General features: G+C 65.6%; 170 protein-coding genes, 25 pseudogenes and 1 riboswitch (1 of these 196 cut by a window edge). Of the genes and pseudogenes, 82 read left to right on the plus strand and 113 right to left on the minus strand.

The window, feature by feature from the left end; all coding sequences use genetic code 11:
- The 4 genes from KZO24_RS19700 to map all read left to right on the plus strand — a co-directional run.
- Positions 1–819, plus strand: the 3' portion of a protein-coding gene (locus KZO24_RS19700; protein ID WP_486487579.1) for a TonB-dependent receptor domain-containing protein. The gene continues 54 nt to the left of window position 1, outside the view; the window shows 819 of its 873 coding nt (coding positions 55–873); the start codon falls outside the window, past its left edge; it ends in the stop codon at positions 817–819.
- 1 nt (position 820) lies between these two features.
- Positions 821–1450 (plus strand): TonB-dependent receptor domain-containing protein, encoded by a 630-nt coding sequence (locus tag KZO24_RS19705; protein ID WP_486487580.1) that lies wholly within the window; start codon positions 821–823, stop codon positions 1448–1450.
- 102 nt (positions 1451–1552) lie between these two features.
- Complete coding sequence (locus KZO24_RS19710) at positions 1553–1765, plus strand: ParD-like family protein (protein ID WP_271182886.1); 213 nt, start codon at positions 1553–1555, stop codon at positions 1763–1765.
- Positions 1762–2547 (plus strand): type I methionyl aminopeptidase, encoded by a 786-nt coding sequence (map, locus tag KZO24_RS19715; protein ID WP_271182885.1) that lies wholly within the window; start codon positions 1762–1764, stop codon positions 2545–2547. The genes KZO24_RS19710 and map overlap by 4 nt, the downstream gene beginning before the upstream one ends.
- Positions 2548–2761: 214 nt before the next feature.
- Here the strand turns inward: map and KZO24_RS19720 are convergent, their stop codons facing one another.
- Positions 2762–5026, minus strand: coding sequence for a S9 family peptidase (locus tag KZO24_RS19720; protein WP_486487581.1), 2265 nt, complete (start codon positions 5024–5026; stop codon positions 2762–2764).
- A gap of 108 nt (positions 5027–5134) precedes the next feature.
- Between KZO24_RS19720 and KZO24_RS19725 the strand changes: the two genes are divergently transcribed.
- The 6 genes and pseudogenes from KZO24_RS19725 (at position 5135) to KZO24_RS19750 (ending at position 10847) form a co-directional block, all read left to right on the plus strand.
- Positions 5135–6214 (plus strand): glycoside hydrolase family 76 protein, encoded by a 1080-nt coding sequence (locus KZO24_RS19725; RefSeq protein WP_271182883.1) that lies wholly within the window; start codon positions 5135–5137, stop codon positions 6212–6214.
- Positions 6215–6390: 176 nt separating this feature from the next.
- Positions 6391–6684, plus strand: a complete 294-nt coding sequence (locus tag KZO24_RS19730; protein WP_486487582.1) for a hypothetical protein — start codon at positions 6391–6393, stop codon at positions 6682–6684.
- Positions 6685–6689: 5 nt separating this feature from the next.
- Complete coding sequence (locus KZO24_RS19735; protein WP_486487583.1) at positions 6690–6938, plus strand: hypothetical protein; 249 nt, start codon at positions 6690–6692, stop codon at positions 6936–6938.
- Between the two features lie 123 nt (positions 6939–7061).
- The gene (locus tag KZO24_RS19740; protein WP_486487584.1) at positions 7062–9500 is read left to right on the plus strand and encodes a TonB-dependent receptor; all 2439 of its coding nucleotides are present in this window, start codon (positions 7062–7064) and stop codon (positions 9498–9500) included.
- A 52-nt stretch (positions 9501–9552) separates the two neighbouring features.
- Positions 9553–10077, plus strand: a complete 525-nt coding sequence (locus KZO24_RS19745) for a nuclear transport factor 2 family protein (protein WP_271182880.1) — start codon at positions 9553–9555, stop codon at positions 10075–10077.
- An 18-nt stretch (positions 10078–10095) separates the two neighbouring features.
- Positions 10096–10847 (plus strand): annotated as a pseudogene (locus KZO24_RS19750) (SDR family NAD(P)-dependent oxidoreductase).
- A 41-nt stretch (positions 10848–10888) separates the two neighbouring features.
- Here KZO24_RS19750 and pncB read toward each other — a convergent pair.
- Complete coding sequence (gene pncB / locus KZO24_RS19755) at positions 10889–12193, minus strand: nicotinate phosphoribosyltransferase (RefSeq protein WP_271182878.1); 1305 nt, start codon at positions 12191–12193, stop codon at positions 10889–10891.
- A gap of 11 nt (positions 12194–12204) precedes the next feature.
- Positions 12205–12977, minus strand: a pseudogene (locus KZO24_RS19760) (NUDIX hydrolase).
- A gap of 40 nt (positions 12978–13017) precedes the next feature.
- Here KZO24_RS19760 and KZO24_RS19765 point away from each other — a divergent pair.
- The 4 genes from KZO24_RS19765 to KZO24_RS19780 all read left to right on the plus strand — a co-directional run bounded on the left by KZO24_RS19765 (position 13018) and on the right by KZO24_RS19780 (position 16864).
- Positions 13018–13602 (plus strand): cysteine hydrolase family protein, encoded by a 585-nt coding sequence (locus KZO24_RS19765; RefSeq protein WP_271182876.1) that lies wholly within the window; start codon positions 13018–13020, stop codon positions 13600–13602.
- Positions 13603–13788: 186 nt separating this feature from the next.
- Entirely contained in the window at positions 13789–15066 is a 1278-nt protein-coding gene (locus KZO24_RS19770) for an MFS transporter (protein ID WP_271182875.1), read from the plus strand.
- A gap of 2 nt (positions 15067–15068) precedes the next feature.
- The gene (locus tag KZO24_RS19775) at positions 15069–15887 is read left to right on the plus strand and encodes an alpha/beta fold hydrolase (protein ID WP_486487585.1); all 819 of its coding nucleotides are present in this window, start codon (positions 15069–15071) and stop codon (positions 15885–15887) included.
- Positions 15888–15955: 68 nt separating this feature from the next.
- On the plus strand, positions 15956–16864 hold the full coding sequence (locus KZO24_RS19780; RefSeq protein ID WP_486487586.1) for a LysR family transcriptional regulator: 909 nt from the start codon (positions 15956–15958) through the stop codon (positions 16862–16864).
- 7 nt (positions 16865–16871) lie between these two features.
- Here KZO24_RS19780 and KZO24_RS19785 read toward each other — a convergent pair whose 3' ends face one another.
- From KZO24_RS19785 to KZO24_RS19820, 8 genes and pseudogenes are all read right to left on the minus strand, one after another.
- The gene (locus KZO24_RS19785; protein WP_271182872.1) at positions 16872–17801 is read right to left on the minus strand and encodes an alpha/beta fold hydrolase; all 930 of its coding nucleotides are present in this window, start codon (positions 17799–17801) and stop codon (positions 16872–16874) included.
- A gap of 33 nt (positions 17802–17834) precedes the next feature.
- On the minus strand, positions 17835–19202 hold the full coding sequence (locus tag KZO24_RS19790; RefSeq protein ID WP_271182871.1) for an LLM class flavin-dependent oxidoreductase: 1368 nt from the start codon (positions 19200–19202) through the stop codon (positions 17835–17837).
- A 19-nt stretch (positions 19203–19221) separates the two neighbouring features.
- Positions 19222–20544, minus strand: coding sequence for an MFS transporter (locus KZO24_RS19795; RefSeq protein ID WP_271182870.1), 1323 nt, complete (start codon positions 20542–20544; stop codon positions 19222–19224).
- Positions 20534–21706 (minus strand): M24 family metallopeptidase, encoded by a 1173-nt coding sequence (locus tag KZO24_RS19800; RefSeq protein WP_271182869.1) that lies wholly within the window; start codon positions 21704–21706, stop codon positions 20534–20536. Before KZO24_RS19800 ends, KZO24_RS19795 begins: the two co-directional genes overlap by 11 nt.
- A 23-nt stretch (positions 21707–21729) precedes the next feature.
- Positions 21730–22611 carry an amidohydrolase family protein gene (locus KZO24_RS19805; protein WP_486487733.1) on the minus strand — a complete coding sequence of 294 codons (882 nt, stop codon included), beginning with the start codon at positions 22609–22611 and terminating at the stop codon, positions 21730–21732.
- A gap of 55 nt (positions 22612–22666) precedes the next feature.
- Positions 22667–23476: pseudogene (locus KZO24_RS19810) on the minus strand (amidohydrolase family protein); the annotation flags it as partial.
- Between the two features lie 65 nt (positions 23477–23541).
- On the minus strand, positions 23542–24693 hold the full coding sequence (locus tag KZO24_RS19815; protein WP_486487734.1) for a TonB-dependent receptor: 1152 nt from the start codon (positions 24691–24693) through the stop codon (positions 23542–23544).
- Entirely contained in the window at positions 24690–26021 is a 1332-nt protein-coding gene (locus KZO24_RS19820) for a TonB-dependent receptor plug domain-containing protein (RefSeq protein ID WP_486487587.1), read from the minus strand. The genes KZO24_RS19815 and KZO24_RS19820 overlap by 4 nt, the downstream gene beginning before the upstream one ends.
- Before the next feature lie 342 nt (positions 26022–26363).
- Here KZO24_RS19820 and KZO24_RS19825 point away from each other — a divergent pair, with 342 nt between their 5' ends.
- From KZO24_RS19825 to KZO24_RS19835, 3 genes are all read left to right on the plus strand, one after another.
- On the plus strand, positions 26364–27716 hold the full coding sequence (locus tag KZO24_RS19825; protein ID WP_271182866.1) for an LLM class flavin-dependent oxidoreductase: 1353 nt from the start codon (positions 26364–26366) through the stop codon (positions 27714–27716).
- A gap of 80 nt (positions 27717–27796) precedes the next feature.
- Positions 27797–28162, plus strand: coding sequence for an aminopeptidase P family N-terminal domain-containing protein (locus KZO24_RS19830; protein WP_486487588.1), 366 nt, complete (start codon positions 27797–27799; stop codon positions 28160–28162).
- Positions 28163–28251: 89 nt separating this feature from the next.
- Entirely contained in the window at positions 28252–29028 is a 777-nt protein-coding gene (locus KZO24_RS19835) for a M24 family metallopeptidase (RefSeq protein ID WP_486487589.1), read from the plus strand.
- Positions 29029–29177: 149 nt separating this feature from the next.
- Here KZO24_RS19835 and KZO24_RS19840 read toward each other — a convergent pair whose 3' ends face one another.
- The 16 genes and pseudogenes from KZO24_RS19840 to hutI all read right to left on the minus strand — a co-directional run bounded on the left by KZO24_RS19840 (position 29178) and on the right by hutI (position 48115).
- On the minus strand, positions 29178–30107 hold the full coding sequence (locus KZO24_RS19840) for a diguanylate cyclase (protein ID WP_271182864.1): 930 nt from the start codon (positions 30105–30107) through the stop codon (positions 29178–29180).
- Positions 30104–32908, minus strand: coding sequence for a response regulator (locus tag KZO24_RS19845; RefSeq protein ID WP_271182863.1), 2805 nt, complete (start codon positions 32906–32908; stop codon positions 30104–30106). The genes KZO24_RS19840 and KZO24_RS19845 overlap by 4 nt, the downstream gene beginning before the upstream one ends.
- 121 nt (positions 32909–33029) lie before the next feature.
- Positions 33030–33317: a hypothetical protein gene (locus KZO24_RS19850; protein WP_486487590.1), complete on the minus strand. Its 288-nt coding sequence runs from the start codon at positions 33315–33317 to the stop codon at positions 33030–33032.
- A 76-nt stretch (positions 33318–33393) separates the two neighbouring features.
- A pseudogene (locus KZO24_RS19855) lies at positions 33394–35210 on the minus strand (putative bifunctional diguanylate cyclase/phosphodiesterase).
- Positions 35211–35270: 60 nt separating this feature from the next.
- Positions 35271–36431 (minus strand): pectinesterase family protein, encoded by a 1161-nt coding sequence (locus KZO24_RS19860; RefSeq protein WP_271182860.1) that lies wholly within the window; start codon positions 36429–36431, stop codon positions 35271–35273.
- A 256-nt stretch (positions 36432–36687) separates the two neighbouring features.
- Positions 36688–37356 (minus strand): annotated as a pseudogene (locus KZO24_RS19865) (alpha/beta hydrolase); the annotation flags it as partial.
- 117 nt (positions 37357–37473) lie between these two features.
- Complete coding sequence (locus KZO24_RS19870) at positions 37474–38568, minus strand: TonB-dependent receptor domain-containing protein (RefSeq protein WP_486487591.1); 1095 nt, start codon at positions 38566–38568, stop codon at positions 37474–37476.
- Complete coding sequence (locus KZO24_RS19875; RefSeq protein ID WP_486487592.1) at positions 38568–40457, minus strand: TonB-dependent receptor; 1890 nt, start codon at positions 40455–40457, stop codon at positions 38568–38570. Before KZO24_RS19875 ends, KZO24_RS19870 begins: the two co-directional genes overlap by 1 nt.
- 152 nt (positions 40458–40609) lie before the next feature.
- Positions 40610–41560 carry a FecR family protein gene (locus KZO24_RS19880; protein ID WP_271182857.1) on the minus strand — a complete coding sequence of 317 codons (951 nt, stop codon included), beginning with the start codon at positions 41558–41560 and terminating at the stop codon, positions 40610–40612.
- Entirely contained in the window at positions 41554–41847 is a 294-nt protein-coding gene (locus tag KZO24_RS19885; RefSeq protein ID WP_486487593.1) for an RNA polymerase sigma factor, read from the minus strand. Before KZO24_RS19885 ends, KZO24_RS19880 begins: the two co-directional genes overlap by 7 nt.
- Before the next feature lie 95 nt (positions 41848–41942).
- Positions 41943–42182: pseudogene (locus KZO24_RS19890) on the minus strand (RNA polymerase subunit sigma-24); the annotation flags it as partial.
- A complete protein-coding gene (locus KZO24_RS19895) occupies positions 42155–42760 on the minus strand; it encodes a HutD/Ves family protein (protein ID WP_486487594.1) in 606 nt (201 codons plus the stop codon). The gene KZO24_RS19895 and the pseudogene KZO24_RS19890, both read right to left, overlap by 28 nt.
- A gap of 124 nt (positions 42761–42884) precedes the next feature.
- On the minus strand, positions 42885–44549 hold the full coding sequence (gene hutU, locus KZO24_RS19900; RefSeq protein WP_271183150.1) for a urocanate hydratase: 1665 nt from the start codon (positions 44547–44549) through the stop codon (positions 42885–42887).
- A gap of 63 nt (positions 44550–44612) precedes the next feature.
- Positions 44613–45374 (minus strand): annotated as a pseudogene (gene hutG / locus KZO24_RS19905) (N-formylglutamate deformylase); the annotation flags it as partial.
- Between the two features lie 18 nt (positions 45375–45392).
- A pseudogene (gene hutH, locus KZO24_RS19910) lies at positions 45393–46923 on the minus strand (histidine ammonia-lyase).
- Positions 46920–48115 (minus strand): annotated as a pseudogene (gene hutI / locus KZO24_RS19915) (imidazolonepropionase). The pseudogenes hutH and hutI overlap by 4 nt, the downstream one beginning before the upstream one ends.
- Positions 48116–48204: 89 nt before the next feature.
- Here hutI and KZO24_RS19920 point away from each other — a divergent pair.
- From KZO24_RS19920 to KZO24_RS19930, 3 genes are all read left to right on the plus strand, one after another.
- Positions 48205–49584, plus strand: a complete 1380-nt coding sequence (locus KZO24_RS19920; RefSeq protein WP_486487595.1) for a formimidoylglutamate deiminase — start codon at positions 48205–48207, stop codon at positions 49582–49584.
- A gap of 2 nt (positions 49585–49586) precedes the next feature.
- Complete coding sequence (hutC, locus tag KZO24_RS19925; protein WP_271183149.1) at positions 49587–50294, plus strand: histidine utilization transcriptional repressor HutC; 708 nt, start codon at positions 49587–49589, stop codon at positions 50292–50294.
- Between the two features lie 261 nt (positions 50295–50555).
- On the plus strand, positions 50556–52043 hold the full coding sequence (locus KZO24_RS19930) for a glycosyl hydrolase family 79 N-terminal domain-containing protein (RefSeq protein ID WP_370424487.1): 1488 nt from the start codon (positions 50556–50558) through the stop codon (positions 52041–52043).
- Between the two features lie 273 nt (positions 52044–52316).
- Here the strand turns inward: KZO24_RS19930 and KZO24_RS19935 are convergent, their stop codons facing one another.
- From KZO24_RS19935 to KZO24_RS19945, 3 genes are all read right to left on the minus strand, one after another.
- Positions 52317–54917, minus strand: coding sequence for a M14 family metallopeptidase (locus KZO24_RS19935; protein ID WP_271182850.1), 2601 nt, complete (start codon positions 54915–54917; stop codon positions 52317–52319).
- Positions 54918–55067: 150 nt separating this feature from the next.
- Positions 55068–57347, minus strand: a complete 2280-nt coding sequence (locus KZO24_RS19940) for a TonB-dependent receptor (protein WP_271182849.1) — start codon at positions 57345–57347, stop codon at positions 55068–55070.
- 259 nt (positions 57348–57606) lie between these two features.
- Complete coding sequence (locus KZO24_RS19945) at positions 57607–58074, minus strand: Lrp/AsnC family transcriptional regulator (RefSeq protein WP_271182848.1); 468 nt, start codon at positions 58072–58074, stop codon at positions 57607–57609.
- 96 nt (positions 58075–58170) lie between these two features.
- Between KZO24_RS19945 and alr the strand changes: the two are divergent.
- The 3 genes and pseudogenes from alr to KZO24_RS19960 all read left to right on the plus strand — a co-directional run bounded on the left by alr (position 58171) and on the right by KZO24_RS19960 (position 60945).
- Positions 58171–59318, plus strand: a pseudogene (gene alr / locus KZO24_RS19950) (alanine racemase).
- Positions 59315–60565: a D-amino acid dehydrogenase gene (locus tag KZO24_RS19955; RefSeq protein WP_271182846.1), complete on the plus strand. Its 1251-nt coding sequence runs from the start codon at positions 59315–59317 to the stop codon at positions 60563–60565. Before alr ends, KZO24_RS19955 begins: the two are co-directional and overlap by 4 nt.
- A gap of 32 nt (positions 60566–60597) precedes the next feature.
- Entirely contained in the window at positions 60598–60945 is a 348-nt protein-coding gene (locus tag KZO24_RS19960; protein ID WP_271182845.1) for a RidA family protein, read from the plus strand.
- A gap of 27 nt (positions 60946–60972) precedes the next feature.
- Here KZO24_RS19960 and KZO24_RS19965 read toward each other — a convergent pair whose 3' ends face one another.
- The 3 genes from KZO24_RS19965 to KZO24_RS19975 form a co-directional block, all read right to left on the minus strand.
- Positions 60973–61533 carry a GDSL-type esterase/lipase family protein gene (locus KZO24_RS19965; RefSeq protein WP_486487596.1) on the minus strand — a complete coding sequence of 187 codons (561 nt, stop codon included), beginning with the start codon at positions 61531–61533 and terminating at the stop codon, positions 60973–60975.
- A gap of 33 nt (positions 61534–61566) precedes the next feature.
- Positions 61567–62154 (minus strand): hypothetical protein, encoded by a 588-nt coding sequence (locus KZO24_RS19970; RefSeq protein WP_486487597.1) that lies wholly within the window; start codon positions 62152–62154, stop codon positions 61567–61569.
- A gap of 382 nt (positions 62155–62536) precedes the next feature.
- Positions 62537–63625: a TauD/TfdA family dioxygenase gene (locus tag KZO24_RS19975; protein ID WP_271182842.1), complete on the minus strand. Its 1089-nt coding sequence runs from the start codon at positions 63623–63625 to the stop codon at positions 62537–62539.
- Between the two features lie 245 nt (positions 63626–63870).
- Here KZO24_RS19975 and KZO24_RS19980 point away from each other — a divergent pair, with 245 nt between their 5' ends.
- From KZO24_RS19980 to KZO24_RS19990, 3 genes are read left to right on the plus strand one after another with little or no spacing between them, the layout of a single operon-like run.
- Positions 63871–64512, plus strand: a complete 642-nt coding sequence (locus KZO24_RS19980; RefSeq protein WP_271182841.1) for an isochorismatase family protein — start codon at positions 63871–63873, stop codon at positions 64510–64512.
- Positions 64509–65420, plus strand: coding sequence for a hydroxymethylglutaryl-CoA lyase (locus KZO24_RS19985; RefSeq protein WP_271182840.1), 912 nt, complete (start codon positions 64509–64511; stop codon positions 65418–65420). Before KZO24_RS19980 ends, KZO24_RS19985 begins: the two co-directional genes overlap by 4 nt.
- A 5-nt stretch (positions 65421–65425) precedes the next feature.
- Positions 65426–66637, plus strand: coding sequence for a CaiB/BaiF CoA transferase family protein (locus tag KZO24_RS19990; protein ID WP_271182839.1), 1212 nt, complete (start codon positions 65426–65428; stop codon positions 66635–66637).
- 135 nt (positions 66638–66772) lie between these two features.
- Here the strand turns inward: KZO24_RS19990 and KZO24_RS19995 are convergent, their stop codons facing one another.
- The 8 genes from KZO24_RS19995 to scpC all read right to left on the minus strand — a co-directional run bounded on the left by KZO24_RS19995 (position 66773) and on the right by scpC (position 77944).
- Positions 66773–67414 (minus strand): GntR family transcriptional regulator, encoded by a 642-nt coding sequence (locus tag KZO24_RS19995; protein WP_271182838.1) that lies wholly within the window; start codon positions 67412–67414, stop codon positions 66773–66775.
- Between the two features lie 251 nt (positions 67415–67665).
- Positions 67666–69063 (minus strand): efflux transporter outer membrane subunit, encoded by a 1398-nt coding sequence (locus KZO24_RS20000; protein WP_271182837.1) that lies wholly within the window; start codon positions 69061–69063, stop codon positions 67666–67668.
- Positions 69064–69229: 166 nt separating this feature from the next.
- The gene (locus KZO24_RS20005) at positions 69230–72412 is read right to left on the minus strand and encodes an efflux RND transporter permease subunit (protein ID WP_271182836.1); all 3183 of its coding nucleotides are present in this window, start codon (positions 72410–72412) and stop codon (positions 69230–69232) included.
- 257 nt (positions 72413–72669) lie between these two features.
- Positions 72670–73974 carry an efflux RND transporter periplasmic adaptor subunit gene (locus KZO24_RS20010; RefSeq protein ID WP_486487735.1) on the minus strand — a complete coding sequence of 435 codons (1305 nt, stop codon included), beginning with the start codon at positions 73972–73974 and terminating at the stop codon, positions 72670–72672.
- Between the two features lie 854 nt (positions 73975–74828).
- The gene (locus tag KZO24_RS20015) at positions 74829–75452 is read right to left on the minus strand and encodes a TetR/AcrR family transcriptional regulator (protein WP_271182834.1); all 624 of its coding nucleotides are present in this window, start codon (positions 75450–75452) and stop codon (positions 74829–74831) included.
- Between the two features lie 86 nt (positions 75453–75538).
- Complete coding sequence (locus tag KZO24_RS20020) at positions 75539–75922, minus strand: DUF4198 domain-containing protein (RefSeq protein ID WP_486487598.1); 384 nt, start codon at positions 75920–75922, stop codon at positions 75539–75541.
- Between the two features lie 44 nt (positions 75923–75966).
- Positions 75967–76170, minus strand: a complete 204-nt coding sequence (locus KZO24_RS20025) for a hypothetical protein (RefSeq protein ID WP_486487599.1) — start codon at positions 76168–76170, stop codon at positions 75967–75969.
- Between the two features lie 259 nt (positions 76171–76429).
- Positions 76430–77944: a succinyl-CoA:acetate CoA-transferase ScpC gene (scpC, locus tag KZO24_RS20030; protein ID WP_271182832.1), complete on the minus strand. Its 1515-nt coding sequence runs from the start codon at positions 77942–77944 to the stop codon at positions 76430–76432.
- A 113-nt stretch (positions 77945–78057) separates the two neighbouring features.
- On the opposite strand from scpC, the gene KZO24_RS20035 reads away from it, so the two are divergent.
- From KZO24_RS20035 to KZO24_RS20055, 5 genes and pseudogenes are all read left to right on the plus strand, one after another.
- Positions 78058–78927: a LysR family transcriptional regulator gene (locus KZO24_RS20035; protein ID WP_271182831.1), complete on the plus strand. Its 870-nt coding sequence runs from the start codon at positions 78058–78060 to the stop codon at positions 78925–78927.
- 253 nt (positions 78928–79180) lie between these two features.
- A pseudogene (locus tag KZO24_RS20040) lies at positions 79181–84225 on the plus strand (Ig-like domain-containing protein).
- Between the two features lie 92 nt (positions 84226–84317).
- Positions 84318–85496 (plus strand): TolC family protein, encoded by a 1179-nt coding sequence (locus KZO24_RS20045; protein WP_486487736.1) that lies wholly within the window; start codon positions 84318–84320, stop codon positions 85494–85496.
- Between the two features lie 8 nt (positions 85497–85504).
- A pseudogene (locus tag KZO24_RS20050) lies at positions 85505–87654 on the plus strand (type I secretion system permease/ATPase).
- Positions 87644–88834, plus strand: coding sequence for a beta-barrel domain-containing protein (locus KZO24_RS20055; protein ID WP_271182826.1), 1191 nt, complete (start codon positions 87644–87646; stop codon positions 88832–88834). The pseudogene KZO24_RS20050 and the gene KZO24_RS20055 overlap by 11 nt, the downstream one beginning before the upstream one ends.
- Before the next feature lie 3 nt (positions 88835–88837).
- Here KZO24_RS20055 and KZO24_RS20060 read toward each other — a convergent pair whose 3' ends face one another.
- Both KZO24_RS20060 and KZO24_RS20065 read right to left on the minus strand, forming a co-directional pair.
- Positions 88838–90370, minus strand: coding sequence for an MDR family MFS transporter (locus tag KZO24_RS20060; protein ID WP_271182825.1), 1533 nt, complete (start codon positions 90368–90370; stop codon positions 88838–88840).
- Between the two features lie 207 nt (positions 90371–90577).
- Positions 90578–91456, minus strand: coding sequence for a pirin family protein (locus KZO24_RS20065; RefSeq protein ID WP_271182824.1), 879 nt, complete (start codon positions 91454–91456; stop codon positions 90578–90580).
- Between the two features lie 91 nt (positions 91457–91547).
- Between KZO24_RS20065 and KZO24_RS20070 the strand changes: the two genes are divergently transcribed.
- Together KZO24_RS20070 and KZO24_RS20075 are read left to right on the plus strand one after the other, a co-directional pair.
- Complete coding sequence (locus KZO24_RS20070) at positions 91548–92012, plus strand: NAD(P)-binding domain-containing protein (RefSeq protein WP_486487600.1); 465 nt, start codon at positions 91548–91550, stop codon at positions 92010–92012.
- Between the two features lie 7 nt (positions 92013–92019).
- The gene (locus KZO24_RS20075) at positions 92020–92442 is read left to right on the plus strand and encodes a DUF2520 domain-containing protein (protein ID WP_486487601.1); all 423 of its coding nucleotides are present in this window, start codon (positions 92020–92022) and stop codon (positions 92440–92442) included.
- Here KZO24_RS20075 and KZO24_RS20080 read toward each other — a convergent pair.
- The 3 genes from KZO24_RS20080 to KZO24_RS20090 form a co-directional block, all read right to left on the minus strand.
- Complete coding sequence (locus KZO24_RS20080) at positions 92426–94066, minus strand: Na+/H+ antiporter (RefSeq protein WP_486487602.1); 1641 nt, start codon at positions 94064–94066, stop codon at positions 92426–92428. The two genes, KZO24_RS20075 and KZO24_RS20080, sit on opposite strands and share 17 nt — an antisense overlap.
- Before the next feature lie 163 nt (positions 94067–94229).
- Positions 94230–96524, minus strand: a complete 2295-nt coding sequence (locus KZO24_RS20085; protein WP_271182821.1) for a TonB-dependent receptor — start codon at positions 96522–96524, stop codon at positions 94230–94232.
- Between the two features lie 136 nt (positions 96525–96660).
- A complete protein-coding gene (locus KZO24_RS20090) occupies positions 96661–96933 on the minus strand; it encodes a hypothetical protein (RefSeq protein ID WP_271182820.1) in 273 nt (90 codons plus the stop codon).
- Positions 96934–97012: 79 nt separating this feature from the next.
- Between KZO24_RS20090 and KZO24_RS20095 the strand changes: the two are divergent.
- Together KZO24_RS20095 and KZO24_RS20100 are read left to right on the plus strand one after the other, a co-directional pair.
- Positions 97013–98847 (plus strand): annotated as a pseudogene (locus KZO24_RS20095) (cation:proton antiporter).
- Positions 98844–99455 (plus strand): OmpA family protein, encoded by a 612-nt coding sequence (locus tag KZO24_RS20100; RefSeq protein WP_271182818.1) that lies wholly within the window; start codon positions 98844–98846, stop codon positions 99453–99455. Before KZO24_RS20095 ends, KZO24_RS20100 begins: the two are co-directional and overlap by 4 nt.
- A 6-nt stretch (positions 99456–99461) precedes the next feature.
- On the opposite strand, the gene KZO24_RS20105 is transcribed toward KZO24_RS20100, so the two are convergent.
- The 5 genes and pseudogenes from KZO24_RS20105 to KZO24_RS20125 form a co-directional block, all read right to left on the minus strand.
- The gene (locus KZO24_RS20105; protein ID WP_486487603.1) at positions 99462–99932 is read right to left on the minus strand and encodes a hypothetical protein; all 471 of its coding nucleotides are present in this window, start codon (positions 99930–99932) and stop codon (positions 99462–99464) included.
- Positions 99933–99944: 12 nt separating this feature from the next.
- Positions 99945–100934 (minus strand): sterol desaturase family protein, encoded by a 990-nt coding sequence (locus tag KZO24_RS20110; RefSeq protein WP_486487604.1) that lies wholly within the window; start codon positions 100932–100934, stop codon positions 99945–99947.
- 190 nt (positions 100935–101124) lie between these two features.
- Positions 101125–102471 carry an AtzE family amidohydrolase gene (locus KZO24_RS20115; protein ID WP_271183148.1) on the minus strand — a complete coding sequence of 449 codons (1347 nt, stop codon included), beginning with the start codon at positions 102469–102471 and terminating at the stop codon, positions 101125–101127.
- 2 nt (positions 102472–102473) lie between these two features.
- A complete protein-coding gene (locus KZO24_RS20120) occupies positions 102474–102680 on the minus strand; it encodes a hypothetical protein (RefSeq protein ID WP_271182815.1) in 207 nt (68 codons plus the stop codon).
- 69 nt (positions 102681–102749) lie between these two features.
- Positions 102750–103588: pseudogene (locus KZO24_RS20125) on the minus strand (DODA-type extradiol aromatic ring-opening family dioxygenase).
- A gap of 200 nt (positions 103589–103788) precedes the next feature.
- Here KZO24_RS20125 and KZO24_RS20130 point away from each other — a divergent pair.
- Positions 103789–105048, plus strand: a complete 1260-nt coding sequence (locus tag KZO24_RS20130; protein ID WP_271182813.1) for an MFS transporter — start codon at positions 103789–103791, stop codon at positions 105046–105048.
- A 3-nt stretch (positions 105049–105051) separates the two neighbouring features.
- On the opposite strand, the gene KZO24_RS20135 is transcribed toward KZO24_RS20130, so the two are convergent.
- The 3 genes from KZO24_RS20135 to KZO24_RS20145 form a co-directional block, all read right to left on the minus strand.
- The gene (locus KZO24_RS20135; protein ID WP_486487605.1) at positions 105052–105750 is read right to left on the minus strand and encodes a hypothetical protein; all 699 of its coding nucleotides are present in this window, start codon (positions 105748–105750) and stop codon (positions 105052–105054) included.
- Complete coding sequence (locus KZO24_RS20140) at positions 105744–105926, minus strand: hypothetical protein (RefSeq protein ID WP_486487606.1); 183 nt, start codon at positions 105924–105926, stop codon at positions 105744–105746. Before KZO24_RS20140 ends, KZO24_RS20135 begins: the two co-directional genes overlap by 7 nt.
- Before the next feature lie 254 nt (positions 105927–106180).
- Positions 106181–107272, minus strand: a complete 1092-nt coding sequence (locus KZO24_RS20145; RefSeq protein WP_271182811.1) for an acetamidase/formamidase family protein — start codon at positions 107270–107272, stop codon at positions 106181–106183.
- A 197-nt stretch (positions 107273–107469) separates the two neighbouring features.
- Between KZO24_RS20145 and KZO24_RS20150 the strand changes: the two genes are divergently transcribed.
- The 3 genes and pseudogenes from KZO24_RS20150 (at position 107470) to KZO24_RS20160 (ending at position 111726) form a co-directional block, all read left to right on the plus strand.
- A complete protein-coding gene (locus KZO24_RS20150; protein ID WP_271182810.1) occupies positions 107470–107955 on the plus strand; it encodes a VOC family protein in 486 nt (161 codons plus the stop codon).
- Between the two features lie 108 nt (positions 107956–108063).
- Positions 108064–109255: pseudogene (locus tag KZO24_RS20155) on the plus strand (aromatic ring-hydroxylating oxygenase subunit alpha).
- A 164-nt stretch (positions 109256–109419) separates the two neighbouring features.
- Complete coding sequence (locus tag KZO24_RS20160) at positions 109420–111726, plus strand: acetamidase/formamidase family protein (RefSeq protein WP_486487607.1); 2307 nt, start codon at positions 109420–109422, stop codon at positions 111724–111726.
- A gap of 56 nt (positions 111727–111782) precedes the next feature.
- Here the strand turns inward: KZO24_RS20160 and KZO24_RS20165 are convergent, their stop codons facing one another.
- Positions 111783–112301, minus strand: coding sequence for an energy transducer TonB family protein (locus KZO24_RS20165; protein WP_271182807.1), 519 nt, complete (start codon positions 112299–112301; stop codon positions 111783–111785).
- A 282-nt stretch (positions 112302–112583) separates the two neighbouring features.
- On the minus strand, positions 112584–113408 hold the full coding sequence (locus KZO24_RS20170) for an oxidoreductase (RefSeq protein ID WP_271182806.1): 825 nt from the start codon (positions 113406–113408) through the stop codon (positions 112584–112586).
- 168 nt (positions 113409–113576) lie between these two features.
- Here KZO24_RS20170 and KZO24_RS20175 point away from each other — a divergent pair, with 168 nt between their 5' ends.
- The 4 genes from KZO24_RS20175 to KZO24_RS20190 all read left to right on the plus strand — a co-directional run bounded on the left by KZO24_RS20175 (position 113577) and on the right by KZO24_RS20190 (position 116721).
- Positions 113577–114704: an LLM class flavin-dependent oxidoreductase gene (locus KZO24_RS20175; RefSeq protein ID WP_486487608.1), complete on the plus strand. Its 1128-nt coding sequence runs from the start codon at positions 113577–113579 to the stop codon at positions 114702–114704.
- On the plus strand, positions 114697–115332 hold the full coding sequence (locus tag KZO24_RS20180; RefSeq protein ID WP_486487609.1) for a cysteine hydrolase family protein: 636 nt from the start codon (positions 114697–114699) through the stop codon (positions 115330–115332). The genes KZO24_RS20175 and KZO24_RS20180 overlap by 8 nt, the downstream gene beginning before the upstream one ends.
- Positions 115333–115492: 160 nt before the next feature.
- Positions 115493–116218: an MFS transporter gene (locus tag KZO24_RS20185; protein ID WP_486487610.1), complete on the plus strand. Its 726-nt coding sequence runs from the start codon at positions 115493–115495 to the stop codon at positions 116216–116218.
- A complete protein-coding gene (locus KZO24_RS20190) occupies positions 116113–116721 on the plus strand; it encodes an MFS transporter (RefSeq protein ID WP_486487611.1) in 609 nt (202 codons plus the stop codon). Before KZO24_RS20185 ends, KZO24_RS20190 begins: the two co-directional genes overlap by 106 nt.
- A gap of 115 nt (positions 116722–116836) precedes the next feature.
- Here the strand turns inward: KZO24_RS20190 and KZO24_RS20195 are convergent, their stop codons facing one another.
- Positions 116837–117733, minus strand: coding sequence for a ribokinase (locus KZO24_RS20195; protein WP_271182802.1), 897 nt, complete (start codon positions 117731–117733; stop codon positions 116837–116839).
- A 34-nt stretch (positions 117734–117767) separates the two neighbouring features.
- On the minus strand, positions 117768–120176 hold the full coding sequence (locus KZO24_RS20200) for a TonB-dependent receptor (RefSeq protein ID WP_271182801.1): 2409 nt from the start codon (positions 120174–120176) through the stop codon (positions 117768–117770).
- 533 nt (positions 120177–120709) lie between these two features.
- Between KZO24_RS20200 and KZO24_RS20205 the strand changes: the two genes are divergently transcribed.
- The gene (locus KZO24_RS20205) at positions 120710–120904 is read left to right on the plus strand and encodes a hypothetical protein (RefSeq protein WP_486487612.1); all 195 of its coding nucleotides are present in this window, start codon (positions 120710–120712) and stop codon (positions 120902–120904) included.
- Complete coding sequence (gene treF / locus KZO24_RS20210; RefSeq protein ID WP_486487613.1) at positions 120889–122199, plus strand: alpha,alpha-trehalase TreF; 1311 nt, start codon at positions 120889–120891, stop codon at positions 122197–122199. Before KZO24_RS20205 ends, treF begins: the two co-directional genes overlap by 16 nt.
- A gap of 249 nt (positions 122200–122448) precedes the next feature.
- Here treF and KZO24_RS20215 read toward each other — a convergent pair whose 3' ends face one another.
- Together KZO24_RS20215 and KZO24_RS20220 are read right to left on the minus strand one after the other, a co-directional pair.
- The gene (locus tag KZO24_RS20215; protein WP_271182799.1) at positions 122449–123501 is read right to left on the minus strand and encodes a sugar phosphate isomerase/epimerase family protein; all 1053 of its coding nucleotides are present in this window, start codon (positions 123499–123501) and stop codon (positions 122449–122451) included.
- A gap of 24 nt (positions 123502–123525) precedes the next feature.
- Positions 123526–124627: pseudogene (locus KZO24_RS20220) on the minus strand (Gfo/Idh/MocA family protein).
- A 230-nt stretch (positions 124628–124857) separates the two neighbouring features.
- Here KZO24_RS20220 and KZO24_RS20225 point away from each other — a divergent pair.
- From KZO24_RS20225 to KZO24_RS20245, 5 genes are all read left to right on the plus strand, one after another.
- Complete coding sequence (locus KZO24_RS20225) at positions 124858–125808, plus strand: sugar phosphate isomerase/epimerase family protein (RefSeq protein WP_271182797.1); 951 nt, start codon at positions 124858–124860, stop codon at positions 125806–125808.
- Entirely contained in the window at positions 125805–127106 is a 1302-nt protein-coding gene (locus KZO24_RS20230) for an MFS transporter (protein ID WP_271182796.1), read from the plus strand. The genes KZO24_RS20225 and KZO24_RS20230 overlap by 4 nt, the downstream gene beginning before the upstream one ends.
- Positions 127107–127117: 11 nt before the next feature.
- On the plus strand, positions 127118–128113 hold the full coding sequence (locus KZO24_RS20235) for a GMC family oxidoreductase (protein ID WP_486487614.1): 996 nt from the start codon (positions 127118–127120) through the stop codon (positions 128111–128113).
- A complete protein-coding gene (locus tag KZO24_RS20240; protein ID WP_486487615.1) occupies positions 128113–128730 on the plus strand; it encodes a GMC family oxidoreductase in 618 nt (205 codons plus the stop codon). Before KZO24_RS20235 ends, KZO24_RS20240 begins: the two co-directional genes overlap by 1 nt.
- A gap of 65 nt (positions 128731–128795) precedes the next feature.
- Positions 128796–129887, plus strand: a complete 1092-nt coding sequence (locus KZO24_RS20245) for a LacI family DNA-binding transcriptional regulator (protein ID WP_486487616.1) — start codon at positions 128796–128798, stop codon at positions 129885–129887.
- Between the two features lie 547 nt (positions 129888–130434).
- Here KZO24_RS20245 and KZO24_RS20250 read toward each other — a convergent pair.
- Positions 130435–131622, minus strand: a complete 1188-nt coding sequence (locus KZO24_RS20250) for an amidase (RefSeq protein WP_486487617.1) — start codon at positions 131620–131622, stop codon at positions 130435–130437.
- Positions 131623–131721: 99 nt separating this feature from the next.
- Between KZO24_RS20250 and KZO24_RS20255 the strand changes: the two genes are divergently transcribed.
- Positions 131722–132933 (plus strand): MFS transporter, encoded by a 1212-nt coding sequence (locus KZO24_RS20255; RefSeq protein WP_271182792.1) that lies wholly within the window; start codon positions 131722–131724, stop codon positions 132931–132933.
- A 225-nt stretch (positions 132934–133158) separates the two neighbouring features.
- On the opposite strand, the gene rutA is transcribed toward KZO24_RS20255, so the two are convergent.
- The 3 genes from rutA to KZO24_RS20270 form a co-directional block, all read right to left on the minus strand.
- On the minus strand, positions 133159–134241 hold the full coding sequence (gene rutA / locus KZO24_RS20260; protein WP_271182791.1) for a pyrimidine utilization protein A: 1083 nt from the start codon (positions 134239–134241) through the stop codon (positions 133159–133161).
- Positions 134242–134266: 25 nt separating this feature from the next.
- Complete coding sequence (locus tag KZO24_RS20265; protein WP_271182790.1) at positions 134267–135634, minus strand: amidase; 1368 nt, start codon at positions 135632–135634, stop codon at positions 134267–134269.
- A 137-nt stretch (positions 135635–135771) separates the two neighbouring features.
- Positions 135772–137907, minus strand: a complete 2136-nt coding sequence (locus tag KZO24_RS20270; RefSeq protein ID WP_271182789.1) for a TonB-dependent receptor — start codon at positions 137905–137907, stop codon at positions 135772–135774.
- 547 nt (positions 137908–138454) lie between these two features.
- On the opposite strand from KZO24_RS20270, the gene KZO24_RS20275 reads away from it, so the two are divergent.
- The gene (locus tag KZO24_RS20275) at positions 138455–139522 is read left to right on the plus strand and encodes an oxidoreductase (protein WP_271182788.1); all 1068 of its coding nucleotides are present in this window, start codon (positions 138455–138457) and stop codon (positions 139520–139522) included.
- Between the two features lie 3 nt (positions 139523–139525).
- Here KZO24_RS20275 and KZO24_RS20280 read toward each other — a convergent pair whose 3' ends face one another.
- The 6 genes from KZO24_RS20280 to KZO24_RS20305 all read right to left on the minus strand — a co-directional run bounded on the left by KZO24_RS20280 (position 139526) and on the right by KZO24_RS20305 (position 147389).
- Positions 139526–142834: a trifunctional glycoside hydrolase family 18/polysaccharide deacetylase/glycosyltransferase family 2 protein gene (locus KZO24_RS20280; protein WP_271182787.1), complete on the minus strand. Its 3309-nt coding sequence runs from the start codon at positions 142832–142834 to the stop codon at positions 139526–139528.
- Between the two features lie 135 nt (positions 142835–142969).
- Positions 142970–143134, minus strand: coding sequence for a hypothetical protein (locus tag KZO24_RS20285; protein WP_155986210.1), 165 nt, complete (start codon positions 143132–143134; stop codon positions 142970–142972).
- A complete protein-coding gene (locus KZO24_RS20290) occupies positions 143131–143862 on the minus strand; it encodes an AcvB/VirJ family lysyl-phosphatidylglycerol hydrolase (RefSeq protein WP_486487618.1) in 732 nt (243 codons plus the stop codon). Before KZO24_RS20290 ends, KZO24_RS20285 begins: the two co-directional genes overlap by 4 nt.
- A gap of 134 nt (positions 143863–143996) precedes the next feature.
- Positions 143997–146471, minus strand: coding sequence for a bifunctional lysylphosphatidylglycerol flippase/synthetase MprF (gene mprF, locus KZO24_RS20295; protein ID WP_486487619.1), 2475 nt, complete (start codon positions 146469–146471; stop codon positions 143997–143999).
- On the minus strand, positions 146468–146875 hold the full coding sequence (locus KZO24_RS20300; RefSeq protein ID WP_036525312.1) for a DUF2147 domain-containing protein: 408 nt from the start codon (positions 146873–146875) through the stop codon (positions 146468–146470). Before KZO24_RS20300 ends, mprF begins: the two co-directional genes overlap by 4 nt.
- Positions 146876–147062: 187 nt before the next feature.
- Positions 147063–147389 (minus strand): hypothetical protein, encoded by a 327-nt coding sequence (locus tag KZO24_RS20305; protein ID WP_008833323.1) that lies wholly within the window; start codon positions 147387–147389, stop codon positions 147063–147065.
- Between the two features lie 155 nt (positions 147390–147544).
- Between KZO24_RS20305 and KZO24_RS20310 the strand changes: the two genes are divergently transcribed.
- The 4 genes from KZO24_RS20310 to nhaA all read left to right on the plus strand — a co-directional run bounded on the left by KZO24_RS20310 (position 147545) and on the right by nhaA (position 151040).
- A complete protein-coding gene (locus KZO24_RS20310) occupies positions 147545–148231 on the plus strand; it encodes a winged helix-turn-helix domain-containing protein (protein ID WP_271182784.1) in 687 nt (228 codons plus the stop codon).
- Positions 148228–149055, plus strand: coding sequence for a hypothetical protein (locus KZO24_RS20315; RefSeq protein ID WP_486487620.1), 828 nt, complete (start codon positions 148228–148230; stop codon positions 149053–149055). Before KZO24_RS20310 ends, KZO24_RS20315 begins: the two co-directional genes overlap by 4 nt.
- Before the next feature lie 17 nt (positions 149056–149072).
- Complete coding sequence (locus tag KZO24_RS20320) at positions 149073–149588, plus strand: sensor histidine kinase (RefSeq protein ID WP_486487621.1); 516 nt, start codon at positions 149073–149075, stop codon at positions 149586–149588.
- A 273-nt stretch (positions 149589–149861) separates the two neighbouring features.
- Positions 149862–151040, plus strand: coding sequence for a Na+/H+ antiporter NhaA (nhaA, locus tag KZO24_RS20325; RefSeq protein ID WP_271182782.1), 1179 nt, complete (start codon positions 149862–149864; stop codon positions 151038–151040).
- Between the two features lie 6 nt (positions 151041–151046).
- On the opposite strand, the gene KZO24_RS20330 is transcribed toward nhaA, so the two are convergent.
- Positions 151047–152831, minus strand: coding sequence for a sensor domain-containing diguanylate cyclase (locus KZO24_RS20330; protein WP_486487622.1), 1785 nt, complete (start codon positions 152829–152831; stop codon positions 151047–151049).
- A gap of 202 nt (positions 152832–153033) precedes the next feature.
- Here KZO24_RS20330 and KZO24_RS20335 point away from each other — a divergent pair, with 202 nt between their 5' ends.
- Entirely contained in the window at positions 153034–153975 is a 942-nt protein-coding gene (locus KZO24_RS20335) for an alpha/beta fold hydrolase (RefSeq protein ID WP_271182781.1), read from the plus strand.
- Between the two features lie 4 nt (positions 153976–153979).
- Here KZO24_RS20335 and KZO24_RS20340 read toward each other — a convergent pair whose 3' ends face one another.
- Entirely contained in the window at positions 153980–154279 is a 300-nt protein-coding gene (locus tag KZO24_RS20340) for a hypothetical protein (protein ID WP_285017633.1), read from the minus strand.
- 157 nt (positions 154280–154436) lie between these two features.
- On the opposite strand from KZO24_RS20340, the gene KZO24_RS20345 reads away from it, so the two are divergent.
- The 8 genes and pseudogenes from KZO24_RS20345 (at position 154437) to speD (ending at position 161277) form a co-directional block, all read left to right on the plus strand.
- A complete protein-coding gene (locus KZO24_RS20345) occupies positions 154437–155432 on the plus strand; it encodes an SPFH domain-containing protein (RefSeq protein ID WP_271182779.1) in 996 nt (331 codons plus the stop codon).
- A gap of 18 nt (positions 155433–155450) precedes the next feature.
- Positions 155451–156116: a DUF4178 domain-containing protein gene (locus KZO24_RS20350; RefSeq protein WP_370425025.1), complete on the plus strand. Its 666-nt coding sequence runs from the start codon at positions 155451–155453 to the stop codon at positions 156114–156116.
- Entirely contained in the window at positions 156113–157372 is a 1260-nt protein-coding gene (locus KZO24_RS20355) for a DUF4178 domain-containing protein (protein WP_271182777.1), read from the plus strand. Before KZO24_RS20350 ends, KZO24_RS20355 begins: the two co-directional genes overlap by 4 nt.
- Entirely contained in the window at positions 157369–157515 is a 147-nt protein-coding gene (locus KZO24_RS20360; RefSeq protein WP_271182776.1) for a hypothetical protein, read from the plus strand. The genes KZO24_RS20355 and KZO24_RS20360 overlap by 4 nt, the downstream gene beginning before the upstream one ends.
- Positions 157516–157533: 18 nt before the next feature.
- A complete protein-coding gene (locus KZO24_RS20365; protein WP_271182775.1) occupies positions 157534–157743 on the plus strand; it encodes a DUF350 domain-containing protein in 210 nt (69 codons plus the stop codon).
- Positions 157744–157769: 26 nt separating this feature from the next.
- A pseudogene (locus tag KZO24_RS20370) lies at positions 157770–159295 on the plus strand (polyamine aminopropyltransferase).
- Positions 159285–160901, plus strand: coding sequence for an NAD(P)-binding protein (locus KZO24_RS20375; protein ID WP_271182773.1), 1617 nt, complete (start codon positions 159285–159287; stop codon positions 160899–160901). The pseudogene KZO24_RS20370 and the gene KZO24_RS20375 overlap by 11 nt, the downstream one beginning before the upstream one ends.
- A 1-nt stretch (position 160902) precedes the next feature.
- A complete protein-coding gene (gene speD / locus KZO24_RS20380) occupies positions 160903–161277 on the plus strand; it encodes an adenosylmethionine decarboxylase (RefSeq protein WP_370425029.1) in 375 nt (124 codons plus the stop codon).
- On the opposite strand, the pseudogene KZO24_RS20385 reads toward speD, so the two are convergent.
- Positions 161264–162581, minus strand: a pseudogene (locus tag KZO24_RS20385) (NAD(P)/FAD-dependent oxidoreductase). The gene speD and the pseudogene KZO24_RS20385 sit on opposite strands and share 14 nt — an antisense overlap.
- A 174-nt stretch (positions 162582–162755) precedes the next feature.
- Here KZO24_RS20385 and KZO24_RS20390 point away from each other — a divergent pair.
- From KZO24_RS20390 to KZO24_RS20400, 3 genes and pseudogenes are all read left to right on the plus strand, one after another.
- A pseudogene (locus KZO24_RS20390) lies at positions 162756–165185 on the plus strand (glucose/quinate/shikimate family membrane-bound PQQ-dependent dehydrogenase).
- Between the two features lie 104 nt (positions 165186–165289).
- Entirely contained in the window at positions 165290–166687 is a 1398-nt protein-coding gene (locus KZO24_RS20395; protein ID WP_271182769.1) for a carbohydrate porin, read from the plus strand.
- Positions 166688–166746: 59 nt separating this feature from the next.
- A complete protein-coding gene (locus tag KZO24_RS20400; protein WP_271182768.1) occupies positions 166747–167364 on the plus strand; it encodes a TetR/AcrR family transcriptional regulator in 618 nt (205 codons plus the stop codon).
- A gap of 61 nt (positions 167365–167425) precedes the next feature.
- Here the strand turns inward: KZO24_RS20400 and KZO24_RS20405 are convergent, their stop codons facing one another.
- The 15 genes and pseudogenes from KZO24_RS20405 to KZO24_RS20475 form a co-directional block, all read right to left on the minus strand.
- Positions 167426–168445, minus strand: a complete 1020-nt coding sequence (locus KZO24_RS20405; protein ID WP_271183146.1) for a class 1 fructose-bisphosphatase — start codon at positions 168443–168445, stop codon at positions 167426–167428.
- A 134-nt stretch (positions 168446–168579) separates the two neighbouring features.
- Entirely contained in the window at positions 168580–169116 is a 537-nt protein-coding gene (locus KZO24_RS20410) for a UrcA family protein (protein WP_486487623.1), read from the minus strand.
- 93 nt (positions 169117–169209) lie between these two features.
- The gene (locus KZO24_RS20415; protein WP_271182765.1) at positions 169210–169599 is read right to left on the minus strand and encodes a hypothetical protein; all 390 of its coding nucleotides are present in this window, start codon (positions 169597–169599) and stop codon (positions 169210–169212) included.
- Positions 169600–169610: 11 nt separating this feature from the next.
- Positions 169611–169763, minus strand: a complete 153-nt coding sequence (locus tag KZO24_RS20420; RefSeq protein ID WP_271182764.1) for a hypothetical protein — start codon at positions 169761–169763, stop codon at positions 169611–169613.
- A 94-nt stretch (positions 169764–169857) separates the two neighbouring features.
- Positions 169858–170795 (minus strand): annotated as a pseudogene (locus KZO24_RS20425) (LysR family transcriptional regulator).
- Positions 170796–170904: 109 nt separating this feature from the next.
- On the minus strand, positions 170905–171837 hold the full coding sequence (locus KZO24_RS20430; protein WP_271182762.1) for a Vgb family protein: 933 nt from the start codon (positions 171835–171837) through the stop codon (positions 170905–170907).
- Positions 171838–172034: 197 nt separating this feature from the next.
- A complete protein-coding gene (atzF, locus tag KZO24_RS20435; RefSeq protein WP_271182761.1) occupies positions 172035–173795 on the minus strand; it encodes an allophanate hydrolase in 1761 nt (586 codons plus the stop codon).
- A pseudogene (uca, locus tag KZO24_RS20440) lies at positions 173792–177387 on the minus strand (urea carboxylase). Before uca ends, atzF begins: the two are co-directional and overlap by 4 nt.
- Positions 177384–178019 carry an urea amidolyase associated protein UAAP2 gene (locus KZO24_RS20445; RefSeq protein WP_486487624.1) on the minus strand — a complete coding sequence of 212 codons (636 nt, stop codon included), beginning with the start codon at positions 178017–178019 and terminating at the stop codon, positions 177384–177386. Before KZO24_RS20445 ends, uca begins: the two are co-directional and overlap by 4 nt.
- 17 nt (positions 178020–178036) lie before the next feature.
- Positions 178037–178861 (minus strand): urea amidolyase associated protein UAAP1, encoded by an 825-nt coding sequence (locus tag KZO24_RS20450; RefSeq protein WP_271182759.1) that lies wholly within the window; start codon positions 178859–178861, stop codon positions 178037–178039.
- Positions 178858–179337 carry a CopG family ribbon-helix-helix protein gene (locus tag KZO24_RS20455; protein ID WP_197524482.1) on the minus strand — a complete coding sequence of 160 codons (480 nt, stop codon included), beginning with the start codon at positions 179335–179337 and terminating at the stop codon, positions 178858–178860. The genes KZO24_RS20450 and KZO24_RS20455 overlap by 4 nt, the downstream gene beginning before the upstream one ends.
- 179 nt (positions 179338–179516) lie before the next feature.
- On the minus strand, positions 179517–180263 hold the full coding sequence (locus KZO24_RS20460) for an ATP-binding cassette domain-containing protein (RefSeq protein WP_271182758.1): 747 nt from the start codon (positions 180261–180263) through the stop codon (positions 179517–179519).
- Positions 180260–181074, minus strand: a pseudogene (locus tag KZO24_RS20465) (ABC transporter permease). Before KZO24_RS20465 ends, KZO24_RS20460 begins: the two are co-directional and overlap by 4 nt.
- A 117-nt stretch (positions 181075–181191) precedes the next feature.
- On the minus strand, positions 181192–182280 hold the full coding sequence (locus KZO24_RS20470) for a putative urea ABC transporter substrate-binding protein (RefSeq protein ID WP_008831946.1): 1089 nt from the start codon (positions 182278–182280) through the stop codon (positions 181192–181194).
- 234 nt (positions 182281–182514) lie between these two features.
- The gene (locus KZO24_RS20475; RefSeq protein WP_051211558.1) at positions 182515–182988 is read right to left on the minus strand and encodes a CopG family ribbon-helix-helix protein; all 474 of its coding nucleotides are present in this window, start codon (positions 182986–182988) and stop codon (positions 182515–182517) included.
- 238 nt (positions 182989–183226) lie between these two features.
- On the opposite strand from KZO24_RS20475, the gene KZO24_RS20480 reads away from it, so the two are divergent.
- The 4 genes from KZO24_RS20480 (at position 183227) to KZO24_RS20495 (ending at position 189231) form a co-directional block, all read left to right on the plus strand.
- Positions 183227–184312: an MBL fold metallo-hydrolase gene (locus KZO24_RS20480; protein ID WP_271182756.1), complete on the plus strand. Its 1086-nt coding sequence runs from the start codon at positions 183227–183229 to the stop codon at positions 184310–184312.
- Between the two features lie 29 nt (positions 184313–184341).
- The gene (locus tag KZO24_RS20485) at positions 184342–185352 is read left to right on the plus strand and encodes an MBL fold metallo-hydrolase (RefSeq protein WP_486487625.1); all 1011 of its coding nucleotides are present in this window, start codon (positions 184342–184344) and stop codon (positions 185350–185352) included.
- A 260-nt stretch (positions 185353–185612) separates the two neighbouring features.
- A complete protein-coding gene (locus KZO24_RS20490) occupies positions 185613–186563 on the plus strand; it encodes a sterol desaturase family protein (protein WP_271182754.1) in 951 nt (316 codons plus the stop codon).
- Positions 186564–186819: 256 nt separating this feature from the next.
- The gene (locus tag KZO24_RS20495; protein WP_486487626.1) at positions 186820–189231 is read left to right on the plus strand and encodes a TonB-dependent receptor; all 2412 of its coding nucleotides are present in this window, start codon (positions 186820–186822) and stop codon (positions 189229–189231) included.
- A gap of 87 nt (positions 189232–189318) precedes the next feature.
- On the opposite strand, the pseudogene KZO24_RS20500 reads toward KZO24_RS20495, so the two are convergent.
- The 3 genes and pseudogenes from KZO24_RS20500 to KZO24_RS20510 form a co-directional block, all read right to left on the minus strand.
- Positions 189319–190877: pseudogene (locus tag KZO24_RS20500) on the minus strand (sulfotransferase family protein).
- A gap of 101 nt (positions 190878–190978) precedes the next feature.
- Positions 190979–192370, minus strand: a complete 1392-nt coding sequence (locus tag KZO24_RS20505; protein WP_271182751.1) for an ATP-binding protein — start codon at positions 192368–192370, stop codon at positions 190979–190981.
- Complete coding sequence (locus KZO24_RS20510) at positions 192367–193095, minus strand: response regulator transcription factor (RefSeq protein WP_271182750.1); 729 nt, start codon at positions 193093–193095, stop codon at positions 192367–192369. The genes KZO24_RS20505 and KZO24_RS20510 overlap by 4 nt, the downstream gene beginning before the upstream one ends.
- A 163-nt stretch (positions 193096–193258) precedes the next feature.
- Between KZO24_RS20510 and KZO24_RS20515 the strand changes: the two genes are divergently transcribed.
- The 3 genes from KZO24_RS20515 to KZO24_RS20525 are packed head-to-tail and all read left to right on the plus strand — an operon-like array spanning position 193259 to position 199012.
- Positions 193259–194395: an efflux RND transporter periplasmic adaptor subunit gene (locus KZO24_RS20515; protein ID WP_271182749.1), complete on the plus strand. Its 1137-nt coding sequence runs from the start codon at positions 193259–193261 to the stop codon at positions 194393–194395.
- 4 nt (positions 194396–194399) lie between these two features.
- Entirely contained in the window at positions 194400–197615 is a 3216-nt protein-coding gene (locus KZO24_RS20520; RefSeq protein WP_271182748.1) for an efflux RND transporter permease subunit, read from the plus strand.
- Positions 197615–199012: an efflux transporter outer membrane subunit gene (locus KZO24_RS20525; RefSeq protein ID WP_486487737.1), complete on the plus strand. Its 1398-nt coding sequence runs from the start codon at positions 197615–197617 to the stop codon at positions 199010–199012. Before KZO24_RS20520 ends, KZO24_RS20525 begins: the two co-directional genes overlap by 1 nt.
- Positions 199013–199054: 42 nt before the next feature.
- Here KZO24_RS20525 and KZO24_RS20530 read toward each other — a convergent pair whose 3' ends face one another.
- The 9 genes and pseudogenes from KZO24_RS20530 to KZO24_RS20570 form a co-directional block, all read right to left on the minus strand.
- Positions 199055–200281, minus strand: coding sequence for an NAD(P)/FAD-dependent oxidoreductase (locus KZO24_RS20530; protein ID WP_379525619.1), 1227 nt, complete (start codon positions 200279–200281; stop codon positions 199055–199057).
- Between the two features lie 4 nt (positions 200282–200285).
- On the minus strand, positions 200286–201056 hold the full coding sequence (locus KZO24_RS20535; protein ID WP_271182159.1) for an alpha/beta fold hydrolase: 771 nt from the start codon (positions 201054–201056) through the stop codon (positions 200286–200288).
- Between the two features lie 3 nt (positions 201057–201059).
- A complete protein-coding gene (locus tag KZO24_RS20540) occupies positions 201060–201203 on the minus strand; it encodes a hypothetical protein (RefSeq protein ID WP_271182160.1) in 144 nt (47 codons plus the stop codon).
- Between the two features lie 25 nt (positions 201204–201228).
- Positions 201229–202014, minus strand: coding sequence for a benzoate diol dehydrogenase BenD (gene benD / locus KZO24_RS20545; protein WP_271182161.1), 786 nt, complete (start codon positions 202012–202014; stop codon positions 201229–201231).
- Positions 202015–202024: 10 nt separating this feature from the next.
- A pseudogene (benB, locus tag KZO24_RS20550) lies at positions 202025–202539 on the minus strand (benzoate 1,2-dioxygenase small subunit).
- On the minus strand, positions 202536–203885 hold the full coding sequence (locus KZO24_RS20555) for an SRPBCC family protein (protein ID WP_271182163.1): 1350 nt from the start codon (positions 203883–203885) through the stop codon (positions 202536–202538). The pseudogene benB and the gene KZO24_RS20555 overlap by 4 nt, the downstream one beginning before the upstream one ends.
- Before the next feature lie 25 nt (positions 203886–203910).
- On the minus strand, positions 203911–204831 hold the full coding sequence (locus KZO24_RS20560) for a dioxygenase family protein (RefSeq protein WP_271182164.1): 921 nt from the start codon (positions 204829–204831) through the stop codon (positions 203911–203913).
- Between the two features lie 48 nt (positions 204832–204879).
- Positions 204880–205170: a muconolactone Delta-isomerase gene (gene catC / locus KZO24_RS20565; protein ID WP_271182165.1), complete on the minus strand. Its 291-nt coding sequence runs from the start codon at positions 205168–205170 to the stop codon at positions 204880–204882.
- A gap of 5 nt (positions 205171–205175) precedes the next feature.
- Positions 205176–206333 (minus strand): muconate/chloromuconate family cycloisomerase, encoded by a 1158-nt coding sequence (locus KZO24_RS20570; RefSeq protein WP_271182166.1) that lies wholly within the window; start codon positions 206331–206333, stop codon positions 205176–205178.
- A 145-nt stretch (positions 206334–206478) separates the two neighbouring features.
- On the opposite strand from KZO24_RS20570, the gene KZO24_RS20575 reads away from it, so the two are divergent.
- Entirely contained in the window at positions 206479–207402 is a 924-nt protein-coding gene (locus tag KZO24_RS20575; protein ID WP_271182228.1) for a LysR family transcriptional regulator, read from the plus strand.
- Between the two features lie 110 nt (positions 207403–207512).
- On the plus strand, positions 207513–209759 hold the full coding sequence (locus KZO24_RS20580; RefSeq protein WP_271182167.1) for an FdhF/YdeP family oxidoreductase: 2247 nt from the start codon (positions 207513–207515) through the stop codon (positions 209757–209759).
- A 131-nt stretch (positions 209760–209890) separates the two neighbouring features.
- Here KZO24_RS20580 and KZO24_RS20585 read toward each other — a convergent pair whose 3' ends face one another.
- Positions 209891–210670 (minus strand): hypothetical protein, encoded by a 780-nt coding sequence (locus tag KZO24_RS20585; RefSeq protein WP_271182168.1) that lies wholly within the window; start codon positions 210668–210670, stop codon positions 209891–209893.
- A gap of 111 nt (positions 210671–210781) precedes the next feature.
- Positions 210782–212026: a S8 family serine peptidase gene (locus KZO24_RS20590; RefSeq protein WP_271182169.1), complete on the minus strand. Its 1245-nt coding sequence runs from the start codon at positions 212024–212026 to the stop codon at positions 210782–210784.
- Between the two features lie 86 nt (positions 212027–212112).
- Between KZO24_RS20590 and KZO24_RS20595 the strand changes: the two genes are divergently transcribed.
- Positions 212113–212622, plus strand: a complete 510-nt coding sequence (locus KZO24_RS20595; RefSeq protein WP_271182170.1) for a sigma-70 family RNA polymerase sigma factor — start codon at positions 212113–212115, stop codon at positions 212620–212622.
- A complete protein-coding gene (locus tag KZO24_RS20600; protein WP_486487627.1) occupies positions 212619–213362 on the plus strand; it encodes an anti-sigma factor family protein in 744 nt (247 codons plus the stop codon). The genes KZO24_RS20595 and KZO24_RS20600 overlap by 4 nt, the downstream gene beginning before the upstream one ends.
- Before the next feature lie 123 nt (positions 213363–213485).
- Here KZO24_RS20600 and KZO24_RS20605 read toward each other — a convergent pair whose 3' ends face one another.
- From KZO24_RS20605 to KZO24_RS20615, 3 genes are read right to left on the minus strand one after another with little or no spacing between them, the layout of a single operon-like run.
- Positions 213486–213968, minus strand: coding sequence for a hypothetical protein (locus KZO24_RS20605; RefSeq protein ID WP_486487628.1), 483 nt, complete (start codon positions 213966–213968; stop codon positions 213486–213488).
- Complete coding sequence (locus KZO24_RS20610) at positions 213956–214969, minus strand: PepSY domain-containing protein (RefSeq protein WP_486487629.1); 1014 nt, start codon at positions 214967–214969, stop codon at positions 213956–213958. Before KZO24_RS20610 ends, KZO24_RS20605 begins: the two co-directional genes overlap by 13 nt.
- Before the next feature lie 17 nt (positions 214970–214986).
- Complete coding sequence (locus tag KZO24_RS20615) at positions 214987–217113, minus strand: TonB-dependent receptor (RefSeq protein ID WP_271182173.1); 2127 nt, start codon at positions 217111–217113, stop codon at positions 214987–214989.
- Positions 217114–217291: 178 nt separating this feature from the next.
- Positions 217292–217533, minus strand: a riboswitch (cobalamin riboswitch).
- A gap of 196 nt (positions 217534–217729) precedes the next feature.
- On the opposite strand from KZO24_RS20615, the gene KZO24_RS20620 reads away from it, so the two are divergent.
- On the plus strand, positions 217730–218965 hold the full coding sequence (locus KZO24_RS20620) for an AraC family transcriptional regulator (protein WP_486487630.1): 1236 nt from the start codon (positions 217730–217732) through the stop codon (positions 218963–218965).
- Positions 218966–219030: 65 nt separating this feature from the next.
- Here the strand turns inward: KZO24_RS20620 and KZO24_RS20625 are convergent, their stop codons facing one another.
- From KZO24_RS20625 to KZO24_RS20660, 8 genes are all read right to left on the minus strand, one after another.
- Positions 219031–221109 carry a TonB-dependent receptor domain-containing protein gene (locus tag KZO24_RS20625; RefSeq protein WP_271182175.1) on the minus strand — a complete coding sequence of 693 codons (2079 nt, stop codon included), beginning with the start codon at positions 221107–221109 and terminating at the stop codon, positions 219031–219033.
- Positions 221088–221288 carry a hypothetical protein gene (locus tag KZO24_RS20630; protein WP_486487631.1) on the minus strand — a complete coding sequence of 67 codons (201 nt, stop codon included), beginning with the start codon at positions 221286–221288 and terminating at the stop codon, positions 221088–221090. Before KZO24_RS20630 ends, KZO24_RS20625 begins: the two co-directional genes overlap by 22 nt.
- Before the next feature lie 190 nt (positions 221289–221478).
- Positions 221479–221766, minus strand: a complete 288-nt coding sequence (locus KZO24_RS20635) for a DUF3325 domain-containing protein (protein WP_271182177.1) — start codon at positions 221764–221766, stop codon at positions 221479–221481.
- On the minus strand, positions 221763–223337 hold the full coding sequence (locus KZO24_RS20640; RefSeq protein ID WP_271182178.1) for a PepSY-associated TM helix domain-containing protein: 1575 nt from the start codon (positions 223335–223337) through the stop codon (positions 221763–221765). The genes KZO24_RS20635 and KZO24_RS20640 overlap by 4 nt, the downstream gene beginning before the upstream one ends.
- 24 nt (positions 223338–223361) lie before the next feature.
- On the minus strand, positions 223362–225860 hold the full coding sequence (locus KZO24_RS20645) for a TonB-dependent siderophore receptor (RefSeq protein WP_271182179.1): 2499 nt from the start codon (positions 225858–225860) through the stop codon (positions 223362–223364).
- Between the two features lie 109 nt (positions 225861–225969).
- Positions 225970–226980 carry a FecR family protein gene (locus tag KZO24_RS20650; RefSeq protein ID WP_271182180.1) on the minus strand — a complete coding sequence of 337 codons (1011 nt, stop codon included), beginning with the start codon at positions 226978–226980 and terminating at the stop codon, positions 225970–225972.
- Between the two features lie 133 nt (positions 226981–227113).
- The gene (locus KZO24_RS20655; RefSeq protein ID WP_486487632.1) at positions 227114–227623 is read right to left on the minus strand and encodes an RNA polymerase sigma factor; all 510 of its coding nucleotides are present in this window, start codon (positions 227621–227623) and stop codon (positions 227114–227116) included.
- A complete protein-coding gene (locus KZO24_RS20660) occupies positions 227620–228345 on the minus strand; it encodes an energy transducer TonB family protein (RefSeq protein ID WP_271182182.1) in 726 nt (241 codons plus the stop codon). The genes KZO24_RS20655 and KZO24_RS20660 overlap by 4 nt, the downstream gene beginning before the upstream one ends.
- Positions 228346–228731: 386 nt before the next feature.
- Between KZO24_RS20660 and KZO24_RS20665 the strand changes: the two are divergent.
- Positions 228732–228935: pseudogene (locus tag KZO24_RS20665) on the plus strand (TonB-dependent receptor plug domain-containing protein); the annotation flags it as partial.
- A gap of 362 nt (positions 228936–229297) precedes the next feature.
- Positions 229298–230677: a TonB-dependent siderophore receptor gene (locus tag KZO24_RS20670; protein WP_486487738.1), complete on the plus strand. Its 1380-nt coding sequence runs from the start codon at positions 229298–229300 to the stop codon at positions 230675–230677.
- The last annotated feature ends 9 nt before the right edge of the window (positions 230678–230686 follow it).

The raw sequence follows: 230686 nt of genomic DNA on the forward strand, positions 1-230686 counted from the left end.
TGGGTGGACAACAGCAGCACCGGCGCAACCAACGTCAACGACCAGACTTACGACACCTTCCGTGCGAGGCTGCGCTTCGATCCCGTCGACCGCTTGTCGATCACCGGCAGCTACTGGTGGTCGAAGTCGGACTTCCCGGCGGGCGGATCTAGCGCGCGCGACGACGATCAGCAGACGCGCGGCACGGTGCCCTACAGCAAGAGCCGGATGGAGCTTTACGGCGCCACCGCCCGCTATGATCTCGGCGGGGCGGAGCTGTTCTACAGCTACACCCACAGCGATTTCGGGGTGCCGCAGAGCGGCATGTCCTCGATCGGCAGCATCGAGACGAACATCGACATCGCACTCGACGCTCACGAACTGCGCCTGGCTTCGACCGGCGACGGCCCGCTCAAGTGGACCGTGGGCGCCTATGCGCGCGATTCCCAGCGCAACGATACCGTCAAGTTCCCCGCGCGCGGCATCGACAACGATGCCCAGATCAACTCGCGCGCCCGCGCCCTCTTCGGCGAGGCGACTTATACGCTGCCCGGCATGCCCGTCGACCTGACCGCTGGCCTGCGCTACTTCGAGGACCGACTGCGCGGCTTCGAGGCGAATTCCGGCGTCGTTACCGACCAGCCGGGTGACACCTACAAGTCGTGGAACCCGCGCTTCTCCGTGGCATGGCACCCGGTGGAGAACACCACGATCTATGCCAGCGCCGCCAAGGGCTTCCGCTCGGGCCAGTTGCAGCCGACGGTGCCGCTGATCCTCGGTCCGATCTACGGCGTCGAACTGCCCGCGGCACTGAGCCAGGATCTCGATCTGGACCTATGAAGTGGGCGCAAAGGCCGAGCTGTGGGAGCGCAAGCTCTCGATTGAGGCTGCGGTATTCTACAGCGACTGGAAGGACGTGGCGGTCCGCATCCCGATCCCGGGAACGTCCTTCAACGGACTGGTCAATTCCAACGGCACCCACACCAAGGGTGCCGAACTGAGCCTCGTCGCGCAGCCGGTGCAGGGCCTGACGCTCTCGGCGGGCGGTGCTTACGTCGATGCCGAGTACACCGATGCCGTCTCCGGCACCGCCATCGTCAAGGGCTCGGCCGTGGACGACGTCGCGAAGTTCACCGCCAACGCCTCGATTGACTACGCAGCCGCGATCACCGACACTGTGCAGGCGTTCGGCCGGGTGGGCTGGCAGCACAGCTCGCCGCGCCGCAATTCGTCCTACGCCGCGTTCCTGCCGGGCGACACCATCGACCGCGTGGATGCGCGGATCGGGGTCGAGTTCGCGCAGCTGACCATCGCCCTGTTCGCCGACAACCTCACCGACGAGAACGGCGCTACCAGTTTCCGCCAAGTGCAGCAGATCGGGCCCACGAGCTTCGACATCACCTCCAACCGCCTGCGTCCGCGCACGCTGGGCGTGGAAGCCAGCTTCCGCTTCGGCGGCCCGGCGCGCTGACCCCTACCCGCCCCGCCACGAGTCCATCGCGGCGGGGCACTCTTGCGATGCGCGAAGCCCGCTATATATGGTTCATATACGAATCATATATGGAACTTTCCAATGGGCATCGTGAACATCGATGACGACCTGCACGAACAGGTCCGCCGAGCGAGCAAGGTCTCCTGCCGCTCGATCAACGCGCAGGCCGCGTACTGGATCAAGGTCGGCATGCTGTGCGAGACCAACCCCGGCCTCAGCTTCGCCGAGATCATGGAACGCGAACTTAGTTCGGCCGGGGTGTCGCCGCCAACGCTGGGGGTAAGGGCCGCGTGACCAAGACGCCTGAAGAACTGGCGCTGATGGCGCAGGCCGGGCGTCTGCTGGCCTCGGTGTTCGAGATGCTGGACACCGTATCGCTGATCGGCCGATCGACGCTCGATATCGATACTCTGGTCGAGCGGTTCATCGTCGACGACCTGCAGTCCCGCCCTGCCAGCAAGGGGCAGTACGGTTATGGTTTCGTGCTCAACTCCTCGGTCAACGACGTGGTCTGTCACGGTGTGCCGTCCTCGTCGGACGTGCTGCGAGACGGGGATATCGTCAACTTCGACATCACGCTGGAGAAGGACGGTTTCATCGCCGATTCCAGCAAGACCTACATGGTCGGCAATGTCGATCCTGCGGCGCGGCGGCTTGTGCAGGTCACTTACGAGGCTCTGTGGATGGGCATTCGCACCGTCCGCCCCGGCGCGAGGCTGGGGGACATTGGCGCTGCGATCGAGAAGCACGCCAAGCGCCACGGCTATTCGATCGTGCGCGAATACTGCGGCCACGGCATCGGCCGCGAGATGCACGAAGACCCGCAGATCCTCCACTTCGGCAGGCCGAACACCGGCATGCTGCTGCGCGAGGGCATGGTCTTCACTATCGAGCCGATGCTCAATCGCGGCCGCCGCAGCGTTTGGACCGAAGGCGACGGCTGGACGGTGCGGACGAAGGACGGCTCGCTGTCCGCCCAGTTCGAGCACACCGTCGCCGTCACCGCTACCGGCGTATCGGTGCTGACGCTGCGCTCGGACGAGCGCGAGATGGTGCGGCGCAGGAAGGCCGCCTGAACTTTTCACCAACCTCGTCATTGGCAGCGTAGCGAAGCAATCCAGGGAGGTTTAGGCAGCTCTGGATTGCTTCGCTACGCTCGCAATGGCGGAGAATGGTCATTCCCGCGAAGGCGGGAACCCATCTCCTGACGGTGCCTGTTGAAAGAGCATCAGTTGGGTCCCCGCGTTCGCGAGGATGACGACGATGTGTTGCGAGCAGGCGCCCGACACCTCACTCCTCCGGCTTCACCTCGTGGCGTTCGAGGAAGCCGAAGATGCTGTTCCACAGGTGCACGCTGATGTGCGGGCCGCGCACGGCGTGGGTCTGCCCGGGATAGAGCATCATCTCGAACGGCGTCGCCTCGCCCTGCATCTTGGCGATGAGGGTGGTGCTGTTCTCGAACACCACGTTGTCGTCCGACATGCCGTGGATCAGCAGCAGCGGATCGGCGATCTTGCCTGCATCATCCAGCGTGTCGGCCTTGCGATAGGCATCGGCGACCTTGCGCGGATCGCCCATGTAGCGCTCGGTGTAATGGGTGTCGTAGAGTTCCCACTTCGTCACCGGCGCGCCGGAGATGCCCGCAGCGTAGAGGCCGGGGTCGGCCTCCAGCATCTTGAGCGTCATGTAGCCGCCGTAGGACCAGCCGTAAGTCGCGATCTTGGCCGGGTCCACGAAGTCCAGCGTCTTGAGGTATTCGGCCCCGGCGCGCTGGTCCTGCACCTCGACGGTGCCCATGGCCTGATGGATCTGCGATCCGAAAGCCACGCCGCGATTGGCGCTGCCGCGGTTGTCGATCTCGAAGTAGATGTAGCCCTTGTCGACGATGGCCTGTGCCAGCGCGCCCTTCCATCCGCGCGTCACCGTCTGCACATGCGGGCCGCCGTAGTGCTCGAAGAACACCGGGTAGCGCTTGCCGGGCCTCAGCGGCGGAGTGATCATCATCCAGTGGAGGTCGGAACCATCCGCTGCCTTGATCGTGCCGAACGTGGTTGGGCGGTGACTGGCCAGATAAGGGCCATAGGGATGCGTGGCATCCAGCTTGTTCTCCTCCACCCAGGCGAGCCGTTTGCCGTTCTCGTCCGCGATGTAGGTCTGCGAGGGCTGGGTGGTCGAAGAGCGGGTGACGAGCACCGTCGATCCGTCCCGGCTGCCCGATGCGGCATTGGCCCAGTCTGCCTCGGTCAGCTGCTTCGGCGTACCCGGCTTCGCCAAATCGATGGCGTAAAGCTGCGGCGCCAGCACATCGTCGCGGTTGCCGAGGAACAGCACGCGGCCTTTCGTTTCGTCCACGGAAACCAACTTGGTCACCATCCACTTGCCCGAGGTCAGCTGCTGCCACTTGCCGTTCCGGAAATGGTAGAGGTGCCCGTAGCCGTCGCGCTCGGACCACCAGACGAGGCTGCCGTCCTTCAGGAAGCGGTAGTTGTCGGTGAGGTTGACCCAGCTGCCCTTGGCCGCCTCTTCGGTGAACAGGACGCGGCTCTTGCCGGTCTGCGGATCGACCGCCAGCATATCGAGGCGGGTCTGCTCGCGGTTCTGGCGCTGGACGTAGAGCATGCGCCCGTCCCGCGCCCAGTTGACGCGGGTAAGGTAGATGTCGCGGTCGGGGCCGAGGTCCACCTCGACGCGGCCGCTGCCGTCCGGCTTCATGACATGGAGCGAGACGAGGGCGTTGGGCGTGCCCGCCGCCGGGTAGCGCTGCTGGTAAGTGTGCGTGCCCTCGGCGCCGATCGCGGTGCGGGTGACCACGCCGACCGGCGCCTCGTCATAGCGCTCGACGGCGATGAGCCTGTCGTCGGGCGACCACCAGTAGCCGTCCATGCGCGCCATTTCCTCCTGCGCGACGAACTCGGCCTCGCCCCAGTGGACGGTGCCAGCGTTTTCCTTCGGGGTGATCGGCTTGTGCTCGGTCCCGCCGAGCGGGCCGACGTAGAGCCGCCCGTCGCGCACGAACGAAACGTAGGCGCCCCTCGGACTCAGCGCGGCGTTCAGCTCGTCTTCGGGAGAGTCTGTCAGGCGGCGCACAGACCCGTCGATCCCGGCGAGGTAGAGGTCGCCGTCGAGCGGGACCAGCACGGCATCGCCGCCCTCGGTCCACTCGTAGGAGATGATGCCCTTGAGACTGCCGACGCGCTGGCGTTCGCGCTGCATCTTCTCCGCCTCGCTCAGCGCGCGGCCGGAGCCGAGCTTGAGGGAATCGACCAGCATGCGCCATTCGCCATTACGGCGGTCGTAGGCCCACAGGTCGTAGCGGTCCTTGTCCTCGGCGCGGCCGCGCAGCAGCGTGATGTAGCGTCCGTCCGGAGAGACCTTGACCGCGCGCGGCTGCGGTCCATCCAGCGAGGGGCTGGCGAAGACGCGGTCGAAGGTCAGGTCTTGTACGGTTTCGGGCATGGCGGAAGCGCTCCGTTCGGCGGGGGCGGCAAAGGCGGGAAGGGCGGCAGAAGGCAGCGCGGCGAGGATGCAGGCGCTCAGCAGACGGGCTCTGTTCATGTCCCATGTCCTAATGACAGGTCCGTGCGAGGAAAAGCCATTGGCGCTGCCCCTGGCATTTCTTATGTGGAGCGTCATGCGCTTACGGGTCGGCGGGGAGACCACAGTTTGAAGAAGACGTTGGCGGTGGGCCTGTCGATGGGGCTGCTTGCGCTGGCCTGTGCCGGAAGCGCGCGTGCGCAGGACGGTGCATGGGCACCGCGCGCCCGCGCGGCTGCGTCCTATCTCGACGGGCAGTGGGGCAAGCCGGACGGCTGGGCGCAGAGCGAGGCGTGGCAACGCTTCGTGATCGTCGATGCCCTGCTCGACCATGCGCGCCGCACCGGGGACGATCGCTGGAACGCGCGCGTTTCTGCAGCGGTGCGTAATCGCTCCGGGCTCTATCTCAACGACGACGACTTGTGGGCGGTGATCGCCAACGTTCACGCCTGGCAGGTCGATCGCGATCCCGAATTGCTCGACTATGCCAGCACGACCTATCGGCGCATCGTCACCAGCTATTGGGACGATCGCTGCGGCGGAGGTATCTGGTGGGACCGCAAGCGGACGTACAAGAACGCGATCACCAACGAACTCCTGCTCTACGCCTCGACGCAGCTTTACCTCGCGACCGGCGAGGCGAGCTATCGCGACTGGGCCCTGCGGACATGGGCGTGGTTCGAAGGATCGACGATGATCGACGGCGAAGGGCTGGTGAACGACGGCCTCGATGCCGCCTGCCACAACAATGGCCAGCCGCGCTTCACGTACAATCAGGGCGTGCTACTGGGCGGCCTGAGCGACCTCACCCGCATCACCGGCGATCCACGGTATCGCATGCTTGCGGTCAGGACGGCGCTCGCGGCTACCCGCAAGCTGTCCAACCCCGGGGGCATCCTGCGTGAGCCGGTGCCCTCGATCGGTGCGGACGGGCGCATGTTCAAGGGCGTGTTCGCTTTTCATCTCGGGCACTTGCTGGACGACCTGCTCGACGGGCCGGAGCGCGGAGAACTGGCTGCATGGGCCGGCCGCAATGCAAAGGCGGTCTGGACCCTCAGCGATTCCGGGGCGAAAGCCATCGCCGGTGACTGGTCCGAGGCGGCATCGCAGACGGATGCGGCAGCGCAGACTTCGGGCCTTGCCATGATGCTCGCTGCCGCGGGAGCAGGGCGGGAAAGTGCTTCAGGGCATTCCGGTGCTGATCGCTAGGTTCAGGACCCTGGGATTTGATCCCGAGGGGCGGTTTGTCATAAGACGTCCGCAATGGACGCAAACGATATCGCACAAGGCATCCGCCAGTTGACCCCCGCCAGCGCGAGCGGCGCGAGCGGATACAGGCGGCGACGTTCGCCCTGCTTGCGCTTCACGGCGGTGAAGCGCTGTCGATGCGCATGATCGCGGAAACCGCAGGCGTCGCCGAGCGTACGCTGTTCAACATCTACGGGTCTAAGGATCGCCTCTTCGCCTTCAACGCGCGGGAGCGCAGCGAGGAAACCATCGCCCAAGCCCATGAAGAGGGCGGTGAGGGCTTCGGCTTCTTCGAGGTGCTACCGAGCCGATTGGCCGAAAAGACCTTCGAGGCGCCCGAACTCGCGCGGGCGTTCGGGTCCATCCTCGTCGAGCACGCGGACATGGTCGGCCTGCCGGACGTCTACGAGCGCTTCGCCGGGGAGCGCTGAAAGTCATGCGGGCAGAGGGGCTCGTAGCCATCGACGACATCGCCACCGTGTCGCGCTTCGTGTGCATGAGGATGGTTGGCACCATCGTGCTCTGGGCCAAGCGCGAAATACCGGACGATGCGCTCGAAACGCACTTGCGGCTCGCGATCTGCCAGGTGCTGCTGCCTTACGCGGAAGCTCCACTGGCGGCGCAGTTGAGGGACCGGGCGCGGGCACTGACCCGCGCGCTGACCAGGGTAGTTACACCCGCCTAGCATTTATTGCAGTCCACTGCATTTTTTAATGAGGATACGTTCCGCCTGGTCTCGAATACGAGGCACCCGGGGGCGACCAAGTCAGAACAGGCCCTTTCCGGTTCAAGGGGAAAGGAGCTTTCGATGTCTGGAGAGGCAGCACGAACCGTGCGTACCGCGCTCATGGCGAGCATTGCCATGTCGGCTTTCGCATTCACATCCGCAAATGCTCAGGAAGCGGTCGTAGCGCCGCTGCCAGCATCCGCTGCGCAGGAGCATACCGAAGGCGGTCTCGGCGACATTGTTGTCACCGCGCGCCGCCGGGCGGAGAGCCTGCAGGACGTGCCGGTCGCCGTCACCGCGCTGACCGCCGAAGTGCTTGAACGCTACGACATGACCAGCTTGGAGAAGATCTCCACGCAGACGCCGCAGTTCACGATCGGCCGCGCCTCGAACGGCTCGGGCGCGCAGCTGACCTTGCGCGGCATCGGGTCGTCCTCGACCTCCATCGGTATCGAGCAGTCGGTCGCGGTCGTCGTCGACGGCGTCTACTACGGCCAGGGCCGCGTCATCAATGAGGGCTTCCTCGACCTTGAGGGCGTGGAAGTGCTCAAGGGGCCGCAGTCGCTGTTCTTTGGCAAGAACGCCACCGCCGGCGTGATTTCGCTGCGTACCGCAGACCCCACATCCAGCCCCGAATTCAAGGCCAAGCTGGGCTATGAGTTTCGCGCCAAAGAGCTGGTCGGCGAGTTCGTCGGATCCGGCCCGATCACCGATACGCTGGGCGTGCGCGTCGCCGTGCGGGCATCGAACATGTGGGGCGGCTATTTCAAGAACGGCGGCATCGACAAGACCTACAATACCTTTGACGTCGCCACCGGCGTGACGACGCCGCACTTCGCACCGGCCTATGACGGCGACAACCCCGGCAACAAGGAACTGCTCGGCCGTGTGACGCTGGTATGGGATCCGGGGAACGACTTCAAGTTCACGCTGAAGGCGAACGGCTCGACCTCGAAGAACAACAACAATTCGTGGAATTACGTCCCCTTCGGATGCGCAACGGGGACGTATTCGCTGAACCCGGCGATCAAGTGCGGCAAGTCGTTCACCGTCTACCAGAACTATTTCCCGGAAGACCTTGCCGGTACAAACCCGTGGTCGCGTGACGACGGCGCGCTGTACAACACCTACAAGAGCTGGGCGGTCACCGGCACCGCCGAATACGCGATGGACAACGTTGATCTCACCTGGGTCAACAACTTCAACCGCAACGTCAACCAGTGGGCGTGCGACTGTACCTTCGTATCGAGCGATCTGGCCGCCGCGCCTTCGTCCGAGCGGTCCATCTACCACGCATTCTCGAGCGAGTTGCGCGCCCAGACCAGGTTCGACGGGCCGATCAACCTCCTCGTCGGCGCGTATTACCAGAAGACCCATCGCAACCACCGACAGAGCGGGTCGTTCGGCAACATCGAGGATCTGACCGCCCCGGCCGAATATCGCTACCTCGGCTATTTCAAGCATTCCGAAACCCATGGTGAGACGCTGTCCGCCTATGGGCAGACGACCTGGAAGATCCTGCCGACGCTCGAGGCTGCCGTCGGCGTTCGCTACATTCACGAAACCAAGGACAGCTATCTCATCCAGCCTTACGTGAATGCCGCGTTGCAAGGGATCTTCCTGCAGGATACGCCCATCAACGCGGACCAGACCTTCAACAACTGGTCGCCCGAAGCGACGCTGACGTGGAAGCCGACGGACGACGTCACCGTCTACGGTGCCTCCAAGACCGCGTACAAGTCCGGTGGGTTCTCCAACTCCGGCTTCGTCAGCGCCAGCACGGTTCCCAGCGACGTCGCGTTCGCCCCGGAGAAGGCGCGCGGCTTCGAAGTCGGCATCAAGTCCAAGCTGCTCGACAACCAGTTGCGCCTGAATTTCGACGTCTACAGCTACAAGTACGTCAACCTGCAGGTCGACTTCTTCAACTCGCAGACGTTCGCCTTCATCACCACCAACGCCGGTGCCGCCCGGACCAAGGGTGCGGAACTGGAGTTCGAATTCGCACCCTACGCCGCGCCGGGCCTCAACCTGCACGGATCGATCAACTACAACAAGGCGCGCTACCTCAACTACATCGCACCCTGTTATGGTGGTCAGTCGGTGGCGCAAGGCTGCGACACTACCTTCCAGGGCGCACCGGGTCAGGACCTGAGCGGGGCTCCCACCGCAGTCGCGCCCAAGTGGACGGGGTCGCTGGGCGTCGGCTATGAAACCGATATCGGCGAGGGCACCAAGCTGGGTGCCACGATCGACACGCGCTATTCCAGCACCTACCTTGCCTCCAGCTTCGCGCATCCGTTCTCGCGTCAGGCGAAGTACCTGACCGTGGACGGCACGATCCGCGTGAAGTTCAACGATGAACGCTTCGAACTGGCGCTGATCGGCAAGAACCTCACCAACCAGTTCATCGTCGGCGGTGCGATCGACGCGCCGAACACAGGTACGACCGGCGTTGCCGATCAGATCGGCTTCGTTAACCTGCCCCGCACGGTGCAGTTGCAGGCCAGCGTCAGGTTCTGACCCAGCGGGCCGACGCACGATGCGTCGGCCCTTCCCATCGAAAGGAAAGGTCATGAACGACCTTCAAAGACTTATCGCCAAGGATGCAATCCGCGACCTCGCCATGCGCTATATGCGTGGACAGGACCGCCTCGACCGTGCGCTGCAACTGGATACCTTCTGGCCGGATTCGACGACCGACTACGGCATCTTCAAGGGCTGCGGACCGGACTTCGTGGCCTTCGCGCAGGACCTGCTGACCGAGCATCTCGCCAACCAGCACATCATCGGCCAGCATCTGATCGAGTTCGACGAAACCGATGCCAACCGCGCCTATGGCGAAGTCTACTACTACGCCTTTCATCGCATCCTGGCCGAAGGCATGCCCACCGACATGATTATCAGCGGCCGCTATGTCGATCGCTACGAACGGCGGGGCTCGGAGTGGCGCTTCGCCCACCGCAGCGAATTCGTCGACTGGGCGCGCACGGAGCCTGCCGCAGACGGCATCCTGTCCGGCGACCTCGCCGCCTGCCTGCTTGGCCGCCACGACATGACCGACCGATCCTACGATCGCGAATGGCTCAGCAACGCATGACCGGAAAGAGATAACCCAATGACCCAGAAGAGCATCATCGTCACCGGCGCCGCGTCTGCGGGCGGCCTTGGCTTCGCCACCGCACGTCTGCTGGCCCGGGAGGGCCACGCCGTGACCCTGACCGACCTCGATGGCGATGCCGCCGCGGCCCGTGCCGAGGAATTGCGCGCTGAGGGCCTTGCCGCCACCGGATTTGCGCAGGACGTCACCGACGAGGCGGGCTGGGCCACGCTGATCGATACGGTGAAGGCGCAGACCGGCCGCATCGACGGTCTCGTTAACAACGCAGGGATCGCGGTACTCAAGTGGACCGCCGACCTCGATCCTGCCGCATGGGACCGGCAGATCAACGTCAATCTCAAGAGCGTCTACCTCGGCTGCCGGGCGGTCCTGCCGGTGATGGAGGCGCAAGGCGCAGGTTCCATCGTCAACTTGTCTTCCGTCGCCGGGCTCGTCGGCATTCCCGGGGCTTCGGCCTATGCCGCAAGCAAGGGGGCGTGCGGCTCTACTCCAAGTCGCTGGCGCTGGAAGTCGCCGCCAAGGGCATCCGTGTGAACTCGGTTCACCCCGGCGTGATCTGGACCGACATGCAGAAGGTCGCGATCGAGGACAACCCGGACCAGTACGACGCCATCAACGCCATGATCCCGATGAAGCGCATGGGCGAGCCTGGCGACATCGGTAACATGATCGTCTTCCTCCTGTCCGACCGCGCCAGATACGTGACTGGCGGCGAGTTCGTAGTCGACGGCGGCCTCACCGCGCAGTGATTACATAGTGACTACATAAGGACCATGCCGGGTTCCGGACGTCAGACCAGCACTTCAGCGGTCTGGCGTCCGGCAGCGCCGAAGATGCGCAAGTAGCGCTCGATTTCCGCCGGGGCTCCAGTCGCCTTGGCGGGATTGTCGGAAAGCTTGACGGCCGGCCGGCCGTTCGTCTCCACCACCTTGCAAACGAGCGAAATCGGATCGAGCCCGTTCGTCGCGAAAGGTGCGCAGCCGCGGAAGTCGTTCGTCAGGTTGGTGCCCCAACCGAAGCTCATGCGCACGCGGCCGTGGAAGTGGCGATAGGTCGCCTCGATGCTGTCGATGTCCATGCCGTCGGAAAAGATCAGCAGCTTGGTGCGGGGATCGCGGCCCTTTTCCTCCCACCAGCGGATGATCTGTTCTCCTCCTTCGATCGGCGGGGCGCTGTCCGGGCGAAAGCCGGTCCAGTCGGCCAGCCAATCGGGCGCGTTGCGCAGGAACGAAGCTGTACCAAAGGCGTCGGGCAGCGCGACGAGCAGGTTGCCGCCGTAGTGCGCGCTCCAGTCTTCAAGCACGCGGTAGGGAGCGCTCGCCAGTTCCTCCTCGTCGTTCGCCAAGGCAGCGTAGACCATCGGCAGCTCATGCGCGTTGGTGCCGATCGCCTCAAGGTCCGCGTCCATCGACAGCAGCACGTTGGAGGAGCCGATGAACCGCTCGCCCAGTCCTTCCTTCAGCGCCTCGACGCACCAGCGCTGCCACAGGAAGCCGTGCCGCCGCCGTGTGCCGAAATCCGAGATGACGAGGTCGGGCAGCGCCGAGAGCCGCTCCACCTTCTCCCATAGCTTGGCCTTTGCGCGCGCATAGAGCACATCGAGTTCGAACCGTCCGCGCCCCTTCATCGCCGCGCGCGACCGCAGTTCGTTGATGATCGCGAGCGCCGGAATCTCCCACATCATGGTGTGGGTCCAAGGGCCGTGGAAGCGCAGTTCGTACTGGCCATCGTGCTGGCGCAACTCGTAATCCGGCAGGCGGAAGTCGGCGAGCCACGCGATGAATTCCGGGCTGAACATCTGCCTGCGGCCGTAGAAGCTGTTGCCGGCCAGCCAGATCAGCTCCTTCTTCCCGAACCGCAGCGAGCGGGCATGATCGAGCTGCGCGCGCAATTCCGCCTCGTCGATGACTTTGGCAAGGCGGACGCTGCGGGTACGGTTGATCAGTTCGAAGGTCGCCTGCACCTCGGGGTGAAGCTGCCGGATCATCTGCAGCATCAGCAGCTTGTAGAAGTCGGTGTCGAGGAGGCTGCGCACGATCGGATCGAGCCGCCAGTTATGGTTGTAGGTGCGCGTGGCGATATCGGTGAAGACCATGATGGACCTGCTCAGACTTTGGCGTTGATCGGGCGGAAACGGAAGAGTTCTGCGGGCCGGAACGATGCGCCGGTCTCGCGCTCGCCGGTTGCCTCGAGCCAGCCCCGGTCGAGCATGCGGCGACGGAACGCCGACTTGTTCAGGGATTGGCCGAGGATCGCCTCGTGAACGTCCTGCAGGGCACGCAGCGTGAACCGCTCCGGCAGCAGTGCGAAGGCGAGGGGGAGTAGTCGATCTTGCCGCGCAGCCTCTGCATCGCGACGCCGAGGATGTCCGCGTGGTCGAAAGCCAGCGGCAGGGCGCCTTTCATGCCTGTGACCTCTGCCGGATTGCAGTTCGTTGCCGAGATACGCGCCAGGGTCAGTGCCGGGTCTGCCTCCAGAGCGGCGGAGAAACGATCGGCCGGAAGCAGGGCGAAATAGGCGACGCTGATGACCCGCATGCGCGGATCGCGACCGACACCGCCGAACGTATAGAGTTGCTCCACATAGGCACCGTCCATGTGGGCCTTGTAGGCGAGGATCCTGCGTGCCGCGGCGTCGAGATCCTCATCCACCGCGACGAAGCCGCCGGGAAGCGCCCACTTGCCGGCATGGGGCTGTTCGTCCCTTCGGGTCAGCAAGGCCGCGGGAGCGCCATCGACGACCGACATGAGCACAAGATCCACCGTGACCGAAGGGCCGTCATAGGCCCGGGCATCATAGCCCGCCAGGAATACCGCCTCGTCCTGAAGCACGTCTCTCGGACCCTTATGTGCAAGTCGCACTTTACTTATGTCCGTCATGGATATATGTCAAGCGCATCAGTAACAGCAGGAGGCTTCGGTGGCTGGCTTCGTCATCGTCGTGGATATGCAGCATGACTTCGTGCGAACTTCCGGCGCGCTTCCGGTCCCCGATGCGGAGGCGATCGTGGCGCCGATGCAAAATTGGCTGGAGTCACTCGATCCGCAGGACGTAGCGGGCGTGCTGATGTCCTTCGATACCCACATGTCTGCGGATTACGTCGGATCGCCGGAAGCAGAGCTGTTCCCCCTCCACTGCGAAAAGGGCACGCTGGGCTGGGAAAGCATGCTCGATTCTTCTGCAATAAACCCCGACATCCCACTCTATACACTTGAAAAAGGTGTTTTCGACATGTGGCAGGAGGAGGCCGTCGGCATCCGCTCCACTGACGGTGTGCAGATCGAGCGCGAGGCGTTCTTCCGCGACCTTGCCGCCCGGGGTGTCGATCGTGTGACCGTCGTGGGCGTGGCGGCCGACTACTGCGTGCGCTGGGCTGTCGAAGGGTTGCTCGTCCGTGGTTTCGACGTCGATATTCCGGCTTCGCTGACCCGGGGGATCGCCCGGGATGCTCATGCCGTTGCCCAGGAACTGGGCCGCAAGGACCGCCTGCATCTCGCGGCATAAGGAATTGTTCCACTGATAGATAATCCGGCAAGGTCGCCCGGTTTGTCGTCCAGTGGATAATCACGGTCGCTTTCGTGATCTCGCACTTCGATGGGGTAAGGGTCGTTACGCCCCATCCGAGGAAGGACCATGATGCGACTAGAGGAGCCCGATATGCGTCCCGATACGGGCCGGGCAATCGGACCCATGATAGCGTGGGTCACTGTCGCCACTCTGTTCCTGGCGCAGATCGTGTCCACCATCGATCGCGGGATGCTGGCTCTGGTGATCGATCCGGTTCGCCGCGATCTTTCGATCAGCGAGATGCAGATCGCGCTGCTGCAGGGGTTCGCCTTCTCCATCTTCTACGTAACCGTCGGCCTGCCGCTGGGCGCCGTGGCGGACGTGGTGAACCGGCGCCGCCTGCTTATCGGCGGGATCGTGATATGGAGCGCGGCGACGATCGCGGGCGGTTTTGCGCAGGGGTTCGGGTCGATGTTCGCCTCGCGTCTGTTCATCGGCGTCGGCGAGGCGGTGCTGGGGCCTTGCGCGGTGACGATGATCAGTGACCTGTTTCCGCCTCACCGGCGCGGACGGCCCATGGCGCTCTACGTCTTCGGCAGCATGATCGCCTACGGCCTCGGCTCGCTGGTCAGCGGGGTGATCCTGGACCTGGCGCCCAAGGGCGTATTCGCGGGCCTGCCGATCATCGGTGAACTCGCCCCGTGGCGCATCGCCTTCGCGCTTGTGGGAGCGGCCGGCCTGCTGATCGTGATCCTGCTGTTCCTGCTGCGCGAGCCTGCGCGCCGCAGCGATGCCGTCACCGGGTCGGAGCCGAAGCTCTCCTTCGCCGAGGGGCTCGGCCTGCTGGCGGCGCAGCGCGGGGTGTTCCTGCCGCTTTACGGATCGCTGGCGCTTTATGCGATGGGCGGTTCGGTTGCGACGGGATGGGGCGCCGTGTTCCTCACGCGCGCTTTCGGGTATCACGTCGGCGCGGCCGGAAAGGGCCTCGGCACCAGCCAGATCGCATGGTCGGTCGCCGGAGCGCTCGTCGCCAGCGTCGTCGTCGACCGTGTCGGCGCGCGCTCGGGAGCGCGTGGGCGGACGCGGCTTGCCGGAGCCCTGTCGCTGCTCGGCATTCCTTCGTGCCTGCCGCTGCTGTCCGGCAGCGCTCCGCTGGCCATGGTCATGCTGGGCGAGATCATGCTGGTCAGCGCCATTTACGGAACCACGATGCTGTCGGTGATCTCGGAGATCACGCCCACCAAGGTGCGCGGCTTCGCGGTGGCGCTCTATGCCTTCGTGATGACCATCATAGGTGCCTCGCTCGGCCCGCTGGCCGTGGCGTGGCTGACCGAGGCCGTGTTCGCCTCCCCGGCGGCGGTGGGTCGATCCATGGCGATCGTCGGGCTTTGTGCCTTCATCGCGGCGTCGCTGCTCGCTTTCCGCGCGGCTTCGCGCATCACCTCCGACCAACGGAACTGACCATGTCCAAAATCCTGCGCGGCTATGCGCCGAGCCGCTTCGGCCAACTCCACTATCGCATCGCAAAGTGCGACACCCCTGACGCCCTGCCGCCGCTGCTGTGCCTGCACCAGACGCCTAGCAACAGCGGCGACTGGCTACCGGTGATGGAGCCCCTGTCGGCCAAGCGCACCGTGATCGCCGTCGATACGCCGGGCTACGGCATGAGCGATTCCTCGCCCGAGCCGGTCACCATCGAGGATTTCGCCGAAATCATGGCGCAGTTCATGACCGACCTCGCGGGCGGGGGCGTGATCCCGGCCGGTCAGTTCGACGTCATGGGCTTTCACACCGGCTCGATCATCGCCACGCAGCTTGCCCGCAGTCTGCCGGAGCGGGTTCGCCGCGCGGTGGTCTTCGGCCTTGCCGCCTTTCCGGCCGAGCAGCGCGAAGCCAAGCTCGCCAACCTGCTCACGGCGTTCCCGCCCCCGGGTCCCGACTTGGCGCATGTCGAAAAGCTCTGGGCGATCATCGGCGAGCTGAGCGACCCGCGCATCTCCTACGAAGAGCGTCACATCAGCATGGCCGAGTGCCTGCGCCTCGGCGGGCGGATGCCATGGGGCTATATCTCGGTCTATCGCTTCGACTTCCTCGGCGCGATGGCCGAAGTGGCGCAGCCGGTGCTGGTGATGAACCCCGAGGATGACTTGTGGGAGCCCACGCTTGCCAACTCGCACCACTATCCCAACGCCCGCCGCGTCGATCTCCTCGGGGTGAAGCATGGCGTGCTCAAGCTGGAGAACGCGCGCGTCGTCGGCGAGATCGACGCCCACCTGAGCTGACCACTTGAGCCGGGTGGCGGACATGCCACATTGTCCGCCGATTAGGTCGCCAAGGAAAAGGAAAACCCGTGAACCTCGTGCAGCTCAAGCGAATGATCGCGATCTACGAGAGCGGGAGCCTGCGCAAGGCGTCGAAGATGGTCGGCATCACGCAGCCCGCGCTGACGCTCAGCATCCGCCAGCTGGAGGAGGAGTTCAACACCAGCCTCTTCGAGCGCGGCCCCAACGGCGTGCGCCCGACCGAGATGTGCGAGAAGCTGGTCCAGCGCGCGCGCCTCATGCTGATGGAGGAGCAGCGCATTCTCCACGACCTCGCCACCGCCAACCGCGTGCCCAAGGTGGCGGTGGGGGTGCATCCGATCATCATGAACGATACGATGAGCCGCGCCATGCGCCAGTTCGTCGAGCAGGCGGGCCACGTGGATATGTGGGTGCGCGAAGGCTACACGACGCAGCTGCTGGACCTGCTGTCATCAGGCGACCTCGACTTCGCATTCTGCGGATTGCCCGAGGGCTACGCCGATGATGCGCTGGAATTCGAGCCGCTGTTCAAGCGCGAATATGCCGTCGTCACCGCGCCGGACCACCCGGTTTTCGCTCTGGCGGAGGACGATTTCGCCAGGGGCACCGACTTCGTCTGGGCACACGTCAGCGCCTACGAGACCGCCGATCCCATCGACAACGACGACGTCGTGAACATGCTGCGCCGGTTCGGCTATGGGCGCGAGAGCAAGTCGGTGAAGGCCTCGTCCACGACGTTCGTGAAGGCCATGATCCTGCACTCGGGCATGATCGGCATGGTCGCGTGCGAAGCAGTCGCCGACGAACTGGCGAACGGCTCGTTGAAGCGTCTGGCGGGCTCGGAAATTCCGGCGCCCGCCTTCGGCTTCATTACTCTCAAGGATCGCTACGAGACCCGCACCGTCCGGCTGCTCAAGGCGACCATCCGGCAATGGTGCGCTCGCAAGCCGAACTGAGCGCCGGTCACGCTTCGTCGAGGAAGGCCTTCAGCACGCGGGCCGTAGCAGGCGGATTGTCCTGCATCACGAAGGCGCCCGAGTTCTCGACCACCATGGTCTTGCCTCGCTTCAGTTCGGCCTCGGCGGCGCTGCGGAACTTGAGGTAGGCCTTGTCGAACTGGCCATAGACGAGCAGCGTCGGCGCCTCGATGCGGCTCATGGTTCCGGCGATCTCGGTGATCGCGACACCGCGTTCGGAGGGCTGGATCCACTTGCCTGCAGCCCTGCGGCTGAGGATGCCGTCCGCGTTGATCGGGCCGGTATTGATGATGCCGAAGGTCTTTGACAGCAGTTCCGGCGGCGTCGGGATCGGGTCGCCGTTCTTGTCGAACAGGGTGCCCTGCTTGTCGTCCACCGCAACCTTGATTTCGGCCAGCGAGCGGCGATGGCCGAGCGCGCAGGAAACGAGCGCGAGCTTGCCCACCCGCTCCGGCCAGAACGCGGCGAGCGGCACGGCAAGGCAGCCGCCGAGCGAGGTGCCGATCAGGTCCACCTTGTCGAAGCCGAGTTCGTCGAAAGCACCGACCAGCAGCGCGGCCGTCTCGCCAAGACTCTGGATGTAGGGTGCCGGGCCGTCCCAGCGCGAGCCGCCGTGACCGGGAAGGTCGAAGGCATAGACCTGCCGCCCCTCGGCCAGCATGGGCGCGACATGGCGCCAGTCGGACAGCCAGCCACCCAGCTTGTGCAGCAGCACCACCGGCGGCTTGCCTACAACCGGCTCTCCGATCACGGCATAGTGCAGCACGCCGCCCGCACGGCGCAGTTCGCCGAAGCGGGTCCACTGGCCTTTCGGGGGCGTCGGCAGGCTGGCAGCTTTCTGCGCGGCGAGGGCGGGAAACGCGCTGACTGCTCCGGCCAGACCTATACCCCGGGCAACATCACGACGGCTCAACATGGTCCTATTCCTCTTCGAGAGTGGCTGTATCGGTCAGGCCCACATGCGGGGTTCGCACCCCAGCGCGGGATTGGCGACGAAGGCATTTTCCGGGCGCGGCAGGCCGAGGTTCTCGCGCAGGGTATCGCCTTCGTACTCGTCGCGGAACAGACCGCGCTTCTGAAGGATGGGGATGACCTGGTCGACGAAGTCCTCCAGTACGCCGGGCTGGTAGTTGGGCGAGAGCGAGAAGCCGTCCGCAGCGCCCGCACGGAACCAGTTCTCGCACAAGTCCGCCAGCTGCTCGGGCGTGCCGGTATAGGAGAAGCTGGCGCGCGAGACGACGACGCGCCGGGCGAGCAGCCCGATCGGCAGGTCCTCTTCGCGGGCCATGCGGATGATCGACTGCTGTACCCACTTGCCGCCGTTGGTCTCGGGCAGGTCGGGCAGGCGATCATTGACCGAGAGGTGCGAGAGATTGACGCCGAGTTGCAGGCTGAGGGTGCGAAGGGCCAGAGCCTCGGGCACGAGGTCAAGCAGTTCCTCGTCGGCACGGCGGGCCTCGGCCTCGCTGGCGCGGACCATCAACTGGACCGAGGGGATGATCTTCACGTGATCCGGGTTGCGGCCGAAGGCGGCGGCGCGGGCGCGCATGTCGTCGCGGAATTCCTTCGCCACTTCCAGCGAGTTGGCGGCGGTGAAGATCATGTCCGCCGTGCGCGCGGCCAGCGCGCGGCCGGGGCCGGAGCCGCCCGCCTGCACGATGATCGGATGCCCCTGCGGCGGGCGGGCGACATTGAGCGGACCGGCGACGGTGAAGTGCTCGCCCTTGTGACCCAGTTCGTGGACTTTGGCGGGGTCGAAGTAGCGTGCCGCGTCGCGATCACGTAGGATCGCGCCGTCCTCCCAGCTGTCCCAGAGGTTCCTGGCTACGTCCACGAACTCTTCGGCGCGGGCGTAGCGGGCGTCGTGGTCCATGTTCAGGTCGCGCCCGAAGTTGCGCGCCTCGCCGTCGCTGGCGGAGGTGACGACATTCCAGCCCGCGCGGCCCTTCGAGATATGGTCGAGCGAGGCAAAGCGGCGGGCAATCGCGTAAGGCTCGTTGTACGTGGTCGAGGCCGTGGCGATCAGGCCGATGTGCTTCGTGACGACGGCCAGCGCGGCGAGCAGCGTGGTCGGCTCCAGCTTGCCCGCGTAATCGGTGGCGGCGAAGGCGTCCTTACCGGAAATGCTCGGGAAGCCCTGGGAATCGCCTGAGAAGTAGCAGTGCATCTTCCCGCGCTCGGCCGTCTGGGCGAGGTGGGCGAAGTGGGCGAAGTCGTGCTGGTCCACGGCAGGCGCGCCGGGCCAGCGCCATCCGCCGGGGTGCGCGCCGCTGTTGTGGATGAAGGTGGCCAAAATCATCTGGTTGGGGTCGGGCATGGTACGGGCTCCGGAGAGATCACAAGTGGCTGGCGCCGATGACGCGCGCCAGTTCGCCATCCGCCGGGGCGGAGCGATAGGCGCGCGCGGCGGCCGCGAAACAGGCTGCCGCCAGCACAAGGCAGGGCAGGACGACGAGGACGAACGAGGCGGCGATGCGCGACGGATCGCCGAGCACCTTCTCCGAGACGAAGGCGATGGCGAACGGCCCTCCGGCGCCTGCGGGCAAGGCCGCGACGACGCTGAGGAAGGCGTAGGAGAAGCCGCGCATGTCGTTGGGCACGATCTCCTGCACGGTCGCGTTCATCGCGACGTTGAGCATCGGCGTGGTCAGGCTGATCGTAGCGAGCGCGGCAATGGCAAGGCCAAGGCCCGGCGCATAGCCTGCGAAGGCGGTGGGCAGGGCGACCAGCGGCAGCACCGCCATCAGCCCGATGCGCCCGGCCTTGCGCGTGTCCGCCGCGAAGCCGCCGAGCAGATAACCCGAAACACCAGCGACGAGCATGCCGAGGCCGAGCAGGTTGGCGATCTGCGGCAGGGTCAGCCCATACGTGCGCATCAGCAGCGGCGCGGTCCACGAGGTGACGCCGACAAAGGCGAGGTAATAGAGGCAAAAGCCGGCGAACAGCGGCACGACCAGCTTTCGCTGGCGGCCGAGATAGGCCAGCTTCTCACCCACCCGCGCGGGCGCCTTCGCCTCTGCGGGCAGGCCGCGCCGGGCGGGTTCGCGGATGGTCAGGAAGGCGAGGCCCACGGCCGGGCCGACGATGCCGCAGAGCAGGAACGCGCTGCGCCACGGGACGACGAGGCCATAGCCCGGCAGCGCGATATGCACCTGCGCGGCAAGGATCGCGCCCGGGATCACCGAGGACAGCGCGGTGCCGATCGTCGCGCCGATGAGGTAGGCGCTGAGGGCCCGGCCGCGCCGGTCGGGCGGGAACATGTCGGCGATCAGCGACATGGCGGCAGGCGCGACCGCCGCTTCGCCAAGGCCGACGAGGGCGCGAAACACGAAGAACGTCTCGAAATTCGGCGCGAGGCCGCCGAGCGCTGTGGACAGGCTCCAGACGATGATCGCGCCGCCCAGCACGCGCTTGCGTACATGTCGGTCCACCAGCGAGCCCAGCCACAGCCCGCAGACCCCGCTCAGCAGCGAATAGGCGAGGCCCATGAGCAGGCCCATGCGGATGTCGTCGATGCCGAGGTCGGCCTTGATCGGCTCGGCCAGCACGCCGACGATGGCCTTGTCGATGCTGTAGAAATTGGCCGCGAGGAAGAGCAGCAGCATCGGCCAGAGCGTCTGGCGAACCGGAGGGAAGGGCGCGGCGGCCTCAGTCGACACGAACGGTGCGCCCGTCGATGCAGGCCATCAGGCGGCCGTCGGCGTCGTTCAGGATCTCGACCGTGTCACCGTCGAGGTAGATGATGTCCTCGAAGTGGAACTTGCCGATCTCCGGGCCGATCCAGGGCAGGTCGCAGCTCAGGACCATCTGGTCGACCAACTCGAAGCTGTGCATGCCGCCGCCCGGATGCGGGTGGTCGGTGTGCTCGAGCCCGACCGAGTGCAGGCCGCAGGCGAGGAACTCGGGGTTGCCGTGGGCCTGGATCGAGGCGACGACGGCCTTTTCCACGTCGGTGGAGAGGCGACCGGCGCGGAACTCCGGCAGCGCCGCCTGCCAGCCAAGGCGCGTGGCGTTATAGCGCTTGAGCTGTTCAGGAGAGGGCTCGCCGATCACGGCGGTGCGGCCGATGTCGCTGGTGTAGTGCGAGAATTCGGCGGTGGCGTCGAAAGTCACCATGTCGCCCTGCTGCAACTCCGCGTTCTTGGGCAGGCGCCCGAAGCCGGGGCGGTAGGGGGTGATGAGCAGGAACACCGGGCGCCCGCCCGCCAGCGCGGCGGCGGACCAGAACACGCGCTCGGCCTCGGCGCAGGTGGCTCCGGCGGCAAGCGCCTCGGCCGAGAGCTGGAGCGAGAGTTCAGTCTTGCGGGCGGCGGCGCGCATGTTGGCCATCTCGGCGGGCGTCTTGACCATGCGCATGTCGCGCAGGAGATCGCGCGCCGGGACGACGTCGATGGTGCCGCCGAGCAGTTCGTTGACGTCGAGGCCGAGGCCGCGATCCTCGAACGCCACGCGCGAGCGGTCGAGGCCGAGTTCGCGCAAGTATTGCGCTACCGCTTCCTGATGGTTCTGCGGCAGGCCCTCGGCGGTCAGCGCGGCCTGCACGCCGCCCGCGCCGATGCCGGGCTTGCGGGCGTAGCCGCGCACCGCCATCCACGTGCCCTGGCCCTGCTGGGGCTGGCCCATATCGACCTCGACGGTCAGCACGGCGGCATCGAGCGCATGGTCGCGCGGCAGGATCGCCAGCGCGAGATCACCGAAGCCCCAGCTGGCGTCGGTGGCCCAACTGGAGAGGTAGTAGGTATTGATCGGGGTCGAGGCGACGACGACCGCGATGTCCTCGCGGTCCATCAGGGTGTCGGCGCGGTCTCGATTGATGAGCATCAGGTCAGTTCCGTCTGGAGGTATCAGGCGACAGGCGCGGAGCGGCGGCCACGCACGAGGCGGCCGGGCAGGGCACCCGTGGGGGTATCGTCGCGGGCGGTGACGACGCCGGAGAGGATCGTCGCGGCGTAGCCGCTTGCCGCTTGCGTCAGGCGGCGGCCACCGGCGGGAAGGTCGAAGCTGGCGCGCGGCGGGGCGAGGCGCAGGCGGTCGTAGTCGATGACGTTGAGGTCCGCCTTGTAGCCCGGCGCGATGATCCCGCGATCGCCGAAACCGCCGACATGGGCGGTGTGGCCGGTCATCAGGCGCACCGCTTCGGGGATCGACAAGCGCTCGCCCACGCGGTCGCGGGTCCAGTAGGTGAGGAGGAACGTCTGCATGCTGCCGTCGCAGATCGCACCGACATGCGCACCGCCGTCGCCGAGGCCGAGCACGGTGTCCTCGCGCCGCAGCATGTGGTGGACGACGTCGAGGTTGTAATGCGTGTAGTTGCGCGCCGGGAAGTAGAGGATGGCCTGGCCATCCTCCTCCAGCAGCGCGTCGTAGGCGACTTCGTGGACGCTGCAGCCGCGCTGGGCGGCGATGATGTCGAAGCGGGCGCTTTCGGGCGGGGCATAGTCGGGGTTCTCGCCCATGGCATAACACTGGGCGACTTCGCGCATGAACGCCGGATACGTCTTCGGGTCGAGCGGCAGGCCCATTTCCGAGAGGATCGCGGCCTTCACCTCGGGCTTGCGCATTTCCCGCGCGCGGGCGGCGATGGGCAGGTGCTCGATGGCTTCGTAAGTCGGGCAGCCGCGGAAGGGGCTCAGCGACAACTGGTGGCCGAACAGAACGCCGACCGGGCGGCCGACTACCTGCCCATAGATGTCGATCCCCTGCGCACGACCTCGCGGCGCAGGCATCCGCGATCTCGCGCCAGCGATCGGGCGCTTCGTTGTACTGCAGGAGCGGGAAGGTCACCGTCTGGCCCGAAGCCTCCGCCACGCGCGCGAGCATGCGGAATTCGGACGAGAAGCCGTTGCCGGTGTCGAATTCGGAAGCCGACATGAACAGGTGGCGGCCCAGCGGCTTCATGGCCATGGCGATGGTAAGGAGTTCGTCCTCGCTCGCGGTGGTGACCGGAAGCTGGTCGCCGCTGGCGGTGCGGTGGCCGATGACGCGGGTGGTGGAGAACCCGAAGGCGCCCGCCTCCAGCCCTTCGCGGACGATAGCGGCCATGGCCTGCATGTCGGCGCCGGTGGCGGGTTCACGCTCGATGGCGCGCTGGCCCATGACGTGGACGCGCACCGGAATGTGCGGGACGGCGACGGCGAAGTCGGCATCCATGGGGCGCTGCTCGATGGCGTCCATGTATTCCGGGAAGCTCTCCCAGTTCCACGGCAGGCCCTCGGCCATGACGATGCCGGGAATGTCCTCGACGCCTTCCATGACGTCGATCATCTGCTCGCGCATGTCGGGGCGGCAGGGCGCGAAGCCGACGCCGCAGTTACCCATGAGTACGCTCGTCACGCCGTGATTGGTCGATGGCGAGAACTGCGTGTCCCAGGTGACCTGGGCGTCGTAATGGGTGTGGATGTCGACGAATCCGGGCGTGACCAGCTTGCCGCGCGCGTCGATCTCCTCGCGCCCGGAGCCGGAGACGGCCCCCGTCGCGACGATCTTGCCGCCGCGCACCGCGACGTCGCCTTCGAAAAGATCGGCTCCGGTGCCGTCGGCGACAGTGCCGCCGCGAATGACCAGATCGTATTCGCTCATCGTCGTATCCATCTGCTCGAGTTGAAATACCGTGTGCGGCGGGGTGCAGGCTGCACCCCGCCGCACATCGGTACTCGTCAGAACTTCACGGTTGATCGCACACCGAACGTGCGCAGGTCGCGCAGCGCCACCGCGACGCCCGAGAACGGCGAAAGGTAGGAGTTGGTGCGCTCCAGCAGGGTGAAGTCGATGGCGGCCGGATAAGCCTTGTTGTTGAACAGGTTGGTCACGAAACCTTCGAACGTGAAGCGATCGTTCCCGAAGCCTGCGCGCAAGTTAACTTGCGTCATGTCCGGCGTCTTCGTCAGGTTGGAGGCATTGGTGTAGACCCCCGACTTGTAGGTGAAGTCGGCGCGGGCGAAGGCCTCCACGTCACCGCGCAGCGGCATCGTGTAGTTGGCCGAGACCGAGCCCGACCAGCGCGACGCCAGCGGATTGTGGTTGCCGCTGAAGTCGGTGATGCCGGTAAGGGCGGTCACCGTGGGCGCGCTCAGTTTGCGGATGTCGCTTTCGTTGTACGAACCGTTGGCCGAGAGGGTCAGGCGGTCGGTCGCCGCGAAGGAGAAGTCGCCTTCGAGGCCGTACATCTTGACCTTGCCGGTGTTGAGCTGGGCCTGGATGTTGTAAACCACGCTCGTCGCCGGATCGACCAGGGTGATGACATTGGCGTTCAGCTGGTCCTTCCAGATGCCGTAGTAGGCGGCAACGGCGTAGCGCACGCGGTTGTCGAACGCCTTGCCCTTGGCGCCGATCTCGAAATTGTCGAGCTTTTCCGGTTTCACCGCGATGCGCAGGCCCGCGTCCGCCGCCAGAACCTGGGCCGCCGGGCTCAGGTTGGAGAGGAACACGGTGTTGAATGCCGCCGGGTTCACGCCCTTCGAGTACGATGCATAGACCATCATATCCGGCGTCACGTCGTAGTTGACGATCACGCGCGGGGTGAAATTCTTGTAGGTCTGCTTGGCGAGAACCGAGCCTTCCTCGTAGAAGCCCGGCGTCGCGAAGGCGGCCGAGGCGATGGTCTGGCCGCCCGGGCGGGCATAGGCATACATCGTGTCGATCTGGTAGCGGCCGTCGAAGTTGATGCTCAGTTCCGGCGTGATCTTGTAGCCCAGGCCGAAGAAGCCGCCGAAGGTGCGGTTGCGGGTCTTGCCCGAGACGACGCTGAACTGGCTGGTGCCGAGCGCGCCGTTGTTGCCGCCGCCGCCGCCCTGGAACGTCGCGTTCAGATAGCTGCCGCCGAGCGTCGCGGTGAACGCCCCCCATCATCATAACTTGCACGAAGTTCCTGCGAGAAGTCCTCGGATTTGGCTTCGACGAGGTAGGGATAGTCGAAGTAGCTCGGTGCTCCGGGCGCCGTGCCGACCGCGTTGGTCGAATTCGGCGCAGTGGTGTTGTAATAGAGGTCGAGGTCCGACAACTGGCTGCGGCGCTCGTTGTTGTAGCCGGTGAGCGAGGACAGAGTGATGCCGCTGCCGACCTCCCAGTCGACGTTGAAGTGCAGGTGATAGAAGCGGCTGCGCAGGCCATAGCCCTGCACGCCGTCCTCGGGGTTGATCAGGCGGCCCTTCGGGTTGGCGAGGAAGTCCTTGATGAAGGGCGTGTTCACCGTGTTCATCGAAGGCGCGCCGGTGGGCAGGCCGGGCAGGGTGCCACAGAAGTAGCGGTTGGCGCCAAAGGCGCAGTTCGAGGAATCCGGCACGATCACCGCGCCGTTCGAAGGGTTGGTGACGGCGTGCGCCGCCAGCAGGCCGGTCGCGTTGGGGCCGTCGTTGTTCTTCGAGATCATCGCGAAGGCCTTGGCCTTCAGGTTCGAGGCGGGCGTGAACTCCATCGCCAGCGTCGCGGCGCGGGTGCGCTGGTCGCCGAGCGTCTGGCCGGGCACGCCCTGGTTCTTCCACGAACCGCCCTTGGCCATTTCCTGCACGGTCGCGCGGAAGCCGACGAGGCCCTCGATCAACGGCGCGCCGATGGAGGCCTGGATGTCATGGTTGTCGCGCGTGCCGACCATGCCCGAGAAGCTGCCTTCGAGGCGGTCGGGCGTGGACTTGGTCACGACGTTGACGGCACCGGCGAAGGTCTGGCGGCCGAAGTAGGCGCTCTGGGGGCCTTTCAGTACCTCGATGCGCTGGGGATCGGAGATCGTCTGGATCGCGGTGGCGGTCGAGACCGGCACGCCGTCGATGAACATCGAGGCAGTCTGGACCGACGCGCTGGAGGGCGTGAAGCCGCGAATGATGACCTGCTGGAACGAGCGGTCGTTGCGACCCGACGAACTCGACACGATCTTCATGCTGGGCGTGAAGGAGGCAAGGTCGGTGACCGACTGCACGCCGCGCTTCTGCATGTCCTCGCCCGTCAGGGCGGTGACCGAGATCGGGGTCTTGAGAATGTCCTCGCCGCGCTTGCGGGCAGTCACGACGATGTCGCCGGGCGCACTCGCCGTCGTATCGGCGCCGGATGCCTGTGCATTGGCGTTGGTCGAAAGGCCCAACGCGATGATCATCGACGTGCAGGACAAAAGAACGGCGCGATTCAGCGCCGACGTGCTGGTCATGATTGCTTTCCCCATTTCGATCCCTGACCATTATTGGTCTGAGTTTTGAGATCGTTCTTCCTGCGTGAAACTTTTATCGTGTTTCTTTATTAAGCATTGCATCGAGCACTGGACGGCTTGCTGTCATCAAATCGCCGCTTGATGAGTGCAAGGTAACATCGGTTTTTTCCGCTTCGGAAATCAGAAGCCCTTATCACCTCCAAGGAATCCTGATTGGCGCGGGCGGCCAAGTCGTGCTCGTTATCCGGACATGTCAGGGGGCAAGGCTGGCTTCGGCCGCCGTTCCCGACGAGGGTGATCCTCGACAGGCTCAATTCTTCGACGCGAGGCGCCAAAGACGTCATGAAACTGCTTGCGTTCCTGATGCAGACCGGTGGCCATATCGCCGGTTGGCGCCACTCCCGCGCCGCCGACAATGCCTTGTGCGACGCCGGCTATTTTCGCGCACTTGGCCGCACTGCGGAGAAGGGGCTGTTCGACGGCGTCTTCCTGGCTGACTACCTCGGCTATCATCCGGTCCGGGGCGCCTCGGTCTTCGCCGGGCTGGAGACGCCCAAGCTGGACCCGCTCGTGGTGCTGGCGACGATCGCGGCGGAAACGCAGCACCTTGGCCTGATTGGCACCGCGTCTACCACGTACAATCATCCTTACGATCTGGCGCGCCGGTTCGCCTCGCTGGATCACATGAGCCGTGGCCGCGCGGGCTGGAACATCGTGACCTCCACCATGGAGAACGAGGCGCACAATTACGGTTTCGACAGCCACCTCGCACATGGCGATCGCTACGCCCGGGCAGAGGAGTTCGTGGCCGTTGCGCGCAAATTGTGGGACAGCTGGCAGGAAGGCGCCGTCGTCGCCGACAAGGCAAGCGGGCGCTACACCGACCCTTCGCGTATCAGCGCCGTCGATCACGAGGGCGCGAACTTCAGGGTCGCCGGGCCACTGACCGTACCGCGTCCGCCGCAGGGTCACCCGGTGCTGGTTCAGGCGGGGGCCTCGGCTACCGGGCAGCGCTTCGCCGCGGCGACCGCCGAAGTCATCTTCACGTCGCACCCGACGATCGAGACGGCGAAGGCCTTCCGCTCCGCAATGCACGCGCAACTGGCCGGGTTCGGCCGCACGCCGGACGGTCTCAAGATCATGCCTGCGGTCACCCCGGTCATAGGACGTACCCTTGCCGAAGCCGAAGATCTCAAGCGCGAACTGGACGACCTGATCCCGGCCGAGATCGCCATCTCCAAGCTCGAAGGGCTGCTCGGCAACATCGACCTGTCGCAGGCAGACCCCAACGGTCCGCTGCCGCCGCTGCCGGAAACGGCGCTGGCTGGCCAGAACTCGACACGCGACCGCGTGCTCGAACTGGCGGAGCGAGAGGGCCTGCCGGTGCGCGAACTGGCGCGCCGGGTCGCGGCCGGGCGCACCGGCCACACCATCGTCGGTACGGCCGAGGACGTAGCCGGGACGCTCATTGAATGGGAGACGCAGGGCGCCGCCGACGGCTTCGTCATCTCCGCGCCGTTCCTGCCGGGCGGGCTGGAGGACTTCGTCGAGCACGTCGTCCCGATCCTTCAGGATCGCGGCCATTTCCGCAAGGAATACGAAGGCACGACCCTGCGCGAGAACCTGGGGCTCACCGTTCCCGCCAATGCCTTCGACCTCGATCCCGGTCTGCGGTCCCGCCCCGAGATCTGGTGAGCCTCAAGGCCCCGTCCTTGCGCGGCACGTCAAGCGACGTCGCCGCGCCCTTAATCGCGTCAAAAGGAAACGTTTGCCCAATGCCCGCGCTCGCGCCTTTAATGAACCGTGCCGTCGCCGAAAGCGTGATGAGCGATCAGGGTGTATCGGCGCTGGTCCTCTCCGACCCGACGAACATCTATCACGCCACCGGCTTCTGGCCGCAGATGGTGCTGATGGGCCAGTCGGGTGCAGCTTTCGCCGTCGTGCCGACATCGGCCGATGAACCGGTGATACTGATCACCAGTCAGTTCATCCATTATCTCCACGACGTCGAGGATCCCGCTGAGGGCGGTCCGCTGGACATCTTCCTCTACACCGCGCCCGAAGGGTTGGAGGAGCCGCGGCCGCGCCGGTCTTCCTCGATGAGCCACCGGGAGGACGCCCCGATCCGCTCGACATGTTGAGCCGGACGGCGACATTGCGTGTACTTTCGCGGAGACCGGCATTCCATAACGCTGCCGCTGCCCTACGGGCGGCGATCGCCCCATACAGTATGAACCTTGCCGTCGATACCCTGAACGCCGCTGCCGGAGTCGAACTGACGAGCGCGTATCTTCCGGCCGAGCCGTTGCTGCGCCGCATACGGATGGTCAAGTCACCCGCCGAGATTGCGCTGATGCGCCATGCCGCTGCCAGTAATGCGGAGGCGGCGCGCGCCGCCATCACGTCGATGCAGGCAGGATTTACATACGAGGACTTGCGCCATGCATTCTTTGGGGAAACCGGCAAGCGAGGAGGTGTGCCATTGTTCGTGTCAACCGACAGCATGGCCATGCGTCGCCGCGACGGCGTCATCCGCGACGGGCGCAGCTTCCAGATTGACGCTGTCAGCCACTATGCCGGTTACCACGGGGATTTCGGCCGCACCGTCTTCGTAGGCACACCCGATCCCATCGTCATGCGCATGGTTGAGGCAGCCGTCTGCGCCAACGACGCGATCGCGCGCGAACTGCGTCCGGGGCTGCTCTACTCCGACATCCGCCGTATCGGCCATGGCGCCGTCTCGCGCGCTGGCTACGATCTGTCGGTGGCCTGCGCCACGCATAGCGTTGGCCTGTTCCACACGGATGAGGCATTCAAAGGCGATGCGCTGAATTTCGACAAGGGTGACCATCGTATCGAGGCGGACATGGTGATCAGCGTGGACTGCCCGGTGCTGCACCTGGATGCTTCCGGGAACGTCCATCTCGAAGACCTTTGGTTGATCACCAAAGACGGCTGCGAACCCTTGAACGATCGCAGCCAGCCCTTTCTTCAAATATCGCCATAGGTTTATATTTTTCAGATAGATATAACCGTTACGTCAGCTTGCTTATGACATTTTTTCTAAAATTCAAACCAATCAGATGTTTTTTCAATAACAGCATGTTATAAATAAATATTTTCTGCAAGGCACGATGCGGTGGTCGCAAGGTCTGATTATCCTTGCAGATTGGCCGGAATAGCTCCGAATTCGATGGCGGTCACGCGGTCGCGCCCTTGCTGCTTACTGCGGTACAGTTGCTGGTCGGCTTCCTTGAGCCACATTTCCGGTGTCATGTCCGGCAGGCAGCGGGCGCTGGCCACGCCAATGCTGACGGTGATGAAAGGACTGACCTGCGAACGCTCGTGAGGGATGTTCAGCGACTGCACGTGAAGGCTGATCTCCTGCGCGACCAACGCCGCGCCTTCCGGATCCGCGCCGGGAAGGATGCAGGCGAACTCTTCGCCGCCGTAGCGGGCGGGGAGATCGGAGGCACGCTTGACGGCGCGCGTGAGGGCGGCGCTGACCATGACGATACAGCGGTCTCCTGCCGGATGGCCGTAAGTATCGTTGAACTGCTTGAAGAAATCGATGTCGATCATGATGACGGTCAGCCAGTCGCCGGTCCGCCCGAGACGGCCGACCTCGGCCTGCAACGCCTGCTCCATCTGCCGGCGGTTGCTGAGGCCGGTGAGCGCGTCGGTGACGGCCAGGTTCGCCAGCTGGTCGCGCAGGCGCTTGAGTTCGACATGGTTGCCGACCCGGGCTCGCAGGATCGCAGGCTGGATCGGCTTGGTCACATAGTCGATCGCCCCCAGCGACAAGCCGCGCATCTCGTGGTCGGTATCACCGAGGCCGGTAGTGAAGATCACCGGAATGTCGGCAAGCTCTGGATCGGCCTTGATCTGGCGGCAGACCTCGAAGCCGTCGATGCCGGGCATGAGGACGTCGAGCAGGATCAGGTCTGGCGGGCTCCTCCGTGCCGTATCCAGCGCCTGCTGGCCGGACGTGGAGAACAGGACTTCGTAGTCGTCCTCCAACACCGCGTTCATGATCTCAATGTTGGAAACCTCGTCGTCGACGATGAGGATCGTGCCCCTGCTCATGCCGCTGCTCCTGTCTTGTCGACCGGCTCGACGGCGGCGGCGTCCGCGTCGAGCAATTCGATTGCCGTGTCGTAGTCGAGCTTTTCCAGCGCGCGATAGACCGGATGCATGGTCTGCTCGTCGTCGTTGAGACCGATTGCTGCGGCGTAGCGACCGAAGCTGGCGCGCGCACCAAGGCTGCGACGGCGCAGGAGTGCGCGCAACTCGTCCCGCGCCACCGCTGCCGTGCTCATGTCGCGGTCTGACTCGGCGATCGGGGCCGCAGCCTTGCGGCTCGCGGTAAGGCTGCGGGCGGCCGCGATGGCGGGAGCCAGCAGTAGCTCCAGATCGACGATCGCCGCTTGCGCCTGCAGGGCCTCGCCGTCCGCGAGCAGCCGTTCCATCTCCGCCGCCGAGCGCTGTATTTCCGGCAGTTCGAGCGACCCGGCAACCCCCTTGAGGCTGTGCGCGAGGCGCCTGGCGTCGGCGAGCAGGCCACCGGCGATATGCGTGCGCAAGTCCTGCCCGACATTCGCATAAGTCTCACCGAAAGTGATGATCAGCTTGCGCAGTAGCGAGGCCTTGCCGTTCACGCGCAGCAGCGCTGCACGCAAGTCGAACGGGGGCAGGTGTTCCGGCAGGATCGCATCCTGCACCGGAGCGGCGGCGGCAACCTGAACCGGCGCAGTTACCGGCGCGCGTACCGATGTGCTGGCCGCAGGCACCTTCAGCCAACGTTCGAGCGTGCGCATCAGCGTCGCGGGATCGACCGGCTTGGAGATGTGATCGTTCATCCCTGCATTGAGGCAGCGCTGGCGCTCTTCTTCATGGGCGTGGGCGGTCATGGCGATGATCGGCAGGCGATCGGCCGACCAGGTCTCGCGGATCAGGCGGGTGGCCGCGATGCCGTCCATCTCCGGCATCTGCACATCCATGAGAACGGCCGCGTAGTTGCCGTCGGCTGCCTGCACCCGATCGCAACCGATGCGCCCGTTCTCAGCCTGATCGACGACGAGCCCGGCCTGTGACAGCAACTCGATGGCTATCTCGCGGTTGATCTCGTTGTCCTCGACCAGCAGGACGCGGGCGCCCTGGAACTGGGCAGCGACGGTCGGAGCGGCCGCCGGGGCAGCGTCTCCCGCCGGACCCGAATCTTGCGAGGCGACTTCGATGATCGTTTCCAGCAGAGCGCGGGGCGCGATCGGCTTGGTCAGGACCGCCGCAACGTGGGCAGGGGTGCCGCCGGGCAAGAGGCTGTCGGCGCCATAAGCGGTGACGATCAGGGTGCGCGGCAATGGCGCGGCATGGTCCATAGCCTGCATCGCCTCGACCGTCTGGAGGCCGTTCATGCCGGGCATTTTCCAGTCGAGCAGGACGAGGTCGTAGGCATGGCCCGCTTCGTCCGCGCCGCGAATGGCGCTCAGTGCCTCGTCACCCGAGGCTACGAGATCGAGCGGAATCTCCCAACCCGCGAAGATGTCCTGCAGCACCTGCCGCGAGGCCGCGTTGTCGTCGGCGGCCAACACGCGCAGGGCGCGGATGTGCGCGGGCACGGCCGGTTCGAGCGCTGCCGTCTCGTCCTCGCGCGCCATCTGCATGCGGGCGATGAAAGTGCTGCCGAGGCCGGGCGCGCTCTCGACCCGGATCGAGCCACCCATCTGCTCGACGATCTGGCGACAGATCGCGAGACCAAGACCGGTGCCTCCAAAGCGCCGCGTCGTCGAGCTGTCCGCCTGTGTGAAGGACTGGAACAGCGCTGCCTGCTGCTCGGCAGTCATGCCGATGCCGGTGTCGCGCACCTTCAATTCGATGATGAACTGGTCCCCGGTCTCCTCGATGATGTCGAGGCTGACGGTGACGCTGCCGTTCTCCGAGAACTTGACCGCGTTGCTGACGAGGTTGAGCAGCACTTGGTTGAAGCGCAGTTCGTCACCCATCAGGCGATGGGGCAGGGCGCCGGATACTTCGGAAGTGACGCGAACGCGCTTGGCCTCGGCGTCGCCCGCGACCAACTGCAACTGGTTGGCGATGGCATTGCGCACGTCGAAGGGGTTGGCCTCCAGCGTCAGCTTGCCCGCCTCGTTCTTCGAGAAGTCCAGAATGTCGTTGATCAGGCGCAGCAGCGACATGCCCGCCTGCCCGATCTTGGCAACGTAGTCCTTTTGCTTGGGGTCGAGGTCGGTGCGGCCGATCAGGTGGCAGAAGCCGAGGATGGCATTCATCGGCGTGCGGATTTCGTGGCTCATGTTCGCCAGGAACATGCTCTTCGCCCGGCTCGCTTCCTCGGCTTCGCGGGTACGCTCGCGCAGGGCGAAGGATTCCACGAGCTGGTCGCTCAGCAGTACGAGGACGCTGGCCTGGAAGATGACGATGACGGCGTGGAGCAGCACACGGCCGAGGTTGCCTCCGCCCGCGAACACGACCGAGGGAAGGAGGTAAAGCAGCAGAAGGTGATGCAGCGCCACAGTCGTCGCCGCAACCAGCACGGCACGTCGATCGCACCAGCCGATCGTCAGCGTCAGCATGGCGAAGAAGTACATGTGCATGTCCATCTGCCACGCATGGCCGCGTAGCAGGACCAGCAGGATCGCAGGTTCGGCCATCAGCGCCACGGCGGAGAGATAGCGCGTCGCCGGAGCGATGCCGTGTCGCAGCCACATGAGGTGATAGCTGCCCGCCACCAGAGTACCGGCAAGCGCCGCCGCGACCGGGCTATGTCCGGTAAGCAGCGCGACTACGGCGAAAAGGGGGACATGGGCCCAGAACAATGCCAGGAGCAGGCGGCCGGACTTGCGGCGCAACTGGTCGAGTTCAACGTTCAAGAGGTCTGCTCCTGCGAAGAGAAAGGTCCGCCGCAACCCGCGACGGCCGGAACGGAAACAGCAAGCCACGCGCCTGCCTGGCGCAGCGACGCGGCGAAGTGAGCCTGCGAGGACCCGGCGATCACGACGTTAGGCAGCGAGCTGGTGGCCGCAAGCCGCCCCCGTTGCGCGTGACGAGGTTGACGCTGTCGACCAGCGATGAGGTCGGGGCCATCACTACGAGATACTGGCCCGACTGCGTGCCCGAAAGCAGCCAGCTTGCGGTCAGGCCGACAAGCCCGGCGGCGAGCAGCGCTGCAGCGGGCAGGAAATCTCGAAGGCCGACCTCGGAAGACGTGCTCTGCCTGCCGGTAAAAGCAGGGTGGCCAGCGCGCGACTCAAGACGACGAGATGTTGTCCAATAAAACATTGGCCACCGCTTACGAAACTATGGCTATTTTTTGGTTAAAACCTCGCCGAAATCTCGCCGGATTCCGCATATTTCACTATTGTAACCGTCCAGCCGTCAAGCTGATGTGCTTTTTACCGGACTTGGCGGTCATCAGCACTCCCGCAGCATCGCCCGGCACCGCGCGTGAGTAGAGGAATCCTTGCCCCAGCGTGCAACCAAGCGCCATGAGCTTTCTTGCCTGGCCTGCCGTTTCGATACCTTCGGCCACCACCTGGATGCCCAGCTTGGTAGCGATGTCGATGATGCCTTCGACGATGATCTGGCTGGGTGCATGCGAAACGATACAATCTATGAAGGACTTGTCGATCTTGATGTAGTCCACAGGCACGCTCATCAGGTGCGTGAGCGAGGCATAGCCGGTGCCGAAATCGTCGAGAGCGACCTTGAGCCCCTTGGCGCGCAGAGCCTCGACCGATCGGCGCACGACACCGGCGTCGTCCATGAAAACCGATTCGGTCACCTCCAGGCTGACATGGCCGAGGGGCACCCCTTCGCGCTCGAAGGTCTCGCTCAGCACACCGTAGATCGAAGCGCCGTGGAAGTCGGCGGACGAGACGTTGATGCTCACCTGCGGCACGGCGATGCCGCCGGCAATCCATTCTGCGATGTCGCGCGCTACGGACGCCATCATGCGCTGGGTCAGGGCGCTGGCGATCTGCGAGTCGATCGTGGCTTCGTGGAACGAGGCGGCAGGTACGACGCGATCACCGATCCGCATGCGGCAAAGGGCCTCAAGACCGATTACCTGGCCGCTGTGAATATCGACCACGGGTTGATAATGCGCCTCGATCCGGTTCTCGCGGAGTGCAGCGTTAACGTCGCGTATCGCGGTGAGCCGCTGCGTCATCCGGCTGCCGATACCCGGCCAGTAGCGCACGAATCCCCCCGCGCGGTCTCCTTGGCGTGATAAAGCGCGAAGTCGGCGTTCTGGCGCACCTGTTCGGCCGTGGTGTCGGCAAGCGAGTATTCGGCAAGACCGATGGTGGCACCCGGCGAGACGACGTGACCAGCGCAATTGGCCGTCACGGAGATTTCGTCGATATAGAACTGTGCCGTGCGTTCGAGGTCGCGCAGCGCGGCCTCGCTTTCGATCACTATCGCGAATTCATCACCGCCGATGCGATATGCGCGGTCGGGATAGGCGGCGATGGTCAAGCGATCCGAAATCTGCTGAAGCAGAAGATCGCCCGCACGGTGCCCGAAGGTGTCGTTGACGAACTTTAGGTTGTCCACGTCGAGCAGAAACAGAGCCCAGCTGCCCGGATCGGCCCCGTCGAGCCGGTGCAGCGCGGCGTTGAAGGCGCCCCGGTTGGCAAGCCCGGTAAGGGCATCGGTATTGGCTCGCCGCTCATACTCGATCACCCGCCGCTGACGATCCAGCGCGATCGAGCACAAGTCGACGCACTGCGCGACGATATCGCGTTCAAGCTGCGACGGGCCGCGCATTTCGCGATAGTAGAAGGCGAATGTCGCAATGGCGTGGCGCTGCGCATCAAATATCGGATGGGACCAGCACGCTCTCAGGCCCAGTGGAAGGATGAAGTGTCTGAAGTCCGTCCAGCGCGGATCGTTGGCGATGTCGGCGGTCGTGATCTCCTGCCCATGATAGGCGGCGGTCCCGCATGTGCCGACTTCCGGACCGATGCTGATCCCTTCGATTGCAGCGCAGAAGGCGTGCGGGAGGCCGGGCGCGGCAAGTGTATGGATGCGCCCTAGCGTATCGACCGTCACCACCGAACAGATCACGCCGGGAACGAGGCGCTCGACTTCAAGGCACAGCCGCAAGGCCGTGTCGGCCAGCGTCTCTCCCCTGGCGATCATCTCGAGGATCGTATTCTGTAAAGCGGTCATCGCCTCCCAACCTGGTCAGCCGGGAGGCAGTCTGCTGCACGAAGGTTAATTTTTCATCCTCTACTGAATGACGCGCGGTGGTTTCGCCTTCGCTGCGGCGCTGGTTCGATGCGGTTCGTCCTGTACATCCCATCCTGCAAGGATATCGCGCCGGATCGCGTCGATGCCTGCGGTCTCGCGCCAGGTCATGCCGATATCGCGCGCTTTCGCGCCGGGGCCTTGGGAGCCGGTCTCCCAGAAGCGGGAGTCCTGCGGTCGGAACACCCCGGTCATGGTGCCGTCGCGGGCGGTGCCGTTCATCGTCGTCCAGTGGTCCGGGTGGATATGCCGGTCCATGAAGCAGTCGATGAAGATCGCCTGTCCGACGGCCGCAGGGTCGGCATAGCGTCCGTCGGCGAAGCGCGTCGTCGGATGCCATGGCCGCGCGAGCGCTACGGCGCCGTCGGGCACCCCGGCCTCGCGGGTCAGGCGCGAGCGGTAGATGACGATGCCGTGCGCCTGCGACAACTGGGTCGATGGCGCGGCGATGAAGGACTGGAACTCGCCCGGAACATAAGGCTCACTGCGCGGACGGGAGCGGATCTCGCTGTCCTCGATCAGCAGTTGCCCGTTGCCGAAGATGAAGTCGATGTTGCCCGCCACCAGGCTGCGGCGCACCAGCGCCCGGTCGCCGTTGGTGAACAGCGTATCCTGATAGCCGAGGATTGCCGTGCGATCGACGAGCACGCGGTCGCTGTGCACGTCGAGGAGCAGGGCGACGGCCTGCGGGTTGGCGATCCGCTCCGCGCTGCCTTGCGGGTGGCGGTCATTGGCAAGGTAATCGAAGGTGTTCTCGATGGTCAGGTCGCGGATCACGACGTCCTTTGCGTCCACCATCAGCGTCGCCGAGCCGGGCGTGCCCCAGCCGTCGCGGTGCCAGCCTTTCGCGGTTTGGGCTACGGCGCCGAAGTGAACCCGCGTGCGCTGCGCGCCGCTGCCGATCAGGCGCAGGCGATTGCGGGAGATCACCGGCTTCTCCGCATAGTCGCCCGGTGCCACGCGGATCGTGATCCAGTTTTCGGAACCGTCGCGCGCTGCCGCGTCGAGCGCACGTTGGATCGACGTGTAGCACGGCGCCGCGCCGTCCCCGCACGAGGGCCGCACGACGTACTCGGTCGGCGCCGCCATCGCGGTTCCGGTGGACAGCATCGCTGCCAATGTGAACGCAAGTCTGCGGATCATTCAGGTGCGCTCCCTCGCGTCGGTTGAAGGGTTTTGAGGAAGCCGTCGATCTGCTCCGCGACGCGGGGCAGCCACGGTTCGAACAGCCAGAAATCGTGCGGCGCATTCTCGAAGGCGAAGAAACGATGGGCGATGCCGTGATGTTCGAGGAGGCGAGCACCGTGGCCTTGCCTTCGGTGAAGCGCGGGATGCCGCTGCTGACGATCAGCGTCGGCGGTGACTGTGCGCCGACATGGCTGGCGCCGCTCGCTTCCTTCCAGCGTGCGGCGGCGTGCTCGTAGGAACCGCCGAGCCAGCGCGCGGCGGGCGATGCCTCCCCGGCGGCATTCTCGAACTGCAGCGCCTGCGGGGTGGTGAAGTCCAGCACGCCGTCGAGGTCGATCAGCGCGGCGGCGGTGCGCTCCGTGCCCGAGCCGAACAGGCCCGAAGGTCCGGCATAGGCGAGCAGCGAGGCCATCTGCCCGCCGGACGACGCGCCGCCCACGGCGATGCGGGAGGGATCGACGTCGAATTCGGCTGCATGCGCGCGTGTCCATGCCAGTGCGTCGCCGATGTCGATCATCCCCGCCGGATAGGCCGCCTCGACCGATAGACGGAACTCCGGCAGGAACACGGTGTATCCGCGCTGGGCAAGGAGGTTCGCCAGCGCATAGAAATGCGTCTTCGCCCCCGCGCGCCAGCCTCCGCCGTGGACGAGCAGAATGCCCTGCCGGTTGGCTCCCGCCGAGGGGCGGAACACGTCGATGTGCAGGTCGCGGGTGCCGGTATTCTTGTAGGGCCGGTCGAACAGCACCGACTGGCCCGCTTTCCACGTCACGGCAGGCCATGCAATCCCGGGAAACTTGTCCCGGTACTTTGCGAAGCGCTGGCCGATCGTGTAGCTGTCATCCACCTCGCGTGCCGGGGCATGGCCCGGCAGGAGCATGGCGGCGAGGGCCAGCGCACATGCGAACTTGCTTGAACCCGGCACTCTATATCACTCCCGACAAACGAAAAAGAGGACCGCCACCCGAGGGGTATTGGGCAGCGGTCCTTCAAGGTATCAGAACTGGTAGCGGGCGCCCACGAACCACTGCGCGCCGGTCTTGGAGAATTCGCGCACCAGATACTGAGTTCCGTCGCCGGTGCCGTAGATGCGCTCCCGTTCGTTGGTGATGTTGATCCCCTGCAGGTTGACGCTGATCTGCCTGGTCAGGTTGTAGTAGGCCGAGAAGTCCACTTGCGTCGGCCCGTACTTGCGTTCCTGCACGTGGCCGTTGCCGCCCGGTTGGCTCAACAGATAGTCGTCGCGCTTGTTGATCGAGAGGCGAAGGCCAAGGTCACCGGTGTCATAATAGGCCGTGAAATTGTAGGAGTTGGGCGACAACCCCGTGGAATCGCGCGCCGAGACATGGGTGTAGTTCGATGCGATGCCGAAGTACGAAAGCGCGCCCGGCAGGAACGTGAACGGCACGTTGAGCGTCGCCTCCAGCCCCTTCACGCTGTTGCCGTCCGATGAGTTCACGGTGCTGTAGAAGGTGTACTGTGCGGTCGCCGGGTCCGCCTGGTACGAAGCGTCGTAGCGGGGATCGGCATAGATCGCGGCCCAGTATTCCTGCGGGACCGACTGTTGCACCACCGAGGTGGTCAGCGAGCTGATGATGTTCTTCTTGAACACGCCCACCGAGAACAGGCCGCCCTTGCTGAAGTACCACTCGAAGCCGAGGTCGAAGTCATTCGACAGGTAGGGCTTGAGCGCGGGATTGCCGAGGTTGCTCACCGTGCGCGTGGTGTATTCGAACACGGGCGCGGCGATGTTGAGCGAGGCGAGGCCCGGCCGCGTCATCGAACGGGCATAGGCGAAGCGCGCCACGAGGTCGGGCGTGATGTTCAGCGCCGCGTTGAACGAGGGCAGGAAGTTGTCGTAATGCCGCTTCACGTCGACCGGCGATCCGGAGATCACCGCGCTGGATTCCACGTCCGTACGCACCCAGCGCGCGCCGCCGTCGAGGCGCAGGGTCATCGAACCGATGTCGATCTCACCCGTCACTTCGCCGTAGCCGCCGGTGGTCTTTTCAACCACTTCCCAGCCCGCTGCGACGTTGGTGGTGTAGTTGCCTGAGAAAAGGCCCGACGATCCGATCGCGTCGAAGTCCATCACCGCGAACGTCGGCAGGCCCCGGAAACCACGCCGCTGCCGAAGTGACTGTACGGGAAGGCGGTCATGTAGCTGGACGGATCGAAGGTGGGCAGCTCGCCCTGAGCCTCTGAATAGCGCACGAGGCGGCGGTTGTAGGCGAAGCCCGCCTGCGCGGTGAAGCGGCCCTTGGTGAAGGTGGCGTTGGTCTTGGCCGTGAAGTTGTCCTTCACGACGTTGTTCAGGCGATTGGCGGGCGTCGTCGCGTTGATGAAGTTGGTGGCATCGTTCGGGTCGTAATCACCGTAATCGACTTTGGCGACGTCCTTGCTGTCCGAATAGTCGTAGGCATAGTAGTGCGGCACCGAGCGGGCGTAGAAGCGCAGCTCGGTGCGATCGGCGGTGTCGCGCGCCTTGCCGACCATGGCGTCGATCTTGAGGTTGCTCGTCACCTCGTAGTCGCCCGAGAACACGAACTGGCGGAACTTGGAGGTCGAGGTCTGGTGGCGGCTTTCGTACCACGATGTCACGTCGTCGAAAGCGGCGGCGACCAGCTGCTTGCCGTCAGGCGCGACGGTGAACGACAGCGGGGTCTGGCCGACGAAGTTGCCCGGGGTGCCGTGGGTCAGCAGCCACTCCATCGAGTTGTAGCTGTAGCGGTCGTTGTCGAGCTGCGAATAGAGCGCGTCCAGACTGAGCGTCAGCCCGTCGATAGGCTTGGCCTGGATCGAGCCGGTCAGGCCGAGGCGCTTCTGGTCGTTGCCGAAGAAGTCCGCACGCGGCAGGCGCGGCGCCCACAGGCAGTCGAGGCGGTCGGCGGCGCCGCAATCCTCGGGCGTGCCGGTGACGGTCGGGTTGGTGTCCGCCCAGCTGTCGCCGTTCACGTAAGGCGAAGTCCAGCGCACGCTGGAGAAGCCTTCCTGGTAGACGGTGCGTTTGGAATAGGCAGCGGAAAGCAGGAAGCCGATGCGGTCGTCGGCGAAGGTGTCGGAAATCATCACGGTGGCGCGCGGATCGACCTTGCGCGTCATCGTGTTGTACCCGCCCTGCGCCGATCCGACGACATGGAAGCCCTTGAAGTCGAAGGGCTTGGCCGAATAGAGATCGACGGTGCCGGCGATGCCGCCTTCCTCGATCGAGGCGCGCTGGGTCTTCTGCACGTCGATGCGGTTGAACAGTTCGGACGCGAAGACGTGGAAGTCGAAAGCGCGGCCGGCATTGATGGTGAAGCCGCCGGAATCGAGGCCGTCGCTGCTGGCGGGCACTTCCATGCCATTCAGCGTCGTGCGGGTGAAGTCGGGCGAAAAGCCGCGCAGGGTGATGTTGCGGCCTTCGCCCCCTTCGCGGGAGATCGCGACGCCGGGCAGGCGCTGGATCGATTCCGAGAGGTTGAGGTCGGGCATCTTGGCCATGTCCTCGGCCATGATGCTTTCGGTGAGGTTCACCGCGCGGCGCTTCAGGTCCTGCGCCTTGGCGAGGCTGCCGCGAAAGCCGGTGACGAGGATTTCGGAGTTCGCAGCCGGTTCCTCATCCGCCGCCGCGGCCTCTGCCGCCGGGGACGCGGCCTGTGCGGCGGCGACGGGCGCCTGTACACTCGGGGCCGCGGTCAGGCTGGTCTGCGTCAGAGTGCGCGGCGACATCGGAGGCGTGGCGCGGGCGACGATGGCATAAGAACCCGGCCCGGTGCGGCGGGCGGTGAGACCGGTCCCCGCCAGCAGGCGGTTCAGCGCGTCGTCCACGCTCATCTCGCCGCGCACGGCATTGGTGCGTACGGCATGCGTCAGGCGGCGCGCTGCGATGATCTGGATGTCGCCCTGTCGGCCAAGCTGGCTGATCGCGGTTTCGGCAGGCTGCGCCTCGATCGCGAACTGCCGCGTCTGCGCTGCCGCCTGAACCGGCGAGGCTACCATGCACATGATCGCAGATGATGCGAACAAGGCACTCCGAATGTCCGAAGTATTCATTATCCCTCCCAATGTCCCGATCCGTCAGGTTTCTTTTCACCTGTGCCCTTTAAGAGTCTCCGGAGCGGATATTCCTTCTCGTCATCTCAAAAAATTTATCATTCGATCCGAATGAGGTTCGGATTGCTGGTGTCGAGCGACACTCTGAGGCTGGCCTTCACCGCTTCGGCGAAGCCTTCGGGGTCGTTGACGCGGAACAGGCCGTCGAACTCCTCGCGGGCGACGCGCGGGTCGGCGATGATGATCTGGCGCTGGTTGTAGCGGTTGAACTCGTCCGCCGCGTCGTAGAGCGTGCGCCCGTTGAGGTCGATCATGCCGCCGCGCCATGCCAGCGCCCGGTCGACGGATGACGAGATGCCGGTTTCGTAGTCGATCACCGCATGGGCGCTAAGCATCGCGCGGTCCCCGGCCTCCAGCTTCATGCGCAGGCTCTGGTCGCCGTCCGCCCAGGTTTCCACGATGCCCTCGGTGACGAGGATCTCGACCCCGGTTTCACGCCGCCGCACCGAGAAGGCCGTTCCCACGGCGCGCACGCGGACGTTCCCGGCCGCGACGACGAAGGGGCGCTGCGCATCCTTGGCGACCTCGAACCATGCCTCGCCCTGCGCGAGTTGCACCTCGCGCAGCTTGGTCGCCATGCTGACGGTCAGTTCGCTGCCCGAATTCATCGTCATCACCGAGCCGTCCGGCAGCGGCAGGCGCCGGATTTCGCCGAGCTTCGTCGTATAAGCTGCCGGGCTCTGGCTCCAGCGCAGCCCGACGAAGGCGAGCGCAGCCGATGCCGCCAGCCCCGCCAGCACGCCGCGACGACCCCAGCCGGATTGTGCGGGTTCCTCTTCCTCCTCGACGGGGACAGCCGGTGCCTCGACCTCGGGGGTCAGCGCCAGCCACTGTGCCTGTACCTGCAGCAGCAGGCCCTGACGCAGCGGGTCTTCGGCCAGCCATGCCTGAAGTTCGCTCTCGTCGGCTTCGGTCCAGTCGTCGGCGTCCATGCGCGCCACGAACCGCGCCGCCTCGTCGCGGGCCTGATCGCCTGCGAGCGTCACCATGACCGCGCCTCCCGGCGATCGGCGCCGAGCATGCGGTTCTCGCTCAGTGCCTCGGCCTGCAGCCATGCATCGCGGATGGCGCGCACGCCGGTCCAGACCTGCTTCTCCACTGCCTTCTCGGTCATGCCGAGATGGGCGGCGATTTCCTTCTGGGACCAGCCCTCGATCTTGCGCAGTTCCACCACGCGGCGGCACCGTTCCGGCAGGCGGCCGATGATGGCCAGGACCCGCTCGTAGCTGATGCGGCTCGCGGCCTGTTCCTCGGGCGAGGGGTTTCGTCCTGCCATGTCTCGATCTCGCTCACGGCCTCCAGCACCACGACCTGCTGGCGCTTGAGACGACGCAGCAACAGGTTGCGGGTGATCGAGAACATATAGGCCAGCGGCCGGTCGATGTGGTCGACCGAGGGCAGCATCGCGATCCGGCAGTAGGCTTCCTGCATCACCTCGTCCACGTCCTCCGGCGAGAGGCGCGACCGGGCCAGCCAGCGGCGGACCCGCGCCTCATGGGGCACGATCTCGCGCGCGACCCAGAGGGCCGTCCCGCGTCGCCGCGCAAGTTCCTTGTCTGCCTCCCCTGGCGTGGCACCCTCCCTCAGGCATTCGGATTTCCCGTTTGCCATGAAAGAGACACGGCGCGGAAAATTCCTTCCGTGCTGGCGTAAATTTTTTCAGGAGAGGAAGCGGACCAGCAACACTGGGCCTGCGGTGGTGACCGGAGCGTCGATCCGGGCACAGTCGAGATAGCCGAGATCGGTGTCGTCGAGTGTTTGCGCTTCGAGTGCAAGGAGGAACGTCGTGCCTGCGGGGGTGACCATTGTGCCGGGGGCAGGCGCTGCATCTCGCAATTGTAAGTGCCGCGCCGGACCATGGCGTTGAGGTCGAGAACTGCCCCGCCCAGCGGGACGCCCTCGACGTTCGCCGCGCCGTCGAAAGGGAAGGGCGCGCTGACGGGGTCGAGTACTGCGTCGACGGCTCCGGATAAATGCAGGGTGCCTTCGAGCACTGCCAGCGTTCGGTCGATGCCATCGAATGACGAGAACGGTCCGGCCTGCTCGACGCGCGCCATGCTGAGCCGCCACAGGAAATCGCCCATCCCCGCGCCGGGCGGGCAGACGGCGATCTCGCGCGTGGTGCCGCCGCCGTTCTTCCACGGAACCTCCGGGCAGTCGGCGGCGCGGATGATGCGGGCGATGGTCATGGGCGGATACTCATGAAAATACATTCGTCATTGCGAGGAGGCGAAGCCGACGAAGCAATCCAGGGCGGTTTACGCGGCCCTGGATTGCTTCGCTGCGCTCGCAATGACGAGCATGGGGGAAGGATTACAGGATGCCCGGCAGGTCCAGCCCCTTTTCCACCGCGCAGTCCCGCGCGATCTCGTAGCCCGCGTCGGCATGGCGCATGACGCCGGTGGCCGGGTCGTTCCACAGCACGCGCTCAAGCCGTGCGGCTGCCTCGGGCGTGCCGTCGGCCACGATCACCATGCCCGAATGCTGCGAGAAGCCCATGCCCACGCCGCCGCCGTGGTGCAGCGACACCCATGTCGCGCCGCTGGCGGTGTTGAGCAGGGCGTTGAGCAGCGGCCAGTCCGACACCGCGTCCGACCCGTCCTGCATCGCCTCGGTCTCACGGTTGGGCGAGGCGACCGAGCCGCTGTCGAGGTGGTCGCGGCCGATCACGACCGGGGCCTTGAGTTCGCCCTTCGCGACCATCTCATTGAAGGCGAGGCCGAGGCGGTGGCGGTCGCCCAGACCTACCCAGCAGATGCGCGCTGGAAGGCCCTGGAAGTGGATCTTCTCGCGCGCCATGTCGAGCCAGTTGTGCAGGTGCGCGTTGTCGGGCAGCAGCTCCTTCACTTTGGCGTCGGTCTTGTAGATGTCCTCCGGATCGCCCGAAAGTGCGGCCCAGCGGAACGGTCCGACGCCCCGGCAGAACAGCGGGCGGATATAGGCGGGCACGAAGCCGGGGAAGTCGAAGGCGTTCGCCACGCCCTCGTCCAGCGCGACCTGGCGGATGTTGTTGCCGTAGTCGGTGGTGGGAACCCCGGCCGCCTGAAAGTCCAGCATCGCGCGCACATGCTGTGCCATCGATGCCTTGGCGGCCTTGGCGACTGCCTCGGGTTCGCGCTCGCGCCGTTCGATCCATTCGGCGACGGTCCAGCCTGCGGGGAGGTAGCCGTTGATCGGATCGTGGGCGCTGGTCTGGTCGGTCAGCAGGTCGGGGCGAATGCCGCGCGCGTAGATTTCGGGCAGCAGCTCGGCGGCATTGCCCAGAAGGCCGACCGAGACGGGCTTGCCGTCCGCCTTCGCCTGCTCGATGATGGCCATGGCCTCTTCGATGGTGGCGGCGGACTTGTCGAGATAGCCGGTGCGCAGGCGCATCTCGATCCGGCTGGGCTGGCACTCGATGGCAAGGCACGACGCGCCCGCCATGACCGCCGCCAGCGGCTGCGCGCCGCCCATGCCGCCAAGGCCCGCCGTCAGCAGCCACTTGCCCGAAAGGTCGCCGCCATGGTGCTGGCGGCCCATCTCCACGAACGTCTCGTACGTGCCCTGAACGATGCCCTGCGTGCCGATATAGATCCACGAACCGGCGGTCATCTGCCCGTACATGGCAAGGCCGCACTTATCGAGTTCGTTGAAGTGCTCCCAGTTCGCCCAGTGCGGAACGAGGTTGGAATTGGCGATCAGCACGCGCGGCGCATCGGCATGGGTGCGGAACACGCCGACCGGCTTGCCCGACTGCACCAGCAGCGTCTCGTTGTCTTCCAGCCGCTGGAGGGTCTCGACGATCCGGTCGTAGCTCTCCCAGTCCCGCGCGGCGCGGCCGATGCCGCCGTAGACCACCAGCTCCTCGGGCCGCTCGGCGACGTCGGGGTGGAGGTTGTTCATCAGCATGCGCAAAGGCGCTTCGGTTAGCCAGCTTTTCGCGGAAAGCTGCGTGCCGGTGGCGGGCTTGATGACGCGGGTATTGTCGATACGGGTCATGTCAGGCGTCCTGAGAAGGCGTGGGCTGAAGAGCGAAGGCGTGGGCTGAAGAGCGAAGGCGCGGGCAGCCTTCATGATCTGGGAAAGGGTTTCGGTGAGCGCGGCGGCGCGTGCCGGATCGAAGGCGGGCGGCCAGTTGGCCTCGGTGGGGATGTCGGGTTCATCCATGTAGCCGCGGATGGCGAGTTCCATCTGGATGGCGTGGACGCCGTTGTCGGGCTGACCGTAATGCCGGGTGGTCCAGCCGCCCCGGAAGCGGCCGTCGAGCACATGGCTCTCGCCTGAAGCCGCGCAGATCTGCTCCACGGCGGCGGCAAGGGTGGGATCGCAGGTCTTGCCGCCGTTGGTGCCGATGTTGAACTGCGGCAGTTCGCCGTCGAACAGGCGCGGTACATGGCTGCGGATCGAGTGGGCATCGTAGAGCACCACGCGGCCATGGACGGCGCGCAGTCGGTCGATCTGGGCCTGCAGCGCGGCATGGTATGGATCGAACCAGAGCGCGCGGCGGCGGGCGATCTCGGCCTCGTCCGGCGCTTGGCCTGCGTAGAGCGGCTCGCCGTCGAAGGTCGTGGTCGGGCACAGTTCGGTCGTCGCCTGCCCCGGATAGAGCGAGGCGCCCGAAGGATCGCGGTTGAGGTCGATCACGCTGCGCGAGATGCGCGTGCTGACCAGCGTGGCGCCAAGATCGGCGACGAAGGCGTAGAGGTCATCCACCCACCAGTCGGCATCGCGGCGGGCCAGCCACTCGGACCGGAACTGGTTCCCCACGTCGGCAAGCTGGGTGCCGACGTGGGGAAGGCGACGATGAGGGGGCGTCGCCTTCAGTGATCTTGAGCCAGTCGCTCACGCTACACCGGGGAGGGCGTCGCCCGCCGAGGCAAGCAGCGCGCCCGAGCGGACCAGCAGGTTGGCCGCCTCCATGTCGGGGTGGAAATGGCGGTCGTCCTCCAGCGTCGGCACCTTGTCACGCAGGGTTGCGCGGGCTGCCTCAAGCGCATCGCTGGACGCGAGCGGGGCATGAAAGTCGCACCCCTGCGCGGCGGCGAGCAGTTCGATGCCCAGCACGGCGGTCGCATTTTCCGCCATGTCGAGCAGGCGGCGCGCGCCGTGGGCGGCCATCGAGACGTGGTCTTCCTGATTGGCCGAAGTCGGGATCGAGATCCACGCTGGCCGGATAGGCGCGCTGCTTGTTCTCGCTGACCAGCGCGGCGGCGGTCACCTGCGGGATCATGAACCCCGAATTGAGGCCGGGGCGCGGCGTCAGGAACGCGGGCAGGCCGGACAGCGCCGGGTCCACCAGCATGGCGATGCGGCGCTCGGCGATCGAGCCGATCTCGCAGATGGCCATGGCAATCATGTCGGCCGCGAAGGCGACCGGCTCGGCATGGAAGTTGCCGCCCGACAGCGCCTCGTCGGTCTCCGGGAAGATCAGCGGGTTGTCGGAGACGCCGTTGGCCTCGATCTCCAGCGTGGTCGCGGCCTGGCGCAGAATGTCGAGCGCGGCGCCCATGACCTGCGGCTGACAGCGCAGGCAGTAGGGATCCTGCACGCGCGCGTCGTTCTCCAGATGGCTGGCGCGGATGGCGCTGCCGGTCATCAGGCCGCGCAGGGCATCGGCGACCTCGATTTGACCCCGATGACGCCTTAGCGTGTGAATGCGCGGATCGAACGGCGTGTCGGAACCCTTGGCCGCCTCGGTCGAGAGCGCGCCGGTGACGAGCGCCGAGCGGAACAGCAGTTCGGCCTCGAACAGCCCGGCCAGCGCGTTGGCGGTGGAGAACTGGGTGCCGTTGAGCAGCGCCAGGCCCTCTTTAGGCCCCAGTTGAGTGCTGGTGAGTGCCGCTCTGTGCAGCGCCTCGGCGGCGGGCAGGCGTTCACCCTGATAGAAGATCTCGCCCACGCCGATCATCGTCGCGGCCATGTGGGAGAGCGGGGCAAGGTCGCCGCTCGCGCCGACCGAGCCCTGGCTGGGCACCACCGGGGTCAGCCCCTTGACCAGCATGGCCTCCAGCAGCGCCACCGTCTCGGGCCGCACGCCCGAGGCGCCCTGCGCCAGACTGGCCAGTTTCAGCGCCATCATCAGCCGGATCACCGGCACCGGCGAAGGCGCGCCCGTGCCCGCCGCGTGGCTCAGCACGATGTTGCGCTGGAGCGTCGCGAGGTCTTCGTCGCCGATCCGCACGCTGGCGAGCTTACCGAAACCGGTGTTGATGCCGTAGACCGGCGCGCCCTTCGCCAGAATGCGCGAGACGGCGGCAGCGCTTTCCGCCACGCGCGGCGCGCAGGCAGGGTCGAGCGTGACGGCGGCGCCGCGATAGACCGCGCGCCAGTCCGCCAGCGGGATGTCCCCGGGGGTGAGCAGGACAGGATTCATTGACCACTCCAGATGCGGGCATGGAGCGGATTGAACCCCATGCGATAGACCAGCTGCGCGGGACGCTCGACGTCCCAGATGGCGAGATCGCAGCGCTTGCCCGCCTCCAGCGTGCCGCGATCGGCAAGCCCGAGGGCGCGCGCGGCATTGCGGGTGACGCCGGCAAGGCATTCGGCGACGGTGAGGCGAAACAGCGTCGCGCCCATGTTCATCGTCAGCAGCAGCGAGGTGAGCGGCGACGTGCCGGGATTGCAGTCGGTCGCCAGTGCGATGGGCACCCCGGCCGCGCGCAAGGCTTCGATCGGCGGCAGCTTCGTCTCGCGCACGAAATAGTACGCGCCCGGCAGCAAGGTGGCGACGGTGCCCGATGCGGCCATGGCGGCGATCCCGGCCTCGTCGAGATGTTCGAGGTGATCGGCGGAAAGCGCCCGTGCCGCGCCGCCAAGGCCGCGCCGTGGAGGTTGGAAAGCTGCTCGGCATGAAGCTTCACCGGCAGGCCATGGCGCGCGGCGGCGGCGAACATGCGCTCCGTCTGCGCCGGGGTGAAGCCGATGCCCTCGCAGAAGGCGTCGACCGCATCGGCAAGGCCGAGCGCGGCGACCTCGGGCAGCACTTCGTCGCAGAGCAGGGCGATGTAGACGTCCGCATCGCCCGCGAACTCAGGCGGCAGGGCGTGCGCGCCGAGGAAAGTGGTGGCGATGGACACCGCGCGTTCTTCACCCAGACGGCGGGCGGCGCGCAGCATGCGGATCTCGCTGTCGCGGTCGAGGCCGTAGCCGGACTTGACCTCCACCGTGGTCGCGCCTTCCGCGATCAGCGCATCGAGGCGGGGCAGGGCGGCGGTGACGAGTTCGTCCTCGCTCGCGGCGCGGGTGGAGCGCATGGTGGAGACGATGCCGCCCCCGGTCCGCGCGATCTCCTCGTAGGAGGCGCCGCCCAGGCGCATCTCGAACTCGGCCGCGCGGTCGCCGCCGTGGATCAGGTGGGTGTGGCAGTCGATCAGGCCCGGGGTGATCCAGCGGCCTTCGCAGTCGACGATCCGCTTCGCATTGAGGGTCGGTACATCGGCGGCAGGTCCGGCGTAAGCGATCATGCCGTCCTTTGCCGCGATCACGCCATGGTCCACCGCGCCGATGCCTTCACCACTCATCGTAGCGAGCCGGGCGCCTTTCCAGACGGTGTCGTACAGCATGATTCCGTGGCCCTCGTTTGCCTCGCCCATTGTGATTGCACCGTTCAAATTTAATGTATAGACAAAAAATCGAAGCAAGGAGCAGATTCATGTCGGCAAGGTCGGACGGCTCGCACAGGCCATTGTTTTTCGAGAATTGTCTGCTGCCCGAAGGCTGGGCGCGGAATGTCCGCGTCACGCTGGAGCAGGGGCGGATCGCTGCCCTCGAGGCGGATACGGAACGCTTGCCCGAGGACGAGCGCCACCCTTGCGCGCTGCCCGGAATGCCCAACCTGCACAGCCATGCCTTCCAGCGCGGCATGGCGGGCCTTGCCGAGCAGCGCGGCCCTGCGAACGACAGCTTCTGGACCTGGCGCGAGATCATGTACCGCTTCGTCCAGCGCATGACCCCGGACGACGTGCGCGCCATCGCGGCGATGGCCTATGTCGAGATGCTGGAAGGCGGCTTCACTCGCGTCGGCGAGTTCCATTACCTGCACCACGACCGCGAGGGCCGCGCCTTCGCCGACGTCGCGCAGATGAGCGCGGCGGTGCTGGCGGCGGCCGGGGACACCGGCATCGGCATGACGCTGCTGCCGGTCCTCTACAGCTACGCCGGGTTCGGCGCGCAGCCGCCCAGCGATGCGCAGGCGCGCTTCATCAGCGATCTGGACCAGTACGCGCGGTTGCTCGAAGGCGCCGAGGCCCATGCCCGCGCGCTGCCTGATGCCGTGGTCGGCGTGGCGCCGCATTCCCTGCGCGCCGTTTCGCCCGATCAACTGCGCGATCTCGAACCGCTGGCGAAAGCCCGACCGGTCCACATCCACATCGCCGAGCAGGTGAAGGAAGTGGACGACTGCCTCGCATGGAGCGGCCGGCGTCCGGTCGAATGGCTGCTGGACAACGCCGAAGTGGACGCGCGTTGGTGCCTCGTCCATGCCACGCACATGACGGAAAGCGAAACCGTTGCCGCCGCGCGCAGCGGCGCGGTGGCGGGGCTCTGCCCGATCACCGAAGCAAACCTCGGCGACGGGCTGTTTCCGGTGGAGGGGTTCCTGGAGGCAGACGGTCGCTACGGCATCGGCAGCGATTCCAACGTGCTGATCGACGCGGCCGAGGAACTGCGCCTGCTCGAATACGGCCAGCGCCTGACGCGCCGCGCACGCAACGTCATGGCCCGGGAGAGCGGGCGCTCCACCGGCGCGGACCTTTACGTGGGCGCGCTGACGGGCGGGGCGGCTGCATTGGGCGTCGAAGGCGGGATTGCGGTCGGCCTGCCTGCCGACATCATCAGCCTGAACCTCGACCATCCGGCCATGATGCACAGGGCGGGCGATGCGATAACCGACAGCTTCGTCTTCGCCGCCGGGCGCTCGGCCATTGACTGCGTGTGGCGCCATGGCGACAAGCTGGTGAGCGAAGGGCGTCATCATGCCCGCGACCGGGTGGTCCGCGACTATGCCAAGGTACTGGAGACACTGATCGCGTGAGAATGCCCCTTCACGAACGCATTCGATCGGATTTCGAGGGCCGCATCCTCGGCGGCGAACTGGCTCCCGGAGACCGCCTGCCCATCGAGCAGGAACTGATGCAGGAATACGGCTGCTCGCGCATGACCGTGAACAAGGCGCTCTCGGCGCTCGTCGCGGCGGGGCTGATCGACCGGCGCAAGCGGGCGGGGACGTTCGTGGCGCGGCCGAAGGTCCACTCGATGGTGCTCGACGTGCCCGACATCGCCGCGCAAGTGCGCGAGCGCGGGCAGGATTATGCCTTCCAGCCCATCCGCCGCCGGGTCCGTGCCGCCGGGGAGGACGAGGAGGAAGTGCTGCTGGCAGGCGGCGGGGAACTGGTCCACATTGATGGCTTGCATCTGGTGGACGGCGCGCCGCTGGGCGTGGAGTTCCGCCTGGTGAGCGCTCTGGCCGTACCGGGGATCGTCGGCGCCGACCTCGACGCGGTTCCTCCGGGGACGTGGCTCCTGCAGCACGTGCCCTGGACCGAGGCGGAGACGCGCATCTCGGCCGTCGGCGCGCAGGCCGAGGAAGCGGAATGGCTGGGCGTGGCGGTCGGAACGCCGTGTCTGTGCGTCGAGCGCCGGACGTGGCGCGGCTCGGAGCGGATTACTTACGTGCGCCAGCTGTTCCTCGGCGATGCCTACGACATGGTGGCGCGCTTCGGGCCGGGGGCTTCGGGGCGGTAACACTTCGAAGCTCGCTTACCGCGCCCGTCATTCCAGCGAAGGCTGGGACCGCCCTCGGCACGGCGCGCGCTGTCATGCCCAGCAATGCTTTGAAACAAATACTTTTCCCGACAGGCAATCAAAAGCACATGGCGCCTTCAGTAACTTCCGCGAAAGCCTGATTCTTGCGCACGATCTGATCCAGCGTGCGAGGCGAGATTGATTCGACGTCATCTTATTTTGTTCACCGGCTGCGCAGCATCGGCACTTGCGGGTTGCGTCATGACGCAGGAGCCATTGGGCAATGCCGACAATAGTGCCGTCTCCCATCTTTCGGTCGCGCAATTGCCTGTGGTCGGAACTGTCAGCGAGCGCTTCCTGTCCTACAACGTCGAAATGCTGGAACTGACGGGCGGACGCTTCTGGAAGCCTTACGGCAGCACGAACGGTTCGAAGACGGATCTGTACGAGGATCGTCCGCCGATCGACTTGCAGAATCCCCGGTTGCGCGTTCTCGCGCAAGCGCTCGGACCGGCTTACGTCCGGTATAGCGGGACATGGGCGAACGGAACGTTCTTTTCCGACACCGAGACGCCGCTGTCGGCCGTGCCCAAGGGATACGACGCGGTCCTCACCCGCCGCCAGTGGCGACAGGCCGTGGAGTTCGCGCGCGACAGCGATGCGCAGATCGTCACGTCGATGCCCACCAGTCCGGGATCGCGCGACGCTGACGGAAACTGGACGCACGAGGCTGCCGAACGGCTGTTCGCCTATACGCAGAGCATCGGCGGCAGGATCGCGGCGTCTGAATTCGCGAACGAGCCCAATCTCATCGGCGGCACCAAGCCCCCGGTCAATTACGACGCGACGCGCTATCGCCGGGATTTCGGGCGGTTTCACGACTGGCTGCGCAAGCGCTCGCCCGACACGCTGATCCTCGGGCCGGGAGCCTTCGAACTCGGCAAGGGGAGCGCGTTTCCTTCGTTCATCAAGATGCTGCCGACGGCGGACGTGGCGCCGCTGACAGTTCATCGTCCAGACGCGGTTTCGTTCCATTTCTACGGGGCACTGTCGCAGCGCTGCAACGGCCTGAAGGACATCGACCCGCAGTCGGACGCATGGTTGTCCAAGATCGATACGGCGATTGCGGACACGCGCACGCTGCGCGATCGGGTCAGTCCGGGCGCTCCCATGTGGCTGACCGAGACCGCCGACGCGGCCTGCGGCGGCAATCCGCAGGCGAAGACTTTCGCGGATACCTTTCGGTTCGTGGACCAGCTTGCCCGTTCCGCAAGGCAGGGTGTGCAGGTGGTCATGCACAACACGCTGGCGGCGAGCGACTATGCCCTGCTCGACGAGCACGATTTTGCGCCCCGGCCGAATTATTGGGCGGCCTGGCTCTGGCGCCGGACGATGGGGACGACCGTGCTCGACGGCGGCCGCATGGACGGAGCTGACGGACTGCGGATCTACGCGCATTGCCAGCGTGGACGACCGGGCGGGGTGACAGTACTTGCCATCAATCCGGAACGGACGAATGCACGTTCGCTGCGAGTGGATGGACGTGCGGAGGTCTTCACCCTGACGCAGCCGGATGGCCAGCCGGGCAGCGCGGCGCTGAACGGCGTGGTGCTTGAACTGGGGCCGGGTGATGCATTTCCACGCATGACGGCAAAGCGGCAGCGCGGCGTCGTCACGGCGCCTGCGTCGAGCATCAACTTCATTACGATACCGGATGCGGCCAATCCGGCGTGCACGGCGAAGGGCTGATCCGCGCTTTCCTACAAGGTGCGTGAGCCGGTACGTTGCGCGGCATGAACTCGCCGCTCGCTTCGTCCCGTCACAAGGTTACACATCGGGTCTGCAAGGTGACACTTCGCGCGCGCAAGGTGACACATTTTCCGCCGGATGTGTCACCTTGCGCCCCTAAGGTGACACTTTTCGGCCCAAGGTTACACCTTTCCCCTCTGGACCGTGTAAACCGTGTAAACCTGCGTCACCTTATGAAAGGGGCGCCGCCATCGCGACGCCCCCAAGGGTGGATCATTTGCCCGTGTTGTCGGGGTAGAGCGTGTTGAAGAACGCCTTGTAGGCCCCGTGCGACTGGCCGCGCCACTGCGGGCGGAAGCCGTAGAGGTAGACCTTGCCCTTGCCGTACTCGACCACGACGGCGGCCGCCTTGCCCTGGATCGCCTCGGGGTGGAGCAGGACGCCGCTGCGCAGCGGGTTGCCGGTGGGGGCGTAGGAGGCCAGCACCTTGCCCTTGAAGCCGGGCTTGGGCGCGAAGGCGGGGCCGCGCTCGAACATCACGATGGGGTCGAGCGGCATGCCCGCCGCGATCTTCGTGCCGGGCGCCAGCTGCACCTGCAACAGCGCGCCGGAGCAGAAGAAGAAGTCGGCCTTGGCGTCCTTGAGGATGTTGGTCACCGGCAGGTCGAACAGGTCGATCACCGCATCGGAGGCATTGTTCAGCGCCACCAGCGTACCGCCGTTCTTCACGAAGTCCTTGAGCTTCTTCGCACCGTCCTCGCCGATGCCGCCGGCATAGGGGGCGGGCATCTGGGCGGGGCTGAACCCGTCCATCAGCGAGGCAAGGGGGCCCTTGTACTTGGACTCGAAGTCGGCGGCAGGCGCGGTGTCGCCGGGGCGGGATTTGCCCGGAGCGGACATGTCGGGCAGGACGATGGTGTCGTACTTGCCTGCAAGGCCCGCCTTGACGTCGGCGTTGTAGACGCTCTTGGCGCCGAAGTCGTACTGCTCCAGCAGCCAGCGGGTCCATCCCTCGTCGATGTTGGAGCCCCACGGACGGTAGAGCGCGACGCGGCCCTTGCGCACCGCCTCGCCGGTGGGAGCATCGGTGCTGGCGGTGACGTTGACGCTGTACTGGCCGGCAAGCTTGCCCACGGCGTCGGACGAAAGGCCGGTGAGGGCGATGGTGTCCGCGCTCCAGCTAGCCTTGCCGCCCGCCGCCAGCGCCGCGTTCATCACCCGGTAGCTGTTGTTGACGCGGCGATCGAGCAGGTAGGTCGAACCCGACCCGGTGACCCCGCCTGTGGGCGGCGTCGCGGCCGCGACCTTGGTGAGCGAGGCGCGGGCAGAAGCGTCGAGCGGCTTGGCGATGCGCTCCACCTTGATGCCCATCTGCATAGGCAGGGTCCAGCCGGTGACGTCGTAGGGCAGATCGGCCGGGTTGCCGTCCCCGCCGAGGATGGCGTCGGGGTACTTCTGCGGATCGAACAGCTCGCGCGCCAGGCCCGCGAAGGGCTGGTCCATCGGCACGACCCAGCTGCCCGCCGCATAGGTCTGCCCGCCGATCGCGGTCGGCGCCGAGGTCTGCATCACGTCGAGACCGTGCGAAATCATCAGCTGTGCGAGCGAGGCGGCCTCCGGCACGTCGGTCTGGTCGGCCGGGATGACGTAGGCGCCCGGGCCGTCCTTCGCGGCGGCGGCGATCATGTCGCGGCCCGCCTGATAGCGGTTGAACAGCAGCGTCTCGCGGTATTTCTGCGCCGTCTCCAGCACCGACATCGAGGCGGTCAGCATGTAGTCGACCGAGTTCTTCAGATGCCACTCGCCGCCCTGCCAGGGATGCGGATACATGATCTGGGCCTTCAAGTCCTGCTGCGCCTTGGGGAAGTCGCTGACCTTCCAGGTCTTGGGCGTCGCGCTGTCGTGCGCGGTCTCGGTGAAGAACGAGATCGTGTTGCGGAAGACGTGGATGTAGTCGAGGAACCCGGCGTACCAGTTGTCGAACCGGGCCTGCGCGATGGCGCCGGGCTTGCCCTCGGTTTCCATGCGGGTCATGATGTTGGTGCCGATGGCGTTGGTCCAGATCCGCATGTACGGGCTGATGTTGGACGAGACCGGATCGGCGAAGGGCGGCACCCAGATGCGCGCGGGGAACGGCGCGACCTGATGCTGGCTGTACCAGATCACCGGCGCGTAGTCCTGCTCCGTCGCGTTGACGACCTGGCTCTCCTTCATGTTGAGCATGTAGCCGTCGCGGTTGTTGTCGTGGCCGACGTACTCCTGGTAGAGCCAGGGTGTGCGGCTCGTCTCCCACTTCGTGCCGCGCTGCTTGCGGTACCAGTCGACGACCATGTCCTGCCCGTCCGGGTTCAGCGTGGGCCACAGGACGAGGATGACGTTCTTGAGGATGCCGTCGACTTCGGCGTCGTTCTTCGCCGACAGCAGCTTGTGCGCCAGCGCCAGCGGCAGCTGGTGGTCGGACACTTCGCTGGCGTGCATGCCGCCGTCGATGTGGACGATGATCGGGCTTTCGGCGGCGAGCGTCTTCGCCTCCGCATCGCTCAGGCCGCGTGCGTCGCCGAGGCGCTTGGAGATCGCCTTGTACTTGTCGAAATTGGCGATGTTCTCCGGGCTGGAGATGACGGCGTAAACGAAAGTCTTGCCGTGCGTGGACTTGCCGCTCTGGAACAGCTTGATGCGGTCCGAGGCCTTGGCGAGCGCCTCGAAGTAGCGGACTGCATCCTCGTAGTTGGCGAGGTAGTAGTCCTCGCCGACTTCGTGGCCGAGCACGTCCTTGGTGCTCGGCACGCTCTGGGCAAGTGCCGGAGCACAGAGCCCCAGCGCCGAGGCGGCCATCAGGACGCGCGCGAGGCGCGCCGACTTGTGCGTTTTCATGTGCTGGGACTCCGTGAGCAGATTGGGATCAGAAGGTTTTCCACGCCCCGCTTCGTCATTGCGAGGCCCGCAGGGCCGCGGCAATCCAGAGCGGCGGGCACCGCCCTGGATTGCTTCGCTACGCTCGCAATGACGAAGTCGGGGTGAGCATCAGAAGCTGCGACGCACGTTCACGCCGATGGTGCGCGGCGCGGCCGAGGTGGCAGCGTAGCTGTTGGGCGTGGACGACATCGATGCGCGGTTGATCGCGACCGCGTCGAAGACGTTGTTCACGAACAGGTAGATGCCCGCATCGCTTTCCGGCAGCTCGAAGCCGACGCGCAAGTTGGCGAGGACATAGTCGTCCATCTTCACGCGGTAGACGTTGGTGGGACGGAACTCCGAATAGGACGAGCCGACGTAGTTGAGGTCTCCGCGAGCGAAGAACTCGACCGTATCGCTGACCGGCGTGCGGTATTCGGCACCCACCGATCCGGCGAAGTGCGGGATGTAGGGGATGCGGTCCCCGGCGCGGCCGGCGGCGACGACGGCGTCGTTCACCTGGTCCTCGGTCAGCTTGGCGTCGAGATAGTTGCCCGAGAAGTTCAGCTGCACGCCCTTGACCGGACGCACGAAGGCTTCGGCCTCGAGGCCACGGATGCGCGCGGCGCCGGCGTTGGACAGGAACGAGTAGGCGCCGTTGGTGGTGCGCCCGCTGACCTGCATGTTGTCCCAGTCGATCTGGAACGCGGCAAGGTTCAGGGTCAGCGCGCGGCCCAGCAGGCTGAGCTTGCTGCCGACTTCATAGTTCCACAGCTTGTCGGCCTGGTACGGGGTCAGGTCCGCCGAGAGGCCGATGACCTGGTTGGCGCCGCCCGGACGGTAGCCCTGCGATGCCGTCGCGTAGAACAGCATGTCGGGGTTGGCCTGCCACGAGGCGTTGAACTTGAGCAGCGTGCCGTCGGCCGAGGACTTGACGGTGCTGACCGGGCGTTCGGGCGCTCCGATCAGGGTCCAGGCGATGTCGGTATAGCCGGTGACGGTCTTGTCGTAGTCGTAATAGCGGATGCCGGCGGTGAGGCTCAGCGACGGGGTGACGTGGTACGTACCCTCGCCGAAGACGGCGACCTGCTTGAGCTTGTCGAAGATCTCGCGGCGATAGATCAGCTGGACCGGGAAGATGATCTCGCCGGTGGCGTCGTCGGCCAGGGCGTCTTCGGAGGTGACGTGGTTCTTGCGGTTCTGGAAGAACGCGCCGACGGTCCAGTCGATCGGGCCACCCTCGGTGGAGCTGAGGCGCACTTCCTGCGTGAAGTCCTTGGTCGATCCCGGATAGTAGATCGCCGCCGGGCTGATGCTGTCGAGATAATCGTAGTAGCTGGCCAGCGTGTCGGACGAGCAGGCGCTGCCGGTGTAGGACGCGCACTTGGCCTCGGTCCGGTAAGTGCCGATGTAGTAGCTGTCATCGGCGGCATAAGCCGACTTGCGGTGCTGGTAGCTGGTGATCGAGGTCAGGTTGGCGAAGCCCACGTCCCAGTTCGCGGTCAGGCTGTAGAGCTGCGACTTGTCGGTATAGGGCAGGTTGACCTGCGCCGCCGACTTGTACTTGCCGACCGAGGGGTTCCAGGTGGCGGAGACCGCATCGGTGTTCTCGAACGCGGCGGTGCCGTCGATCGTGAAGTTGGAAGTCGGCGTGAAGCGCAGCATCAGGCGGCCGCCCGTGGCGGTGTAGTCGTTGACGTTCTTGCGGTTCAGGTAGGTATTGTCGATGTAGCCGTCGCTGTCGCGGCGGTAGAGCACCGCGCGCGCGGCCAGCACGTCCTTGACCAGCGGCACGTTGACCATGCCGTTGACGAAGTAGCCGAAGCCGCCGCCCTTGGTGGTCATGGCCTGGCCTTCGACGGTGCCCTCGTATTCCTGCGTGGGCTTGTTGAAGATCACGCGGATCGCGCCGCCCATCGAGCTGGCGCCGTAGAGCGTGCCCTGCGGCCCGCGCAGCACTTCGATGCGGTTGACGTCGAACAGGGTGAAGTCGGCGGTACGGCCCGCCGCGTCGCTCGATACGCCGACCGAACCGGTGACGGGGGTGTCGTCGTAATAGACGCCCACGGTCGCCTCGCCCGATGCCTGCACGCCGCGAAGGCTCACGCGGCGCTGGCCGGGGCCGTTGTCTTGGATGCGCAGCGAGGGGACGAACTTGGCATAGTCGGCGATGTTGGTGACGCCGGCATTGGTCAGCGTCTCGCCGGTGAGGGCGGTGATCGCCATCGGCGTGGTCTGCACCGTGGTGTCGCGGCGCAGTGCGGTCACGACGATGTCGTTGCCATTCTGGGCGGCTTCGTCAGCAGCCTGGGCATGGGCAGCCGCAGGCACGACGTTGGCGAGAGTGAAAACGGCGGAAGCGACCCCGCAATTCAGAAAGGCGCGACGAAACTTGCTGTGAACGGTCATCGACTGTCTTTTCCCTCAATATGGCGAAGGCGGCTTCTGGCGGCCGGTCACCTTCATCCCTGTTGACGACTCGCATAGTGCCGAGTCGATAATGTATATACAAGAAATATTATTGCTCAAAAAATGGACATTTAATGTCGGAGGTTGCCCATTTTTTGCGCACAACCACGTGAATGGTAGCGGCGCCCGGAAAGCCGATGCGATGGGGAAGGTCAAGGCCGCATTGCGGCGAAACCCGAAATCAAGGGGATCTGCAGCGCTATTTTCTCGCGCGGCGCGGGCGCATCGCGTCCCGCATGGCGAAGCTGGAGTTGATGCGGGTGACGCCGGGCAGGCGAGAGAGCACCTCGCCGTGGATCGCCTCGTAGGCCGCGACGCTTTCCGTGCGCAGGCGCAACCAGTAGTCCACGTCACCTGTCATCAGGAAACACTCTCGCACTTCGGGGCATTGCCGCACCGCATGTTCGAAGCGCGACAGGTAGTCGTCGGTCTGACGGTCCAGCGTGACCTGGACGACGACGTCCACCCCGCGTTCGTCATCGTCGTCAGGCCCCGTGAGCACGGTGTAGCCGCGAATCACGCCGCGATCCTCGAGCAAGCGGATGCGACGCAGGCATGCCGATGGCGACAGGCCGACCTCTTCGGCGATCTCGGAATTCGGGCGTCGCCCGTCCAGACGCAGAAGGCGAAGAATCGCGCGATCGACGGCGTCGGCGGCCATAGGCATGATCTTGTGATTTCTCCGCATTATCGTGTGCAACATCGCATAATGTGGCATAATATTAGAGTATTCGGCAGCCCATTTGCGTGGTCATGCGATACGATGCAGGCATTGGATCGCCAAGGGGGCTTCGTGATAACCTCTGCACGCCTTACCATCGACCTGGAGGCTCTCGCAGCCAACTATCGCCTTGTCCGCGACCGGGTGGCGCCTGCGCAGGCCGGCGGAGTCGTCAAAGCGGATGGCTACGGCCTCGGTGCAGTTACGGCAGCGCAAACGCTCATGGCTCAGGGTTGCCGCCATCTTTTCGTGGCCCTCTTCAGCGAGGCGGAAGCCCTGCTGCCGAATCTGACGGGCGAGGCGCAAATCTATGTTCTCAACGGTCTGCTTCCGGGGCTGGATGCGCAGTGCGCCGAACTGGGTGCCATCCCGGTGCTCAATTCTCTGGACCAGATCGAGCGCTGGTCCGCTCAGGCGCTCCTGCGAAGCGAGACGCTGCCTGCAGTCCTTCAGGTCGATACCGGCATGTCGCGCATGGGGCTGCCCCCGATGAGATCGCGCGCCTGGTCGTCACGCCGAGCCTGCTCGATGGGATCGAACTGCGCTTCATCATCAGCCATCTCGCTTGTGCCGATGATCCGAATGACCCGGCAAACGCGGCTCAGCAAGCAAGCTTCGAGGCGGTTGCTGCGCAGTTCCCCGATGTTCCCCGAGCACTCGACAACAGCGGGGGAACGTTCCACGCTCGCGGGCATTTCGACCTCGTGCGCGCAGGTATCGCCCTTTACGGCGGGAACCCCGGGACCGGGCCGAACCCGATGCAACCGGTCGTAGGCCTGGAGGCACCGATTGCGCAGCTGCGCACCATCCAACCGGGTACGGGCGTGGGTTATGGTCTGACATTCCATGCCTCGCGCGAGACGCGCATCGCGACGATACCGGTGGGCTATGCCGATGGCTGGCCACGCTGCCTCGGCAATCGCGGTGCGGCCTATATCGCGGGGGTTAGGGCGCCGATCGTCGGGCGGGTGTCGATGGACAGCATCACGCTCGACGTCACCGACGTTCCGACCGAGCACCTGTATCCCGGCGCCCCCGTCGAACTGATAGGCCCGAACCAGACTGTCGATCAGGTCGCATCCGACGCCGGCACGATCTCCTACGAAATCCTCACCCAGCTCAGCCACCGCTACGATCGGGACTATCGCCCCGTCCGAACGCGCGCGCTCGACCGGAGCAACATCGCATGAAGATCGTCATTCTCGGCAGCGGAGTCATCGGCGTCACTTCGGCATGGTATCTGGCCGAGGCGGGGCATGACGTGGTCGTGATCGACCGGCAGGAGGGGCCTGCGCTGGAAACCAGTTTTGCCAATGCCGGAGAGATCTCACCGGGCTATGCCTCGCCATGGGCCGCGCCCGGGATCCCGATGAAGGCGGTGAAATGGCTGATGATGAAGCACGCGCCGCTAATCCTGCGGCCGCACGCCGACATGGCCATGCTGCGCTGGCTTGTCGCCATGCTCGGCAATTGCAATGCGAGAGATTATGCGATCAACAAAAGCCGCATGGTGCGCCTCGCGGAATTCAGCCGTGATTGCCTGATCGCGCTGCGCCGGGAAACCGGTATCCGCTACGACGAGCGCAGCCAAGGCACCTTGCAATTGTTCCGCGAGCAAAAGCAACTCGACGGCATCGGCAAGGACATCGCCGTTCTGAAAGCGGACGGTGTTCCCTTCGAGGTGCTCGACCGCGCTGGCTGCATCGCTGCCGAGCCGGGACTTGCCGCCAGCACCGCGCCGATCGCGGGAGGGTTGCGGCTGCCTAATGACGAGACGGGTGACTGCTTCAAGTTCACCAATGCTCTGGCGGCAATGGCTGCAGCGAAGGGCGTCGAATTCCGCAATGGAATCAACGTTCAACGGCTGGTCGAAGAGAGTGGCCGGATCGTCCGGGTAGAGACGGACAAAGGCACGGTCTCCGCAGATGCCTTCCTTGTCGCGATGGGTAGTTTCTCACCGCAGTTGGTGGCGCCGCTCGGTGTTCGGCTGCCTGTCTACCCGGTCAAGGGGTACTCGTTGACAGTACCGATCATCGACGAGGCGCGGGCGCCCGTCTCGACTCTGCTGGACGAGAGCTTCAAGGTGGCAATCACTCGTCTGGGGGATCGCATCCGTGTAGGTGGAATGGCAGAAATATCAGGTTTTTCCCGTGACTTGCCACCTGAACGGCGCGCCACGCTGGAACATTCGGCGGGGTCGCTGTTCCCCGGCGGGGGCGATCTGGAAGCCGCAAGCTTCTGGTGCGGGCTGCGGCCGATGACGCCCGACAGTACCCCGGTGATCGGTCCGACGCGCATCCCGAACCTGTTCCTCAATACCGGACACGGCACGCTGGGATGGACCATGGCTTGCGGTTCGGCCCACGTCATCACCGACCTCATCGCTGGTCGCCGCCCTGCGATCGAGGCTTCCGATCTTGCGATCAACCGTTATTGAGCGGCACTCAACGGCACTCAAGAGGACCACACATGACGATAACCCGCATCGATCAGGGCGCGCGCATGAGCGAAGCGGTGATCCATGGTGACACCATCTACCTCGCTGGCCAGATCGGCAATCCGGGCGAGAGCGTCGCCGAGCAGACCCGCGTGGCGCTCGCCGAGATCGACGCGCTGCTGGCGCGCACCGGCAGCGATCGCGACCATTTGCTATCGGCCACGATCTGGCTCGCCGACATGGCGGACTTTGCGGAAATGAACGCGGCCTGGGACGCATGGATCGCCGGCCACCCCGCGCCTGCCCGCGCGACCGGCGAGGCGAAGCTGTTCGAACCCGGCTACAAGGTCGAGATCATCATGATCGCCGCCAAGGCGTAACCCAACCCGGCTGCGTCGGGGCGCCTGTCAGGGCAGGCGCTTCAGCGTGGCCAGATCGACCGCGTCGCCCATCGCCTTCAGCCCCGCGTCGTTGGGGTGGAGGTGATCGCCCGGATCGAATTCGGGCCTCAGGTCGGATGGCGCGGCGGGGTTGCGCACGGCCGCCTCGAAATCCACGATCCCGTCGAAGACCCTGCCGCTGCGGATCGCGGCGTTGACCGACTGGCGCACCCGCTCCTTGACCGGCGACATGTACCCGGCGCGCAGGGCCGGGGTCATGGTCCCGCCGATCACCTTGATCCCGAGAGCATGGGCGCGCTCCACGAACTGACGGTAGCCGTAGAGCAGTTGTTCCGCCGTCACCGCGTCGGGGCCGGTTTCCGTACCTGCGCCGATGTCGTTGATGCCTTCGAGGAAGATCACGTGGGTGACGTTCGGAACGCTGGCCACGTCGCGCCAGAAGCGGTCGAGCGCGGAGTTCGCCCGGCCCGCTTTCAACACCCGATTGCCGCTGATCCCCATGTTGACGACGCCGCAACGCTGGGCGGCGGGAAGGAGGCGAGCCGCTCGGCCAGACGGCCGGGCCAACCGCGCGTCTGGGGCGAAAGGCCGAGGAAGCCGTCAGTGATCGAGATCCCCGAAGGCCACCACGGTGCAAGGTGCCTGCGGCGAACGCACCGACACCAGCGAGAGATAGGGCCTGACCTTGATCGGCGTGAAGCTCGCCCCCGGCGTCGCGGGCGCGAAGGCCATCTCCATGCCGAGGTTGGTGCGACCGGGCCGCGTCGGGGTAGAGAAGGTCACGCTGACGATCACGTCCTGCGCATTGTGGAACGGCGCGAGGATCGGATCGCTGATCACCGTTCCACCCTTGGGCAGCGCCACCGCCTGCAATCCCGAGAAGCGGATCGGATGGACCGGGTTCGCCCCGGTCTCCGTCCCCACCGGCCCCGATGGACTCGCGATCGTCACCGCGCCGATCGCGATTGCCTTGTCTCCTTCCGCGTTACTGAAGGTGAGCTGCATTGCATCGCCTGCCTGCGTCAGCCGCACGCGGTAGCGGTAAGTTCCGGCGGGCTGTTCCGGTTCTCCCGTACCACTGTCGGCCGGGGCATAACCCCATGCGCCAGCCCATTTTACAGCTGCGTGGGCCGGAACGGAGATCAGGGCGGCTCCGCAGAGGGCGGCCAGAAACATCTTGGTCTTCATGCCGCCTCTCTTGTCGGAGCAGCCGGGCCACTGTCCAGCCCCTTTGGAGGGTTGTGATGCGGTGAGGGTAGGTGTGACGCCCTCCGTCTCCGCATCCCCTTGTTCATTGCGAAGCCCTAAGGGCCGAGGCAATCCAGGGCAATTGCCAGCCGGCCGCCGCTTACTTCTTCGCCGCCGGGACCACATCCTTGGGAGCCCTGAACCGTGAGCGGATCAGGTCGACCTCGACCGGAACGGCGGCCAAGGTCGCAATGCCTGCCAGCAGGGCAATTGCGGAAACATGCACCGGTATTCCCATTTCATATGGCGGCAAGCGCGTACAGGTCGCGACGTTTCGCGAAGTCTTCCAGATCGAATCTGACTGCCATGACGAGGAGCCGGATCAGGAGATCAGACGCGGAACGGACATCGTACGGATCGAGAAGCGCGCATCGGGATGCTCCACGCCGTCACGGTGAGCGTCTCGCTGCTGCACGACACCGTTCTTGCCGAAGCCCTCGACCACCGGGCGGTCGGTCTTGCTCGACAGCCAGAGGCGCAGGAGATGGCGCTTGCGCTGGGGTTCGGGCCAGTCGAAGAACTCGGTGCGCGAATGGAGCGCGGCGTAGTTCGACAGCCACTGGATGTCTCCGGGCCGGAAGTCCATGGCGATCGCCATGCCCGGCTCGTACGTGATCTCGTCGAAGAGGCGTAGCACTTCCAGCTGGTCCTCGGTCAGCTTCGGCACGCCGGGGTACTCTTGCGCCGTCACGATGTAGAGCGAGCCTGCGTACATCGAGAACACCCCGTCCTCGACGCTCACCACCGGGGAGGTATAGGTATCGGCCGGAGCCTCCTGGTCCTGTCGCCGCCAGTCCCAGTGGAACGGCTCCAGCAGTAGATGCGCAAGGTCCGGTCGGCGGCGCAGGATTTCGTTGTAGATCTCCGCGCCCGAGACCAGACACGACAGTCCGCCCTCGCGGGCGCCGCGCAGGCACATCAGCGCCACGATGTCCGAACTGTCGGAATGATAGACCAGCTTGTCGCGCACCTTGGAGGACTTCGCAGTGGGATCGTCCATCGTCTTGTCGCTGGTGGCGTAGACGTGGTCGAGCAGGTCGCCCATCTCGTTCTGGCGGATCGGATCGCCCATGTGCAGGCCGAGCACGTAGTAGATCGCGCAGGATAGTGCGTCCGAATAAAGGTCCGAGCGCAGCCCGCGCACCAACACGAAGCCGCGTCCGAAATCCACGTCGTCCCGCCATGCAGCCACCGCTTCTGCACAGGCGAGCAGCGGGTAGTCCTGTGCCTGTACGAAGCGAAGGTCCGGGTCGTCCTCGAGGAAGCGCTTTCCCAGCGTTTCCAGTTCGGCGAGCTGGGCCGCATCGAGTTCGTAGACCCACTCCTGCCCCTCCATGAGACGGTCCCCGCGCCACGCGGCGGCGGTCAGCACGGGGCCAAGAGCGGAAGAACGGACTTCGGCGACGGTCATGCGGCATGTCTCCTGTGACGAGTAGCGGCACTCTAGGCATGACAGCAAAGCGATGTCTTGATGCTGGACGCACGCGAACGTGCGCGAAAACACCCTGAGGACCAACGCCGTAACCCGTTTCTGTGCACTGATTTCGGTTCAAACCCTGCGCATCGGGCTGATTTACGTTGACTAAGTGATTTTTTGTATACTAAAAATGCAAAATGTAGCCGTGTTGATTCGACGGCTCACCGGGAGCTTATGCGATGGCGGCGAATGCTGCGCTGGAAGACAATTACGCCGGAGCATTCGGCGGCAAGGCCGGTTTCGGGCAGCGCCCGGCGTTGATCCTGATCGATTTCGTCGAAGCCTACTTCGCTCCCGACAGCCCCCTCTATGCCGGGGTCGAGACCGCGCTTGCATCGGCGCTGCGGATACGCAAGGCCGCTCGGGTGGCAGGCGTGCCGGTGATCCTGACCAACGTGATTTATCATCCCGGCGGCGTCGACGGCGGCCGCTTCTTCGAGAAAGTGCCCGCGCTCGAGGCTTTCGTAGCAGGCAACCCGATGGGGGCATGGCCCAAGGGGCTGGAGCCGCAGACGGACGAGATCGTGCTGTCCAAGCAGTACCCCAGCGCGTTCTTCGGAACTTCGCTGGCCGCGACGCTGACCGCGCGGGGCATCGACCAGGTGATCCTCGGCGGCCTGTCCACCAGCGGCTGCGTGCGCGCGACTTGCGTGGATGCCATGTCGCACGGCTTCCGCACCGCCGTCGTCGCCGACGCCTGCGGCGATCGCCATCCCGAGCCGCACAAGGCCAACCTCTTCGACATGAACGCGAAATATGCAGACGTCGTCTCGGAAGAGGCGATCATCACCTATCTGTCCGAACTGGAGACCATTCGATGACCGCGATCGAGATCGTCGAAGTTGCCCCGCGCGACGGCTTGCAGAACGAGAAAGTTCTCGTCTCGCTGGAAGACAAGGCCGAACTGATCCGCCGCCTGATCGACTGCGGCGCCCGCCGGATCGAGGTCGGCAGCTTCGTGAACCCCAAGAAGGTGCCGCAGATGGCGGGCACTGACGAACTCCTCGCCATGCTGCCGCGCCGGGGCGACCTGACGTACGTGGGCCTCGTCATGAACATGCGCGGGCTGGAGCGCGGTCTCGCCGCCGGTATCGACGAAGCGGGCGCGGTCTGCGTCTCGACCGACGGTTTCGCGATGCGCAACCAGGGCCAGACCAGCGACGAATCCATCGCCGTCGCCTCCGAAATCGTGCAGGCCGCCAAGGCAGCGGGCAAGAGCGGTCAGGTGACCATCGGCGCCGCGTTCGGCTGCCCGTTCGAAGGCGAAGTGCCCGCCGAACGCGTCGTCGCCATGGCCCGCAAGCTCGCCGAAGTGGCCCCGCGCGAGATCGCGCTAGCCGACACCATCGGCGTCGCCGTGCCCGCCCAGGTATCGCGCCTCGTAACCCAAGTGCGCGAGGCGATCGGCGGCATTCCGGTCCGCGTCCACCTCCACAACACGCGCAACACCGGCATCGCCAATGCCTGGGCCGCGATCGAGGCGGGGGCGACCACGCTCGACGCCGCGCTTGGCGGGATCGGCGGCTGTCCCTTCGCGCCCAACGCCACCGGCAACATCGCCACCGAAGACCTGCTCTACATGCTGGATCGCTCGGATGTCGCGACCGGCTACGACCTTGCTGCCGCGATCGGCCACGCCAAGTGGCTGGAAACGATCATGAACAAGCCCCTTCCCGCAATGGTGAGCCGCGCCGGCTCGTTCCCGCAGACCATCGAACAGAAAGCCTGACCGCCATGGACACCCCTAACACCGGAGCCTTGACCGACATCCGCGTGGTCGAACTCGGCCAGCTCATCGCAGGGCCGTTCTGCGGCCAGTTGCTGGGCGACATGGGCGCCGAAGTCATCAAGGTCGAACCGCCGCAGATCGACGGGAAAGGCGGCGGCGACCCCATGCGCAACTGGGGCCACGGCGACGCCAAGCTGTGGTGGGAAGTGGTCGCCCGCAACAAGAAGTCGGTCAGCGCCAACTTGCGCGTGCCCGAAGGTCAGGAGATCGTGCGCAAGCTCGTCGCCCACGCCGACATCCTGATCGAGAACTTCAAGCCCGGCACCATGGAAAAGTGGGGCCTCGGCCCGGACGTGCTGCATGAGATCAACCCGCGCCTGATCATCGTGCGCGTTTCGGGCTACGGCCAGACCGGGCCGTATTCCTCGCGCGCGGGCTTCGGCGGCATCGGCGAGGCCATGGGCGGATGGCGCTACATCGTCGGCGATCCCGACCGCGCGCCGAGCCGCATGGGCGTCTCCATCGGTGACAGCCTTGCCGCGACTTACGGCTGCATGGGCGCGCTGGCCGCGCTCCACGCCCGCGAGCGCACCGGCAAGGGCCAGGTGGTGGACAGCGCGCTCTACGAGGCGGTGCTGCAGGTCATGGAGAGCCTGGTGCCCGAGTACATGGTTTCCGACCATGTCCGCAAGCGTACCGGCTCGATCCTTGAAGGTATCGCGCCGTCGAACGTCTATCCCACCAGCGACGGCGAGTACCTGATCGGCGCTAATCAGGACGCGATCTTCAAGCGGCTGTGTCAGGCCATGGGCCGCCCCGAACTCGGCACCGACGAGCGCTATGCGACCCACGTGGCACGCGGCGAGCGCCAGACCGAGTTGGACGATCTCATCTCCGATTGGACCCGCACGCTGACGGTGGACGAACTGGAGGAGAAGATGATCGAATTCTCGATCCCCGCCGGCAAGATCTACCGGGCGCCGGAGATGCTGTCCGACCCGCACTTCGCCGCGCGCGAGGCGCTGATCGACGTCGAGCATCCGCAGTGGGGTTCGTTCAAGATGCAAAACGCCTTCCCCAAGCTCTCGGCGACGCCGTCTTCGGTTCGCCGCCGCGCGCCGCTGGAGATCGGGCAGGACAATGCCGAGATCTACGGCGACCTGCTGGGCATGAGCGAGGACGAAATCGCGGCCCTGAAGGCCGGCGCGGCGATCTGATCACTATCCTCCCCGTTCCGCAGGAATGGGGAGGGGGACCGCCCGCGAAGCGGGTAGTGGAGGGGGATAACCCCTCCGGCAGCCCTGCGGGTGCTACCTCCCCATCGCTGCGGGACAGGGAGGATAAGGGGGCAATCACCCCTCCGCAGGCTCCAGCCTGGCGTGAAGCGCGCGGCGAATGTGCGCCGTCATCAGCGCTTCGGCCCAGTCGGGATCGCGCTGGGCCAGGGCGGTCGTGATCTCGACGTGCTCGCGGTAGCTGCGCAGCAGTTGCTCGCGGCTGTAGGCGCGCACCGTCTGCTGTACCACCGGCTGCAACACCAGCTTGCCGAGCAGCGAGGCGAGGCGGTCGGAGGCCGCCGTCTCCAGGATCAGCGCGTGGAAGCGGGCATTGGCGGCAAGGTAGGCGGGCAGGTCGAAGTCTAGCGCCTCGATCACCGTACGCATCGCCTCGTTCGCGGCGTTCAAGCCGGAGATGACGCTCGCGTTGGCGCGGGTGGCGGCGCGGCGGACGGCGTAGGCTTCGAGCATGCCGCGCAGCACGAAGACTTCTTCCAGATCGTCGTTGTTCCACTCGGCGACGAAGGAGCGCTGGCTGTCGGTGCGGCGGACGAAAAGTTCGGCCTCAAGCTGGCGGATCGCGGCGCGAACCGGGGTGCGCGAGACACCGCACAAGGTCGCCAGTTCCTCTTCCTTCAGCTGCGTGCCGGGCGCGAGTTCGCCTGACAGGATGCGGCTGCGCAGCTCTTCGTAGGCCTGATCGCTGGCTTTCGACACTCAAAACCTTCCCGGCACACAACGGCACTCAACGGCACACAAGGGGGCCACAGCGTTACCTTAACCTCCGCGAACGACGGCTTCGATGCGCACGGCAACCCTCACGATGATATGCCAACGGAGGTCTTGGAGAAAGTGCTTTGTATACTAAATAGTCCTCCTCTCGTCATTGCGAGCATAGCGAAGCAATCCAGGCAGTTCTGTGTCGCCCTGGATTGCTTCGCTATGCTCGCAATGATGGAAGTGGGGTTCTACCACCGCCCTCCCAGCGCGCGGAACAGATCGACTTGCGCGAAGGCGACCTCGCGTTTCGCGGCTGCGGAATCCGCTTCGGCGCTCGCCAGCGTGCGCTGGGCGTCGAGGACGTTGAGCGCATCGATCTGGCCCCGGCTCTGGCGGGCGAGGCTGACGTTGGCCGCGCGGTTCGCCGCGTCGCGTGAGGCGGCGAGGCGTTCCTGCCGGAGCAGGGCGTTGCGGTAGGCGGACAGGGCCGTCTCGGTTTCGCCCAGCGCGGTCAGCACGGTGCCGTCGAAGGTGGCGAGGTCGGCCTTGGCGTCGGCCTTGCTTTCGTTGATGCGGGCGCGGATCGCTTCCTGGTTGGGGAAGGCCCACGAGATCAGCGGGCCGAGCAGCCAGCGCAGCGGGCCGCCGCCGAACACGTCGGTCGCGCCGACCGCCGTGGTGCCGATCGAGCCGCCCAGCGTGATGCGCGGGTAGAGGTCCGCCGTCGCCACGCCGATGCGCGCGGTGTCGGCGGCGAGGCGGCGCTCGGCGGCCTTCACGTCGGGGCGGCGGGCGAGCAGCGTGGCGCCGTCGCCGACCGGGATGGGGGTGGCGACGTTGGGGGTGGTGTCGCGGGCGATCACGCTGTCGGGCAAGTCTTGCGGGGTGCGGCCGGTCAGGACGGCGATGCGGAACAGGGCGGCGTCGCGGCGGGCCTGAAGCGTCGGGATGGCGGCAGCCTGCGCCTCGCGCAGTTGGGTGACGCGGATGACGTCCAGCTTCTGGTTGAGGCCGCGTTCGAAGCGGGCATTGGTGATACGCTCCGAGCGGGCGAGCAGGTCGACGGTGCGCTGGGCGACGTCGATCTGTTCGTTGGCGCTGGTGGCGTCGACATAGGCGCGCACGGTGTCGGCGACCACCGTGACACGCACCGCGTCGGCGTCCTCCTGCGCGGCGGCGAGGTCCGCGCGCGAGGCTTCGATACCGCGCTTGACGCGGCCGAACAGGTCCACCTCGTAGTTCACCGAGAGCCCGCCATCGACCCGGCGGCCCTCGCGGTCGAAGCCGGGCAGCACCTGGCTTTCCGACACGCGGCCGTACGTGCCGGTGGCGCTGAGGTCGGTGGAGGGCAGGCGGTCGGCGCGCGATCCGCGCAAGGTGGCGCGGGCCTTCTCGATGCGCGCCACGGCGACACGGATGTCGGTGTTGGCGGCCAGCGCGTCGGTGACGAGGGCGTTCAGCGCCGGGTCGTTGTAGAGCTTCCACCAGGTGTCGTCGGGGGCCGCCGTGGTGACGTCCGCGCTTTGCACGCCGACGAACGGGGCCTCGGCCGAAGCGGGCGGGGTCGGGGCCACATGGTCCGGCCCGACGGCGCAGGCGGAAAGGGCGGTGGCGGCGAGGAGGGCCGCTAAAGTCTGCTTCATCATCGGATATGTCCTGTGTCGATGAAATCGTGAGGTGGGCGGCCGTGCTTCGACAAGCTCAGCATGAGCGGAGGTTGGGGGATTTCGCGAAGCCTTGGGCGAGGGGGCGGGATAAATCCCAACCCCGCTCGCCCTGAGCTTGTCGAAGGGCCTCGGCGCCGCCCTTGCGTTACTCAGCCGGAACCGCGTGGAGGTCCGCGTGAGCCCCGCGCGGACGGCGGCGCAGCTTTTCCGCCAGACCCCGGCATACCACGTAGAACGTGGGCGTGAACAGCAGCCCGAAGCCGGTGACGCCGGTCATGCCGAAGAACACCGCCGTGCCCAGCGCCTGCCGCAGTTCCGCGCCGGCGCCTTGCGCGATCACCAGCGGGACTGCGCCCAGGATGAACGCGAAGCTGGTCATCAGGATCGGACGCAGGCGGGTCTGCGCGGCGTAGACGGCCGCCTCGACGATGCCCATGCCCTGTTCCTCCTCGGCCTGCTTGGCGAATTCGACCACGAGGATCGCGTTCTTGGCCGCCAGCGCGATCAGCACGACGAGGCCGATCTGGGTGAGGATGTTGTTGTCCATGCCCCGCAGGTTCACGCCCGCCATGGCCGCGAAGAGGCACATCGGCACGATCAGCACGATCGCCAGCGGCAAGGTCAGGCTTTCATACTGCGCGGCCAGCACGAGGAAGACGAAGACCACGGCCATGCCGAAGACGATCGCCGCCGTGTTGCCCGCCGTCACCTGCTGGTAGGCGATGCCGGTCCATTCGAAGCTGTAGCCCGAGGGGAGCGTCTCGTTCGCGACCTTCTCCATGGTGGAGAGGGCCTGTCCGGTCGAGAAGCCAGGCGCCACGCTGCCGTCGACTTCCACGGCGGGGTGCAGGTTGTAGCGCACCACGCGGTAGGGGCCGGTCTTGTCCTGGAAGGTGGCGACCGAACCGATCGGCACCATCGCGCCGGAGTTCGAGCGGGTCTTCAGGTTGGCAAGGTCGGCGATCGAGCCGCGGCTGCCCTGATCCGCCTGCGCGGTGACGCGGAAGGTGCGGCCGAGCAGGTTGAAGTCGTTCACGTAAGCCGAGCCGAGGTAGACCTGCAGCGTCTCGAACACGCGCTCGGGCGGGATGCCGAGCATGTCGGCCTTGCGGCGGTCGATGTCGGTGAACACGCGCGGGGTGTCCTGGTTGAACAGGGTGTAGACCTGCGCCAGATCCTTCTGCTGGTTGGCCTTGCCGATCACGCCGCCCGCCGCCTTGGCGAGTTCGGTGTAGCCGCGACCTTCGTTGTCCTCCACGATCATGCGGTAGCCGCCCGGGGGGACGATGCCGTTGATGGTCGGCGGCGGAATGACGAGGACCATGGCCTTGTCGTAGCCCTTCAGGGCCTCCTGTGCCTGCGCCATGATCTCTGCGCCGGTCACGCCCAGTTCCTTGCGCTCCTCGAAGCTCTTGAACGGGAAGTAGATCGCGGCCGAATCCGGCGATGCGGTGCGCGAGGGGCCGTGGAAGCCGGCGAACATCACCGCGCCGCGAATGCCCTTGATTGGCAGGAGACGCTTGGCGATGTCCTTGGTCACTTCATCCGTGCGCTCCAGCGAGGAGCCCGAGGGCAGGAACGCGGCGGCAAGGAAGTAGCCCTGGTCCTGCTGCGGGATGAAGCCGGTCGGCGTCGCCCAGAACAGGCCCACGGTTCCGGCGATGAGGGCGGCATAGGTCGCCATCATGCGCGTGGGGGCCTTGACCAGACGCAGGGTGAGGCGCGCGTAGCTGGCGCTCATGCGGTCGAAGCCGTGGTTGAACTTGTCCGCGCCCGACTGGAGCACGCGGCGCCAGCGGGGAGCTTCGGGTCCGACCCGCTCCTTGTGCTTGAGCAGCAGCGCGGCCATCGCGGGCGAGAGCGTCAGCGACAGCACCAGCGAGATCACCGTGGCGGTCGAGATCGTCACTGCGAACTGCTTGTAGAACTGGCCCGAGATGCCGGTGATGAACAGCGTCGGCACGAACACCGCGCAGAGGACCAGCACGATCGCCACCAGCGCGCCGGACACTTCGTCCATCGAGCGGCGGGCGGCTTCGAGCGGGGTCAGGCCCTCCTCGATGTAGCGCTCCACGTTCTCGACCACGACGATCGCGTCGTCGACGACGATGCCGATGGCGAGCACGAGGCCGAACAGCGAGAGGTTGTTGAGCGAATAGCCCACCGCCATCAGCATGATCGCGGTGCCGACCAGCGAGACCGGGATCGCGAGGATCGGGATGATCGCCGCGCGCCAGTTCTGCAGGAACACCAGGATCACGAGGACGACGAGGATCACCGCCTCGAACAGCGTGTGGTACACCGCGTCGATCGACTGGCCGATGAACTCGGTGGGGTTGTAGATGACCGAGTATTCAAGCCCCTTGGGGAACTTGGCCTGCATGGCGTCCATCTCGGAACGCACCAGCTTGGCGGTTTCGAGCGCGTTGGAGCCGGGGCGCTGCATCACCGCCATGACGACGGTAGGGTTGCCCGAAAGGTAGGTGTTGGTGGTGTAGTCCTGCGCGCCCAGTTCCACGCGGGCGACATCGCGCACGCGGACCTGATGGCCGTCCGCATCGGTGCGCACGATGATGTCGGCGAACTGCTGCGGCTCGGTCAGGCGGCCCTGCGCCTCGACGCCGATCTGGTAGGCGTTGCCCTTGTCGAACGGGGGCGCACCGATGGCACCCGCCGAAATCTGCACGTTCTGCGCGCGCAGGGCGGCGACGATCTCGCCGGCGGTCAGGTTGAGCTGCGCGGCGCGGCCCGGATCGATCCAGATGCGCATGCCGTAGTCGCGCGCGCCGAAAGTCTGGACGTCGCCCACGCCGTCGAGACGGGCGAGGCGGTCCTTCACTTGGGTCAGCGCATAATTGGAGATGTAGTCGCGGTCGTACGTGCCGTCGGGCGACTGCAGGTTGACCACCATCAGGAAGTCCGGGCTGGCCTTCTTGGTGACCACGCCCATCGAGCGCACTGCGTCGGGAAGGCGCGGTTCGGCGATGGCGACGCGGTTCTGCACCAGCACCTGCGCGGCGTCGAGGTCGGTGCCGATCTTGAAGGTGACGGTGATCGTCACCTTGCCGTCGCCGGTCGACTGCGAGTCCATGTAGAGCATGTTGTCGACGCCGTTGATCTCCTGCTCGATCGGAGCGGCGACGGTGTCGGCGACGGTCTCGGCCGAGGCGCCGGGATACTGCGCGTTGACCGTGACGGTGGGCGGAACGATGTCCGGGTACTGGCTCACCGGCAGGCCGATGAACGCGATGGCGCCGACGATGGTGATGATCACCGCGACGACGCCCGCGAAGATCGGACGGTCGATGAAGAAGCGGGAAAGTCGCATTGGGAGTGCCCCTGATGGGCGCGCGTCAGTCCGGGCTGCGGGCGGTGTGCCTGCAACTTGGGAAGCCGGGCGCGCCGGTTGGCGCGAAAGTCGGGTAAGCGGAGCCCCGGCGCCCTTTGCTGGGGACGCATGGGTTCCGCGCAAAACTCCCGTCATCCCCGCGAAGGCGGGGACCCATCTGATGCCCGTTCGACAGGCACCGGCAGGAGATGGGTTCCCGCCTTCGCGGGAATGACGGGTCTGTTACTGTGCAGTCATCAGTTGAACGTCGCCTGCGCCGCCGCCGGCTCGGCCGGCGCCGGAGCGCTTTCGACCTTGCCGCGCTCGATCCGGCCCACCTTGGTAGTCACCTTGGTGCCCGGGATCGCCGCTTGGTAGTTCGAGACGATCACCGAATCGCCCGCATCCAGCCCGGAACGGATCACGCGCAGGTCGTCCACCAGCGGCCCGACCTCGACCGGCTTGGCGGCGACGGTGCCGTCCTTGCCGACGACCATCACCACCTTGCGGGTCTGGTCCGAACGCACGGCGGCGTCGGGAACCAGCGTCGCCTTGACGGTTCCGCCATTGGCGAGGCGCATGTTGCCGAACATGCCAGGCGTCAGGAAACCGTCCTTGTTGTCGAGGCTGGCGCGGATGCGGATGGTGCCGGAGCTGGGGTTCAACCCGTTGTCGGTGAAGTCCAGCTTGCCCTTCCAGCGATAGGCGGCTTCGTCCTGAAGACGCACCTCCACGTCGGAAGTGGCGCCCTTGGCCTTGTCGCGCTGCGCCTTGAGGAACAGCGATTCAGAGGCGTCGAAGGTGAAGTAGATCGGGCTGACGGCGTTGATCGTGGTCAGCAGCGTGGCGTTCGCCCCGGCATCGCCCGAGACGAGGTTGCCCGCGTCCACCCGGCGATCCGACACGCGGCCCGAGATCGGCGCGCGCACGGTGGCGAATTCCACATCGAGGCTGCGCGAACGCACCCGCGCCTGAGCCGCCGCAAGAGCAGCCTCGGCGGCACGGACGCGCGAGCGCAGGTTGTCGACTTCGCTGGCGGCCATCGCCTCGTCCCCGGTCAGACCGGCGACGCGAGCATAGTCCGAACGGGCGAGCGCGAGGGTGGCGCTGGCCGAAGCCGCATCCGCCCGCGCTTCGGCGAGCGAGGCGGCGTAAGGGCGCGGATCGACCACGAACAGCGCCTGTCCGGCCTGCACGTAGTCACCGTCCCTGAACAGCACCTGGGTAATGGCGCCCGAGACGCGCGGACGCACTTCGACCGTCTTGCTGGGGGCGAAGCGGCCGACATAGTCGTCCCACTCGGTGACGTCCTTCACCAGCGGATGGGCCACCTGCACCAGTGCGGGCGGGGGTAGGGCAGCGGCGGGTTCGGTGCCGCCGATGAACTTCCAGCCAAGCCCGGCGACCGCGACGAGCGCCAGCGCGCCGATGGCGATCTGGGCACGTCGTGATCCGGTGCGCTGCTCGGTGGTCTGTTCGCCGGAAGCGTATTCGGAGGGATTTCGAGTTTGGTCGCGACTGTCACGCGGCGATGCTCCGGAAGGGGCGCGGGTGCGCCCGATGGTGTCGATGACGGCGCCGATCTTGGCCTCGGACCAGCCTGCTGCGCGGGCTTCCTTCAGCGCCGAGACCGGCAGGGTGTAACCATGGTGCCAGGCGCGCACGGCCAGACGGCGCAGCGCTTCGAGGCGTTCGTTCGCCAGCGTGGGCGAGGGCGGCGTAGGGCCGAGGACGAACCGCAGGAACCAGCCGCGCTTGCGCGCCGGTTTCAGCGACTGCATCCCGTCGGTCCGCGCAAGAGCGAGGATGCGCCGCTCGGTAAGGGTCAGCGGCTCGCTGGCGGTGTTGGCCGATGGGGCCAGCGAAATGGGCAGCGCCTGCAGCGCTGCATCGGAAAAGTCGATGAAGGCCATATCCGTGCTCCTGCGTAAGTAGGGCGAGTTCGGGTGTGCCCCGGCGCGCACCCCGGGACAGGGGGAAGGGTGCGCGCCGGGGCGGCTTCCGGCTTGGGGCAGCCGGAAGGATGCGGGTAAGGCTCTCCCGAGGCCGGACACGCGAATGTCCAGTCGTCGGCATGAGCCGGATGTGTGTCATCGAGCCGCTTCCCGGGTGGGAGTGCAACTGTCAGGCGGCCGGTCAGGACCGGTCGGTGATGGGAATACCCGAGGCCGGGGGAGGCGATTCGGGCGGTTCGTTTCTATACCAAGCGGTATATATTCAGGTCCGGGTCACGTCAAGCGGCTTTCTGTACCGCCCGGTAGATTAGGACTCTGGAGAGCGTTTCAAGAGGCTGAACCCGCGTTGAACGAAATTTTTTCCGCAAGTGCGAAATAATGGACGATCTGCCCATTGGACAAATCGCCCAAGCTGTCGAACACGGATTTCCAGCGGAAAACCGGAGTGACGGAGATCGCCGTTAGCGCCCCGGCCACATCGCCAGGAACGTATCCGCAGTACCCTGCAGTTCTTCCGATCCCGCGCCGCCTTGTGCCTTGACCGAAAGGCCCTGCAGCACGGTGGTGAGGCAACCCGCGAGCTTGGTAGGGCAGACGCTGTCAGGCAGGTCGCCTTCGTCGCGCGCTTGCTCGAAGCGCTTGATGACGGCGGCTTCCGAAGAGGCGCGGCGCTTGATGACGTCGGCGCGGATCGAGTCCGCCTCGGGCGTGCAGGCCACGGTGCTGATCACGCCGAGGCAGCCGTGCGGATCTTTCTCGCCGCAGTGAGTCGCCAGCGCGCCGGTCAGCAGCCGTTCGGCCACGCCGCGCGCGGTGGGCGCTTCCAGCGCCTTGCCCATGTAGGCCAGCTTGTCGCGCTCGTAGAGGTCAAGCGTCTTCTTGAAGAGCGCTTCCTTGTTGCCGAAACAGGCATAAAGGCTGGGCTTGGTGATGCCCATCGCCTCGGTCAGTTCCGCCATCGACGCACCCTCGTAACCGCGAGTCCAGAACACCCGGAGCGCGGCCGCAAGGGCCTCGTCAGGGTCGAATTCGCGAGGGCGGCCCCGCGTTGTCACGGAGCCCGCAGAGGGAGCGGAACATTTCATACCGGGCGGTATATAGGTGCGGCCGCAAGCAGAGTCCAGTGTGACAAGTGTGTCATTGAGTTGCCTGCGGCCCCACGCCGTCCGGTTCAGTCGATGGTAAAGCTGGTGGTAGCGATACGGTGCAGCACGGCGACCTTGCCGAGCGTGGTATCCCCGCCGGCTTCGTCCTTCTGCGAGGCCGTCAGCAGGTAGCGGCCCTTGTCGCGGGTGGGCAGGGCGAAGCTACCCTGCGCATCGGTCTTGACCGACTTCGTCCACTTATCCGGCGAGATCACGGTGACTTCTGCATCGGCCACCGGCTTGCCGTCGCGGACGAGATGGAAGCGGTCGCCGCCCGCCGAGACCGGGGCGATTTCCAGCGGCATCACCGCGCGTGCCTCTGAGCGGCCGGCGCGGGCGTAATAGGCGACGCCTTCCTTCTTGCCCTCATCGCCCCAAGGCTCGAACACGGTGTCGTCGTGAGCGCGCACGTCGCCTGCGGGGACGGCGACTTCAAGGTAGCCCGCCTTGCGGGTCAGGGCGGCAGTGCTCGTCGGCAGCAGCTTGGGCGCCTTGAGGTGATGGAATTCGGGATCCCCTTCTCGGGCAGTACTTCGGCTGGTTCGCCGAGGTAAATGCGGGCCGGGCCGGTGCCGTCGCGCTCGATCCACACTTCGTGCGCCTGAACGGCCGGGGCAGCGAAGGCCAACAGCAGCGGGGCAAGTTTCGTGATGGTCATTTCGATCTCCGTTACGTGCCGCCATGCGGCCCTGTTGCAAAGGCGGTGTCGGTGATCGCGCATCTGTACGCAGCAAGCTCGGAATTCCAGCCTTCCGCGTGCCGCTGCGAGTGGCACGGCATCCTCCCTCTCGCTTGCCGTGATAACGATAATGAGAATTATACGCAATACATGGCGCATGCCGGGCTCGGCTGCGACATGCATGGAAAGGGGCCACCGTCACTGACGATGGCTCCTTCCGATCGTGATGCCTGCGCGATCAGCCTGGCAGCATCGTCCCGGTATCGATGTAGCGCTGGTGCCACGACAGTGCTTCGTTCGGCAATGAAGGCGCGTGGCGGCCGTAGCTGCCGTGGTATGCGCGGTCGTAGTAGTCGCGCAGCGCGTCGCGGTACATCGGGTGCGCGCAGTTCTCGATCACCAGCGCGGCGCGCTTGCGCGGGGTCAGGCCGCGCATGTCGGCAAGGCCCTGCTCGGTCACCAGCACCGCCACGTCCTGCATGATGTGATCGACATGCGCCGCCTGCGGCACGATGGCGGAGATCGCGCCGCCCTTTGCGGTCGAGGGTGTCATAAAGATCGAGACATAGGCATTGCGCGCGAAGTCGCCCGAGCCGCCGATGCCGTTCTGGATGCGGCTGCCCATCACGCAGGTCGAGTTGACGTTGCCGTAAATGTCCGCCTCGATCAGCCCGTTCATGGCGATGCAGCCGAGGCGCCGGATCAGTTCGGGGTGGTTGGAGATTTCCTGCGGGCGCAGGATCATCCGGCTGGCATAGCGCGCCATCTCGGCATTGATCCGCTCCGCCGCCTCCGGGGAGAGCGAGAACGCGGTGGCCGAGGCCATGCGCAGTTTCCCTGCATCGATCAGGTCGAGCATGCCGTCCTGGATCACCTCGGTATAGGCGGTCAGGTCGTCGAACGGGCCATTGACGAGGCCGGTCAGCACGGCGTTGGCGATGTTGCCGACACCCGACTGCAGCGGCAGCAGCGATGCGGGCAGGCGGCCCTTCGCCACCTCATGGCTGAGGAACTCGATGATGTGGTCGGCGATCTTCAGGGCGCTGGCATCGGGCGCGGTGAACGGCAGGTTGCGGTCGGGCGCGTCGGTCTCGACGATGGCGACGATCTTGGCCGGATCGCACTGCAGCGTCGCTTGGCCGATCCGGTCGTCCGGACGCACCAGAGGGATCGGCACGCGGGCAGGGGGCAGCGCGGTGCCGTAATAGATGTCGTGCATCCCCTCCAGCGCAGGGTTCTGCCACGCATTGACCTCGAGGATCACCTTGTCGGCACGGTCGAGCCAGGTCTTGTTGTTGCCCACCGAGGACGAGGGAACCAGCGAGCCGTCGGACCGGATCGCGGTCACTTCCACCACCGCGACGTCGAGGGGGCCAAGGAACCCCTGCCACGCCATCGGCGCCACTTGCGACAGGTGCATGTCGAGGTAGTCCATCTCGCCCTTGTTGATCCGTTCGCGCGCGATCGGGTCGGAGTTGTAGGGCAGGCGCAGTTCGATGCCATCGGCCTTGGCCAGCGCGCCGTCGAGTTCCGGGCCGGTCGAGGCGCCGGTCCAGACCTTCACCCGCATCGGGCGACCGGCGGCGTGCTCGCCCTCGATCCGCGCGGCCAGCGCCATCGGCACCGCCTTGGGATAGCCGGAGCCGGTGAAGCCGCTCATGCCCACGGTCTGGCCGTGATGGATAAGCGCGGCGGCGTCGGCTGCGGACATGACCTTGGAACGCAGGTCGGCGCGGGCGATACGATCTGTCATGGAATGCCTCTCAATCTCGGTGACCTTCTGGGGGCCGCCGCTCCCCATTCAATCCGTGCGTGTGCGAAGACAATATATCAAATATGCACACCACTTGTGCTATATACGTTCAGATGAGTGACCTGATCCGATCCTTGCGGCTATTCGTGCGCCTGAACGAAGAGGGCAGTTTCTCGGCGCTGGGTCGCCGCCAGAACCTCAGCCATACCACGATTGCGCGAGCGATCGGCGATCTGGAACAACACTTTGGTGTGCGCCTGTTTCAGCGCACCACGCGCAGCCAGGCCCTGACGGCGGATGGGGAGCGGCTGCTGGAGCATGCAGGGGCGATTCTCGACCAGATGGGGCTGGCCGAAGCGGACCTCGCAGGCGCCGTAGCAGCGCGCGGACTGGTCCGCGTCGGCGTGACCACGGCGCTCGGCTTCCATTACGCGCAACGGCTCGGAAGCGTTGCGGCGCAGCATCCTGACCTGATGATCGAACTGCTCATCGCCGACTGGCGCGATGCGGCGGATCATGGCGGGCTGGACCTGTGGCTATGGGTAGGGGATGGCAGAAGCGCCGCCGGAAGCACGCTGCTTGGCCAGTTGCCGCGCGTGCTGGTTGCCGCGCCCGAATACCTTGCGCATCACGGCATGCCGGCATCGGGCGATGACCTGATACAACATCAGTGCCTGACTTACGGCTATGCCGCAAGGGCGGCGCCATGGCCGATCGACGGGCGCGAGCTTGAAGTCTCGGGTTTCCTGCGCGCCAATTCCAGCGAGGCCGTGCTGCGCGCGATGAAGGGAGGCCTCGGCATCGGACTGTTGCCACGCATCCAGGTCGAGGAAGACCTCGCACGTGGTCTGGTCATGCAGGTCATGCCGGATGCGGAAATTCCCCCGATCCCGGTCATGCTCGCCACCGGTTTTCGCGGCATGCGCATGCCGATGCGCGCGCGCGTGGTCATGGACTTCCTGGAGGCGGGGTTCCCGGTGTGATATGCGCTTTAAGCAGATAATGTATCTTATGTAAAATAGAATACTTCAGGTAAGAGGGGGAATTAGCCGTCTTACATAAACTGCATCCGTTATCGACTACAGGATGCCCCGCAACTTTTCCCTAAGTCTCAAAGGCATTCGGTTCCCAGCCAATTCCGTCGGAATCGGAGGGAAACGCAATTGGCGAATCTCGGCGCATCTATATTCGATGCGATGTACGGAGAGCCGATCCGCTCTTCGCGGGAGGTGCACAATGCCCATAGAGGTCAAGATTGCGTCGGACCTGTCCGGCATTCACTCCGCCCCCATCGAAACCATTCACGGTTCGGTTCCCGTTGCCCCAGGTAGCAACGTAGCGCTGAACATCGGGCCGGAGGCCGTTGCCGGCTATACGCGGGAAGGTGCGGACCTGCTCGTTCACCTGCGTACGGGCGAAATCGTGAGGATCACGAATTTCTACGTCGATCCTTCCAAGCTCTCGCAACTCATGCTGGTCCAAGATGACCATCTGGTGGTTGCCGACTTGGCGCAAGGGTCTACCGCTGCCCTCGCCTCACCGGCCTATGTACCGATGGATGCCATGGCCGGGTTTCCTGCTCCGGCTTCGGCCGGAACTGCGGAAGCGGCTGCTGCAGCCGGAGCAGCATCCGGAAGCGGTCTGGGCGCAGGCGTGATCATTCCCCTCGCGGCTATTGGCGTGGGCGGGCTCGTAGCAGCTACAGTCAGTGGAGGCGGCAATGGCAGCGGTGCCGGAAATCCGCAAACGCCTCCCGATACGACTGCACCGGGCGCTCCCACAGATCTGGTAGTTTCCCCCGCTGGGAACAGTCTCAGCGGCCGCGCAGAGGCTGGCGCGACGGTCTTGGTCGATACCGATGGCAACGGCACGGCCAACTATACGACGACGGTAGGTGCTGACGGCACGTTTACCGTTGTCCTGTCGCCAGCACTCGTAAACGCTGAAGCCATCACGGTCACCGTCCGCGACGCCGCTGGAAACCTCAGTCCGACCGCCAGCACGCTTGCTCCCGACCTTACGCCGCCAGACGCCGCCACCGAACTGAGTGTCGCTGCGGACGGCACCGGCATCACCGGCACCGGCGAACCCGGAGCGACCGTCTCCATTGACGTCGATGGTGACGGCAATACGGATTACACGGCAGTCATTGCGGCTGATGGTACATTCTCGATCCTTTTTGCCGGTCCTTTGGATGATGGCCAATCTATAACAGTCACTGTTACTGATGCGGCAGGCAACCAAAGCGCGGTGGCGATCACGCAGGCACCCGATCTGATCCCGCCGCCGGCCACTGCCCCTACTATTGCCCCCACGAATGGCAGCTTTCTGACCGGCGCAGCCCAAAGTGGCATCGCCGTTGCTTTGACGGACGGTGCCGGGAATGCCATCGGCCAGGCAGCGATAGGGGCGGATGGAACCTGGCTTTTCACCCTTCAAACCGCTTTGCCGGACGGCACTGTGGTCAACGCCGCAGCGGTCAACTCGCAAGGACAGGCCGGCCCGGCGGCGAGTATCACCGTCGATGCCGTCTCTCCCGACGCGCCGATCATAGCGCCGAGCAACGGCATGGAGATCAACGGTACGGCCGAGCCCGGAGCCATGATCCTAGTCACTTCCGACGATGGTATCGCAATCGGCCAAGCGTTGACGGATGCCAGCGGAGCTTGGTCGATCACCCCCGCCAGCCCGATTGCCGATGGCACGACACTCACCGCCATTGCAAGCGATGCCGCAGGCAACGCCAGCCTTCCGTCCGACATCACAATAGATGCAGCGCCACCTGCCGCCCCGAATTTTGCGGCGCCCAACGCGACAACCGTATCCGGCACGGCGGAACCCTATTCGACCGTGACCCTTTCCGATGGTGACGGCAATCCGATCGGTCAGGCCCTCGTCGATGCGGACGGCACCTGGACCTTCGCGGCATCGCCTCCACTAGTGGACGGAAGCATCGTCATCGCGGTTGCCAGTGATGCGGCGGGCAACATCGGTCCGTCTGCCAGCGCATCCGTCGATGCGGTCGCACCTGAGGCTCCCGACATGTCACCGTCCAGGGGCAACGTGCTCTCCGGCACGGGCGAGCCGCGCGCCACGGTGATCCTCACCGATGGTGACGGCAATGCGATCGGGCAGGTGGTCGTGGCCGGCAACGGTACATGGGTTTTCACGCCGACGTCTCCGTTGCCTGACGGAACTACCGTCTATGCCGTGGCGCGCGATGGGGCGGGAAACGTCAGCGCGCCCTATTCCATCGTCGTCGATGCCGAGCCCCCTGCACCACCTGAAATCGCACAGACCAACGGCTGGGTGATAACTGGAACCTCGGAACCGGAAAGTATTATTTCCCTTGTCGATGATAACGGCAATCCGATCGGGCTGGCCACCGCCGACACTGATGGCGCCTGGAGCTTCACGCCTACCACTACCCTTCCCGACGGTACGATTGTCAAAGCCACGGCGCAGGATGTTGCCGGTAATACGAGTGCACCTTCCACCACGACCGTCGATGGCGTGGCCCCCGCCGCGCCCAGCATCGACGCTACGAACGGGAGTGAACTCACTGGCTCTGCAGAGGCTGATTCTCTTCTTGTTCTGACCGATGGTGACGGTAATGCCGTCGGTGAAACCACGGCGGACGGCGACGGAAACTGGAGCTACACACCCCGCACTCCCTGCCGGACGGCACCATTGTCATCGCGACGGCCCAGGATGCAGCGGGCAATGTCAGTCCACAGACGAGCACGACGGTAGACTCCTCACCGCCAGTTGACCCTACGATCGACCCCACCAACGGCTCGATCGTCACCGGCACGGCAGAGCCGAATTCGACGGTGGTGTTGATGGACGGGACCGGCAACACATTTGCCGCCTTCTCGCCACAAGCAAGCGCGCGGGGGCTGGTCACGGTCGCATCGACCGTTCCGGATTTCGGCTTGCCGCTTGGAGAGGTCACTACGGATCCGCAGGGCAACTGGGCCTTTACACCGCTGCTCCCCTTGCCAGACGGCACTGTAGTGATTGCTGTGTCCGTCGATGCCTCAGGCAACGTGAGTGGGCCTATCAGCACGACCGTGGATGGCATAGCTCCGGCTCCCCCCACCATCGACCCCACGACGGGTTTGTTACTGGAAGGCACAGCCGAGCCGGGGGTGACGCTTTTCCTGCGCGACCCGCTAGGCAACCCGATCGGGGAGACTACGGCAGACAACGAGGGCAACTGGGTTTTCATACCCGACCTCGCCCTGCCGAACGATGCCCTTGTCGACGTCGTCGCAGTCGATGCCGCAGGCAACGTCAGCCTTCCCGCCAGCATCACGGTCGATGCCATCTCGCCGAGCGCACCGACAATCGATCCGAGCAGCGGCGGCACCATAACAGGCACGGCAGAGGCTGGCGCAACGATCATCCTCACCGATGGCCTCGGCGTCCCTCTTGGCGAAGCCATCGTCGATGAAAACGGGCTGTGGATACTCACCCCGGCAGGTTCTCTACCCGATGCCACCGTGGTGGAAGCCATGGCGATCGATGCGGCCGGCAACTCAAGCCCGAGCACCAGCATCACGGTCGATGCCATTCCTCCGGCGGCTCCTATTCTTACGCTGGTTTCGGGCGGCGAGTTGCTGCTCATATCGGCGGAACCGAACAGTACGGTGCGGATCGTGATCGATGGCGACACCGCCAATCCGGTCGTGATCGCCATCGATGGCAATGGCGAGTTCAGCCTGCCCTTGTTCGCGCCCTTGATCGCCAACGAGACGGTGAGCGCGATCGCTATCGACGCTGCAGGCAATGAGAGCGGCCCGGCCGTCCTGATTGCACCGGACATAGCACCGTTGACGATAGCAGTGATTGAAGCGGACGACGGTTACATCAACGCCAATGAGGCTGCTGACGGAGTTCAGGTCGACGTCGCACTCAGGCCGACGATGCAGGCGGGGCAACAAGTCACGGCAACGCTGAACGGTCAGGGCGGATATCAGGCACAGACAACTCACGTTCTGTCGGTTGGCGACATATTGGCCGGCGTTGTCGTTCTCACCATTGCGCCCGGAGGCGGGTTGCCCGACGGTGCGTCAAGCGTGTCGGCCAATATCGGCGGAGGAGAAGAATCTTCACCCGTCGATTTTGTGATCGATACCTCTCCTCCTGCGACCCCGCTGCTGTCCCTGCTAGCCAGCGCGCTCACCATATCCGCCGAGCCCAACACACAATTGACGGTCTCAGCGAACGTGGGCGGCGTCACGACTGAAACCGTGGTTGCAGCGGACAATAGCGGTCTGACCTCGCTCAACCTGCTGACTGACCTTGGCGTTCGACTCGACTGGGCGCAATTGCTGGACGCTCAGGTCTCGGTTTCCAGCGAAGACACTGCCGGCAACGCCAGCAACGTTGCAACGATAGACGTCGCGACGAACATCGACGCGCCTCCGACGATTGGAGGGTTCGGCCTTGCGGTGAGCCTCAACCCGCTCAACCCGCAATTCGGTGTCAGTGGAACAACGGAACCGAATTCGACGGTTGTGATCCGGGTCGTAACACCTGCATTGAACGTCGAATTGCTGCCTCTTACTGCTGATAACAGCGGTCACTTCACACTCAATCTGCTCAGCCCGACCGTGCTGACGCAGTTGGGCCTGAACATTACCGACATCCTCAATCTCGGCTCCCAGATATCGCTTGGGATGGTTGCAACCGATCCTCAGGGCCATGAGAGCGCGATATACGGCCTCTCGCTAAGCCCCAATGGCCTGTCGCTCAACCTGGGGCAGATCGATGTGAACGGCTCGCTGGCCGATGACGTCATGTCAGGCACTACCGGAGCGGAGCACATCAACGGTAATGGTGGCAATGATCTGATCTTCGAGGTGGGCACGGGCGACCACGTGCTGGCCGGGCCGGGCAATGACACCGTCGAGGTTCTGGCCGCGAACTTCTCGACCATCAACGGTGGTGCAGGATTCGATACGGTGCTGCTCGGCAACGGCATCGATCTCGACTATGGCGCGCCCGGCGTGGGCACCCTAGCCAGTATCGAACGCATCGATCTCGGTTCAGGCGACAGCGGCAGCGTGCTGACGCTCACAGCGTCGGAAGTCAGCGCGATTACCGATGCAACGCATGTCCTGCAAATCACCGGTGAATCCAATGATGTGTTGAATATCACGGGCGCGGTCGGCACCGGATCGACGCAGACGCTCGATGGACTCGTATACGACGTCTACGCTTTCGGGACGAATACCATTCTGGTCGAGGACAATACCGTCCAGGTCGTCGTGTGAGGGCAGCGAGGGAAAGTCGCGCAGATGCTCTGTTCATTCTCGGCATGATCGCTTTCTCGGTCTTTGGCCCGAGCACGCAACACGCAAAGGCTATGACGGTGGAGGACGCTGTAGCCGCAGCGATCGCAAGGGATCCGACGCTGTCCGCCGCACGGTCGGAGGTCAAGGCCGCCCATACCGATGTCGACGTCGCGCGATCTGGGTACCTGCCTTCGATTTCTGCATCAGGCGGCCCGCAAGAGGTCTCGCCAGACCAATGGGCTTATGAGGTGACGGCCGCGCAGATGGTTCATGACTGGGGCCAGACCCGAAGCAAAGTCGGCAGCGCACGGGCGACCGAACGACAGCGCCGTGCTGATTGGTCGATCGCCCGCGACGAAGCTGCGCGCGACGTGATCGAAATCTACCTCGACGTTGTATTGGCGCGGCTCCAGCGTGAGGTCGATCTCGACCAGATCTCGGCGCTGACCGGCCTCTCGCACATGACGGAGATGCGGGCAGACAGCGGATACGCCGATCGCAGCGAGCCTGATCGCACGCAGCTCGAACTGGCGCGTGCGCGTCAAAAGCTCGCCAGCGATGATGGTCAGGCTGCCGCCGCGGCCGCACAATTCGAAACGCTTGTCGGCGCATTGCCTGAACATCTGGAACAGCCCACGCCGATCTCGATGATCCGATATCTGGAAACTCAGGACATCGATGCGTTGATCGACGAGGCACCGAGATATCTCAAGGCTCTGGAGGAAACGCATTATACCCGTGCACAGTTCGACGATACTCGCTCGGCGATGTTGCCCCGTATAAATCTCGAGGCAACCGCCCTCAATCGTGAAATCGGCGGAAGAATGGCCAGCGACGCAGTGGTCGCCCTGCGCCTGCGCATGACGCCGATGCAGGGGTTTTCGTCATTTGATCGCGCGAACGCGGCAAGGGAGCGAGTGAATGCTGCGCAGTTGAAGGAGACCGCCGTCCGGCGTGATATTTCACGCGAGCTCCGAAATCTCACGACGAGCGCGACCGCACTGGAACAGCAGGCACAGGCACTGCATGCGCAAGTGGCCGGCGCTGGCAGCTTGATCGGCCTTTACAGGGAGCAATTCCAGGTTGGGCGGCGGGATATCGTCGATCTGGTGACAATACAGCGCGAACATTTCGATGCGCTGCGGTCGCTTAATGAAGTGAAGCTGCAGACGATCAGAATTCAATATCGGATAGCCGCGCAGCTAGGGAAACTTTCCGACCTCGTCGCATTGCCGAGGGACCTCCCGTGATGAAAGCAATGTCGGACGACTTTGGGCCATCGGTGCGCAAGCGCGATCCCTTGCGTGAAGGCCTCGTGCTGCTCGCCGCGATGCTAGGGCGGCACACTAGCGCGAGCGAACTGGGCGACGGGATGCCTCTGGCCGATGGCGGACTGCCTCTGGACATGGTACCACGCGCCATGCGTCGGCTCGACATGTCCGCACAAGTACGGCGATGCGATCTTGACCTGCCGGATTATCTGCTACCGGCCCTGCTGCTTCTCGATGATGGCAACAGCGTAGTCTTGACTGCACTGGAGGGGGACCTGGCTGTACTGCGGCTGCCCGATGCCGATGGCGGCATCCAGCAAATGCCGGTCGCCAAGCTGGCGGATGTGTACGCTGGCGTTGCGGTTTTCGCCAAGCTCCGCTTCAAGTCCGAGGCTAGACCAGGCGCTTTCGCGACGACCGATGGCCGGCACTGGTTTTTCGACGCCTTGAGGAAATATCGCCGCGCCTACCTTGAGGTGGCGCTCGGAGCGATGATGGCCAACCTCCTTGCCATCGCAACGGCCCTTTTTGCCATGCAGGTCTATGACCGGGTCGTACCCAATTCGGCTTTTGACACCTTGTGGATACTGGCTAGCGGCGTCGTGATGGCCATCGTGTTCGAGGCTGTGCTGCGCTACATGCGCGGGCACCTTCTCGACGCGATGGGCAAGAACCTCGACCTCCGCCTATCGACACAGTTGTTTGCAAGAGTATTGCAGACACGGCTTTCGGCACGTCCTGCCTCGCTTGGTGCTTTCACCAGTCAAATCCGTGAGTTCGAGAGCGTTCGCGAGTTCTTCACCTCGTCAAGTGCCGCAATCGCAAGCGATCTTCCTTTCACGCTTATATTCTTGGCTATCATCGCGCTGATCGGCGGGCCGGTCGTGCTGGTGCCGATCGCTGCCATCATGCTGATGGTCTTTCCCAGTCTGATGATGCAGCGTCGCCTGGCCGACCTTTCTCGCCGGAACCTGCGCGAAGGCGCGATAAAGAACAGCCTCCTGATCGAAGCGGTGGAAAATCTGGAAGCTATCAAGGCGGGGCGCGGCGAAGGACGGGCCATGCAGCTTTGGGAAACGCTGACCGCAAAACTGGCAGAAACCGCCCGGCACAGCCATTCCCTGTCGAGTGCGCTCACTTACGGCGCAGGGATGGTGCAGCAGTTCTGTTACGTCGGCATCGTCGCCTTTGGCGTGTACCGCATTGGTGAAGGCGCGATGACCGTCGGCGCGCTGGTCGCATGTTCGCTCCTTGGGGCCAGAGCCGTTGCGCCGATGTCGCAGGCGGCGGGCATACTGGCACGGTGGCAGCATACTCGCGTCGCCCTCGAGGGGCTTGATCAGCTCATGGCCGCGCCGGTCGAGCGGCCGGAGCATCGCGCGTTCGTCCGCGTGGAACGATTACGCGGACAGTTCATGCTCGCTGATGCCGCGGTTAGGTACGACGACGGACCGCCGGTCGTCGACGTAAGCGCGCTCACGATCGCCGCCGGAGAGAAAGTCGCGATACTGGGAGGGAACGGCGCGGGGAAATCCACATTGCTGCGCCTGTTGTCCGGCCTCGGCGACCTCACCTCGGGCAATGTCATGCTGGACGGGATGAACCTCATGCAAATCGACCCGTCCGACCGACGGGCGGCCATCGGCTTCCTGCCGCAGGATGTCGCCCTCATGCAGGGAACCTTGCGAGAAAACCTCAATCTCGAAGGGGGGCCATATCGGACGCCGAGATGTTCGCGGCGCTGGATGACGTAGGGCTCGGCCGTTTCGTGCGAGCCAATGCCATGGGGTTGGACATGCCCCTCCTAGGCAGTCGCAGCCTTTCGGGCGGCCAACGGCAAGCGGTGGGACTGGCCCGGGTGATCCTGCAGGACCCGCAAATCGTGCTGCTCGATGAGGCAACCGCATTTTTCGACCAGGCGGCGGAGGACCACGTTGTCGCTCGGCTGCAGACCTGGCTGGGCGATCGCACGCTGGTCCTGACGACGCACAAGCGCTCAATGCTGGCGCTGGTTGAACGCGTCATCGTTATGCGCGATGGCAGCGTGGTGATGGACGGGCCGGTTGGCAACGTCGTCTCCGGCAATCAGGTAAAGGCGCCCGAGCGCATGGCGGCGGGAGCGACACATGGCGGTTGAAGGCTTCTCGGCGTACGGATTGCATCGTGAACTCGGCGACCCCTTCCGAGCCGGCACGCATCCCCTATTTCGCCCACTGTTGTGGACGATGATCGCAAGCATCGTCATAGCCATCCTGTGGGCGGCCTTCGCGCGCATCGACGAAGTCACGCGCGGCGAAGGGCGAGTGGTTCCAGTCAGCCGCATGCAGAAGATCCAGAGCCTCGAGGGTGGCATCCTGGCGGATCTTCTGGTCAGCGAGGGCGACATCGTCGTGCACGGACAGCCTCTTGTCCGCCTCGACCCCACGCATTTCCGGACTTCCTACGAGGAATCCGCCAATCAGGCAGCCGTTCTGCAGGCCGCCATAGCCCGACTGCAGGCAGAGGTCCTGAACAGGAGTTCGATCAACTTTCCGCGCGAGATCGCCCCCGATAGCGCTCTGGCACGGTCAGAGCGCGAATTGTTCGTTTCCCGACGCGGCAAGCTGGAGGAAGGACGCCGAACCTTGCAACAGCAGATCGGCATAGCAAGAGGACAACTGGCCATCGTACAACCGCTGACCGCGCGAAAGGTCGTCAGCGAGATGGAAGCGCTCAAGCTGCGGCAGGACATTGCAACTTATACGGGCAAGCTGGTCGAACTTGAAAATACCTATGCCCAGGAGGCTTATACCGAACTGGCGAACAAGCAGGCCGAGCTGAGCGCCGTCACGCCCATCGTCCAGCAGCGTGACGACCAGTTACGACGCACCGAAATCCGCTCACCCGTGCGGGGCCGGATCAATACGGTGCTCGTCAATACGCGCGGAGGTGTCGTTCAGCCCGGAGAACCGATCATGGAGGTTACACCCATCGAAGATAGGCTGCTCATCGAAGCCCGTGTGCGTCCGCGCGATGTGGCGTTTCTCATCCCCGGCATGTCGGCAAAGGTCAAGATCACCGCTTATGACTATACCGTCTATGGCGACCTTAACGGGCGGGTCGAGCGGATCAGTGCCGATACGATCGAGGAGGAAACCGTACGTGGAAAGGAGGCCTATTATCAAGTGTTCGTCCGCACCGATGGCGCCCATCTCATGCGGGATGGCAAGGCCTTGCCCATCATCCCGGGGATGGTGGCCGAAGTCGATATCCTCAATGGAAAACGCAGTGTTCTCAATTATCTGCTGCGCCCTCTTCTGAAAGCGCGTTTGCATTGACCGTCAGGCGGCCGAACGCTGTTCCGGCGATGCCTCGGTCTCCTCGGCGTGGCCGCTGATCTCTGCGCCCGCGTCGCTGGCGAAACGCAGGTTCCAGAACGTAGCAGTAAGCGAGATCGCGGTAACAACCCAGAAAGCCACCGAAAAATCCCGCGAGGTCGGTGCCGAATTGCCATTGGCGAGCATGGCGAGGTGCAGCGCCATTGCCGCCACGCAGATACCCAAAGACAACATCAGTTGCTGGAACGTGGAATAGAACGCGGTGGCCCGGCTCATGTGCTGCTTGTCGACGCCATCATATGCAATCGTGTTGTATGCCGTGAACTGGAAGGACATGAAGAAGCCGCACAGGACCAGCACGGCGAACATCGCCCAGGTCGGCCAGGCAGGGCCGAACAGCCCGCAGACGGCATAGCCTCCAGTGGCGATGATGCCATTCCAGATCAGCGCGCGACGAAAGCCGAAACGGCGCAGAACCCGCTGCGCGAAGCTCTTCATGGCCAGCGAGCCGATCGCCGTCGCGACTGTGATCGTCCCGCTCTTGGCCGCCGTGAAGCCGAGCCCCACCTGCATCATCAGCGGCAGCAGGAAGGGCTGGGCGCCTTGCGTGATACGCGTGATCGACCCCGCGATAACGGACAGTCGAAACGTCGGATCCCGCAGCAGGCCGAGGTCGAGGATGGCGCCTTCACGGTTACGGGCGTGACGGACATAGAGGATGCCTGCGGTCAGCCCTATGCCGACGAGGATTGCCGCCATCGCGCCCTCGCCCGGACGGCTTACCATCTCGAAGCCGAACAACAGGCAGCCCAGAGACAGGCCGCTCAGAATGAAGCCGGGCGTATCGAAACGGCCGGGATCATCCTCACGGATGTTGGCGATGTAGCGGCCGACGAGCCAGAAGCCCAGGATGCCCATCGGCAGATTGATGTAGAATATCCAGCGCCAGTCCAGATAGGTCACGATGAAACCGCCCAATGGCGGCCCGAGTATCGGACCGATCAGGGCAGGCACCAGCAGCCAGGACATGGCATTGACCATATCACGCTTGGCGACCGACCGCAGGAGCACCAATCGCCCGACCGGAATCATCATTGCCCCGCCCATGCCCTGAACGAAACGCGACACGACGATCATCTCGAGCGAGCGCGATTGTCCGCAAGCGAGGCTCCCCAGGACGAACAGCAGGATGGCACTGCGAAAGATCGTCCGAGAGCCGAACCGGTCGGCCAGCGATCCCGATGCAGGAATGAAAATCGCGAGCGCGAGCAGATAGGACGTCAATGCGACGCTCATCTCCTGCGGACGCACGGAGAAGTCTTTCGCCATCGTCGGCAACGCCGTGGCGAGCACGGTCGCATCGACGAATTCCATGAACAATGCCGAAGCGATGATAAGCGCTATGAAACGGTAGTTTGCGCCCGATTCCGCAGGTCCTTCATCACGTGTCTTCGCGAGCGCGCCCGCGGCGGGAACGATCCCGTCGCGCACTTCGGCATTGACCGAGGCGATACCGCGCCGCCGCGGCCTCAGCATGGGACCAGGGGGCAGCGGGCGAGAAAATACATGTTCAGCTTTCCGGGTTACGGACGAATGGGGCTCTCCCGTCCAAGGGCCGTCCATCGTAACGCGGGCGTACCGGAACGCCCTATATAGGTGCGGTGCGGCATATTGGAACCCCCGGTGTTCCGGAATGAGCCGCAGGCACCCGGATCAGGCCATCGTCTGCGGTTTCAGGGCCAACTACTTCAGGAACGGGTCATCCGGCAGCGGAATGAACTCCTGATCGTCCGCGTCCGGAAGCTTCATGCGACCTGCCTTCCAGTCCTCCGCCGCTTGCCGGAGGCGGTCTTTGGAAGATGAAACGAAGTTCCAGTACAGGAAACGTTCGCCGACCGGTTCGCCGCCCAGCACCATTACCGTCGATCCGGTCACGGCGACGATGCTGGATACGTCGGCGCCCAGGATCAGCATCTGACCCGCCTCGTACCGCGTGCCGTCGACTTCGACGGCTCCGGTGGCGACATAGACCGCCCGCTCGGCATGATCCGAAGGCACTTCCGCCCTAGCACCCGCATCGAGGTCGAGATGCGCATAGAACAGCGGCGAATGCGTTCGAGCCCCTGCGGTCAGGCCATAGGCGCTGCCGGCAATGAGTTGGCCGCGAACTCCGGCTTCGCTCCATTGCGGAAGGTCGGCACCGGCGTGATGGGAGAACGAGGGCGCGACCTCCTCGTCGCCTTCCGGCAAGGCCACCCAGGCCTGGATGCCGTGGAGATGGTCACCGACAGCGCGCGCCTTTTCGAAGCGTTCGCTATGCGTGATCCCGCTGCCTGCGGTCATCCAGTTCACTTCCTGCGGGCGGATCGCCTGATGCGAACCGACGCTGTCGCGGTGAACGATCTCTCCGGAAAACAGGTACGTCACCGTCGACAGCCCAATGTGCGGGTGCGGTCGCACATCAAGGCTGCGGTCCGCGCCGGCCGCCACGTCAAGCGGCCCCATATGATCGAAGAACACGAACGGCCCGACCATGCGACGCTTGGCGAAAGGCAGCACCCGTCCTACGTCCAGACCGCCGCCAAGGCTACGCCGCCGTTGCTCGATCACCATCTCGATCATGTCGTCTCGCCCGTTTGTTTCCTTGCCCGGCCAGCTATGCGGGATTGCCCAAGGTCGTGCAACTTGCGAAGCGACGCGCTAGGCAGCCGTCATGACTGTCACGTCCATCGCCGAACGCATCGGCATCATCGGAACCGGGCGCGTCGCGCGCGCCTTTGCGCTGGGGCTGCGCGATCGTTCGCATCAGCCCTTGCTGATATGGGGGCGCACCCCTGCCCGCACCATCGATATGATGCGGGAAGTTGGGCCATGCGAGGCCGCCGAAGACCTGCAGGCTCTGGCCACGAGCTGCGATGCCATCGTCATCGCCGTTGCCGACGACGCGATCGCGCCGCTGGCCGCCGACCTGGCGCAATTGCCCCTGCCCGCAGTCCCTTTCGTCTGCCATCTCAGCGGCGGCAGCGGGACGGCTCCCCTGTCCTGCCTGGAGGCCATCGGCGCCCGGACCGCGGCGGTCCACCCGGCAATGACATTTACCGGCGACCCGCATACCGAGGTCGCGCGCATGGCACAGGCTCACTTCGCAGTGACGGGACTCAAGTGCGGCCGCCACTGATGCAGGGATGGCGCTCGTCCGCGCGCTTGGCGGAACCGGCGTCGAGGTCGCCGAAGAGCACCGGCCGCTATACCATGCTGCCTTGTGCCATGCGGCCAATCATCTGGTCACCCTCATTGCCGGCTCAAGCGATGCCTTGCGGCGGGCGGGCATCGACCGGCCGGGTCACTTTCTTGCCCCGCTCGCCCGTGCCGCACTCGAGAACAGTCTGAGCAAGGGCATGGCAGCACTCTCCGGCCCGGTCCTGCGGGGCGACGCAGGAACCGTGGCCCGCCACTTTCGCGCCATCGCCACCGACGACCCCGCGTTGATGGCGCCCTACCGAGCCATGGCGCTTGCCACACTTGATGCCTTGGGCGAGCGACGCCAGCCAGCGGGCAAGGAACTGGAGAAGCTGCTCGCCCCCGACAGGCTTACGCCGCCCCGCTAGAAAAGCGGGCTTCGGACAAGTCGAGTTCGCGCGTGAGCTTGCGAGCCGTCTCGCTGCTGATGCTACGCCCACGCAGCATCTGCGACAGCGCCGCCCTTTCCGCGCGGACGCCGACGAGGCGGAAATCGCGCAGCAGCCTGTCGCCGGTCCGGGCCTCGGCCGACTGGCGCTCGCTCAGGCCCTCGATACGCTCGCGGTAGAGGGTCATCACCTGGCCGCCGGCATCGGCGAAGATGTCGGCCTCGCCATGAGTTTCGGCAAGGGCATGCTGATGCCGCTCTATGGCCTGGATCGCGGCTTCCGCAACGGCAATCCTGGTAGAATCCTCCTCCGCCTGACGGGCCGGTTCGGGTGGCATGGCAAGCCCCTTCAGCAGAAACGGCAAAGCGATACTTGCCAGGACCAGCGAAACCACGATCACACCGGCCGCCAGGAAGATCGCCAGATCGCGGGTCGGGAACGGCGTTCCATCGTTCAGCGTCAGCGGCAGGGTCAATACACCGGCGAGCGTAATGGCGCCGCGTACGCCCGCCACCGAGGTCGCGGCGATCAGGCGCCAGTCGGGCGTCTGCACGCCCACGGCCCGCTTGGCCTTGCGCAGGATCGTCAGCTTGAGCGATGCCCACACCCATACGAAGCGCAAGGTCGCAAGGCCTGCGACGATCGCAAGGGTATAGATCGCAAGCCACCACGCCTCGCTATGCCCGGTCACTGCAACGGTCTGGCGCGCACCGGCAAGGATGCCCGGCATCTGCTCGCCAAGCAGCACGAAGATGATGCCGTTCAGGGTGAACTGGATCATATCCCAAACCGAATTGCGACGCATGCGGGTGACCGCGAGCGCCTGCCGCGAAATCTCCGCATACGTCATCGTCACGCCCGCACTGACTGCCGCGAGAATGCCGGAAGCGTGGAAATGCTCAGCCAGCAGGTAGGAGCCGAAGGGGATCAGCAGGCTGACGAGAATCTGGGAGCCGGTGTCCTCACCCCAGCGCTTCGTCACCCAGGCCTTCACGCGGGTCACCGCCAGCGTCACCACGACGCCGATGGCAAGGCCGCCGCCCGCCACCCACAGAAAGTTGAGCGTCGCGCTGCCGGCCGAGAAGGTGCCGGTCAAAGCCGCGGCAACCGCGAAGCGCAGACAGACGAGGCCGGAGGCATCGTTGAGCAGCGATTCACCCTCGAGGATGTGCATCATGCGCTTCGGAATCGGCACGCGGGCGGCGATGGCCGAAACTGCGATCGGATCGGTCGGCGAGACGACTGCGGCGAGCGCAAAGGCCACCGCGAGCGGCATCGCCGGGATCATCCAGTGGATCAGGAAACCCATTCCGATCACGGTCATGAGCACGAGCCCAAGGGCAAGCTCCACCACGGTGGACGCATCCTTGAACAGTTCGTCCTTGGGGATGCGCCACCCGTCAAGGAACAACAGCGGTGGCAGGAACAGGAAAAGGAACAGTTCCGGATCGAGTTCGACCCGATGCGAAGTGGACATTCCGATCACGCCGCCCAGCACGATCTGGACCAGCGGCGTAGGTATCGAGAACGGCATCATCCTCGCAACGGCGCCACTGACGACGACCGCCAGCAGCAGAAAAAGTACGATCGAAACTGTCTCCAAAACCTCACTCCATATGACTACCCGTGCAGTCTAGGAGGCAGGTCGCCCGAGGGGCAACCCACTAATTGCAAAAAAGCAATTAAATTCGGTTCTGCATGTATCGTCCGGACGCAGCAGCGCCCGCCCCTGAAGGGAGCGGGCGCCTGCGACTTCACCGGATCGATCAGTACTTCAGCGACAGCGTCGCGAAGGCCGAACGGCCTGGTGCGATAGTCGCGAAGTGGGTCGAGTAGGTCTTGTCGTAATACTTCTTGTTGGTGAGGTTCTGGACGTTGGCCCGCAGCGAGATGTTGTCGGTGATGCGAGCCGACGCCATTGCGTCGAAGCGCCAGTAGCTGGGAATCGAGCGGGTAACGTCATAGGTCACGCTGTTGAGAATAACCGTGCCGTAGCCGCCGTACTGCTTCGAGTTGTAGATCGCGCCGCCGCCGATCTGATAGCCGCCGGGAATCTCGAAGGTATTCCATGCGGTGAAGCTGTGCTTAGGCGTATTCGGGAACGCCTTGCCGTTGTTGACATTGCCGGTGCCGGCAAAGCCGATCTCCGAGTCCATGTAGGTATAGCCGCCGAAGACGCTCCAGAATGACAGCGGCTTGCCGTTGAAGCCCACTTCGACGCCCTTGATGTTGCGCTTGCCCTGGAACACCACCACGCTGTTGTCGGTGATGCGGGCATTGTCCGTATCGGTCTTGAACAGCGCGAGGTTAAGGCCGAATGCGTCATCGAAGAACGACCACTTCGTGCCGATCTCATAGGACTTGGTCACTTCGGCCTTCAGATCGAGCCCCGCAGCGAGGGCGTTACCTTCCGACCCTTCGCCCAGCATGCTGCCGGCAGGCGTGGAGGACTTGGCGATCGAAACGTAGACGCTGCCATTCTCCTTGGGCTTGAGCACGAGGCCGGCCTGGTAGTTGAAGAAGTGCTCCTTGTTGCTCAGGGCAACGCCAGTGGTCAGCGTTGTCGCGGTCGTGTCGTACCAGTCGTAGCGCGCGCCCAGGTTGAGCAGCAGGAAGTCGGTGATGGTCACCGTATCGGCTGCGTAAAGCGCGTAAGTCGTCGCTTCCGTCTTGGCGCTGGCAGCGCTCTTCGCGATGGGCACGATCGTGGTCCCGTCGGAAGATATGTTCTGCCACGGATCGTAGGGGTTGGGGTTGGTCAGGCTGGTGCAGTTGTAAGCCGCCTGCTGTGCAGCGCTGCAGCGTCCGGTTCCCGTGTTGACCGCAGTGACGTTGGTGCTGACGTTGTAAGTGCCGCGCTTGGACTGCTCCCAGCTGCTCTCGAAGCCGGTCGAGAACGAGTGCTCGATGCCGCCGGTCGTGAACTTGCCCGACAGATCGAGCTGGCCGACCATCGAGTCCACGTCGCTCCAGCGCGTGTTGGCGCGGCGCCAGACGAGGCCGTTCTGGACGTTGCCCTGGCTGTCGTCGGGCTGGGTGATGATGTAGGACTGCTTGACGTTGGCATATTTGCCGGTCGCGCGCAGGCGGATCGTATCGGACAGATCGTGCTCGGCGCGCATCAGCAGTTCATCGGTGTTGGTCTTGCGGAAGTCGCGGTTGGCCAACCCGTAGAAGGTGCTGCGCTTGACGTCGGCAGGCTGGATATTCAACTGGCTGGTGGAGGTCACCTGCGCGGCAGTACGCTCGAACGGGATGCCCGGATCGGGGATGTCGTCGCTCTGCATGTGATAGTAGTTGATGAAGGCGCGGGTCGAGGTGCCCAGCCCGAGAGCTGCCGAAGGGGAGATGCCCCAGCGGTTGTAGGTCACCACGTCGCGCTTGGCGACGTCGGCATCGTGCCACATGCCGTTGATCCGCACCGCCGCCATGTCGCCGAGTTGGTAGTTCGCATCGATGGTTGCACGCTTGTAGTCGTCAGTGCCGTAGCTGAGATCGGCCTGTGCGGTGGTGCCGAGATGAGGCATCTTGCTGACGAGGTTCAGGCTGCCTCCGGCGCTGCCACGACCGCCCATGGTGGAATCGCTGCCCTTGACGACCTCGATCTGCTCGATGGCGAAGATTTCGCGCGACTGCCCGCCGACGCTGCGTACTCCATCGATATACGTGCTGCCCTGAGCATCGAAACCGCGGATCAGTGGACGATCGCCCTGTGGGTTGCCACCTTCGCCTGCACCGAAGGTGATACCCGGCACAGTGCGCAGCGCTTCCACGAACGTCGTCGAGCCGGTGTCCTGGATCACTTGCGACGGCACGACGATGACCGTTTTGGGCGTATCGAGCAGCGGCGCGGTGTACTTGGGCGAGTCTGCCTTGGGCGTGCGGTACGGAGTTTCTTCGATCGCGGTGTCGGAAACAGTCACGCCGCCAAGACTCCGCGCAGCGGGGTCGCCTTCGGCATCCTGTGCGAACGCCGGAGCGGCAGCGAACCCGACGCACGAAAGCGCAAGATAGGCAGGCGCAACTCGCGCCGATGATAGGCGAAGGCGAGACTTTGACACGTGAGAATCCCTCATGTTTTGTGCGCGCTGCTAATGCTAATGACTTGCGAGAAAAACAAGGGACAAAATTCAGCAACGTGGCAATTTATCGCAATCTTACAGCAAGATTTTGATTGAGGAGAATATCGCGGCAGCTTCAGTCCCTCTCATGCCTTATTATCTCCGCGAGATCGGTAAGGCGGCCGTCCGGATCAACATCGCAGGCGAGCGCCAAGCCCCGCAACACCTCGCCATGATCGGTCGCAATGCTCAGCGTCGCCGCGAGAGCCGGTATCCCGATGTCATGCGGAAATTCATGCGTTTCATAGGCCTGTCCCGTAAGACCAAGACCGGACAGCCAGCGATCCGCGTTATGGCGATGACAATCTGGCGACACAGCCGTCGCGGCCGGTCGATCTGCCTCCGCCATGCTGGCAAGTCGCGCCTCCGCCGGGTAAAAACTGCCTCCGTCGGTTACTTTTGCGGTCTTCAGCGGTTACCTCCTGTCTATGGAGCAACAAGCCCTCGTCTTCGCGCTGATCGGTATTCTCGGGATCGGCGCGCAGTGGATCGCCTGGCGTACTGGTTGGCCTGCCATCGCCCTCATGCTCGCCGCCGGTGTCCTTGCCGGGCCGGTGACCGGGCTGATCGTGCCGGAACGGACTTTCGGCGAACTTCTCGAACCCATGGTTTCGGTGGCGGTGGCGCTCATCCTGTTCGAAGGCGGCCTCAGCCTGAACTTCCGCGAACTGCGCAAGACCGAGGGCGCAGTCACCCGGCTCATGCTGATCGGCATCCCGCTGGGCTGGGTGCTCGGCACCCTCGCCTGCTACTACGTGGCCGGCCTTGTCTGGCCGGTCGCGATCCTATTCGCGGGGATTCTCGTGGTGACCGGGCCGACGGTGGTGATCCCGCTGCTGCGCCAGAGCAACGTCGCCCCGCGCCCGCGCGCGATCCTCAAGTGGGAAGCGATCGTCAACGATCCCTTCGGCGCGCTCTGCGCCGTCATCACTTACGAGTACCTGCGCCGCGTCGATGAAGGCGGCACCCTGCTCTCGGTCGTCGCCGCGCTGCTGGGCGCGGCGGTGGTCGCCGGGCTCATCGGCTATGCCACGGCGCGCGCGATCGCCTGGGCCTTCCCGCGCGGCCACGTGCCCGAATATCTCAAGGCCCCGGTCCTGCTGGTGGCGGTGATCGGGACATTCGTGCTTTCCAACCTGATCCAGCAGGAGACCGGCCTGCTCGCCGTGACGGTGATGGGCGTCGCGGTGGCCAACATGCGCCTCGATCCCTGCGCGACATTCACCCGTTCAAGGAGAACGTCACCGTCCTCCTCATTTCGGGCGTCTTCGTGCTCCTGTCGGCGTCGCTCAACTTCGAGGTGCTGCGCCTGTTTGAGTGGCGCTTCATCGCCTTCCTCCTCGCGCTGCTGTTCCTCGTCCGCCCGGCAACGGTGCTGGTCGCGCTGGCCTTCAGCAAGATTCCGTGGAATGAGCGGTTGCTGGTCGCGTGGATCGCGCCGCGCGGTGTCGTTGCGGTCGCAGTCTCCGGCCTGTTCGCGTTGCGCCTCGATCAACTGGGATATGGCGATGGCAGCATCCTCGTCACGCTGTCGTTCTCCGTGGTGGTGGCGACGATCGTGGCGCACGGGTTCAGCATCCGGTACGTCGCGCGCTGGCTCGGCGTCATGGGCGCGCCGCAGAAGGGGCTGCTGATCGTCGGCAGCACGCCGTGGAGCCTGTCGCTTGCCCGCCAGCTCAAGTCGCTCGACCTGCCGGTGATGATTTCCGACGCCAGCTGGCAGCGCCTCGCCGCACCGCGACAGGCGGGCATTGCCACCTATCACGGCGAGATCCTGGCCGAGACGACCGAGGAACGGCTGGACCTCACGCAGTTCCAGGTGCTCGTCGCGACGACGGAGAACGAGGCCTACAATGCCCTCGTCTGTAACGAATTCGCGCCAGAGATTGGCCGCGATGCGGTGTACCAGCTCGGCGGCAGCGGCGATGACGAGGACCACCGCAGCCTCCCCGAAGCCCTGCGCGGACGCGCGATGTTCGCCGCCGGGCACGGCGTCGAGGAGATCATGGAGCGCGAGACGGCGGGCTGGACCTTCCGCAAGACGCGGATCAGCGAGCAGTTCGACTTCACCGATGCCCGCTCCTCGCTGCCGGACGAGGCGGATATGTTGTTCGTGCTCCGCAAGGACGGCCGTATCCGCTTCTTCACCCATGCGTCGAGGCCGACGCCGCAGGCGGGGGACATCGTGGTGTCCTACGGCCCCTCGCGCCATTCCGATCCCGACAACCCGGCCCAACCCCACAAAAAGGAGGCGACCGCATGAGAGGACTGAAACTTCCGGAAGGCGCAGCGCACTGGCTGTCCGCCGCCGCGATCGGGCTTGCTGTCAGCGCCTGCCAGCCCGGCAAGGCCCCGCAGGACGACCAGAGCGAAGCGGCGGCCGATGCCTCCGACGCGGTCGAGCCGGAGTTGGTAAAGAAGTCGATCATCCGCGCGGAGATTGATCCCGAACCTAGCGAAACACCGGTGCTGCAGCCGGAAACGATCGTCGTCCCCTTCCCCGCCACGGGTTCCGAGCCTGACGCGGCGGGCCTCGCGATGATCGACGATCTGATGACGCACCCTTCGTTCCGGGCTGGCGGCCCGATCACCATCTGGGGTCACAGCGATTCCAAGGGGTCCGATGAGCAGAACCTCGCCGCCTCGCGCCGCCGGGCCGAGGCCGTGCGCGGCTATCTGGTGAAGAACAACGTGCCGCGCGACCGCATCACCGTGATCGCCCTCGGCGAAGCGCGGCCGATCACGCCGAACCGGAACCTCGACGGCACCGACGATATGGAGGGCCGGGCGAAAAACCGGCGGGTGGAGATCAAGGTCGATCTTCCCGCACCGCCGCAGGTCGAGGAAACTCCGGCCGCGAAGAGGGAGTAAAGCGGGTCAGACCGGCGCGGTTTCGGCAACGGACTCCGCGTCGGCAAGGCTCTTGCGGAAGGCCGATCGGATCAGCCACGGCTCCAGAATCCGACCAACGACGTAGAGCACCGTGAAGATACCAGCGAAGACGAAGGCCGGATTGCGCGACTCCTTAAGCAGCCAGGCGATGCCTAGGAACAGGAACGGCAGGAAGAAGCAGAGCCGCAAGGTCGGGCTGTTCAGGTCGTAGCGCAGTTCGGCGCTTTGCCCGTCATCCTCCACCCACAACGCGCCGTGGTTGAAGATGGCCATCCGGTCCTGTGCGATCGGATCCTTCTTGCTGAAGGCCAGTGTATCGCCATCGATGCGGAAGGTCGTGCCGACCGCGCGAAACAAGTGGTCGAGGCGCGCGAAGGCGTCCCGAGGCGTGCGCCGCACTTCGAGCGCCAGCGATCCCCGAACGCGCCAGATCCGGTCTACTAAGGGAAGGTCCACGCGAAAGTCTCCCTATTCGGCCGGGACGGCGGTGGGCTGGAAGCGTACCTGGACGGCGGATTTCGTGGTCCTCCAGGCTTCGGTGAAGGGGTAGGTCATCTGCTCGCGGATCGACATGCGGCGGCCGCCTTCCATGCCGAGAAGTTCCGCCTCGCCATCGACACAAGTGCCGAACATGCGGTCGATGAAGATATAGGTGCCCGCGTAATTGCTGCGGCTCGCCTCGAAATCCTGCGAGTGGTGAACGCTGTGGTGCTCGGTGGTGTTGAACAGGAAGCGCCACAGGCGGGGCGTGTTGAAGCGCACGTTGATGTGCTGGTACGTGCCGACCGCCATGCCGATCGCTCCGGCCAGCAGCGCCGCGCGCGGCAGGAAATCGAAGAACCCGCCGATGCCCAGCCCGATCAGGAACAATTCGACCGGATTCTCGACCGCACCCTTGTTGATGTTGAGCTGCGTGATGTAGTGATGGACCGAATGGGTGAGCCATAGCGGATACCAGTTGTGCATCCCGCGATGCATCCAATACTGCCCGAAATCAAAGATGAAGGAGATCAGGAACGCCTGAACAAGCAGCGGCATCTCCTTGAACCATGAGAATTTCTCCCAGTCGAAGGCATGCTGGATGGCCCCGACCATGGCGTCGCTGCCGATGTGCTTGCCGGCATACTTGACCAGCGTATAGCTTATGCCGACGTAGAACAGGTCGGTGACCAGTTCCTTCCAGGTAAGCCGCCAGCTGTCGTGGCGCGGGTTCACCCATTCGAGGCAATAAAGCAGCGCCTTAAAACCGATCCCGATACCGATCGCGGTCGAGGCCTTGGCGATGGAATCGGGTGCGCAGAGCCAGAAGGTCACCAACGCGATCAGCACTGCAGGCTGAAACCAGGTGAAGACGAACTGTTTCACCGGGCCGCCCTCTACGCGCGGGATGTTTTCCCAGCCCACCGTGACCGGCGACTGCGTACCGATCAGCCTCTTGCCTACGCGAACTCCGTCCATATCACCCGCCCTCGTAATACCCGACCACCCACGCCGGTAATACTAAATTTTGATATGGTAATACCAAACCTTTGCGGCTGTCCATTCCCTCTTTGTGCACTGCAAAAATAATGTCACGAAATCCGGATTTCTGCCGTCTTCCGCTATACAAGTGGGCTCCGGCCCCGCGCATCGCCCATTGCGCTGGCCATCACTCGGGCGGGAGCGGCACCGCGCAAAGGCCCTTGTCGATCAGTTGCCGCGCCGCGCGGAAGAGCAATGGCTCATGTCCGGCCGCGCTGATCAACTGGATGCCCAGCGGCATCGCGAAGTCGCCCGCCAGCGGCAGCACCAGTGCGGGCAGCCCCATCAGGCTGATCGGCTGCGTGTAGATGCCGAGGTGGCTGCGAGCCGGGATCGTCTTGCCCTCGAACGTCATCACCGGATCGGCAATGGTCGGCGCGAAGCCCGGCGCGGCGGGGGTGAAGAGGACGTCGGCCAGCTCGAACTGGCGGCGCAGGCGCGCCTGAATCCAGCTCCGGAAACGCTGCGCGGCAAGGTAATCGTCGCTCGGCAATAGCAGACCTGCCAGCATGCGATCGCGCACCGGGGGCTCGAATTGCATCGGGTCGGCCTCCAGCGCGGGGCGGTGCAGGCTGGCACCCTCGGCCGCGATAATGACCGAGGCGGCGGCGCGGGCAATCTCGGAATGGGGCAGTTCGAAGCTGATGCGGCCGAGGCGGCTCCAGAACGCATCGAGCGGTCCGCGCATCTCTTCGGAAATGTTGTCGTCGAACCAACTCATCAAGCGGCCGAAGGAAATCTCGCCGCGCAGGGGCTCCTGCCGCTCGGGTGCGCCTTCGCGCAGGATCGTGCGGACCAGCGCCACGTCATCGAGATCGCGGCCGAGCACGCCCACGACATCGAGGCTCTCCACGAAAGGATACATGCCTTCGCGCGGTAGGTCGCCGTAAGTGGGCTTGAGGCCGATTACCCCGGTCAGCCCCGCAGGCACGCGCAGCGATCCATTGGTGTCGAAAGCAAGGCTGAGCGGGACCACGCCAGTAGCCACCGCCACTGCCGAACCGCCCGCCGCGCCGCCCGCGACGCGCGAAGGATCGTGGGGGTTGCGCGTCGTGCCGTACTCGGCATTCATGGTGACGAAGCCGTAGCCGAATTCGTCCATGTTCTGCGTGCCGACAAGCACTGCGCCCGCTGCTTCGAGCAGCGCGATCGCCTTGGAGTCACGGCTGGCGAACGCCGCATTGCGCCGTGTGCGCGACCCTGCGGTGGTGATCTCTCCGGCCACGTCGAACAGGTCCGCCACGCCGAAGGGCACGCCTGCCAGTGGGCCGGGATCGAGCCCAGCCTCGACCAGCTTGTCGACCGCCGCCGCCCGCGCCAGCGCACGCCGTCGCAGCAGCCGCGTAAAGCCGCTACACTCCCCGCCGAGTTGCTCGGCTTTTTCGAAGGCCAGCGTCGCCAATTGGACGGCGGAGATGTCGCCGCCGCGCACCTTGGCGGCCATGACGATAGCGGATAACGGCGCGAGGGACATGCTCAAGCCTCGAACCGCATGGCGCTGGCACTGCGTGGATCGAGCGCAAAGGCGCGCAAGGTGGCGACGTGGTCCTGCAGGACGATCAGGTTGGACAGGACGCCCGGCAAGCACTCCTCAGGAGCGGAAACGCCCGCCTCGGCCATGCGCGTGCGCAGGCTGCCCTCGCTCGGAGGTGCCGCTTTTCCGCTCGTTTCGGCCACCAGCATGATCTCCCTCGCTCGCCATCGATCGAAGGGCCACCCTTACAGTCTTGCGATCTAGCGGCAAGGGGGCCTTTACCCGAACCGATAGGCCGAGATGTCCGCCATCATGACGTTGTCACCGAACACCTTGCGTCCGGCCGAGACCCCACCCGCCCCGGCCGCTACCATCAGCGGCAGCAGATGCTCCTCGCGCGGGTGCGACTGGCGGCCCGCAGGCGCCTCGGCCCAATGCGAAAGCAACGTTTCACGCTCTTTGGGCGTGGCTTCGACCGCTCCCGTCAGCCATTGGTCGAACACCGCCGAGGGCCGGGTCGCAGCCGGCGTGCGGAAACCGCGCATGTTGTGGTAGCTCATGCCCGAGCCGACGATCAGCACGCCCTCCTCGCGCAGCGGCTCCAACGCCTTGCCTGCGGCGATATGCTCGGCGGGATCGAGGTCCGCCTTGAGCGAAAGCGGCACGACCGGGATCGTAGCGTCCGGATCGACCAGCAGGAAGGGTACGAATACACCGTGATCGAAGCCGCGGGCGGGATCGGTGCGGGCGGGCAGGCCCGCACCCTTCAGCAGTTCCACGACGCGCTCCGCCAGCGCGGGGAGCCCGGCGCCGGGTATTTCAGCTCGTAAGTATGCGGCGGGAATCCGTAGTAATCGTAGATCATCCCCGGCTCTACCGCGGTAGATGCGGTGAATGCCGACTCCTCCCAATGCCCCGAGATCACGACGATACCCTTCGGCTTTTCCGGGAGTGTCGAGACGAGCGCGCGCAACCACGCCTCGGTCTTGTCCCACGTGTCGGCGGGGCCGCCCATCACCGACCAGTCGATGAAGAAGCACGGACCGCCTCCATGCGGAATGAAAAAGGTGGGCATCTGCGTCGAGGAAACCGTCATGTCGGCCGTCTGAGCATTCATCTTGGCGAATCGTCCCTGGTTGATCTCGCGGGCAATTTTCGACCCCACGGGTCGCTGGGTGCAAAGTCGGGTCGAGCGCGCTCTCGTGCAAGGACCCATAGTTGACGGCGCGCGAAGGAATTGTTGCGGCGCACCTATAAACACTTGGGATCGGCACGCGGCGCGCCTTTACTCCGGCAATCGGAACCGGAGACCTGCCCATGCCGAGCGCTTCTACCCGCCTTGCGATCGCTGCCACTACCGGCAACCTCGTCTGCCTCACTGCCGCGATCAGCGCGACCTTCGGGACGTTCCTGGTGCCGATCTCGCAGGACCTGGGCTGGTCGCGCGCGGCGGTGTCGGGCGTGCTGGGCCTAATCGCGATCATCGCGGCGGCAAGCTATCCGTTGATCGGGCGCACCATGGACCGTGTCGGAGCACGACCCATGATCATGGGAGGCAACGTGGCCCTCGCGCTGCTGGTGGCCAGCCTGTCGCAGACGAGCGGCAGCCTCTGGCTGTTCTACCTCCAGTACGGTCTCATCGGGCTGGCGGGCGCGACATGCGCCTCGCCGATGATCGCCAAGATCGTGTCGAACTGGTTCGACGCCCGGCGCGGGCTGATGCTGGGGGTGACTGCCGGGATCGGCAACGGCGTCGGCGCGACCTTGATGCCGGTAGTGGCAGGCATCCTGCTGCCGCTGATCGGGTGGCGCGCGACGTACGGCGCGATCGGCGCGATCGTTCTGCTGCTGGGCTTTCCGATCATGTGGTTCTGGCTGCACGACACGCCCGGCCACGTCTCCCGCAAGGACGATCAACCCGAGCGCGTGTTCGAGGGCATGACGTTGCGCGAGGCGGCATCGACCCGCCGCTTCTGGCTGCTGTTGCTCGCCGTTGCGAGCGGCGCGGGCGGCATGACGGCGGTGTTCACCCATGTTGTGCCGATGATGACCGATCGCGGCTTCGGCCTTGGCCAGGCGACCGGTGTTGTCGCGACTTTCGCGCTTGTCACGGCGGCGTGGCAGGTGGTGACCGGCGGAATGCTGGACAAGCTGCGTACGCCGCTGCTGATCGTGCCGATGTATGCCGCCGCCATGGCGGGACTTGGGCTTCTGCAGTTCGGACAGGGCGGTCTTGCCGCCACCGCCGCAGGCGTCCTGCTCGGTATCGGTATGGGCGCAGAATATGCGGCGTTACCCTACTTCTGCTCGCGCTACTTCGGCCTCAGGCATTTCGGATCGATCAACGCGGTGCTCTACGCCGCCGTCATCCTGGCACAGGGACTGACCCCGGCGGCGATGGATCTCAGTTACGGCGCCACCGGCTCCTATAACGAGGCTGCACTGGTGATCATCGTGGTGCTGGGAGCGGGAATGGCCCTGCTGTTCTTCCTCCCTGGCATCGGTGCCGACGGGCGCACCCGCGTACGTCCGGTCAAGCCCGTTGCCTCCGGAGATCTCGCAATGGCGACAGGTTGATGCTCAGGGGTGTCCGCTGAGCGTACGGACCCGATCGATCGACGATAGACTCTCCCCCACCCATCGGTCGAAAGCGTCGATGAGGGTCTGGGACAGTTCCACATAGTCCCCCGGCCGCTCGGACAGCGTGACGAAACCACGCTCCGCCGCACCCTTGAGCACGTTGCGGACATGGGTGCGGGAGACACCGCCCTGCCCGCCGGCCCGTGAATAGAAGCCCGGTGCCGTGCGATTGTCCGGATTGCCGCGTACGGACTGCATCAGGATCATCAGCACCCGAAAGCCCACCGCCTCCTGCACGAAATAGTCCATCGGCGGATTGGCGCTCATGATCTCATTGGCGATGTCGAGCGTACTGAGGCCGGCGATGCGAAAGGCTTTCTGGAAACTCGTCTGCCGCTCCAGCGCCGGCCGGTAATCGACGTCCGGGCGCAATAGCGCGAGCGGCGCATGGAAAACCGCCAGCCATTCGCAATCGGCCGCGACCCCGCGCTCGGTGGCGCGCAGCAGCCGGGCTCGGCGATCCCTGGGGTCAGGCACGACATCCAGCAGCAGGTCCCGGCGCAAGTTGGCAACGAGATCGGCGATCCGCCTGCCGGGTGCTATACCCATGTTGGGCAGCACTTCGTTCAGCACTTGCATCGATACACCGCCCGCCGGATCGTCGGGATCGCGCAGCGCGTCGAGCGAGGCGATCAGCATGAACGTAACCCCTTCTCGTATTCGATAAGCGTGCGCAGCCGAGCGTCGTCAATGTAAAGGCCTGCCAGCCCGTCGATGAGCAGCGCCTTGGCATCCTCGAAGCGCGGATGCGCGCGTACTTGCGCGATCGAGATATGCGTATCGCCGGCACTACCGGCCCTCCAGTTCGTGTCCATCAGCCCCTCGTCGCCGCAACAGCCCCCGACGAAGCCGCGGCGAGGCTTCGTTAACGATAAGCTAGTGGATTTTACGGATTTTCGTAGCCGTTCAAGCAGCGATGGCAAAAATGACCCGGTGGCCGATAAGGCCCCGGGTCAGGCTGAAAGGCGGATAAGTTCCGTCCTTCGGGTCGCCTCGGTCGGATACCCCGATGGAGCCGAAAGGCAACGGAACAATTTCGTAGTATTTCAGAGTTCTTGGCCGCGCATCTTCAAGTCGGGTCGATCACCGTGCCCTTGCCCGGGAAGATGCGCCGCTCGATCCGCGCGTGGACGCCCAGCGTGCCGTCCACCACCTGCGTCACGCCGAAATCGGTCGCCACGCTCATCAGCGAATAGGCGTCCTCCTTGCTCAGCCCCTGCTGCTCGTGGAGCAGGTGCAGCATGTCCATCGAGCAGTTCTTCATCGCCTGATCGAGATCCTCGCCGAAGCCGTGGACGATCCAGTTCTCGGGCGTCTCCAGCAGCGGCGAGGGGAAGGAAAAGTCCTTGCGCAGGATGATCTGGAACAGGCAGTCGAGCGACGCCTCGATCGCGGTGCCGCTGATCTCGCCGTCGCCCTGGCTGACATGGGGGTCGCCGATCGAGAACAGCCCGCCCTTGACCTGGCACTTGTAGAACATCGTCGAGCCCGCGCCGATGCGCCAGTTGTCGATGTTGCCGCCGTGCCGCCCCGGCGGGATGGTCGAGACCGGCGCGTCCACCGCCGGCGCCACGCCCGCCGTGCCCAGATGCGGACGGGCGGGGATGGTGATGCCGGGCAGCGCCGGGTGCCGGTCGCACACCGGGCAGTTGGTGATGGTGCCGGGGACGAGGTACTCGCCCGGGAAATCGTAGGCATAAAGGGCGTGGGCGGTGTTGGCGCTGGGGTCCAGCTCGTAGATCGTCACCCGCTCCTTCCTGCCGAACTCCTCATACAGATGCCCCCAGTTCGCCGCGAGGTTGGAGCCGTAGTTGTTGCGCGGCGTCATCTGCAGATAGCGCACCTCGATCATGTCGCCCGGCTCGGCGTCCTCGATGTAGATCGGGCCTGTCATGATGTGGACGCCGGGCGCGCGGCTGGCGGGATCGACCTCGCGGAAGATGCGCTCCACGCCTTCGTCGAACATCAGTTCAGGCGCGTCGCCTGCGTGGTGGGTAATTGCTTCGGCCTGCACCAGATCGCCACTTTTGATCCTGAGCGCCGGCTTGATCTCGGGCGAGAAGTAGCCCCAGTGGATCGTCTCCGGCGTGGCCTTGAGATGCCAGATCGCCGAGGGCCGCGTGTCCGCCTTCGCCGATGTCAGAGTGGTGACCGAAGCCATGCAGTGTCCTTTGTAGAGTGGAGGATCGACCGCTTCACTCTCTCCCGAGGGACGAAAAGGGTCTTGGCCGTCAGCGCACTGGTAGTTGGCTCGAGGCGCGGCTCGTCGCCCTCGTCAACAAACCGGACGCCTGCCGCCAAGAGCCGCGCGCGCATCTGGCGCAGACCGTGAGGCACACGAGAAGGAAGCCAAGACCCATGCCCAACACGCTCATCTTCGTCGATCTGCCCGCCGACGATCCGGCCGCCGCGGCACGCTTCTACGCCGAAGTCTTCGGCTGGCGCGACGATCACAAGCCCGAGGGCGTCTATCACCGCATGGTGCCGGGCGGCATGGTCCCCAATCCCGACGGCACCGACAGTCAGATCGGCAACCTGCATGTCGGCATCTTCGACCCCGCCAACGCCCGCCCGCACCCCGACGCCGAAGGCATCGCTCCGCGCGAAATCGCCGCAGAGGGCCGGAAACCGCGCATCTGGGTGCTCATCAGCGACGACGACACCCCCGAACGCATCCTTTCCGCCGCCGAGGAGCGCGGCGCCACGGTGCTGTGGCGCAATCACTTCTGGAGCACCTTCAACGGCCTCAACCACTGTTTCCGCGACCCGTGGGGCAACGAGATCCTGCTCTGGGGCAAGGCCGGAGATCCTCCCAGGATTCCAGACAATTACACCCGCGAGTAAGCCTTTCTCGCAAATGCAATATTGCCTTCGCAGGTGCCGCATGCACAAATGCACCTGACGGCACTCAACGGCACCTAGCCTACCCATAACAGCACTCAGGATGGTCACATGCCCGCGCCAACCATGACGGACGACTTCATCGAATCCCTCTCCGCCTCGGCCGTGAACCTCGAGGACGCGGTGACGCTGCCGCCCGCGTGCTACACCTCTCAAGACTTCTACGAGTTCGAGAAGGACGCGCTCTATTACGCCGAGTGGCAGTGCGTCGGGCGCGAGGACTGGATTCCAAGCCGGGCGATTACTTCACCACCCGCACCATCAACGAGCCGATCATCGTCTCGCGCACCCTCGAAGGGCAGGTGCGGGCGATGTCGGCGGTGTGCCAGCACCGCGCGATGCTGGTGGCCGAACGCAGCGGCAACGCACGCGGGTTCCTGTGCCCCTACCACCACTGGAGCTATTCGCTCGACGGCACGCTGGTCGCCGCACCGGCGATGAACAAGACCTGCAACTTCGACCGCAAGGCGAACAGCCTGCCGCGCTTCGCGGTCGAGATCTGGAACGGCTTCGTCTTCATCAACTTCGACGAGAACGCCGCACCGCTCGCCCCCGCCTGACCGGCGTGGCCGAGGCGATCGCGGGCTACGACCTCGCCTCTGCCGAAGGCCCGAAGCCCGAGGAGGGCGCCAGGCTGCCGTGGAACTGGAAGGTGATGTTCGAGAACAACAACGACGGCTACCACGCCAGCCGCCTCCACGCCGGGCCGCTGCATGACTTCGTGCCGTCCGGCAAGGCCGAGTTCCCGCATTCCGAGCCCGAGGACGCCGGGTTCCTGCGCTTCAACGGCACGCTCCACCCCGACGCCAGCTTCAACGCCACCCAGCGCGCGGTGCTGCCGATCTTCCCGGGCCTTTCGGACGAAATGCGAAACCGGATGACCTTCGCCAACGTGCCGCCCTCGCTCAGCCTCATCATGATGAGCGACATGGTGATCTACCTGATCTTGCGGCCCGACGGCCCGGAATCGCTGGAGATGGACACCGGCCTGCTGTTCGCGCCGGGCGCGATGAAGGACCCGACGTTCGACCACAAGCTCGACATGAACATGCGCGCCACCGCACACATCATCGCGCAGGACTTCCACGTCGACGAACTGGTGCAGAAGGGCCTGCGCTCGCGCTTCGCCCCGCGCGGCCGCTATTCGTGGCAGGAAGGCGCGCAAGGCCAGTTCAACAAGTGGCTGGTCCACCGTTACCGCACTGCACACAAGCGTCTGGCGAAGCTCGAAAACGTTGGATAGGCTGCGGTCATGACCTCGCTCGTCATTGCGAGCGGAGCGAAGCAATCCAGGGCAGCGCGGTGCTGCCCTGGATTGCTTCGCTCCGCTCGCAATGACGGGAAATGGGGAAATGCCGACGGCGCGTCGCGTCGAACGGCAGGGACGCGAAGAAGGAATTTCCCGGCATGACCGGCGTGCGCTTGACCACCAATGCCTATCCCCACGACCAGCGATTGCAGGCGTGGCGCTTCGCATTGCAGCGCGTGTCGCTGGAACTCGAATCCGAGAACGAGGACATCTATGGAGACCTCGTCAGCTTCACCAGCGGGCAGAAGATCCAGTTCGTCCGCTGCACCGGCACCGCGCAGGCGATGACCCTCGATTTCCGGCAGGAGGCGCGCTGTTTCTGGCTCGTCCTCCTGCTCGAAGGCCGCATCGCCGCCAGCAGCGGAGACCGCGAGGTCGAGATCGGCGAGGGCGACATGGTCTACGGCGGCGGCGACACCCGCTGCCGCATCGCCATGGAAGGCGATTTCCGCCTGCTCATCGTCAAGGTGCCGCACAGCCTGCCCGCGCTCAAATCCCGCTCGCAGCTGCCGACCGAGATCAGCGACCTCATCGCCGACACCGCCGTCGGCCGCATGATGTCGAGCCTGCTGCGCACCGTCGCCGACACCATCCTCGATATCTCCGACGACCAGATCCGCCCGGTCGAACTGGCCCTGCCCGAGATGATCGCCGCCACCCTGCTCGACCGCGCCCCCGCCAAGCAACTGGGCGGCGCGGCGGGCGGACGCGCGGCGATCCTGGAGCGGGTGTTCCAGTCGATCGAGATGCGGCTCTCCGACCCCAACCTCAACACCCACCAGATCGCCGCCGAGCACAACATCTCGCCGCGCTACCTGCAGAAGCTGTTCGAGAGCCACGGCGAGAGCTTCGGCCATTACGTGAAGCTGCGCAGGCTGGAGCGCTGCCGCCTCGATCTCGGCAGCCCGCTCCATGCGCAGCGTTCGATCTCGGAAATCCTGTTCCAGTGGGGCTTCAACGACAGCGCGTCGTTCTCCCGCGCCTTCCGCGAGCAGTACGGGATGAGCCCGCGCGAGTACCGCAAGTCCCCCGAGATCGCGACGAGCGCGGCCGAAACTCCGCGCCGCGGACGGCCCGAAAAGGCGCGCGACGTGCGCATGGACAACCGCGAGCCGCCCAGCGTCCTCAGCGGCCTGCCCAGCCTCGACGATGCCGCACGATCGCGCCGCCATCACTTCCTGCCCGCACGGCCCGACACGATCCACTGGGGCTATTTCAGCCGTTCGCTGCAACCGGCGCTCGAAGTCCGCTCGGGCGACTACGTGACAATCGAGACGCTCACCCACCACGCCAACGACGATGCCGAACGCATGATCGAGGGCGACGCGGGCGCGGAAGCCGTGTTCCACTGGACCGCCGAGGGCAAGGCGGTGGAACGGCGCGGCGCCGGGCCGTTCGACGCCTCGGCCCTGGGTCGCGGCCCCGGCGAGGGTTTCGGCGTCCACATCTGCACCGGGCCGATCGCGGTCGAGGGCGCCCGCCCCGGCGACGTGATCGAGGTCCGCATCCTCGACATGGAGAACCGCCCCAGCCAGAACCCGCTGTTCGCCGGGCGCGCCTTCGGCTCCAACGTCGCGGCCTACTGGGGCTACCACTACAACGACCTGCTGACCGAGCCCAAGCAGCGCGAGGTCATCACGATCTACGAGATCGACAACGAACCCGGCCGCGCCACCGCGCAGGCGGTCTATTCCTATCGCTGGACCCCGCAGACCGACCCTTCGGGCGTGGTCCACGAGCGCTACGACTATCCCGGCGTGCCGGTCGATCCCGAGACCATCACCCGCAACTTCGACGTGCTGCGCGACGTGACGATCCCGGTGCGCCCGCACTTCGGGGTGATCGCGCTGGCGCCCGCGCATTCGGAACTGATCGATCCGGTGCCGCCCGCCAACTTCGGCGGCAATATCGACAACTGGCGGCTGGGGGCGGGATCAAGCTGCTTCCTGCCGGTGGGGGTGCCGGGCGGGCTGCTGTCGATGGGCGATCCCCATGCCAGCCAGGGCGACAGCGAACTGTGCGGAACGGCCATCGAGTGTTCGATGACAGCGGTGATCCAGGTCATCCTCCACCCCGCCAAGACCAGCCGCAAATACATCCGCGACATCGATTATCCGCTGATCGAAACCAAGGACGAATGGGTGATCCTGGGCTTCTCGCACCCGGAATACCTCAAGGAACTGGGCGCGAACGCACAAAGCGAGGTCTACAAGCAATCGTCGATCGATGCCGCGATGCGCGATGCGTTCCGTAAAGCGCGGCGGTTCCTGATGACCTTGCGCGATCTGACCGAGGACGAGGCGATCTCACTGCTCTCGGTGGGGGTGGATTTCGGGATCAGCCAAGTCGCCAACGGCAACTGGGGCGTGCATGCGGTGATCCGCAAGAGCCTGTTCGCCGCCTGAAGCAGCGACCGTGCGCCCGCATGGGCAGGCGCACGGTCGAGGCGGGGCGCGCGGCGTCAGCCTTTCGGGGGGACGAGTTCGAGCATCGCCGTGGTCGCCCCGCTGCGGCCGACCCATGCATTGCTGCGGGCAGCATCCTCGCGCAGCCGGGTCATGTTCCTTTGCGCATAACCCTCCGAATTGGCGAAGAGAACGCGCACGATATACTGTTGGTCATGCCCCACCCCGCGCGGCAGCGGGTGAAGCGTGGCGATGCGCTCCACCGCGCGCACCGTTGCGCGGTCGAGGTCGCCGTGACCCGAAGTCTTGTAGAGTTGGACTTGTGAAGGCACGCCGTCTTCGCTGCAATTGAACTTGACGGCGACGATGCCTTCGCTGGCCGGCATCGTGCCCATCGGAGCCGGATACCTGACCTTACGCTCGAATTGTCGGAACACGTTCTCCGACCAGTTCTGGACGCTCGGCGGCGCAATGACGGAAAGCGTATCGGTCTCGGTTTCTGCCCGGCCGCCACTCGGCGCTACGCACAAAGCAAGACCCACGACAGCGGCTGCAACAAACTTCTGCCTGTTCATTGGAGTACCCTCCCAATGCGTCTCACATCGACCTCAGACAAGCAATATATGACGCGTAAGACGCAATTTTACATATTTTCAGGGAAAACGACTCGTTTATTGCGCGAACCCTGGGTGAATATTAAATCAAAATACGCACGCTGAGAGTCGACCAGATCACATAACGCGAATTAGTGTAGATTACTTTGCCTCGACATTGCCGCATATGCCGAGCGCCAGCATCAAAATCGTCATGGTTTCATGTGCATGCCAAGGGCTTGTCAGAAACGCCCTCATCCGAGATTATTTTGCAGCCACTGCCGTCGTCAGATGCATCCAGGTGTCGAATTGCCCTTGGAGCATCGCGAACTCCCCTTTGGCGTAGCCCAAGGCATCCTCTCCCAGCAGCAACACCAGCGGCGGCTCCGGCGCGGCGATGGCCGTCACGATCGCTTGCGCAATCATCACCGGATCGCTCGGTTCCTCGCCGTGATGGCCGGTCAGTACCTGCCGCGCGACGTGCGCAGTCCCGGCATAGTCGGCGATCGAGGGCTCGGCCCCCAGCAGCCGCGAGGCGGCGAACTCGGTACGCATGCCCCCTGGAGCCACGTTGGTCACCCTGATGCCGAGCGGCCCCACCTCCTGAGCCAGCGTCCTCCCGATGCAGTCGAGCGCGAACTTGCTGGCGCCGTAGATGCCGGTGCCGTTCCAGCAGGCCATGCCACTGATCGATCCGACATTGACGATGTGACCGGCCCTTCGCGCCCGCAAATGCGGCAGCGCAGCCTGGATCACTGCCAGCGCCCCCCAGACGTTGACGTCGAACAGCGCCTTCGCGTCGTCGATCGGCGTTTCCTCGATGGCCCCGGTATAGCCGAGGCCTGCGTTATTCACGACCACGTCGAGGCCGCCGGTGCGCTCCTCGGCCGCATCGAACACCGCCTTCACCGCGCCGAGGTCCGTCACGTCGAGGACCATGCCGATGGCCCTCTCCCCCATCGCCTCGAAGGCGGCGACGGCATCGGCGTTGCGCACGGTGCCGACGACGGTATGCCCGGCGTCCAGCGCGACTTGCGCGATGGCGCGTCCGAGCCCGGTGCTGACGCCGGTGATGAACCAGTTGCTCATGTCGAACTCCCTCACGAATACCCGGCGCACCTAGCGCGAGCACGCCGACGCATCTATGCCTCTCGCGCCCGATGCCTTGACCGGCGACAACAGCATGGGCGCAGGGTGACAAGAACCCCGCCGCGCCCCATTCTAGCCTTGGCCAAGATTTACGAGCAGGGGAGCCAGATGATCCAGAGCCAACCGCGTCCCGAGAGCTTCGGCCTCCCGTCCGACACCGGAGGGCGCGACCTCGGCATCTTCATGCCGATGGCGAACGGTGGCTGGATCTTGTCGAAGAACGCGCCCACGCTCGACGGGTCCTACGACTATAACCTCAAGGCCGCGCGGCTGGCCGAGGACATCGGCCTCGATTTCATCATGGCGATGGCCAAGTACCGCGGCTACGGCGGCGAGACGCAGCACTGGAACACATCGCTGGACTCGCCGATGCTGATGGCGGGCCTGGCGCAGGCGACGAGCCGGGTGAAAGTTTGGGCGACCGTCCACACGATCCTGCAGAACCCGGCCGTCACGGCCAAGATGATCGCCACGCTCGACCAGATCAGCCATGGCCGCGCCGGGCTGAACGTGGTGACGGGCTCCTACAAGGGCGAATTCTCGCAGATGGGCGCCTGGCCCGAGGGCGTGGACCACGACGAACGCTATGTCCTCGCCACCGAGTGGATCAGGGGCATCAAGGCGCTGTGGACGCAGGATTCAGTGACGATGGAGGGCAAGTACTTCACCCTCGACGACTGCATGTCGAACCCCAAGCCACAGGCCCCGCCGTTCCTCGTCTGTGCGGGAACCTCGAAAGTCGGCATCGAATTCACGGCCAACGAGATGGACGCGCTGTTCCTTTCGGGCGGCAACGTCGAGGAACTGGCGAAAGCCAGCGCCGACGCCAAGGCGGAGGCGGCCGGTCACGGCGCGAAGATCCGCACGTACTCCATGATGACCGTGGTGTTCGGCGACACTGACGAGGCCGCCGAAGAAACCGCCGCTCATTTCCGTGCCGGATCTGACGAGGAAGCTCTCCACGGTATGATGCGTGCCTACGGCTTCCTCGATAGCGAGATCGGCAAGGAGAACGCCTTCACGCAGAAGGCCCGCTCCACCTTCATGACCCCGCACGTACTGGGCACGCCGGAGACTGTGACGGCGCGCCTGTCGGAGATTTTCGAGATGACCTCGCTCGACGGTCTGATGCTGATCTTCCCGGACTATCACGCCGCGCTGCCCATCTTCGGCGAAAAAGTGCTGCCGACCTTGCGCGAGCGCTTCCCGAGCCGGATGGAACCCGCGCATGGCTGACTTGCCGCACATCGACCCCGCCGGGATGATCGCTCCGGCCCGCACTGCCCTGATCGTGGTGGACGTGCAGGTCGACTTCGCCGCGCCCGAGGGCCTGATCGGTCGCTTCGGCATCGACCTCGCTCCGGCCGAGGCCGCGATCGACCGGATCGAGACGCTCATCGCCGCCGCCCGCACGGCCGGAGCTACGGTAGCGTTCATGCGGGTGATGACGCGCCCCGAAACCGATCCTGAGGCGCTGAAAACGCTGATGGCCCGGCGCGGTACGCCCGGCGAGGAAGGCATCTGCCGGATCGGCAGCGGCGGCGAGGACTACTATCGCCTGTTCCCCCAGCCGGGTGACATCGAGGTGTCCAAGCTGGTCTATTCCAGCTTTCACGGCACCGATCTGGAACAGCAACTTCGCACGCGCGGGATCGACACGTTGGTGATGACCGGCCTCACCACCGAGTGCTGCGTCGATTCCACCACGCGCGATGCCTTCCATCGCGATTTCCATACCTTCGTGGTGTCCGACGCCTGCGCCGCCTATGAACCGGACCTTCACGCCCACGCGCTCAAGGCGCTGGCCGCGAATACCTCGCTGCTGGTGACCACCGACGCGGTCATGGCTGCGTGGAGCGCATGAACACCCTCTCGACGATGCGGGCCATGGATGCCATCTTGCTCCGCGTGGAGAGAAGTGTCGGCACCGCGCTTGTGTCGATACGCATGATTGTACTCAGCCGGTGGGCGGTGCCGAGAAACACCGCCCCCTCCACCCGCCCCGCCACAGGGATCATACCAAGATGAACACCCGTCTGCTCGTCATGATCGTGCTTCAGGCTTTGTGCCTGATGTACTTCCTGCTCTCGGCGGGGACGTTCAACTCGCTGGGCATGGTGCTGCCCTCGATGGTCGAGGCGTTCGGCATGACCTGGGCGCAGGCGGGCTTCGGCTTCACCCTGCTGGGCACAGCCTGCGGGATCGTCAGCCTCGCCCCCGCGCTGACGATCCGCAAGCTCGGCATCGGGCGCACGCTGGCGGCGGGGACGGTGATCCTGTTCGTGGCCTTCTGGCTGCTCTACACCTCGACCGGCGTGATGGGCTACTATCTGGGCACCACGCTGCTCGGCATCGGCTACTGCTTCTGCGGCACCGTGCCTGCCGTGCATATCCTGTCGAGCAGTTTCCGGCGCCGCTCGACGGTGCTGGGACTCTACTTCACGATCGGCAACCTCGGCGCCGTCGCCGGGCCGCTGCTGTGGTACGGATCGCAGAGCGCCGGGTTCGACTGGCGCTTCTACTGGCTGCTCTTCGCCGTGGCCTCGGTCGTCGTGGGGGCTTTTGCACCCTCACCGCCGGACGCCTCCACATCGCCGCGCCCGAGGAGCACGTCGCGTCCCCGGGTGCACCGGCCGAGTGGACCGTGCGCCGCGCGCTCGGCACCGTGCAGTTCTGGGTGGTGGTCCTCGCCTATACTGCATGCCTTGCGATCAACACCACCACGCACGGTTTCGCCTACCAGCACTTGATGGAGCACGGCATCGCGCAGGACCGAGCCTCGCAGCTCATCAGCCTTGCGGCTCTGGTCTGCGCGATCGGATCGGCACTGGCGGGCATCGCGGGCGAGAAGACCAGCGCGCGGACGTTGACGATGGTTTCGCTGGGGTGCCTGGGAGTCTCCGCCGCCACGCTGGCGATGATCGACGGACCGATCTCGCTGATGCTGTGGATGGTGACGTTCGGCGGTGGGCTGGGCTTCAGCTACGTCAGCACGGTCATGCTGCTGCAGTCCTATTTCGGACAACGCGCTTCGCTGGAACTCTATTCGATCATGATGGCGGTATCGACCTCGGCCGCGATCGGTCCGGCGCTGGGCGGCGCGGTCAAGGACCAGACTGGCAGTTTCTCGGGCATCTTCCTCGGCCTCGCGGTGCTGAGTGCGGTACTGTTCTGCGCTGTCGCGATCCTGCGCAAGCCGGGGAGCGCGGGGTGCAGGCTGTGCAGGTCGTGGCGGCGGAGTAAGGAACTTTAAATCGTCATTGCGAGCGTAGCGAAGCAATCCAGGGCAGTCTTGAGCCGCCTTGGATTGCTTCGCTGCGCTCGCAATGACGAAGTGCGAGGGTGCGGCAACCCGATGTCTTCGTACTCTACCCGATCTCCAACCTTAGCGGCATCGACGGCGCGGCACCCCTGCGCCCTACCGAGAGCGACGCCGCAGCGTTAGCCAGTCGCAGCGCTGCTTCCAGACCCACGCCCTGATCGATGCAGGCGGCGAGCACGCCGCAGAAGCAGTCCCCGGCGCCGCTGGTATCGACGACCCGCTCGGCCGGAACCGCAGGCACGAACGTCGCACTCTCCACCCCGATCGCCGCTGATCCCAGCGCGCCGAGCGTCACCACAACAGTCTGATCCGGCCGCGCCAGGAGGCGGCGTGCCACGAGCAGATCGTCGAGCGTCTCCGGCTCGCGATCCAGCGCAAGGTAGTCGGCGAACTCAGTCTGGTTGAAGATCATCATGTCCGCCATGCCGAACAGCCGCGCGCCCGCCGGGATGGCCGGAGCGGCGTTGACGATCCTGCGGACATGCGCGGCCGCATCGCTGGCGAACAGCGCGGCGATGGCGTCGATATCGGTTTCCAACTGGACGAGCAGCACCCGCGTCGCCGCGTCGATCGCACCGAGCGCGACCTCGGCGCGTGCCAGGAGGTTGGCCCCGGCCTCGACCGCGATCATGTTGTCGCCGCCGGGTTCGATCAGGATCGTGGCGCGACCGCTGCCCTGCCCTGCCAGCACCTCGACATGCGCGGTATCGACGCCGTCGCGGCCAAGCGCCTCCAGCAGCAGGCGCCCCGCCGCATTGTCGCCGACCGCTCCCGCCATGCGCGTTACCGATCCGAACCGCGCCGAGGCTATCGCCTGGTTGAGCCCCTTGCCGCCGACCGCCTGCGCGCTGTCCTCCACCAGCAGGGTCTGCCCCCAGGCGGCCTTCGCCGGCAGGCGCAGCGCTATGTCGAGATTGAGGGAACCGAAGACCGTGACGCTCATGCTGACTCCCGGATCGGCTCCCTCGCCCTATTTATCAGAACTTGTACCCGACCGAGAAGAGCGCCTGGCGTGGCGGGATGTACGTATCCGAAATCTGCCCGCTGCCGTAAGGGTCGGTGAAGCGCGAGTTGATGCCATTCTTGTCGAACAAGTTGGTCACCGTCGCCGAGACACTGATGCCGGTATCTGCGAAAGCATAGCTCGCGAACAGGTTCACCTGCGAGTAGTCGGGCGTATCGTCCTGTCCCGGCGTGTTGAACACGCGCGACTGGAACTTGCCGCGATAGATGTACTGCGCGCGGGCGGTGAACTCGCCCGGGCCGACTTCGCCCGTCCACGAGATCGCCGCCGATCCCTGCACCGAGGGCATCTTGGGGATCTTGTTGCCATTGATGTTCTCGCGCGCCGCTTCGCGCACCATCGTTGCCGCGTAGAAGTTGCCGAAGAACCCGCCGACGCCGCCATAGCCCGCCGCGACCTGTGCCGCGTCGGCAGCCGTGGCGTTGAGGGCCAGATAGTCCTCGGTGAACTTGCCGTGCAGCAGCGATAGCGAGCCCTCGAACCTCAGGTGCTGCGTGGCGTGCCAGTCCATCTCCAGTTCGGCGCCGTAGACTTCCGCCTTCGGGGCATTGCTGATGCCCTCGCCGAACAGCACCGCGTCCTCCTCGAGGAACTGCAGGTCCTTGTAGAAGTAGTAGAACGCCGAGGCATTGATCTGCAGCGTATCGCCAAAGAAGCGGTTCTTGGAACCGATCTCGATCGAGTCCAAAGTCTCGGGCTTGTAGGTCGGCTTCACGCCGGTTTCCATGCCGAAGATGGCGTAGGAACTGTTCCCGCTCGCCGCCGCGCTGTTGATGCCGCCCGGCTTGAAGCCGCGCGTGTAGCTGGCGTAGACCATGTTGCTGGGGGTCAACTGGTAGTCCAGCGCGAACTTGCCGGTCAGGCGTCCGGTGCTGGTGCCGAGGGTCGGCGCAGGCTGGAGATAGGCCCCCGACGTCTGCCCGCTGGTACCGCCGGACATGCTGTCGCTGACGCCGCTGTACTTGTCGTGGTTGTAGCGGATGCCCGCCGTTACCGTCAGCGCGTTCGTCAGTTCGAGACTGCCTTGTGCATACCCGGCATAGGCCTCGCGGGTGATCGCGGAGAGTTCGGCATAAGTGATCGCTTCGACCAGCGGATCGCTGAACAGAGTTCCCGTGGACAGCGGCGGGTTGAGGCCGTCGCCCTTGTTGTCGCGATATTCGTTGATGTAGTTCTTGTTCTTCGAGCGCAGGTAGACCCCGCCGACGATCCAGCGGAATGGCCCCTCGTTGTCCGAGGCGATGTTGTATTCCTGCGTCCAAGAGGCGGTGTTCTGCTGCCAGGTGGCGATGTGGTCGTAGTTGTAGAAGCCGCCGCTGGCCTGCAGGAACAGTGCCGGGTTCAGCCCGTCGCCGTCCCATGACAGGTCACTGTGCAGCTTCTGGTAGCCGGTTATCGAACTGAACGTCGCGCCGCCGAGATCGAACTTGACCACGCCGTAGTAGAGCTGCGTGCGGATATAGGTCTTGCCCGGGAAATCCTGCGTCAGTTCGCGCGGGTCAGGATTGGGGTCGAGGACGTTCTTCTGCGCGGTCGCGTTCTGGTCACCCTTGTACTGGATGGTCGAGAGCAGCACCGAGACGCGGTCGGTCGGGGTCCACTTGACGGCCAGCTTGCCGCCCCATTCATCGGCGTCGTCGAGTTCGTAACCGGGCTGGCCGGCGACGTCAGTGGCCTTGGCATAGCCGTCATGGCGCAGGCGCTGCCCGGCCGCACGGATCGCCAGCGTATCGGTGATCGGCACATTGATCGCGGCATCCGCCTTGAGCATGTTATAGTTGCCGTAACCGACATTCGCCGAGCCGGACAGCGCCGAGGCGTCGGGCTGCTTCGACACGACGTTGATGGTGCCGCCGGTCGAGCCCTGCCCGTACATCGTGCCCTGCGGGCCGCGCAGTACTTCCACCTGCGCAACGTCGATGAAGGCGGCGTTCGCGGCGATCGAGTTGAAGATGTAGACGCCGTCGACGTGGAACGAGACGCCTGGCTGGGTCGAGGGGTTCTCCGGCGTCTCCGAACCGATGCCGCGGATCGAGATCATCCGCTCGCCGCCGCCGCTCTTGGCGACGACGAGGCCCGGCACGCTGCCGTTGAGCCCGGTGACTTCGGTGATGTTCGCCTTGTTCAGCGTATCGTCGGTGACCGCCGTGACCGACAGCGATGCCTTCTGGAGCGTGACGTTGGTGCGCTCCGCCGAGACGACGATCTCGCCGATCGGACCGCCGCCGCCCTCAGCCGCCGCCGCTGCGGTATCGGCGGCCGCGTCCGCCGCTTCGGCCCGTGCCGAAGCCGGACAAGTCGCTGCCAGCAATGCGAGGACGGAGACGCCGGTAGCGCCCATGAATCGAGCAGTCGTGGTCACAATAACCCCCATCTGTGAAGGCGCACCGCATGGGTACGCGCGTTGGCACCGCCTTTCCGCTGCCGAAGATCCCCATTCCCGAAGGGCCATCGACCGGTGTTCCGGTTCACCCCTGCACTCGTCGCTTGCGCTTTTCCCTGAACCTTTTGTCTGACCCTGCTCCACCGTGAATTGTGGGGCGAGTGGGCCGCCCGTCGAAACTTCGGCGAATCACACGCCGACGCAAGCGACAACTGGCCGCGTGCGCTCGCGATCAAACGGCGGGGCATCATGCGCAAAGAACCGGCCCGCAAGGCGCCCGCGTGATGATGGCCGCGATGCGGATTGCCTCAATTCTCATGAAACCCTGTGCAGTCTGACCCGTTGCCTCTGCCAAGAGCACGGCCAGAGGGGAAGTCAATTGCCGGAATACGCTTCGTGAGCAGCAGGGTACGCCGCCTTTGCGCGGGCTTCGGCATATCATTCCTGGCCTTCGCCCTGACCGCCAACACCCAGCCCTCCCCGCCGACCAGTTCGGGGACCTTTTCGCCGCGGTGCAGGAAGGCCACGTCTTCGAGGACGGCAAGACGTTCGCCGACGCCGTGCCCAGGCGAGCACCCGACGCGATCATGGCGGAGTACGCGGGGAAGCCGCCGACCTCTCCGACCGACTTGCGCTATTTCGTGCTCGACAACTTCACGGTCCCCGGTGTCAACGACAAGCCGCTGCCCCCTTGCGCGAACACATAAGGGCATTGTGGCCGCAGCTTTCGCGCGACGCGGTCACGCCGCCGCCCGCAAGTTCGGCGATCGCGCTTCCGTCGCCTTACGTCGTGCCGGGCGGGCGGTTCCGCGAGATCTACTACTGGGATTCCTACTTCACGATGCTGGGCCTCGTCGCCGATGGCCGCGACGATCTGGTCGAGGGGATGATCGACGACTTCGCCAGCCTGATCGAGCGCTTCGGTCACATCCCTAACGGCACCCGCACTTACTACCTCAGCCGTTCGCAGCCGCCGTTCTTCGCTCTCATGCTGGACCTCTCGAAACAGACCGACGGCACCGTCCGCGCCCGGCGTCTCGCGGCCTTGCGCAAGGAGCATGCCTACTGGATGGCCGGCGAAAGCTGTGCCCGTGCGGCGAAAGCGTGCGAGCGGGTGGTGCGCATGCCCGACGGCAGCGTGCTCAACCGCTACTGGGATGACCGCGATACGCCGCGCGACGAATCCTTCGCAGAGGACCGCGCCACCGCTGCCAAGGTCTCCGCACGGCCTGCCGCCGAAGTCTACCGTGACCTGCGGGCGGGCGCGGAAAGCGGGTGGGACTTCAGTTCGCGCTGGCTCTCCGACCCGCAGGACCTGGCGACCATTCGCACCACGCGGGTGGTGCCGGTCGATCTCAACGCTCTGATGTGGGCGATGGAGAAGCGTATCGAGAAAGGCTGCAAACAGGCAGGCGATCAGCCCTGCACGCGCGAATTCTTCCAGCGGGCCGCAGCGCGCAAAGGCGCCATCGACAGATACATGTGGCAGAGCCGCCAGCGGCGGTTCGCCGACTGGCTTCTCGACGAGAGCACGCCAGGCAGCGTCCAGTCGTCCGCCACGCTGTTTCCGCTCTTCGTCGGCATGGCGTCCCCCGCGCAGACCACGGCCATCGCCGCAACCACGCGGCGCACGCTCTTGGGCGAAGGCGGCATCCGAACGACGATCCGACACACCGGCCAACAGTGGGATGCTCCCAACGGCTGGGCACCGCTGCAATGGGTCGCGCTGGAAGGACTCAATCGCAACGGGCAGGAGGCGCTCGCAAAGGACGTCGCCGCGCGCTGGCTTGGCACGGTGAACTGCACGTACCTCGAAACCGGAAAGATGCTGGAGAAATACGATGTAGAAGAGCGCCGCGCGGGCGGCGGCGGCGAGTACCCGTTGCAGGACGGGTTCGGCTGGACAAATGGTGTCACGGCGGCGATTCTCGAACGCTATCCGTCACTTGTACCCGGCACGACTTTGAGGACATGCGCCCCAAACTCCGCCGGTGAACGATAACAGTGGCAATTGCGCCGTTTCGGGACTCGCTGTTCTTTCGTACAGCTTGCAAATGTTATCGTTTACATCTACAAGGCGATTCATGCGTGGTCCTGAGGGGCCTTTTTGTAGCCAGGCGGTGATCTCCTCCCTCCGCCGCCTGTGCCGGACAAGCGCAAAGCCTTCTCGGGTCGCAACCGCAGACGGTAAAAGAGAAACCCCGGGAGCTTCCGCACTCCCGGGGTTTCCGATCTCAGGCAGCCATATGTGTCAGGCCATTCCCATCCGGCGGAAATCCGGCAGCGCGCCATCGCCGCCAGCAAAGTCGTCGAAGGCATGTTCGGTAACGCGGATGATATGCTTTTCGATGAAGGGCGCGCCTTCCGCGGCCCCGACCTGCGGATGCTTGAGCGCGCATTCCCATTCGAGCACCGCCCAGCCGGCGAAGTCGTACTGCGCCATCTTCGCGAAGATGGCGCCGAAATCGACCTGCCCATCGCCGAGCGAGCGGAACCGGCCCGGACGCTCGACCCAGCCCTGATAGCCGCCATAGACGCCCGCCTTGGGTGAAGGACGGAACTCGGCATCCTTGACGTGGAAGCACTTCACACGCTCGTGATAGACGTCGAGGAAACCCAGGTAGTCCATCTGCTGCAGGACCATGTGGCTGGGGTCGTAGAGGATGTTGGCACGCGGGTGATTGCCGGTCGCCTCGAGGAAGCGCTCGAAGGTTACGCCATCGTGCAGGTCCTCGCCGGGGTGCAGTTCGAAGCCGATGTCCACGCCGCATTCGTCGAAGCGATCAAGGATCGGCTGCCACCGGCGCGCGAGTTCGGCGAAAGCCTCATCGACCAGCGCAGCCGGTCGCTGCGGCCATGCGTAGAAGTATGGCCATGCCAGCGCGCCCGAGAAACTCGCCTGTGTCGTCAGGCCAAGGCGCTCGCTGGCCTTTGCCGCCAGATGCATCTGGTTCACCGCCCATTCCTGCCGCGCGCCCGGATTGCCGCGCACCGCCTCGGGAGCGAAAGCGTCGAACGCCGCATCGTAGGCCGGGTGAACCGCAACGAGCTGGCCCTGGATGTGCGTGGACAGTTCGGTCAGGGCCAGACCATGCTGGCCGAGAATGCCCAGCACCTCGTCGCAGTAGTCCTGGCTCTCCGCCGCCTTCTCGAGGTCGAACAGCCGCGCGTCGTTGCTCGGCACCTGCACGCCCTTGTAACCGAGCGAGGCGGCCCAGGCAGCAATCGAATCGAGCGAATTGAACGGCTCGTCGTTACCGGCGAACTGGGCAAGGAAGATGCCCGGCCCCTTGATGGTCTTCATGTCCTGCGAACCTCTTTTCTCGTATCAGACCGTGAAATCGACCCAGCCCCGCTCGTCCCGGCTAGCGGCGACGGCAGCGGCAACGAGTGCCATTCCGCGCAAACCATCCTCGACGCCCGGAACGAGTGACCCCGCCTGCCCGCGCAACTGCATTGCAAAGTCCCGATAGAGATTGGCGAGCGATCTCGAGGAGCCCTTCCGGGTGACCACCGGGCAGGCGCGTCCCGCGCCGGGCCACTTCGGACAGCGACGGGTCGCCTGCACGCACGATTTCCATGCCTCCGTCACCGCGCAGCCATTCGAGGCGGTTCGGGTTCTCCTGGCTCCAGCGACAGGCGCCCGTCTCGCCGTAGATGCGGATGGCGAGGTCGTTGCCTTCACCCGTCATGATCTGCGAGGCCATGAGCAAGCCCCGTGCCCCGCTCTCGAAGCGCAGGAACATCTGGCAATCGTCGTCGAGCAGACGGCCCGGCACTACGCTGCCAAGGTCCGCATTGATGCGGTTCACCCGCAGGCCGGTGACGAACTCGGCAAGGTGGAAGGCGTGGACGCCGATGTCGGCGATGCATCCGCCCTCACCTGAACGCGCCGGGTCGAGGCGCCATTCCGCCTGCTTGCCCTCGCCTTCTCCAGCGAGCCAGCCCTGGTTGTATTCGACCACGACCTTGCGCACCGCCCCGATTGCACCGGCAGCGATACGCTCGCGCATCTCACGCACCAGCGGATAACCCGAATAGGTATAAGTCAGCCCGTAAGGCACCGGGGTTGCAGCAAGCAGCGTCGCCAGTTCACGCGCTTCGGCCAGCGTCGCGGTCATCGGTTTGTCGCTCATCACCGCGACCCCTGCGGCAATCGCCGCGCGGGCAGCGGGCAGGTGATGGAAGTTCGGCGAGGCGATGGTGACGAACTGGATTCCATCCTCCCGCTGCGCCTCCGCCTCCAGCATCGCCTCGACCGAGGGATAGGCGCGTTCGGGCGCAATGCCGTAGCCGCATCCGGCTTCCGCGCTACGCTGCGCATCGCGGCTGAAGGCTCCGGCCACCAGCGCGATCTCTCCGTCGAGTTCCGCCGCGATTCGGTGGACCGGGCCGATGAAGGAGCCCGGACCACCGCCGATCAGGCCCATGCGAATGCGATCAGACACAACGTTCCTTTCCCGTATGCAGGCTCGGTTTGCCCGCTTAATGAAAACGATACCACAGATCGTTTACGCGGAAATCCGCCATTCACGCAAGCCCGGCTCACCCATCGCTTGACAACATGCGAGAATTGGGCCTTTTTAATGAAAGAAAAGGTTTACATTGAGGGTGCGCGGCAATGGCCGGTGCGCCGTCGCAGGCTGAGGTATCTATCTAAATGCTGTCGTTCGGCGTCGATCTCATCACGTTCTTCCATCCCGGTTTCTGGGGGATGGCGAATGAGCAGGAGGTCATCACCTTCGGCCGTGAACAACCGCGCGCGTTCTGGGACCGCATGCTCGATACGCTGCAGGAAAGCGGCGTCACCGGCATCGAACTGACCTTCGATCCCTTCGGTCCTTCCAGCCTGATTGCGGCCTATGGCTCGATCGAAGCAGCCAAGGATGAACTGGACCGTCGCGGCCTCACCATCGCCAGCGGCTTCTTCGCCGACGTCGCCATCGAGGGCGGCGTGGGCGATGCACAAACCGAGGCCCGCTGGCTGGACAGCGCCGCAGAATCGGCGAAGGCGCTTGCCGCCTGGGGCTCGGACATCATGGTCATGGGCCTGCCCATGCGCACCAGCTGGGACGCCGAGCCGCCTGTCTTCGTCGACATGGAATTCGCCCGCAAGGCGGCGGACTTCTGCAACCGTCTCGGCGCGCTGACGCTGCGGCACGGGGTGCGCCTCGCGCTCCATACCGAGGCCCACTCCACCTTCTGTCAGCCGCGCGATATCGACCTGCTGCTGATGCTGACCGATCCGGTCTACGTCGGCTTCTGCCCTGACAGCGCACACATCCTGCTTTCGGGCGGCGATCCGGTATCCGTCGTCGCGCGTCATATCGAGCGTGTCGTCACCGCGCACTGGAAGGACGCCAAGAGCGCGATGCCGATCAACATCCCGATCGATCACGGCATCCATCACGCCCACCGCGAATATTTCTGCGCGATCGGCGAAGGCACCGTGGATTTCGACGGCTGGGCCAAGCTCATGCTATCCAAGGCCGACCAGAAGTGGGCCATCCTGGAGATCGACGCCGTGCCGGATCCTCTGACTGAAACCCGCAAGTCGCTGGCTTTCGCCGGCGAAGTGCTGGACCGCCTTTCCAACGAGACCGCTGCGTGAACGCCGCGCTGACCTGGCGCGAGAAGCTCAGCTACGCGCTGGGCAATTTCGGCATCAACCTGCCGTTCGGCATGACCAATGCCTACCTGCTCTACTTCTACACCGACGTCTACGGCGTCAGCGCGGGCACCGTCGCCTCGCTGTTCCTGATCGCGCGCTGCGTGGATGCCGTGTTCGATCCGATGATGGGCCTGCTGATCGATCGCACCGAAACCCGCTGGGGCAAGCATCGACCGTTCCTCCTCTGGCTCGCCGTGCCCTTCGCGGTCTGCGGCGCCATCGTGTTCTGGGCACCGCCGCTGGAGGGCTGGCAGAAGATCGCCTTCATCTTCGCCACCTATACGCTGATGGGCATTCTCTATTCCGCCGTCAGCCTGCCGCTGAATTCCATGCTGCCGACGCTGACCCGCGATCCCAAGCAGCGCAACACCGTCAACGCCCTGCGCGAGTTCATCGGTTCCTCGGCCACGGTCGGCATCGGCTACGCCGCGCTGCCGCTGGTCAAGACTTTCAGTAATGGGGACGAGGCGCACGGATTTCTAGTCCTCGCCGCGATCACCGGCGCGATCACGCTGGTCTGCATGCTCAATGCCTTCGCCAACACGCGCGAGCGGGTCGAGGTGGACCATTCCGTCGCCAAACTCACCACCGCGCAGTCGCTGCAGGCGACGAAGGGCAACTGGCCCTGGATCGCGACGATGCTGGTGAACTTCTTCTTCTGGATCGGCTTTACCGGCCATATCCAGTCCTTCGTCTACTTCGCGCAGAGCGTGCTGGGCGAGGCGGAGTTCACCTCCACCCTTATGCTGACGATGCTGGCCGTTCTGGTCGGCACCGGCCTTGCGGGCGTATGCGCCAACGCCATCGGCAAACGCATGACCGGCGCGATCGGAGCCTCGGTCGCCACCGTCTTCACCGCGATCATGCCGCTGTCGAACGACCACACCTGGCTGATCGCGACCAACTGCGTGGCCTACATCGGACAGGGCCTGATCGGCGGACTGCTGTTCTCGCTCATGGCCGACGCGGTGGACTACGGCGCGTGGAAGTCGGGCTACCGCGCGCAGGGCTTCCTGTTCGCCGCTTCCAGTTTCGGCGTGAAGCTGGGCATGAGCGTTGGCGGTGCGGCAGGCGCGTGGTTCCTCAGCCTTGCCGCCTACGACGCCAAGGCGCCCGTCACGCCCGAGGTGGTCACCGCCGTCATGGCCGGGCACGTCTGGCTGCCTGCCGCCAGCTATGTGGCGATGGGCCTCTCGCTCATCCTGTTCCGCTTCCTTCCTGCCTACAAGAACGCTTGAGAGCCCCGAGCATGCGCACTGAGTTCGATTACATCATCGTCGGCGCGGGCAGCGCCGGTTGCGTCCTCGCCGAGCGCCTGAGCGCCGATGGCAAAAGCCAGGTGCTCCTCCTCGAAGCGGGTGGCCGTAACGAGGAACTGATGGTCCGCATGCCGCGCGGCATGATCAAGATCTGGACCAAGCCCAAGTGGTACTGGCCCTTCCCCGCCGAGCAGCAGGGGACACGCCCCGCCGGCGAAACCTGGTTCTACGGCAAGGGCCTCGGCGGTTCGAGCGCGGTCAACGGCACGTGGTACTTTCGCGGCCAGCCCCGCGACTACGACGCATGGGAAGCGCAGGGCAATCCCGGCTGGAACTGGGCCGAGATCGAGCGCTGCTACGAGGAACTCGAAGACTACCACGGCAAAAGCTACGGCCGCCGCGGCAAGCGTGGTCCGCTCGAAGTTACCGAAGTGCCGGAGGGCGACCCGGTCCTGACCGGCGCGATCCTGCAGGCGGCGCGCGCGGCAGGCATTCCCGTCCTAGACGACGTCAATACGCCCGGCACCGAAGTCGCGGGCCGCACGCAGCAGACCGTGGACCCGCGCGGCAACCGTGTTACCGCCTATACCGCCTTCCTCAAGACGGCGGCCAAGCGCCCCAACCTCACCATCCTGACCGGCGCGCTGGTCCGCCGCGTTACGTTCGCGGGCAAGCAGGCCACCGGCGTCCTCGCCGAAATCGAGGGTCAGGATGTTGCCTTCACCGCAGGCCGCACGATCCTGACGGCGGGCGTGCTGCAGACCCCCAAGTTGCTCCAGCTTTCCGGCATCGGCCCCGCCGACGTTCTCGCCCGCCACGGCATCGAGGTGGTGCACGAAAACCCGCACGTCGGCCGCAACATGAACGAGCACATGATGGTCGCCCTGTCATGGCGGCTGAACAAGGCGCGTGGCCTCAATCACGAGTTCCGGGCTGGCGCGCCTACTGGCATGGCCTGCGCTACATCCTTACCGGCAAGGGTCTGATGGCCTCGCTGCTGCCGGAAGTCTCGGTCATGGCCTCGCTGGAGGCGGACAAGGACTGGCCCGACCTGCAACTCGGCATCTCGCCCTACTCGATGGCCGCCTCCGAGGACGACAAGCCCGAGGCCGGGCGCGGCCAGACCGAGGCGGTCCCCGGGATCACCGCCACCGCCTTCTGCCTGCGCCCCAATAGCCACGGCTACGTCGAACTCGCGAGCACCGACCCGGCCGCGCCGCCACGTCTGGTCCCCAACTGGTTCGCCGCGCCCGAGGACCGCGCCACGATCCTGCGCGCGATCCGCAAGGTGCGCGAGATCATGGCCCAGCCCGCCCTCGCCCCCTACATCGGCGCCGAAACCGTGCCCGGCCCCTCCGTCCAGACCGACGAGGAGATCCAGCAGGCTGCGAACTGGATGGTTTCGACCGGCCTCCACGGCACCGGCACCTGCCGCATGGGCTCGGCCGAAGAGGGTGTCGTCGATGCGGGCCTTCGGGTCCATGGCGTCTCCGGCCTTTACGTGGCCGACTGCTCGGCGATGCCGACCGGCATCTCGGGCAACACCAACGGCCCGGCGATGGCCTTTGCGTGGCGCGCGGCGGAGGTGATTGCGGCGGCGTGACGAAAGTTGCGCATCGCGCAACTTCGCTTGCTCCGCCCCTCGCGGCTATGTAACGTTTACATCCAATGGCGAACATCAAGGACATCGCCCGCGTCGCGGGAGTATCGGTAGCGACAGTGTCGCGCGCGCTCAGCACGCCCTCGCTGGTACGCCCGGCAACGATCGAACGGATAGAGGCGGCCATCGCCGACCTTAACTACGAGCCTAACCACCTGGCCGCAGGCCTGCGCCGCCAGCGCAGCGACAACGTGATCGTCGCGGTGCCCAGCATCTACAACCCGTTCACCTCAGCCTTCGTCGAGGGGATCGAGAACGTCGCGCGCGCCAACAAGATGCGCGTGCTGCTCGGCATCACCGAGGGTGACGTCGATGCGCTCAACAAGTTCACCTCGATGATCGCGGGCAAGCAGGCCGACGGGCTCATCCTGCTGGAAAAGAACCTCCCCGACATCGTCCTCAATCCCCCGGCCAAGAGCAAGCTGCCGCCGATGGTCGCGGCTTGCGAGTATCCGCCCGACCTCAACCTGCCGCGCGTGCGCACCGACAACCATGAGGCCAGCGCCCTCATCGTCGGCCATCTGGCGGAACTGGGGCACCAGCGCATTGCCGCGATCACCGGGCCGCTCGACCAGTTCATGTCGATGGACCGTCTTTCCGGCTACAAGCTGGGCCTTTTGCGCGCGCGGATCGAGTTCGACGAAGCGCTGGTGGCGCGCGGCGATTTCTCGCTCCAGTCGGGCTACGATGCGATGGTGCGCCTGCTCGACAGCGGCGCGGAGTTCACCGCCGTCGCCTGCGCCAACGACGAGATGGCCATGGGCGCGATGAGCGCGCTGCATCAGCGCGGCATTTCCGTGCCGGACGAGATGTCGGTGGCGGGTTTCGACGACTTGCGTTTCGGCGCCTTCGCCATCCCGCCGCTGACCACGGTGCACATCCCCACGGTGGAGATCGGCGAGGCGGCGATGCGGCTGATGCTGGATCTGCTCCTGCAGCAGGACCAGGGAGGCCCCGCGCGCGAGGTGGTGCTGCCGCACCGCCTGATCGTGCGCCAGTCGACGGCGGCGCCAAGGAAAAACGCAAGAAGGCCTGAATCCTCCACGAGTCAAAGTCAGGGAGGAATTTGCACCCACCATTCGTCATTGCGAGCGCAGTGAAGCAATCCAGGGCCGCGCAAGACCGCCCTGGATTGCTTCACTGCGCTCGCAATGACGAGGATGTGCAGAAACGCCCGCTGGCGAGTGCGGGTCATTACGCCGGGGAAATCAACGCAACCGAGATGAACATCGGGTCGGCGTCGGGAGCGTCCAAGCAGGGACGCGGGGTTTTGTGTTCCGTGAAGCTCTGGCGAGCGGCCGGGTAACTCACGGTGCAGCCCGGCTCGACCTGTATTTCATCGGAAAGTCCCATGTGGCCGTCGTTAGGGCTCGCAGCGTTATCGGCCGATGGTTGTCCGGCGGGGACATCCGGTGTCCTGCGTCAAGTCGCAGGAGCGGGCGGATGACGCTTTCCGGGAACTCAGGGACAGTCCGGGTCTTCGAACGGACGCGTGGGTTGCGTAGCTACGGCTTGAAACCGCATCCCGGCCCACGACGCCGACCCGATACACCTCTCCGGCGTGATCATCGCCGGATCGGATGCTGGGGCTTATAACCTATTTGGATATATTTGTCAATCGTGACTCAACCTCCCGCGCAACCGCGATCAAGCGCCGATCGTCATAGCGCGGTGCCACCAGCGAGACGCCGATGGGCATTCCGCCCTCGCCTGTCGCCAGTGGAAGGTTGACGACAGGCGCATGCAGCAAAGTCCAGGGCTGGTTGAACCGGGGTTCCCCGGCGAACGGCCGAGCGGAGCGATGCCCGGCGCGCTCGGCGCCAGCACGGCGTCGAGTCCGGCGATCGCCCGCTCGAACCCCACCCGTGCCGCCGCCGCACGGTCATGCGCCTCGCGCAGCCGGGCGTCGGGATATGTCGCCAGGGCATCGACCCGAAGATGGAAATCGGGATGCAGCAGGTCGGGCCGTGCGCGTGCAAGGCTCAGGAAAGCGGCCGCGCCCTCGCGGAACAGGATCGCGCGGTGATCGTCGTTGAGGTGCTTGAACTCGGGCAGCGTGGCGATCTCGACGACGTCGATCCCGGCCCCCGTCATGGCGGCGGCGATACCGTCGAAAGCGGCTTGGCCATCGGGCGTCATTTCATCCCACCAGGGGGTGCGGAACACGCCGATGCGCAAGGTCCGGCCTTCGACGTGCGTACTGGGCGCGAAGCCGTAGATTTCGCAGACCCGGTCGATCAGGTCGAGGTCCTGCGCGTACCAGCCCACGGTATCGAGGCTATTGGCATAGGTCTTCACGCCTTCCCGGCTGACGAGACCCCAACTCGGCTTGAAGCCATGGATGCCGCAGAAGCTGGCGGGGCGGATCGTCGAGCCGCCGGTCTGCGTCGCCAGCGCCAGCGGCACATGCCCGTCCGCCACCGCCGCCGCCGACCCGGCCGAGGAACCGCCCGGCGTGCGCGCACAATCATGCGGATTGGCGCTGGCGGCATTGCGCCCGGCGGCCGCGAACTCGGTGGTGTCGGTCTTGCCCAGGATCACCGCGCCTGCCGCCCGCAAGGTGGCGACGCAGGGGGCGTCCTCGGCAGGCACGAAGCCGGAGAACAACGGCGAATTGTGCGTGAGCGGCATCCCCGCCACCGCGATCACGTCCTTCACGCCCACGCAAATCCCGTGGAGCGGCCCCGGTTCGCCCGCATCCAGTGCCCTCGCCGCAGCCAGCGCCCCGGTATCGTCCACGTGCAGCCACGCCCGGGCCTGCGCATCGCGCGCGCCGATACGCTGCAATGCAGCATGGACATTGGCCACGGCAGGGGCGTAGGGGGTCTGGACCATGGAAATTCGGCTCCCGAGCAGGCGGCGCCATAGCGCCATATCTCACGATTGTGACTTCCCTCTTGGATCGTGTAAAGCATTACATTATGCAATGCAGCAATGACCTCCGCAGCCACGCATAGCCCGCCCGCAAAGGCGCCCTCGATCGCCTCGGTGCTGGCGACGACGACGACGATCCAGATCCTGTCGACGATGACGGCGCTGGCGCTGACCGGCATCGCCCCGCTCGTCGCGGACGAGTTCGGGCTGGCACCGCATTACGTGGGCTACCAGATCAGCGTGATCTACGCGGCGGGCACGTTCGCCTCTGCCATGGCGGGAACACTCATCCAGCATCGCGGGCCGGTGCAGGTGGAGCAGCTTGCCCTCGCCTGCTTCGGCACCGCGCTGCTCTTGCTGACGAGCGCGAGCCCGTGGCTGGCCCTGCTGGCCTCGATGGTGATCGGCGTGGGCTATGGGCTGCAGAACCCGGCCTCGGCGCAGATACTGGGCGCGGTGACGCCGCCGCACCGGCGCTCGCTGATCTTCTCGATCAAGCAGGCTGGCGTGCCGATCGGCGGCGTGGTGGCGGCGCTGCTGATCCCGGCGCTCGCAGGATGGCTGGGCTGGCGTACGACTTTCGTGCTCGGCGCGGTGCCCTGCTTCGCGATGATCGGGGTTCTGGCGCTCAAGGGCGGGCCGGAGCGACCAGCGGCGCCTGTCACGATCTCGGTCTGGCGCGGCTTCGTCTATGAGCAGCGCCTCGTCTGGGGCAAGGCACCGCTGCGGGTGCTGGCGATGCTGGGGATGCTCTATTCCTCGATCCAGCTCTCGCTGTCGGCCTTCGCGGTGATCATGCTGGTCGAGCATCACTGGTCGATGGTCGCGGCGGGCCTTGTCGCCGGGGGCGTGCAGGCCTGCGGAGCGCTGGGCCGCGTGTCGTGGGGCGGGCTGGGCGACCGCTTCGGCGGGTTCACGGTGCTGGCGGTGATCGGCGTGGTCTCGATGGCCTGCATGATCGCGCTGTGGCGGATCGACGCATTGCCTGCGGTGGTCGCGATCGGCGTGCTGTGCCTGTTCGGCTTCTGCATGAGCGGTTGGAACGGCGTCGTCATGGCCGAATGCACGCATCACTGCGCGCCCGAGGACGCAGGCCGGGTGATCGGCGGGTCGCTGGTCTATACTTTCATCGGCGTGATGATCGGCCCGGCGGCGATGGCGACGATCTACGGCTTTACCGGCGATTACGGGACGAGCTTCCTGCTGGTGAGCTGGGTTGCGGGTCTTGGCGCGCTGCTGGCGGGGCGGGCGGCGATGGCTTCCCGCGCCTGATGAAGCGCCTTGCTGCGGGGGCTTCGACAAGCTCAGCCTGAGCGGGCTTGAGAGGTTTACGCCCCCGCCTGCCCAACCCTTACGCTACATCCGCTCACCCTGAGCTTGTCGAAGGGTCGCAGCAGAACCTCACCGCGAAAAAGCCGGTCACGCGGGGTGCGTGACCGGCCGAGGGTATTGGACGACCCGATGGAGAGAGAGACCGGGCCGTCAGGGTAGCGTAGATCAGGCCGCGACGAGGCGATCCTGGCGGCAGGCCATCAGCGGCTGCACCTTCTCGCCGAAGTTCACGAGGCCCTGCTCGAAGTCGTCGAAGGTCAGCATGATGCCCTTGGTGCCGGGCACCGAAGCGGCTTCGTCGAGCAGCTTGGCGACGGTCTCGTAAGAACCGACGAAGGTGCCGATACCGAGGTTCACCGCGCCTTCGGGCAGGTTGATGTGACGCGCGGTCGAGCCCTCGCCTGCGGTCTTGTCGGCAGCGCCCTGATCGCTCATCCACGCCAGCGCATCGACGTCGGCGCCTTCGCGGTAGGACTGCCACTTGGCCATGGCCTTCTCGTCGGTCTCGTCGGCGATCACCATGCACAGGATGTAGGCGCCCACGTCACGGCCGGTCTTCGCGGCCGCTTCGACCAGCGCCTCGACGGTCGGCGCATGCTTGGTCGGCTTGTTGAGGCCGCCCGCCGTGACGAAGTTGTAGTCGCCGTAGTTGGAGACGAACTCCATCCCGCGCGCCGACTGGCCCGCGCCGACGATCTCGATCTTGCCGGTGCTGGGCCTGGGCTGCATGTGGCAGTCTTCCATCTGGAAGTGCTCACCCTTGAAGTCCGACTTGCCGTCGGCCCACAGGTCCTTCATCACCTGCACGTATTCGCTGGCGTAGTCGTAGCGGTGGCCGAAGTAGGCGTCGCCCGGCCACATGCCCATCTGCTCGTATTCACCCTTGGCCCAGCCGGTGACGACGTTGACGCCGAAGCGGCCCGGCGCGACGCTGTCGATCGTCACGGCCATGCGCGCGACCATCGCGGGCGGCAGGGTCAGAATAGCCGTCGAGGCGAACAGCTTGATCTTGCTGGTGACGGCCGCAAGCGCGCTCATCAGCGTGAAACTTTCCAGGTTGTAATCCCAGAACTCGGTCTTGCCGCCGAAGCCACGTAGCTTGATCATCGACAGCGCGAAGTCGAAGCCATAGCCTTCGGCCGTCTGGACCAGCTTCTTGTTCATTTCGAAGCTGGGTTTGTACTGCGGAGCGTTCTCGGAAATCAGCCAACCGTTGTTGCCGATGGGAATGAACAGACCAATATCCATTGCAGTGCTCCTGGGAGAGGGAAGTTTAAGGGAGAGGAGGCGGAGACGGTACGCGCGCGAGCCAGGAAGTCGCCTGTTCATAGGCAAACCCTCCACGCAGCAAGCATTGTTCGGAATTCGGAGCGCCGACGAGTTGCAGCGCCAGCGGCAGCCCGCGCGCATCGAAGCCCATCGGCGTGACGAGCGCCGGGAAGCCAAGCATCGAGATCGTGCGGGTCAGCGCGGATAGCTCCGCGACCATCGCCTGCATCGCATCGCCGCCGGTCGCGCCGACCTCTTCGGCCATGGGCACCGGGAAGCGCGCGGCGGGGGTGAGCAGCAGGTCGACCTTGGCGAACGGGCCGCGCAGCATGTCGGACTGCGCGGATTTACGGCGGCCGAGCGCGGCGAGATAGACATCCGGCGAGACCGCCGCGCCCGCCAGCAGGCGGTTGCGCACCTGATCGCCGAAGTCTTCCGCCCGCTCCGCCAGATGGCGCGCGTGGAAGGCGGCGGCTTCGGGAGCCCATATCTCGGCGGCGATCGCGGGATAGCCGGAGTGGTCGGGAATGGCGACATCGACGACTTTCGCGCCGAGGTCCGCGAAGACCTGCCGCGCGGCCGCGAAGGCAGCGGCGACTTCGGGGTGAAGGTCATCGGTGAAGTAGCTGGTCGGCACGCCGATCGTCAGACCCGAGCAGTCGGCGATGAGGCCAGCCTCGTATTCGCCGTCCACCAGAACGTCCATCAGGCGGGCGAGCGAGCGGCTGGAAGTGGAGAGCGGCCCCGCGGTGTCGAGCGTCTTAGACAGCGGCATCATCGCGGTGTCGGGCAGCAGGCCGTTGGTCGGCTTGAGCCCCGCAACGCCGCAGAACGCGGCCGGAAGCCGGACAGAACCGCCGGTATCCGATCCCAGCGCGCCGGTGACGATGCGCGCACCGACCGCCGCGCCCGAGCCTGACGACGAACCTCCCGAGATCGCCTCGCCGTTCCACGGGTTGCGGCAGCGGCCGAGATGCGCGTTGTGCCCTGTCGGCCCCATCGCGAATTCGGCCATGTGGAGGCGGCCGATGGTGATAGCGCCCGCCGCAGCCAACCGGGCCATCAGCGGTGATGTCTCGGCGGGGACGTGGCCGCGCCAGATCTTCGAGCCCGCCTCGGTGGGAATACCGGCACGGAAGAACATGTCCTTGTGCGCCAGCGGCACGCCGTGGAGCGGCCCGCGCAGCGATCCGCGCCTGCGCTGTTCATCGCAGGCCCGTGCCTGGTCGAGCGCGGCCTCGGCCTCGATCGCGACGAAGGCATTGAGCCCCCGCCAGTCCTCGGCGCGCTCCAGTGCGTCGGTGACCGCATCGACGGCGCTCAGGACTCCGCTGGCGATCGCTTCGGCAAGTTCGACGAGATCGTGAGGCATGGCTGTCCTGTCCGCGAGGATCGCGTGTTTCGAGGCGGATGGGAAAAGGGCCTCCCACCCTTCGCGCTTGCGCTCGCGCAGGGTGGGAGGGAGCGCGGGACAGTCCGGAGGAGAGAAGGACCATCCCGCAGTTCCGTTTAGAACGAGTAGCTCAGACGCGCGCCGTAAGTGCGCGGCGGAGCAAACTGCAGCAGGTATCCGCCCGCGTAGCCGGCCTCGGCATTGGCGGTGAGGATCGTCTTGTTCTCGATGTTGCGCACATATGCGGTGATCGAGAACGGGCCGTTGTCCGGCGTATAGGTGATCTGCGCGTCGCTCTTCCAGTACGCGCCCATCTGCTCGGCAGCGGTGTTGTAGAAGGTGAAGTAGGTCTTGGTCTGGTAACGCGTCTGGACGCGCGGGGTCAGCGTGCCGCCCAGCAGGTGGAAGTCGTGCTGGATGCCCGCCGAAAGCGTCCACTCGGGTGCCTGCACCAGACGGTTGCCCGACAAGTCGGACGCGGCCGGGCAGGTGTCCGCGGTCACTTCGCAGAAGTCGGTGTACTTGGCGTCGAGCCATGCGACGTTGGCGTCGATCTTGGTGTCGGGCGTGACCAGCCACATCGTCTCCAACTCCGCACCCTTCACGCGCGCCTTGCCGGCGTTGAGGGTGTAGACCAGCGCGGTTTCCGGATCTTCCTGCTGGGTCTGCAGATCCGAATAGTCGTACAGAAACGCGCTCAGGTTGACCTGAAGGGCATTGTTGAAGAAGCGGTTCTTGGTGCCGACTTCGTAGGCGATGATCGTCTCGGGGCCGAACGAGTTGTTGGTCGTGTAACCGCCCGCCTTGTAGCCCTTGTCGACCTTGGCGTATATCAGGTTGTCCGGCGTCGCCTGGTAGTTCAGGCCGAAGTGCCAGGTGATCTGGTCGCCCGAATAGTGGTTGTCCAGCGTCGAATACGTACCGGCAATGTCGTTGTAACCGACCTGGGACTTGTTGTCCTTGGTGTAGCGGATACCCGCTTCGGCCTTCAGTTGGTCGGTCAGGTCGTAGGCGACCTGCGCGAAGACCGCCTTGGACTTGCTGCCGACGTCGTAGTCGAAGGTGTAGAAGTTGAACGGCGTCGTACCCGCATCGCCATGCACCTGGAAGAAGGTGTCGAGCGCGTCGGTTTCCTTGAAGAAGTAGCCGCCGACCTGCCAGGTGAAGCCGGTCTTGTTGTTCGAGCTGAGGCGCAGTTCGTAGTTCTGGTCCTTGACGCCCTCGTTCTGCTGGAAGCCGTAAGTGTACGTCGTGCCGCCGTCCTGGTCGTTGTCACGGTTCAGGGTGGACTTCTGGTAGCCGCCGAAGAAGCTGAGCGTCGCGAAGTCCATGTCGTAGGAGATCGCGGTGCGCACGGCCTTGGTGCGGATATGCGTATAGCCCTGGTTGTTCAGCTCGAACTTCTTCGAGGAACCGATGTCCAGCGAGCCGTCGTCGTTGACGTCGGCATAGGGGATGCCCTTGGACACCGCACCGACGCCGTCCACGCGGGTCATCTCGCCGGTCACGAGGATCGAGAGACGGCTGGTCGGGGTCCACAGCGCGTGGACGCGGCCGCCGGTCACGTTGCCGTCGTCGCCGTCCTTCAGGCCCGGATTGTCACGGTAGCCTTCGTGAGTCTTGCGCGTGCCGGCGAAGCGGAAGCTCAGGGTGTCGCTGACCGGGACGGTCGCGCCGACGTCGAAGTTGAGGGTGCCGTAGTTACCGATCTCGGCAGCGGCATCGAGCTTCCAGTCGTCGGTCGGCTTGATCGTAGCGATGTTGACTGCGCCCGCCGTGGCGTTGCGGCCGTAAAGCGTGCCCTGCGGGCCGCGCAGGACTTCGATGCGCTCGACGTCGAACATCGCCGCGTTGAGCGCGAAGCCGCGCTGCAGGTAGAAATTGTCGACCGAGACGGCGACTGCCGGATCACCCGTTTCCGAGTAGTCGCGGCTCGACACGCCGCGGATGGTGATCATGGTGTTGGCGTTGTTCTGGGCGATGTTGACGGTCGGCGCGATGTTGGAGATCGCGTTGACGTCGGCGACGCCCGCCTTGGAGAGTTCCTCGCCGGTTGCGACGGTCATCGCGATCGGGGTGCTCTGCGCGCTGGTCTCACGCTTGGTCGCGGTGACGACGATGTCGCCAAGCCCTTCCGAGGCGGTATCGGCTGCGGCCGCAGAATCCGGGCCGGCGTCCTGGGCGAATGCAGGCTGGACGAAAGCCGCTGCGATGGAAAGCGCGCTGGCAGTGAACGTTAGACGCTTGAGCAAGACTGGAACTCCCTGTGACCCGTTCTGGAATGATTGACGTTTTCATTACAATGACCGATTCGCTGATGAATGCAAGCCGGTCATTTTGCGGTCAGAACGGAAGTTTCATCAAATAATTGTTTTATAACGAGTTTTTATGATTTATCGGAAGGATAACGTTTTCATTTTTGATGCCGAACACTTGCATCATGGAAGGTTATCGGCCGGAAAAGCCTTGAGAAGACGTTGGTTCGGCCATCATCACCATCTTGCGATCCAACAGCCGCATCCTGCGCTATCGTAACCCGAAACGTACCCGGTGACCAAAGGTATGAGACTTGGTCTGAGACACCTCGAACCCGTACCAAACCGGCACATTCCGGCTATTCTTGAGCTTTAGCCGGAAAAATTGGAGCATCGGTGGGGTGGCCGGTTCACAGCCTGCGGGCGAGCGCTAGCTTCCAACACAATAATGTAAACGTTACCATTGTCATACATGCCTGCACATGGTTGATTGCCTCCGTGGACTCCATAAATGCCGAGGTCATGCAATTCGAAGGACCAGGCCATGAACATCCCCACCCGCCCCATTCGCGTCGGCCTGCTGGGTTACGGTTTTGCCGGTAAGACCTTCCATGCTCCGCTCATCGGCGCGTGCGAGGGACTATCGCTCCACGCCGTAGCGTCGCGGGATGCAGGCAAGGTCCACGCGGACTATCCCGGGGTGAGTATCCATCGCACGCCCGAAGCGTTGATCCAGGACGATGCGATCGACGTCGTCGTCATCGCAACGCCCAACGACACGCATGCTCCCCTTGCTCGCATGGCGCTGGAAGCCGGGCGCCACGTCGTGGTCGACAAACCGTTTGCCCTTGATCTCGCGGAGGCGCGCGGGCTGGTGGCTTTGGCGCGGGCTTCCGGCCGCCACCTTCAGGTTTTCCACAACCGGCGCTGGGACAGTGACTTTCTCACCGTGCACCATGCCATTGAAAGCGGCCTGCTCGGCCGTGTCACGCATTTCGAATCGCGCATCGATCGCTTTCGTCCGCAGGTCCGCGATCGCTGGCGCGAGCATGCAGTGCCAGGAGCCGGCATCTGGTTCGACCTCGGCCCGCACATGGTCGATCAGGCGCTGGTCCTGTTTGGGCTACCCGACCGTATCACTGCCAGCCTCGCCATCCATCGCGACGGTGCGCAAGTGGACGACTGGGCGCACGCGATCCTGGATTATGGCGAGCGGCGCGTCGTAATCCACGCAGCCATGCTAGTTGCGGGTGGATCGGCGCGCTTCATCGTTCATGGCACGGGCGGCAGCGCGGTCAAGCTCCGTGCGGATGGACAGGAGGCGCAGCTCCTCGCCGGAATGCGACCCGGGACGCCTGGCTGGGGTGAGGATACCGACGCCCTCGCTTTCTATGGCGGCTCCGGCGAGCCCCGCTCCATCCCCGCCATGCCCGGCGACCAGCGCGGGTTCTACACCGCCGTCGCTGCCGCACTGGCGGGCGATGCACCGCCGCCGGTGCGCCCGATCGAAGCACTCGCGGTGATGGCCGTGCTGGAAGCCGGTGCCGCCTCCGCACGGGAGGGGCGCTCGATGCCGCTACCGCTCACGCCAGAAGAACGCGCCGCCTGGTAAGCATCATCCTGCGGCAAGCTGGGCCGAGACGGAACCGGTACGCTCCAGCTTGCCCCAGCCCACGACCCACCCGGCCACCGCAGAGGCGATCGCGCGGATGACGACCCAGTACATGATCTGGCGGTATACCAGTCGCTGCGCCACCAGCAGGTGCGCCGGGTAGCGCGCCCGTCCGCCGTCGAGGCGATAGGCGATCCATCCGCAAAGCACGTCGATCGCGGTGAAGGCGATCCAGTAGGCGCCCATCATGCCGACGTCCCCGCTGGTCTGCGCCCAGCCATGGGCCGAGACCCGCAGCGCGGTGCCGATGATCGAGACCACCAGCGCCAGGTCGATCAGCGGCGAGATCGCGGCGAAGGCGATCTGGAACAGCCACGCCTGCGGCAGTCCGACAAGGCCGAGCCCGGCAGGCTTGCGAGTGCGGATCACCGCGCGGTGCTTCCACAGGCACTGCAGGGTGCCGAAAGCCCAGCGGAAGCGCTGCTTGGCCAGCGCGGTGAAGCTCTCGGGCGCCTCGGTCCAGGCGACGGCGCGCGGGTCGTAAGTGACGCGCCAGCCCGCCCGCTGGATGGCGATGGTGAGGTCCTGGTCCTCGGCGAGCGTGTCCTCCGGATAGCCGCCGACCGAGTCCAGCGCCGCGCGCCGCCATGCGCCGACCGCGCCCGGCACCACGGTCATCGCGTCGAACCCGGCCAGTGCACGGCGTTCGAGGTTCTGCGCGGTGATATACTCGACCGCCTGCCAGCGGGTGACGAGGTTCACCCGGTTGCCGACCCGCGCATCGCCCGCGACGGCGCCGAGCTGCGGGTCCGCGAACCAGCGGGCGAGGCGGCGGATCGTCTCGGGCTCGAACTGAGTGTCGGCGTCGAGGGCGATGACGATCTCGCCGGTCGCCTGCAGCAGTGCGCGGTTGAGGGCGCTGGCCTTGCCGCCGTTCTGCAGCGTCAAAAGCGTCACGCGCGGGTCGTCGCCGAAGACCGACCGCACGATCTCGCTCGTGCCGTCCTTCGATCCGTCGTCGGCGACGATGACCTGCAGCGCGGGGTAGTCGGAGGCGAGCACCCGCGCCACCGATGCGGCGATGACTCGCTCCTCGTTGTAGGCGGGGATGATAACCGAGACGGCAGGCTCGAAATGCGGCGGTTCGGCGCGCTTGCGGCGGCTCTGATACCAGGCGAGCGCGGCCATGATCACCGCGCGCGCGATGCCGAGCGATATCGCGAGGTAGAACACCCAGGCCAGCACCGCCGCGACCGTCATCAGTGCCACGAAGGCGGCAACGTCCACGCGCACGGCGGCAAGATCGGTGGTCGAGATGGCGGGCATCGCCCGCGCCTGCGGAATGCCGACGAGCTGCGATGCGGTGACGAAGGTATATCCCTCGGACTTCAGCGCGCTGATGATACGGGGCAGCGCGGCGACGGTCTGGGCGCGGTCGCCGCCGCCGTCATGCAGCAGGACGACGTTGGTGGCGTTCTGGGGCGTCGCGGAGTGCACTTGCTGGAGCACCTGGTCGACGATCTCGTCCTCGCCCGGGCGCTGCCAGTCGTTGGGATCGACGTGGAGGCCGACGACCGTATAGCCGGCCTCCTGCGCGGCCAGCGCGGGACCGAGTTCGTCAGGCGTCGTCGGCTCGGCGTCTCCGAAGTAGGGCGCGCGGAACAGCGTCATGCTGCGGCCGGTATAGGCTTCGACCAGTCGCTGCGTGGCGTTCAGCTCCAGCCGGGTCTGGCGCGGCCCGGCGTTGGCGAGGTTCGGGTGGGTATACGTGTGATTGCCCAGTTCGTCGCCGTCGGCAACGATGCGCTTGAGCAGGCCGGGGCTGCCCAGCGCGTTCTCGCCGATCACGAAGAACGTCGCGGGCACGTGCGCCGCCTCCAGTTCGCGCAGGATGCGGGGCGTCCACGTGGGGTCAGGGCCGTCGTCGAAGGTCAGTGCAATGCGCTTGGGGTCCGTGCCGCCAGAGCGCTGGACGACGTAGGGCGTCGGCAGCGCGGCGTAGGTTTCCTCGCGGATCATACCGTTGTGGTCGGCGCGTACGGCGCGCTGGCCGTCGCGCGGGGTGGCGGTGATACGCAGGATTTCACCTGAGCCCTCGATGTCGGCGCTGCTGAGCGCGCGCGGGGTCGAGAGGTCCGGAGTGCCACCCTTGCGGAAGGCGTCGAGGTCGTTCCAGAAGCCGGAATCCTCGGTGCCGAGCCGCCACAGCGCCATGTCGCCGATGCCGAGGCGCTTCAGCGCCGACAACTCGTTCCAGCTGGTAGCCGCGTCGAGCATCCAGATCGTGTGGTGGGTCTGTTCGTCGTCGTAGGCGAAGCCTGCATTGCCGCTGGCGGGATCGAAGGAAATCTTCGCGGCGCTGTCATGCGCGGCCAGCCAGGCGTCCTCGATGGCGAGCGCGTCGGTCTGGTCGCCGTGCCAGTCGTAGGCGTAGCTGCCCAGAGCGACGACGAGGTGGTCGGGGCCGATGCGCCTCAGAGCCCCCTGCACTTCGTGGACGAACCAGTCCTGCGCGGCGATCGGGCCGGGCGTGCCGCCCTCCCAGTGCTGGTCGTAGGCCATGAAGATGACCTTGTCGGTAGCCTTGGCGAGAGCCTCGAGCGGCCAGCCACCCTCGTCGTCGGCGGGAGTGGTGACGGCCAGCGAGGTGCCCTTGGGCAACGCTGCATGCAGGCTGCGCAGGAAGGCGAGGTAATCGGGCATGGCGCGCGTAGGCAGTGCCTCAAGATCCATCACCAGCCCGGCGTAGCGTCCTTGCGCGACTGCTCCGGCGAGGCGCTTGGCAAGTGCGAGGCGCTGGGCGGGGTCATGCAGCAGCGCGGCGGTTCCGGCACCATCCCAGCCGTCGGAGGCGACGTTCTGGACCATCGGCAGCACCTTGAAGTGGTGCGATTGGCCCGCGACCAGCCGGTCAAAGCGGGCGTCGGGCTCGACCGTCACCTGATGCTGCGGCCCGGCGATGTTGATCAGCGCGGGCACCACCCAGTCGAGGTCGTTGCCGTGATGGACCAGCGAAAGGAAGCTGGCGTCGTTGCCCGGCAGGTAGAAACCTATGCTGAGCGGCTTCTGCCCCGGCCCCTTGCGACCGCGCGGCAGCCAGGACTTCAGCGCATGCTTCAGCGGCGATCCGTGCAGGGTCGAGGGCTTGAGACGCGGCGTCGGCAGTTCCAGTTCCTGCTGGGCGGGCACCGCGACGAGCGTGGTCGCGAAAGCCGCCGCGCCCAGCAGCACGATGACCAGCAACGCGGCGAGGACACCGCGCGCCCAGCGGCTGCGGCGGCCGGTGGGGTCGTAGAAGATGGGCTTGCTCATGACGTCAGGTGTCCGGGGGTAAGGAATGTGAGCGGGCGATAGGCCCCGCGCAGTGTTCGGGACCTGATCGGCGCCTTAAATTTTCGTCATGTTCGACCGTCATTGCTTCGCTACGCTCGCAATGACGGTCGAGGGCTACCCCATCATCCCGGAGCGGAACCAGCGGCGCATGGCGGGAAGCCGCCTGAGGTCGCAGCCGCAGACCTTGCAGCGGCAGTTCTGCACCCCCGAGGAATCGACCGTGAACTTGCGCGAGGCGACGTGACGCTCGGCATGGCAATCGCTCAAAGTCCCGCTCATGGCTGCAACCCCGCTTCGGGCGCGACTTCATCGAGCGCACGAAAAGTCGTGGCGATCAGGCGCGGCGCATCGTGGCCGAGATAATGGTCGCCGCTCAGACCGATGACCCGCGCGCGGCCTGCGAGAGAGGGCACAGGCTGCCCTTCTCTTCCAGCCCGTAGACGCAGACCACCGGCGCCCAGTCGACCCCGCGCATCGCCAGTAACGGGTGGGCGTCCGGCTTGCCGAGGTAGGCAAGGCCCACCGGATCGGCACGGAAGTAGACGTCGTGCGCAGGTACCGTGAGGTCGATGGCAAGGATCCGGGCACGCAGATCTCGGCGGCAAGTCCGGCGCCGTGGTGGCAAGGATGTCCGCGCCGTAGGACTGGCCCATCAGCACCACCCGGCTTGCTCCCGTACGCGCCAGGGCGAGGCGCACCGCGCCTGCGACGACTGCGTCCGCCTCGGCCCGGGTGCGGCGCGTGGCGAAGACAACCGGGGACGCGACTCCGATCACCGGGACGCCCTTGGCGGCAACGGCGGCGGCGACTTTCTCGCCCATGCCGAAGTGGAAGCCCATGTCTCCGGACAGGAAGACCGCCGCCACGCGCGGATGTGGCTCGGCGGCCGGGAACATCACGATGGGCTCGGTGCCGAGCAGGCCAAGCATCGGAGCGGCCAGCGCAGTGAGACCCAACGCAGCCAGTGCAAACAGCCCAATGGCAAGGCGAGTGCGAACGCGGCTCATGCGATCAGCATCCTTGCCTCGGAGGTGATGGCGGGCACTGGTGCGATCGGGCGGACAAGTTCCCCCTCCCCCGCCGCCGATCAGGCGCGATACGTCGTGCAGCCCCTGGATCAGCCCGATGCCGTGCGGCCCGGCTACGTAGCGCGGTTCCCAGCGGGGGCGAACTTCTCTTTGTAGCCGCGCAGGCCGCGAAAGCCGTAGAAGCGCTCGCCATGGCGGAACACCAGCGCCGCCGCCTTGGCCCATGCGGGCGCGAGCGGGCCACCCTCGATCCCCGACAGCGGCACCATGCCCAGCGTGAAGCGCTTGTATCCGCGCGCCTTTGACCAGAGCAGCAGGTTGGTGAACAGGAAATCCATCGTCCCGCGCGGCGCGTCCTCGCGCTGGCGCATGAGGTCGACCGAGGCTTCGGTGTGGTCCTGCGTGCACCACAGGTTGGCGAAGGCGACGATGCGGTCCTCCACCATGACCAGCGCCATGTCGAAGTTGCTCAGGTATTCGCGGTCGAAGGCGCCGAGACTGAAGCCCTTCTCGCGCTGGCCCTTGGCCGTCATCCATTCGTCGGAGATCGCCTCCAGTTCGTCGAGGATCACCGGCACCGCCGCTGCCGGAACCACCCGCAGCCGCGCGCCCGCGCGAGCGGCGGTGCGCTCCGACTTGCGTACCGAGCGCAGCTGGGGAGTTTCCAGTTCGAACGTGGTGAGATCGACCACCGCCTCCTCCCCATACTTCACGATCTGCAGGCCCATGCCGATGGCAAGGTCGAGCGTGGCGGGCGAAATCTCGTAGAGCACCAGCCGTCCCTGTCGCCGGTGCGACATGTCGCGCAGGGTCCAGAGGAGTTCACCCCACGATCCCTCGTTGCCGACCGGATCACCCATGACGACCCAGCTGCTGCCCTTGACCTGGTACATGACGAAGGCATCCCCCGCCTGGGAGACGAGGAACCGCTTGTCTCCGGTCAGCGCCAGCATCGCCTCGGTGCGCGGACTGGTGGCGAGGATCGCGCGGATCGCCGGGGCATCCTCCATCACCTGCGCGTCGCCGCGCGCGCTGCCGGGCGCGCAAAGCCTCCAGACCGCGAACCCCGCCAGCAACACCGACGAGGCCAGCGCCGCGCGCAAGTAACGCGGGGCATCGGCACGCAGAGCGAACTTCCACCACAGGTCGTCGTTGTAGGGTACATGGCGATAGGCGAAGAGGCCCGCCCAAAGCGCCAGTCCCGCCGCCATCACCACCGCCGCTATCCAGCCCGCGGTGAGCGGCGTCTCGGTCAGCGCGGTGCGGCGGTAGAAGGCCCGGCGCGTCATTTGCAGCAGCGCGGCCAGCGCAAGGCAGGCCAGCGCCTCCTCATAGTCGATGCCCTTGGCCAGCGAGAACACCGCCCCCGCCACCAGCAGCAGCCGCGCGGCAAGGCAGGCGCCGTCGAGCCGGCGGTAGAGTCCCGGCGCCAGCAGCAGCAGCGCGGTGCCGACGAGGCTGGCGGCGATATGGCTCGCCTCAATGACGGGCAGCGGCATGACGTCGGCCAGCAGTCCCATGCGTGCGTGGACGGCAGGCAGCGAGCCCGACAGCAACAGCATGCCGCCGCCAAGGAACGTCGCGCTTGCCAGCAGCAGCGGCGAAAGGCCGGTGGCGACGCTCTGCACCCCGCCGACAAGGCGCGCCACGCGGCGGCTGCGGGCACCCTCGCGCCAGGCCAGCAGCAACGCCGCCAGTGCCAGCGGGAGGAGATAATAGACGAGCCGATAGACGATCAGCCCCGCGAAAAGGTGCGCCCGGTCCCCCGGCGCCACGGCGAGGACCACCGCCTCGAACACGCCGAGGCCGCCCGGCACATGCGTCACCAGCGCCACGACGATGCCCAATGCATAGGCCAGGACGAAGACCGGCAGCTGCGCCGGGTCGGCGCCCGGCAGCAGTACGAAAAGCGCCGCGCCCGCGCAGGCGATGTCGGCGACACTGACGCCGACTTGCGCCGCGATCTCACGCGCGGAAGGCAGCGGCAGGCGGATTCCCGGCAACCTCAACTGCTTCGCCCGCGCAGCCGCGAAGCCCAGCGCGCCCAGCAGAGCCAGCATCGCCGCGCCGAGCGCATGCGCGGCCTGCGGCGTCAGTATCACCGCTCCGAAGTCAAGGCCGCCATCATGGACCAGCATCGCCGCGCCCGCGACGGCCAGCACGCCCGCCCAGAAGTTGCCGGCCGCCAGCATCACCACCTTGGCGACCTCCGGCCCGTCGAGCCCGGCACCAACGTAGATGCGATAGCGCGCCGACCCGCCCGTCAGCAGCGAAAGCCCGAGGTTGTGGCTGAGCGTATAGCTGGTGAACGACGCCAGCGCTGCGGTGCTCCACGGCAGCGGGTGCCCGATCGTCTTGAGCGCTAGGAAATCGTAGAATGTCAGCGCGAAATAGCTGGCAGCGGTCAGCATGAGACTCAGCGCGATCTGACCGGCGTCAAGCGCATGGACGGCCGCGCGCACCTGCGAGTAGCGGATTTCGTGCGTCAGCGTATTCAGCGCGACGAAGCCGAGGGCGATCACCGCCAGCACCGCGCCCGCCTCCACCAGCTTTCGATAGCGCGAGAGGAAAGCAAGCGGCGCGGTCATGCCGGCACCTGCGCGATGCGGGTCCATACCTGCGAGCGGCAGAAAAAGCCGCCAAGGATGCACCCGCTGATCTTCAGCCGGTCGGCCGAGAGAGGCTCGATCCGGGAATCGAAGCGGCGCCCCATGTCGGGAACGAAGACGGTGCCGCGCCAGATGCGGCCCTCGGGGCGGTAGTCCTGCAGCAGTTCGGTGCCGATCAGCGACGCGATCCCGCTGTCCTGCGCGTCGGCCTTCGCCTGGCCGCTGGCCCAGACCACGCGTCCGCACAGGCCTGGCCCGCAGGAACCGGTACGCACGGCGACGCTACCGGACGGGTTGAGCCAGACGCCCTCGACGGGCGTAGCCGCGCGCGCACCGAGCGGCACGGCGAGGAGCGAGAGAAAAAGGGCGGTTCTCAGCAACATGGTGCCGTTTGTGCGCTCGGCCGGATTGCCGGACGCTCGCCACAACATGAACAATCGGCAATCTGGGCGCTGCGCCACCCTCCCATCCCGCTCAGCCTGAGCTTGTCGAAGGCCCCGAGACGTGGCGCTGCGCCTCCCATGCTTCGGCAAGCTCAGCATGAGCGAAGTGGGTGAAATCAGGAAAAGCCTAGCCCCCGAGCGAATACGTGATCACGAAACACGCCACCGTCAGCAGCGACATCGCCAGGATGAACGCCGCATCCGCCACCCGCTCCAGTCCGTGCAGCCGTGTCGAGGACTGCACCCTCAGCGCGAAGTAAGAGGCCAGCGTCGCCAGCAGGAACAGCAGCGCATCGACCGAGAGCAGATCGTCGGCGATCGTCTCATGTCCTCGCACCGACACCGCCACGCGCAGCAGCCCGATGCCGGTCATGCAGACCCCCACCATGCCCGAGGCGATCGGGCAGATCAGGCGGCAGGTCCGCTCGTCGAGGATGGCAGTGTCGGTATCCATGTGGTCTCAACTCTTGTCGTGGCGCGCCCAAGGTGCATACGATGCGCGGAGCCTCCCCGGCTGGAGGGAACATGAGCGAAAGTTAATCCGCTCCCCATCGCGCCGAAGGACCACACGGCTCACAACGGAAGGACCGCAAGTGTGAGGAAGGCGCGTTGAGCCAGAAGATCCTGCTCGTCGAGGACGATGCCGACACCGCCGACTTCATCGCCAAGGGCCTCGACGAGGCGGGCTTCACGGTAGACCGCGCCGCCAACGGGCGCGACGGCCTGTTTCTGGGCACGGACGGCGGATATGCGTGCATCGTGCTCGACCGGATGCTGCCGGGGCTGGACGGGATGGCGGTGCTGGCGGCCCTGCGCGGGGCGGGGCTGGATACGCCGGTGATCATCCTCTCCGCGCTCGGATCGCCCGAGGACCGCATCAAGGGCCTCACCAACGGTTGCGACGACTATCTGGTGAAGCCTTTCGCCTTCGCCGAACTGCTCGCCCGCATCCGGCTGCTGATCCGACGCGGCGCACCTGCCGCCGTGGCGGAAACGGTGCTGCGCTGCGACGATCTGGAAATGGACCTCCTTGCCCGCCGCGTGCGCCGGGGCGAGCGAGTCATCGAACTGCAGCCGCGCGAATTCCGACTGCTCGAATTCCTGCTGCGCCATGCCGATCAGGTGGTGACCCGCACGATGCTGCTCGAAGGCGTGTGGGATTACCACTTCGACCCCGGCACCAATGTCGTCGACGTCCACCTCAGCCGCCTGCGCAAGAAGATCGACGAGGGCGAGGCGCGCCGCCTGCTCCATACCGTGCGCGGCGCGGGCTATCGCATCGGCGCCGAACCGTGAAAATCTGGCACTCGACGACGTTCCGTTTCGCCGCGCTCGTCTTCCTGTTCCAGATCGTCGCGGCTGCGGTACTGCTGCTCGGCCCGGCGCTGCTGCTGCGATCGCAGAGCCATGCGGACGCCGTGGCCGTCGCCGTGACCCTGCGCGACGACCTGCTCGACGCCTATAACGAGGGCGGCGAACCGGCGATCTCCCGCGCCATCGACGCCAAAGTTTCGCGCCGGATCGAGCGGGCGAGTGTGCTCTTCCTCGCCAACCCGGACGGCACTCGCTTGACCGGCAATCTCGATAGCTTGCCGCCCGACCTCACACCCGGCACGCCTTATGCGCTGGAGAAGCTGCCGCGCTCCGGCCATACCGCGCCGGAGGCGATGCTGATCCAGTCGGTCCGCCTGCGGGACGGTTCGATCCTGGTCACCGGAACGGTGGTGGAGACGGAACGGCAGGTGCTGGCCCTGCTCGAACGCACCTCGATGATCGCGCTGGCGCTCTCCGTGGTTTTCGCGGCCTTCGCCGCCTACGTCTCGACGCGACTGATCCTCAACCGTCTGCGCGCGAGCGTCGCCACCTTGCGCGACGTGCGCGAAGGTCGCCTCTCCCGCCGTGTACCGGCAGACGACACCGGCGACGCCTTCGCACTGCTAGGCAGCGAGGTGAACCAGGCGCTCGACCGCATGGCCGCGCTCAATGACGAGCTGAAGCTGGCCACCGACGCCCTCGCCCACGACCTGAAATCGCCCCTGACGCGGATGCGCGCCGCGCTCGACCGGGCGGCGCAGCACGTCGAGGACCCCTCGCCCAGCCCTTCGTCGATCAGGCCCTGACCGAAAGCGAACGCCTGATGGCGATCGTCGAGACCGCCCTGTCGATCACCCGCGCCGAAGCGGGCATGGGCCGCGAGAGCCTGGCCGACGCCGACTTGTCCGAACTGCTGGAGACGGTGGCGGAAATCTATGCGCCCATGGTCGAGGATCAGGGCCGCGCGATCGTGGTCGTCGCCCCGGCCGCGCTGCACATGCGGGTCCATCGCCAGTTGCTCGATCAGGCGCTGGGCAATCTCCTCGACAATACACTCAAGTACGGGGCTGGCACAATCACCCTGTCTCTGGTGCCAGAGGCGGACGGCGCGGCGGTCGTCGTGGCCGACGAAGGCCCCGGCATTGCGCCCGAGCGCCGCGAGCAGGCGCTGCGCCGGTTCACCCGGCTGGACGAAGCGCGCGGCGGCTGGGGCGCGGGCCTAGGCCTCTCGCTGGTGCAGGCGGTGGCGCACCTCCACGGCGGCACGGTGGACTTGCGCGACGCCGCGCCGGGGCTGGCGGTGCGGATCAGGCTGGTAGAGCCGCCCCCGCGCGCCTGAAGCACCATTATCCGCCATTCCATCGCCGTCATCCCCGCAAAAGCGGGGACCCATCTCCCGACATCGCAGGGTGCACCGGCATCAGATGGGTTCCCGCCTTCGCGGGAATGACGGGATCGGGTGCGGGGCCGTAGCATTCCTATGCCCGGTTCCGGTTGCGGCACCGCGCCAAGGCTGCAATAGCTACCGGCGGGTGCTCGCCGATCCCGGCAAGCAGGTTTCGCAGTGCCGGTCGGGCCGCCGGTGCACTTGCCCCCAAGCCCGGAGCCCCGCATGGTCCTCTCCCACCTCAAGACCCCCAGTGCCCTTCGCCAGTTTCTCGACGGCCAGTCATCCGCCGGCCTGTTCCTGATGGCGATGGCCGCGATCGCCCTGGTCCTCGCCAATTCGCCGCTGGCGCACGGGTATGAGGCGATGCTGCACGCCCATCTCGGCCCACTATCGCTGGCGCACTGGATCAACGACGGGCTGATGGCGATATTCTTTCTACTGGTCGGGCTGGAGATCAAGCGCGAGATGCTCGACGGCCAGCTCTCGTCGTGGTCGCGCCGGGTGCTGCCCGGCATCGCCGCGCTGGGCGGCATGGCGGCGCCCGCACTGCTGTTCTACGCCTTCAACACCGGCGACACGGCGAAGGGCTGGGCCATTGCCGCCGCCACCGACATCGCCTTCGCGCTGGGCGTGATCTCGCTGCTCGGCAAGCGGGTGCCCGCCTCGCTTCGGGTGTTCCTGGCCGCGCTGGCGATCATCGACGACCTTGGCGCGGTGATCATCATCGCGCTGTTCTACACCGCATCGATCTCGGTGACCGACCTTGCGGGGGCAGCGCTCGTGCTCGGCGTCCTGATCGCCCTGAACCGGATGAAGGTGCGCCATCTCCTGCCCTACCTGCTGCTGGGGGCCGTGCTGTGGGTGCTAACCTACCGTTCCGGCATCCATGCGACGCTGGCGGGTGTCGCGCTTGCCCTGACGATCCCGATGGACGTGACGCCGAGCCATCCGGACGGAGACGCGACCAGCCCGCTGCACCGGCTGGAGCATGCGCTTCATGTCCCTGCCGGCTTCCTCATCGTGCCGCTCTTCGCCCTCGCCAATGCGGGCGTGCCGGTGCTGGGCCTGCCTGCCGAAACACTGGTCGCGCCGGTGACGCTGGGTGTGACGGTCGGGCTGTTGATCGGCAAGCCCGTGGGCGTGTTCGGCCTCTCGATGATCGCCATGCGGCTCGGTCTCGCAGACGCGCCCGCCCATGCCAGCCGGCTGCAGATGCTGGGCGTCGCCATGTTGTGCGGGATCGGCTTCACCATGAGCCTGTTCATCGCGCTTCTGGCCTTCCCCGACGCGCCCGCGCTGCAGTCCGAGGCGAAGCTCGGCATCCTTGCGGGATCCCTACTGTCCGGTCTGCTGGGCTATGGCTTGTTGAGATTTGCGGACAGGGAATCCCCGGCCCGGTAATGGGCCTCAGGCGGCAGCCGACTGGTTGCGCCCGCTCCGCTTCGCGCGATATAACGCTATGTCGGCGGCCGCAACGATCCGCTCCGGATCGCTGTCGACCGACAATGGAGCGATGCCGACGCTCACGGTCGCGGCGATGACGCTTCCCGACGATGTTTCCACCCCCGCGCCAAGGCGCAGGCGAATGCGCTCGCACACCTGTTGCGCCCGCTCAACTGAAAGCCCGGCCAGCAACACCGCGAATTCCTCGCCGCCAAGCCGCGCGACGAGATCCCCCTCACGCACCGCGGCCCGGACGATGGCCACGAAACGAACCAGCACCGCGTCGCCGGCGGCATGGCCGTATTCGTCGTTGATCCGCTTGAAATGGTCGAGGTCGAAGACAGCGAGGCAGCCCGCTTCCGCCCCGATGGGTGGAGATGCGACCAGCGCGGCGAGCGCATCGTCGAATGCACGGCGATTGCAGGCGCCCGTCAGCGGATCGGTCATCGCCTTTTGCTTGAGAGCCTCGACGATATGGCGTCGCTCTGTGACCTCGCGGATGATACTGACGGTGCCCGAGACATTCCCGTCGGCATCGACCATCGCACGCACATGGCTCTCAACCCATATGATCGCGCCGCTCTTCTGGATGACGCGATACTCGACGATGGCACTTTCCTCCGGCGCGGCCAGCACCACCCGGCGCGTATCGAGCACCATTGGTAGATCGTCCGGCACGATGAGGTTGAACAGCGGCCGTCCCCCAAGTTCGATAGCCGGGTAGCCGGTGACACGCTCCACCGAAGGTGATGCGTAGCGCACCGTGCCGTCGATCCCGGCGCGCAGTACCACGTCGCTCATGCGGTCGAGGACAAGGCGGTGCAACGCTTCGGCGGCATGCAGGCGCTCGACGATCCGCCGCCGCGCGTAGAGTTCCGCTGCAAGCGGCAGGAGCAGCAGGACGATGGACGCAAAATAGATCTGCAGTACCTGCAGCTTGAGCGCCATTCCGCCAGCAAGCAGCGCCGTCGGCCCCAGCCCTGCCAGCGAACAGCCAAGGCCCACCAGGATCACGATCACGATGGAGGATACCGCGCCGAACCGGCCGAGCCTGAACGTCGCGGCGATCATCGGCAGGAACGGGACGACGACAAGGGGAATCCTGCTTTGTCCGAATGTCACCAACGAGGCGAGCAGGACCAGGCCAAGCAGTCCGAACGTCCGCTTGCGCACGCGCGTTCCCGCCGTGCGCGTCCAGTGCGCGACATCGCCACGCAAGAACAGCAGCAGCGGCGGCGCGAAGACGACGAAGCCCAGCGCATGCCCGGCATACCAGTCCCGCCAGGCCGACCAGAAGCCGATGTCACGCACCGCACTGGTCATGACCGCTGCGAGAAGCGCCGTAACGGCGGGCACCATGATCCCGCAGACGACGATGAACGCCGTCACTTCCGCTACCGACTGGAAGCGACCGAACCGGGGAAACACCCTCCGCATAAGCCACGCGGCGCCGACCGCCTCGATGATGCAGAGCAGCGGCAGGCCAACCCCGGTCAGTCCCTTGAACCCGAACAGTTGGGAGGCACAGATGGCCAGCGGCGTGCAGACGAACGCCAGTGGCGCCCAGCGCCTGTGCGGCGTGACCTGGAGCCGGGCGAACAGCACCGACCCCGCCAGCCAGACCACCGCGATGCCGCCGTCGAAACGGGTCAGCACGAGCGCTAGCGACGCACACGCGAAGTATGCGAGCGCGGTGCCAAGCACCTCACCCGGATACCACCTGTTGCGACGATACGACTCGTGACCCATCACCTTCGCCTAATGAAACATGGTTTATTCGCGGTAAATACGTAGGCATCACAGGCGTCAGCGCTCGCACGTGTAGCACGGTGTACCGCCTTTCGCCGAAGAGCGGTGAAAACCGCAGATGGCGCGGGAGCTTTGACGACAGGCAAGGCAGACAAGGACATCGGGCGCCGGGATCGTCTCGGGGTTGGGCCAGGAGATCTGCGTGGACGAGTTGCTGGGGCGTCGCCGGGCGATGCAATTGATGGGCACGGGCGCGGTGGCGGCCTCGATGGCTTCGCATCCTGCCATGGCAGCGGACGGGTCTCCGGTCGCCAGGGCCACTGTCGCGAACGATGTTAAGATGCGCCGGGCCTACGTGGATGGTCCCTACGGCCAGATCCATTATCTGGATGCCGGGAAGGGACGCCCGCTGGTCCTGCTGCACCAGGCGGTGATGACCGCCAACCAGTTCGACCGCGTCTTCGCACCGCTGGTTGCTCATGGCTTTCGCCCCATAGCGATCGATCTGCCCGGCTTCGGCCTTTCTGACCGACCGCCTTTCGAACCCAAGGTCAGCGACTATGCAGTGGTGGTTCCGGCCGTGCTCGACGCACTCGGCATCCGACGCGCGGCCATCGTCGGCCATCACACTGGGGCGCTGGTGACCAACGAGGTGGCGATCCAGTTCCCCGAGCGTGTCACCGCCAACGTCATCTGCGGTCCGCTCTTTATCCCCGACGAGCAGCGGGCCGCCCTAATCGCCGACATCGGCGGGCGCGAGCGGGCGTTCCGTGCGCTGCCTCATGCCGCGCACATGAACCAGTTGGCTGAAGCGCGCGAACGCTATGCGATGGGCACGATCGGGCCGGAGCGCATCAGCGATTACGTCGTTCAGGCGATGCTCGCGTTCCAGCGGGGTGCCTACTGGTACGGCCACAATGCGGGCCTGACCTATCGGCAGGAAGCGCCGCTGATGAAGATCCGCCAGCCCACACTGTTGCTGACCAACACCGGCGACATGCTCTACCAGTCGGCCCTGAAGGCCAAGGAGATGCGCCCCGACTTCAAGCTGGTGGAACTGCAGGGCGGCGGGATCGACATCGTCGACCAGCAGCCCGAGCAGTGGTCAGCCGCGATCGCCGATTTCCTCCGTTCGATCGCCTGAGTGGTCAGGCGGAGAGGATCGCCACGTCTTCTTCGCGCGGGACGCTGCCTTCGAACGAGGGCAGAAGCTCGAAGCTCTCCGAAGTCAACGTGGCATCGGCCAGTCCGGCCAGCTTGAACTGGCCGAGCTTCGGCTCCTCGTCGCTGCGAATAGCCTTTTCCGGATTGAGCGCGCAGATGAACAGGTCGCCCCTGCGCTCGAACATGAGATGGGGCGCGAGCCGGATCACGGCACCATTATAACGCGCTTCCACGAACCTGCGCGTCGTGATCGCTTCCATTATTGTCAAACGCGGATCACTCATTTCACTTTGCTCTTTGCACCGGCGACCATTTTTGCATCGCAGCATAATCGGGGATTTGGCCGCTCAACGCAAGCCGCTCATGGCCTGTATCCATTTCCCTTTTCATCGCAACGATCTGCAGATACCCTGCGCCCCTCTGGCGGGAATGGGCGATCCAATGTTCGGTTTTCTGAAGAAGCAGTTCGTCGATGTCATCGACTGGCTGGAGCAGCCCGGTGACCTCGCCTGGCGTGTCCCTTTCGAGGATCGCGAGATCCAGAACGGCGCGCAGCTGACCGTGCGCGAAGGCCAGACAGCGCTGTTCATCAATGAAGGCAACCTGGCGGACACTTTCGATGCCGGCCTGCACCATCTCGATACCGCCAACCTGCCGGTGCTGACCAGCCTGATGAACTGGGACAAGGGCTTCCGCTCTCCGTTCAAGTCGGACGTCGTGTTCCTGTCGTTTAAGGAGCAGCAGGGCCTCAAGTGGGGCACCGGGCAGCCGGTGACGGTGCGTGATGCGGAATTCGGCGCCTTGCGGCTGCGGGCTTTCGGCTCCTATTCGTTCCGCATATCCGCCATAGAGCCTTTCGTGGACCGTATCCTCGGCACTCTGAACAGCGTGACAGCTGCGTCGCTCGAACCGCAGTTGCGCGCCGCGATCCAGACCTCGATCGCTACCGCGCTCGGCAGCGGCGGCGTCCCCTTCCTCGACCTTGCGGCGAACCAGCAGGCGCTGTCAGAGCGCATCCGCGTCGAGGTCGACAAGGCCTTCTCGCAATGGGGCCTGACGTGCCTTTCGTTCTATGTCGAAAGCATTTCGCTTCCCGAAGAAGTGCAAGCCCATCTCGACAAGGGCTCTTCGATGCGGGTGCTGGGCGATCTGAGCAATTATACCCGCTTCCAGGCTGCTGAAGCTATCGAGGCCGCTGCCGGGCAGGAGGGCGGCTCGGTAGCCGGGATCGGCGCAGGCGTGGCAGCGGCGACAGCGCTTGGCGGCGCCATGGCGCAGGGCCTCGGTTCGCAGAGTGCAGCAGGCCCCTTCTCTCCGGCAACCGAAGAAGATCCGACCGCCACGATCGAAAAGCTTCACAAGCTGGTGACGCTGGGTGCACTCAGCCAGGAGGAGTTCGACGCCAAGAAGGCCGAGCTTCTCTCCCGCATCCGCTGACACGCCTTCGGGGGAGACGTGAGCAACTGCCCTTCCTGCGGCGCGCTGCTGCCTATGCGTAGCGCTGCACTGCCCTATTCGACTTGCGCCTATTGCCAGTCGCTCCTCCTTCGTGACGGGCTGGAACTGCAGGACATCGGCAAGGTCGCGGTCCTGCCGCCCGACGTATCACCGATTCAGCTGGGCACGAGTCTGCGGGTCGAGGGACTGACGCTCACCGTCGTCGGCCGCGTGCGCTGGGGGTGGGACAACGGATCGTGGAACGAATGGCTGCTTGACGCCGGCGACGGCAGCGAACGCTGGCTGGGCGAGGCCATGGGCGCCTTCATGCTGACCGCCGCGCGCGCCGACCTCCGCGAACTTCCAATGATACAAGGCTTTGCGACAGGCGGAGAGATCGCGGTCGGCGCACGGCTGACGGTCGAGGGCATCACCCTCGTCGCAATCGACCGCAAGGAAGCCCGGTGCCTCGGCAGCGAGGGTGAACTCCCGTTTCCGACCCTGCCCGGGCGCTCGATGACGAACATCGATTTTCGCGGTCCCAATCGCGAGGCAGTCAGTCTGCAGCGCGACGCGCGCGGGGCTTCGGTCTGGCTTGGCTACTATAGCGACCTTGCCTCGCTCGCCCCGGCGAACCTGCGCACGATCGAGGGCTGGAGCATTCCCCGCGAGCTGACACGATGAACGCCGTGCGCAACATCGCCTGCCCCAACTGCGGCGGCGCGCTGGAAGTTCGCGCGGCGGGTTTCAGCGTGAACCTAGCCTGTGCCTACTGCGGCTCGCTGCTGGACGTCTCACGACCGGAAGTCGTTCTGATCGAGGCCCACGACAAGGCCGCCAAGGGCTTCCGTCTGGCTCCCGGCGCGCGGGGCACGCTGTTCGACGTCGAATGGGAGACCGTAGGTGCGCTCCGGCGGCGAGATTTGGGGTATTCCTGGGAGGAATACCTACTCTTCAACCCTTATGCGGGCTACCGCTGGCTGGTCCTGAGCGATCGTGAATGGCAGTTCGGGACCATGTTGCTGGACCTGCCCGAAGGGAACGATGACACCGTGTCCTGGCGGGGCGAGCGCTTCACCCGCGATGGTGATGCATCGACCAGCGAGACGACCGCCGTTCTCGGCGAGTTCTACTGGCGCGTCCGCGCAGGGGACACGGTCGAAGCGATGCTCTACGAACGCGGCGACACCGTGCTGTCACGCGAAGGGGGCGGCGGCGAGGTCAACTGGACCCAACTCGTGCCGGTGGAAGATGACGTCATCGCGCAGGCTTTCGGCCTCGGCCGTCTGAAAGCACACCGAGCGGTCCGTGAACCGTCTCCGTCTTCAGGCTCCTCGTCCAGCACGGCGAACGACCTGCCGACGATGTTCGGCCTCGCCTGTGCGGCCATCGTCGCACTGCTGCTGGCGATGGTGCTCATCTCCGGCCCGGTGGAGCGCGCCTCCGCCAGCATCGATGCCCCCTTCGCCGCCACGCGGGAGGGGGTCAGGATCGGAACCCTGACCGTGCGGCGCCCCTGGCAGTTCGTTACCGTCACCGCACGCGGGACCGACTTCGACAACCGTTGGGTGGACCTCGACTATAGCCTCGTCGACAGGGCCACAGGGCAGTCGATGGACGGCTACGGCATCGTCGAGCACTATTCTGGCCGCGACAGCGACGGATCCTGGACCGAGGGAAGCCGCAAGGGAACGACGCTGCTAGGCCGCGTTCCGCGCGGCACTTACGATCTCTACGTCGATGCCTCCGCCCATGGCTGGCCAAGCGACCCATCACCGCAGATCTCGGGCTGGTCATCGCTGCCGGAAACTGTCACCGTTTCCATCGAGGCCGAGACCGGCTCATTGCCCTGGGGCAACTGGTGGACGGCTGCCGTGCTGCTCTTCGCGTTCCCCTGCATCGCGGTATGGCGCCAATATCGCGAGGAGAACGGCAGATGACGCTGCGCCTCGTCCTGTTCCTGCTGTGGATCGCGATGGTCATGGCCGGGTGCCTCAGCGCCTCGTACTATGCCTGGTCGCCATTCTCGGACGAGGAGCGCCCGATGCGCGCCGGCGGCTCGTATGGCCCGACGCACAAGTAACCTTCAAGGAGACGGCCCATGCTGACACTCTCGGTCTTTCTCGCCACCCTGCTCTATGCGGGGCTTGGCATCGTGATATTCGTGTTCAGCTTCGTGCTGGTCGACAAGCTGACCCCCGGCGAGCTGTGGCGAGAGATCATCGAGCGGCGCAATATGGCGGTTGCCCTGCTGGCGGGCGCGGTCGCGCTCGGCATCTCCAACATCATCGCCGCCGCCATCCATGGCTGATACTTGTGGCTGAGGCCGAGCCCGCCATCACCGTCGACAGCGCAGAGCGCGCGCCCGCCTCACTCGCGGTGATCCTGCTCGCCTCGGTGCTGGTGGTCGCGACGTGTGGACTCATCTACGAATTGCTTGCCGGCACGCTCGCCAGTTATCTGCTGGGCGACAGCGTCACGCAGTTTTCGACAGTGATCGGCACGTATCTTTTCGCCATGGGCGTCGGCAGCTGGCTTTCCCGCCACGTCCGCCGCGACGAGATGGGCGTGTTCGTGCGGGTGGAGATACTGATCGCGGCGCTCGGAGGGTGGTCGGCTGCGGGCCTTTTCCTGCTCTTCCCGGTGGTTGGCGACTTTCGCATCGCGCTCTACGCGCTAGTGCTGGCGATTGGGGTGCTGGTCGGGTTGGAGATCCCCTCCTCATCCGGATTCTGCGGCATCGCTTCGCCTTCCGTGAACTGGTCTCCAACGTCCTCACGTACGACTATGTCGGCGCGCTGATCGCCTCGTTGCTGTTCCCGCTGGTGCTGGTGCCTTGGCTGGGCATGATGCGCACCGGCTTCGTGTTCGGCCTCGCCAACGTCGCGGTCGCCCTTGCATTGCTGGTCGCGCTGCGCCGCCAGCGCCGGGTTGCGGTGGACGTGATCGCCGCGCTGGTCGTGGCCGCCAGTCTCATCGCCGGCCTTGTCGCGGCAGACCGCATGCAGCGCTGGTCCGAGGTCGCCTTCTATGGCGAGCCGGTCATCTACGCCCGTTCAACCCCTTATCAGCGTATGGTCCTGACCCGCCGGGGAGAAGACCTGCGCCTCTATCTCAACGGCAACCTGCAGTTCTCAACCCGTGATGAGTACCGCTATCATGAGGCGCTGGTCTGGCCGGTACTGGGCCGCGTCGCCCGCCCCGATACGGTGCTGATCCTTGGTGGTGGCGACGGCCTTGCCGCGCGCGAAGTCCTGCGCGACCCGCGCGTGCGTCAGGTCACTCTCGTCGATCTCGACCCCGAGATGACACGCCTGTTCCGCGACACGCCGCAACTGGCCGCCCTCAACGCCGACTCCTTGTCCTCCCCCGAATGCGCATCCACAATACCGACGCATTCCGCTGGGTGCGCGAGGCGCGCGGCAGCTACGACGCGGTCATCGTCGACTTTCCCGACCCGACCGAGTTTTCACTGGGCAAGCTCTATACGGAGAGCTTCTACCGCGAAGTCGCCCGCCTTCTCGCGCCCGAGGGGGTGATGACAGTGCAGAGCACCTCGCCTCTGGTCGCGCCAGAATCCTACTGGACCGTCGCGACCACCCTGGAGTCCGCCGGATTGCATGCCAGGGGCTACCACGCCTACGTTCCCAGCTTCGGCGAGTGGGGTTTCACCCTTGCTGCGCATCGCCCCTTCGCCAAGGCGACAAGATTGCCGCAGAACTTACGATTCCTGACCCCTCGAGCGAACGGGCAATGTTCGACTTTCCCCCGACATGGCGCGCCGCCCAACTCCGGTGAACCGGCTCGATAACCAAGCGCTGGTACGCAGTTTCGCGCGCGAGTGGGGCAATTATGAAGGCTGAGACGAGCCGACGCACGATCCTCGCGGGCGGGTCGGCTGCGGCTGGCGCCTCGCTGTTGGGGGGCTGCGTTCAACCTACGATGGCCGGGATGCTCGATGGTGCCGACTGGCGACGCGGCCACCGGCTGCGCGACGGTTCTTTTCCCGCGCCCGACGGCCCCGTGCAGGACATCGACGTAGTGATCGCAGGCGGCGGCGTCGCGGGGCTGGCCACCGGCTGGCGACTTGCTGACGCCGGATTTGCGAACTTCACGCTGTTCGAACTGGAGGACCGCACAGGCGGGAATGCCCGCTCAGGCCGCAATGCAGTCAGTGCCTACCCACTGGGCGCGCATTACCTTCCCGTGCCCAACCGCGATGCCGCAGCATTGCGTTACATGTTGCGCAGCTTCGGGATGATCGTCGGCGATGCGCCCGATGGTCCGGTCTACGATCCTTACCAACTCTGTGCCGACCTTGAGGAGCGACTTCTGTGGCGGGGTGAGTGGCAGGAGGGTCTGTTCCCGCAGTCCGGGCTGCCCTCCGGCCAGCAGGCGCAGCGCCAACGCTTCGACCAAAGCATGGATTATTTTCGCCGAGCGGTCGGCCTGGATGGACGTCCCGCCTTCACTATCCCTTCCGTCCTGTCGAGTGTCGATCCGCGCTTCACTGCACTCGACCGCCTCAATTTCGCCGACTGGCTCGATTCCGAAGGATTCACGGCTCCCGCTCTTCGCGCATACTTGCGGTATTGTTGCCGCGACGATTACGGCGCAGAGCCCGAAGACGTATCGGCATGGGCGGGCATACACTATTTCGCCGCACGGCGTGGATGGGCTGCCAACGGCGATGGCGATCGCGAGCTCACCTGGCCAGAAGGCAATGATCGTCTCGCCAGCCTCATGGCAGCGCGCATCCATTCCAACCTGCGCCCGGCACACACCGTGTTCCGCTTGGCGGTGACGGCTGAAGGACGTGCCGAACTGGACGTCTTCGATCATACGGCAGGCCGCAGTCGCCGCCTGCGCGCGAAAGTCGCGATCCTGGCCATGCCGCATTTCGTCGCGGCTCGCGTTGCGCCAAGTGTATGCTCGCCCGGAGGTTTGTCCTACGCTCCGTGGGTCGTCGCCAACGTCACCGTTTCCCGCCCGCCCGAGGGCAAGGGCGTGCCGCTGGCCTGGGACAACGTGTCCACCGCCAGCGATGCGCTCGGTTATGTGGTCGCCACGCACCAGACCACCAGCGCGGCGCTCGGGCCAACAGTTCTGACATGGTACATGCCCCTATCGCGTGAGACGCCGCAGGTCGCCCGCAAGATCATGCTGACCCGCTCGCTGGAACGCTGGCAGGAGATCGTGCGCGCCGATATGCTCGCCATGAATCCCGACCTCGACGGAGCGATCGAGCGGATAGATGTCTGGCGCTGGGGTCATGCCATGATCCGGCCGACGCCGGGTTTCCTCACCGATCCGGCCCGGCTTGCCGCCCGCTCCGCGCATCCGCCGGTACTGTTCGCCCACTCGGACCTATCCGGCCTTTCACTGTTCGAGGAAGCCCACCACCACGGTGTCGCCGCCGCCGAGATGGCGCTGACACACCTCGGTCATGCGTTCGAAAGCATCGCCTGACATGGTCCACCGTGCCGGAACGAGCATCCATCTCATCGCCGATCTTGCCGCCGGTGAGGGCCTTGACGACCTTGCGCGGGTCGAAGCCGCTCTGCGCGACGCCGCAGTTGCAGCCCGATTGACCGTGCTGGACGTGAGGCTCCATCACTTCGGCGCCGGGATGGGCGTCACCGGAGTGGCGCTGCTCGCCGAATCCCATATCTCGATCCATACCTGGCCCGAGGATGGGCTGGCCGCCGTCGACCTCTTCGTGTGTGGGGCAGAGGCCGATCCCGAAGCCGCATTGCGCGTCATCTGCGCTTGCTTCCGGGCCGTGGTGCGGGAACGCCAACTCATTTCCCGCCTCCGCCCGAATACCCCGCTCAGTGAAGCTTGAGGCGGGGCCTTACTACGCGGTTGACGTGCCCTACGGCGATAAGCGCTGAACCCTTGATCCATCCGTGGATCGCGAGGAGATGCATGCGGTACAATGACAGGTAGATCATTCGGGCAAGGCGGCCTTCCACCGCCATTCGGCCGCCCACGAGATTGCCCATCAACGTACCCACGGTCGAAAATCGGCTCAATGACACCAGCGAGCCACGATCCTTGTAATCGAAATCCTTGAGGGGTCGGCCGTCCATCGACCGCCTGAGATTCTCGAACGCGGTCGCCGCCATCTGGTGCGCCGCCTGCGCGCGCGGCGGAATCGGGCGATCGCGACCCGGCAGCATGCAAAAGGCACAGTCGCCCAGCGCGAATATCTTCGGGTCGGTTACACTCTGAAGCGTGGGCGTCACCACGATCTGGCCGGAACGGGACATTTCGACGCCGTCGAGCCCTCCCGATATCGGCTTGGCCTTGACGCCCGCCGCCCATACCTGAAGATCGGCTTCGATCAGTTCGCCCTCGCCGGTGATCATCCCGCTGTCCGTGCTTTCTACGATGGGAGTGGCGGTGCGCACGCGTACGCCGAGGTTCTGCAATTCGTCCCGCGCCGATCTCGGCGAGCCGCTCAGGCAATGCGGGCAGGATCTGCGGTCCGGCCTCGATCAACGTGACCTTCAGGCGGCCCCGGTCGAATACCTCCAGCCCGTAGTGACTCAGGGCGTCTGCCGCATTGAAGAGTTCCGCCGCCAGTTCAACACCAGTCGCACCGCCGCCGACAATCGATACCTTCACGCGCGCATCACTGGTTTCGTCCGCAGACATGGCACGCGAAACCCTGAGGCACTGGTCGAGCAAACGATCGCGAAAGCGGTCGGCATCGGCGCGGCGGTCGAGAAACATGCAGTTCTCGCGCACTCCGGGCGTTTCGAAATCATTGGTCACCGACCCATAGGCCAGCACTAGATAATCGTAGCGAAGTTCCTGCTCACCAACGACTTCCTGCCCCCGATCATCGAGTATCGGGGCGAGATGAATGCGCTGCGCGGTACGGTCGATTCCTGCCAGCGTGCCCTTGAAGTAACGATAACCCCACTTGTGGCAATGGCCGCGATAGCCGACTTCGTCGAGGTTCGCATCGAGCGAACCGGCGGCCACCTCATGCAGCAACGGCTTCCAGATGTGCGTGCGGTTCTCATCCACGAGAATGATATCGTGGTCCCGCCGACCGTATCGAGCCCCCAGTCGAGTGGCGAGTTCCAGCCCGGCGGCACCGCCACCGACGATCACGATCTGGGTCTTCTGAGATTGCACGTCTGGTCCTTGATCCGGGGCATCTTGCCGCGCGAGAGGTTATGTACTAATTGGTACACACGTTGGACGGCCGTGTCACCGCCCGATTTCCCGTTCGCTTCAGGGTAACCCGGCGTCAGTCGCGATTGCAGTGGGCAAACGGTCCTATCGATAAGAATTTCAAGGAGAAGCCGCATGTCCGGCTCAGACAAAAGGGGCGTCTTGGCCAGCCGGATCTGGCTGGCGGTGCTCGGTATAGTGATCTTGGCCGCCGGCCTTTTCTTCGTGGTTGGCGGCGCGCGACTCGTGAGCCTGGGGGTAGCTTCTACTTCTTGTTCGCAGGACTTGCGCTCGTGGTGTCCGGCTTCCTCATAGCCCGTCGGCGTCCGACCGGCGGCCTGCTGTTCGGCGCGATCTTCCTGGCCACGATCCTGTGGTCGCTGTGGGAAGTCGGCTTTGCGTTCTGGCCGCTCATCTCGCGCCTTCTGGCGCTAGGCGTAGGCATGACGGTCGTGGCGCTCTCGCTGCCGTTGATGCGCCGCGCGCAGGGCATGACGCCGGCATGGCGCCCGGCACTGGGCACCGCCGCCATCGTCGGCATCGCCTCTGCAGCCGGTTTCGCCGCGATGTTTTCGCCGCACCCGACCGTGCCCTTCGCGGGCGTCGAAGCGGCGCTCACCCCGGTCGATGCCGCCAGCGAGCAGAAAAACTGGGCAGCTTACGGCAACACCGCCGGCGGCAGCCGCTTCGTCGCGCTGGACCAGATCACCCGCGACAACGTGAAGAACCTGCAGGTCGCCTGGACCTACCGTACCGGCGACGTCGCCGAGAGTGACGGCAACGGCGCCGAGGACCAGGACACCCCGCTGCAGGTGGGTGACACCATCTACATCTGCACCCCGCACAACAACGTCATTGCGCTCGACGCCGACACCGGCAAGCAGAAGTGGAAGGCCGAAGTCAACGCCCATGCCTCCGTCTGGATGCGCTGCCGCGGCCTCGCCTACTTCGATGCGAAGGCCCCGCTGCAACAGCCGAGCCTGCCCGGCTCCACCCCGGTGACGGCGGCGACGCTGCCCGAGGGCGCGCCGTGCGAACGCCGCATCCTGATGAACACCATCGACGGCAAGCTGATGGCCTTCGATGCCCAGACCGGCAAGGTCTGCACCGGCTTCGGCACCAATGGCCGCGTCGATCTGCTCGCGGGCCTCGGCAATGCGCCCGATCCGCAGTACCAACTGACCGCCGCACCGACGCTGGCGGGCACCACGATCGTCATCGGCGGCCGCGTGGCCGACAACGTCCAGATCGACATGCCCGGCGGGGTGATCCGCGGCTTCGACGTCATCACCGGCAAGCTGCGCTGGGCTTTCGACCCGGGCAATCCCGCCATCACCGGCATGCCCGCCAAGGGCCAGACCTATACCCGTTCGACACCCAACGTATGGTCGGCGATGTCGTATGACGCGGCGTCCAACACCGTGTTCATGCCGGTGGGCAGTTCCTCGGTCGACCTGTTCGGCGTGCCGCGCACACCGCTCGACCACAAGTACGGCGCCTCGGTGCTTGCCCTCGACGCGACCACCGGCAAGGAGAAGTGGCACTACCAGACGGTCCACAACGACTTGTGGGACTTCGACCTGCCGATGCAACCCAGCCTGATCAACTTCCCGGTCAAGGGTCGCGGCAAGGTTCCCGCCGTCGTCATCGGCACCAAGGCGGGCCAGCTCTACGTGCTCGACCGGCAGACCGGCAAGCCGCTCACCAAGGTCGTCGAGACCCCGGTGAAGGCCGCCAACATTCCCGGCGAGCCCTATTCGCCGACCCAGCCTAGGTCGGTCGGGATGCCGCAGATCGGCGCGCAGACGCTGACCGAGGCGGACATGTGGGGCGCCACTCCGTTCGACCAGCTGATGTGCCGCATCGCCTTCAAGGGCATGCGCTACGAAGGGCTCTACACCGCGCCGGGCACGGACAAGTCGCTGGCCTTCCCCGGCTCGCTGGGCGGCATGAACTGGGGCAGCCTGTCGATCGACCCCACCACCAACACCGTGTTCGCCAACGACATGCGCCTCGGCCTGTGGGTGCAGATGTTCCCGCAGACCAAGGCCCAGCAGGGCAAGGCCGGCGCCGCGGGCGAGGCCGTCAACACCGGCATGGGCTCGGTTCCGCTCAAGGGCACGCCCTACTCGGTGACCAAGGACCGCTTCCTCTCGGCACTGGGCATTCCGTGCCAGGCTCCGCCGTTCGGCACCCTGACCGCCATCGACATGAACACCCGCAAGGTGAAGTGGCAGGTCCCGGTCGGCACCGTGGAAGACACCGGCCCGATGGGCATCCGCATGGGCCTGCCGATCCCGATCGGCATGCCGACGCTGGGCGGCACGCTCGCCACGCAGGGCGGCCTCGTCTTCATCGCCGGCACCCAGGACTTCTACCTGCGCGCCTTCGATCTCGGGCAGCGGCAAGGAGCTGTGGAAGGGCCGTCTGCCCGTCGGCAGCCAGGGCGGACCGATGAGCTACAAGTCGCCGAAGACCGGCAAGCAGTACATCGTCATCACCGCCAGTGGTGCCCGCCAGTCCAAGCAGCGCGGCGACTACGTGGTCGCTTACAGGCTGCCCTGACCTGATAGGGGCAGGCCGGAGGCCTGCCCCCAATTCCAACGACCAGACAGAGTTGCCCCGCCGCCGGAACTCGCCGCGCGCGGGAGCAGCAGCAGGAGGGGGCCATGGGCCGTCGCATCCATTCTCTCGCAGCGCTCGCCGCAGGCTGCGCATTCACTTTCCCGATGACCGCTCTGGCAGAAGACGCCGAGGCGGGCACCGCAACCAACGTCGTCGTGACCGGCGCCACCGCAACTGCAGGCACCGCGCAGGACCATCGGCCGACTTCCACGCAGGGCGCCTCCACCGCCAGACCTCTGCACGCGCCGCATCCGCGCGAGACGCTGACCGGCGACTGGGGCGGCGTGCGCACCGACCTGAAGGACGCAGGGGTCACCGTGCGCGCCGACTACGTCTCGGAAACCTTCTCCAACGTCGACGGCGGCCAGCGCCGGGGCACCGCCTATGTCCAGCAGATCCGCGCGGGCGTCGATCTCGACATGGACAAGATCGCCGGGATCGACGGCGGCGCCATTCACGTGACCATCAACGACCGGCGCGGCATCGGCATCTCGTCGGACTTCGTGGGCAACCGCCTGCCGATCCAGGAAGCGGCGGGCGGCTACTATGCACGCCTGAGCGAACTGACCTGGGAACAGAATTTCGATGGCGGCCGCCTGAACCTGCGCGCGGGCTTCTTTGCGATGGGCAATGACCTCGGCGGCCTGTCGATCGGCTGCAACCTCGTCAACGCGGCGTTCTGCGCGCATCCGCTGTCCGAAAGCGGCAGCACCGGCTGGTATAACTATCCCAACGCCCGCTGGGGGCTGGCGGTGCGCTACAAGCTGCGCCCCGACCTGATCGTGCGCACCGGCGTCTACCAGACCAACCCCGACCTCGGGCTGGAGAAGAACGCCTTCAAACCGTTCGCAGGCAAGACTACCGGTGTCGTCCTGCCGCTGGAACTGGAGTACGATCCCGGCGCCACGCCCGGTAGTCACGTGATGCCCGGCCACTACAAGGTGGGCTTCTACTACGACACCGCCAATGCCGACCGGCAGGGCACCCCGGGCCGCGTGACCGGTCGCTTCGGCGGCTATGTGCTGGGCGACCAGATGATCCTGCGCGATAAGGGCGGGAACGGAAAGCGTGGCCTGTCGATATTCGGCCACTTCACCGCCAACCCGGAGCAGTCGGCGCAGATCACCCGCTGGTATGCCGCCGGCTTCCTCAAGCTGGGCACCTTCAAGGGCCGCGACGCCGACACCCTCGCGCTGGGCGTGATCCACGCGCAGGTCAACGAGCGCCTGCGCGCGCTTCACGCCGAATTGCTCGGCTTCGCGGACGGCTACACCGCCCTACCCGAAGGCGAGACGGCGATCGAGATGAGCTACGGCCTGCAGCTGACGCCCTGGCTCAATATCCGTCCCGACGTGCAGTACATCGTCGATCCGGGCGCCTTCTCCTACCGAACCACGCACGATGCGCTGGCACTCGGCGTGCAGGTCAAGATGCAGATCTGATTGTTAAAAAGGGGCTGAGGGCATTGCGCCCCGGCCCTCGAAAGGCCATAGGGCGCGCCATGCAGGATGACGGCTTCACCGAACGCAACCGGCGAGAGATCATCGCGATCGCCACAGCCCATTTCGCGGACAAGGGCTTCGCAGGCGCCCGCGTGGACGAGATCGCCGCCGCGACCGCCACGTCGAAGCGGATGATCTACTACCACTTCGGCAGCAAGGAGGCGCTTTACCGCGCGGTCCTCACTGAAGCCTATCGCGGCATACGCTCGGCCGAACTCGCCGCCGGGCTGGACGACATGCCCGCGATCGATGCCCTGGCGCGGCTGACGGAACTGACGTTCGACTACCACTACGAGCACCCGGAACTCGTGCGACTGGTGATGGACGAGAACATGCGACACGCCCCGCATGTCGGCGAAGTGGTCGAGACGTACAACGAAACGGTACTGCCCGGCACCCGCGCCCTTATCGAACGCGGCGTCGCCGAGGGCACGTTCCGCCCGGCGCTGGATCCGGTCGACCTGCATATGACGATTAGCGCGCTGTCGTTCTACTTCGTGTCCAACCGCTATACGTTTGCGACCATCTTCAAGGTCGATACCACCAGCCCGGCGGCTGCGGCGAAGCGTCGCGAGCAGGTGGTCGCCAACGTCATCGCCTACTGCCGGGCCAGCTAACGCCTGCCTCGCCGGAAGAACGGGCGGAAGACAAAGCCTCCGCCCGTCGATCAGACCGCGATCACGCGCTCGCCATCTGCCCGGCTTCCTCGAGCAGGGCGGCGACTTCCTCCGGGTCGCCGAGGACGACGCCGATGCGCTGGTGGAGGCCGGTCGGCTTGGCATCCATGATGCGCGCCTCGCCGTCGATGGCGGTGCCGCCGGCCTGTTCGATGAGGAAGCTCATCGGGTTGGCCTCGTAGAGCAGGCGCAGGCGGGCCTTGCCGGGCTTGCGGTGGTCTGACGGGTAGAGGAATACGCCACCACGCTTGAGAATGCGGTGGATGTCCGCCACCATCGAGCCCGTCCAGCGCATGTTGTACTCACCCGCCAGCGGGCCTTCCTCGCAGCCGACGCGGGCATCGACGTAGCGCCGGATGGCCGGTGACCACTGCGCGCGGCGGGCCATGTTGATGGCGACTTCCTTGTTGCCCGTGGCGATCCTGAGCGGACCGTCGGTCATGCGCCAGGCACCCATTTCGCGGTCGAGGGTGAATTCATAGACGCCCGCGCCCAGTGTCAGCACCAGCAGCGTCTGCGGGCCGTAGATCGCGTAGCCCGAGGCCACCTGCTCGCTGCCCGGCTGCAGGAAGTCCTCTTCCGTCACCTCGCGCCCGGCCGAATTCTCCGGCGCGCGCAGGACCGAGAAGATGGTGCCGACCGACAGATCGACATCGACGTTGCTCGACCCGTCGATCGGGTCGAACAGCAGCAGGTATTCGCCCTTGGGATAGCGGTTCGGGATGCGATGGATAGTCTCCATCTCCTCCGACGCCATGGCCGCGAGGTGGCCGCCCCACTCGTTCGCGTCGAGGAGGATTTCGTTGGCGATGACGTCGAGCTTCTTCTGCACTTCGCCCTGCACGTTCTCCGAGCCGAGCGTGCCCAGCACGTCGCCGAGCGCGCCCTTGGAGATCGCGAAAGTCACCGACTTGCAGGCCCGGGCGACCGTCTCGATGAGGAGGCGCAGTTCGGAAGGGCAGGCGCTGTCCTCGCGCCGCTGCTGTTCGATGAGGAAGCGGGTCAGTGTGATCGGTTGCATCTTGGCCTTTCGCATGGCGCTGCGCCGGGACGGCGTATCTGAAGGTGCATGAAGACCGGCAGGGATGCGCCGTCACGCCTCCCCGTTTCTTCGCGACCGGGCGACCATGCGCGAAACTTGCGCAAAACGCTACTTCAACCGCACCCGGTCACGATCTCACGGACGTAATTCGCCGCAGCGACAACGTTGTCCCAGCCGGTTTTCCGGCGTTCGCCGATGCGCAAAGAAAAGCGCGGCGGATCACCGCCGCGCGAAGATGTCTTCCGCGTATTCCCAAATCCGGCGCGCGCGCGAATCGCAGGCGCATCACCGGCCGGGCAACTTCGCTCAGCGGGCGCTGGCGAGTTGAACGCGCGAGGGGTGGAAGCCGCTGCCATGCGTGCTTCGATGCGGGTGCGGATGTCCGCCTTCACCGCCGCACGGCAATCCTGCGCCTTGCGTTCGGCCGTGAGGTGGACGCGGGCCATACCCTCGCCGCAGACCGAGCGGGCGGCCTGATCCATCCGGATCGCAAGGCGCTGCTGGCCATCGGTGGTGGCAAGGTCGAGACCCTTGAGGTCAAGCATGACCTGATCGCGGGCAAAGGGGTTTTCGTCGGTCGCTGCCGAAGCCGAACCGGCAACGGTAAGGGCACAGGCGGCGAGCGCCATCAGGCCAATCTTCATCATCATCTCCTGCACACATGTCGAGGACCACTCTGACGGCGGCCGCATACGTCATAGCGCTCTGCAGGGGAACTGACAATCTACCGATATTGGCTGAATTCAGCGGCTGCTTACCACCAGTGCGAGTTCGGTGACGTGGCCCAGCAGTCCGATCGGCAACTCGGCCTGCTGAGTGCCGGAAGCACCTTCCTGCACCACCGTTACGGCGATGGTCCGCGCCATGGGGGCTGACCAGATACGCACCGTCTGCAAGGGCAATACGGCCTTCCACGCCTTCCCGCCCTCAACCGTTACCGGGTGGCCGTTGATCTGCACCACCGAAGCGGGGTCGGAACGACGGCCGGAAACCTGCAGGCAGTTGTTCTCGCCGCAGGAAACGAGCTTCGCTGCGGGACGGGGAGCAGCATCGGCATCCCCGGCGCAGATCGTGAACAGCGCGATGCCCAACGCCGCGAGGCCCACCCTGAGACGGTTTTCTGCGCAGAACACCTCCCTGCGCATCAGGAGTGCTGTTCCGGGCGCGATGCAGGGACCGCCCCCACTGCCTGCGCGCGCGCGGCGATGCCGTCCCGAAGCAGCCTGAGAACTGCCGTCCCCATGCTCGAAGGACGGATTTCCTTGGCCAGCAGCTGGAATTTCTTGGCTTTGCGCATTCTGGGCGGTCACCTTTTCCCCGGGGAAACAAAAGTGACGCGCCGCCGATCGTCACGGCAGACACAAATTTGCAATGAAGGGCATAGATTTCATCTATGCGCGCGGAATCGCGCGAATCCGACGGAAAACCTCGTCGATGAACAGCTGCGTGGCGGTATCCCGCTCCGGCTCCGCGCGGGCGAGAAGGAAGATTTCGTAGGACGGCTCGAAGTCGGCGTGAAGCAGCGGCCAGAGCAGCCCCCGCTCGATCTCCGAGCGCACCGCCGGGACTGGCAGGAAGCCGATGCCCACACCGCAGACGATCAGCCGCCGCGCCTCGTTGATGTCCTGCGCCAGTCCCGTCACGCGCACGCCAAGGCCATAGCGGCGGCGCAAGTGCGTGACGATCTCGATCTCGTCCTCGCCGCCGAGGACGAACGCCTCGTCCTTCAACTCGCGCGGCTGGCTGATGCGATAGCCGAACATCGGGTGGCTGCGGCCGCAGTAAAGCTGCTGGCGCTCGACGAACAGCGGCTCGTAGACCAGCCCGCCGCGCACGCTGTTATCATAGCCGATTCCGACCTCCACCTCGCCGCGTTCCAGCGCATCGAGCACCTGCCGCCAGGACGAGACGCGGATTTCGATGCGGATGCCGGGATGGCGGCGGTGGAAGCTGGCGATCGCCTCGTCGAATTCCGCCGAGACGATGGCCGAAACGATCTGGATGCGCACGATTCCTTCGACCCGCCGGATGGCCTGCGCGATCTGGTGCGGCACGAGGCGCGCGGATTCCAGCATGTCCTCGCACAGCGCCATCATCGCCTTGCCCGCCGCCGTCATCTCGACGCCATTGGCCGAGCGGACCAGCAAGGTGGTGCCAACGTGGTCCTCAAGCCGCTTGAGCGCGGCCGATATGCTCGGCTGCTGCTTGTTGAGTTCCCTTGCCGCCGCGCCGATCCCCCGGCGCGCACGATGTCGACGAATGTGCGCATGAGGTTCCAGTCCACCCGGCTGGCGAATTTACGGTCTGTCAGCGGGGTGTCGTCGCTCATGGCAACAGGGGTAGCCGGTCCGAAAGCCGGGTCATAGATGCAATTTATGAAGCGCCCCTGATTGGATGGCACTCAACGGCACACAGCGGCACTCAAGAGCACCACAGCACTATTTCGCATGCAGCACCGCGTTCGACCACCACGTCAGCGTGTGCTCGTCATGCGCCGAAGTCCAGACGCCCTTGGGGGTCCAGCGCAGCGCCCCGCTGCCCGCCGCCTTGCCCTTGCGCGCGGCGACCGTCATCGCCTTCGGGTCGATCACCGCAAATACCTGGTCGTCGGTGGTCCGCAGCCAGACTTTGCCCGCGCCGGTATCGACGTCGCCCCACTTGAGGTTGTCGCCGACCTTGATGCGGCCTGCCAGCGCATTGGTCGCGGGGTCGATCCGCGCAAGGGTGCCGTCGCCTTGCTCCTGCACCCAGACACCGCCCTCGCCCGCCGCGAGGAAGCCGGGCTCCTTGCCGAGCGGGATCTTCGCGGTGACGGTGTTGGTGGCGGTGTCGATGCGCTGGAGCGACTGTTTGGTGGCGCTTACCGCCCAGACCGCGCCGAAGCCGTAAGTCAGATACCATGTCCCCGGATCGACCGGGACCGAAGCGATCACCGCGTTGGTCGCCGGATCGATGCGGGCGACGAGGCCCCCACGGTCGTCGGCGCCGTTATCGCTGGCCACCCAGACCGAGCCGTCGCCCGCGACCACGTTGAGTTCGCCGCTCGAGGCGATGCCGGTGGGGATGGTGGCCACGATCTTCGCGGTCTTCACGTCGATGCGCTTGACTGCCTTCTCCTCGCAGTCGGCGACCCACAAGGAGCCAGCCGTGATCGCCATCGCGCCGCAGGGGTGCGCCATCGCGACTTCGGCGAGCTTGCCTTTTCGCGACCACTGCTCGACGCGGCCCTTGTTGGTGGCCCAGACGGTCTTGCCGTCCACTGCGAGGAAATCCGCGAAGCCGGGGACCTGGATGACCTCCGGTTCTTTCGCCTGTGCGCCGGCGGGAAACGCCGCCGTGGCAGCCAGAAGCATCAGACCGAACTTGCGCATGGATTTTGCCCCTCTCAGTAAGAAAAAGTAGTGTCGGCCCCGATCAACGCCATCGTGCTTACGGCGGAAACATCAACCTCATCCCGTCATTCCGAGCGCAGCGAAGCAATCCAGGGCAGTCTCAAACCGCCCTGGATTGCTTCGCTGCGCTCGCAATGACGAAGTATGGGAGGTGTCACTTTGGCCTGCCCTCTCGCTCAGCCCTTGCTCGCGATGAAGGCGCGCCAACCACCCAGATGCGTGATGTCCTCAGCCCCGGTCAGCGCGCGCGGTTCGGAGACGAAGCCCTTGACGGTGGTGCCGTCCGCCAGCGTCACGTTGCCGATGGCGAGCGGCGCGGGGACATCGACGGTGAAGCTGCCGAACTCGGCGACGCCCAGTTCATAGACCTCGACCTTGATCGCGGCGCCCGCTTCGTCATGGACGAGCGCAGGCTTGGGCGGCACGCTGTCGGCAATGGCGTAGAGCTTGTAAGTGGGCGCGGTCTCGAAGGCGCCGACGAATTCGGCGTCGCGGCTGGTCAGCTGCCAGTGCAGCGGCATGTCCTTCAGATGGGCGCCGACGACGGCGAGCTTCACGGTTTGCATCTTTCCCTCCAGATCGAGTGGCGGCGGCGCGGGCAAGTCCGCGACCGCAAGGTAGGCGTCGGCCGCGTCCAGCAGGGCGCGGTCGGTGTCGGCCGGGCCGATCAGGGTGATCCCGAAGCCGGTGGCATTGGCGCGGATACCGGCGGGAACGGCCAGCGCGGCCATGTCCAGCAGGTTCACGAAATTCGTGTAGAGCCCCAGGTTGCTGTTGAGCGCGATGGGCGCGGCCAGCATCTCGGAGACACGGTAGGTGGTGCCGGTAGTGGGGAAGGCCATCATGTCGATGTCGGCCCACAGGAGGTCGGCGTGGCGCCTGAGGTCGGCCATGCGGTAGATGCCGTTGAACAGCTCGACCGCGCTCATCGCCTTGCCGGGCTCGACCACCGCACGCACGGTGGGATCGACCGCGAGCGGGTTGGCGGCGAGAATGCCCTCCATTGCGGCGGTCCGCTCGGCCACCCAAGGGCCGCCGTAGAGCAGCTGCGCGGCCTCCAGCAGCGGGGCGAGGTCGATCTCGACGAGTTCGCCCAAGGTCGCCAGCTTGGCGAGCGCCTTGTCGTAAAGGTATTCGGACTCGCCATCGCCGAAGAACACCCGCTGTTCGCGGCGCGGCACACCGATGCGCCTCACGGCGAGAGGCTGGTCCGCGAGCGGCTTGGAGTAGGGATCGGCCACATCGAAGGCCGCGACCACGCCGTCCACCAGCCGGGCATCGGCGGTGTCGTCGGTAAATACCGTGATGCAGTCGATCGTGCGGCAGGCCGGGACGAGGCCGCGCGTGGACCAGCGGCCCTTGGTGGGCTTCATGCCGATCAGGTGGTTGAACGCGGCAGGCACGCGGCCCGATCCGGCGGTGTCGGTGCCGAGCGAAAAGGCCACCAGCCCCGCCGCCACCGCGACCGAGGAGCCGGAGCTGGACCCGCCGCTGACGTAGTTCAGGTTGGAGGCATTGCGCGGTATCCCGTAAGGGCTGCGCGATCCGTTGAGGCCGGTGGCGAACTGGTCGAGGTTGGTCTTGCCCACGCAGACCGCGCCCGCCGCCAGCAGCCGCTCGATCACGCCGGCATCGTCCTCGGGCTCGTAAGCGAAGGCGGGACAGGCCGCCGTCGTCTCGAACCCGGCGACGTCGATATTGTCCTTTACCGCGAAGGGCACGCCCGCCAGCGGCAGGTCCTCGCCCGCCGCGATGCGCGCGTCCACCGCAGCGGCGGCGTCGAGCAGTTCGCTGCGGGTGGCGCGGCTGATCCAGATCTGCGGCTGGACGGCATTGTAGGCCTCGACGCGGGCGAAAGTGTCCTCGGCCACGGCGACGGCGGTGGTCTCACCGGCCCTGACGGCGGCGGCGATACGGGTGGCGCTCAAACGGGTCATGCATGTTTCCTCAGGGCGAGCATCGGGGCGCCGGGCTGCAGCGACTGGCCTTCGCGCATGTAGAGCGCCGAAACCGTGCCGCTGCCCGGGCTTTCCACCGCGCATTCCATCTTCATCGCTTCAAGGACCGCGATCTTGTCCCCCGCCGCGACGGTATCGCCCGGCTGCACCAGCAGGCGGGTGACGCTGCCGCCATAAGGCGCCTCGACCAAGTCGGAGCCCTCGGGCAGTTCGATCGCCTCCTCGGCGGGCAGGTCCGCATCGGCGAGATCGGCGGCGTGGTCGAATTCGCCGAGGCGCTCCCACTCGGCGCGTTCCTCGTCGAAGGCGGCCTTGCGGCGCTGTTCGAACTCGGCGATCCCGGCGGCGTTCTCGGCCAGATAGGCGCGGTAGTCGGCGAGGCGGAATTCGCTCGGCTCGATCCTGAGGGCGCGGCGACCGGCGGGGAATTCGCGGCGCCAGTCGGCCAGTTCCTCCGCGCTGACGGGATAGAATCGGATCTGGTCGAAGAAGCGCAGCAGCCAGGGCTTGCCTTCGGTAAAGGCTTCGGTCTGGCGATAGGTGTTCCAGACCTGCACGGTGCGCCCGAACAGCTGGTAACCGCCCGGCCCCTCCATGCCGTAGATGCACATGTAGGCGCCGCCGATGCCCACGACATTGGGCGGCGTCCAGGTGCGCGCGGGGTTGTACTTGGTGGTGACGAGGCGGTGGCGCGGGTCCACCGGCGTCGCGACCGGCGCGCCGAGATAGACGTCGCCAAGCCCCATGACGAGGTAGTTCGCCTCGAAGATCAGGTTCTCCACCGCAGCCTGATCGGGCAGACCGTTGATGCGGCGGATGAACTCGATGTTGTCCGGGCACCACGGCGCATCGTCGCGCACAGTGGCCATATACTTCTCGATCGTCTCGACGATCGCGGGGTCGCGCCAGCTGAGCGGCAGGTGGACCACGCGCGAGGGGATCGTGAAGTCCTCGAGGTCGCCAAGCCGCTCCTCGGCGGCGATCAGCATGGCGAGCGCCGCCTTCTGGTCCATCTCTGCGCCGTCAAAGTGCAGCTGGAGCGAGCGGATGCCGGGCACGATGTCGATGATGCCGGGCGCGGCGAGGCGTTCCAGCTCGGTCATCAGCGCGTGGACGCGGATGCGCAGTTCGATGTCGAGCACGATCGGGCCGTATTCGACGAGGATGTTGCGGTCGCCCTGCTGGCGGTAGACCGTGCGCGGACGGCCGGGGCCTTCGGGGATTTCCGACAGGATCGGGGTGAGCGTTTCCACACCGCGCGCCGGGGTGGATTCCGGCACTGCGCCGGTCGCCACGAAGGCGCGCTGGGCGGCGTCGGCGGCTGCGGCGTCCTCGATGGTGACAGGGGCGAAGCGCAGCTTATCGCCGGGAGCGAGCTGGCCGATCTTCCAGCGGTCCGCCGCGATCACCACGAAGGGGCACACGAACCCGCCGAGCGACGGCCCGTCGAGGCCGAGGATGATCGGCATGTCGCCTGTGAAGTCCACCGCACCGATGGCATAGGGGTTGTCGTGGATGTTGGAGGGTGAAGTCCCGCCTCGCCGCCGTCGGTACGCGCCCACCGCGGCTTGGGTCCGATCAGGCGCACGCCGGTGCGGTTGGAGTTGTAGTGGATCTTCCACTCGGCATTGATGACCATTTCCACGTCCTCGGGCGTGAAGAAGTCCGGCGCGCCGTGCGGGCCGTAAAGGACGCGCAAGGTCCATTCGTTGCCGATTGCGGGCAGCGTGACGGCGGGCAACGCGGCGTCGGTGGGCTCCGAACCGAGGTGGATCGTGTCGCCCGCCAGCAGGCGGCGCGCGGCGTGGCCGCCGAACTGGCCCAGCTCAAAGGTGGCGCGGCTGTCGAGGTAGGGAGCGATGTCGAGCCCACCCGCGAACAAGATATAGCCCCGGAAACCGCCGGAGGAGGCGCGGCCCATCGCCAGCGTCTGGCCCGCTGCAATGTCGATGGGAACGCCGCGCTCCACCGGCACGCCGTCCAGCGTGGCGCCGAAGTCCGCACCCATAAGGCAGATGCGCGCGTCGGAAACGAAGGCCAGGGTCGGGCCGGTGACGGTGGCCTCAAGCCCTGCCGTGCCCTCGGGATTGCCGAGCAGCCGGTTGCCGAGGCGAAACGACTGGTCGTCCATCGGGCCCGAGGGCGGCACGCCCACGGCCCACAGGTGCTGGCGGCCGGGCCAGTCCTGCACGGTCGTCGCGGTGCCGCCGCTGACGACGCGGAAGGCGCGCGGGGTGAAGACCACGCCGTCGAGCACCCTGGTCGAGACTTCGCCGCTGGTGAAGGCCGGGGTGCGCACCACGTCGCGCAGCCAGCGCACGTTCGTCTCGATGCCGTCCACGCGGGTGGCGTCGATCGCGCGCCGGGCCGCTTCCACCGCTTCCTCGCGGGTGGGCGCGTGGACGATGAGCTTGGCCAGCATCGGATCGTACCACGCACTGACGGTGCTGCCCGCCGAGCACCACGTCTCGACGCGGATGTCCTCGGGGAATTCCAGCGCGGTCAGCGTGCCCGAAGTCGGGCGGTAATCGAGCGAAGGGTCTTCCGCGTAGAGACGCATCTGCACCGAATGGCCCTTCATCGTCGGCGCGGGCGCATCGAGGAAGGCGAAATCGCCCGAAGCGCCGCGTACCATCCATTCGACGAGGTCGATGCCCATCACCATCTCGGTGACGCCGTGCTCGACCTGCAGGCGGGTGTTCATTTCAAGAAAGAAGAACTCGGCGCGGTCGGCGTCGTAGAGGAACTCCACGGTGCCTGCCGAGCGGTACTTCGCGGCCTCGCCCAGACGCACGGCAGCGGCGTAGAGCGCGGTGCGCACGCTCTCGGGAAGAAGCGGCGCGGGGGCTTCCTCGACCACCTTCTGGTTGCGGCGCTGGAGCGAGCAGTCGCGCTCGCCCAGAGCCATGACGCGGCCCTCGCCATCGCCGAACAGCTGCACTTCGATGTGACGCGCGCGGCCGATGTAGCGTTCGAGGAAGACCCCGGCGTCGCCGAAGTTGCTCTGCCCCTGCCGCTTCACGGTGGCGAAACCGTCGCGCAGCTGCGCCTCGTCGGTGCAGACGCGCATGCCGATGCCGCCGCCGCCTGCGGTGGCCTTGAGCATGACCGGGTAGCCGATCGACGCGGCGGCGCTGACCGCCGCTTCCTCGTCGGTGAGCAGGTCGGTGCCCGGCGCCAGCGGCACCTCGTGCGCAGCGGCCAATGCGCGGGCGCTGTGCTTGAGGCCGAAGGTGCGGATGTTGTCGGTGGTCGGGCCGACGAAGACGATGCCTTGCGCCGCGCAGGCCTCGGCGAACTCGACGTTCTCGGCCAGGAAGCCGTAGCCGGGGTGGATCGCCCCTGCCCCGGTCTTCTTCGCCGCCGCGATGATGGCGGGAATGTTGAGGTAGCTTTCCGAAGCCTTGGCGCCGCCGATGAACACGGCCTCGTCGGCTTCGGATACGTGGTTGGAGTTCTCGTCCGCCTCGGAATAGACCGCGACGGATTTCAGGCCCATGCCGCGCAGCGTGCGGATGATGCGGGTGGCGATCGCGCCCCGGTTCGCGATCAGGACGGTGTCGAAGCTCATGCGGTGACGATCATCCGGACTGGAGTGGGGTTGAAGCCGTTGCAGGGGTTGTTGACCTGCGGGCAGTTGGAGACGACGACGATCACGTCCATCTCTGCCCGCAGGTCCACGGTCAGGCCCGGCGCGGATATTCCGTCGACGATGCCCAGCGACCCGTCGGGTTCGACAGGAACGTTCATGAAGAAGTTGATGTTGGAGACGATGTCCCGCTTGCCGCGCCCTTCGAGGAGGTTGGCCTCCAGGAAGTTCTCGACGCAGGCGTGTTCAGACTTTGTGTGATGGCCGTAGCGCAAGGTATTGGATCTGCACGAACAGGCACCGCCGATGGTGTCGTGATAATCTACCGAGGTGGCGGCGATGGTCATCAGCGCATTGCCCTCGTTCGAAAGCAGCTTCGTGCCTTCGCGCAGGAACAGGTTGCCCTGCGCCGCGACGGTGTCCTGCGCGGAGTAGCGCTCGGCATCGTCGGCGGCGGAATAGAGCAGGAAATCGACCGCCTGGTTGCCTTCGAGGTCGACGATGCGCAGCGTCTGCCCGGCCTTGACGTGATGCAGCCAGGGCGCGCGGGCGGGGACGACGATGTCGTGGATGACGGTGCCGGTGAGGCCGGACATGTGAGGATCGGTGCTCATGATCGCGTGTCCCTTGTTCAGCGGCGGAAGTAGTCTTCGACGTTCTCGAAGGCGCGCAGGCCTTCGGGCGTCGCGGAGCGGACGGGGTCGTCCTCGCCCGTCACCGGACCGCGCCATGCCGAGGCGCGCAGCGGCGTCACGGTGTATTCGGGGCGCGGATCGAGGACGTGGGGGACGTTGGCGATCACCACGATCACGTCCATCTCGGCACGCAGGATCACGGTGCGGCCGGGCTCGAACGGGCCTACCTCGGGCGTGATCGCGCCGTCCGCCTCGATCCGCGCGCCCTTGAACAGGGTGACGCAGGGATGCACGTCGCGGCGGCCGAGGCCGTGCTTAGCGGCGCCGAGAAGGAAGCGGTCGCGGCCGCTAGGGAAGGCACCGGAGTTGCGACCCTCGCCGTACTTGGCGAGGTTGATCGCGGGGTTGGAGGTGCCGCAGAAGGTATCGTGCGTGCCCGCGCTGTCCTCGACGATGCTCATCATCACCCGGCCCATGTCGGAGAGGAGCAGCTTGCCTTCGCCGAGATAGGCGTTCCACTGGACCTTAACCGTGTCCGCCACATTGAGGCGTTCTGTCGGCATCTCGGCGTTGAACAGCAGGATCGAGGCGCAGGCGTCGCCCTTCCCGTCGATCAGCCGCAACCGGGAGCCGCGTGTCAGGCGCCGCGTGGCGTAGCCGCCCGATGCGATGGTTTCCTCCCACACGAGGTCGGCGGCATCGACGCCCTCGGGCAGATCGCCCGCCACGGGAGGCAGCACCGGCATGCTCTCGACCACGGTGCCGCCCTGGGCACGCGCATGGTCTCGGGCTGCGAGCGGATCGGCCAATGTTTCGGTCATGAATGCGCTCCGATATTCTTGAAGTCGTCTCCGCTCTGGTCGTAGAGCGGCGGCAGGAGGGCGGTGGTGGTGACCAGCTCAAGCTGCTGCACCCCGCGCACCCGGCGGATGGCGTCGCACAGTTCCTTCAGCCGCACGGCCGGACCCTGCACGAGAAGAACTTCGAGGGACTGGTCGTCCTCCAGCACGACATGCTGCGAGGAGATCACTTCCTTCAGGTAACTGGCTTGCGTCTGGGAGAGCTGGTGCCGCACGCGGCCCCGCTCGCTGCGGTAGACGAGGGTGATGGTGCCCGCGAGCATCTCCTCGGGCCGCATCAGCGAACCGTGCTCGGCCAGAGCATGGCGGATCAGTTCGGCGATGAGCTGGGAGCGGGAAGGCAGGCCGCGTTCCGCCACCATCATGTCGAGCTGTCTGAAGAGGTCTGCCGGAAGGCTCATGCTGAGCCGAGCCAGGCTTGCGGAGTCTGTGCCCATGCCCATTCTCTTTTCAGGTATTACGATTTACGTCAATCGTAATATTTAAACTAATTGCATTCTTTCTTTTCCGTCATCCCCGCGAAGGCGGGGACCCATCTGATGACTGTGCGACAGGCACCTTCAGGAGATGGGTTCCGCCTTCGCGGGAATGACGAAAGGGAGGTTGCTGGACGCGATCACTCGGCCTCCGTCTCTTCCGCCCGCTCGCGCATCGGCAGGTCGTAGACGACCGTGGCTCCAAAGCGGTGCGGCGCGTGCGGATCGTGCCGGCGCTTGTCGAGCGCAAGGACGCGCGTACCCAGCGAGAATGCCTCGCGAATGTCGTGCGTCACCATCACGATCGTCAGCGAATACTTGCGCCACAGATTGCGGATGAGCGCGTGCATGTCGGCACGAATACCGGGGTCGAGCGCGCCGAACGGCTCATCGAGCAGCAGGATGCGCGGCCGCTTGACCAGCGCCTGCGCGATCGCGAGGCGCTGCTGCATGCCGCCCGACATCTGCGCGGGGTAGAGGTCGAGGCTATGGCCGAGGCCCACCGCCGTCAGCATCTCGGTCGCCTCCTCGACGGCGGCGCGGCGGGCGCTGCCGAACAGGCGGCCGAGCACGGGGGCCTTCTCGCATTCGAGCCCGAGGATCGTGTTGCGCAGTGCGGTCAGGTGCGGGAACACCGAATAACGCTGGAACACGACGCCGCGATCCGGCCCGCATTCGGGTTTGAGCGGCGTGTCGTCGAGGGTGATGACGCCTCGGCTCGGCCCTTCCTGCCCCAATATCAGGCGCAGGAAACTGCTCTTGCCCGCGCCGGATGGGCCGACGATGGAAACGAAGGCGCCTTCCTCGATGTCGAGGTTCAGCTTTTCGATGATGATCCGGTCGCCATATTCGACCCAGACGTCGCGGAAGCTCAGGAGGGTGCTCAATGGCTTTCTCCATGTGCCCAGGGAAACAGCCGGTGGCTGAGGAAAGTGAGCGCCATGTCCATCGCGATGGCGAGGAGCGCGATCCAGGCGACATAAGGCAGGATCACGTCCATCGAGAGGTAGCGGCGCACGAGGAAGATGCGGTAGCCGAGCCCTACGTCGGACGCGATCGCCTCGGCCGAGATCAGGAACACCCAGGCCGGGCCGAGTGCGAGGCGGATGGCGTGAAGCAGGCGCGGCATGGCTTGCGGCAGGGCGACGCGGATCATCACCTGCCAACTGTTGGCACCCAGCGTCAGCGCCTTGATCACCTGCTCCCGAGGAAGCGCGGAGACGTGGGCGGCGATGTCGCGGATCATGACCGGCGCGATGCCGATGACGATCAGCGCGACCTTGGAGGTTTCGCCGAGGCCCAGCGCGATGAACAGGATCGGGAGTAGCGCGATCGGCGGGATCACCGCGATGCCGGTGACCAGCGGGCCGAACGTCGCGCGCACCGGCGGCAAGACGCCGAGCGCAAGGCCCACCACCAGCGCCATCAGCGTCGAGATACCAAGGCCGATGCCAAGGCGCTGCAGGCTCGCCATGGTATCCGCCCAGAACACCAGCTGGCCGGTGAGCTGGTCGGGCACGAAGAGCAGCGCCGACATGCTTTCGGCCATCGCGCCGGGCAGCGGCAGTATCTTGTCGGCCGGGTTCACCGCATGACGGCTGGCGGCCATGACGATGTAGACCAGCAGGAGCAGCAGGATCGGAACCGCGCCGAGAAGCACCCGCCCCCTCGCCCGACCTGACGATTCACCCAGCGCATTGTCGTGATCCCGTTCTGTTATCGCATCTCGTCATTGCGAGCGAAGCGCGGCAATCCAGTGTTGCGGCAACCGCCCTGGGTTGCTTCGCTGCGCTCGCAATGACGAACGGTATTTAGCTAGAGCTTGCCGTCGGCGGCCATCTTCATGAAGCTATCGTCGAAACGCAGTGTCACGTGCTGCGCATCGCCCAGCGTCTTGCCGCCGGGGAAGGACATGCCCACCGCGTCGGCCGAACTGGCGCCCTTGAACAGCCCCTTGGAGAAGCTGAAGTCGCGCACGCGGGTCATCGTGGTGACCAGCGCGGGCGCGTCGGTCGCGGCGACGGCAGCCTTGGCGTCGGAATAGAGGAAGGTCGTGCTGAGCTGGCTGTCGAACGCTTCCGGCGTGGCGCCCGCGAGCTTGGCCATGGCCGCGCGGGCGGCCTTGCCCTCGGCGTCCTGGCGCGTCATCAGCGCGGTCGTCTCGTACCAGATGCCCGCCAGCGCCTTGCCGAGATTGGGGTTGGCCTTGAGGGTGGCGGTATCGACGCAGAGCAGGTCGAGAATCTCGCCCGGAATATCGGCCGAGCTGAACACCAGCTTCGCGCCCGGCTGCGCCTTCATCGCATTGAGCTGCGGGTTCCACGCCACCGCGACCTTGACGTCGGGGCTGGCGAAGGCGCCGACGATGTCGGCATCGCCGGTGTTGACCGTCTTCACGTCCCGCAGTTGCATGCCGACCGAGTTCAGCCCGCGCGCCAGCAGGTAGTGCGACACCGAAAGCTCAACCAAGTTGACCGACTGGCCCTTGATCGCCTTGAGGTCGCCGCCCTTCATCAGGATGCCGTCGTTGCCGTTGGAATAGTCACCGACGATGATCGCGCTGGTGTCCTTGCCGCCTGCTGCCGGAATCGTCAGCGCATCCATGTTGGCGACGGTGACGCCGTCCAGCTTGCCCGCCGTGTACTGATTGACCGACTCGACGTAGTCGTTGACCTGGACGATGTTGATCTTGAGCCCGTACTTGTCGGCCCACTTCTTCACGATCCCGGCCTGCTGGGCATAGGGCCAGGGCATCCAGCCCGCGTAGATCGACCATCCGATGTTGAATTCGGTACGCTTGGGCGCTTCGCTCGGCGCCTGCGAGCAGGCGGCGGTGAGAAGTACTGCCGGCATCGCGGTGGCCATCAACGCGGCCTTGGCAATGCTGCGGATCGATACGATCATGACTCGGTCCCCTTTCGCAGTGCAACATTGCTGCGATTCGGGTCCTTGTCCATCGAAAATTATTACGGTGCGCGATTTTTGTAATACTTGCGCGCAGAGTACGCTGCCCGCCGGCGAGCCACCCTCCACCTTAGTCATTGCGAGCGTAGCGAAGCAATCCAGGGAGGTTGGACGCCGCCCTGGATTGCTTCGCTACGCTCGCAATGACGAAGAAGGCCTACCGATACGAAGTCTTCAGGCCGCCACTTCGTCCTTCGGCTGCGGCCTGCGCGGGGTTTCGGCAACCTTCGCGGCGACTTCATCCTGCTCGTGCAGCGGCGGCAGCAGCGCGGTGGTGGTGACCAGCTGCAGCTGGTGGACGCCGCGAATGGCGCGCAGCGCGTCGCACAGTTCCTTCAGCCGCTCGGCCGGGCCCTGCACCAGCAGGACTTCCATCGACTGGTCGTCCTCAAGGAAGACGTGCTGCGAGGAGATCACTTCCTTCAGGTATTCCGCCTGGCTCTGCGCCAGCTGGTGGCGCACCCGCCCCTTGTCGCCCCGGTAGACCAGCGTGATCGTTCCCGCGAGCATCTCTTCCGGCCGGGTCAAAGCCTCATGCTCGGCAAGGGCGTGGCGGATCAGTTCGGCGATCAGCTGCGAGCGCGAGGGCAGCCCGCGCTCCTCCACCATGGCATCCAGCTGGCGGAACAGGTCTGCGGGAAGGCTCATGGAGAGCCGGGCAAGACTGGCGGGATCGGTGCTCAAGCGGCGCCCTTTCTGGAACAACAACAGCCCTCCCCTATACCAACCTTGCCGCCGATGACAGCAGCAGTTGGAGGCGCAGTCGGCGGTGGAGTGATACTCTCATCGCACAAAAATAATACCGTTGTCACGTTTTGTAATATCGATAAGCTGACCCGAGATCGAGCCGGTGTTCACCCGCTCGCAGCCAGTGTGGGGGCATTTCTTGGCACAGAGTCCTACCCGTAGCACGGGGTTTTCCGGCAGTTCGCAGGCCGCCACCGGGCGCGCCTATCCCAACGGCAACCCGGCGCTGGGGTACAACCCGCCGGGCGTGCGTAATACCGACAGCGCCTTGCCGCTGCACCGCACTAGACCGGTCACGCACGACTATGCCTGCGACGGACCGGCGGCAGGCAGCCTCTCGTTCCGCTGGACTTACGGCTCCAACGTCGCGGCAAAGAACCGCGATCCGCGCGTGCAGGTGGTGCAGTACAACGAGGATACTTTCGTGCTGCGCCAGAACGTGTGCGTCCACTGGGAGGCGCCGTTCACGTACCTGCTGTTCGGCAACAAGGGCGCGCTGCTGATCGACACCGGCGCCACCGCCAACGCCGCGCATTACCCCCTGCGTGAGACGGTGGATGCGATAATCGCGCGCTGGGTAAAGGCGCGCGGGCGCAGCAAAGTGCCGCTGACCGTCGCGCTCACCTCGGCCGAGGACATCGCGCAGAACCAGGGCCTCGTCCAGTTCGCCGACCGGCCGGACACCACGATCGTCCCCAAGCCGCTGGCGCTGATGCAGAAGACCTACGGCATCGCGAACTGGCCTTCGGGCACCGGCAGGATCGACCTCGGCGATCGCGTGATCACGGTCGTCCCGACCCCCGGCACGCACAAGGACGGGGTGAGCTTCTACGATCCCTACTGCGACCTGCTGTTCACCGGCGACCTGCTGTTCCCCGGCAAGATCAACATCGGCAACGACACCGATTTCGTCGCCTCGCTGGAAAGGCTCAAGGCTTTCGCCGCCGCCAATCCGGTGAAGTGGCTGCTGGGCGGACACATCGAGATGATGTTCGTGCCGGGCAAGTATTACCCGCGCTTCGCCACCTTCAAGCCCTACGAGCGAGTGCTCGAAATGACGCCGAACCTGATCGACGAAGCGCTTGAGGCCGCCCGCGCGGTGCAGGGCAAGGACATGATGCTGATCCGCCCCGACTTCGTGCTGTTCAACGGCGTCAGTCCGGACCAGCGCACCCCGATCTGGCCCGAGGGCGTGCCCAACATCCGCGCCCCGCACCCGTTCTGACGCCACTTTCCCATACAAGGAGCCCTGTCGTGGATCGACGCGCCTTCCTGACCTACAACGCCGCCATCGCCGCCGTGCCGCTGACCGGCGCCGCGCTGACCGGGCTGTCCGACGCCGCCTCCGCCGCGACACGCCCGCCGCCGATCGACTTCAAGGCCAACCTGCCCGCGACCGGCACTTTCCCGGACAAGTGGATCTGCGGCTCGTCGTCCTGCATCGACAACACCGACCCGCCGGTGCAGGTCCACTGGTACAATCCGCACACCGCGATCCTGCGCCAGAACAAGGCCTACAGTTACGAGGCTCCGTTCGCAACGCTCTATTTCGGCAACGACCGCGTGCTGCTGCTGGATGAAGGCTACGTGCAACTGCGCAACGACTACGATCTGCGAGCCGTGGTCGACCAGTGCATCGAGGACTGGTGCCGCCGCAACGGGCGCGATCCGGCCAGCCTCGAACTGCTGGTGGCGTTCAGCCATCTCCACGACGACCACTACGCCGCGACCAACCAGTTCGCCGACCGCCCCAACACCCGCTACATGGGCCTCACGCACGAGGAGATGGTCGGCTTCTGGGGCATGACCAATTTCCCCGAGGAGCGCGTGACCCTCGACCTCGGCGGGCGCGAGGTCCTGATCTGGGGCTCGCCGGGGCACGTCGTTTCCGAGTTCGCGTACTACGACAGCTACACGCAGATCCTCTATACCGGGGACATGTTCTATCGAGGCCGCTGCTACATCAGCTTCTGGGAACCGTGGTTCGACAGCATGAAGCGCCTGATCCAGTTCTGCGACACGCACCCCGTCACGCACGTCATGGGCTGCCACGTCGAGATCAGCAAGGACGGCGAGGACTACGCGTACGGCATGACCTATCAGCCCGACGAGGCGCCGGTGCAGATGACCGTGCAGCAGCTGCGCGAGGCCTGGGCCTATGCGCAGAAGATCACCGAGCCCGGCATCTACTTCACCGGCACCGTCTTCCTGTGCAACCAGACGCGCGGGACGACGACGATCGACAAGAATCCCTACCGCTACTGACGGTGCCCGAATCGGCGGCGCGCCGGATACGCGCCGCCGAGCGCATCTGCGGACGACAAGCGTGTTACGCAGATGCACAAAAACCACGCTCCAGCGCGATTTCCCGCGCCTCGTCACCAAAACGCACAGCCTTCAATTAATACGCTTGACGAGAAACGTAATATCCATAGCTTGTATCAAATCGCCGGTCAGAGCGAAGAAACGGGGAGAGAGAATCTTGTAACAGCAGGCCGGTCCACCGGTCTGGATGGGGGTTTTCGATGGAACAACTGCCAGTCCGCAACACGGTTCTCTCGAACGATGCGGCTGCCTTCGCGAACGATGACGGCGTGAAGCAGAAGATCTTCAACCTCGTGCCTCCGGCGTTCGTCGCCGTGATCGTTGCGTTCTGGGCTTTCGCGCCCAAGGCGCTGACCGACAACGGCTGGACGATCATCGTCACTTCCGCGCTGATCACCGTCGTCGTGCTGGGCCTCGAGTTCGTGCATGAGCGGCACGCCGGATGGCGCATGAACTGGCGTGAGTTCTTCACCGACCTGTTCTACGTCGTGCTGAGCGCCACCGTCATTTCCTGGACCGCGACCGCGCTGGCCGAGGAACCGCTGCAGGCCGTCAAGAAATCGCTCGGCATCACCACGCAGTGGGCGATGCACATGCCCTGGCTGCTGCAAGTGGCGCTGGTGGTCTTCGTCATGGAGTTCGGCCAGTACTGGATGCATCGCCTGATGCACAATTCGACGCCGTTCTGGCTGACCCACGCGCCGCACCACCACATAACCCAGCTCAATGCCGCCAAAGGCGCAGTCGGCAATCCGATCGAGCTGTTCCTGATCAGCCTGAGCGTGCTGGCGCTGTTCGACCTCTCGCCGACCGCGCTGTTCTGCGGCTTCAACATCCTGAACGTCGTGTCGACGTTCGCGCATGCCAACGTGCGCTCCGATCCGCCGCTGTTCTATTCCTTCTTCTTCACCACGATCCGACATCACAGCCTGCATCACTCGACCGATTACCAGAGTACGCGCTGCAACTACGGCAATTCGCTGATCCTGCTCGATCGCATCTTCGGCACCTACAAGGAAGGTGAAGCCAGCGTCGTCGGGCAGGACGATCTCAGGCGCCTGTCCATCCGGGAGCAGTTCCTGTTCCCGTTCCAGCCCCTGATCGAACGGATCAGGGCAGCGCGCGGCGAAACCGCACAGCCTGCCAACTGAAAACGGCCAACCGAGCCGCAGTAATAATTCAACGCATCACGGGAGCGAACACCTCGGCGGCATTCAAGGCCGAGGGCAGTGCAAGCGCGTCGGCACGACATCCGCAAAGCGATGGCCGGCGTACGAATGAGGGTCCTCACATACACACCCACCGGGCGCGACCAAGGAGCGTGCCGGGACCGGGGCACGTCAACCGAAACTGGGGAAGCACATGACTTATCGCGCGAAACTGAGAGCAGGGCTTCTGTCCGCAACCATGATTACGAGCAGCGTGATCGCGATGCCCGCCGTGGCGCAGGAAGCGGCCGCTGCTTCCGATGAGGGCGATGCCATCATCGTCACCGGCACCCGCCGCGCCACAACGATCATGGACACGCCGATCAACATCTCGGCGATCGGCGCCGACGAGATCGCGCGCCAGCGCATCGACGACGTGCGCGACCTCGCCGACTTCACGCCGGGCCTGACCATCTCCGACACCGGCCCGGGCGGCACCGGCTCTATCGTCCTGCGCGGCCTGAACGCCTCGGATACGGCCTCGAGCGGCGCCAACTACGACGACTCGCTGGGCGTCTATCTGGGCGAAGTTCCGCTCTATTATGACTTCAAGCTGCTCGACATCGAACGCGTCGAGACGCTGCTCGGCCCGCAGGGAACGCTTTACGGCCTCGGCACGCTGGCGGGCGCTATCCGCTACATCCCCAACCGCCCCAATACCGACGCCTTCGAGAGCGAGGCCCACGGCCGCCTCTTCACCAAGAGCCACGCGACCGACCTCGGTTACCAGCTCGACGGGATGATCAACATCCCGATCGTCAAGGACCACATCGCCTTCCGCAGCGCGACCGGGTACTACTACGATCCGGGCTTCATCGATTACCCGTTCCTGATCAACGAGCCCGGCGTCTCCGACCCGCAACCTAACGGCACCAGCCGTCCGACCGGCGACGCCTACAACGCCAACCTGCACAAGCGTGAAGACCTCAACTTCGAGAAGACCTTCACCACGCGCAACCAGTTGCTGCTGCAGACCAGCGAAGACCTCAAGGTCATCTTCACTTACGCCTTCCAGCGTACCAAGACCGACGGCGCCCAGTCGAACAGCGCGGGCGTGCTGGGCTCTGGCAAGTACGAGAACGCGAGCCGCTACGCCGAACCGGTGAACCGCCGCGCGCACCTCGCCAGCATGGAGATCAACGCCAACCTCGCGGACATCGCCGACCTCGTCTCGACGACCGCTTACACCAACGTCCACACCCGCTCGCAGAGCGATAACACCGACCTGCTGCTCGACCTCGACTACGACTACGAGGCGTTCCCGGCATTCTCCAGCTGGAATGAGAGCTATGGCCGCCGCAAGCAGATCAACCAGGAAATTCGCCTCGTCTCGCGTCACGGCGGGCCGTTCAACTGGGTTCTGGGCGGCTTTTACAACCAGCAGAAGTACCACAACGACTATGCCGAGCATACGCCGGGGCTGACCGCGTTCTACGGCGATGCGGATTGGTACGGGAACCCGCTCGTCAATCCCGACGATCTCGAATACGTCAGTTACACCAAGTCTAAGGTCACCGAGAAGGCGATCTTCGGCGAAGGCACGTTCCGCGTGACACCGGCATGGCAGGTCACGGCAGGTGCTCGCTACTTCAAGTATTCCTCGGAGGTTCAGGGCGCCCTGACGCTGCCGCTCGGCGGCGACGATCCCGATACGCCCGAATACGACAACCCGCTGAGCCCCTACGACCTCGATCCGTCGGGCGGCAAGGCGTCGCAGGACGGCTGGGTGTGGAAGTTCAACACCTCGTACAACTTTACGCCGGACCTGATGATCTACGGCACCTACAGCAAGGGCTATCGCATCGGCGGACCGAACCGCGTCGCTCCCTGCCCCGATCCGGTTCCTGCCAATCAGCAGAATGCCTGCGCGCTGCCGAACGAAGTCCAGTACGGCCCGGACAAGACCAAGAACGCCGAAATCGGCGTCCGCATGCAGCTGTTCGATCGCAAGCTGACCTTCAACTTCGACGTTTATGACATCAAGTGGCAGGGCATCCAGGTCGATTCCGCCACGTATTACGGCGTCACCGGCATCACCGTGAACGGCGGCTCGGCGAAGTCTCGTGGTTTCGAAACCTCGTTCCAGTTCAAGCCGGTGCCCGCCCTGACGATCCAGGGCATGTACTCGTACACGGATGCCAAGCTGACCGAGGACGTCGACGGCATCATCACCGTGCGCACAGTCGTCAACGACTACGACGTTCGGCCCAAGTTCACGCAACTCGACGCGCTGAAGGGTGATCGACTGCCCGGCTCGGCGAAGAACCAGGGCAGCCTGGGTGCGACATACACGGTGCCGATGGGCGAAGGCGTGTTCAGCGCCAACTGGACGGCGACCTACCGCGGCAACGTGGTATCGCGCCTCGGCTGGGATCGTGGCTACGGCACGAAGATCCCCGGCTACGTGCTGCACCGCGCAACGCTTTCGTACGAGACCGACAAGTACACCGTCAGCCTCTTCGCGAACAACATCTTCGACAAGTACGCTGTGGTCTCGGTCGGTCAGGACCGCTCGCGCATCGGTGTGAACGATGGTGTCGCGGTGCGCTACTATCGCCAGACCGTGCTCAATCCGCGCACCGTCGGCGTGGAAGCGCGCATCAAGTACTGAGTATCACCGGAGGCGCTTTCCCGAAACGGGCGAGCGCCTCCGGCACTGCCACGAACTCGTGATTGCTTCGCCAGGTCCGCAATGACGTCACGCGTCGATCCCCTGCCCTTCCAGCCACGTCCGCACCGGCGCCAATTCGGTCTCGTGCGCGCGCCAACGCTCAACGGCATCGGCATTGATCGGCCGACGGACTTGCGCCGCGCTTGGTGTGGCGACGGCGGCGCGGTTCTCGTGGAACGACAGGCAGGCCTCGTCCCACTCAAGACCGCAATGGGACAGCAAACGCCGCGTCTCGCCTTCCTGATCTGCGACAAGCGCTTCATAGGACAGCTGCAACACCCGATCCGGCCATAGCTTTTGCCATAGCGCCATCAACCGGTCGAACCGTGCATAGTAGCGCGCCGTATCCATGAGATCGTACGAATAGGCGTAATAGGCGGACTGGCTGGCAAACAGGTTCTTGTAGTTGCTCCAGATCGTATCCATCGGATTGCGGCGCAGGCACACGATCCGGGCATCGGGCAAAGCCCGCGCGATATGGCCAATATAGAGGAAGTTCGCGGGCAGCTTGTCAGTGAAACGTGGCTTGGCCCGCGCGATATGATGGGCCGCGCGCTCGAGATAGGTCGCGCCCAGTTTATCCGGGTCAATTCCCGCACTGGCTGCAACGGTCTCGGCATCGATGACCCGGCGCGACGGCGTGCCCGCCAGTTGCTTGACCGCCAGCGGCATCGCCTGCAGTTCCCCGCCGCCTCCACATCCCGGTGCGAGGACAGGATGCGATCGACGAGCGTGGTCCCGGTGCGCGGCATGCCCACCACGAAGATCGGCGCGGCTCCGCCATGTCCCGCGCCGCCCGCCGGAGCACCGGAAGCGAATACCGCATCGATCGCGTCGAAGATCTCAGCGTCCTGCGTGAAGTCGTAGCCGACGCTGCGCTTGTGCGCACCGTTGGCAGCCGAGAGGTGACGAAACGCATCGGTGGCATTGCCGAGGTCCTCGTGCTCCTTGGCCAGCGCATAGCGGATGCGCAGCGCATCGCCCGGCTCGCGCGCTGCAACCAGCGCCGCGTCCAGCCGAGCTACGTGATTGGCCTCAGGCGTCTGCCGCGACAGGATGGCGAGCGCATAGTGCGCCCGCGCATTGCCCGGATCGGTCTCAAGGATCGTCTCGTAATGCGAGCGCGCCTGCTCGATCCGTGCGGTAAAGCCGCTCGCCGCCGCAAGGTTGTATCGGTATTCGAGATCGTCCGGATCGCCCGCTACCGCTGCAGTGAACGGGGCAAGCGAGGCCTCATGATCGCCCAGCCGCGCCAGCACGCAACCGATCGTGTCGAAAGTGCGAGGATCGTCGGGGCCCAGCGCCATGGCCTGCCGGGCGGCCTCGGCAGCCTCCCCGTCGCGCCGCAACAGGATCAGCAGCCTGGCAAGCTGCGCAACATGCTCCGCCCGCGGCCCCCGTGCGACCGCCGCTTCGAGCAGCGGGACCGCGCGCGCGATCTGGCCCGCCTCCGCAGTTGCCACACCGAGCAGAAAGAAACCTGTCGGCTCGTCCGGACGAGCCTTCGCCAGAGCGGCAGCGGCTGCTCCCGCGCCTTGCAGGTCCCCCTGCCGCAACGCCTCCCTGGCCTGCGATTCAAGCGTCATGCGGAAGGACGGCCGGGGAAAAGAATATACACGAAAGCGCCTTTGATGCGGGGCATTGAGACCAGCCTAACGGGCTCGCACGGTCGTGACAATCAGCCGGTTCAGCGCGCCTTTGCAGCGGGCATCCGGATCTCCGCGACCAGCCCGCCTTCGGGCGCGTTGCGTAGCGTTACGGCACCGCCGAACGTCGCCACTTGCGCCCGCGCGATGGTCAGGCCGATGCCGGTGCCGGTCCCGGTGCTGGTCGACAGTCGCCGGAAGGGCTGAAAAGCGCGCTCGATCTCGGCCTCGGGCAGTCCGGGGCCGCGGTCGATAACGTGAATGACGAGGTCGCCCTTCTCCATCATGCAGCGCAGCTCAGCCGTGCCGCCGTACTTGAGCGCATTGTCGACGAGGTTGGCAAGCGCGCGGCCGAGAGCATTCGGCTTGACCCTTGCCTCCACCCGGATCTGTTCGATGAAAGTGACGTCGCGGCCGACTTCGGCGTAATCCTCCGCCAGCGCCGAGAGCACGGAATCGACGTCGATCACCGCCCAAGGCTCACGCACTTCGCTGCTGCGCGCAAGGTCGAGGCCATCGCGCACCATCTGCTGCGTCACCGCAAGGTCGGCGACGAGCCGCCCGCGCAGCACTTCGTCCCCGACCTGCTCAAGCCTCAGGCGCAATCGGGTAAGCGGGGTTTGGAGGTCGTGCGTGACCGAGGCAAGTATCTGCGTACGCTCGCGCAGGCCGTCACGCACTCGCGACTGGGCGAGGTTGAACGTCTCCAGCGCCGCCCGCACTTCGCTCGGCCCCTTGACCGGGATGGGCTCCAGGTCGCCCGCCAGCGAAAACTGCCGCGCCGCCTTCTCCATCCGCCGCAGCGGTGCCGTCGCGATACGCGCGGTGAGCAGCCCGAGCAGTGCGCCCGCGATGACGATGAGTTCGAGATACGGCGGGCCCACCGGCGGCTGCCCACGGTCGGGATTGAGCAACAGGTCGATGACGAGCCGTCGTTCGCGCCCGGCGGCATCGGTATATCGCACCAGCCAGCAGTCGGGCAGCGGATCGGTGTTCATTCCCGCCGCCGGAGGATGATGCACGAACCGTGTGAAACATTGCTGCCGCGGCAGCACCCGCGCCTGTGCCGGACGCCCCAGCCGTTCACTGACGCTGCGCGACAGGCCGACATCCCAACCCAGCATCGCCAATCCGGGATCGGGCCTGTGCGCCCCGAAAATGAAGCCGGAAGACACCAGATAGTCGGTTCGCTCCGCATCCACTTCGTAGCGGTGCGCGATGTCGGCGGTGCTGAGGAGGGCCGCTTGCCTCTGCAGTTCGGTGAAGGCGTGCTGCTTCCATACTTGCGAGATATGCAGCGCGAACAACGCCGAAGCGGGCATGCCGATCATCAGTACCAACGCCAGCCGCCCCGCCAGCGAGCCCGGATAAGCGCGCAGTCTCCGGGCCAGATTGCGCCACCAGCCTGATGAGGACGCCGCGCCTGCCGTCACTCGAAGGCGACCGGGCCGGGCAGGACGTAGCCTTCGCTGCGCACGGTAAGGATCAGATCGGTCCCGCCTTGCGTCCCGGCGAGCTTCTGGCGCAAGCGGCTGATCTGGATATCGATGGTCCGGTCGAACGCCACCGTGGCGCTGCGCTCGGGCAGCAGTTCCTCGCGCGAGAGGACGCGGTTGGGGGCTTCCACGAACTGCCGCAGCAGGCGGTACTCGGCCGAGGAAAGCATCACCAGTCGCTCGTCGTCAGTCACCAGGCGGCGCTGGTGCAGATCGAGCCGCCACGGCCCGAAGCGCGCATAACGGGCGGCACGCGGGCGCGTCTGATCGACTACCCGGGCGCGGCGCAGGAGATTGCGCACCCGCGCCAGCAGTTCGCGCGGCTCGAAGGGCTTCGTCAGGTAATCGTCGGCGCCGAGTTCGAGCCCCAGCACGCGGTCGATGGCATCGTCACGCGCAGTCACCATCATGATCGCGCCCTGATGGCCCGACGCGCTCAGTTCGCGGCAGAGGTCCAGCCCGTCCCCATCGGGCAGGTTGAGGTCGAGGATCAGCAGGTCCACGTGCCGCTGCTTCAGGATCGCGCGCAGTTCGGCCACGGTACCCACGGCCTCCACTTCCTGCGGCTCGCGCGAGAGCTGGCCGATGATGAGTTCGCGAATGTCGGGGTCGTCTTCGAGGATGACGATGCGCCCATTGGCTACGGGGGCTGTTGCGGTCATGGGCTGACGTCTAATCCGCTTAGGTTTCCTTGTCTGCCCCAAGTTACATCACGCGACATTTGGTTGCACGACGCAACATGCCGAAACGCGCCGAGGCTTGCCCGCACAGCCCTTGCGGCAGGATACGGCCGCCAAACATGTTCCGTGTAAAGGAGCCTTCGGGTTGCAACCTTCCATTCGGCATCTTGCCCTCGCCTCCGCCCTCGCGCTCGCCACCGTGACCACCGCCGGGTGCGGCGGGCCGTCGGCGCCGCAGCAGCAGCAGGCCGTCGAGGTCGGGGTGGTCACGCTGAAAGCGCAGCCGGTCACCGTATCGACCTCGCTCTCGGGCCGCACCGCCGCGACCGCCGTCGCCGAAGTGCGTCCGCAGGTCGACGGGATCATCCAGACCCGCCTTTTCACCGAGGGTTCGGTGGTGAAGGCCGGGCAGCCACTCTACCAGATCGACGCGAGGCTCTACAAAGCCACGCTCGATACCTCGCGCGCGCAGCTCGAGAACGCGCAGGCGACGCTCTACAGCGCGCAGGCCAAGGCGCGCCGCTACGGCACGCTGGGCGAAACGGACGCGGTGAGCGCGCAGGACCGCGACGAGACCATCGCCTCCGCTCGCGCTGCCACCGCCTCGGTGCACCAGTACCAGGCGGCGATCCGCACGGCGCAGGTCAACCTCGGCTTCACAAAGGTTTATGCGCCGATCACCGGACGCATCGGCCGCTCCGCCTTCACGCAGGGCGCGCTGGTCACCTCCGGGCAGTCTGATGCGCTGGCGACGATCCAGCAACTCGACCCGATCTTCGTCGACATCACCCAGTCTTCCTCCGACCTGCTGAAACTGCGCAAGAGCCTGGCCAAAGGCACCATCATGCCCGGCAGCACCGCAGTCACGCTGACGCTGGAGGACGGGACGCAGTATCCGCAGCAGGGCACCGTAGAATTCAACGAGGTCAACGTCGATCCCGAGGCGGGCACCGTCACCCTGCGCGCGAAGTTCCCCAACCCTGACGGGCTCCTGATGCCGGGCATGTTCGTCAAGGTCGATACGCCGCAAGGCGTGGTGCGCAGCGCCATCCTCGCGCCGCAGCAGGGCATCACCCGCGATGCCAAGGGCAACGGCGTCGCCCTCGTCGTGAATGCGCAGGGCAAGGTGGAGCAGCGCTCGGTCGTGGTCGGACAGGCGATCGGCGACAAGTGGCTGATCTCCAGCGGCCTCAAGGCAGGCGACCGCCTGATCGTCGAAGGCACCGACAAGACGCGCGCCGGCGCGACGGTCAAGGCCGTGACCGCGAAGCTGGACCAGTAATCCCATGAGCATGAGCCGCTACTTCATCGACCGGCCGATCTTCGCCTGGGTCATCGCCATCGTCGTGATGATGGCCGGGATCGGCGGGATCATGAGCCTGCCCGTGTCCCAGTACCCGGACGTCGCCCCGCCTTCGGTCTCGATCAGCGCCACCTACCCCGGTGCATCCGCGCAGACGCTGGAGAACTCAGTCACGCAGGTGATCGAACAGCAGCTGACCGGCATCGACAACCTGCTCTACTTCTCGTCGAGTTCCGACAGTTCGGGCTCCGCCTCGGTCACTGCGACCTTCGAGAAGGGCACCGACCCCGACGTCGCGCAAGTGCAGGTGCAGAACAAGGTGCAGCAGGCCAACTCGCGTCTGCCCACGCAGGTTCAGCAGCAGGGCCTGACCGTCACCAAGTCCGGTTCGGACATGCTGATGGTCGTCGCACTCTATGACGAAAGCGACCGGACTTCGTCGAGCGACGTCGCCGACTATCTCGTTTCGAATTTCCAGGACGACCTTGCCCGCGTCAACGGCGTGGGCGGCGTGCGCGTGCTCGGCTCGCAATATGCCATGCGCATCTGGCTCGACCCCGCGAAGATGCAGGGACGCCAGCTGATCCCTTCCGACGTCGAGAGCGCCCTCACCGCACAGAACGTCGACCTTTCGGCGGGCCAGCTCGGCGCGCAGCCGCTGGCGAAGGGTCAGCAGCTCAACGCTGTCGTCAAGGCGAAGTCACGCCTGCAGACGCCCGATCAATTCCGCGCCATCGTCGTCAAGACGCTGACCGACGGTTCGGTCGTGCGCCTGTCGGACGTCGCCACGGTCGAAATGGGCCAGGAAAGCTACACCGTGAACGGCCGCATGAATGGCCATCCGGGCGCCGGTATCGGCATCGAACTGGCTTCCGGGGCTGACGCGCTCAAGACGGTCGCCGCCGTCAAGGCGCGGGTCGCAGAGCTGTCGCAAAGCCTGCCCGACGGCTACAAGATCGCCTTCCCGCGCGACACCAGCGACTTCGTCAAGCTGTCGATCAAGGAAGTGATCGAGACGCTGCTGATCGCGGTCGTCCTCGTCGTGCTGGTGATGTACGCCTTCCTGCAAAGCTGGCGCGCGACGCTGGTGCCTGCCATCGCGGTGCCGGTGGTGCTGCTCGGCACCTTTGGCATCCTCGCGGTGCTCGGCTATTCGATCAACACGTTGACTCTGTTCGCGATGGTGCTCGCCATCGGCCTGCTTGTCGATGACGCCATCGTCGTCGTCGAGAACGTCGAGCGCCTGATGCACGAACAGAAGCTGAGCCCCTACTACGCCACCGTGCAGTCGATGGAGGAGATCGGCTCCGCCCTTGTCGGCATCGCACTGGTGCTTTCCGCGGTGTTGTTGCCGATGGCGTTCTTCGGCGGCTCCACCGGCGTGATCTACCGCCAGTTCTCCATCACCATCGTCTCGGCCATGGGACTCTCGGTGCTCACCGCGCTGATCCTGTCTCCGGCGCTCTGCTCGATGATGCTCAAGCCCAAGGCCGAGGAAGAGCATGAGACCCGCGAGCCCGCGCCGGGCCTGCGGGGCCTGCCGTTGCGGACGAAGCGCGCGCTCGACCGTATGTTCGGCCGCTTCAACGACTGGTTCGAGCGCATGACCGGCCGCTACGTCGCGGTGACCGAGCGTGCGATCGCGCGGCGACGCTGGTGGCTCGTCGGCTATGGCGCGGTGATCCTTGCGATCATCGTACTGTTTGTGCGGCTGCCCTCCGGCTTCCTGCCGACCGAGGACCAGGGGCAAGTCATGGTCGCCTATCAGCTGCCGGCAGGCGCCACCGCCGAACGCACCGACAAGGTGCGCAAGGAGATCGAGCAGGCCTTCGCTTCCGAAGGCCATAACATCCGCGTGCTGTTCGCCATCGCCGGTTTCAGCTTCTCGGGCTCGGGCCAGAATGCAGGCATGGGCTTCGCCAGCCTTGCGCCGTTCGATGAACGCACGGCATCCAGCCAGAACGCATCCGCGATCAGCGGGCGCCTGATGGGCAAGCTGTCGAAGATCCGCGACGCGCAGGTCTTCGTCATGACCCCGCCCTCGATCCAGGGTCTCGGCCAGTCGAACGGCTTCACGTTCCAGCTGCTGAACTCCTCGAATATGGACCACGACAAGTTCGTCACCCTGCGCGACAAGCTGATCGTGGCCGCGAACCAGGACCCCAAGCTCTCGCAGGTCCGCGCCTCCAGCCTGCCGGACACCCCGCAGTTCGACATCACCTTCGACGATGCCAAGCTGTCGGTCCTCGGCCTCAGCGTGGACAATGCGACGGACACCCTCAGCACCGCCTGGGGCGGCACGTACGTCAACGACTTCATCGACCGGGGCCGCGTCAAGAAGGTCTACCTGCAGGGCCAGGCGGATTCCCGCATGCTGCCGAGCGACCTCGACAAGTGGTTCGTCCGCTCGACGTCCGCGACCAATGCCGACGGCACCAGCAAGATGGTCCCCTTCTCCGCCTTCACGACGATGAAGTGGGAGACCGGCCCGAACGGCCTGTCGCGCTTCAACGGCCGCTCCTCGTACCAGATCGAGGGCAGTGCCGGATCGGGCTACAGTTCGGGCGACGCGATGAAGGAAATGGTGGCGCTGCAGCAGAATCTGGCGCCGGGCACCAGCTATGCCTGGAGCGGCCTGTCGTATCAGCAGAATCAGTCGAGCGGGCAGGCTCTTTATCTCTACATCCTGTCGGTCGCGGTCGTGTTCCTGTGCCTCGCCGCGCTCTACGAAAGCTGGTCGGTGCCGCTGGCGGTGCTGCTGGTGATACCGCTCGGCGTTATCGGCGCGGTGATCTGCGTGGCGGCGCGTGGTCTGGAGAACGACATCTACTTCCAGGTCGGCCTGCTCACCACGATCGGCCTCGCCGCGAAGAATGCGATCCTGATCGTCGAGTTCGCCGAGACCGCGCGGCGCGAGGGACGCGACATGCTCCACGCCGCACTGGAAGCGGCACGGGTCCGCCTGCGGCCGATCATGATGACCTCGATCGCGTTCATGGCGGGCGTCGTGCCGCTCGCCATCGCCACCGGAGCGGGCGCGCAAGGGCGCATCGCCATCGGCACGGCCGTGTTCGGCGGCATGTTGACCGCGACCGCACTCGCCATCTTCTACGTGCCGATGTTCTTCATCATCGTCGCCCGGGTGTTCCACCGCAAGGACGCGACCACGACGCCCGCCCATACCAAGGACCACGCATGATGCGCCCCTTCCTGATCTCCACGATGGCGCTGGCCGTGGCCCTTTCCGGCTGCAACATGGCGCCCAAGTACGTCAGCCCCGAAGCCGCCGCGCCCGCGCAGTGGCCGCAGGGCGCAGCCTATGAGCCGCTACAGTCGGGCGAGGCCGGGATGCCATGGCGCACGCTCTTCGCCGATCCGCGCCTGCAGGCCGTGATCGAGCGTGCACTCGCCAACAACCAGGACTTGCAGGCGAGCCTCGCCAACGTCGCCTCGGCGCGGGCGCAATACCGTGTCGAGCGTTCGTACCAGTTGCCGACAGTGGCTCCGGGCGCTGACGCCAGCGCGACGCACGGGATGAACTCGACGCAGTTCACCAACCAGAGCTACAGCGCCGATGTCGGCTTCAGCGGGTTCGAACTGGACTTGTTCGGCCGCCTGAAGAACCAGAGCCGGGAGGCGATGGAGACTTACCTCGGCACCGAATCCGGCTATCGCTCGGCGCGGCTGACGCTGGTGGCCAACGTGGCGACCGCCTACGTCACTCTCGCCTCCGATCGCGACCTTCTGGCGCTCGCTGAGCAGACCCGCGACAGCGGACAGCGTTCGGTTGATCTCACCCGCGCACTGTTCAGGTCCGGGCTGACGAGCGCGAGCGATCTCGCTGCGGCCGAAACGACGCTGGAGCAGGCCAATTCCGACATCGCCGCGCAGACCACGCAAGTCGCGCAGGACCGCAATGCGCTGGAACTGCTGGTCGGCGGGTCGGTGCAGGACGCCGAACTGCCCGTATCGCTGGCGCAGCTCGATACGCGGATCGGCAAGGTGCCTGCGGGCCTTTCGTCCGAAATCCTGCTGCGCCGCCCCGACGTGGTCGAGGCCGAGCACAACCTCAAGGGTGCCTACGCCCAGATCGGCGCGGCGCGGGCCGCGTTCTTCCCGACGATTTTGCTGACCTCCACCATCGGTCTTGCCAGCACGGCGCTCAGCAGCCTGTTTACCGGCGATGCCTTCAACGTCAGCGGTTCGGGCAGTGCGAGCCTCCTGCTGCTGGGCGGCACCAACAAGGGCAACCTCGAATACGCCAAGGCGCAGCGCGAATACTATCTCGCGACCTATCGCTCCACGGTGCAGTCGGCGTTCAAGGACGTCGCCGATGCGCTCGCCCGGCGCGGGACGATCACGACGCAGCGCACCGCGCAGGACCGCCTCGTCGCCGCCGGGCAGAAGAGTTATGATCTCGCCGATGCGCAGTACCGGGCGGGGACCGACAGCTTCCTCAACGCGCTGGTCGCCCAGCGTTCGCTTTATGCTTACCAGCAGACGCGCATTTCCACGGTGCTGGCCGACCTGACCAACCGCATCACGGTGTACAGCGCGATCGGCGCGGATGAGAGCCTCGCCGCGCCGACTTCGTAAGGTATTGTCCTCCCTGTCGCGCAGCGATCGGGAGGATTCAGTTCACACCAGTTCCTTGAGCGGCACACCCGCGTCGGCAAGGCGCCCCATATCGGGCGTGGCGCCCGCCTCGACCAGCTTGCGCCCCTGCACGTAGTCCTTGACCATGTTCACGCAGTCCAGCGCCACGACCTTGCCCTGCTTGAGGTAAACCACCGAGAAGCTGCGCCCCTCGACGTCGCCGCGCGTCACCGTCTGGTCGAAGCCCATGTTGATCCCGGCCGTCTGCAGCTTGAGATCATACTGGTTCGACCAGAACCAAGGGAACGCCTTGTACGGCTTTGCGTCCCCGCAGATCGCCTTGGCCACGCACGTCGCCATATCGTTGGCGTTCTGCACCGATTCCACCCGCATCACCGTGCCGCCCGCGTAGTCGCAGGCGAAAGCGGCACAGTCGCCAATCGCGTAGACGTCCGGCAGCGAAGTGCGGCAGAATTCGTCCACGTCCACGCCGTTCGCGCCCGAGGCACCCGCCAGGATCAGCGGCCCGACGGCAGGCACGATGCCGATGCCGACGATCACCGCCTCGGCCGGGATGACCTCGCCATCGACCAGCTTCACGCCCGTTACCCGGTGACCGTCGCCCTCAAGGCATTCGACCGCGACGCCGGTGCGCAGATCGACGCCGTGATCGCGGTGTTCCTTCTGGTAGAACTCGGACAGTTCCTCGCCCGCGACGCGCGCCAGCACGCGCGGCAGGGCTTCGAGCAGGACCACGTTCAGCCCCATCTTCGACAGCACCGCCGCCGCCTCGAGCCCGATGTAGCCGCCGCCGATGACGACGATGTTCTTCGTCCCCGCATCGACCTCGGCCATCAGCGTGTCGCAGTCCTCGCGGGTGCGCACCGCGTGGACGCCCGCCAGATCGGCACCGCCGCACGACAGGCGCCGCGGATCGCCGCCGGTCGCCCAGACCAGCTTGCCGTAACCGAAGGTCGTGCCGTTCGAGAGCGTCAGTTCCTTCGCTTCGGCGTCCACCTTGGTGACTTCGGTGGAGAGCCTGAAGGTCACCTCCTTCTCGGCCCAGAACGTCGGCGGGCGAATGTAGAGACGATCGAAGGTCTTCTCCCGCGCGAAGTATTCCTTCGAAAGCGGCGGCCGCTCGTAAGGATGCTCCGGCTCGCGGCCGATGACGGTGATGGTTCCGGTGAACCCGTTCTGGCGCAGGGCGAGCGCACATTGTGCTCCCCCATGTCCCGCTCCCACGATGACGACGTCTGATTTTTCCATGGGATCAGTCCTGCAGGAAGGCGATCATGCCTGAGGCGAGTTCGGCGGGAGCCTCCAGCGGTGCAAGGTGTGCAGCCTCGAGCGACAGATGCGCAGCGCCGGGGATGCGGGCAAGCAAATATTCGCCATGCCCCTCGAACGGCGTCGAGGTATCGCGCGTGCCGGTTACCACCAGAGTGGGCGCGGCGATGCCGGAGATACGCTCGGCCAGATCCATGTCGCGGATCGCCGCCCCGCAGCCCGCGTAGCCTTGCGCGTTCATGCCGACCAACTGGCGGCGCACGGCCTCATTGATCGCGGGTTCGGCCGTGTCCGACAGAAAACGCCCCATCGCAAGGTCGGCGATGGCGGCCATCCCCTCACCGCGCACTTTCGCGATACGGTCGTTCCACGAAGCGCTGTCCATCGTGGCGGACGTGCAGATGGGGATGAGCTTTTCAATCCGCTCGGGCGCGGCGAGGGCCAGTTCCATCGCGATCATCCCTCCCAGCGACACGCCCGCGACACTGAAGCGTGCAAAACCTGCCGCGTCCGCAACTGCAAGCACATCGGCGGCCAGCATCGCCATCGAAAATTCACCCGGATCAGCAATTGACGCACCATGGCCGCGCGCGTCGATCCGCAGCAGCGCGAAGCGGTCGCGCAGGAACGGCAGCACCGCGTCCCACAAATCCATATCGGTGCCGATGGAGTTGAGCAGCACCAGCGCAGGCGCGTCGTCACGCCCGTCGCGCTTCCAGTAGAGGCTGGCGCCTGCAGCTTGAGTGAAAGGCATAGATCAGTCCTCAGGTGCGATGGTGACACGCAGGCCGTCGAGCGCCGGGGTCATGGCGATCAGGCAGGACAAGCGCGAGAAGTTGGTGCGATAGGCACCGATGGCGGTTTCGTCGCCCGAGCGGGTGACGGCGATCAGTCTTGGCACCTATCCATGTCCTGTGAAGCTGGCATCAGCCGATATCGCCACCAGCCACCGGCAGGACCGATCCGGTCACGTAGCTGGCCTCGTCCGAGGCGAGGAAGAGGATCGGCGCGATCTGTTCCTCCAGCGTGCCGTAGCGTTTCATGAACGCCGACGATGTGACTTGCTCCACCGCCTCGGCCATCCAGGCCTGCTCCTGCGCGTTGTCGCCCTCGGCATTGCGGGCGACGCGGCGCGCGGGCGCGCTGGTGCCGCCGGGCGCGGTCGCGACGACGCGGATGCCGGCTTCGGCATATTCCATGGCGAGCGCCTGCGTCATGCCGTTGATCCCGCCCTTCGCCGCCGAATAGGGCACCCGGCGAATACCACGCGTGGCGTTGGACGAGAGGTTGACGATCGTACCCGCGCCCTGCCCCAGCATGATGGGCAGCACCGCGTGGCAACAGTAGAGCGTCGGCATCAGCGAGCGGCGGATTTCCGCATCGATCTGCGCGGGCTCGAACTCGGCATAAGGACGCATGCGGATCGCGCCGCCGACGTTGTTGACGAGAATGTCGATGCGCCCGAACGCCGCTACGGCCGCCGCCATCGCCTCGGCTGCGCCCTCGTAGGTTTCAAGGTCGCATTGCACCGAGACGGCCTTGCCGCCGTCCGCGACGATGGCCTGCTCCACTTCGGTGACGAAGTCGGCCCGGTCGACGAGGACGACGCTTGCGCCCTCCGCCGCCGCGCGGGTGGCCACACCCGCCCCGATACCCTGTGCGGCACCTGTCACGACCATGACCTTGCCTGCGAACCGTCCTGCGAAGATCACTGCAACCTCCTCAGACGTGGTAGACGTCGATGACCTGATGAATATAGTCGTCCTTGAGGACGATCTTCTTCTTCAGGATCTTCGGGGCGTCTCCAGCCGCATCCAGCGTCAGGAAGGTGGTTCCGAAAAACTGCTGCGTCTGCTGGTAGCGGTGGCTGAGCGTGTGCCAGTTATAGCGCAGGTCGATCGCACCTTCGCGCGTCTCCAGCACCTCGACATTGGCGATGAAGTGCGAAGTGCGCGCTTCAGGCGTGCTGGCAGACGAACGCTCGGTGTTCAGGCGGTAAACCCGGTCCTCGAGCCCTTGCGGTTGCCGTAGTAGATCAGCGAGATCTCGGTCTGCGGGTTCGTGGTCAGCGCATCGTCGTCGGTCCACGCGGGCATCCAGTACTCGGCGTCCTGCGAATAGCATTCCAGCCATTCGTCGAACTCGCGGTCGTCGAGCAGGCGCGCCTCGCGGTAGAGGAACGCGCAGATCTCGGCATAGGACAGCGCGGCGGCGGTGTTTTCCAGAACGAGGGTCATTCCGCAGCCTCCAGCATCGGTTCGGCGTCCTTCGCCATGCCGTCGAGCATGATCTGCGCCCAGAACTCGTGCTGGCGCACGAAGAGACCCTCGTCCTCGCTGCGCTCGCTGGAGAGCAGCGGGTTCATGCCCATGGCCTTCGCATTGGCATCGGGACCATGGACCCAGCGCGTGGCACCGCGGCTGAGGTCGTTCCACAGTTCGCCCGCACCTTCGTAGGCGGACTGGCAGCTGCGGAATTCCTCGAGGTCGTCGGGCGTGCCCATGCCGGTGACGTTGAAGAAATCCTCGTACTGGCGGATGCGGTGGGCACGATCTTCGGCACTCTCGCCCTTGGGCGCATAGCAGTAGATCGTGACCTCGGTGGTATGGACGTCGATCGGACGCACCACACGGATTTGGGTGGAGAACTGGTCCATCAGGAACACGTTGGGATAGAGCGCCAGATTGCGCGTCTGTTCGAGGATGAACTTCGCCTTGTCCTCGCCAAGCCGTGCGTCCAGCGCCGCCTTGTGGCTCCAGATCGGGCGGACTTCGGGGTTCAGCACCTGCGTCCAGAGCAGGATATGGCCATGCTCGAAGCCGTAGACGCCGCTTGCCGGGGCCTTGGACCAGCCATTGGCGTCGACCGCCTTGGTCCCGCCCTCCGCACGGCGGCCCATGGTGGACTGGTAGTTTTCGTGAACGGAGCTGACGTGGTAACCGTCGCAGCCGTTCTCCATCTGCATCTTCCAGTTGCCGTCGAAGGTGTAGGTGGAATTGCCGGTCAGCAGTTCCAGACCCTCGGGCGCCTGATCGACCATCTGGTCGATGATTACCCTGGCCTCGCCGAGATGCTCCGTGAGCGGCAGCACGTCATGGTTCAGCGAGGCAAAGATGAAGCCGCGATAGCTTTCGACGCGGGCGCGCGTCAGGTCGTGCGACCCTTCATGGTTGAAGCTGTCCGGATAGGCGCCGGTGCTGGCATCCTTGGCACGCATCAGCGAGCCGTCGGTCTTGAAGCTCCAGCCGTGGAAGGGGCACACGAAGAGCGGCTGGTTGCCCCGCTTGCGGCGGCACAGCTTGGCGCCGCGATGGGCGCAGGCGTTGACGACGCAGTTGAGGCCGCCATCCTTGGCACGGGTCAGGATCACCGGGGTCCGCCCGATCCAGGTCGTGAAGTAGTCGTTCTTCTTCTCGACCTGGCTCTCATGAGCGACGTAGACCCAGTTGCTCTCGAAGATGTACTTCATCTCGAGTTCGAACAGCGCCGGATCGGTGAAGACGTCGCGGCGGCAGCGGAACAGGCCGGTCTCGGGGTCGTCGACCACGGCGGTCGCAACGCGGCTCATCAGATGTTCGTGCATGATCCTGTCTCCCGTGTTCTGGTCGTCAGACGGTTTCGGCTTCCGGAAGCGCCGTCGCTTCGGCGCGGGTGCGCGCGGAGAAGCCCTCGTCGCCCGCGTCGTGGGCGCGCTGCATCTGGAAATCGAACTGGATGTAGGCGCTGTCGCCCTGACGGCTGGGCACCGGCAGCAACCCTGCGCGGGTGCCGAAGGCGAAGTCGTCCGCCGCGAAGGGATCGTCGCCGAAGTTGATCTGCGTCGTCAGCGTACGGTAGCCCGGCGCCTCGATGAAGAAGTGGACGTGTGCCGGACGGTTACCGTGGCGGCCGAGCGCCTGCATCAGCTTGTCCGTCGCGCCTCCGGGCGGCACCGAGTAACCGCTCGGCTGGTTCGAATGGAACGCATAGCGTCCGTCGTCGGCCAGCCTGATGCGGCGGCGGTTGTTGAACGGGGTCTGTTCACCAGTCGGGTCGAAGTGCGAATACCAGCCCTTCGAGTTCGCATGCCACACGTGGACGATGGCGTCTTTGACCGCCTCGCCCTCGGGTCCGGTCACGGTGCCGGTCATGTGCAGCACGGTGGTGCCCTCGTCGGGGTCGACGCTGAGGTTCACGTTGCCTTCCACCAGCGGTGCACCGGCTACATAGAGGGGACCTTCGATGGTGCGCGGAGTGCCGCCGGTCAGGCCCGCTTCGGCGTCCTTGGCGTCCATGTAGAGGTCGAGGAAGTGTTCGAGGCCGGTGCCGGGGACGATCAGGCCGATCTCGGCTGCGCTGTCCGACAGGTACTTCATCGCCAGCCAGAACTCGCTCTCCGAGACGTCATGCCTGACGATGAGTTCCATCACGCTTTCGGTAAGGTCGCGCACGATCGCCTTTAGGCGCGGGCTGCCGCCGCTCTCGTTCACGCCGGCGGCGCGGTCGAGCAACTGCTGGATCTCGGGGGTCTTTACGAAGCTGGTGTCCATTTCATTCTCTCCCGTTGTTCTTAGCCCACGATTCTGGGGCGGAGGCGATCAGCGATCGTCGTCATGGATGGAGGAAGGGTGCCGCGCGAGCGGCGTGATTTTCATTGTCATGAAGGGGTACAGCGGCAGCGCCATCAGCGTTTCGTGCAGCGCCGCGTTGCTCTCGACATCGAAGATCGAGACGTTCGAGTACAAGCCGACCTTGCGCCAGATGTGGCGCCATATTCCTGCGGTCTGGAGCTTCTGGAAGTACGCCTTTTCCTCGGCCTTGATCCGCGCCGCTTCGGCGGGGTCGAAGTCCAGGGGAATATTGACGTCCATTTCGACCATGAACAGCATCGGTGTCAGGCTCCTGCAGTGACGGCGTGGAGGGTGGGCGCGGTCCGGTCGCGCCGGAAGAAGGCGAGCTTGTCCTCGTCGAGGTTCACTCCAAGGCCCGGCCCGGGAGGGACCGCCAGCGAAAAGTCAGCGTAACGCAGCGGTTCGGAAAGGATTTCCTCGGTCTGGAGCAACGGACCGAACAGCTCTGTACCCCAGGCGAGTTCGGGAATTGTGGCGAATACGTGTGCCGACGCGGCGGTGCCGATCCCGCCTTCGAGCATGGTGCCGCCATAGAGGCCGATACCCGCAGCCGTACCGATCGCAGCGACTTCGGCCGTGGCGAACAGGCCGCCCGACTGCGCGATCTTGAGCGCGAAGACGCCCGCCGCCCCGGCCGACGCGATCCGCAGCGCGGACCGTGGGCCGTGCAGCGCCTCGTCCGCCATCAGCGGCACCGCCTGGGTCTGCGACAGGCGCGCCATCGCCGTCACGTCGTCGCCGGCGATCGGCTGCTCGACGAGGTCGCAGCCGACCTCCCGCAGCATCGCCATGCCCAGCTTGGCCTGCGCCTCGCTCCAGTTCTGGTTGACGTCAACACGCACGCTGGCGCGATCGCCGAGCGCCTTGCAGATGGCGCCAACGTGAGCGACGTCGTCACGAACGTCGCGCTTGCCGATCTTCAGCTTGAAGATGCGGTGGCGACGCGCCTCCAGCATGGCTTCGCCCTCGGCGATGTCGCGCGCAGTGTCGCCGCTGGCCAGGGTCCAGGCAACCGGCAGACTGTCACGCACCCGGCCACCACCGATCAGTTCCGAAGCAGGAATGCCGAGCCGCTTGCCCGCCATGTCGAGCAGCGCCGTTTCCACCGCGCACTTGGCGAAATGGTTGCCGCGCACGCACTTGGCAATCTTCCCCATGGTCGCGCCGACGAGGGCAAGGTCGCAAGTCTCGAGCACCGGCACGATGTAGGTGTCGATCGCGGACTTGATGCTCTCCGGGCTCTCCTCGCCGTAGCTGAGGCCGCCGATCGTGGTGCCTTCGCCGATGCCCTCGACGCCGTCCGCGTCGGTCAGGCGAACGATCACCATCGACTGGGCGTGCATGGTCGCCATGGCCAGTACGTGCGGCCGGATCGTCGGCACATCGACGATGAAGGTATCAGCTCGGCCTAACATAGCCATTGCAGCGACTCTCCCGAATGCTTAGCTTTCGAGCGAGAATTATGCCTGCCTTGCCGGGCATTCAAAGATCAATGCGGTCAAGAATTCATACCTTATAGGTATGCTATGCTCGGTGCAGCGTTTTGAGGAGGTTTCAGCTCTCATGATGGACATGCGCCTTCTGCGCTACTTCGTGGCTGTGGCAGAAGAAGGCAACTTCAACCGGGCTGCCGAACGGCTGCACATCGCACAGCCACCGTTGTCACGCGCGATCCAGCAACTGGAAGCCCACGTCGGCGCCCCGCTGCTCGACCGGTCGAGCCGCCCGCTGCGCCTGACTGCCGTGGGCCGCCTGCTGCATGCGCAGGCGCTGCAGATGCTGGCACGGATGGAAGACGTGGAAACCATGGTAAAGGCGGCTGCGACCAGTCGCCGTCGTCGCCTGATAATAGGCTTCGTTGCCTCCACCATCTATGCCCGTCTGCCCGAACTGATCCGCGAATTCCGCAAGGTCGCCCAGAATGTGGAACTGGTCATGGTCGAAGCGACGACGCTCGACCAGATCGCCGCCCTGAAGGACGGACGCATCGACGTCGGTTTCGGCCGCATCCGCTTCGAGGATCCGGCCGTCCGTCGCATCATCCTGCGCAACGAGAAGCTCATCGCCGCCTTCCCGATGGATCATCCGCTGGCGACCAGCGATGAGCCGATCTCACTGCGCGAACTCGCCGATGAACCCCAGATTCTCTATCCGCGCGCACCGCGCCCCAGCTATGCCGACCAGGTGATCTCACTCTTCCGCGATCATTCCATCGAACCGCGTGTGGTCCACGAGGCGCGCGAACTGCAGATCGCTATCGGCCTCGTCGCAGCCGAGGAAGGCATCGCGATCGTCCCGGAATCGGTCCGCCGCGCCCGCAGCCACGACGTCGCCTTCCGCGAACTCGTGGAGCCTGCGACCTCGCCCATCATCATGAGCCACCGCCCTGGCGACCACTCACCCGAACTGGCGCTCATGACGGCCGTGGTCGCCCGCAAGTATGCGGAGTGGGGCTATGACGTTCCCACAGCTTTGACCGAAGAACTCTGACGGCCCGCGAGCATGCAACCAAGTTGGCTCACAATGCATACATATGTGATGTCGGATTTTGCGGCGCGGGGTGCTAACCCACCCGCGCCCCCTGCTGCGAGACGAGAGCCATGAGCGAGACACGCGAACCCGAAAGCCGCCCCGAAGGCATCAGCGACTACACAGGACCGGCGGGCGGCTGGGGCGCGCTGCGAGCGGTAGCGCGCACAGTGCGCGAGCAGATGAAGGCCAGCCCCGACACGCGCGCGCTCCTGCAAATGAACCAGCCCGACGGGTTCGACTGCCCCGGCTGCGCCTGGCCCGATCCACGCCATACGTCATCGTTCGAGTTCTGCGAGAACGGCGCCAAGGCCGTCACTTGGGAAGCCACCGTCAAGCGCGTCGATCCCGACTTCTTCGCGCGCCACACCGCCACCGAACTGTGGTCCTGGAGCGATCACCAGTTGGAGGACGCGGGCCGCCTCACCGAACCGCTGCGCTACGATGCCGAGACCGACCACTATGTACCCATCACATGGGACGAAGCCTTCGCCCGCGCGGGTGCATCGATGCAGGCCCTCGCCCACGCCGACCAGGCCGAGTTCTACTGCTCCGGCCGCGCCTCCAACGAGGCCGCGTTCCTCTACCAGCTCTTAGCGCGCGAGTTCGGGACCAACAACTTCCCCGACTGCTCCAACATGTGCCACGAGGCGACCAGCACCGGCCTGCCCAAGTCGATCGGCATCGGCAAGGGCACGGTGACGCTGGAGGACTTCGACCTTGCCGACGCGATCTTCTGCATCGGCCACAACCCCGGCACCAACCACCCGCGCATGCTCGGCACGCTGGCCGCCGCATCGAAGCGCGGCGTGCCCATCGTCGTCGCCAACCCGATGCGCGAGCGCGGACTCGAACGCTTCAAGTCGCCGCAGCATCCCACCGAAATGCTCTCGACCCATTCCACCCCGCTCGCCTCTGCCTACCATCAGGTCCGCATCGGCGGCGACATGGCGATGCTCAAAGGCATGATGAAACTGGTGGTGGAGGCTGACGCCCTAGACCACGCTTTCATCGCCGATCACACCGAAGGGCTGGATGCGCTCAGGGCCGATCTCGATGCCACCAGTTGGAACTGGATCGAGGTCGCCTCGGGCCTGACGCGCGATGCCATCGAAAGCATGGCGCAAGTCTACATGAAGGCGGAGCGGGTGATCGTCTGCTACGGCATGGGGATCACCCAGCACAAGCACGGCACCCAGAACGTGCAGGCGATCGCCAACCTGCTCCTGCTTCGTGGGCAGTTCGGCAAGCAGGGCGCAGGCATCTGCCCCTTGCGCGGCCACAGCAACGTGCAGGGCGACCGCACCGTCGGCATTACCGAACTGCCGACCGAGGACATGCTGCAACGTCTCGACGCCGCTTTCGGCATCGCCGCGCCCCGCCATCACGGCCACAATGCAGTCGAAGCCCTTGCCGCCATGCGCTCCGGGCACTCGAAGGCGCTGATCTCGCTCGGCGGCAACCTCGCCGTCGCCATGCCCGATCCCGAGGCCTGCTTCGCTGCCGTGCGCGGGCTGGACCTTTCGGTCAATATCCTCACCAAGTTCAACCGCACTTGCCTGCTGACGGCGAAGGAGACTCTGGTGCTCCCCTGCCTCGGCCGCACCGAACTGGACGTGCAGGACGCCGGCCCGCAATGGGTGACGGTGGAGGACAGCATGTCGATGGTCCACGCCTCACGCGGCAAGCTCAAGGCGCCCGGCCCCGAGGTCCGCTCCGAGCCGGCGATCGTTGCCGGACTGGCGCAGGCGGCGATGCCGCACACCCGCATCGACTGGGCCGCGCTCGTCGCCGACTACGACCGCATCCGCGACGGCATCGAGGCCGTCTATCCCGACTTTCGCGACTTCAACATTCGCGTGCGTGAGCCGGGTGGATTCCGCCTCACCATCGGCCCTGCGACCCGCACGTGGAAGACACCGACCGGCAAGGCGCAGTTCATCGCGCACCCCCACGCCGAGGAACAGGTCGAGCGCTCGCTGCTGCTTACCACGATCCGCAGCCATGACCAGTACAACACCACCATCTACAGCCTCGACGATCGCTATCGCGGCGTCACCGGCCGCCGCGACGTGATCTTCGCCAACGAAGTGGACCTTGCCATGCTGGGTCTGGCCGAAGGCGACAAGGTGGACGTCACCACCCCGGCCGGGCGCACCTTGAAGGGCTTCACGCTGGTCCGCCATGCCATCGCGCGCGGCTCGCTGGCGGCTTACTATCCGGAGGCCAACTGCCTTGTGCCGCTGGACGACTATGACCCCGCGAGCGGCACCCCGGCCTACAAGTCGATCCCGGTCACCATCCGCGCTGCCGCCTGATCGCACGCATGAGAACGCCCCCGAGAGTGAGTGGTCTCTCCCGGGGCGCAGGCCGCCGCGTCATCGGTGGGGGATGGAAGCGACGCAGCGGTGTTAGGCACGCCTTTCTGACGAAGGCTTATCTGCGGAACTTACTGGTCGCGGCTGGTGCTGGCACCGAGGCCGACCGAACCGTTCGCACCGCTCTTCGAAGCCGAACCGCTGCCCGAGCCGGTCACGTTGGCGCTGCGCTTGCCCGCCTGCGCGTTGGCAGAACCATTACCCGAACCCGAGGCTGAGCTGTTCGCCGCGCTGGACGCCGCATCGCGGGCCTGGCTGCCGACCGCCTGCGCCTTCTCTGCCGCGGCCGAGCGGGCTGCCTGAGCCGTCCCGGTCGCGGTGCCCGCAACCTGCGAAGTCACGCCCGAGGTATCAGGCAGGCTGCCCGAGCCGGCGAGGTTGCCCGCGCCCGAAGCCGAGCCGTTCGCGCCCGATCCCGTCAGTGAACCGGCGAGCGAACCCGTGGCCGAGCCCGTGCCGGTTGCCGAACCGCTACCCGCCGTCGAGCGGGCGGAGTCGACGAGGCCGCTGGCCTGCGAGCGGGCGCTATCGGCTGCACCGGTCACCGCCGAGGTATCCGGCGCCGAAACCGAGGGCTTGGTCACGGACTTCCTGGCGTGGCCGCTGGCATTGCCCGAGGCCCGCGACGAAACGCTGCGGCTGGCGCGCGAGGCGCTGATGTCGCCCGCACCGCCCATGGTCCCGTCGATCGAGCTGCCGACACCGCCGATGGTGCCGCCCAGCGAGCCGCCGAGGCCACCGCCGAGCGATCCGCCAAGGCCGCCACCGCCCAGCAGCTGGGCATTGGCCACGCCTGGCGCGGCGATCAGGGCAAGAGTTGCGATGGCGGTCGTGAGTGAGAGCTTGTTCATGGGATTTGCTCCTTCCTTGTTGTCGTTGGCCCCGTCCGGGGTGTCTGATGGAAGGAACGGATGGCCATTTCGCTTTCATCCATGGCCGATGAAATTATTTCAGATTTTTTTCTAAAGGCCCGATCGGCAGATGTTGCACAACACGCCGCGTCCGGTTCGGCGCTGCCCCTTGATGGCTTCGGAATCCACGGCTTTCATCGCCTCTGCGGCACTTGTGACGAGTGCCCGCCGCGCCGCGATACGCGACGCCACCAGCGGCGCAGCATAGGACGTTCCGCGCAGCGACTGACGCCCCTTGCCCGGGACAAGCGCCGACATGTCAGCTCCCGGCGCAGCATAATCGAGGTGCAAGGCACGCCCCGCCTCGATCAGCACACGTCCCGATCCGTCTACGCCGGTCACCGCGATCACGCCGGGATAGGACGCCGGAAAGGCAGGCGGAGCCGCTGCGCCATCGTTGCCGACAGCGGCCACCACCGTCATCCCCTTGCTCTGCGCCGAAGCCACCGCCCGCGCCAGCAGCGGGTTGGACGGACCGACCAGGCTGATCGACACCACCGGCACGCCCTGCACCTGCATCCACCCCAGCGCCCTGGCGATCGCCAGCGCATTGCCGCCTGCCGGGTCGGAGCCATAGACATCGGCGCCATAGATACGTGCAGTCCCCGCCCCCGTCAGGAGCGAGGCGATCGCGCTGGCATGGTCGCTGGTTTTCGGCGCCCCCGCCGCAAAGCCGCGCTGCGAGGCAAGCCGCGCCGAACCACCGATGCCGCCGTCGATGACCCCGACAGTGCCGCCGCGTGGAAGCGCTCCGGATGCCGCCTTGCCGTCGTTCGTGGGGGTGCCACCCGAAGGAAAATGCAACTGATCCGCGCTGATCTCCCGGCCGGGAAGGGCCTTGCGCAAATCCTCCACCGACTTGGCCACAGAGGCACCTGACGGCACCTGAAAGCGCGCAAAGCGGACATCGAGCCCCTCGAGCGTTCCCTGCTCGAGCACGCTGTACCCCTGCCGCCGCGCGGTATCGAGCGCCGCCTCGTCAGGGTCGAGCATCAGCACTTCGCCCCGCACGGCAGGCTGGTGCTGCTCATCCCACTCGACCCGGTCGCCGTGATCCGCGACCAGTCGCGTTAGCCGCCGTACCCGCTCGTTTGCCAGCGCACGGACGTCGCTCACGATCCGCCCGACGGGCTCTACCACCGGGCCCGCAAGATCACCGAGCGTGTCGCGCACGCGGCCCACGGTGCCGGGCACATCGATCGGCAACCCGCCGCCCAGTTGCGCCTCCGCCGGCACCGACGGCGCAGCGAGGAACAGGGCGGCGATGCCGGTCGATAGCAGCGTGCGGTGTCTCATCAGTCCATCCGATAGCAAAAATTTCATGGCTTTCAGGGATGAAACGCGGCAGTCGGTCCGTTTCATCCTGCGGACAAGACATTTCGATGAACGCATCGACGAGCCAAGACCGTTTCTGCGAAGAACTCACCGCCCTGCTGCCGCGCCTGCGGCGCTTCGCGCGGGGGCTCGCCCGTGATCCGGCCGACGCCGACGACTTGTGCCAGCAGACGGTCGAGCGCGCGCTCAAGTCCCGCCAGTCGTGGCAGGACGGCACACGCCTCGACGCTTGGGTTTACAGGATCATGCGCAACCAGTGGATCGACGAAGTACGGGCAAGGACGCGGCGCTCGCAGACTTTCACCCATGAAGAAGAAGGGGCCAACATCGGCGCCCCCGGCGATCTCGCGGCCGAGAACCTGGTCGAGTTGGGGAACGTCGGCAGGGCCTTGGCACGCCTCCCGGAAGAGCAGCGCGAGGCCGTCATACTCGTACTTGTCGAGGGCTTCGCCTACAAGGAAGCGGCGGAAATCATCGGCGTGCCCCAGGGTACGCTCACCTCGCGCCTCGGCCGAGGGCGTGAAGCACTGTTGCGCGAACTGGGAGAAATCGCATGACCGTGAGCGATGATGAATTCACTGCCTATGTCGATGGCGAACTCACCGGCGCAGAGGCGCAACGGGTGGCCGCCGCGATTGCCGGCGACCCCGCACTGGCGTCGCGGCTGGAGGCGCAGCAGCGCCTTCGCGCACTGTTGCGCGGCCACCTCGATCCCGTCGCGGTTGAGCCGGTGCCGGAAAGCCTGACACAGATGATCGCAGCCGCTGCGGCGGAGGATGCCGAGCGCGACATGACCGACACGAAGCAGCATGAACCGGCGCGCGTCCTCGATTTCGCCGCCGCACGCGCGCGTCGTGACGATCAGGTCCGCGCCGCCCGGCCTCCTCGCCTGACCCTGCCCCGCTGGTGGGGTACGGGAGCGGCCATCGCCGCCTCGCTCGTGCTCGGCCTGTTTTTCGGGATGCGCGTTGCCGACGACGGCGCCAGTGTCACCTCGGGCGGTGCTCTCGTTGCCTCGGGCATGCTGGCAAAGGGCCTCGACGAAAAGCTGGCCTCCGCCAACGAACCCGGCAAGCTACGCATCCTGACCAGCTTCCGCCGCGAGGACGGCAACTATTGCCGCGTCTACGATGCCGGGGCCAGTTCAGGTATCGCCTGCAAGGACGCCCAGGGCTGGATCCTGCAGCGCACCGTTGCGAACGGAGCGCCCGAACGCGGTGCGTACCGTCAGGCCGGATCCGCCGCAGGCGAACTCGCTGGCTGCGGCGCAAACCATGGCCATTGGCGAGCCGCTTGATGCCGCGCAGGAACGAGCAGCGCGCAGGGAAAAGTGGAACAAGTAACCCTCTCAAGCACACCGCCTGCGCCCCGGCTCTGGACGCAGGCCTGCTTCTTCTCCGAGAGACCACGACGGTCAGGATCACGCTATCGCCTGTCGCGCCGCTTTTCGGCGACGGCGCCTCACAAGATGGTTCCAACCGATAACGATCCCCGACAGCGACATGATGATCCCAAGTGCAGAGAGCAACCACATCAATGGCTCGCGCAGGAAACGGTTGGCGAGCAGGAATGGTAGATCGAAATCATGCAGCGCGTTGAAAAACCATCGGTAACTGCGTCCACTCGCGTTCTGCTGGCTCAACAGTGACCCTCCACGCGGGTCAATGGTCGTCCATGTCCGCTCCGCATCGCCGAAGATGACGCGAACAACCGGCAGGGTGCGTTCGTGCCGGTGGGAGTACCAGTAAAGGTCCGGCTTCTGCAGGACGACAACATTCCTGACCGGCGTACCCGGCATCAGGCGCCGGGCATTGGCGACCAGTTCGGCTTGCGTGAAACGCAATGCCCGGCCATCCGGGGTGGCGATCATCGAGTGCCCGGTCTTCACCGTCAGCGTGACCACCGGGCGGCCGCCGACCCAGGCCAGCCGCGCTTCCCGGGCCTGAGGTGCGCGGGCGGCAAGCCTGCCGCCATCCAGCACAGGAAAGTCCGCACTCGCGTGCGCCGCATAGAGGGCGGCACCCCCGACGGCCCATTGCGCGCGAACCAGTCGAAAGGGCTGACCGAAAGCCATCCACTGAACATCCAGGTAATGGCGAAGATCCCTCCGGCCAGTCCGGTCAGATGGTGCCATTTCATCCAGCCTCGATAGAGTGTTATCGCCCCATTCCTGTAGCGCCGGCGCAGCCTGAGACGCAGGATACCGACCCACATGCCGGTAATACCGAGGACCACGGCCGGACCGGACGTCCACAGCACCACCTGTCGCCACAAAGATCCGTCGCGGCGGATGGCGGTGAGGTATAGCCAGTGCGGCACCGCGCCCACCCAGTTCCATGCCCTTTCACGGGCGTCCGTGTTCTGAACCGGCTCTCCGCTGGTGGAGGAGACGTAGATCTGGGTACCCCGAGCATCTCCCAGCGAGACCTTCCACAACGGTCTCGCCCACTTGAACCCTTGTGCGACGGTCCATTGATCGTCGTGAATACGCTCCACACGGGTGATCGGCGCGGCGCCCGCGAAGCGCCGCGCCGCCGCTATCGCAGAGGCAGCATCCGGTGCGGAAAGGCGCCGCCCGTCCAAAGCCGACAAGGCGATCCGCCGCTGCTTGTCCCGGATACGCCAAGCGGGCTCTCCCGCCGCCATATCGAGGCGAAGTTCCGCGGGAAACCCCTGCTGTCCGGCGCGGCGAAGCGCCTCGGTCGGACTGATCCTCACCCGGCTCCAGTCGATCGGAGCCAGCCCTGCAAGCCGCTCCTCCTCGGTCAGCGACGGGTAGGGCACGTACATCATGACCACGCCCGAAACGAACCACAGGAGAAACATCAGGCAGACCGCGATGCCCAGCCAGCGGTGAAGCCAGTACAGCCACCGCAGGCTGGCCTTGAGGCCCCTCTTTACCAAGGCGTGCGCCATCGCCCTTACAGGCTCATATCCAGGCGGACATCGAAGCGCCGGGGAGCACCGAGCAGCCATTGCGAAGAATTGCTGCCGATCGGGTAGATCTTGTCGAAGACATTGCTGATCCGCCCGTCGATCGCCAGCTTTTCGCTGATCGTCCAGCGCAAGCCGAGATCGACCACCTCGTAGCCCGGCACGCGCAAGGTGTTGGCGTTATCTGTCCATCGCGGCGCGACGAAGCGGGCGGAGACACGGGCCTGCAGCGGCTCCAGGAAGCGCCAGTTCGCCGAGATATTGGCAGTCTTAGTCGGTATCCCGGGCGGCGTGTTCCCGGCGCGGTCGATCACGACGCCGTTCACCACCTCGCCGAATTCCTTGAAACGGGCCTTGAGGATGGTGCCATTGGCCTCGATCCCGAAGGCGTCGGTCAATTGCACTGCCAACGTCGCCTCGACACCGCGTGAAGTCCGCTTGCCAACCTGCTGGGTAATAAGACGGTTCTCCGGGTCCGGGGTAAGAAGACGCCGCTTCTCGATGTCGAACAGCGCAATGGAGGCGGAGCCGCGCCCTTCAAGGAAGCGCTGCTTGACGCCGACTTCGAACTGGCGTGCGGGCGAAAGGCCAAAGTCCTTCTGCGCGTTCGAAGTCGTGATAAGCGCGCTGATCGGGTCGGTGCCGACTGTGAACGAGCCGTAAAGCGCAGTATCGACCGCAGGGTTCAGGACCAGCCCAAAGCGGCCCGAAGTACTGTGATACTTCCGCTTGAAGCCGTTCGCCGGCGTACGCGCGTCGATGCGCTCCAGATCGTACCAGTCCTGCCGGAAACCTCCGACCAGCGAGGCCCAGTCACGCAGTTGGAGTTGGTCTTCCATGAACACCGAATACTGCGTGGTCAGGGTGCGGAAACCGAGCGTGGTGGGCACCGGCGTGATGAAGCCGCCGGGTTCGAAGTCGAACGGATCGACCACGGAACTGCCGCCATAAGGCGAGTTGTTGATGTGGCGGAACTTGACCCGGTTGACGTCGAAGCCGACGAGCAGGCTGTTCTCCACACCCCCACCCAGCGGAGTACGCAAGGTGAGGTCGCCGCGATCGCCGATCTGGTCCTGACGGTGGACGATGTTCAGGTAGTCACTGCGCGTCACCAGCCCGGTCGTTGCGGAATAGCGATAACTTTCGGCGTTGAGCCAGTCGCGATCCGAACTAAGGTAATAAGCCACGTTGCGCAGCGAAATCGCATCCGATGCCTGCCACTCGGTCGTCAGACGTGTCCAGTTGTCCCGGAAATGATCCTCGCTGCCGGTGATGTTGAAGTTGATGAAACGGAAGCGCCTGTCGAACTTGCCGTTGTTCAGCGGACTGCCGAAATAGGGCAACATCTCGACGTCGCCGTAGTCGGAAGCCAGCGTGAAGCTCAACGTCGGGCTGGCGTCCCAGCGCAGCGCGCCGGAGATGGCGAGGTTGCGGTTGTCGCTGTTGCGGTCGGGCCAGCCATCCGAGCGTGTGAAGCTGGCTGCGACACGATAGGACAGACCTCCTCCCACGGGCCCGCCAGCATCACCCGCGATCTGCATCGCGTTGTCCGAGCCGTAGGCCACGCGGGCCTGCATGATGCTGCGGTCGGTCGACGGCTTCTTCATGATGACATTGACCGCGCCGCCGATCGCGCCCTCGCCTGATATGACCGAACTCGGGCCGCGCAGCACGTCGATGCGCTCCACCGTCCAGGGATCGACCGGGAAGGTCAGCGTCCCCGAGGCCACGAACAGGCGCGTGCCGTCCACCAGCAACTGCACCGACCCCTGCCCCGAGAAACCGCGCGCGGCCATCGCCGTATTCCCGTTGCCCGGAGAACCCTGGAAAGTCAGACCGGTAGCGCGGCTGACCGCTTCCTGGATGGAAAGGTCACCACGCGCCCGGATCGCATCACCGTCCAGCACCTCGATACTTGCCGGAGTTTCAAAAACCGTGAGGCCGAGGCGGCTGCCGCTGCTCTTCGTATCGAGGCTGGTTTCGGCCCGCAGGCCCGTTACCAGGATGGTGTCTGCCGGATCGGCCTCGTCTGCGCGCGCGGCCGAGGAAAACACGGATGAGGAAAGCGCTGCGAAAGCGGTCGCGGCGCACAGCGCATATTGGGAAATCGTCATGTGAGAAACAAACCCTGTCCGGCGTCATCGACGTCTGACGAGGGCGTCCGCGCGAACGGTCGGCCCACGCGACGACACGACGCCCCCGGCGCCGTCGCTTGGGTCGATGCGGCCCCCGCCGCACATGCGTCGCTCAGACGGATTTCACCGTGCCTCGGCCATCCCCTGGACCAAGGGCAAGAGCGACCGGACGCTGGCAGGTCTCCTGGCTTGCGGGTCATCGCACGATGCACGGCCTTCCCAGGCCTCGCAGGAGTTAGCGTCCGGCCCAGTGGCTGCGACAGGGCACTTTGGCCTGCCGCGATATGCATCGCGCTCACCGCTCACAGTTGCAGGGACAGCCTCGGATTCAGGGGCGCGAGCCCCCTCACCGCGTTCCCTTTAAGCCCCCTTACGGGAGCACCAACGCGATCATGGCCTCCCGAACCTCGAGAGACGGGAGCCGCCCTACGCGAAGGAAGTGGCGCTGGCAAGCATCGCCGTACGACGCGTGCTTCCGCCCTTCCTTGTCCTTGCAAGGTCGCGCTACGCTCGTGCGATCTTTGGCACTCTTGCCGCAAGATCTCGTACACCGACTTGACCGATGCGGACAGGCGATGCAGCCATTGTTCAGGAGATGGACGGCGCGGCCGTAAGCTCCGATAACCGCGCCTTCCCTTGCGATGCCAAGGACCTGCTGATGCCATTGCCTGCCGATGTGGAATTTGCACGGCTCAACATCCCGCTTCTCCGGCATTTTCCGGAACTGGTCAGCTCGCTTGGCGGAAATCCCGGCGAACTGTTGCGGTTCGCCGGGATTTCCGCCCAGGATTTTCGCGACGACGCCGTTGCGCTCACATATCCCGAGGCGATCCGGCTCCTGACCGTTGCGGCGCACCGGCTGGACTGCCGCGATTTCGGAATGCGGCTGGCTCTGCGGCAACGCGGCGGAGCGATCTTCGGGCCGCTGGGCAATACGATGCGCAGTTCGAGGACGTTCGGCGATGCCCTGCGCTTTGCAAGCGAGCACATCAGCGCACACAGCCGCGCAGCGCGCGTATGGCTGCGGCCGCATGCTGCCGAGGGCACCATATTCGCCGGCCATGAACTGCTGTTCGAAAACAGTGCCGAGCGTATCCAGGCCATCGAGCAGATCCTTTTGATCGGTCATGTCGAGGCGATGGAGATGACCGGCGGCTATGCCCGCGCTCGCTGCGTGCATTTCCGACACGAGCCGCTCTCTCCGCTCGCCGACTATCGTCGCTATTTCGGCTGCGAGGTGCTTTTCGGGGAGCCGTCCGACGGGATCACGTTCTCGGACAGGGATCTCGCCAGTCCGATCCTCAGCCAGAACACCCAAGTCCATAGCGACCTGGCCGCCTACATTGAGAAGCACTTTCCCAAACGAAGTCTACCTTTTGACGCGGAAGTGCGCGGCCTTATCATTCGCAGGCTGGCGCAGGGGGACTGTGCCAGCGTTGAAGTCGCGCGTGCACTGAACATCCACCATCGTACCTTGCGCCGCCGGCTGAAGGAGGAGGGCACCAGCTTTCAGGACGTCAAGGACGGGGTGCGCCGCGATCTGACGCTCTACTACCTGCAACAGACCGACCTCGATTTCCGGGGATCTCCGAAAAGCTCGGCTTCGCCGAACAAGCGGTGTTCTCCCGCCGCTGCCAACGATGGTTCGGCCAGTCTCCCACAAGTATGCGCAGCACACGCCGCCTCCAGGAAAAAGGCAGTATCTTGTCCTCATAGGCAAAAGCGATCCCACAGCGAACCAGCGGGCGCGGGGCGCACCCTGACCTTGGGCACCCGTCACGAGACGCTTGGCAAGCTCGCGGTCGTATGCGTCGTTCCGGATTTCACTTGAGAAATTCCCGTCAAGACATTGCCAGTGCTTCGAAACTCGTCTTCAGCGGTTTCTCGAACAGACACTCAGAAAGCCCGAACCACAGCCATCGACACGATCACCCCTTGCTTTTGGTTCCTTTCCTCGCTTCCGGTGTAGGCACCCGCACGGCTCGGTGAATAGAAGCGGCGCCACCGGGAACTATCCTGCCCGTTGATCGCCTTGGCCGTGAACGTCGTCTTGAACCCGGCCAGCACCGTGGTCTCGATATAGCCACCCCAGCGCGCATGGCTCCGCGCGCGCAGGACTTCGCCGGTGTAGAAGACGTCGGCTTCTTCGGGCGCGGTCCAGTTGACGCCCCATGACGACTTGAGGGCCGGCACGTCATGGCGGAACTCGGCAGTCACGCTTTGCCCAGCAATGTCGTCCATCGCCCGGTGCTTGCCGGTTATCGGATCGCTCAGCCGCGAACCACGCCAGGTGCCGTCAAGAGTCAGCCGCGCGCCGCGCAACACGGTGTCGAGAGGCAGTGTCCCCTGCACGCTCACACCCCATTGCCGCGCATCGCCGATGGTGCCAAGTGCCTGGTCTCCGCTATCGAGAACAAGATAGCCGAGCAATCCGGTGTGCCACTGGTGGTAGGCCTCCACCGCGATCGCCCCGCCCTTGCCCCAGCGGTGGTCGAGGCGGGCCAGGGCGCGCGTCACACGGGCGGGCCGCAGCCCCGAATTGCCGCCCAGCGGCCGCCCGTCGGCCTGGTTGACCGAAGCCGCGAAGTCGGCGAAATCGAGCTGGTCGACGGTCCTGCGCACCCCGAGCCGCAGCTGCGTGCTCCCCGACGGCGACCACACCAGTGCCGCCGAAGGCTTGAGGTAGGACAGGCTCTGCTCCTGCGCCGCCTCGCCCGAAACGCGGATGCGCGAGAATTCCACCGCCATGCCCGCCTCCAGCGCAAGCCTGGGGGCGAACTTCACGGTGATGTTGGCGAACGCCTCGCCACGCAGTTCCGAAACCCGGGTATCGGCATTGGCGAGCGCCACGGGCATAAGGCCGGAGCCGGTATCCTCGGCGTAGTCGAGCAGGCTCGACAGACGATTGTAGGCCACCTCGCCGCCGAACTCCGGCCGCACCGAATGGTCGCCTTCGCGCGTCACCGTCACGCGGGCGACGAACTCGCTCGGCGTCTCCCGCTGGGAGGAAAGGCCGCGATAATCGGCCTCGACATAGTCTTCGTCAGTGACGTAGCGCTCTACCCGGCCGAGACCGACCAACTTCGCGGTCCAGCCAGATCCCAGCCGCCGCGTCCAGTCGAGACCAAGCTCACCGCTGCGCCCGTTCTCGTCATAGGCGATGTCGCGGCGGCCATCCGGCGAGCCGTTCGCAGCACCCTTGAAGATGTCGATGCCCCGGTCAGACGAATAGCCGTCCTTGTTGAGCCGCAGGTTCACAGTCAACGTTCCGCCCGCGACCGCCCCCGAAGTGCTGAGCGCCAGACCGTACTCGGGGGCCTTGGCGCGGATGTGTTCACGCCGGGTGGAGGTCAGCGTCCCGGTCGCGTCGCGGTCGAGATACACGCCGTCGGTGGGATAGCGAGTGACCTCGCCTGACAATTCGATGCTGGTCTGCCAACCCGCGACGCGCCGCGCGAAGCTGACCCGGCCGGCGGGCGAGACAACACCATCAGCGGTGTGGGTCATCGTCAGCGCGGCGTTGCCCGATCCGCCCGCGTCGGTACGCAGGATCACGTTGGCGACCAACGTCTGGCCCTGCGCCTCGGCAGCGTCGGACCCACGCAGCAGTACCACCCGCTCGACACGCGATGCGGCGATGCGACGCAGAACTTCGGTGATGCCGCCTCCCTTCACGGTCGGCCTCTGGCCGTCGATGAGCACATTGCCTGCCGCATTGCCGAACCCGCGCACCGAAGTGCCCTCGCTCAGCAGGAAGCCGGGAGTGCGCTCCAGCATGTCGAGCGCGGTCTGTGGCTGGAACGGCTTGTAGAAGTCGGCCGGGTAGACCGGGTCGGGTCCGGCGGGGACGATGGCGGGCGGCTTTTCCTGTCCCTGCCGCCCGGTCGGGACCGATTCCTCGGTCGGAGAACTGGCGGCCGCGACTCCGGCAAGCATGAGCGAAAAGGCGTTCATCATGCCGGTGCCATCACCCATCCCAGAAGCGCGAGCGGCACGGACGCTCCGGCCAGCCACAAGCACGCACGCAGCACGCTGTGGGCATGGAACACGGCCATGGAGATGACCGCGAAGACCGCGAAGCTCGCAAGCGTCGCCGCAGTCACTGCCTCCACCCGCGTCATGCCGAGGCGAGACAGCAACAATGACGCGGCCACGGTGATTTGCGCCGTGAGGCCATAGGCGCCCAGGGTGCCGGCCAGAGTACGGACAGGTGTGCGAAAAGGCAGGCGCGCAAGCGCGCGCGTCGCCGCGGCAAGCCGCTGGCGACGCGCGACGCCGGTCGCGACGGGCGACGGGGGACGGACTGACCCGCCGCGACGGTGTTCCTGGGCATTGGTGTTCCTTTCAGGCGAACAGGCGCAGAATGCGCTCGCGATTGGTCTGCGCGGCAAGCACCAGCATGGCGGCGAAGCTCAGCCAGCCGCACCAGGCGACGGTGCCATATGCCCAGCCGTGGCCCAGCCCCGCCGCCCCGAAAGCGAGCGCCAGCGCAGCGAACCCGCTCCAGCGCAGCACCCGGGACGTGCGCGGCGCCAACTTGCGCTTCAGCCAGTCCTGCTGGTGGCGCGCCATCGCCAGGAGCAGTAGTGCGAAGCCCGCAAGCGCAGGCATGGCAATCACGAGATGGGTCATGCGGTCGCTTCCTTCTGCATGCGCTGGCGGCGCGCCGGAGCCGCCTTGGGCCGGTGACGCAGGACTTTCCACGAGGTCCAGCCAAAGCCTGCCGCGAGCGCCGACATGGCCAGGTCGAACCCGACGAAAGCCCAGTCGCCCCGCCACAAGCTGCCACCCAGCCCGCGTGTGGTCGTCAGTGCATTGACCAAGGGAACCAGCGCGAAGACGACGGCACATGCGCCGAGCGCCTCGACCCAGGCGCGCTTGGCGGGCCGCGCCAGCGTCCAGACGAAGATCGCGCCCCAGGCGATGAACAGGCCGTTCACCTCCCACTCGGCACGCCCCGCAAGTGCAACCGGAAGCAGGCGATTGGCCAGAAAGTAGACGGTGATGCCGGCCGGTGCGCCTGCTATGAAGCCGATGTTCAGCCGCTCGACCAACCGGAACCCGAAATGCGGGCGCGCCGGGTCGGGCAGTTTGCCACGCCGTTTGACGCACCAGAGCGCAAGGCCCGTCCCCACCATCACGGTCCCACCAACGCCGGAGAGAAAGTAGAGCCAGCGCAGACCATATCCGGCGAACCAAGCGGTGTGGAGGTCGACCATGACCTCCTGCGTCTTTCGCGCACCGCCCGCAGGCCGCGCCGCGACCGGCAGTTCACCGCCCTGCGTCGCGCCGAGATGAACCGGATCGCGTCGTCCCTCGCTCCAGTCCGTGCGCTGGGGATAGACCTGCGCGGTCGCAGCGGCATCACCGGGATGGGCGATACTGATGTAGCTCGGCTGTCCGCCCTGCCACTTCGCCTGCGCGCGCTCGACCAGCCGTGCGAGCGGGACGGTCGGCGCAGGTTTGCCGCTCGCCTCGCTTTCCTCGGCGCGGGGAAAGGCTTCCGCATAGAAAGCCTCGCGGCTCGGATAGCTGGCCGTGATCGCCCAGGGCATCAGCGTGAACAGAAGCGTGACGAGGCCGGTATAGGTGATCATCACATGGAACGGCAGGGCCAGCACGGCGGTAGCGTTGTGTGCGTCGAGCCAACTGCGCTGACCCTTGCCGAAACGCATCTGAAAGAAGTCGGTGAAGATCTTCTTGTGCGTGACGACACCGGAAAGGATCGCCACCAGCATCGCCAGCGCCGCCACGCTGACCAGCATTCGCGCCCACATCACCGGCAGGTAGTGCAAGTCGAAGTGGAAACGGTAGAGGAAGAACCCGCCACGCGTATCACGCAAGGCGAGTTCGCGCCCGCTCGCAGGATCGAGGGTGACTTCCTCGCCCCCGCGACGGCCTCGCCGCGCCTCTCCGGGCATCTGCCACGAGACCGTCAGCCCGCTGCCGCCACGGGCGGCCGGCAGCGATACGCTCCAGCTGTCCGCCCCGGCCCCGCGCTTGCGCAGGACGCGGTCGGCGGCCTCAAGGGCGCCCGCGGTGACGCGGCTCTGCGCGGGCAGCTCCGGGCGCATCCAGGCGTCGATCTCATGCTGGAAGAATGCGGCCGTCCCGAACACGAAGATGACATAGAGTACCCAGCCGGGCAGTAGCCCGACCCAGGTGTGCAGCCAGGCCATCGACTGGCGGAAACCCTGCTTCACGATGCTGCTCCCCCGACGACCGGCTTAAAAGCCGTACTTCACGGCGAAGGCCACGCTGCGCGGAATGCCTAGGGAATAGGACGTCGCCCAGTAATTCTCGGCTGTGATGTTCGCCGCGTTCAGGTCGAAGCGCACCGGGTGGCCATCCACCTCCGCCTTGTAATGCAGGCCGAGGTCGAAGATCGTATAGCCGTTCATCTTCTGCAGGTTGGCGCTGTCCTTGTACATCTTGCCGGCGTGGTAGACGCCGCCGCTGACAGAGAAGCCGGGCAGCGCGGGCACGCTATATTCGAGGTACATCTTGGCGAGAGTGCTGCTCACGCCGGTGGGCCATTTCCCCAGCAGCGATGCGGTGCTGGTCTTCGTCACCTTCAGGTCCATCAGCGTGCCGCCGACCATGACGTTGAGGTTGTGCGTCACGTGTCCGGTGGCGCTCAGTTCGATACCCTGGTGCACCTCGACGCCGTCCTGGGTGCGGGTGATCTTGCCGCCCACCTGCTCGTCGAAGGAATTGGCCTTCTCGATACGATAGAGCGCGCCGGTGATCAGCAGGGCATCGATCGGCGCGTACTTGGCGCCGATCTCATACTGCTTGGAGACGTAGGGCTTCATGATCTCGCCCGGGTTGTTGTAGAGCGTGGAATCGTCGGGGACCGTCGAGCCCTGCTCCAATCCTTCCATATAGGTGGCGTAAGTCGTCACCCGCGCGGACGGCTTGAAGATCAGCGACACCGTGGGTGTCCATGCGCTTTCGTCGTAACTGGAAGTCGTTGCGCCGGTGGCTCCGTATGCCTTGGCCTCCACGGTGCTGTGATTGGCCCCGACCATGGCGCCCAGATGATCGGTGAACTGGATATCGTCGCCGACGACGATGTTGGTATTGCGCGCCCAGCTCGACTTGTAGAGAGCGCCCCACGAATACGTGTCCAGCGCCGAGGGCATGGCCCAGTTGTTGAGACCATCAGGGTCGCTGAAGACGGGCGAGTCACCGCCGCTGACGGTGTTGGTGACGTGGCGCTTGACGCTCAGGATATCGCCCGAGGCGCCGACGGTCAGGCGATGCCTGATCCCGAACGTCGCGAACTCGCTGTCCAGGTAGGCATAAGCGCCCTGCGCGTAGTTATACGAAGGCGCACTGCGCGAGGTCCAGCCCAGTTGCCAGCCTGCCTCCCCGTTTCCGCCGTCCTCGACGTAGAGCGGATAGATGTTGATCGAATCCTGCTCGTCACGCTTGTAGAGATAGGCTGCGCGCAGGCTGAAGGTATCGTCGATCTTCCACTTGACGTTGGCGCCCAGACGATCGGTCTTGGTCTGCAGATAAGTCCAGGACGGGGTCCAGGTCTTGTCGTTGGCCAGCGGCTCGATCCAGTGGTCGAGCGAGGCGCGACTGGTATCGCCATAAGCGTAAAAGCGGGAATCGATGCCGTCGATGCGGTAGTAGGTGTGTGCGGCCTCGGCCTGCACCAGCAAATTCGGCGCGACGTTCCAGTCGAGCGCGCCGCTGACCATCGTGCGCGCGACGTTCTGGTTCTTCTTCGCCGTCTCGCCGTCCTGGATGGACATGTTGAGACGATAGGCAAAGGTGCCGCCGGCATCGATCTTGCCGCCCATGTCGATATGCGCGAACCACTGGGTGTTGCCATAATTTCCGACGCGCACGTCGAGCAGAGGCGCGTAAGTCGGCCGCTTGAGCACGTAGTTGGTCACGCCGCCCGGATTTCCGACACCATACAGGAAGCCCGACAGGCCGTTCATGATCTCGACATTGGCCAGTTCCTCCGTCGAGATGCCGGTAAGGGTCGATGAGATGCGCAGACCATCGACGACGCCCTTCTGGGTCGAGAAGCCACGGATATTCACGTAGGGCGTTCCGTAGACGGTCGAGGGTGCCGAATTCTGGACCACCGGATTCATCTTGAAGATCTGGTCCATATCGCCCGCGATGACGCTCTCGATAAGGTCCTGCGACACCACGCTGATCGCGTAAGGCGTGTCGATCACCAGCTTGTTGCCCCAGGGGCCGGAGCCGGAAATCGCATCGATCTTTTCGTTGTGGCCGGTGACGAGGATTGTGTCGTCGCGACGTCCGGCCTCGCTCTCCTCTTCGGCGGCCACGCTGCCGACTCCATAGGCGGCGGGCGTCAACTCCAGCCTCAGCGGATCAAGGGTCATCGCCCCTCGTGTCGCGCGCGCGATAGTTAGCGCGCCTTCGCTTGACGAACGTGCGGCAAGGCCCGTGCCCGAAAGCAGGCGCGAAATGGCATCCCGGGGCGCGAAGCTTCCGCGCAGACCACCGGTTCGCAACCCCTGGGTCAGCGATGCCTCGTAAGTCAGTTGCACGCCGCTCTGTTCGGCAAAGCTGTTAAGCGCGTCTGACAGTGCACCGGCGGGGATATCGTAGGCGCGCAAAGTGCCCTCGTCCTGCGCCATCGCCAGTCCGGGCAGCGCGGCGCAACCGCCGATCACCGTCCCTGCCATCAAAGCAAAAGCCATGACCCGGCCGCGCTCGAACTTTATCGTCATCGAAACTTTCCCCACCTGGAATTCCATGCGCCCGACATTGCTGCTGCGACGCAATCGCAAAACCAAGACGCAGTCCGATCCCGAAACACGACCTTGCGGTGAGAATTTTTTATCGGCGCAGGATGATGAAGCGATCGGACAGCCGCACGGAGCGCAGCCCGTGGCTTTTCTCGATGCTGTCGATCGCCGCGAGTGGATGATCGAGATCGTAGACTCCGCTCACCCGCATGGCGGCCGCCGCACCGGCGACGGTGACGAAGCCGTGCCGATAGCGCCCGATCTCGGCCACCACTTCCCCGAGCGGGCGATCAACCACCATCAGTCGCCCACGCGTCCAGGCTATTGCTTCGCCCCGCGCGGGAAACGGCCCGGTCAATGTCGAATGCGTAAAGTCGGCGCCCTGACCTTCACCGACGACGGCGGCACGTCCCCCGCCCTCGACCCGGACGCTGTGTTTCGTCACGGTCACCGTGGCCCGCCCACCCTCGTCGCGCACGGCAAAGGCGGTGCCGAGAGCAGTGACGCTGCCGCCCTCCGCCTCGACGACAAAGGGGCGCGAGGGATCGGGCGCGACCTCGAACAAAGCCGCCCCCGCCAGCAGGTGCACACCCCGACGGCCTTTCGCGAAGTCGAGCGCGATCGCCGAGCCGCTGTCGAGTTGCACCACCGATCCGTCGGAAAGGGCGACATTGCGCCGCTCACCGATGCCGGTGATCTGGTCCGCGCGCAGCCGTGTCGGCCAGTCCTGCACACCGCCCAGAACGACGATCGCCAATGCGGCAGCGATCCCACCCATTGCCCCGCGCATGCCCCAGCCCCGGCGGAGCAGCCCGAGACGGCGGTTCGGATGACAGTTCGAACGGCTGCGAGTGGTGGTAGAGACCGGCCGCGTCCGGGGTAATTCCGGAATGGCCTGCAGGCCAGCCACCGCGTCTTCCTGCTCGTCCATCAGGCCCCAGATCTTCTCCAGCCGGGCCAGCGCTGCGCGGTGATCGGGGTCCGACTGCCAGAGCGCGAAGTCACGCTCTTCCTCGGGGCTCATCGCCTCCCCGTCACGCCGGACAATCCATGCGGCGGCCGCTTCGGCTATTTCGGGTAGAATGGGCTGTCTCATCGTCATGGCCACTGCTCCATCCCCACCGGGATCGCCCGCGAACCGCGCGAGGCGGCTGCCGTCAAAGGCCAAGACGCAAAGGGGCACCAAAACACGACCTCGTACCTGGAATTTTCTGCCTGGTTTGTCATCGGGCCCATCATTCGACGTCGTCGATCTCGCCGAGCCGGGCCGCGAGGGCCAGGAGGGCGAGCCGCAAATGCTTCTCGACCGCGCCGCGCGTGATGCCGAGTCTTTCGGCGATCTCGGCCTGGTGCAAGCCCTCTATCTTGCGCAGCGCGAAGACCTCGCGGCATCGGGGTGGCAGGCTCTCCACCAGTTCGAGCAGCAATCGCAACCGGTCACACCCCAGCACCGTGCGTTCGGCCGAAGGAGCGTCATCGGCGATGAGGTCGCCAAGATCCTCCTCGACCGTCCAGGCGGCCCACTTACCTCTTTCCCGCGCTCCATCGATCACCAGATTGCGCGCGATCCGGTAGAGGAAAGCGCGCACGTTGCTCACTTTACCCTCGCGCAACGCGGGGATCGCCCGCGCCCAGGTTTCCTGGACGATATCAGCGGCCAGAGGGTTGGAACCGTCCAACGAGCGCACGTAGGCGCTGAGCGGATCGTGATGATGCGCCACCAACGCCGCGTCGCGGGCGCTCATCGCGATGCCATCCGTGCCGACACCAGGAACTCGACCGGGAGGGTGATTTCCAACTCGTCCGGCAATCCTTCCGGAATCGCGGGAAACGGAGCGGCGCGGCGAACGACGTCCAGCGCGGCGCGATCGAGGGTGCGCGAGCCGGCGGAGCGTGCCACCGATGCATCGAGCAGGCGCCCACTGCGTTCGATCCGGAACAGCACCACACCGGCACCCGAAGCACCGTCCCGTCCACGGGCGCGCTGCGCCTCGAGCCGCGCCATCACGGCGCGCCGGTAACCCTGCGTGGTCAACGCCAGCGCGTCGATGCGCCCGCCCTCCGCCGGTGCTGGCATTTCGGCGACGGTTTCGATCGCGATTGGAGTCGGCGGCGCCAGCATGATCGCGGGAGGCGGGCTGCTCTTCACCGGAACCGGTTCCGGCCGCGGCTTGGATGCCCGCGTACCGGGATCGGGACGGCGGCGCGGCTCGTCTACGGGACGGGGAAGAATGGTCACACTGATCAAGCGCGTCCCGCCAGTCCGGTCCGGCGCCCCCGGCCAGCCCAGCATCATCACCGCGCCAACCGCCAGATGCACCAGCAAGGTTGCTCCGACACCGAGCATGCGCAGCGGCCGGCCGCCGCCCAAACGATAGCCGCCCGGCAGCCGCTGCTGCACCGGCGCTTCGCTCGATGTCACCAGCGACACCGATGCGTGCGCCATCGGGACGGACGAGGCGGACATGGCCTCGCCACTACACTAATGCGAGTGAGTTGCAATATGCGCCACTCGTCAGCGAGGCTCTCGCATCGGACATAAAATGTTTCGATTATATTGCGCTTGCGACGCAATCGCATTAGAGGCCCGCCGCGCATCGGGAGTCGGGGGCTCATCATCCGGTGCCGATCAGGGGAATAATAATGTCCTTCAAAAATCCGATCCCGGCCCGTCAGCGCGTGGCTTCGCTGCTCGTCATCGGCATGCTGACTACGACCACCGCCCATGCCGAGGAATCGGCCGAAAACCCCGACCCCGACGCTATCGTCGTGACCGGACAGACCGAGACCACCGGCCTCAGCCTTTCATCGCGCGAGACACCGCAGTCGGTCACCGTGCTCGACAGCGTCCGGATGGAGGAACAGGGTCTTTACGACATTTCCGAGGTGATGGAGCAGGTCGTCGGCATCCAGTCGAACCGCTCCAGCGCGCTCGGCACCGACGGTACCAACTACACCGCGCGCGGCTTCGCGGTGGAGAACTACCTCGTCGACGGCATCGCGCGGCCGACGGGGCTCTATGGCTTCAGCGAAGATACCGCCGACATGATCGCCTATGACCGGATCGAAGTGCTCCGTGGCTCGGCAGGCATGATGACCGGCACCGGTGAGCCCTCGGCCGCGATCAACATGATCCGCAAGCGCCCGCGCACGGAAATGCGCGCCACGGCGGCAGCCACGGTCGGCTCCTGGGACATGTATCGCCTCGAAGCGGACCTCAGCACGCCGCTCACCTCGGACGGCAGAGTGCGTGCCCGCGTCGCGGGAGCCTGGCAGGACAACGATACCTTCATCGACCGCGAGCACGTCAAGCGCCAGGCGCTCTACGGCGTGGTCGAAGCAGACCTGACGCCGGGTACGCTGCTCACCGCCGGGGTCGAGTATCAGAACTTCACCAACTCCGGAGCCTCGCGCGGGGGATTCCGCTCTACTTCACCGACGGCACCGAGACCGATTTCGCGCGATCGACCAACGGCGGCGCCAAGTGGTCGCACTTCCGGCGCAAGAGCGTCAACATCTTCGCATCGCTCAAGCAGGATCTCGGCGAGCACTGGGAACTGCAGATCGACGGCGAGCATAAGTCCGGCTCCTACGATGAGACGATCGGCTATTTCTTCGGCAGCGCGATCAACAAGGACACCGGCCTGGGCGGCACGCTCTATTCCACCCGCTGGGCTTCGGACCTCACGCTTAACGCGGTCTACGCGAACCTGCGCGGCAGCTTCGAGGCGCTGGGGCAGGAGCAGCATATCGCCCTCACCCTCAACCACACCCAGTTCGACGACGACCAGACGCCCTACCCCGGCTGGTGGGACGGTCCCGAGTATATGAATACGTCCGTCAACGCCTTCGATCTGTTCGCTACCGGCGACGTGCCCAAGCCGGACCTCAGCCCCAGCGGCACCTTGTCCGGCAACCGCGTGCGAACCAGCGCGGCGGCAGGCGTAGCGCGGCTCAAGCCGATTGCGCCTCTCTCCATCGTCGTCGGCGGACGCTTCACCTGGTGGAAGCAGGAAAGCTATGCCGAGGACACTGCGGGCGCACGCACCTGGACCGCGGGCACGAATGAGAAGGGTGTGTTCACCCCTTACGCCGGCGCGGTGCTGGACATCACCAGGACCATTTCCGCCTATGTCAGCTACGCCAGCGTGTTCAAGCCGCAGACCTACCGTACCGTGGACGGGAACCTGCTCGGCCCGCTGGAGGGCAATACTTATGAAGCGGGCTTGAAGGCCGATTTCCTGAACGGCAAGCTGAGCGCCACCGCAGCGGTGTTCAAGATGCAGCAGGACAACTATGCCCTTGCCGATGGTTCCGGCATCTTCGCGCCGGACGGCAGCACCGCCTATCACGCCGTGTCGGGCCTGAGGTCCTCCGGCTTCGAAGTGGAGGTGAACGGTGAAATCCTGCCGGGCTGGCGCGTCGCGGGCGGCTTCGCCAATGCCCGCGCAGAGGATCGCGACGGCGCACGCCAGATGCCGCAGATCGCCAAGAACAGCTTCAAGATGTTCACCGCCTACAACCTGAGCGGAAAACTGGAAGGCCTGACGCTGGGCGGCAACCTCCGCTGGCAGGGCAAGGCCCGGACGGAATACGCCGGGCCTACGGGCGAATACTATACCCAAGGCAGTCTGGCGATCGTCGACCTCATGGCGAACTACCGCTTCTCGCCCAGACTTTCGCTGGCCGTCCATGTCGATAACGTCCTCGACAAGACCTACTACTCGGGCCTCTATGTCGGCAGTGCGCGCTACGGATCGCCCCGAGCCTTCAGCGTGACGCTGCGGGGCACACTGTAACTCCCCCTC

The sequence above is a fragment of the Novosphingobium sp. NFX11 genome (genome assembly GCF_057376415.1).

Excerpts from the sequence above, each read along its gene's own strand:
- KZO24_RS20495 (WP_486487626.1), top strand. The coding sequence starts at position 186,820 with ATGATTACGAGCAGCGTGATCGCGATGCCCGCCGTGGCGCAGGAAGCG.
- KZO24_RS20615 (WP_271182173.1), bottom strand. The coding sequence starts at position 217,113 with ATGACGATTTCCCAATATGCGCTGTGCGCCGCGACCGCTTTCGCAGCG.
- KZO24_RS20625 (WP_271182175.1), bottom strand. The coding sequence starts at position 221,109 with ATGGGTGATGGCACCGGCATGATGAACGCCTTTTCGCTCATGCTTGCC.
- KZO24_RS20195 (WP_271182802.1), bottom strand. The coding sequence starts at position 117,733 with ATGAGCGTCACGGTCTTCGGTTCCCTCAATCTCGACATAGCGCTGCGC.
- KZO24_RS20255 (WP_271182792.1), top strand. The coding sequence starts at position 131,722 with ATGACCTCCGCAGCCACGCATAGCCCGCCCGCAAAGGCGCCCTCGATC.
- KZO24_RS19800 (WP_271182869.1), bottom strand. The coding sequence starts at position 21,706 with ATGCTCATCAATCGAGACCGCGCCGACACCCTGATGGACCGCGAGGAC.
- KZO24_RS20015 (WP_271182834.1), bottom strand. The coding sequence starts at position 75,452 with ATGAAATGTTCCGCTCCCTCTGCGGGCTCCGTGACAACGCGGGGCCGC.
- KZO24_RS20115 (WP_271183148.1), bottom strand. The coding sequence starts at position 102,471 with ATGTCCCTCGCGCCGTTATCCGCTATCGTCATGGCCGCCAAGGTGCGC.
- KZO24_RS20455 (WP_197524482.1), bottom strand. The coding sequence starts at position 179,337 with ATGGGCACAGACTCCGCAAGCCTGGCTCGGCTCAGCATGAGCCTTCCG.
- KZO24_RS20375 (WP_271182773.1), top strand. The coding sequence starts at position 159,285 with ATGAAGGCTGAGACGAGCCGACGCACGATCCTCGCGGGCGGGTCGGCT.
- KZO24_RS20570 (WP_271182166.1), bottom strand. The coding sequence starts at position 206,333 with ATGGCTATGTTAGGCCGAGCTGATACCTTCATCGTCGATGTGCCGACG.
- KZO24_RS19720 (WP_486487581.1), bottom strand. The coding sequence starts at position 5,026 with ATGAACAGAGCCCGTCTGCTGAGCGCCTGCATCCTCGCCGCGCTGCCT.
- KZO24_RS19875 (WP_486487592.1), bottom strand. The coding sequence starts at position 40,457 with ATGGTAGCCTCGCCGGTTCAGGCGGCAGCGCAGACGCGGCAGTTCGCG.
- KZO24_RS19710 (WP_271182886.1), top strand. The coding sequence starts at position 1,553 with ATGGGCATCGTGAACATCGATGACGACCTGCACGAACAGGTCCGCCGA.
- KZO24_RS20420 (WP_271182764.1), bottom strand. The coding sequence starts at position 169,763 with ATGCGCAAAGCCAAGAAATTCCAGCTGCTGGCCAAGGAAATCCGTCCT.
- KZO24_RS20005 (WP_271182836.1), bottom strand. The coding sequence starts at position 72,412 with ATGCGACTTTCCCGCTTCTTCATCGACCGTCCGATCTTCGCGGGCGTC.
- KZO24_RS20245 (WP_486487616.1), top strand. The coding sequence starts at position 128,796 with ATGGCGAACATCAAGGACATCGCCCGCGTCGCGGGAGTATCGGTAGCG.
- KZO24_RS20345 (WP_271182779.1), top strand. The coding sequence starts at position 154,437 with ATGTTCGGTTTTCTGAAGAAGCAGTTCGTCGATGTCATCGACTGGCTG.
- KZO24_RS20410 (WP_486487623.1), bottom strand. The coding sequence starts at position 169,116 with ATGATGATGAAGATTGGCCTGATGGCGCTCGCCGCCTGTGCCCTTACC.
- KZO24_RS20400 (WP_271182768.1), top strand. The coding sequence starts at position 166,747 with ATGCAGGATGACGGCTTCACCGAACGCAACCGGCGAGAGATCATCGCG.
- KZO24_RS19860 (WP_271182860.1), bottom strand. The coding sequence starts at position 36,431 with ATGATCCGCAGACTTGCGTTCACATTGGCAGCGATGCTGTCCACCGGA.
- KZO24_RS20165 (WP_271182807.1), bottom strand. The coding sequence starts at position 112,301 with ATGAACAGGCAGAAGTTTGTTGCAGCCGCTGTCGTGGGTCTTGCTTTG.
- KZO24_RS19735 (WP_486487583.1), top strand. The coding sequence starts at position 6,690 with ATGCGGGCAGAGGGGCTCGTAGCCATCGACGACATCGCCACCGTGTCG.
- KZO24_RS19740 (WP_486487584.1), top strand. The coding sequence starts at position 7,062 with ATGTCTGGAGAGGCAGCACGAACCGTGCGTACCGCGCTCATGGCGAGC.
- KZO24_RS19850 (WP_486487590.1), bottom strand. The coding sequence starts at position 33,317 with ATGTTTTATTGGACAACATCTCGTCGTCTTGAGTCGCGCGCTGGCCAC.
- KZO24_RS19775 (WP_486487585.1), top strand. The coding sequence starts at position 15,069 with ATGTCCAAAATCCTGCGCGGCTATGCGCCGAGCCGCTTCGGCCAACTC.
- KZO24_RS19940 (WP_271182849.1), bottom strand. The coding sequence starts at position 57,347 with ATGACCGTTCACAGCAAGTTTCGTCGCGCCTTTCTGAATTGCGGGGTC.
- pncB (WP_271182878.1), bottom strand. The coding sequence starts at position 12,193 with ATGGTCTTCACCGATATCGCCACGCGCACCTACAACCATAACTGGCGG.
- KZO24_RS20595 (WP_271182170.1), top strand. The coding sequence starts at position 212,113 with ATGAACGCATCGACGAGCCAAGACCGTTTCTGCGAAGAACTCACCGCC.
- KZO24_RS19970 (WP_486487597.1), bottom strand. The coding sequence starts at position 62,154 with ATGAAGACCAAGATGTTTCTGGCCGCCCTCTGCGGAGCCGCCCTGATC.
- KZO24_RS20150 (WP_271182810.1), top strand. The coding sequence starts at position 107,470 with ATGCCCAACACGCTCATCTTCGTCGATCTGCCCGCCGACGATCCGGCC.
- KZO24_RS20170 (WP_271182806.1), bottom strand. The coding sequence starts at position 113,408 with ATGAGCAACTGGTTCATCACCGGCGTCAGCACCGGGCTCGGACGCGCC.
- scpC (WP_271182832.1), bottom strand. The coding sequence starts at position 77,944 with ATGACAGATCGTATCGCCCGCGCCGACCTGCGTTCCAAGGTCATGTCC.
- KZO24_RS20620 (WP_486487630.1), top strand. The coding sequence starts at position 217,730 with ATGGACGGCGCGGCCGTAAGCTCCGATAACCGCGCCTTCCCTTGCGAT.
- KZO24_RS20585 (WP_271182168.1), bottom strand. The coding sequence starts at position 210,670 with ATGAACAAGCTCTCACTCACGACCGCCATCGCAACTCTTGCCCTGATC.
- nhaA (WP_271182782.1), top strand. The coding sequence starts at position 149,862 with ATGGTCCTCTCCCACCTCAAGACCCCCAGTGCCCTTCGCCAGTTTCTC.
- KZO24_RS20035 (WP_271182831.1), top strand. The coding sequence starts at position 78,058 with ATGAGTGACCTGATCCGATCCTTGCGGCTATTCGTGCGCCTGAACGAA.
- KZO24_RS20520 (WP_271182748.1), top strand. The coding sequence starts at position 194,400 with ATGAGCATGAGCCGCTACTTCATCGACCGGCCGATCTTCGCCTGGGTC.
- KZO24_RS19830 (WP_486487588.1), top strand. The coding sequence starts at position 27,797 with ATGCCCGCGCTCGCGCCTTTAATGAACCGTGCCGTCGCCGAAAGCGTG.
- KZO24_RS20215 (WP_271182799.1), bottom strand. The coding sequence starts at position 123,501 with ATGAAGACCATCAAGGGGCCGGGCATCTTCCTTGCCCAGTTCGCCGGT.
- KZO24_RS19880 (WP_271182857.1), bottom strand. The coding sequence starts at position 41,560 with ATGGTGACGCTCGCAGGCGATCAGGCCCGCGACGAGGCGGCGCGGTTC.
- KZO24_RS20525 (WP_486487737.1), top strand. The coding sequence starts at position 197,615 with ATGCGCCCCTTCCTGATCTCCACGATGGCGCTGGCCGTGGCCCTTTCC.
- KZO24_RS20045 (WP_486487736.1), top strand. The coding sequence starts at position 84,318 with ATGACGGTGGAGGACGCTGTAGCCGCAGCGATCGCAAGGGATCCGACG.
- KZO24_RS20590 (WP_271182169.1), bottom strand. The coding sequence starts at position 212,026 with ATGAGACACCGCACGCTGCTATCGACCGGCATCGCCGCCCTGTTCCTC.
- KZO24_RS19885 (WP_486487593.1), bottom strand. The coding sequence starts at position 41,847 with ATGGCAGGACGAAACCCCTCGCCCGAGGAACAGGCCGCGAGCCGCATC.
- hutU (WP_271183150.1), bottom strand. The coding sequence starts at position 44,549 with ATGACCCGTATCGACAATACCCGCGTCATCAAGCCCGCCACCGGCACG.
- KZO24_RS20175 (WP_486487608.1), top strand. The coding sequence starts at position 113,577 with ATGATCCAGAGCCAACCGCGTCCCGAGAGCTTCGGCCTCCCGTCCGAC.
- atzF (WP_271182761.1), bottom strand. The coding sequence starts at position 173,795 with ATGACCCGTTTGAGCGCCACCCGTATCGCCGCCGCCGTCAGGGCCGGT.
- KZO24_RS20340 (WP_285017633.1), bottom strand. The coding sequence starts at position 154,279 with ATGAGTGATCCGCGTTTGACAATAATGGAAGCGATCACGACGCGCAGG.
- KZO24_RS19870 (WP_486487591.1), bottom strand. The coding sequence starts at position 38,568 with ATGGACTTCGACGCGATCGGATCGTCGGGCCTTTTCTCAGGCAACTAC.
- KZO24_RS20650 (WP_271182180.1), bottom strand. The coding sequence starts at position 226,980 with ATGACGATGAGACAGCCCATTCTACCCGAAATAGCCGAAGCGGCCGCC.
- KZO24_RS19820 (WP_486487587.1), bottom strand. The coding sequence starts at position 26,021 with ATGACCAGCACGTCGGCGCTGAATCGCGCCGTTCTTTTGTCCTGCACG.
- KZO24_RS20225 (WP_271182797.1), top strand. The coding sequence starts at position 124,858 with ATGCTGTCGTTCGGCGTCGATCTCATCACGTTCTTCCATCCCGGTTTC.
- mprF (WP_486487619.1), bottom strand. The coding sequence starts at position 146,471 with ATGACCGCGCCGCTTGCTTTCCTCTCGCGCTATCGAAAGCTGGTGGAG.
- KZO24_RS20430 (WP_271182762.1), bottom strand. The coding sequence starts at position 171,837 with ATGCGCAAGTTCGGTCTGATGCTTCTGGCTGCCACGGCGGCGTTTCCC.
- KZO24_RS20360 (WP_271182776.1), top strand. The coding sequence starts at position 157,369 with ATGACGCTGCGCCTCGTCCTGTTCCTGCTGTGGATCGCGATGGTCATG.
- KZO24_RS20060 (WP_271182825.1), bottom strand. The coding sequence starts at position 90,370 with ATGCTGAGGCCGCGGCGGCGCGGTATCGCCTCGGTCAATGCCGAAGTG.
- KZO24_RS20235 (WP_486487614.1), top strand. The coding sequence starts at position 127,118 with ATGCGCACTGAGTTCGATTACATCATCGTCGGCGCGGGCAGCGCCGGT.
- KZO24_RS20635 (WP_271182177.1), bottom strand. The coding sequence starts at position 221,766 with ATGACCCATCTCGTGATTGCCATGCCTGCGCTTGCGGGCTTCGCACTA.
- KZO24_RS20110 (WP_486487604.1), bottom strand. The coding sequence starts at position 100,934 with ATGGACGGAGTTCGCGTAGGCAAGAGGCTGATCGGTACGCAGTCGCCG.
- speD (WP_370425029.1), top strand. The coding sequence starts at position 160,903 with ATGGTCCACCGTGCCGGAACGAGCATCCATCTCATCGCCGATCTTGCC.
- KZO24_RS20655 (WP_486487632.1), bottom strand. The coding sequence starts at position 227,623 with ATGAGCGCCCGCGACGCGGCGTTGGTGGCGCATCATCACGATCCGCTC.
- KZO24_RS20555 (WP_271182163.1), bottom strand. The coding sequence starts at position 203,885 with ATGCACGAACATCTGATGAGCCGCGTTGCGACCGCCGTGGTCGACGAC.
- KZO24_RS19825 (WP_271182866.1), top strand. The coding sequence starts at position 26,364 with ATGAAACTGCTTGCGTTCCTGATGCAGACCGGTGGCCATATCGCCGGT.
- KZO24_RS20290 (WP_486487618.1), bottom strand. The coding sequence starts at position 143,862 with ATGAGCCGCGTTCGCACTCGCCTTGCCATTGGGCTGTTTGCACTGGCT.
- KZO24_RS20000 (WP_271182837.1), bottom strand. The coding sequence starts at position 69,063 with ATGATGAAGCAGACTTTAGCGGCCCTCCTCGCCGCCACCGCCCTTTCC.
- KZO24_RS20250 (WP_486487617.1), bottom strand. The coding sequence starts at position 131,622 with ATGGTCCAGACCCCCTACGCCCCTGCCGTGGCCAATGTCCATGCTGCA.
- KZO24_RS20130 (WP_271182813.1), top strand. The coding sequence starts at position 103,789 with ATGCCGAGCGCTTCTACCCGCCTTGCGATCGCTGCCACTACCGGCAAC.
- rutA (WP_271182791.1), bottom strand. The coding sequence starts at position 134,241 with ATGGATATTGGTCTGTTCATTCCCATCGGCAACAACGGTTGGCTGATT.
- KZO24_RS19835 (WP_486487589.1), top strand. The coding sequence starts at position 28,252 with ATGAACCTTGCCGTCGATACCCTGAACGCCGCTGCCGGAGTCGAACTG.
- KZO24_RS20475 (WP_051211558.1), bottom strand. The coding sequence starts at position 182,988 with ATGAGCCTTCCCGCAGACCTGTTCCGCCAGCTGGATGCCATGGTGGAG.
- KZO24_RS20470 (WP_008831946.1), bottom strand. The coding sequence starts at position 182,280 with ATGATCGTATCGATCCGCAGCATTGCCAAGGCCGCGTTGATGGCCACC.
- KZO24_RS20120 (WP_271182815.1), bottom strand. The coding sequence starts at position 102,680 with ATGCTGGTGGCCGAAACGAGCGGAAAAGCGGCACCTCCGAGCGAGGGC.
- KZO24_RS20560 (WP_271182164.1), bottom strand. The coding sequence starts at position 204,831 with ATGGACACCAGCTTCGTAAAGACCCCCGAGATCCAGCAGTTGCTCGAC.
- KZO24_RS20280 (WP_271182787.1), bottom strand. The coding sequence starts at position 142,834 with ATGAGCAAGCCCATCTTCTACGACCCCACCGGCCGCCGCAGCCGCTGG.
- KZO24_RS19840 (WP_271182864.1), bottom strand. The coding sequence starts at position 30,107 with ATGAGCAGGGGCACGATCCTCATCGTCGACGACGAGGTTTCCAACATT.
- KZO24_RS20090 (WP_271182820.1), bottom strand. The coding sequence starts at position 96,933 with ATGGCGGAGGCAGATCGACCGGCCGCGACGGCTGTGTCGCCAGATTGT.
- KZO24_RS20275 (WP_271182788.1), top strand. The coding sequence starts at position 138,455 with ATGAACATCCCCACCCGCCCCATTCGCGTCGGCCTGCTGGGTTACGGT.
- KZO24_RS19805 (WP_486487733.1), bottom strand. The coding sequence starts at position 22,611 with ATGCCTGCGCCGCGAGGTCGTGCGCAGGGGATCGACATCTATGGGCAG.
- KZO24_RS20490 (WP_271182754.1), top strand. The coding sequence starts at position 185,613 with ATGGAACAACTGCCAGTCCGCAACACGGTTCTCTCGAACGATGCGGCT.
- KZO24_RS20240 (WP_486487615.1), top strand. The coding sequence starts at position 128,113 with ATGGCCTCGCTGCTGCCGGAAGTCTCGGTCATGGCCTCGCTGGAGGCG.
- KZO24_RS19985 (WP_271182840.1), top strand. The coding sequence starts at position 64,509 with ATGACCGCGATCGAGATCGTCGAAGTTGCCCCGCGCGACGGCTTGCAG.
- KZO24_RS20365 (WP_271182775.1), top strand. The coding sequence starts at position 157,534 with ATGCTGACACTCTCGGTCTTTCTCGCCACCCTGCTCTATGCGGGGCTT.
- KZO24_RS19990 (WP_271182839.1), top strand. The coding sequence starts at position 65,426 with ATGGACACCCCTAACACCGGAGCCTTGACCGACATCCGCGTGGTCGAA.
- KZO24_RS20600 (WP_486487627.1), top strand. The coding sequence starts at position 212,619 with ATGACCGTGAGCGATGATGAATTCACTGCCTATGTCGATGGCGAACTC.
- KZO24_RS19785 (WP_271182872.1), bottom strand. The coding sequence starts at position 17,801 with ATGTTGAGCCGTCGTGATGTTGCCCGGGGTATAGGTCTGGCCGGAGCA.
- KZO24_RS19895 (WP_486487594.1), bottom strand. The coding sequence starts at position 42,760 with ATGACCATCGCCCGCATCATCCGCGCCGCCGACTGCCCGGAGGTTCCG.
- KZO24_RS19975 (WP_271182842.1), bottom strand. The coding sequence starts at position 63,625 with ATGACCGTCGCCGAAGTCCGTTCTTCCGCTCTTGGCCCCGTGCTGACC.
- KZO24_RS20025 (WP_486487599.1), bottom strand. The coding sequence starts at position 76,170 with ATGACCATCACGAAACTTGCCCCGCTGCTGTTGGCCTTCGCTGCCCCG.
- KZO24_RS20535 (WP_271182159.1), bottom strand. The coding sequence starts at position 201,056 with ATGCCTTTCACTCAAGCTGCAGGCGCCAGCCTCTACTGGAAGCGCGAC.
- KZO24_RS19955 (WP_271182846.1), top strand. The coding sequence starts at position 59,315 with ATGAAGATCGTCATTCTCGGCAGCGGAGTCATCGGCGTCACTTCGGCA.
- KZO24_RS20320 (WP_486487621.1), top strand. The coding sequence starts at position 149,073 with ATGGCGATCGTCGAGACCGCCCTGTCGATCACCCGCGCCGAAGCGGGC.
- KZO24_RS20580 (WP_271182167.1), top strand. The coding sequence starts at position 207,513 with ATGAGCGAGACACGCGAACCCGAAAGCCGCCCCGAAGGCATCAGCGAC.
- KZO24_RS20185 (WP_486487610.1), top strand. The coding sequence starts at position 115,493 with ATGAACACCCGTCTGCTCGTCATGATCGTGCTTCAGGCTTTGTGCCTG.
- KZO24_RS20530 (WP_379525619.1), bottom strand. The coding sequence starts at position 200,281 with ATGGAAAAATCAGACGTCGTCATCGTGGGAGCGGGACATGGGGGAGCA.
- KZO24_RS20355 (WP_271182777.1), top strand. The coding sequence starts at position 156,113 with ATGAACGCCGTGCGCAACATCGCCTGCCCCAACTGCGGCGGCGCGCTG.
- catC (WP_271182165.1), bottom strand. The coding sequence starts at position 205,170 with ATGCTGTTCATGGTCGAAATGGACGTCAATATTCCCCTGGACTTCGAC.
- KZO24_RS20180 (WP_486487609.1), top strand. The coding sequence starts at position 114,697 with ATGGCTGACTTGCCGCACATCGACCCCGCCGGGATGATCGCTCCGGCC.
- KZO24_RS19960 (WP_271182845.1), top strand. The coding sequence starts at position 60,598 with ATGACGATAACCCGCATCGATCAGGGCGCGCGCATGAGCGAAGCGGTG.
- KZO24_RS19790 (WP_271182871.1), bottom strand. The coding sequence starts at position 19,202 with ATGCCCGACCCCAACCAGATGATTTTGGCCACCTTCATCCACAACAGC.
- KZO24_RS20065 (WP_271182824.1), bottom strand. The coding sequence starts at position 91,456 with ATGATCGAGATGGTGATCGAGCAACGGCGGCGTAGCCTTGGCGGCGGT.
- KZO24_RS20450 (WP_271182759.1), bottom strand. The coding sequence starts at position 178,861 with ATGACCGAAACATTGGCCGATCCGCTCGCAGCCCGAGACCATGCGCGT.
- KZO24_RS20285 (WP_155986210.1), bottom strand. The coding sequence starts at position 143,134 with ATGAGCGGGACTTTGAGCGATTGCCATGCCGAGCGTCACGTCGCCTCG.
- KZO24_RS20070 (WP_486487600.1), top strand. The coding sequence starts at position 91,548 with ATGACTGTCACGTCCATCGCCGAACGCATCGGCATCATCGGAACCGGG.
- KZO24_RS20575 (WP_271182228.1), top strand. The coding sequence starts at position 206,479 with ATGGACATGCGCCTTCTGCGCTACTTCGTGGCTGTGGCAGAAGAAGGC.
- KZO24_RS19945 (WP_271182848.1), bottom strand. The coding sequence starts at position 58,074 with ATGCCTATGGCCGCCGACGCCGTCGATCGCGCGATTCTTCGCCTTCTG.
- KZO24_RS19730 (WP_486487582.1), top strand. The coding sequence starts at position 6,391 with ATGCGCATGATCGCGGAAACCGCAGGCGTCGCCGAGCGTACGCTGTTC.
- KZO24_RS20405 (WP_271183146.1), bottom strand. The coding sequence starts at position 168,445 with ATGCAACCGATCACACTGACCCGCTTCCTCATCGAACAGCAGCGGCGC.
- KZO24_RS20055 (WP_271182826.1), top strand. The coding sequence starts at position 87,644 with ATGGCGGTTGAAGGCTTCTCGGCGTACGGATTGCATCGTGAACTCGGC.
- KZO24_RS20305 (WP_008833323.1), bottom strand. The coding sequence starts at position 147,389 with ATGGATACCGACACTGCCATCCTCGACGAGCGGACCTGCCGCCTGATC.
- KZO24_RS20265 (WP_271182790.1), bottom strand. The coding sequence starts at position 135,634 with ATGCCTCACGATCTCGTCGAACTTGCCGAAGCGATCGCCAGCGGAGTC.
- KZO24_RS20160 (WP_486487607.1), top strand. The coding sequence starts at position 109,420 with ATGACCGGCGTGCGCTTGACCACCAATGCCTATCCCCACGACCAGCGA.
- KZO24_RS19980 (WP_271182841.1), top strand. The coding sequence starts at position 63,871 with ATGGCGGCGAATGCTGCGCTGGAAGACAATTACGCCGGAGCATTCGGC.
- KZO24_RS19920 (WP_486487595.1), top strand. The coding sequence starts at position 48,205 with ATGTCGGCAAGGTCGGACGGCTCGCACAGGCCATTGTTTTTCGAGAAT.
- KZO24_RS19745 (WP_271182880.1), top strand. The coding sequence starts at position 9,553 with ATGAACGACCTTCAAAGACTTATCGCCAAGGATGCAATCCGCGACCTC.
- KZO24_RS19935 (WP_271182850.1), bottom strand. The coding sequence starts at position 54,917 with ATGAAAACGCACAAGTCGGCGCGCCTCGCGCGCGTCCTGATGGCCGCC.
- KZO24_RS20300 (WP_036525312.1), bottom strand. The coding sequence starts at position 146,875 with ATGTTGCTGAGAACCGCCCTTTTTCTCTCGCTCCTCGCCGTGCCGCTC.
- KZO24_RS20145 (WP_271182811.1), bottom strand. The coding sequence starts at position 107,272 with ATGGCTTCGGTCACCACTCTGACATCGGCGAAGGCGGACACGCGGCCC.
- KZO24_RS20510 (WP_271182750.1), bottom strand. The coding sequence starts at position 193,095 with ATGACCGCAACAGCCCCCGTAGCCAATGGGCGCATCGTCATCCTCGAA.
- KZO24_RS20075 (WP_486487601.1), top strand. The coding sequence starts at position 92,020 with ATGGCGCTCGTCCGCGCGCTTGGCGGAACCGGCGTCGAGGTCGCCGAA.
- KZO24_RS20445 (WP_486487624.1), bottom strand. The coding sequence starts at position 178,019 with ATGAGCACCGATCCTCACATGTCCGGCCTCACCGGCACCGTCATCCAC.
- KZO24_RS20660 (WP_271182182.1), bottom strand. The coding sequence starts at position 228,345 with ATGTCCGCCTCGTCCGTCCCGATGGCGCACGCATCGGTGTCGCTGGTG.
- KZO24_RS20645 (WP_271182179.1), bottom strand. The coding sequence starts at position 225,860 with ATGACGATAAAGTTCGAGCGCGGCCGGGTCATGGCTTTTGCTTTGATG.
- KZO24_RS20100 (WP_271182818.1), top strand. The coding sequence starts at position 98,844 with ATGAGAGGACTGAAACTTCCGGAAGGCGCAGCGCACTGGCTGTCCGCC.
- KZO24_RS20135 (WP_486487605.1), bottom strand. The coding sequence starts at position 105,750 with ATGCTGATCGCCTCGCTCGACGCGCTGCGCGATCCCGACGATCCGGCG.
- KZO24_RS20395 (WP_271182769.1), top strand. The coding sequence starts at position 165,290 with ATGGGCCGTCGCATCCATTCTCTCGCAGCGCTCGCCGCAGGCTGCGCA.
- KZO24_RS19930 (WP_370424487.1), top strand. The coding sequence starts at position 50,556 with ATGACGCAGGAGCCATTGGGCAATGCCGACAATAGTGCCGTCTCCCAT.
- KZO24_RS20140 (WP_486487606.1), bottom strand. The coding sequence starts at position 105,926 with ATGGACACGAACTGGAGGGCCGGTAGTGCCGGCGATACGCATATCTCG.
- KZO24_RS19770 (WP_271182875.1), top strand. The coding sequence starts at position 13,789 with ATGATAGCGTGGGTCACTGTCGCCACTCTGTTCCTGGCGCAGATCGTG.
- hutC (WP_271183149.1), top strand. The coding sequence starts at position 49,587 with ATGCCCCTTCACGAACGCATTCGATCGGATTTCGAGGGCCGCATCCTC.
- KZO24_RS20330 (WP_486487622.1), bottom strand. The coding sequence starts at position 152,831 with ATGGGTCACGAGTCGTATCGTCGCAACAGGTGGTATCCGGGTGAGGTG.